The sequence below is a fragment of the Streptomyces endophytica genome (assembly GCF_026153355.1).
Taxonomy (GTDB): Bacteria; Actinomycetota; Actinomycetes; order Streptomycetales; family Streptomycetaceae; genus Streptomyces; species Streptomyces endophytica.
Genome location: NZ_CP110636.1, coordinates 1153431 through 1384116, shown reverse-complemented (window position 1 = coordinate 1384116; position 230686 = coordinate 1153431). Strand labels below are relative to the sequence as shown.

Below are 230686 nucleotides of genomic sequence, written 5' to 3'. Positions count from 1 at the left end.
GCGGCCGCCCGCGGGCTGCGCCGCGCCGCCCGCCGGATCAGCGCCACCCTGCACACCTTCCGGCCGCTGACCGAGGAGGCCTGGGCCGACCAACTCCTCGCCGAACTGGGCTGGTTGTCCGGGACCCTGGCCCGCGAACAGGCCTGCGCGGCCCGCCGCGACCGGCTGATGGCCGCCCTGACCCGCCTGACCGGCCGCACCGACCGCCCCGAGCGCGGCACCGACCGCGCCCCGCGCACCGGCCGCGGCGCACGGACCGACCGCGCCGAACCACCGGGCGGCACCCGCACCGCCGGCGCCCGGAACGCCGACGCGCGGGACACCGGCGCCCGTAGGGCGGAGGCCCCCGACGCCGGCTCCGTCGAGGCGCGGGACACCGAGGTCCCGGACGCCGATGCCGTCCTCGCGGCCGGTGCCGCGCGGGCCGGGGCGCTGCTGGACCGCCAGCTCACCCTCGCCCGCACCCGCGCCCACTCCGCCGCGCTCCAGGCCCTGGGCTCGTCCCGCTTCCACGCGGTCGCCGACTCCGTCGCCGTGCTCGCCTCCGAGGTGCCGCTGATCCGTGCGGCCGCGGACGTCCCGGCCGCCGAGGCGCTGCCGCCGCTCGCCGAGCAGTCCGGCCGCCGGCTCGCCGAGGCGGTCGGCGCGCTGCCGCTGGTCCGCGCCGGTCAGCCGTACAACGCCGAGGCGCTGGCCGACGGTGCCCGCCAGGACGCGCCCTGGCACCAGGTCCGGGTGCTGCTCCGGCTGAGCCGCTACGCCCAGGAGGTGCTGGTCCCCGAGTGCGCCGACCCCCGCCTGGCGGAGGCGGCCCGGCTCCTGGAGGGCCACCGCGACGCCGCCGAGGCCGCCGCCGCAGCCGCCGCCGCGGCCCGCACCCCGCGCATCGCCCCGGCCACCGCGTACGCCCTCGGCGTCCTCCACGCCGACCAGCGCCACCAGGTCGAGGCGGCCCGCTACGCCTTCGGCCGCGTCTGGCTGTCACGGGAGAAGGCGCTGAAGGGAGTGGACCGATGACCGCCCCCGGGGAGAGGCCGGCCCGTAAGCCGGACGCCCGTAAGCCGGACGCCCGTAAGCCGGACGCCCGTAGGCCGGACGCCGGCAAGACGGTGAGGGCCGCGGGCTGCGTCCTGTGGCGGCGCCGTCCGTCCGCCGAGTACGGGCTGGAGATCGCGCTGGTCCACCGGCCGAAATATGACGACTGGTCACACCCGAAGGGCAAGCTCAAGCGCGGCGAGGACGCACTGGCCGGAGCGGTCCGCGAGGTGGCCGAGGAGACCGGCATGGACTGCCGCCCCGGCGCGCCCCTGCCGACTTCGTACTACTTCGCCAACGGGCGGCCCAAGCAGGTCCGTTACTGGGCCGCCGAGGCGTTGGCGGGGGCGTTCACGCCGACCGACGAGGTCGACCGGCTGGTGTGGCTGGCGCCGGAGGAGGCCCGCAACCGGCTCACCCAGGAGCGGGACCGGCCACTGATCGACGCCCTGCTCGCCGCGCTGCACCTGGCCTGACGCGGACCCGCGTCAGCGGCGGCGCAGTGCCGGATCCGTGACGGCCGGGGCAGGTAGTAGCTGTCGACGCGGTTGAGGTCGGTGCCCGGGGGGACGATGGCGTCGATGCGGTCCAGGACGTCCGCGTCGAGGGTGACATCGGCGCCGTCCAGCAGGCTCTCCAGCTGGTCGAGGGTGCGCGGGCCGATGATGACCGAGGTCACCGCCGGGTGCGCGCGGACGAAGGCGGTGGCCAGGTGGGGGAGGGTGAGACCGGCGTCGGACGCGACCTCGGACAGCGCGCGGACCGCCTCGGCCTTGCGGGCGTTCTCCGGGACCGACAGGTCGAACTTCTGGGTCTCCAGGGCGGCCCGTGAACTGGCCGACAGATCGCGGCCGGAGAGCCAGCCGGCGCTGAGCGGGCCCCAGGTCAGCACGCCCATGCCGTGGCGCTGCGCGGTCGGCAGCACCGCGTTCTCCACCCCGCGCGCCAGCATCGAGTACGGCGGCTGCTCGGTGCGGAAGCGGACGTGGCCGCGGCGCTCGGCGGTCCACTGGGCCTCGACGATCTGCTCGGCGGGGAACGTCGAGGTGCCGATCGCCCGCACCTTGCCGGAGCGGACCAGGTCCGAGAGCGCGGACAGGGTCTCGTCGATGTCGGTCGTGGGGTCGGGGCGGTGCACCTGGTAGAGGTCGAGGTGGTCGGTGCCCAGCCGGCGCAGGCTGTCCTCCACCGCGCGCATGATCCAACGCCGGGAGTTGCCGCCGTGGTTGGCGTCCGGGCCCATCGGGTTGAAGAACTTGCTGGCCAGTACGACGTCGTCGCGGCGCCCCTGGAGCGCCTTGCCGACGATCTCCTCGGACCCGCCCGCCGCGTACACGTCCGCGGTGTCCACGAAGTTGATGCCGGCGTCCAGCGCGCGGTGCACGATCCGTACGCAGTCGTCCTGATCGGTGTTGCCCCAGGCGCCGAGCATCATCGCGCCGAGCGCGTACTCGCTGACCGAGATGCCGGTGCCGCCGAGGATCCTGCGCTGCATGAACTGCTCCTGCCGTGTGTTCGCGGGTGATCCCTGCCCGAGTGGGGCGTGCACCACCCTGGCGCCGTGGCGGAGGGCGGACCAGGCCCGTCGCAGCCTGGGTCCGGCGGAACCACCCATGCGACGCCGCGGCGCATACTGGACGGATGCTGCACGCGGAAATCGAGATCAGCTCGTTCCTCAAGGCGCGCCGCGCCGCGCTCGACCCGGCCGACCTGGGTCTGCCGAGCGGGATCGGCCGCCGCCGGGTGCGCGGGCTGCGGCGCGAGGAGGTCGCCCAGCTCGCCGGCATCAGCGTCGACTACTACACCCGCATCGAGCAGGGCCGGGCGCCCGCCATCTCCGACTCCGTCCTGGACGCCATCGCCCGGGCGCTGCGGCTGTCCGGCGGCGAGGTGACGTACCTGCGCAACATCGCCGTGCCCCGGCGCCGGAGCGAGGCGGACTGCGTGCCCGGGCCGGTTGCCGGGCAGACCGTACGGCCGGAGATCCGGCAGCTGCTGGACGCCATGGCGACCTCCGTCCCGGCCATGGTCATCGGCCGCGGCCTGGACATCCTGGCCTGGAACGCGCTCGGCGGCCGGATCGCCTTCGACCTGGACGCGCTCACCCCGGACCGGCGGAACACCGCACTGCTGGTCTTCCTCGACCCGGCGGCCCGCGCGCTGCACCCCGACTGGGAGGACAAGGCCGTCGAGGTGGTCGGCAATCTGCGCGCCGACAGCGGCCGGCACCCGGACGACCCGCGGATCTGCGAGGTCGTGAACGAACTGCTGGCGCGCAGCGCGGACTTCCGGCGGATCTGGGAGGCCCAGTCGGTGCGCGAGTGCCTGCGCGGCACCAAGCGCCTGAAGCACCCGGACGTCGGCGACCTGGAGATCACCTTCGAGAGCTTCCGGCTGCCCACCGACCCGGACCAGGCGCTGGTCACGTACACGGCCCCGCGCGGCTCGACGACCGAGCGGCGGCTGCGCGAGCTGGCGGCCCGGCCCGCCGCGGCCCGCGGGCCGGCGGCGACCTCGCTGGCGGTGTGACTCGGTCCGGGCGGGCGCGCGGGCGCTCGCGGGGACGAACGCACCGGACCGCGCCTAGCCGCGGGGTGCCAGCGCCTCCCAGCGCACCGTGACCTCGCCCTGGCGCCGCCGCCGCGGGTCACCGGCCAGCGGCCAGTCCGCCGCGAGGGACGCCACCGCGGCCCGCCACCGCTGCCGCGCCCCGAGCGCCCCCAGCGGGGCGGCGGCCGCCCAGGCCCGGTCGAAGTCGCGCAGGAAGGCGTGCACCGGCTCGCCCGGCACATTGCGGTGTATCAGCGCTTTGGGGAGGCGTTCGGCCAGGTCGGAGGGGTCTCCAGGGTGCCGAGCGGGCCGCGAAGGTGACCGTGCGGGGCCCTTCGGGGCCCAGCGCCACCCATACGTGCCGACGCCCTATCTCGTCGCAGGTGCCCTCGACCAGCAGCCCGCCGGGGGCCAGCCGCGCGCACAGCCGCCCCCAGACGGCGGCCACCTCGTCCTCGTCGTACTGCCGCAGCACGTTCGCGGCCCGTATCAGAGCCGGCGCCCGCCCCCGGTCGCCGGGCAGCGGCACCTCGAAGCCGCCGTGCAGGAAGTCCAGCCCCGGCTTCTCGTACGGGCGGGCGGCCGCCACCCGCGCCGGGTCGATCTCTATGCCGACGACCCGGGCGTCGGGGCGGACCGTGCGCAGCCGGCCCAGCAGCTCGACCGCGGTCCAGGGCGCGGCGCCGTAGCCGAGGTCGACCGCGACCGGGTCGGCCGAGCGGCGCAGCGCGGCGCCGTGTTCCGCGGCTATCCAGCGGTCCATCCGGCGCAGCCGGTTGGGGTTGGTGGTCCCGCGGGTCGCGCTGCCGACGGGCCGGGTCGGCGCGGGGTGAGCGGGGGCGGGGCGGCGGGGCATGGCTTCGAGAGTATGGGGGCCGGAGCCCTCCTTGTGCCACGGTCACGTGCGATCGGTCACGTGCACCGAACGGTCACACTTTGGCAAAGTGCGACGATGAGTCGCCGGACGGAAATGCATCGCCCGGATGAGTTGTTGCAGCAGGTCGGTGGCGTGCCGCCGCGCCCCGGCTAGGAGGTAGCTCGACGTGAGCCCCTATGTGTCCCGGCTCCGCAGCCGTCCCCATGGCCCGTTCCCGGCACCGTCGCGGCTTCGTCTGCCCGGCGGCGCGCGCCGTCCGCGCCGGGTGGCGATGCTCAGCGTCCACACCTCCCCGCTGCACCAGCCCGGCACCGGCGACGCCGGCGGCATGAACGTCTACATCGTCGAGCTCGCCAAGAAGCTCGCCTCGATCAACATCGAGGTGGAGATCTTCACCCGCGCCACCACGGGCACCCTCCCGCCCGCCGTCGACCTCGCCCCCGGCGTCCTCGTCCGGCACGTCGACGCCGGCCCCTACGAGGGCCTCGCCAAGGAAGAGCTCCCCGCCCAGCTGTGCCCTTCACCCACGGCGTGATGCGGCCTGGGCCGGCCACCGCCCCGGCTACTACGACCTGGTCCACTCCCACTACTGGCTCTCCGGCCACGTCGGCTGGCTCGCCGCCGAGCGCTGGGGCGTCCCGCTGGTGCACGCCATGCACACCATGGCCAAGGTCAAGAACGCCGCCCTGGCCGTCGGTGACACCCCCGAGCCGGCCGCCCGGGTCATCGGCGAGACCCAGGTCGTCCGGGGCCGCCGACCGCCTGATAGCCAACACCGCCGAGGAGGCCGACGAGCTGATCCGGCATTACGACGCCGACCCCGGCCAGGTCGCGGTCGTCCACCCCGGCGTCAACCTCGACCGCTTCCCCACCCACGGCGGCATCGCCGAGAGCCGGGCCGCGGCCCGCGCCCGCCTCGGCCTCCCCCAGGACGCGGTCATCCCGCTCTTCGCCGGGCGCATACAGCCCTCAAGGCCCCGACATCCTGCTGCGCGCGACCGCCGCCCTGCTGGCCGAGGACCCCTCGCTGCGCTCCCGGCTCGTCGTGCCGGTCGTCGGCGGTCCCAGCGGCAGCGGCCTGGCCAAACCCGGGGCCTGCAGAAGCTCGCCGCCCGGCTCGGCATCGCCGACCTCGTGCGGTTCCCCGCCGGTCGGCCAGGAACAGCTCGCCGACTGGTACCGCGCCGCCTCCGTCCTGGTCATGCCCTCGTACAGCGAGTCCTTCGGCCTGGTCGCCATCGAGGCCCAGGCCTGCGGCACCCCGTCATCGCCGCCGCGGTCGGCGGCCTGCCGGTGGCCGTCCGCGACGGCGTCAGCGGCTTTCCTCGTCACCGGCCACGACCCCGTCGACTACGCCCGCGCCCTGCGGCGCTTCCTGGAGGACCCGGACCTCGCCACCCGCATGGGCGCCGACGCCGCCGGCACGCCCAGTCCTTCGGCTGGACACCGCCGCCGCGGCCACCGGCGACGTCTACACCGCCGCGATGCAGGAGCGGCGGCGTCACCTACGATCGGCCCATGGCTGACGACCTGCCCCAGGCTGACGACGTACGCCCCGCGGACGCACGACGGGTGATCGAGAAGGCGCTGGACGACGCCGCCCTGGAATGGGAGTCCCCGTCCGACGGCACCTACGTCGTCAAGCTCCCCGGGACCCGCAAGCTGTCGACGACCTGCTCGTCATCGTCGGCCGGCACTCCCTCTCCATCAACGCCTTCGTCGTCCGCCGCCCGGACGAGAACCGAGGCCGTGCACCGCTGGCTCCTGGAGCGCAAAACCCGCCTCTACGGCGTGAGTTACGCGATCGACAAGCTCGGCGACATCTACCTCGCCGGCAAGCTGCCGCTGATCGCGGGTCACGCCGGACGAACTGGACCGCATCCTCGGCACCGTCCTCGAAAACGCCGACGGCAGCTTCAACACCCTCCTGGAAATGGGCTTCGCCACGGCCATCCGCAAGGAGTACGCGTGGCGGGTCTCGCGGGGGGAGTCGACGCGGAACTTGGGATGCCGTTCACGCATCTCACGCGCAGGGGCGAGTAGCCCACGTACCTGTCTGCGGCGCCTCCCACGTAGTTGGCCGTCCCGCCGCGGGTCGTCTCGCCGTTGCGCCTGGCGGCGGGCGTGGTGTTTTCGGGTGCGGTGCCGGCCCTCCAGACTTCGTCCTCCGGTCCAGCCCCTCCCGTGAGTGGGAGTTCTTAGCTGGTTGGGGGCGGGCCTATCCGTTGCCTGGGGCGCGTGGGCATACGCACCCCACCGTCGTTTTCTTCCCCCTCTTACGGAGGGGACGGGCCGGAGGGGCCGGTTGGTGTGGACGTAAAGCGTCAGCAGCCAACACACCGGCCCCGGAGGTCCGTCAACGCACCACCACAACCCAGCCCCGCAGGGCGCAACGGCGAGCGAACCCCGCGGCGGGACGGCCAAGTACGTGGGAGGCGCCGCAAAAGCGCAGCGCCCCGCGGCGGGACGGCCAGGTACGTGGGGCAAGCCGTTGCCGGAACGGCAACAATGCTTGTCGGTGCGCCCAGTCCGCCGCATCGTCGGCTATGGCACACCAACTGGAGGGACGGAAGCGATGAGCGGTGACAACACGGGCAGCACCACCACGGCCACCACCTCGGGCACGACGACGCGACTTCGACTGGGCCGCGATGGCCGATCTGCTGGAGCTGGAGGGCGAGGTCCACAGCCCCTACGTGCGCCAGGCGTTCGAGGAGCTGACGCAGCTGAGCCCGCGCCGTGTCCTGGACATCGGCAGCGGCCCCGGGTGGCCGCCTGCCGCTGGCGGCGCTGTTCCCGCAGGCCGAGGTCACCGCGGTGGACGGCACGCCGGAGCTGCGGTCCGGGCCCGGGAGCGGGCCGAGCGGCTCGGCGTGCCGCTGCGGACCAGGGTCGCCGAATTCCCGGCGGGCCTCGCCGACCTGGGCCCGGCGGACTGGTGTGGTCCGCGCAGGTCGTGCACCACGTCGGCGACCAGCAGGACGCCCTGAACCGGCTGGCCCGCTGCTCACCCCGGGCGGCGTGCTCGCCATCGTCGAGGGCGGACTGCCGCCCCGCTGGCTGCCGCGCGACCTCGGCTTCGGCCGTCCTGGCCTGCAGAACGCATCGACGGCGCGACCGCGGTCCGCTTGGCCCGGATGCGCGACGAACTGCCCGGCTCGGTGGCGGTGGTCGAGGACTGGCCGGGCATGCTGCGGGCCGCGGGGCTCACCCGGCGCACGGAGCCGGACCTTCCTCGTGGACCGCCCGGCCCCGCTGGAGGACGGCACCCGGCAGTTCGTACGGCGGTCCTGGAGCGCTGCCGGGAGACCCTCGCCGACCACCTGGACGCCGAGACCTCGCGACCCTGGACCGGCTCCTCGACCCGGCCGACCCGGCGGGCGTCGACCGGCGCCCGGACCTGTTCCTGCTGACGGCGAAGACGGTGCATTACGCGTCGTCGCCGGAGTGAGGGGGCGGGAAGGCGAGCTGCCCGCCGGTCCGCGCGGACCCGGCCGGGCAGGTCCGCGTGCTCACGGTACGAACCGGACCTCCGGGTAGTGCGCCGACGGCCGGTCCAGCAGCCCGCCGTCCTCCGTCCGCCGCAGCCACCGGTCGAAGAACGCCGAGACGTACGCCCGCTGCGCCGCGACCGCCCGGGCCGGCCGCACCGACCCGATCATCTTCGCCACCTCGGCCGGGGACAGCCCCACCCGCCGGGCGACCTGCGGGGATCAGCGTCTCCGCGTCCGTGTACGTGGCGTGGCGGCTGCCGCGCAGCGTCAGGTCCGAGCCAGGCGCCGTCCCGGCCCTTGCTGTGTTCCCAGACCGCGCCCCAGGAGGCCACCGTGTGGTGGGTGTCCCGTCCATCCCCATCAGCAGCAACGGCCGGTCGACGCCGTCCGGCCGACCGTCGACGGGTGCGACGGGTCGTCGTCCGCTGGGTGTAGCCCATCACTCCGTCGAGGTTCGCCGCGGCCCGGATCCGCCGGTCGTCGTGCATCGTCTGCGCCGCGGTGAACCCGCCGGCCGACTGCCCGAACATCCCACGCGCCCATGTCCAGCGCCCCGCGCAGCCCACGCGGCAACGGGGAGGCGTCCCCCCGCCGGCCCAACTCGTCCAGTACGAACCGGGTGTCGGCCACCCGCACCGCGCTGACCTTCCGCAACAGCTCGTCATCCGCCCCGGCTTCTGTGCCTTTGGCGATCTCCGCAAGCATCACGCTGCGGGCCACCCGTCCGCCCGGGAACTCCACGGCCGGTGCCTCGTAGGTGTGGTCGAGGGTGACCACCACGTATCCGCGTGACGCCAGTTCGTCGCAGAGCGTGCTGCCGAACCCGCGGGATCGCCCGCGCCGGGGGAGTAGAGCACCACCGGCAGCCGCCGCCCGGGCCGCCGCGCCGCCACCGGCGCCCCCGTGTGCGCGGCGGTCCGGGTGGCCTGCCAGGCGACCTTCCCCGGCGGTACCTGCTCCGAGAAGCTGTTCATCCCGGTCGAACGCGGCCGCCTCACGGCGTCATCTCGCGGCCCGCGGATACCGCCCGGCCGTTGCGCCTGCCGGATACCGCACGCTGACCATCAATTCCCGGTACCGGTGCCCCGGCGTCCCGCCACCCCACGGATCGCGCCGCTGACGGTCGATCAGATGGCAGGGCCGCCGTGCCGACCTGATAGCGGCCGGTGGGCGCGGGGAGGGTCATGGCCGCCGCCGCGCGGCTTTCCCCCGTACCGGCCGGCCGGCCCCCGCCGTCGTCGCGGAGGGCTTCTCCGGCGCAGTCCCGGCCGTCGCTATCGCCCCTCCCGCCACCAGCGCCCCACCCGCCACCAGCACCCCGACCGTCGCGCCCACCGCGTCACCCGTCGCTCCACACCCGTGCCCATGCCCCACTCCCCGCCCGTTCCGCCGGATCATCCGTACGCCCGGACCGCTCGCCGGCCCGCCCGTACACACCACCAGCGTCCCGAAACACCCCGCCCGGCTCGACCGTGCAGCCACGTCTCTTGGGGGTGGGGCTACCACGAACATCGGGTGGCCGGGCCGGGCGCCTCGGCTGCCGGCGCCGGGTCACGGCACCTCGTGGCGCACCAGAGCGCGGGCGAACGGCTCACCGGTGGCCTTGGCGTAGGCCATGCGCCGGCGCACCTCGGCGAGCGTGCGGGGCCGGTAACCGGGGCCGCCGCAACGGCTCTTGTGGAATCGGATGCCGGCGTTCAGCAGCACCGAGAGCACCCGCCAGCCCGCGGTGTCGCGGCGCTTCGGCGGCGCGAACGCGGAACCGACGTGGATCAACGGGCTCCGCGCAGCGCGGGCAGCGGCGTTCGTGGTCGCCTTCGTACGGCTGCTTGTAGGAGGCCCGGCAGGGGAGGCAGACGTACGAGGTCCTGGACCGGGGCGTGGAGGCGGCGTGTGACATGGCCGAGAGGCTGGCCACGAAGGGCGGGAAGGGCGACGGGTTTCCGGCGCCCCGCCCGCCGTCACGCGACCGGTTCCCCCGTCGCCGGAGCGGCCGCCGGTGCGGTGGCCGAGGAGGAGGCGGGAGTGGTGGTCGTGGCCCGCTGGGCCGGGAGGCGGCGCAGCAGGAGGCCGTAGCCGAGGGCCGCCACCGTGCCGACCGCCGCGCAACCGGCCCAGAGGGCGTTCGCGCCGTAGTGGTCGATGACCGTGCCGCCGATCAGAGGGGCGGACAGGGAGGCGATGGACCAGGAGAGCGCGTACATGCCCTGGTAGCGGCCGCGGCCGTGTACGGGGGAGAGGCGTACCACCAGGCCCATCTGGGTGGGGGAGTTGATGATCTCGCCGAGCGTCCAGACGACGACCGCGAGGGCGTACATGGCGACCGAGCCGGCCAGCGCGGTCAGCCCGAAGCCGTAGCCGGCGAGCAGTGCCGAGCCGATGAGGAGCGTCGCGGGGCTGCGGTGCTCGATGAAGCGGGTCACCGGGATCTGCAGGAGGACGATCAGGATGCCGTTGACCGCGATGACGGCGCCGAAGTCCGCGCTGGAGAAGCCGTCCTGCCCCATCGAGACCGGCATGGAGACGTAGGCCTGCTGGAAGAGCAGGGCCAGCAGGAGGTTGAGGCCGACCACGGTCATGAAGCGGCCGTCGCGCAGCACGGTCAGCATGGAGACCGGGGCGGCGGACGCGCCCTCGGCGGCGGGGTCCTGCGGGCCGGCCGGGGCGCCGGCGGTGGGCCGGGATTCGGGGAGCTTCCAGAAGACCACCAGCGCGCAGGTCAGCACCAGCGTCGATTCGCCGAGGAAGAGGGCCAGATAGCCGTGCTGCGCGATGAGGCCGGCCGCGGTGGAGGAGATCGCGAAACCGAGGTTGATCGCCCAGTAGTTGAGGGAGAAGGCGCGCACCCGGTCCTCGGGGGCGACGATGTCGGCCATCATCGCCTGGACGGCGGGGCGGGAGGCGTTGGTCGCCATCCCGACGACGCCGGCCACCACCGCGATGGCCACCGGGTCCTCCATGAAGCCGAGCACCGCCACGGACACCGACGTCGACAGCTGCGCGATCAGCATCGTGGGCCGCCGCCCGAGCCGGTCGGTCAGTACCCCGGCGCCCACGGAGGAGATCACCCCGCCGAGCCCGTAGAGCGCGCCGACCAGGCCCGCGTACGAGGCGGAGTAGCCGCGCTCGACGGTGAGGTAGAGGGCCAGGAACGTGGCGACGAACGCGCCCAGTCGGTTGATCAGGGTGCTGGTCCAGAGCCACCAGAACTGCCGGGGCAGCCCGGAGACGCTGTCGACGGCGGCTCGCCGGAGGGCGGACAACCGGCCGGGCGGGACTCGTGGGATGGAGTGGGCGTGGGCATGACAGTGAATTCCCCGGGCGGTGTGCGGTGCGGTGCCGTGCGATGTGTCGCGTGGTGGGTGAGTGGCGGTCGACGACCGGCTCACTGTCGGATGTGTAAGTGGCGCTGGCCGTAAGCGCAACCTACATACCGCCCCGCCCCGGCCACCAGTCATTTGACGAAAAGCGTCAAACGTCACGCGGACGCCCAGGTCCTGGACCTGGGCAAGGCCGTATCCGGATTTCGATTACGCTCGACGGCATGGCCGACGCACCGTACAAGCTGATCCTGCTCCGCCACGGCGAGAGTGAGTGGAACGCGAAGAACCTGTTCACCGGCTGGGTGGACGTCAACCTCAACGAGAAGGGCGAGAAGGAGGCGGTCCGCGGCGGAGAGCTGCTGAAGGACGCCGGCCTGCTCCCCGACGTCGTGCACACCTCCCTCCAGAAGCGCGCCATCCGCACCGCGCAGCTGGCCCTGGAGGCCGCCGACCGCCACTGGATCCCCGTGCACCGCTCGTGGCGCCTGAACGAGCGCCACTACGGCGCGCTGCAGGGCAAGGACAAGGCGCAGACCCTGGCCGAGTTCGGCGAGGAGCAGTTCATGCTCTGGCGCCGCTCGTACGACACCCCGCCGCCGGCGCTCGCCAACGACGCGGAGTTCTCGCAGTTCGACGACCCCCGCTACGCCACGCTCCCGCCGGAGCTGCGCCCGCAGACCGAGTGCCTCAAGGACGTCGTCGTCCGCATGCTGCCGTACTGGTTCGACGGCATCGTCCCGGACCTGCTCACGGGCAAGACGGTCCTGGTCGCCGCCCACGGCAACAGCCTGCGCGCCCTGGTCAAGCACCTCGACGGCATCTCCGACGAGGACATCGCCGGCCTGAACATCCCCACCGGCATCCCGCTCTCCTACGAGCTGGACGCCGACTTCCGCCCGGTCACCCCGGCGGCACCTACCTCGACCCGGAGGCCGCCAAGGCCGCCATCGAGGCCGTGAAGAACCAGGGCAAGAAGAAGTAACGATGGCGATCGCGCCCCTCACCTGCATGTTTGGTGCAGGCGAGGGGCCGTCGCCGTTCTGGGCCGGCTGTGGGCCGTCTGCGGGCCGTCAGTACAGGGCCTGTTACACGATCCCGTAGACCAGGGACCCGTGGGAGCCCGAAACGGCCTTACCCTTCCTGCCGTTGAATGCCTGCAGCGTGAACCGCTGTCCGTTGTGGAGCTTCGGCTTGTACGTCTGGCACTGACCGCTGCCCTTGGCCATGTCGTAGCCGAAGAAGTTGCCGTCGTCCTCGATCGTCACCATGACGGTGAGGCCGTCAGCGGCGTTGTCGCACACCTTGAGCGTGTTGGTGGAGCTGTTGAACACGGCGCTCCCCTTGTTCATGTAGTGGGGTGTGCGGTGTACGAGGCCGCGTGTGCGGGCGCGGTCGCGAGCACGGTGGCTGCCGCGGCGAAGGCGACGGCCCCCAGCGTCCGGGCGTAACGCATGTTTCCTCTTTCTCCAGGTGAGTCGTACAAGACTCCAGGTGAGCCGTACAAGATCGCGACGCTACCAGCAAGATCAACTTCATGGAGCGGGAAGACGGGCTGCGGCTCACGTCAGCTCACCATCGCCGTTTTCGGCTGCTGTCGGGGCCGACTACGCGCTGCGACCTCGCGGTCCCGGTGGCCCTCAGACGCGCTCCCCCGGTACGTGCCGGGGGACGGAGACCAGGCCGTAGATGACCAGCAGGGACATGACCATGACGAAGATCGACCAGTAGGGGAACGCCGACAGGAAGATGAGCTGGCCCACCAGGCAGGCGGAGGCCAGCACGATGCCGGTGATCCGCGCGGCCCGCGCCCCGAGGAAGACGCCCAGGCTCGTCAGGATCTGGGCCGCGCCGATGATGATCCACACCCAGCCCCAGAAGGCGAAGTTGAAGATCAGCAGGCGGTTGCCGTGGTTGGCGGTCGTGGCGTAATAGCCGTGGTCGAGCAGCGCGACGAAGCCGTTGATCAGGTCGAACAGGCCGCTCAGCATCAGCAGGATGCCGGCGAACGCGACCCAGTGGGACCGTTCGGCGGGCGGTACGGAACGGCTTTCCGGTGTGGGCTGACTCGACTCCATGTGTCCCATCGAGCCGGGCGGGGGTCGGCGGCGCAACCGGCGGGGAGCCGTTGGGGCGAGGCGCCGGGCGACGTCCCGGGGGACGTCCGAGGCGCGCGGAGGCAGCATGGGAGGGAGGGAAGGGGCGGCCGGGGAAGGGGCCGGCGGTATTCCTCCGCGACGGGAAGGATGAGAGCGATGCCCAAGTTCATGGACATCCATCGCAACATGAAGGGCCTCACGGCCGACCAGCTCAGAGAGGCGCACCAGGCGGACCTCGACATCCAGGGCGAGGAGGGCGTGACGTTCGAGCACGCCTGGGCCGACACCGACTCCGGTGAGGTGTTCTGCCTGTCGGAGGCGCCCTCGGCGGAGGCCGTCCAGCGCATCCACGAGCGCGCCGGACACAAGGCGGACGAGGTCCACCAGCTGACGCTCAGCGTGTGACCAGCACGACGGGCCCCGGCCGGTATCGCTGCCGGCCGGGGCCCGGGTGCGCCGTGCTGTCGTGACGCGGGGCTGTCGTGACGGGCCGCTAGCAGCCGCCGCCGCACTGGCAGGAGCCGCCCGACTGGCAGCCGCAGCTGCAGCCGGGGCCGCAGCTGCACCCGGCGAGCAGCGGGAGCTGCGGGCGGTCGCCGGCCGTCGGGGTGTGCGGGGACGCGGGGTTCGGAGAGTCCGCCATGAGTGCCATGCATTGCCTCCTAGGGGTCACCTGAAGCCATTGCATGCCCGCGCGCCGAGGCGCGTCAACGGCGCGCGGAGGCACACCGCAACGGCGCACGGTGGCGCACCGGCAGACGTACCGGACGGACCGCGGACCTACGCGCCCCCGGCCGGCCCGGCAGGTCCACGTGGCCCGGCCGGCGTCACGACCTACGCGCCCTCGACCGGTGCCGCCGGGGCGATCTCGTCGGCGTGCTCACCGGTGACGAGGTAGACCACCCGCTTGGCGACGGACACCGCGTGGTCCGCGAATCGCTCGTAGTAACGGCCGAGCAGGGTCACGTCCACGGCCGTCTCGATGCCGTGCTTCCAGCGGTCGTCCATCAGGTGCTGGAAGAGCGTGCGGTGCAGCAGGTCCATCGCGTCGTCGTCCTGCTCCAGCTGGAGCGCCAGCTCGACGTCCTTGGTGATGATGACCTCGGCCGCCTTCGCCATCAGGCGCTGCGCCAGCTGCCCCATCTCCAGGATGGTGGCGTGCAGATCGCGCGGCACGGCCGTCTCCGGGAACCGCAGCCGGGCCAGCTTGGCCACGTGCTGGGCCAGGTCGCCGGAGCGCTCCAGGTCGGCGCTCATCCGCAGTGAGGTGACGACGATCCGCAGGTCGGTGGCGACCGGCTGCTGCCGCGCCAGCAGGGCGATCGCCCGGGCCTCCAGGTCGCGCTGGAGGTCGTCGACCTTCTCGTCGCCGGCGATGACGTGCTCGGCCAGCTTCAGGTCCGCGTCGAGTATCGCCGTGGTGGCGCGCCCGATCGCGGAGCCGACGAGCCGGGCCATTTCGACCAGGCCCTCGCCGATCGAATCCAGCTCCTCGTGGTACGCGTCCCGCATCTGTGTCCTTCTCTCGCGTCGAGTGTCGGGTGTCGTGTGTCGCGTGGGGGGAGTGCGGCGGTGGGTCCCGGCGGTGGTCCGGTGTCCACGCTCTCACGGTCCGTGTCCGCGCGGGTCCCTCCCGGGCGGTACCGGCCCGTCACCCGGACCGCACCCTCACCCTGCGGCCGGATCGCGACCTGCGGTGCCACCGGGGGTGAACCGGTGCCGACGCCAAGGTGAACTCTGGGCGACCTGCCACCGCCTCCGGGGCGGCCGTCCGCCCGGTGCCGGCGCCCGGAGTGAACCCGCGCGGACGCCACGGTGAACTCTGGGCGACGGCTGTCCGAGCAGCGGCTCGCGAGGCTGGGGGAGTGTCGGACCCGGCACATACTCTGGAGTCATGAACGTGGATGCGGCCGTCGCCGCAGTGGCAGCGATCGCCGGGTTGTGCACCGGTGTCTTCGCGATGCTGGCGTTCCGCTGGAGCGAGCGCGACCAGGCCAAGCCCACCCGCTCCTCGCTCCACACGGACGCGGTGCTGCCGCCCGGCGTCGACACCGTCCTGTCGGTGCTCCGCTCCTCCGCCGTGGTCCTCGACGAGGCCGACGCGGTCGTCAAGGCCAGCTCCGCGGCGTACGCGCTCGGGCTGGTCCGCGGCGGCAAGCTCGCCGTCGAGCCGATGATGCAGATGGCCCGGGACACCCGCAGGGACGGCGAGATACGCCAGGTCGAGCTGGACCTCCCGCGCCGGGGCACCGGCCGCGGCGAGGCGCTCGCGGTCTCCGCCCGGGTCGCCCCGCTCGGCTCCCGGCTCGTCCTGCTGCTGGTCGAGGACCTCACCGAGGCCCGCCGCATAGAGGCGGTCCGCCGGGACTTCGTCGCCAACGTCAGCCATGAGCTCAAGACGCCGGTCGGCGCGCTGTCGCTGCTCTCCGAGGCCGTGATGGACGCCAGCGACGACCCCGAGGCGGTCACCCGCTTCGCCGGCCGGATGCAGAACGAGGCCACCCGCCTGACCAACCTCGTCCAGGAGCTGATCGACCTCTCCCGGGTCCAGAACGACGACCCGCTGGAGGACGCCGAGCCGGTCCGCGTCGACGAGCTGGTCGCCGAGGCGATCGACCGCTGCCGCCAGCAGGCCGGCGCCAAGCAGATCACCATGGCCTCCGGAGGCACCGCCGACCTGAGCGTCTGGGGCAACCGCGGCCAGCTCGCCGCGGCCCTGGGCAACCTCGTCGAGAACGCCGTCAACTACTCCCCGGCCCGCACCCGCGTCGGCATCGCCGGCCGGCGGATCTCCGCGCCCGGAGGCGACCTGATCGAGATCGCCGTGACCGACCAGGGCATCGGGATATCCGAAAAGGACCGGGACCGCATCTTCGAGCGGTTCTACCGCGTGGACCCGGCGCGCTCCCGCGCCACCGGCGGGACCGGCCTCGGCCTCGCCATCGTCAAGCACGTGGCCGCCTCGCACGGCGGGGAGGTCACGGTGTGGAGCGCTGAGGGACAGGGCTCCACCTTCACCCTGCGTCTCCCGGAAGCCGGGGCCGTACGCGACCGCGAACGGCCCGACGACCTCGCCGCGGAGGGCCTCGACGACGAGGACCGCCCGTACGAGACCTTCAACGATCCGCTCCCTGCTCATCCAGCCCCGGAGGTCCTTCCGTGACCCGAGTGCTCGTCGTCGAGGACGAGGAATCGTTCAGCGATGCACTGTCGTACATGCTCCGCAAGGAGGGCTTCGAGGTAGCCATCGCGGCTACGGGCCCTGACGGACTGGACGAGTTCGAGCGCAACGGCGCCGATCTCGTCCTGCTGGACCTGATGCTGCCGGGTCTGCCCGGCACCGAGGTCTGCCGCCAGCTGCGCAACCGCTCCAACGTCCCGGTCATCATGGTGACCGCCAAGGACAGCGAGATCGACAAGGTCGTCGGCCTGGAGATAGGAGCCGACGACTACGTCACCAAGCCCTTCTCCTCCCGCGAGCTGGTCGCCCGCATCCGCGCCGTGCTGCGCCGCCGCGGCGAGCCGGAGGAGGTCACCCCGCAGGCCCTGGAGGCCGGCCCGGTCCGGATGGACGTGGACCGCCACGTCGTCACGGTCTCCGGCGGCAAGGTCGACCTCCCGCTGAAGGAGTTCGACCTCCTGGAGATGCTGCTGCGCAACGCGGGCCGGGTGCTGACCCGCATGCAGCTGATCGACCGGGTCTGGGGCGCCGACTACGTGGGCGACACCAAGACCCTCGACGTGCACGTCAAGCGCCTGCGGGCCAAGATCGAGCCCGACCCGGGCGCGCCGCGCTACCTCGTCACGGTCCGCGGGCTGGGCTACAAGTTCGAGCCGTAGAGACACCTTCTCGGGGACGCCGACGGCCGCCGCGGGCAGGTGTGCGCGGCGGCGCGCCGGAGTACGCGTCAGGGGCGCCCATCCGGGGGGATGGGCGCCCCTGACACGTTCTCCGGGCCCTTTGCGGGCCGTGGGTCAGTGGGCCGAAGCCGAAGCCGAAGCCGACGTCTTGGGCGAGGCGGAGCCGGCGCCGGCCTTGGGCTTGCCGGACTCCGACGGCGAGGCCGACTCGGACGGCGAGGCGGTGCCGGACGGCGAGGCGGAGCCGGACGGCTGCGGCACCTGGGAGGGCCCGTAGCCCTCGAAGTACGCCTTCGCCGGGACGACGTACGCGCCCAGCTTCACCTTGCCGGCGGAGCTGAAGCTGAACGTCAGCGGCTGGAGGTTGCCGTCCTGGACGGCCTCCCGGCCGCTGGCGAGCACGGCCGAGGCGTTGCCCTGGCCGCCGATCACGACGGAACCACCGGCGGGCACGGTGATCGCGCCCGCGGAGCCGCCGGCCGGCGACAGCTTGGCCGACTGGCCGGTGCCGTTGACGGAGATGGCGGTCAGCTTCTGGTCCTTCGCGCCGTTGTTGAAGACCGTCGCGGTGACCACGGCCGGGCCCTTGGCGTTCAGGTCGGGCTGGGTGACCACGGACGCGTTCTGGATCTTGATGTCGCCCGCGGAGGTCGCGGCGTTGTCCGGCTTGACCTGCAGCGTCTGGGCGTCGTTCCCGGCCCCGCAGGCGGACAGCGAGGCGATCGAGAGCGAAAGGACGGTGGCGGCGAGGACGCCGCGTCGAAGGCTGCGGCTCACGGCGGCGGCATCTCCTTGACGAGCTACGGCGGCCGAACGTTCGTGCCCGGTCGCGGATGGACGGCTGGGGCGGTCCTGCGTACGCGTCATGACGACGGGTACGTAAAGCCGCCCTAAGGGTGTGTCAGCGCCGCTAGGTTACCGAGCCGTCCCCGCGCCGCCGCACCCGACCCGCCCCCAGCGGGATCACGGGCCCCCGCCCCGCGCGCGCCCCGGGGAAAGCCGGCCGTGGTTCGGGCCCCGGCCGGCGAAGGGACGGGGAATCCGCGGCCGCCCGCGCGGAACACTCACGCGCGTGCGGAACACCCGACGACAACCAGGATGAACGGACACCGACAACGCGCCGGAATATCTTCGGACGGCCGTTCGGGTGCCGGCCCGCCGAATCCGCGCCGTTTTCCCCGGCCGAAAAGGAGTATTCGAAGGGAATGTGAAGGCCCCGCGGAATTGATCACACTGTTCGGCCGTCGAGCGGTGATCAATTCGGGAAACGGCCGCAAGGGTCCGTGAGCAGCCGAACGGAGTAGCGGAACTCGCTCATGCGGATCCGTGCAAAACGGGACTTTCGGCCTCTCGATCAAGGGCTTCCGGGTGTGTGACGGGCACGTTTCCGCTCACCCGAGAAGCCCCTCCGACCTGCGAATACCCGCGTCCCGGCCCCCCTCGCAGCACGTCCCGGCCGCTGTTGTCAAGCCCCGAGATATGCCCTGACCTGCGAAAACGCCATTCAGAACGGTCCGTTCCCGTGTTAGCATGGATAGCCACGGAAGGGGTACCTGTCACATGACGTTCAAGGTTGGCGACACCGTGGTCTATCCCCATCACGGGGCCGCGCTGATCGAGGCCATCGAAACTCGCCAGATCAAAGGCGTGGACAAGACCTACTTGGTGCTGAAGGTCGCCCAGGGCGACTTGACTGTTCGTGTGCCAGCGGACAATGCGGAGTTCGTCGGCGTACGCGACGTGGTTGGTCAGGACGGGCTGGACCGGGTCTTCGAGGTGCTGCGTGCGCCGTATGCCGAAGAGCCCACGAACTGGTCCCGTCGCTACAAGGCAAATCTTGAGAAGCTCGCTTCCGGCGACGTGATCAAGGTCGCCGAGGTCGTGCGTGACCTGTGGCGGCGCGAGCGGGAGCGCGGGCTCTCCGCAGGTGAGAAGCGGATGCTCGCGAAGGCCCGCCAGATCCTGGTGAGCGAGCTCGCCCTCGCCGAGAACACCAACGAAGACAAGGCCGAGGCCCTGCTCGACGAGGTCCTCGCGTCCTGACGACGCTGTCCGGCGCCCCGCCGACGCAGCGGCGAGCGACGCAGCAATGACGTAGCAATGCCGCGGTGCCCGAGTGACGACCTCCTCTGTGGAGGGTCTGTTGCCGGGCGCTGCGGCATATCTGGCTGTGACGTCTGACGTTGACGCCTGACTGTGACGCCTGGCTGCGATGATCTGGCTGTGACGATCCGGCCGTGACGATCCGGCTGTGAAAAACACGCCGAGAAAGACACGCTGTGAAAGTCGCGCTGTGGATATCGCGTGGTGACGGACCGGCGGTGAAACGAGGCCGGTCCGTGAAAGGCGGGCTGCCGACGGGACGCCGGGCCCACCCAGGTGTGCCGGGCCCGGGCAGCTGCCCCGACCGATGTCACGGAAGGGTCCGGTCAAGGCGTCGCACCCGGCACTCCCCCAGCTCTTACGGGCGGGGGGTTCTCCCAGGCCATACCCACCTCGTCCGAGGAAACAAACCTGTCTGCCCCAATTCCGGGCTCGCCCCGGACTCCGGAGCCATCGATGTCAGATCCCACCCGCCCGATCCGCACCGCCGTGGTGATCCCGGCCGCCGGCCGCGGTGTCCGGCTCGGTCCCGGCACCCCCAAGGCGCTGCGCACGCTGGGCGGCACCCCCATGCTGGTGCACGCCGTCCGAGCGATGGCCGCCTCCCGGGCCGTCTCCCACATCGTCGTGGTCGCCCCGTCCGACGGCGCCACCGAGGTCGACCGCCTGCTGCACGAGTACCCGCTCGCCGACCGCACCGAGCTCGTCGTCGTCCCCGGCGGGCAGACCCGCCAGGAATCCGTACGCCTCGGCCTGGCCGCGCTGCCCGAGGGCATCGACGTGGTGCTGGTGCACGACGCGGCGCGCCCGCTGGTCCCGGTCGACACGGTCGACGCGGTGATCGCGGCGGTACGCGCCGGGGCCCCCGCCGTGGTCCCCGCGCTGCCGCTCGCCGACACCGTCAAGCAGGTCGAGCCGCAGCCCCAGGGCGCCCCCGAGCCGGTCGTCGGCACCCCGAGCGGTCCCTGCTGCGCGCCGTGCAGACCCCGCAGGGCTTCGACCTGGAGACGCTGCGCAAGGCGCATGACACCGTCGTGGAGGGCGAGGGCGCCACCGATGACGCCGGGCTGGCGGAACGCCTCGGCGTACCGGTCGTGGTCGTGCCCGGTCACGAGGAGGCGTTCAAGGTGACCCGGCCGCTGGACCTGGTCCTGGCCGAGGCCGTACTCGCCCGGAGGAGGGCCACCGATGGCTACGTCTGAGCAGATCCCCGCCGGCCCGCTGGTCCCCCTCGTGGGCATCGGCACCGACGTGCACGCCTTCGAGCAGGGCCGTGAGCTGTGGTGCGCCGGGCTCCTGTGGGACGCCGCGGAGAGCGACGGCTACGGGCTGGCCGGCCACAGTGACGGCGACGTGGCCGCGCACGCCGCCTGCGACGCGCTGTTCTCGGCGGCCGGCGTCGGCGACCTGGGTGCGCACTTCGGGACGAGCCGCCCCGAGTGGTCCGGCGCCTCCGGCGTGACCCTGCTGGCCGAGGCCGCCCGGATCGTCCGCGCCGAGGGCTTCACCATCGGCAACGTGGCGGTGCAGGTGATCGGCGTCCGCCCGAAGGTCGGCAAGCGGCGCGACGAGGCGCAGAAGGCGCTCTCGGCGGCCGTCGGCGCGCCGGTCTCGGTCTCCGGGACCACCTCGGACGGGCTGGGCCTGACCGGCCGCGCCGAGGGCCTGGCGGCGGTCGCCACGGCCATCGTCTTCCGTGTAGCGGCGTAATACGGAGGCGCGGGTCCGGCCACGGCGTCATACGGAAGACGCGGGTCCGGCCACGGCGTCATCTGGGACGCGCGGGTCCGATCGGCCCAACAGCGGCCGGTCGGACCGGCGCCGGCCGGCGGGAATGCCGGGCGGCGCACGGGTGTTGAGGCAGGATCGGAGTGCTCGTGTCCCTCGGAACGGCCCGCAGGAAGGACCCCTCGTGACTGCCACCCTGTCCGACGACCTCAAGATGCTCCTCGACACCCCGGTCTTCGTGACCGTGGCGACGATCCAGCCCGACGGCAGCCCCCAGGTCTCGCCGGTGTGGGTGAAGCGGGACGGCGACGACCTGCTGATCTCGACGACCGTCGGCCGCCGCAAGGAGGCCAACCTCCGCCGGGACCCGCGCGTCTCGGTCGTCCTCCAGCCCTTCGACGCCCCGTACACCTACGCCGAGGTCCGCGGTACGGCCTCGCTGACGACCGAGGGCGGGCCGGAGCTGATCGACGAGCTGTCGCTGAAGTACACCGGCAAGCGGTACGCCGAGTTCAACCCGGCGGCGGGCGAGGACGCCCAGCGGGTGGTGGTCCGGATCACGCCGCGCAAGGTGGTCGGCGGTATCTGAGAGGCCGCGTCCGGCGCCGCCCGCAGGGGACGGAAGTGCCTCGCGGGCGGCCCTCACTTCAGGCTTTACTTCCGGCAAATCGGAAGGATATGACGGTTCTGTGTCCCTGCGGCCGATGCGTCGCGGGGCACTGCCAGGTTCCGACTACCCTGGTTCCGTGACGATTCGCCTGTACGACACCAGCGCCCGGCAGATTCGCGACTTCACCCCGCTCACGCCGGGCTGCGTCTCGATCTACCTGTGTGGTGCGACCGTGCAGGCCGCCCCGCACATCGGGCACATCAGGTCGGGGCTGAACTTCGACATCATGCGCCGCTGGTTCGCCCACCGCGGCTACGACGTGACGTTCGTCCGGAACGTCACGGACATCGACGACAAGATCATCGCGAAGTCGGCCGAGCAGGGCCGCCCGTGGTGGTCGATCGGTTACGAGAACGAGGTCGCCTTCAACGAGGCGTACGACGTCCTCGGCTGCCTGCGCCCCACCTACGAACCGCGCGCCACCGGCCACATCCCCGAGATGATCGAGATGATGCGCGGCCTGATCGAGCGCGGCCACGCCTACGCCTCGGACGGCAACGTCTACTTCGACGTCAAGTCCTTCCCGGAGTATCTCCGGCTCTCCAACCAGGAGTTGGACAACCTCCAGCAGCCCTCCGGCGCCGGCGAGACCGGCAAGCGCGACCCCCGCGACTTCGCCATGTGGAAGGCCGCCAAGGAGGGCGAGCCCAGCTGGGAGACGCCCTGGGGCCGCGGCCGGCCCGGCTGGCACCTGGAATGCTCGGCGATGGCCCACAAGTACCTGGGCACCGCCTTCGACATCCACGGCGGCGGCGTCGACCTCGTCTTCCCGCACCACGAGAACGAGATCGCGCAGGCCCAGGCGTACGGCGACGACTTCGCCCGGTACTGGACCCACAACGCCTGGGTGACCATGAGCGGCGAGAAGATGTCCAAGTCGCTGGGCAACTCCCTGCTGGTCTCGGAGATGGTCAGGCGCTGGCGCCCCATCGTGCTGCGCTACTACCTCGGCACCCCGCACTACCGCTCGATGATCGAGTACAGCGAGGACGCGCTGCGCGAGGCCGAGTCGGCGTTCGCCCGGATCGAGGGGTTCGTCCAGCGGGCCGTCGAGAAGGTCGGCGTCGTCGAGCCCGCGGCCGAGGTCCCGCCGGCCTTCGCCGAGGCGATGGACGACGACCTGGGCGTCCCGCAGGCGCTGGCGATCGTGCACACCACCGTCCGGCAGGGCAACTCCGCGCTGACCGCCGACGACAAGGAATCGACGGTGGCCCGGTTCGCCGAGCTGCGTGCGATGCTGGGCGTGCTCGGCCTGGACCCGCTCGACGAGCGTTGGTCCGGCGGCGGCACCGACCGCGGTGAGGACCTGCACGGCGTCGTCGACTCCCTCGTCCGCCTCGTCCTCGACCAGCGGCAGTCGGCCCGCGAGCGCAAGGACTACGCCACCGCCGACGCCATCCGCGACCAGCTCCAGCAGTCCGGCCTGGCCATCGAGGACACCCCCTCCGGGCCGCGCTGGTCGCTGTCCTGACCCCCGTCGCGCCCGTGGGCGGCCCGCCGGATTCGCCCTTCCCGGCGGACACGGGCGACACTCAATCCATACGTACGTACCCACTCCACGTCGCGAGACGTCGAGAGCAGTGAAGAAACAGGTGACCCATGGCCGGCAACAGCCAGCGCAGGAACCGCCGCACGTCCAACAAGAAGGGCGCCCAGGTCGGCAGTGGCGGTAAGCGGCGCCGGGGCCTGGAGGGCAAGGGCCCGACCCCGCCCGCCTCGGCGCGCAAGGGACACGTCAAGAACCGCGTCGCCAACGCCAAGGCGAAGCAGGCCGCCAAGCGCCCGGCGCCGCGCCGCGGCGGCGCCAAGGGCACCGCCGAGCTGGTCGTGGGCCGCAACCCGGTCGTCGAGGCGCTGCGCGAGGGCGTGCCCGCCACGACGCTGTACGTGCAGCAGTTCATCGACAGCGACGAGCGGGTCCGCGAGGCGCTGCAGCTCGCCGCCGACCGCGGGATGAACATCCTGGAGGCGCCGCGCCCCGAGCTGGACCGGATGACCAACGGCCTCAACCACCAGGGCCTGGTCGCCCAGATCCCGCCGTACGACTACGCGCACCCCGAGGACCTGGCCGCGGCCGCCTTCGACGACGGTGAGGACCCGCTGATCGTCGCGCTGGACGGGGTCACCGACCCGCGCAACCTCGGCGCGGTCGTCCGCTCCGTCTCCGCCTTCGGCGGCCACGGAGTGGTCGTGCCGGAGCGCCGGGCCGCCGGGATGACGGCCGGCGCCTGGAAGACCTCCGCGGGCACCGCCGCCCGTACCCCGGTCGCCCGGGCCACCAACCTCACCCGCGCCCTGGAGTCGTACCAGAAGGCCGGTCTGACCGTCGTCGGCCTGGCCGCGGACGGCGACACCGAGCTGCAGGACCTGGAGGTCCTGGACGGCCCGGTCGTCATCGTCGTCGGCAGCGAGGGCAAGGGCCTGTCGCGGCTGGTCGGCGAGACCTGCGACCTGCGCGTGCGGATCCCGATGCCGGGCGGCGCGGAATCGCTGAACGCCGGTGTCGCGGCCGGCGTCGTCCTGTGGGAGGCGGCCCGCCGCCGCGCCTGACCGTCCGCGGCCCGGGGCGCGTACGTCCGCGTACGCCCCCGGGGCCCACGGCTCCGCGCCCCGTCCCTCCCCACCCTGGGGCACAACCTGACCCTCCGTGGGCCTTTTGGACGCGCATCCCGCATCCCGTGATCTTTTGACGGGTCTCGGACAGATCGACCCGGTCAAGGCAGTGTCTTAACCGCGGGTCACTCGGTTAGATGAGCGTGGACACCAGAACACCCCGCACGCCTACGGGGGGACGCTCGCCGGGTTTCGATGACGAGCCGGGCCTGAGCTCGGTCAAGGTGCCGTGCGATCCCGCGCAGGTCATCGTCAACCACGCCAGCTTCCGCGTACAGCTCGCCGGGCCCATGGCGGGTGACGCCATGGCCGACACCGCGCGCATCCCCGCCGTCCGCGCACCGTCCTCCGGTGCCAGACGCCGGGCTCCCGTGGTGTGGAGCGGCCGCACCGCACCGGGCGGCACGGCCGGCGCCACCACCCAACTCCTGCACGCGGTGCGCGACGCGGGCATCGGCCTCGACGGCGGCCAGGGCGACGACGTCGGCACGACCCAGGTCCTGCCGCGGGTCCGGCTCGACGAGCCCGCCCCCGCCCAGACCGTGATCGGCCAGCGCGGCCCCGCCGAATCCGACCGTACCCTGCTGCGCGGCGTACGCCCCGTGGGCAGCGCCTACGCCGACAACAACGGCGCGCCCCCCTACCGCCCCGCCTACGGCGGCCGCGGCCCCGCCGAGGACGGCTACGACGACGACCACTTCGAGGCCCGGGACCCCTACGACACCGGGTCCCGCCGTCGTGGCGCCGACACCGTCCGGCACGCCTACTACCCGGGCCGCCGGATGAACCTCGGTGTGGTCCTCCTCCCGCTGCGGATCTTCCTCGGCCTGATCTCCGTCTACGCCGGCATGGGCAAGCTCTGCGACCCCGTCTACTTCGACGGCGGGGAACGCGGCTCGATGGTCAAGTGGCTGCTGTCGCTCGACCCGTGGGCGCTGGCCGTTCCGCTGCGCGACTTCGCCGTCTCCCATCCCGTGGGCGCCGGCCTGACCGTCGCCTTCCTCCAGGTCGTCGTCGGCGTCCTGACCATGTGCGGGCTGTGGCAGCGGCTCGCCGCGTCGATCGGCGCGCTGCTCTCCGCCGCCCTGCTGATGACCGTCAGCTGGCGCATGGTCCCCGCCTACGACGCGCCCGACATCATCTACCTCGCCGCCTGGAGCCCGCTGATCATCGCGGGCGCACCCGTCTACTCCATGGACGCCCGGCTGGCCGGCGAGGCGTGGCGGCGGCTCGGGCCCCGCGTGGAGGTCGCCGACCTGCGCCGCCGGGTGCTGCGCCGCGGCGCGATGATGACCACGATGGTGGCCGGTCTGACCCTGCTCATCGGCTCGCTGCTCGGCGGCGCCGTACGGTCCGCGACGGTCACGCCCGTGCCGCGGCCCGGTGAGCCCGCGATCAACAACCTGCCCGGCTCGCCACTGCCCCGCCCCGGCAAGAACGCCACCCGGCCGGGCCGGCACCACCCCGGCAGCGCCTCCTCCCGCGCCGGCACGCCCTCCGCGGGCGCCTCGCACAAGGCCCACAAGCCCCGCCCGTCCGCGTCGACGCCGGGCACCGGCCGCTCGACGGGCACCACCAGCGGCTTCTCGCAGCAGCCCGGCGCCACCACCAGCGCCCCGCAGCAGACCGTCCCGACCCGCGTCCCCGTCCCGAGCCACGCCGCCCCCTCCGCGGGCGGCACCGGCGGCGGCACGACCGGCACGGGCTCCACGGGCTCGGCCGGCTCCGGCGACTCCGGCAGCCGCGGGAGCACCCTGGGCGGCCTGCTGGGCTGAGCTCCTGACGGGGGGCTCCGCGCCGCCCGCCTCCCCCTGGATCTGCGCCGCCGCCCACCCCTTCGGGGGGTGGGCGGCGGTGTGTGGGGCGGTTGCCGCGCCGCGGGGCGCGGTGTGCGGGGAGGGGCCGGAATCACGGATCGGCAATATCGGCACACGGCTTCCGTGGTGCGGGCATCATGTGCTGACCGACCAGCGAACGGGGCCCGCCATGTCGTCTCAAAAGCCTGCTCCGGAGCCACCTCGGCCGCCTCGCGGTGCACCGATATCCCTCGACGGCGACGGAACCCTGAGGGTCAACCGGTGGCGGGCTCCCGCGAGGGGCGCGACCGTCCAGACCATCGACGGCACGGGCAAGCGGGTCACCGTGACACGACTGTTCGTGACCGGCGTGTTCGCCTTCGCGTTGAAGAAGAAGACCGGCGCACTGTCCGTCGTGGTCTGTGCAGCGGACGGCGACAGCGCAACGGTGAAGGTCTCGGCGAAGAAGGCCCAGAACGTCATGGCCTGGGCCGTCGCGTTCAACGCCTGGTCCGAAGCGAACAGCTGAGTCGCTCCGGCCGCCCCGAACAGCTGCGTATGGCCCCGCGGAGCGCCACGTACGACCGGCAGGCGCGCGTACGTGGCGAGGGCGAGCCCCGGGAGCCGACGGGCGGTCGTGCGGCTGCAGCGGCCGCTCAGGGGCGTTCGGGCGGTGTAGGGGCGCCGGGTGGGTCGGCCGCGGCGTACGGGGCCATACGCGAGACCCTCAACGCCGTTGCGCGCTCAGTTCCTTGGCGGCCTCGGTGAGGTCCTTGGCCGTGTCGATGGCGCGCCAGTACGCGCCGTGCGGAAGCGGGTAGCCGGCCAGCCGGCGTTCGCGGGCGAGGCGGGGGAAGGTCATGCGCTCGTGGTCGCCGCGTACCGGCAGCAGGCCCGTGAAGGCGGCGGAGAAGACGTAGACGCCGGCGTTGATGAGGTACGGGGAGGGCGGCGCCTCGATGAAGTCGAGTACGTGCCCGAACGCGTCGGTCTCCACGACTCCCCAAGGGATGCGGGGGCGGGCCAGCGCCAGCGTGGCCTCGGCGTCGCGTTCGTGGTGGAAGGCCGCCATCTCGCGCAGCGGGAAGCGGGTCCAGATGTCGCCGTTGGTGGCGTACCAGGGTTCGTCGGGGCGGGGCAGCGAGCCGGCCGCGTACTTGAGGCCACCGCCGCGGCCCAGCGGCTCGGTCTCGATCACCGTCGTGACGCGCAGGGGGAGTTGGGCGTGGTCCAGCCACTCCTGGAGCACTTCGGCGAGGTGGCCGCAGGAGATGACGACGTCCGTCACGCCCTCTTCGGCGAGCCAGTCCAGCTGATGGCCGATGATCGGGGTTCCGGTTCCGGGAATCTCGACCATCGGCTTGGGGCGGTCATCGGTGTACGGGCGGAGACGCGAGCCCTGGCCGCCGGCCAGGACCACGGCCTGCGTGGGGTACGAATGCTGGGCGCCTGTCATGGTTCGCACCCTATGGGGCACGAGGAGCGGTCGGTGGCTACGCGGGGCGGGGGACGGTCACTGGGCGCCCGCGACGCCGGTGGCGAAGGAGGTGTCGCAGACCGGGCGGGAGTAGGCCTGGGCGCGGTGCGCGGCACCGTACTTGGCGACCGCGGCGCGGCCGAGGTCGCGTGCGATCGAGGCGCAGTGCCTGGCGAGCGAGGGGTGCTTGGTGGTCGCCTTCTGGAGGTCGGTGAGGGCGACGCCGGGGTCCTTCTCCTGGAGCTCGACCAGGAGGCGCTTGCGCAGGGCCTCCTGGGGGGCGACCGGGTTGGCCTTGGTGGAGGCATCCCCGGAGGACGCGGTCAGCATCTGGGAGTCGGTGGCCGTCGTCGCCCACGGGACCCGGGTGACCGCGAGGGTCCCGGAGAGTACGAGGACGACGGGGAGGACGAGGGCGAGGGTTCTGCCGATGTGGCGGGCTGCGGAGTTCACGGTCGTGATGGTAGCGAGGAGTGATGATTTGGCGACATTTGGTCACCTTATCGAGCGACGTAATGCCTCGTCGGTCCAGTAGTGATGTTGACGCACTGGTACGAAAAGCCCGTTCTGTCCCCGTGTGGCGCGCGCCGTACGACCGTGAACGCAGCGGTGGCGGCGCCGGGTTCTACCCGCCACCGCCACCACTCACACGCACACCCGCCACGGGTGCCCGCTCAGTACCGCTCAGTCCGAGAGGCGCTCCCCGGACGACGTCGAGAACACATGCGTCTCGCCCGGCCGCGGCACGACGTGCAGCCGGGTGCCCTTCTCCGGCACCTGGCGGCCGTTGACGCGGACGACCAGGTCCTTCACCTCGCCGCCGACCTCCGCGGTGCCGTACACGTAGCCGTCGGCGCCCAGTTCCTCGACGACGTTGACGGTGACGGCGAGACCGGCCGGGGCGTCCGCGCTCTCCTTGGACAGCGACTGCGCGGCGGCGCCGTTCTGCTCGACGATGTCGAAGTGCTCGGGGCGGACGCCCACGGTCACCGTGCGGTCACCCTTGTCGGCGGCCGCGGTGAGCGCCTCCCGGCTCACCGGTACGACGCTGTTGCCGAACTTCACCCCGCCGTCGGTGATCGGCACCTCGACGAGGTTCATCGCCGGCGAGCCGATGAACCCGGCCACGAAGAGGTTGGCCGGCCGGTCGTACATGTTCCGCGGCGAGTCGACCTGCTGGAGCAGTCCGTCCTTGAGGACCGCGACCCGGTCGCCCATGGTCATGGCCTCGACCTGGTCGTGGGTGACGTAGACCGTCGTGATCCCGAGCCGGCGCTGCAGCCCGGCGATCTGCGTACGGGTCTGCACGCGCAGCTTCGCGTCCAGGTTGGACAGCGGCTCGTCCATCAGGAAGACCTGCGGCTCCCGCACGATCGCCCGGCCCATCGCGACCCGCTGCCGCTGACCACCGGACAGCGCCTTGGGCTTGCGCCCCAGGTACTCGGTGAGGTCCAGGATCTTCGCCGCGTCCTCGACCTTCTGCCGGATCTCGGCCTTCGGTACGCCGGCGATCTTGAGCGCGAAGCCCATGTTGTCGGCGACGGTCATGTGCGGGTAGAGCGCGTAGTTCTGGAACACCATGGCGATGTCCCGGTCCTTGGGCGGAAGGTGGGTGACGTCGCGGTCCCCGATGCGGATGGCGCCCCCGTCGACGTCCTCCAGCCCCGCGAGCATCCGCAGGGAGGTGGACTTGCCGCATCCGGAGGGGCCGACCAGGACGAGGAATTCGCCGTCCTCGATGGCGATGTCCAACTTGTCGACGGCGGGCTTGTCGGAACCCGGGTAGATCCGGGTTGCCTGGTCGTAGGTGACCGTAGCCATGGTGATGAGTCCCTTCACCGGCAGGAACGTGCCGGACGATCCGAGTAAAAGGAGTGGTGTAGTCCACTGATGCGGACTTCCTCGTGACGCTACCCGCGGCGGACCCCGGTGTCAGTAGTCCGGCCCCACCAAATTAAGGAGCCCCGCACCCGGCCCGCCTGGGTACACTTCTTCCGGCACGCCTCCTTAGCTCAGCTGGTCAGAGCACCGCTCTTGTAAAGCGAAGGTCGTCGGTTCGAATCCGACAGGGGGCTCTGGACGTGAACAGGGAAGAAGCCCCGGGCCGGTTGGCGGTCCGGGGCTTCTGACTTCCGCTGACCTCCACGGGTGACGTCAACGCCGTCGATGCTCACTCACGAGCGATCCGCCGCTTCAGTAGCCGGTCCATGTGGCTGATCGCTTCCCGCTGTGTGTCCTGTGTCACATGCATATAGACGTCCATGGTCATGCTGATCTGGCTGTGCCCGAGGATCTCCATCAGCACGCGCGGAGCCACGCCGGCCGCGGTGAGCAGGGTGGCGCAGCCGTGCCGGGCGCGGTGAGCAGGGTGGCGCAGCCGTGCCGGGCGTCGTGCAGACGGATCGGGCGGCGGCCCGCCGAGGCCGTGAGCCAGGAGAAGGAGCGGTTCAGATTCCGCGGCTCGATCGGGCGGCCGGAGCGGGCGAGGAAGAAGGCGGCGTAGAGCGGATCACGGCGGCCTCTTCGAGGAACGTCAGCGTCTCGTCCAGCGTCCAGGGCGTTGTCTCGCGGCTGACGACCTTGGGGGCCTCTACGAGCGAGGCAACGTTCCGCGTGACCAACTCCTCCCGGGTGGCTGCTGTTCGACAACGAACAGGGCCGCTTTCCGCTCTACCCGACCCCCTTGCGGACCCCCTCCCGTACGCAGCGAGGCGGGTGGGCTACGGCAATGCACAGGGGTCACGACCACACCTGCGAAGGTGCCGCACGCAACACAACCGGGCCCCGGTACGCGCCAGCGCGTACCGGGGCCCGGCCCATGTCCACCCGTCAGGAGACTCGTGTCAGCTTCGCGCCGAACGACGGCTCGGCGAGGTCCTTCTGCAGCACCACGGGCACCTTCACCTCACCCATGCCGCCACCCGCGGTCAGCTCACCGACCTGCGTACCGGCCTTCGCCGTGTGCGGGAGGGCCTTGCCCCCGGCGGTGAGCTTCAGGTCGACCTTGAGACCGGGCCAGCCGACCACCGTCAGATCCTTGGTCGCCACGAGCGGGGTCGTACCGCCCAGGCCGTCGTCGACCTGGCCGACGACCGCGCCCTTCTTCACGACGGTGCTGGTGGTCAGCGCCTTGCCCACGGCCAGGATGAGCTGCTTGCTGTAGGCGGTGGCGGTGTCGATGATCGGGGTTTTGTGCTGCCCGAAGACCGCGCCGATGATCAGCTGCGTGGAGCTGCCGACCTTCTTCTCCGCGGCGAAGAGCAGGTTGCCGCCGGCCTTGGTCGTGGAACCGGTCTTGATGCCGACGACGCCGTACATGGGGACAAGCTTGTTGAAGTTGCGTTGCGTCTTCTGGTACGCGAGGCCGCTGCCCTTCCCGGAGGCGGTCGTGGAGTGGTACTCGGTCGACTTGGAGATCTCCCGGAAGACCGGGTCCTGCATCGCCTTCTTGCCCAGCTTCACCTGGTCCTCGGCCGTACTGACGGTGCTCTCCAGGAGGCCGCTCGCGTCGGTGTAGGTGGTGTTCGTCATGCCGAGCTCCTTGGCGGTGTCGTTCATCTTCTTGATGAACGCCGCCTCAGTGCTCGCATCCCAGCGGGCCAGCAGCCGCGCGACGTTGTTCGCGGACGGCAGCATGACGGCCTGGAGGGCCTCCTTCTCGGAGATCTTCTGGCCCTTGTGGACCTCGACGACCGACTCCTTCACCCTGACACCGTTGACGAAGTCGTCCTCGGCCTTCTGGTCGACGTCGATCAGGGGCTTGTCCTCACCCTTCTTCAGCGGGTGGTCACGCAGGATGATGTACGTCGTCATCACCTTGGCCACACTGCCGATGGGCAGCGGCTTCATCTCACCGTAGGAGCCGACCCGGCCGAGGCCGTCGACGTCCACGATCGCCTGGCCCTCAGGGGGCCAGGACAGCGACGGCGTGTCGCCCTCGAAGACGGAGGACGACTTGCCGACGATCGCCAGTTTCGGGTCAGGCAGCGGGCGCATCGTCTGCACGACCACGAAGATGATCCCGAGGAGCACCACCAGCGGCGTCCAGATCTTCACCCGGCGCACCACGGTGCGCACCAAAGTCTCCGGCGGGGGCGGAGTGTTCGTCAGCTGGGCGAGCAGGTCAAGCGGAGCCTGAGGCTCCGCCGGAGAGTCGGCCGGAGGAGCTGCCGCCGGCTTCGGAGGAGCCGGCGGGCTCGCGTTGGGCTTGGCTTCCGGCTTGGGGGCCTTGAGCGGCTTCGGCGCCGGGGCGTCGTCCTTCTTCAGCGGGATGAACTGGCTGGTGCGCTCGGACTCGGAGTCCGGGTTGGCGGGAGCCTTGAGCAGCCTGGTGGGCTGGTCGGCGGAGCCGGCCGCCGCCGGCTTGGGGGCCGCAAGCAGCTGGGTGGCCTGATCGACCGAGCCCGCCTTGTCATCGCCGTCGCCGTCGCCGTCGCCGTCGCCGTCGCTGTCGCCGTCGCTGTCGCTGTCGCTGTCGTCCTCGGCCTCGGCGACGGCGGTCTTGAGCCGGGAGTCCTCCTTGGGCTTGTCGTCACCGTCTGCACCGGCCCCCCGGGAGGCAGCCTCGGGCCCGGACTTGGCCTCGCCCTCGGGGGCCTTACCGCTGCTGGCGGCGCCGGGCTTGTCGGTGGCCTGCTCGGCCTTACCGCCTTCGGCGATGCCGGACTTCACAGCACCGAACACCGCGGTCGCCTGGTCAGCCTTGCCACCACCGGTGGCGCCGGGCTTCCCGGGAGCCTGATCGGCCTTGCCGTCGCCTGCCGCGCCGGACGCCGCGCCCGCCTCGGCCGTACTGGCGCCATCGGCGGCGGCCTTCGAGGCGCCGGAGGCAGCAGTGTCCTGGTCGGCCTTGCCGCTGCCGGTGGCGCCGGGCTTCGCGGGCCCGGTCGATTGACCAGCCTTGCCGCTGTCGGGTCTGTTGGCTTCCGTGGATGCCTGGGTGCCTTCGTTGTTATCGGGTCTGTTGGCTTCCGTGGATGCCTGGGTGCCCTCGTTGTTATCGGCTTCGTTGGCTTCCGTGGATGCCTGGGTGCCTTCGTCGTTATCGGGTCTGTTGGCTTCCGTGGATGCCTGGGTGCCTTCGTCGTTATCGGCTCCGTCGGCCTCCGTCGACGCCTGGGCGTCCTCGCCGTCACCGGCCTTCGCCGACGCGGACGCCGGCGCCCCGCCGGCCTTGCCGGCGGCACCGGCCGCGCCGTCACGCACAGCCAGCCTTGGATCCGGACGGCCGCCGTCCGCGCTCTGTCGGGTCGCCACGGAACCCCCGGTTCCCGAACCGGCAGCGGCGGTCGCACCGTCTCCGGCCGCGGCACCGGCTGGTCGCCCCTCGCCACGACCGCCGTCAGCGGCGACGGCGCCGGAACCACTGTCCCTGCCGCCGGCAACACCCGTACCGGCCCTGGCTGCAGGCCGACCGGCACCGGTACCCGCGCCCGAAGCCGGCCGCAGGCCGCTCCGCTGCTCCGACATGTTGGGGGACTCGCCCGCCACCGATGGCTCCTCAGAATTTCCGCGCCGTACACCTGTAGCGCTTCAAGCGCCAACACGCTTCAAGGTCCGGACTTCACTCAACGTCTAGCCAGTGTCCTCTGTGATCGTCGCGCGATTGCGCACCTGCACGGACAGAGGGCTTTGCCTGGGTTCACCCACGTGCTAGACGAAAGGACATACCTACCGGTTCCCACGAAACCGCCACGCGCTCTCGACAGGCCCATGTGAGATCGGCGTCGGGATTGTGCTTGGTGGCCCTGCGGCCCTGGCGCCAGGAGACGGTGGGGGTCGCCACCTGTCCGGCGGCCAGGGGCCAGCGCACGCACCACGTTCACACTGACGCCGATCCGGCAATCGCCGGAAAGGCCATGTACGAGGCGTCGGTGCATGACGGGGTGACGTGGGCGTGGCGCGCCGAGACAGAGCCGAAGAGGTCTTGGGTTCACAATCCCGCTGTGCCGACCCTCTTCCTGCGTGAGCGATGCGTGAGCGGACGGCCGAACACGCGGCGCTGAAAGCCGGACCCGGGATCAGACCGGGTGGCGCTGAACTGCAAGAACAGCACCACCCGGCAGATGTGAACGCCCTCGATCACGGATTCGACCCCACTTGTAAAGCGAAGGTCGTCGGTTCGAATCCGACAGGGGGCTCTGGACGTGAACAGGGAAGAAGCCCCGGGCCAGTTGGCGGCCCGGGGCTTCTGACGTCCATCGAGGTCCATCGACGTCCATCGACATCCATGGGTGACGTCAACGGCGTTGGCGATCTTTCGCGAGCCATCCGTCGATGCCGATCCGGCTGTGGTCAGGGATCTCCCTCAGCGGACCACGCGGTGGGGGTGCTGGGTCACAGCCCGCAGGAGCCGCGGTCGAGGTGGAAGTACCGGGCGTTGGCCCAACGGCACAGCCGGATGCCGACGATGACGCCGACGATGGTGATCAGGGCGGGCAGGTATCCGCTGGCGACCTGGATGATCGGGATTGCCGGGCACCCGCCCGAGATCGCCCAGCCCGTACCGAACAACACCGCGCCGGGAATCACGCCGGCGTGGATGCGCCCTGGGGTGCGGCGGACCCGCAGTAGAGCGAACGCGCACACGAGGATCACCACAGCACCCGCGAAGGAGAGCAACATGCGCAGGTCCTGGAAGGTGAACATGCGGTTCAGCTCGGCGTAGTCGCCGAAACCGATGTTGGTGACGGTGTAACCGAGGGCCAGTCCGGTGATGATGTTGGCCAGCAGGATCGCGCCCCGGGTGCGCATCAGATCACCTTCCACAGGAGGAACGACACCGCGACGGCGGTGCCGAAGAACACGGCGGTCGCGACGATGCTGACCGGCCGCAGCCGGCCGCAGCCGCTGAGTCCGTGGCCGGAGCTGCACCCACCGGCCAGCCGAGTGCCGAAGCCGACCAGTACACCTCCCACGAACAGCGTGGCGATCATGGTGGTCGAATCGGCGGTGACCAGGTCCCGGAAACCCGGGCCCATGTCGTGGCGGAGGTGGAACCGCCCGGAGGTGACCGCGGCGATGAACCCACCGAGGAAGATCGACAGCAGCAGGGCGGCCTGAGTGACCAGCGGGGCCGGGCGCAGGCTCGTGGCCGCCGGGCGCTCGCTCGCCGCCGATGCGGCGTCGGCTTCGAGCGGCTGCGGCTTCTCGTGCGGAACCTGCGGCGCGGTGGACGCGCCGGTGTCCGTGCCGAAGTGCTCCGCCGTGGCTGCGGCAAAGGCCTCGGCCAGAGCGTGATCGTCGGTGAACTCCTCGTCCATCCGCTCCAGTTGGCGTTCGCGACGCCAGTGCAGCACGCGGTCCCATGCGGCCGACACCCCGAGAGACCGATCGGTGATGAGGGTGTGGTTGAGGGTGACCAGGGCGAGCCCGATAGCGCCCGCCCACCAGGGCCAGTAGGTGCTCATGCGGGTCCTCTCATCCAATCGGCGAATCGAGCCCACCAGCCGCGCTTCGAGCCGGGCGCCTGCCGGGTGTGTCGAGCGGGGCTGTCCGAAGGGCGGAGGGTCGGTGGGGGCGGTGACGGCTGGTCATGCCGGGCAGCCGCCGGCCGAGTTGGCCCGAACCGGGCCATGGCTTCCGGCGACGCCGGAGCGGGCCGTGGTGGCGGGGACTGCCGGGGGGTCGCCGCCGTCGTGCCGGCGGCGGCGGATCGGCCCGCCTCGGCCGGGGCTTCGAGGTGCCGCGCGCGGACTCCGTTGGGCAGCAGGCTGATCGGCACGCGCTCGCCGGTGAGTGACATCTGGTAGCGCGCACAGCCGAGCCATCGATCTGCGCTGTCGCAGTAGTACTCGCGCCAACCTTGCAAGCTCGCCCTGAGGAGGGGGAAAAGGGGGCATCCTGTGGCATGCGAGCAACTCACGTTGCTCCCTTCTGACCGGCGCACCACCCGTTCGGGGAGAGTGGTCGCCGTTCTCGATTCCTGCCCTTGCTGTGCCCGGTCGACGGCCTCAAAAGCAATGCGGTGATGGGCAATGAAAAGGAGGCGCGGTGCCTCCCGTTCTCGACCGGGCGCGATGCAACCATTGTTTCGGTGTCCCGAGCAACTCAGGGATTTTTTTCAAACAGGTCACTTGGCACTACTTGGTGAGATACTCTCCGCGACGGATATGCGGCGTCTGCCTCTCATGTCCGGATGAATGGCGACCGTCGGCGAGGCTTCTCGGGTCGAGAATCGACTTCGCGAGCACAGTTCGTGCGGTGCGAGGCAGATGTTTCTGAAGGGGTTGTGAATTCTGGAGCCTCTTGTGGTGATGGCGTGAATATCGTGGATATGGAACGAAGAACTAAAGGAGCCGATCATGTGCCAACGTGCTGTCTGTCCGTCGTGCCGGAGGTTGACCTATGAGGGGTGCGGGAAGCATGTGGACCAAGTGCTCATGGGTGTACCCGCCGCTCAGCGGTGCATGTGTGAGTCTGGGGAACACAAGCGTGCGCGCGCAGCGGAGGCGCCGAATCGATCGGAATCGGCACCAGCCCGACAGAGTGGGGTGTCGCGACGCGCGGACGCTCCCGGGGGCGCAGGGATTCCACCGGATCGGTCGGGGAGCGGCTGGTGGGCTCGGCTCATCGATTGGGTGAAAAGCCCGGCCTGAGGTGACCATCCGAGTGTGCTCGCTTTTGGCGTCTTGGGCCCAAGGCGTGGGTTATCGGGCCGGGGGAGCCCGGATTTCAGAACTCCGGGGTGTCAAGTGACGCCGAGCGCGGAGCCGGCACCGACACCTGGTTCGTGGCCGATGCCATCGGCGCTCTGCGGGAAGCATCCGCTTCTTCTGGTGACCTCGTCCTCATCCTCATCCGCACCCACTTTTCGCGGGTCCGCGGCACCGAAGAATGCCGGAGCACGATGATGCTCCGGATGGAGAGATGACGCTCCGGATGGAGAGATGATGCTCCGGATGGAGATCTGGCAGTCGCGCGTCACCGCGTCGAATTCCGGGAATTCCGGGCAGGCCGTCGTGGACGCATGCGAGAACTGCCGTATGTGCGCAGGAGCGGGCCGGCACGGGGGGAACCAGTCCGCTCCTGCGCTCGGCGCCCGCGTACCTCGCCACGAGGGCGGGCGCCTCGACCCTCATGATCGGGTCACTCCTTCCTGCGTGCCGTGGCCCTGGAATGTCACAGGTGGCGGGAGATGGCCACGAATCCAGCGCTCTTGTGAACGAAGCGACCCGAAGCCGTCACGACTCGCAAAGCCGTCACGACTCGGCCGGGAACCACCATGCCCGCGTCCTCGTCCTCCGGTGGGGCTGCCCGTGGCGGCCGGGCGCCGCGCCGCCCGGAGAGACGAGGTTCCAGGGCCGATACGCTGGGGCGCTGCGGCACCCCGCACCTTGATCCGCGCCCCCACGGCGAGCCATGGCTCGCGGCGATCAAGACGTCTTTGGGCATGAGGATGAAGAACAAGTGCTGATAGCGGGCCGATACCGGCTGGGAGACACACTCGGGCGGGGCGCGATGGGGGAGGTCTGGCGGGCCTTCGACGAGACGCTCGGCAGACCGGTTGCCGTGAAACTGATGCTCCCTCACGACTCCGACCCCACCGCGACCTCCCGCTTCCGGCTGGAGGCACAGACCGCCGGTCGCCTCAGCCACCCGCACGTGGTCGGCGTTCTCGACTTCGGCGAGCACGAAAACCGTCTGTTCCTGGTGATGGAGCTCGTCGACGGGGGCAGTCTCGCCGACCTGCTCCCCGTCTCCGGACCGCTGCCCGCCGAGCACGTGGCCCGTATCGCCGCACAGGCCGCCGTGGGGCTGGCCGCCGCGCACCGGCAGGGCATCGTGCACCGGGACATCAAGCCGGCCAACCTCCTGCTGGGCGCCGACGGCACCCTGAAGATCGGCGACTTCGGCATCGCCCGCTTCCTCGACGACCCCGGTGCCGCGCTCACCGCCACCGGGCAGATCGTCGGCACCAGCCTTTACCTCGCGCCCGAGCGGGCCCTGGGCCGCACCGCCGGCCCGGCATCCGACGTGTACTCCCTGGGCTGCGTGCTCTACCAACTCCTCACCGGCCGGCCGCCGTTCCAGGCGGACAGTGCGGTCGCGGTGCTTCATCAACACCTCGATGCCGCCCCGGTCCCACCCCGGCAACTCGGCGCTGATCTACCGCCCGCCTTCGAGAACTATCTGCTCGGTCTGCTGGCCAAGGGGCCGGAGAGCCGGCCCACGGCCGAGGAGGCGGCGGACTGGTTCGGGCGCGGAGCCTGGCGCGGTGCGCCGGAGCCGCTGCCCAGCGAACACCAGGCTCACGGCCGCCTGGGCCGGCCGCACGTCACCGGCTCAAGGGCGGCCGCCCCCGCACGCTCCGTCCCCGCTCCCACCGGCCACGCCGACGGTGCCTTCGCCCCGGTGGCGGACACCGAGTGGCGAACGAGCGTGCACCGGGCCGCGACCCGCCGCTCACGCCTGCCGTTCCTCCGCCGTTCCCGGCTGGTGGCCGTGCTGGCCGGCGCCGGCGTCTTCACCCTGGCGTTGGTGCTGGGCCTGGTGTGGTTCTCGCCCGGCACCGGCTCGGCGGAGGGGTCGCAGACCAACCCGTCCACGCGCACGAGCCCCGCCACGCCGCCCCCCTCGACGTCGTACGAGACTGCTTCCTCACCCCCGGTACAGCCTGCCGAGCAGAAGCCGGAGAGCGCGTCCGACGTCACACCAGGACCCAAACAGGCCAACAAGCCCGGCAAGCACAGGCACTGACAGGGGCGCGGGACCCGGAGTCCCCACACGGTCCGCATCGCCTGGCGCCTGTCGCCCTGACCGCGCCGGACCTCAGGGGCGTGCCGGGTCAGGGGGCGTGCAGGCGTGGCGGGGTCGAGAAGGCGCTCGTTGCGGCGGGTTTCGGGTGGGGTGGCGGGGTGGGCGGCGTAAGTTCGCCGACATGGTGACTTCGATGATGCAAGAGGACTACGAGCGGCGGTTGGAGCGGGCGGGGCGGGCGGCGGCCGTCGCCGGGCTGGCCGGGCTGCTGGTGACGCCGGGGCCGGATCTGGTGTGGCTGTGCGGCTATCGGCCGCCCGCGGCCACCGAGCGGCTGACGGCCCTGCTGATCGAGCCGGGCCGGCGCGCGCGGCTGCTGGTGCCCGTATTGGAGCAGCCGGATGCGGAGCAGTCCGCCGGGGCGGGCGCGCTGGAGGTGTCCGGGTGGAGCGATGGCGCGGACCCGTATGCGGTGCTCGCCAAGTGGATGCGTCCGGACGGGCGGTACGGGGTGTCCGACGCGACCTGGGCGCTGCATCTGCTGGGCTTCCAGCGGTCGGTGCCGGGGGCGGCGTACGCGGCGCTGACGGAGGTGCTGCCGATGCTGCGCGCCGTCAAGGACGTCCACGAGGTGGCGCGGCTGGCGGCGGCCGGGGCGGCCGCGGACGCCACGTACGAGAAGATCCTCGGGGTCCGCTTCGAGGGGCGGCGGGAGTCGGAGGTGGCCGCGGATCTGGCCCGGCTGCTGATCGAACACGGGCACAGTCAGGTGGACTTCACGGTCGTCGGGTCGGGCCCCAACGGCGCGAACCCGCACCACGAGGCGGGGGAGCGGGTCATCGAGGACGGCGACATGGTGGTGCTCGACTTCGGTGGCCTCAAGGACGGCTACGGGTCGGACACGTCGCGCACGGTGCACGTCGGGGAGCCGGGAGCCGAGGAGCGCAAGGTGCACGACATCGTGCGGGAGGCGCAGCAGGCGGCCTTCGAGGCGGTGCGGCCGGGCATCGCCTGCCAGGAGGTCGACCGGGTGGCCAGGAGGGTGATCAAGGCGGCGGGCTACGGCAAGTACTTCATCCACCGGACCGGGCACGGCATCGGGGTCACTACGCATGAGCCGCCGTACCTGGTGGAGGGCGAACATCTGCCGCTCGTACCGGGGATGTGCTTCTCGATCGAGCCGGGGATCTATCTGCCGGGGCGGTTCGGGGTGCGGATCGAGGACATCGTGACGTGCACGGAGTCGGGCGGCCGGCGGCTGAACGAGACGAGCCGGGAGCTGGCGGTGGTGCGGTAGCCAGGGAGCCGGCGGTGGTGCGGTAGCAACGCTGGCGGTCGGTGCCGGGGGCGGCCTGTGGGCGAGCGGGGGGCCGAGGCCGTGGGCGGGTGGGGCCGTAGTGGTGCCCCGGCTCGGCTCCTCCCTCGGCCTCGGCTTGCCCGTACTCCCGGCACCAGGATCACCTTGCTCCCGGCACCAGGAACCCCTTGCTCACGGCACCAGGATCACCTTGCCCATCGTGGTGCGGGTCTCCAGGGCGCGGTGGGCGGCCGCGGCGTCCGCCAGGGGGAAGTGCTGGACGGACGGGACGAGGCGGCCGGCTGCGGCATCCGCGAGGGCGGCGGTCTCCAGGGTGCGGATCGGGTCGTCGCCCCCGGCCCGGGCCAGCATCGGCGGGCCCAGCACCTGCCGGGAGGTGATCCCGCGGGCCGCCAACTCGCCGTCGGAGAACTCCGTCGGGCTGCCGGAGGACCAGCCGAAGCGCAGATGGCGGCCCCCTTGGGCGAGCAGGTCGACGGCCGCGCGTCCGGGTGCGCCGCCGACCGAGTCGAAGACGAGGGTGGCGCCGGGCGCGCCCCGGTCATCGAGGAAGGCGCGGACGCGGGCCGGCCAGGTGTCGTCGGTGTAGTCGACGGCGAGGTCGGCGCCCAGGGCACGGACACGCGCCACCTTGGCGGGGCCGCCGGCCAGTCCGATGGCCGTGGCGCCGGTGTTCTTGAGGTGCTGGACGAGCAGCGAACCGATGCCGCCGGCGGCTGCGGGGACGAGGGCGATGTCGTCGGGGGTGAGGTCGGCGAAGAGCAGGATGCCCATGGTGGTGCGGCCGGTGCCGATCATGGCGACCGCCTGGGCGGCGTCCAGCCCGTCCGGGACGTCGTGCAGGCGGTCGGCGGCGACGACGGCGAGTTCGGCGTAGCCGCCGGGGGCCGCGCCCAGGTGGGCGACGACCCGCCGGCCCAGCCAGTACGGGTCGGTGCCCTCGCCCAGGGCGTCGACCGTGCCGGCGACCTCGCGGCCGGGCACGGTCGGGAGCTCGGGCAGGGGCAACGGCCCGCCGGTGTGGCCGGCGCGCAGTGTGGTGTCCAGGAGGTGGACACCGGCCGCGGCGACGGCGATCCGTACCTCGCCGGGGCCGGGGGCGGGGTCGTCGACGGTCTCGTGCAGGAGGTTCTCGGCGGGGCCGAAGGCGTGCAGGCGTATGGCGCGCATGGTGGGGGTTCTCTCCTTGCCGACGTCTGGTGGGAGCCCGGGTCGACGTTTGGTGAGAGCCCGGGGCGCCGTCAGTCTGCGACCTCAAGTTGGGTTGAGGTCAACGGTGAGGGGAGATGGGTGAGGGGCGAGGGGCGGGGGTGGTCGGTGGGTGGGGGCAACGGTCGGGGCCCGTGGGGGAGATCGGGGGTGGGGTGAGCGGTTGCGGGGTGCTTCCGCCCTGGTCAGGGGGCGTTGTCAGTGGGGTGGTTCACGATGGGTTACGACGGTTTCCGACGGACGGATTTCCGGCGGAGCACGACGGTTGCGTTGCGCAGGCGGTGCGTGTGCGGTGCGTGCGTGCGACGCGTATGCGGGTCGAGGGTGAAAGGGGTGATCGCGTGGCCGGGCGCGGTGAGGAGACGGTGCGGGCGGCGCGGCGGCCGGAGGTGCGGCTTCCGGAGCTGGTGGCGTACGACGGCGGGGAGTTGGAGGAGGACGGGGATTACGACGGGCTGGAGTTCGCGGACGCCGACTGGGCGCGGCAGTCGGCGCGCGGCGCGCGGTTCATGGACTGTGCGCTGCGCCGCTGCGGGCTCGACGCGACGGTGCTCGGCCGGGCGCGGATCATCGACAGCGTGCTGAGCGGGGTGCGCGGGGTCGGGACGGATCTGTCCGGGGCGTCCCTGCGCGATGTCGAGGTCTCGGACGCCAGGCTCGGCGGGACGCAGCTGCACGGCGCGGTCCTGGAGCGGGTCGTGGTGCGCGGCGGGAAGATTGACTTCCCGAACCTGCGCCGGGCGAAGCTGCGGGACGTCGCCTTCGAGGGGTGCGTGCTCATCGAGGCGGACTTCGCGGGGGCGGTCCTGGAGCGGGTCACGTTCGACGACTGCACCCTGGCGCGGATCGATTTCTCCGAGGCGCGGATGAAGGACGTCGATCTGCGCGGTGCGGCGGCGGTGGACATCGCGCGGGGGATCGACCGGCTGTCCGGGGCGGTGATCAGTACGGCCCAACTGATGGATCTGGCACCGGCATTCGCGGCGCAGATAGGGGTGCGGGTCGAGTAGGGGAGTGGGGGGAGGGGATCAGGGGGAGGGGCGGCCAGCTTCCGGCGCCCGGCCAGCCTTCGGCCTCGGCCAGCTTCCGGCCCCCGCCAGCCTTCCGGCCCTCGGCCGGCCGGGCTTCGGGTCGGGCTGGCGGTCTTTCAGGGCCGGGCGGCCGGTGTTCGCTCCGGGCTGTTGGCGTCGGTCAGACGCGGGGGAAGCGGGACTGCAGGTCCCAGATGGCGGGGTTGTCGCCGAGGCCGTCGTGCATGTCCGTGAGGTCGGCGATCAGGTCGTGCAGGAAGTCGCGGGCCTCGCGGCGGAGCGCGGCGTGGTTGAAGGTGAGCGGGGGCTCGTCGGCCGGCATCCAGTCGGCCTCGACGTCCACCCAGCCGAAGCGCCGCTCGAAGCGCATCAGGTCGGCGGATTCCGTGAAGTCGAGCTCGGCATGGACGGGACGGGCCGAGCGGCTGCCGCGGGGGTCGGTGTCGAGCTGCTCGACGATGTCGCACAGCGCCCAGGCGAAGTCGAGGACCGGCACCCAGCCCCAGGCGGTGGACAGTTCGCGGTCCGCCGTGGTGTCCGCGAGGTACACGTCGCCGCAGAAGAGGTCGTGGCGGAGCGCGTGCACCCCCGCGGTCCGGTAGTCCGTCTGCGGCGGGTCCGGAAAGCGGCGGGAGAGGGAGTAGCCGAGGTCGATCACGCCTTGATGGTGTCACGCCGGTCGGTGGACGGACGTTCGCACCGGCTCTGACCGCGGCCGCTCGCGGACTCTGACCGGGGCCCGGGGGCCGCTGCCTCGCCTCGTGGGGGTGGGGACGGGGACGGAGGCGGAGGTGGGGGCTTGGGGGAGCCGTCAGGGCAGCAGGCGCTGTTCCTTGGCTACGGAGACCGCGCCGGCCCGGGTGTCCACGGAGAGCTTGTCGTAGATGCGGCCGAGGTGGGTCTTGACCGTGGCCTCGCTGATGAACAGGGCACGGGCGATCTCCCGGTTGCTCAGCCCGCGGGCGAGCTGGCCGAGGATGTCGAGCTCGCGGTCGGTGAGGGTGGGGCGCGGGCTGCGCATCTGGGCCAGTACCCGGTGGGCGACCGGCCCGGAGAGCGTGCTGCGCCCCGCGGCCGCGGCTCGGATGGCGGCGAACAGTTCCTCCGGCCGCTCGGCCTTGAGGAGATAGCCGGTGGCACCGGCGTCGATGGCGCGGGTGATGTCGGCGTCGGTGTCGTAGGTGGTCAGGACGAGGACATGGGGGATCGAGCCGGCCGAGCCGGCTGAGCCGGCCGCGCCGGCCGGAGTGACACCGGCTCCTGCGTCCTCCCGGGCTCGGGCGGTGATGCGGCGGGTGGCTTCGATGCCGTCGATGCCCGAGCCGAGTTGGAGGTCCATCAGGACGACGTCGGGGCGGAGCGCGGCGGCCAGCGCCACGGCCTCCTCGCCGTCGCCGGCCTCGGCGATGACCTCGATGCCGTGGGCGCTGCTGAGCAGGGCGAGCAGTCCGGCGCGGACGACCGCGTGGTCGTCGCAGAGCAGGACGCGTACGGGGGTATGCGGCGCGTCGCCTGCGGAGGAGGTCGCGGAGGAGGTCATGGCGTGCGCTCCAGGGGACGGCGGCGGACAGGACGGTGCCCTCGCCCGGTGCGGATTCAATGGTGAGCGTCCCGCCGAGCTGCCGCATCCGGGCGTGCATGGCGGGCAGGCCGTGGCCGCGCCCTTGTGCGGCGGCGGTGGTGAAGCCCCGGCCGTCGTCAGCGATGTCGAGGACGACCTGGTCGCCCAGGTAGCTGAGGGTGAGGGTGACGGTGTGCGCGGCGGCGTGCTCGCGGACGTTCGCGAGGGCGCCCTGGGCGATGCGCAGCAGCGCGGACTGCACCCGGTCCGGGAGCGGGACGGGGGTGCCGTCCTGATGGAAGCGCACGCTCAGCCGCCCGCCGGGCCCGCCGCCGCCCGGCCCATCCGCAGGGGGACCAGCCGCGGGACCAGCCGCGGGACCAGCCGTGGCGCCGGTCGTGGGACCAGCCGTAGGACCGGTTGTGGAACCAGCCGTGGGGCCGGGCGTGGGACCAGCCGTAGGACCGGTCGTGGAACCAGCCGTGGGGCCGGTCGCCGGGGCAGCCGCGGGGCCGGCCGCAGAGGCAGCCGCGGGGCCGGTCGTGCGGGTGGCCAGGCGGCGGAGGGCCTCCGGGAGGGGGGTGCCGCCGGCCAGGTCGGCCGGGGCGAGGTCGTGGACGAAGCGGCGGGCCTCGGCGAGGTTGCGGGCGGTGATCTCGGTGGCCGTACGGAGATGACCGCGGGCGGTGGCCGGGTCGCTGTCCCAGGTCCGGTCGGCGGCCTGGAGCAGCATCTGCTGGCTGGACAGGCCCTGGGCGAGGGTGTCGTGGATCTCCATCGAGAGCCGCTGCCGCTCGGCGAGCGTGCCCTCGCGCCGCTCGGTCGCGGCCAGTTCGCGGCGGGTGCGCAGCAGATCGTCGATCAGCGCACGCTGGCGGGCCGCCTGCCGCTCCATGTGGACGAAGACGGCGGTGGCGAGCGCGGCGACGGCCGGCGGGGCCAGCACCAGGATCGGGTCGAAGCCGGCGGACAGCCGGAGTTGGGCGGCGACGACGAACGCGGTGAGCAGGCCGACCAGCACCGACGCGGCGCCGGCCGGCAGCGTTCGCAGGCCGGTGTAGAAGAGCGGCACGGCGCACCAGGCGAAGCTCGGTGCGAGCAGGACCACGACGACCCAGACCGTCACGACCGCGGCCAGCCAGAGCAGCCGGCGGGTGTCGGTCTGCCCGGCCTCCCGCGTACTCTGCCCGGCCTCCCGCGTACTCTGCCCGGCCTCCCGCGTACGGGCCGTACGGCCCGTACGAGGCGTACGAGGCGTACGAGGCGTACGAGCCCTGCGGAGGGTAGGGCGACCGGGGGTCGGGCCCAGGACGTGGAGCAGGGCCAGGGTGATGCTGAGGGCGATGATCCAGGGGGTGCGGGGCTCGCCCGGGTGCCGGAGCAGGAAGCGGGCGAGCGAGGCGGCGAGCAGCAGGAAGAACGTCAGGTGCAGCACCGGCTCGAACCAGCGGGCGTCGGGGTCCCGGCCCGCGTCCCCGCTCGCCCCCTCGGCCTTGCCGGGGCCCCGGTCCGCGTCCCGGTTCGCGCCCCTGTCCGGCGGCTGCTGAGTGATGTGCACCGTGGTCTCCTCGTAGGCCGACGTCCGTCGGACGGGCCCTGGCCGGGCGCCGACCTGGTAGTCGTAACCCGGGCGGAGCGGCGCCCGCATCAACCGATCGGCCGACACCGGTATCCCCCATCATGCACGGCGATCCCGGCCGGACCGCCGATCCGGGCGGGCCGGTCTCCCTTCGACGATGAGGGCATGAATCCGAGAATTCCGTTCCGCTCCCACCAGGTCTCCGGCGAGGTCTCCCCCAAGGGCTCCCACCGGGACTCCTCCAAGGCCTCCCGCAAGGCCTCCCGCAAGATCTCCGCGGTCGGTGCCGTCGCCGCGGCCGGTGCCGTCGCGACCGCCCTGGTGGGCGCGGGTGTCCTCGGCGGCGCCTCCGCGACCGCCGCGTCCTCGTCCGCGCGTGCCGACGCCGCGTCCACGGCTTCCGCCGCGTCCTCCTCCGCGAACGTCGGCAAGGGCCTCACGCGCACCACCACCCACCTCACCCTGGACGCCGCCACCAAGGCCGCCCAGGCCGCGCTGAAGGCGGCCGAGAAGGCCGGGCAGCGGATCTCGGTGGCCGTCGTGGACCGCAACGGCAGCACGCTGGTCGCGCTGCGGGGCGACGGCGCCGGGCCGCAGGCGTACGAGTCGGCGGCGCGGAAGGCGTTCACGGCGGTGTCCTGGAACGCCCCCACCTCCGAGCTGGTCAAGCGCCTCGACCAGGCGCCCACGCTCAAGGACATCCCCGGCACCCTCTTCCTGGCGGGCGGTGCGCCGGTCCGGGACGAGGACGCGCCGATCGCCGGGATCGGGGTGGCGGGGGCGCCGAGCGGGGCCCTCGACGAGCAGTTCGCGCAGGCCGGCGTGCACGCCCTCGACGGCTAGCCGAACCGCGCACGCCTCGACGGCCGGCCGAAACCGCGTACACCCGCGACGGCCGGCCGAACCGCGTACACCCGCGACGGCCGGCCGAACCGCGTACACCCGCGACGGCCGGCCGAAACCGCGCACGCCCGCGACGGCCGGCCGAACCGCGTACACCCGCGACGGCCGGCCGAAACCGCGCACACCCTCGACGGCCGGCCCGCCGAACCGGTCGGGTGCCGCGTCGGCTACGGCAGCGTCAGCACCCGGGGCCCGTCCTCCGTCACCGCGACGGTGTGCTCGAAGTGGGCGGCCCGGCTGCCGTCCGCGGTGCGCAGGGTCCAGCCGTCGTCGTCCGTGAGGTAGGCGTCCGTGCCGCCGGCGAGGAACATCGGCTCGATGGCGATCACCAGGCCGGGGCGCAGCACGAAGCCGCGGCCCGGCCGGCCTTCGTTCGGGACCGGCGGGTCCTCGTGCATCTGCCGGCCGATGCCGTGGCCGCCGAAGTCGCGGGGGATGCCGTGGCCGGCGGCGCGTCCGATGCTGCCGATCGCATGGGAGACGTCGCCGATCCGGGCGCCCGGTACGGCGGCCGCGATACCGGCCTCCAGCGCCCGCCGGGTGGTCTCCATGAGCCGCTCGTCCTCGGGCGCGGGGTGCCGACCGTGAAGCTGGTGGCGGCGTCGCCGGCCCAGCCGTCCACCACCGCGCCGCAGTCGAGGCTCACCAGGTCGCCGTCGCGCAGCCGGTAGCCGTCCGGGATGCCGTGCACGATCGCGTCGTTGACGGACGCGCAGAGGACGGCGGGGAACGGGGTGGGCGCGAACGACGGGCGGTAGCCGAGGAACGGCGAGGTGGCGCCGGCCTCGCGCAGCACCGCGCGGGCGACCTCGTCGAGGTCCAGCAGCCGCACGCCCGGTGCGGCGGCCGCGCGGGCCGCGGCCAGCGCGTCGGCGACGACCCGGCCGCTCACCCGCATCGCGTCCACCGCGGTGTCCGTCTTGATTTTCACCATGGATGACCTCCGCAGGGCAGGGAACGTGGCACCGGTATTTCTTTACCGGTAATTGTTTACCGGTATTAGTATCACGAGCATGGTGCGGACTCCACTGACTCCTTGGGAGCGGGAACGCGGTGAACGGCTCGGCGCGCTGCTGCGGACGGCGCGCGGCGGGCGGAGCATGGTCGAGGTCGCGGCGGCGGCGGGGTTGTCCGCCGAGACGCTGCGGAAGATCGAGACCGGCCGGGCGCCCACCCCGGCGTTCTTCACGGTCGCGGCGCTGGCCGGCACGCTCGGACTGTCGCTGGACGAGGTGGCGGTGCTGGCCGTGCCGCCCGAACCGGCGGACGGGGCGGGGAGCGGAAGCGACGCGGCCGCCTGAAACGCGCGCAGGGCCGGCCCCCCGAAGGGGACCGGCCCTGAAGCGAGCCCGCGGCCTACCGGTCGCGGACGGCTCTGCGCACTGGCGCGCCGACGACTCAGACGTTGACGCCGAAGTCCTTCGCGATGCCGACCAGGCCCGACGCGTAACCCTGGCCCACGGCGCGGAACTTCCACTCCGCGCCGTTGCGGTACAGCTCGCCGAAGACCATGGCGGTCTCGGTGGCCGCGTCCTCGCTCAGGTCGTAGCGCGCGATCTCCGCGCCACCGGCCTGGTTGACGATGCGGATGAAGGCGTTCCGCACCTGGCCGAAGTTCTGGCTGCGGTTCTCGGCGTCGTAGATGGACACCGGGAAGACGATCTTGTCGATGTCGGCCGGCAGCGCCGCCAGGTTGACGTTGATCTGCTCGTCGTCGCCCTCGCCCTGGCCGGTGACGTTGTCACCGGTGTGGACGATCGACTGGTCCGGCGTGCTCTTGTTGTTGAAGAAGACGAAGTGCTGGTCGGAGTAGACCTTGCCGGTCGTGTTCACCGCGATCGCGCTGGCGTCGAGGTCGAAGTCCGTGCCGGTGGTGGTGCGGACGTCCCAGCCGAGGCCCACCGTGACGGCGGTCAGGCCCGGTGCCTCCTTGGTGAGGGAGACGTTGCCGCCCTTGGACAGGCTTACAGCCATGGGGATGTCCCTTTCCTAGTCAACGCGTCGAGTCGTCGGGCTCCGTGCTGCCACGAAGCTACCGTCACCCACCAGAACGCCTTCGGGGGACCGTGAGGTTCCAGCTCCCTTTACTTTCTTTGCCCAATCCTGATGCCGGTCTCCACGGGGCCTGCCGGTGTCCGCGTGCCGTGCCGGCGCCCCGCGTGCCGTGCCGGTGTCCGCACCGCGCACCGCGCCGCTCGGCCGCTCAGCGGCGGAATCTGATGTGCGGCCAGGTCGAGGGGGGCGAAAAGCGGGTGACGGTACGGCCGGATTCGCGGGATCATAGGGCCATGTCCGGGCCCCATGTCATCCGCGGTTCGGTCGTCCTTCCCGAGGCCGAGCTCGTCTGGCGCTTCTCGCGGTCCTCGGGTCCGGGCGGCCAGCACGTCAACACCAGCGACAGCCAGGTCGAGCTGCGCTTCGACCTCGGCGGCACGCAGGCGCTGCCGCCGGTGTGGAAGGAGCGTGCGCTGGAGCGGCTGGCCGGCCGGCTGGTCGACGGCGTGCTGTCCGTACGCGCCTCCGACCACCGCTCCCAGTGGCGCAACCGCGAGACCGCGGCCGTCCGGATGGCCGCGCTGCTCGCCGAGGCCAGCGCGCCGCCGCCCAAGCCGCGCCGGAAGTCGCGGATCCCACGGGGCATCAACGAGCGCCGGCTGCGCGAGAAGAAGCAGCGCGGTGACACCAAGCGCGGCCGCTCGGGCCGCGACTGGACCTGACCCGCGGCCCGGCTGCCGGCCCCCGGCCGCTCACCCCAACTGCCGGTAGCGCCCCCGGAAGTACGTCAGCGGCCCGTCCTCCTCGTTCGGGACCCCGGTGGCCAGCACCCGCCCGATGACGAGGGTGTGGTCGCCGGCCGTGACGCGCTGTTCGGTGCGGCACTCCAGGGTCGCCAGCGCGCCGCCGATGAGCGGGGCGCCGGAGGCTTCGCCCCGTACGTGCGCGATGTCCTCGAAGAGAAGCCGGTCGCTGATACGGCCCTTCATGGCGAATCGTCCGGCAATCTGCCGTTGATGCCCCGAGAGCACGGAGACGGCCCACAGCGGCTGCTCCGCCAGCAGGTCGTCCATCCGGGAGCCGTTGCGAACGCTCACCATCACGAGCGGCGGGTCGAGTGACACGGAAAGGAAGGCCGTGGCGGTCATGCCGGCGTCCTCGCCGCGCGGCCCGGCGTCCGGGTCGTGGGCGGTGATCAGTACGACGCCGGCGGCGAGCCGGGACAGGGCGGCGCGGAACTCGTCGTCACTCACCCCCACAGCATGCGGGATCGGCGCGCCACCCGGCACGGAGGCCGGCGCGACGGTGGGGGCGGCGGTGGCGGCGGGCCCGGGGGCCGCCGCATCGACAGGGGTTTCCGTGAACACGCCATGAACGCTAACTTCCCGCCGTCCGGACGCGCATCGGGCCCCGGGACCACCCGCGTCCTAGGTCCAGCGACGGAGGTCGTATACAGCGGGCCGACCCCTCGGAATTTGCGTTCAGAAAGTGTAGAAAGAGTGAAGGCGGGTCTGCTGCGACGGGGTGGTACGGCACGGTCAACGCTCGCTCACCGTCTGTGACTTGAGTCACAGCGGCCTCTAATTGTTGACCCTGTGTACCGAGTGAAGAGCTCACTGTGATTCAGTGAGCGTGGAATCGGACGACAAGAATCGTGGAGTCTGCTGTCGAGGTCTCAGGGGAGCGAGCGATGGAGACCGAGTCGGAGCCATACGTCCGTCTTGCGACCCTGCGGCAGCTGCACCAAGTGGTCGCCGAACTGAACACCGCACGCAGCCTTGCGGACACCTTGCAGACCGTCGCCGACGGCGCCGTGAACGGCCTCGGCTACGAGCTGTCCGCGGTCAACCTCGTGCGGCCCGACGGCGATCTCGTGGTGGCCGCGGTCGCCGGCAGCGCGGGCGCCGAGGCCCTGATGGCCGGCCGGGTCGGCTCGCGCTCCTCCTGGGACCGCCGGCTGTCCATGGGCGAACGGTGGGGCGACCTCTGCTTCATCCCGTACACCGAGGGCTGGGTGCTGGATGACGACGACGTACCGCAGTGGCACACGGCCGGGCCGGCGCCGCGCTTTCCCGACGAGTGGCACCCGATGGACCGCCTCTTCGCGCCCATGTACACCGCGGGCAACGGCGGCGGCGAGCTGCTCGGCGTGATCTCCGTCGACCGGCCGCGCAACGGCCGGCGCCCCGGCCCCTGGGGCCAGGAAGCGCTGCAGATGTACGCCTTCCAGTCCGCGATCGCGATCAGCAACGCCCGGCTGCGGGCCAACATGCAGCGCGCCCTGGTCCGGCTGGAGCGCGAGCAGCAGGCCCTGCGCGCCAGCGAGGAAAGCTTCCGGCAGGCCTTCGAGTACGCGCCGAGCGGGATGGCCGTGGCCGAAATGGGCGGGGACCAGCACGGGCGGCTGCTACGGACCAACGACGCGCTGTGCCGGCTGCTCGGCCGCACGGCCTCCGGGCTGCGCCGCTACTCCTTCTCCGACCTGGTCCACCCCGAGGACATCGGCACCCTGCTGCGCACCTCCGCCGAGGGCGGCCGGGCCGAGCTGCGGCTGGCCCGCCGCGACGGCACGTACGTGTGGGTCTCGCTGCGCAACTCCGTCGTCGCCGACACCGCCGACGGCCCCGCTACCTGCTCACCCACGTCGAGGACATCGAGGAGCGCAAGCGGCACGAGCTCCAGCTCGCGCACCGGGCCAGCCACGACTCGCTGACCGGCCTGCCCAACAGCGCCGAACTGCGGGCCCGGCTCGGCGCCCGGCTGTGCTCCCGGCCGGCCGGCTCACTGGCGGACGCCTACGCCTCCTCGGGCGGCGCGGACCCGCGGGACCCGCACGGCTTCCGGCCGGACGGCAACGAGCCCTTCGACGGCGTCGACGGCTTCGAGGGCAAGGCCCCGGTCCCGTTCGACCACCACGTCCACCTCGTCGCCCCCGCGGACGGGCCGGCCGACGACGGCTCCAAGGGGCTCGCGGTCCTCTTCTGCGACCTCGACGGCTTCAAGTCGATCAACGACCGCTTCGGGCACAACACCGGCGACGCGGTGCTGATCGAGGTCGCCCGCCGGCTGACCAGCGGCGTACGGGACGGCGACACCGTCGCCCGGCTCGGCGGCGACGAGTTCGTGGTGCTCGCCGACGGTCTCGGCACGGCCGACGCCCAGGACCTCGCGGTGCGCCTGCGGAACGCGATCATCCCGCCGATCCGGGTGGAGGGCCGGGCGGTCCGGGTGGGCGCCAGCTTCGGCATCGGCTGGGCGAGCTGCGGGATGACCGCCGAGGAGGTCCTGGAGTCGGCGGACCAGCGGATGTACGTCGAGAAGCGCTCCCGGTCGAAGGCGAACCGGCGGGCGGCGGGCTGACACCGGGCGCCGGGCTGCCGCCGGGCGACGGCTCGGGCGGGCGCCGCGCCAAGGACCGGGCGCGAGCCGTGCGGTGGGGCGTTGCGCACCACGCGGCGCATCTCACATCCGCGGCCCGCCGGCCCCCGCACCAGCAGTTCACCGATCCGTAGCGATCTTGTGGCCCGCCGGGCTCGGTGTGGCCCGGACGCGAGGGGGTAGGCTGCGCCGATGCGGCGCGGCGCCGCCGGGGGCCCGGACCAGAGATTCGCGCAGAAGACGTCTGCGCACGCGTACCGACCGACGCGTTCATGACGCGCACACATCGCTTGGGAGTGACACGGAATGACGGCCGGCAACAACGGCGCGGACACGCCGGAGAACGACGACCCCTTCGCCTACCTCTACCGCGCGGAAGGCGGCGAGGGCGGGGCACCGGGCTCGCCGGGCGCCGGCGGGGCGGCCCGCCAGCCGGGGGTGCCGCGCACGTCGTACAACCAGGTGCGGGCGGTCGGCCAGCGCCAGTACGGCCAGCAGGCCCAGCAGCCGGTCACCTACGGGCAGCCGAACGCCAGCTACGCCGCGCCGGAGACCCTGCCCGGCGGCGACCGCACCCGGGCCGTCCCGGCGCCCGGCCACGGCGCCGAGCCGGAGCCGCGCCGCCGCAACGGGCTGCTGATCGGCGCGGTCGCGGTGGTCGCGGTGGTCTGCATAGGCATCGGCGTCGCGATGCTCACCAACAACGGCGACGACAGCAAGAACGCCAACGCCGGCAAGTCCGGCCCGACGGCCGGTGACACCGTCAAGCCGAGCGATCAGCCCCACAGCAAGCCCAAGCCCGGCGAACTCCCCAAGGAGGACGCCGGCAGCCTGCGACTGGACGGCGGGGCGACCACCGCGAAGGACGTCCAGGGCGCCCACTCGGCAAGTGGTTCCTACGTCACCGGCCTCAACCAGGTCGGGGCGAAGGTGCAGTGGACCGTGGATCTGCCGGACGCCGGTGATTACCGGCTGTACGTGCGCTACAGCATCCCGGGACAGGACGCCAACGCCACGCTTACGGTCAACGGCAAGCCCAACAACCAGCCGCTGGGCCTGAAGAACTTCATCCACTCGCCGGAGGGCGACTGGAAGAAGGGCTGGCAGTCGACCTGGGCCCCGGTCACCCTGAACAAGGGCACCAACACCGTTGAGATCGCCTGTGCGCAGGGCAACCAGTGCAACGCCATCCTCGACCAGCTGTGGCTGAAGGGCGTCAAGTAGTGGCCGAGGCCGCCGTTTCCACAGCTCAGGCGCCACGACCGGTGGCCTGATACCTGGTTGTCAACGCCGTGGTGATCGAGTGGACTGGGCAGCGTCAGCCACTCGATCTGCGGAAGGTCCGACCACATGAAGATGCGTGCGCTAGCCCTGACCGGGGCCGCACTGTTAGCCACTCTGCCGCTCACCGTCGGAACAGCCGGCGCGGCTGCCAAATGCCCGAAGGGCAACGTTTGCGGCTGGTCACAGCCGAATTTCGGGGGACGCGCCTACAGCATCATCAGTCCCACGTCGGGGTGCAACGGGTTCGACGGCGATGCCCGCTCGGTGTCCAACCAGAACCGGCACCGGGTGACCCTCTACAGCGACAGCGGATGCTACGGAAAGCACTTCGACCTGACTTTCGGGCACTACTCGGCCAAGACTCCATGGCCGGTGAAGAGCATCGCCGTCTGGGGACCGTGACGCGGGGACAGTTGGCATTGCTCTGACAGAGGCCGAGGGCGCGACCGGGCGGGTCGTGTGCTCGGCCCGTTGTCTGCCGCGGTAGGCCCTCTCACTTGTCGATCCCCAGGTCGGTACGGGAAGCCGTCACCACCACGCCCCCCAGCAGCTCCTGATACGTCGCCCGGTCGAACTCGCCGGCCGCCGGGGCGCGGACCGTCGCGGCGGACAGGGCGACCGCGCGGGCGAGGCGGGCGGGCCACGGCAGGTCCTCCACCAGGCCGGAGAGGAGTCCGGCGACCGCGGAGTCGCCGGCGCCGGTCGGATTGCCGGCGAACCGCCGGGGCGGAGCGGCCTGCCAGGAGCCGTCCGCGGTGACCGCCAGCATCCCGTCCGGGCCCAGTGAGGCGGCCACCGCGTGCGCGCCGCGGCGGCGGGCGTCGCGGGCGGCGCGCAGCGGTTCGGTGCTGCCGGTCAGGGCGGCCAGCTCGTCGGCGTTGGGCTTGGCGAGGTCGGGGCGGGCGGCCAGGCCCCGGCGCAGCGGTTCGCCGCTGGTGTCGAGGAGGACGGGGACGCCGGCGGTGCGCGCGGCGCGGGTGAGGCGGGCGTAGACGTCGACCGGGACGCCCGGCGGCAGGCTGCCGCACAGTGCCACCGCGCGGGCCTCCCCCAGCAGTTCGCGGTAGGTGCCGAGGAAGGTGTCCCATTCGGCGGGGAGACGGTCGGGCCCGGCTCGTTGAGCTGGGTGGTGTCCCCGGTGGTCTCGTCGACGACGGCGACCGTGCGGCGGGTGGCGCCGCCGACCGGGACCAGGGCGTCGGTGACCGCCGTCTCGGCGAGCAGGGCGCGCAGCGCGTCGCCGGTGCCGCCGCCCGCGAAGCCGGTGGCGACCGTGCGGTGGCCGAGCGCGGCCAGCACCCGGGCGACGTTCACGCCCTTGCCGCCGGGCCGTTCGGACACCTCGGTGATCCGGTGCGTGCGGTGCGGGCGGAGCCGGGGCACGCGGTAGGTGATGTCCAGGGCGGCGTTCAGCGTGACCGTGAGGATCATGGTCGCCCCTCCGGGCAGTCATGGCCGGGCGGCCGGGGTCGGGCAACCGCGCACGGCGGTGGCATGCGGACAAGTGCGCGAGCGATCATGCCATCGTCGGTGGCGGTTGGCCCAGACCCTCAGCTCACCTCACGCGCTGTGCGGGCGCACCACCCACTCGCCCCGGCGCATGACCCCGACCAGGGTGAACGCCGCGTCCAGCACCACCAGGTCGGCGTCCTTGCCGGCCGCCAGGGACCCGGTCCGGTCGTCGATGCCCAGCAGGCGGGCCGGGGTGGCCGACAGTGCCTGGACCGCCTGATCCACCGTCAGGCCGTCGACGAGGACGGCCCGTTGGAAAGCCCGGTCCAGGGTGAGGGTGGAGCCCGCGATGGAGCCGGCCGTGGGGCCGTCGCTGATCCGGGCCACCCCGTCCCTGACCTCGACCTGCATGGGCCCGAGCGGATACATCCCGTCGTCCATGCCGGCCGCTCCCATCGCGTCCGTGATGAACGCGACCCGGCCGTTGCCCGCCTCGCGGACGGCCAACTGGAGCATCGCGGGGTGCAGATGGGTGCCGTCGTTGATCAGCTCGACGGCGATCCGCTCGTCCTCCAGGAGCGCGGCGACCGGACCCGGCGCCCGGTGGCCGAGCGGGGGCATCGCGTTGAAGAGGTGGGTGGCGACGGTGGCGCCCGCGTCGATGGCCTGCCGGGCCGCGTCGTAGGACGAGTCGGTGTGGCCGACGGCGGCGATCACCCCGGCGTCGGAGAGCAGCCGTACGGACGCCAGACCGCCGGGCAGTTCGGGGGCGAGGGTCATCATCGCGGCGGTGCCGTGGGCCGCGTCGAGGAGCTTGCGGACGTCGGACGGGTCCGGGTCGCGCAGCAGCCCCGGCTGGTGGGCGCCGCAGCGGTGCGGGGAGATGAACGGGCCCTCGAAGTGGATGCCGGTCAGCTCGCCCTGCTGGACCAGTTCGGCCAGCACCCCGGCCTGCCGGGCGAGTTCGGGCAGCCCGCCGGTGACGGTGGAGGCGACCATCGAGGTGGTGCCGTGCCGGCGGTGGGTCTCCACGACCGTCATGCACTCGCCGGGGTCGGCGGACGAGAACGAGCCGCCGCCCCCGCCGTGCACATGCATGTCGACGAAGCCGGGCACGACGAGGTGGCCGGTCAGGTCCACGGCGTCGGCGCCGCGGTCCTCGGTCAGGTCGGCGTCGCGGCTGTGGACCGCGGCGATCCGGCCGCCCTCGACGATGATCCGGCCGCGCTCGACGACGCCGGACGGGCGGGCGATCCGGGCGCCGGCCAGGACGGTGCGCCGGGGACCCGCGGCCGGCTGCACGGACAGTTGCTGTGCCATCAGGCGGTTACCTCCGTGGAGAGAAGATCCCAGGCGAGGAGTCCCGCGCCCAGGCACCCGGCGGCGTCCCCGAGGGCCGCCGGAACGATCGAGGGGAGCCGCTGGAACGTAACGCGCCGCCGGACCGCTTCCCGCAGAGGCGTGAACAGCGTGTCGCCCGCCTCGGCCAGTCCGCCGCCGATGATCAGCAGCTCCGGGTCGAGCAGGGTCAGCCCGGTGACCAGGCCGTCGGCCAGCGCGTCCACCGCGTCCCGCCACACCGCGCGGGCCCGCGCGTCGCCGGACGCCACGGCCTTGGCCGCGTCCGCCGCGCTGGCCTCCGGGTCGCCGCAGGCCGCCGCCCAGTCCCGGCCCACCGCGGCGGCCGACGCCAGCGTCTCCAGGCAGCCCCGCTGCCCGCAGCCGCAGGCCCGCCCCCCGGGCCGGACGACGATGTGGCCGATCTCGCCGGCGCTGCCGTGCGCCCCGGCCTCGATGCGGCCCCCGATGCCGATGGCGCCGGCGATGCCGGTGCCCAGCGGTACGAACAGGAAGCGGCCGGCGTCCCGGCCGGCGCCGATCCGGCCCTCGGCCAGGCCGCCGGTGCGCACGTCGTGGCCGAGCGAGACCGGCACCCCGCCGAGCCGCTCGGAGAGCAGCGCCCGCAGCGGGACGTCCCGCCAGCCGAGGTTCGCGGCGTAGACGGCGGTGCCGGTGGTCTCGTCGACGATGCCGGGGACCGCGACGCCGGCGGCCTCGGCGGCGGTGCCGAAGCGGGCGGTGCCGATCTCGCGGAGCTCGGCGGCGAAGCCGAGGATCGTCTCGACCACCGCGTCGGGGCCGCGCTCGCGGCCGGTGGGCCGCCGTGCCTCGTAGAGCAGGGCGGGTGGTGTCTTCCCGGACGGTTCGGGATCCACCCCTACGAGGGCGGCCTTCATCCCGGTGCCGCCCACATCCAGGGCGATGACATGTCTCACGGGAACAGTTTCGCGCGCTGCGCCCCGAAAGGTCTAGTCCACTCACCGGTCCGGTCCGGGTGAAGGAAGTGTGGGAGCGAAGTGGGGAGCCCGCTAACGGAGCGCAACCACCGGTGGTGTAGACCTTGTAGCGGACGCGGGGGGAAACCCGCTGTTCACGCCGGGCGAGGGCGATCCCCGAGACGGTGTCGAGGAACCCGGCAGGCACAGAATTTCGGGACAGGAAAAGGGCGGTAACAGCGGGTGCAGCGGCGGTACTTGAGCCTGGCGGCGGCAGCGACGGCCACCACCATGACACTGACACTCACCGGCTGCGGCGGCGGATCGGGCGACGGCGACGTCACCCTCAAGCTGATCGCCGCGGACTACGGTGACGGCGAGGCCAACAGCTCCCAGCACTACTGGGACCAGCTCGCCCGCGCCTTCGAGAAGAAGAACCCCGGCATCAAGGTCGACGTCGAGGTCGACAGCTGGACCAAGGTCGACAAGCACGTCGAGGACCTGGTCAAGGAGGGCAAGGCCCCCGACCTCGCCCAGATAGGCGCCTACGCCGACTACGCGGCCAAGGGCAAGCTCTACAGCGCCGACCAGCTGCTCTCCATACCGGTCCAGGCCGACTTCACCCCCTCCCTCGCGGAGGCCGGCGAATACCACCGCGTCCAGTACGGCATGCCCTTCGGCGCCAGCACCCGGCGGCTCTTCTACAACAAGAAGCTGTTCGCCCAGGCCGGCATCACCAGCCCGCCGAAGACCTGGGACGACATCGCCCACGACGCCGCCCTGCTGAAGGCGCACGGCGTCAAGATGCCCTACGCACTGCCGCTCGGCCCCGAGGAGACCCAGGCCGAGACGCTGATGTGGATGCTCAGCGGCGGCGGCAGCTACACCGACACCATCGGCAAGTACCAGATCAACTCGCCGGAGAACATCAAGACCTTCAACTGGCTGAAGGACGACCTCGTCGGCAAGGGCCTGACCGGCAGCGACCCGGCCAAGCTCAACCGCGAGGACGCCTTCGCCGGCTTCGCCGACGGCGACGTCGGCATGCTCAACGGCCACCCCACCCTCATGAAGCAGGCCGAGGCCAAGGGCATCGACTACGGCACCGTCGACCTGCCCGGCGTCAAGGGCCCGGCCAAGGCCACCATGGGCGTCGCCGACTGGATGATGGCGTTCAAGCAGAACGGCCACCGCGCCGAGGCCGGCAAGTTCCTCGACTTCGTCTACAGCGACAAGAACGTCGAGAAGTTCTCCGGCGACTACGGTCTGCTGCCCGTCACCACCTCCGCCTCCCAGGCGATGATGGCCGACGACCACTACGCCAAGCTGCACAGCTTCCTCAAGCAGCTGGCCGGCGCCGAGTTCTACCCGGCGGACAAGACCTCCTGGCCGCTGGTCTCCAAGACCGTCAAGGCCAGGATGGGCGCCGCGGTCGGCCCCAACGGCAACCCGGCCGGCGTGCTCACCGACATCCAGAACACCGCGGACACCGAGGACAACAGCGGCGAGTGACGCCGCGCGGGGGACCGGGCCACCCGCCCGGCCCCCACCCGTCCGACCGTGCGCTTATCGTGGGAACGTGATGACGAGCGGCCCCGGCAGTACGGACGACCCGCAGGCCACCGGCGGCGCGGGCGGCTCCGGGCTGTCCGCCCGGGACGAGGCGGTGCTCGCCGTCGAGCGCCGCTCCTGGCCCGGCCCCGGCCCCAAGGAACGGGCCATCCGCGAACGGCTCGGCCTCTCCCCGACCCGCTACTACCAGCTCCTCAACGCCCTGCTGGACGACCCCCGCGCGCTCGCCCACGACCCCGTCACCGTCAACCGCCTGCGCCGGATCCGCGAAGCGCGCCGCGCCCGCCGCTGACCGGGCGCGCCGCTCGCGGCGGGGACGGCGCCGCGACCCGTCGGCCGGATGCGCCCGTGCACCGGCCGTGCGCCCGCCCACCGCCGGTAGGGTCGGCGCCATGGGCAGCCCCCCGAACGTGCCGACTCCCGTCACCCCCGCCGGCCGCGACGGCCTCGCCGCGCTGCTGGCCCACCCGGAACGCGCCGTCGTCGCCCTCGACTTCGACGGCACCCTCGCCGACATCGTCCCCGACCCGGAAAAGGCCCGCGCCCACGACGGCGCGGTCGCCGCCCTCGGCCGCCTCGTACCGCACCTGCGCGCCGCCGCGGTGATCACCGGCCGGCCGGCCACCGTCGCGGTCCGCCTCGGCGGCTTCGCCGCCGTCCCCGGACTGGACCACCTCACCGTCCTCGGCCACTACGGCGCCGAACGCTGGGAGGCGGCCACCGGCACCGTGCACGCCCCGCCGCCGCACCCCGGTGTCGCCGCCATACAGGCCGAACTCCCCGGCGTCCTGGACGCCTCCGGCGTCTGGCACGGCACCTGGGTCGAGACCGCCATCGAACGCAAGGGCGGCCGGGCCATCGCCATCCACACCCGCCGCGCCGACGACCCGCAGGGCGCCTTCGAGCGGCTGCGCGCACCGCTCACCGCGCTGGCCGAACGCCACGGCCTGATCGTCGAACCGGGCCGCCTGGTCCTCGAACTCCGGCCGCCCGGGATGGACAAGGGCGTCGCGCTCGCCGACTGGATCCGCGAAACCGGCGCCTCGACGGTCCTCTACGCCGGCGACGACCTCGGCGACCTGGCCGCCTTCGCCGCCGTCGAGAAACTCCGCTCCGAGGGCCTGACCGGCCTCCTGGTCTGCAGCGGCAGCAACGAGGTCACCGAACTCGCCGACCGCGCCGACCTGGTCGTCAACGGCCCGGCCGGCGTCGTGGACCTGCTCGGCGCACTGGCGACCCGCCTCACTGAGCAGTGACCTCGCCCGCGGGCCGGTGGTGCTACCTCTTCAGGCCCAGTACGGCCTCCGCCGTCGTCCAGTCCGTCGCGATGGCCCGCTGAGCCTTCGTCAGGTCGGCCTTGCCCGAGCAGATCGCGGCCTTGAGGCGGTTCTCCACCACGTCCTTGGGTTGTTGGGACCGGCGCCCGGCCGGTGTCCCGGTGACGGCGGCTCGACCCAGAGGTTGCGCGGATCGTTGGGGTCGCCGCCCAGCTGGAGGCTGATGAGGTGGTCGTACTCGGCGTCGTGCAGCGGGCCCGTGTAGCCGTACGACGCGGCGTTGGCCGTCTTCTCGCGGCCGGTGATGTTCACCGGGGGCCGGATGTCCTTGGTGTAGCCGCTCCGGCAGATCGTCGACTTCAGGGTCGCCGGGGTCACCTTGGGGTTCGTCGCGCCCGGCGTGCACGTCGGGTCCGGCAGCGGCTGCTTGCCGGCGGTGTGACGGACGTGGCAGCTACCGGCGGAGGGCTGCCGCTGCACGGTGTACGCACCCTGGGGGCCGGGCCCCATGGCTATCGCCCCCGAGGGCGACGGGGGACGGCGTCCCCGAAGGGCCCGAACCCTCCTTGGGGTCGAAGTGGGGCCGGGGGGACGAACACCCGCCGGCCGCGAGGGCCAGCACGGCGACGGCCGCCAGCGTGGACGTACGGACGGAAAGCGGCAGGGCACGCGCGGAGTTCGGCATGGAAAAGAACTACCCCACCGCGGCCCGGAACAGCCCGCGCCCCGGTGGCACGGACCCGCACGGCGCGTGGCGCGGGCCCGGACACCGCCGTCCGACCGCGCCCCGCGCCGCCCCCGCTCACTCCGCCTGCAACGCCCGCAACTGGTCCATGAACCAGCGGGCCGGTGGCAGCGCGGTCGCCGCCGCGGCCAGCCGCTCGGTGCGCTCCGCCCGCTCCCCGGCCGTCATCGACAGCGCCTCGTGCAGCGCCCGCGCCGTGCCGCTCACGTCGTACGGATTGACCGTCAGCGCCGCGGCCCCCAACTCCTCGTGGGCGCCGGCCTCCCGCGACAGCACCAGCGCGCAGCCCTCCTCGGACACCACCGGGATCTCCTTCGCGACGAGGTTCATCCCGTCCCGGATCGGATTGACCAGCGCCACGTCCGCCAGCCGGTACGCCGCCAGCGACCGCGCGAAGTCGTCCTTCACGTGCAGCACCACCGGCCGCCAGCTCTCCGTGCCGAACTCGGCGTTGATCTCCTCGGCCAGCCGCCCGACCTCCGCGGTGTACTCCCGGTACACCGCCAGGTCCTGCCGCGAGGGGTACGCGAAGGCCACGTGCACCACCCGCTCCCGCCACTCCGGCCGGTCCACCAGCAGCTCCCGGTACGCCAGCAGCCCGCGCACGATGTTCTTCGACAGCTCCGTGCGGTCCACCCGCACGATGCTCCGGCGCGCCGCCCCGTCCGGCCCGGTGCCGATCTGCTCGCGCAGCGCCGCCAGCCGCTCGTCCACGTCCGCCCGCCGCGACCGCTCCCGCAGGAACCCGGCGTCCGCCCCCAGGCCGTACACCCCGAGCCGGGTGCCGCCGGTGCCGCCCAGCACCTCGGCGCAGCACGCGCTGAACGCGTCCGCCCAGCGGTGCGTCAGGAACCCCAGCTGGTCGGCGCCCGTCATCCCGCGCAGCAGCTGCTCGGCGATGCCGTCCGGCAGCATCCGGAAGTACTCCGGCGGCGCCCAGGGGGTGTGCGAGAAGTGCGCGATCCGCAGGTCCGGCCGCAGTGCCCGCAGCATGCCGGGCACCAGCGCCAGGTGGTAGTCCTGCACCAGCACCGCCGCATGGGGCCCGCCTCGTCGGCGAGCGCCTGCGCGAAGGCGTGGTTGTACGCCTCGTACGCCCCCCACTGCCGCCGGAACTCCGCGTCGAAGGCCGGCTCCAGCGGCGTCTGGTAGAGCATGTGGTGGACGAACCACAGCACCGAATTGGCGATGCCGTTGTAGGCGTCGGCGTGTACATGAGACGGGATGTCCAGCATCCGGACGCGCTGCCCGCCGGTGTCGGCCGCGTCCAGCGCGCCCCCGGCCCGCCGCACCGCCTCCCGGTCGCCCTCACCGAGCGCGGCACACACCCACACCGCATCCGTCTCGGGCCCGATCGACGACAGCCCCGACACCAGCCCGCCCCCGCCCCGCTTCGCGGTCAGTGCCCCGTCCTCGCCCAGGGCGTACGAGACCGGTCCGCGGTTGGACGCGACGAGAACCTCGGCACCTGCGGGCACCACACTGCGCTCGGAGACCATGTCGCGAGATTAACCAGTGACAGATCCGTGCAAACGTGCGACGCGGGTCAGGCCGCCCGCCTGGCCGCGTATTCCGGGATGTCGGCCATGGGCGGCCGTTCCTCGGTGTCCACGTCCGTGGTGCGGGGCACGAACCCCGCCTCGCCGCGGTCGAACTGGGTGAGCCGGGGCCGTACCAAGTGGCCGCGGGCCAGGCGGAGTTGAGCGGTGCGGTAGATCGCGGCGGCCATCCGGCCGAGGGCCTGGCCATCCTGATGGCGGTGCTTGCGTACGCCGACGTCCACCTGGGCGAGGGCGTCCAGGCCGACCGTGTGCAGTGCGTCGACGAGCAGGCCCAGCTCGACGCCGTAGCCGACCGGGAACGGCAGCCGCTCCAGCAGTACGCGCCGCGCCGCGTACTCGCCGCCCAGCGGCTGGACGAAACCGGCCAGCTGCGGCCAGTGCAGGTTGAGCAGCGGACGGGCGACGAGTTCGGTGACCCGGCCGCCCTGGCCCGGCCCCGCGCCCTCGTCCCCGGTCTCCAGCGGGCGGTCGTACATCGCCTTGACGAACTGCAGGTCCGGATCGGTCAGCAACGGGCCGACGATCCCGGAGACGAAGGTCGCGGAGAACTCGCGCAGGTCGGCGTCGACGAAGCAGATGATGTCGCCGGTGGTCGCGAGCAGCGAGCGCCACAGCACCTCGCCCTTGCCGGGGACGGCGGGGATCCGCGGCAGGACCGCGTCACGGTGGACGACGTTGGCGCCGGCCGCCGCCGCGACCTCGGCCGTCCGGTCGGTGGACCCGGAATCCAGCACCACCAGCTCGTCGACCAGCGGGACGGCGTCGGTCATCAGCTCGGCACGGATCGTCGCCACGATCGTGCCGACCGTGGCCTCCTCGTCCAGCGCGGGCAGGACGACACTGACCGTACGGCCCGACTGGCGCTTGGCCGCCAGCAGCTGCTCCAATGGGCGATCGGCAGCCGACCAGGAGCGGCTGCGCAGCCAGCGCTCCACCTCTTCCAGCACGTCTACGACTCCTCGGTGGCCGCCGGTACAGCGGTCGCTATGTGATCCATTGTGTGATCCATCTCGCGGTTCGGACGACTATCTCAACTGTCAGTGCCGTCGGTTACAGTCTTGAACAACGCGGATGACCCTCGCATGTCGGGGTCACCACGCGACAAACGCCTGGGTTTCGGCCCAGCGCCATACCGCTCATCCAGAGGGGCAGAGGGACACGGCCCGTTGAAGCCCCGGCAACCCTCCAGTCGGTCTCCGCGTACAGCGCGCGAGGCTCCCGGCTAGGGAAGGTGCCAAATCCGTCTCGCGACGAGATGCGTCGCGAGGAAGATGAGGAGAAAGGGCCTCGCCTCCATGGCTGTGCAAGTCACCGAATCCGCCGACAACGCGACCCCCGTCGCCCTGGGCCCCGCCGTAGCGCTGTCCTGCCGGGAGTGCGGTGAGCGCTTCGACCTCGGTCCGATCTTCGCCTGTGCCAGCTGTTTCGGGCCGCTCGAAGTCGCCTACGACCTGCCGAGCGGCGACCCCGAGGCCTTGAGGAAGCAGATCGAGGCCGGTCCGGACAACATCTGGCGCTACGCCCCGCTGCTCCCGGTCCCCGCCGACGTGGCCGACAAGCCGAACCTCAACCCCGGCTTCACCAAGCTCGTCAAGGCCGACCGGCTCGCCGCCGAGCTCGGCGTCACCGGCGGCCTGTACGTCAAGGACGACTCCGGCAACCCGACCCACTCCTTCAAGGACCGTGTCGTCGCGATCGCCGTCGAGGCCGCCCGCGCCTTCGGCTTCACGACCCTGTCCTGCTCCTCGACCGGCAACCTCGCCGGCGCGGTCGGCGCCGCGGCGCGCCGCGCGGGCTTCAAGTCCTGCGTCTTCATCCCGCACGACCTGGAGGCCGGCAAGGTCGTCATGGCCGCGGTCTACGGCGGTGACCTGGTCGGCATCGAGGGCAACTACGACGACGTCAACCGCTTCTGCTCGGAGCTCATCGGCGACCCGCTCGGCGAGGGCTGGGGCTTCGTCAACGTCAACCTGCGGCCGTACTACGGCGAGGGTTCCAAGACGCTGGCCTACGAGATCTGCGAGCAGCTCGGCTGGCGGCTGCCGGACCAGATCGTCATCCCGATCGCGTCCGGCTCCCAGCTGACGAAGATCGACAAGGGCCTCAAGGAGCTGATTGCCCTCGGGCTGGTCGAGGACAAGCCGTACAAGATCTTCGGCGCCCAGGCGGAGGGCTGCTCGCCGGTGTCGACGGCCTTCAAGGCCGGGCACGACGTCGTGCGCCCGCAGAAGCCGAACACCATCGCCAAGTCGCTGGCGATCGGCAACCCGGCGGACGGGCCGTACGTGCTGGACATCGCGCGCCGGACGGGCGGTGCGGTGGAGGACGTCAACGACGAGCAGGTCGTGGACGCGATCAAGCTGCTGGCCCGGACGGAGGGCATCTTCGCGGAAACCGCGGGCGGTGTGACCGTCGGCGTGACCAAGAAGCTCATCGACGAGGGTGTGCTCGACCCGGCGCTGACCACCGTCGTCCTCAACACGGGTGACGGTCTGAAGACGCTGGACGCGGTCGCACCGACCACCGGGCCCACGGCCACGATCCGTCCGAACCTGGATGCGTTCCGCGCGGCCGGCCTGGCCGGCTGAGCCCGCGTCGTTTCCGAACCCGTACTCCGTAATCCCGCTCCGGAAGGCAGAACCATGAGCGTCAAGGTCCGCATCCCCACCATCCTCCGCACGTACACCGGCGGCGAGGCCGAGGTCACCGCCGAGGGCGGGACCCTCTCCGAGGTGATCGCCGACCTGGAGAAGAACCACCAGGGCATCGCGGCCCGTGTGCTCGACGACGCCGGTAAGCTGCGCCGCTTCGTGAACGTCTACGTCAACGACGACGACGTCCGCTTCGAGCAGGGTCTGGAGACGCCGACGCCGGACGGCGCGGGCGTCTCGATCATCCCCGCGGTCGCCGGAGGCTGCTGACCCTCCGTCCGGGCCCGGCCGCGCGTCCTCTTGGCGCGCGGCGCCGTCCGGATAGTGATCGAACAGGCGTGGATTTGCGCCATCTCTCCCCCCGCTTGACCGGAATTGCCCCGTCCATCAAAAACGGACGGGGCAATTCCGTTTAGTGAAAGGGGATAGCATTGTGGCGATCTCCTCGCTGTATATGTCCCCGGGTATGCCGAGCGCATAAGAATCCGTGCTGAGTTGTGCTCAAAGTGTGTGCGGCATTTGTCGGTTAGGCACGCCTATGCCCGGCCCGGCTTGCCCGGGAGAATCGCGATTTCACCGCATATAGCCGATTCTCCGGCGCCAGAATTCTCGTCCGATTGACCTGTTGCGCTGGGCATCGGTCCAGATACATTCAGCGGCGGTCGACGCGTTCCGGCGCACACCCCACGGGCCTTTCGCGGGGTGAGGTCTGACCCGGGTCCGCGGAGTGCGGTCCTGCGCAAGGGCCAGTAATAGGGGAGTTAGGCATGGCTCAGGGCACCGTCAAGTGGTTCAACGCGGAGAAGGGGTACGGCTTCATCGCGGTCGACGGTGGTGCGGATGTATTCGTCCACTACAGCGCGATCCAGATGGACGGCTACCGCACCCTTGAGGAGGGCCAGCGGGTCGAGTTCGAGATCTCGCAGGGCCAGAAGGGGCCGCAGGCGGACATGGTCCGGGTGGCCGGCTGAGGCGCCGACCGACTGCTGCGTTGTGAAGGCCCGTACCCCTGAAGGGGGTACGGGCCTTCTGCCGTGCGCCTCGAAGGACGGACGGGCCTCCGCCTGCCCCCTCGATGGATGGGCCACGCCCAGAACGGCTTGCGCCCACCCGTCGCCCGACCGCCACCCCTCAATGACGCCCTCCGGGCGGCTTGTGCCCACCCGTCGCCCGACCACCACCCCTCAATGACGCCCTCCGGGCGGCTTGCGCCCACCCGTCGCCCGACCGCCACCCCTCAATGACGCCCTCCGGGCGGCTTGCACTCGCATGCCCCGAGTGCTAATCATTGGCGTTAGCACTCTCCGAGTGAGAGTGACAATGAAGGACCGGGTCGGTGAGGCCCGCGGGCCGGGTGGGGCAAGGAACCACAGCAGGTCTGCAGGTCGTCCGTCGCGGGCGCCAGCGCGGTCCGGAGCAATCCACCCCAGTCCGGGAGGACCACTTCACATGGCCAAGATCATCGCGTTCGACGAGGAGGCACGGCGCGGTCTCGAGCGCGGGATGAACCAGCTCGCCGACGCCGTCAAGGTCACCCTCGGCCCCAAGGGCCGCAACGTCGTCCTCGAGAAGAAGTGGGGCGCCCCCACGATCACCAACGATGGTGTGTCCATCGCCAAGGAGATCGAGCTCGAGGACCCGTACGAGAAGATCGGCGCCGAGCTGGTCAAGGAGGTCGCGAAGAAGACGGACGACGTCGCCGGTGACGGCACGACGACCGCGACCGTCCTGGCCCAGGCACTGGTCCGCGAGGGCCTGCGCAACGTCGCCGCCGGCGCCAACCCGATGGCCCTGAAGCGCGGTATCGAGAAGGCCGTCGAGGCCGTCTCCGCCGCTCTGCTGGAGCAGGCCAAGGACGTGGAGACCAAGGAGCAGATCGCCTCCACCGCCTCCATCTCCGCCGCCGACACCCAGATCGGCGAGCTCATCGCCGAGGCCATGGACAAGGTCGGCAAGGAAGGCGTCATCACCGTCGAGGAGTCCCAGACCTTCGGTCTGGAGCTGGAGCTCACCGAGGGTATGCGCTTCGACAAGGGCTACATCTCGGCGTACTTCGCCACCGACATGGAGCGTATGGAGGCGTCGCTCGACGACCCGTACATCCTCATCGTCAACTCCAAGATCGGCAACGTGAAGGACCTGCTGCCGCTCCTGGAGAAGGTCATGCAGTCCGGCAAGCCGCTGCTGATCATCGCCGAGGACGTCGAGGGCGAGGCCCTGTCGACCCTGGTCGTCAACAAGATCCGTGGCACCTTCAAGTCCGTCGCCGTCAAGGCCCCGGGCTTCGGTGACCGCCGCAAGGCCATGCTCGGTGACATCGCCATCCTCACCGGTGGCACGGTCATCTCCGAGGAGGTCGGCCTCAAGCTGGAGAACGCCGGTCTCGACCTGCTCGGCCGCGCCCGCAAGGTCGTCATCACCAAGGACGAGACCACCATCGTCGACGGTGCCGGTGACAGCGACCAGGTCCAGGGTCGCGTCAACCAGATCCGCGCCGAGATCGAGAACAGCGACTCGGACTACGACCGCGAGAAGCTCCAGGAGCGTCTGGCGAAGCTGGCCGGCGGCGTGGCCGTCATCAAGGCCGGTGCCGCCACCGAGGTCGAGCTCAAGGAGCGCAAGCACCGCATCGAGGACGCCGTCCGCAACGCGAAGGCGGCCGTCGAGGAGGGCATCGTCGCCGGCGGTGGCGTGGCCCTGCTGCAGGCCTCCTCGGTCTTCGAGAAGATCGAGCTCGAGGGTGACGAGGCCACCGGTGCCGCGGCTGTGAAGCTGGCCCTGGAGGCCCCGCTGAAGCAGATCTCGGTCAACGCCGGCCTTGAGGGCGGCGTCGTGGTGGAGAAGGTGCGCAACCTGGCCGTCGGCCACGGTCTGAACGCCGCCACCGGCGAGTACGTCGACATGGTCGCCGAGGGCATCATCGACCCGGCCAAGGTCACCCGCTCCGCGCTGCAGAACGCCGCCTCCATCGCGGCGCTCTTCCTCACCACCGAGGCCGTCATCGCCGACAAGCCGGAGAAGGCCGCCGCGGCCGCTCCGGGCGGCATGCCGGGCGGTGACATGGACTTCTGATCCACCGCGCCGGACCTCCGGCCCGCTGGACCAGAACGCTGATCCTCCCGGATCACACGTCCTGAACGCCGGGGCGGCACCCTCCTCCCAGGGGGTGCCGCCCCGGCGGCGTTTTTCCCCGGCCCGCCGCCGTGCCCTGAGCCTCCCGAGGCGAGGACGGCATGGTGGTTACGCTGTGCACTGGATTGGCTATGGAAAGTCACGGCCAAGGGTCTCGGGGTGGCCGCGCCCCCTGTGATCGCAAACGAAGGAGTATTCGTGCGAGCCAGGGTGCGTAGAGGTCTGATCAGGTCCGATGCGGACGGCGACTGATCATGTCCGGGCGAGAGCGGAACGCGAACCTGCCGGCGGGACGGGCGCGAGGCGATGACCGGGCGGTGCGCCCGCGGCGCGCGGGGGAGCTGCCGCAACGGGGTGTGGGCCGGTCCGGTGATCCGGGCCGCCGGGACGCCTGGGCGGCCCGGCTGCTCGCCGTGGCCGCCGTGCTCTACAACGGCTGGGTGCTGGAATTCGTGCTGTCGACCGGCCTCGACCCCCGGCACTCGTACGTCAGTGAGCTGTACGCCGCCGACCAGCCGCTGCGCGGTCTCTTCGGCGGCATCGAGTGCGTCTGCGCCGCCCTCGTCGTCCTGGCGGCGCTACTGGCGTACGGCCCGGCGGCGGGCGGCTGGTCCCGTGCCGGGTGGGCGGCGCTGGCCGGAATGGGGCTGTCGTCGCTGGCCGACGTGGCGCTGCCGATGCGCTGCGCGCCCTCACTGGAGCCCGGATGCGAGGCCGTGCACCCCTGGCACACGGCCACCAGCGCTCTGGCCCACTTCTTCCTCTTCGCGTCGATGGCGCTGCTCAGTCGCGCCGCCGTGGTCGAGCGCCCGCACCGGCAGCTGATCCGCCGCTGGGGGCCGCGGGTGCTGGCGCTGGCCCTGCCGGCCGCCGTGTGCACCGTGGGCCCGCTGTTCGGCCGGCCCGGTTGGCACGGCGTCCCGCAGCGTGTCCATCTGGTGCTGGTGGGTGTGTGGTTCGCGCTGCTGGCCGCCGAATCGCGCCGGTCGGCCGCGACGGCCCGGGCGTCCGCGGCAGCCCCTGCGGAGGTCCCGGCACCCGCGCCCACGCCCACGCCCTGAGGGGTCGTCACGCGGTGCGGGGGAGCCACTCGGGCGTCCCCGGCTTCTGCGGGTAGGGCGACGGCTCCCGCTCCGTTTCCGCTTCCCCTCCCCGTCGGCGGCGGACGTATCGAGGGCGGGTGCGCCGCAGTTCGGCGGCGTGCTGGCGTGCTGGCGTGCTGGCGTGCTGCCGTGCTGGGCCGGCCGGCCGGCCGGACGGGCGGGCGGGCGGCGGACGGTGCCGGGCGTCAACCGCAGGAGGTGACCTCACTCGTTCGAGGGTGGCGGGCGTCCGGAGGTCCGGCTATTTGACCGAACCGATCGATGGCCGCCTGCCGGACGCGTACGCTGCTCCGACGATGACCGAGTTTGTCGAAGAAGTCCGTTCCCGTGTGGTGCGCCTGCTCCAAATGGCCAACACCACGGACGACCGGCTGCGCAAGCAGATCATCGCCTATGCCGACGCGACCCCCGAGCCGCCGCTGATGGGCGCGGACGGGATCGGCACGACGGGCTGCCCCCGCTGCCGCCGCACGATGTGGCAGCAGCGGGACACCGAAGGGCCCGTCTGGGTCTGCGCGTTCTGCGGCCACGTCGAGGCGGTGTCGACCCGCGAGCACGAGGGGTCGGAGGCCTAGGCGGCACCCTGGCTTCCGGCCGGTGCCGGGGCGGCGGAGGGCGGCGCGGTGTGGGTCGCTGCCGCCGTTTCCGCTGCTGCCGCTGCTGCCGCCGAGACGGGCGCTTCCGGCGTTTCCGGTCTTTCTGCGGCTGCTTGCGTATGCGGCGTGTGGGGTGGGGCGTTGAGGTCGGTGCGCATCTGCTTGCTGAAGCCGAGGAAGTACGTCGCCAGGAAGCCGGTCAGATAGCCGACGGCCAGCCCCATCGCGTAGACCGCCAGTGTGGTGACGATGCCGTGGTTGCCCTGGACCAGGGGGAACAGCGCCCAGCCGGAGGGGCCGATGGCGGTGGCGCCGACGGTGTCGCCGAGCTGGTGGAAGAGGCCGATGAACCCGCCGCCGAACGCGCCGCCGAGACAGGCCGTGACGAAGGGCCGCCCGAGGGGGAGCGATACGCCGTAGATCAGCGGCTCGCCGACACCCAGGAAGCCCGCGGGCAGGGCCGACTTGATGGTCGTACGGATCGAGCGGTTGCGGGGGAGGCGGACGTAGACGGCGAGGGCGGCGCCGACCTGGCCCGCGCCGGCCATGGCGAGGATCGGCAGCAGGACGGTGTAGCCCTGCTGCTGGATGAGGGTGGTGTGCAGCGGGATGAGGGCCTGATGGAGGCCCAGCATGACGAGGGGGAGGAAGAGCCCGCCCAGCAGGAAGCCGGCCGCCGCGCCGCCGTGCGCGAGCAGCCAGGTGGCGAAGGACCCGAAGGCGGTGGCGGCCTCACCGGCGACGTACATCAGGCCGAAGAGCGTGACCAGGCCGGTGATCAGGACGGTCAGGGTGGGGGTGAGGAGGACGTCGAGCGCCTCGGGGATTCTTCTGCGGCAGTGCTTCTCCACCTGGACGGCGAGCAGCGCGGCGGCCAGTGCGCCCAGGACGCCGCCCTGGCCCGGGGAGAGAGGGCGGCCGAAGGCGGTGATGTGGGCGACGCCGGGGAAGACGATGACCGCGGCGACCGCACCGCCGAGCACCGGTGTCCCGCCGAACTCCTTGGCGGTGTGGTAGCCCACGAACACCGCGATCAGCGACATGAAACCGGAGGCGATGGCGGTCAGGGCGGGGACGACGGACGGCAGCCAGCCGAGGTTGGTGAGCAGGCCGTTGATCCCGGCGACGATGCCGCAGCCGATCAGTGCGGGGATCAGCGGGACGAAGATGTTCGCCACCCGGCGCAGGAACAGCTTGACCGGGGTGGCGTTCCGCGCCTTCTGGCGCGCCTTGAGCGCGGCACCCGCCGCGGCGAGCTCCTCGGCGGTGGCGGGCGGGGCGGTGGCGGCGGGGTGTGTGGTGCCGGTGGGCCGTGCGTCGGCCGGGGCCGGGGCCAGGGTCTGGGCGGTCGCTGTCGCTGCGGCTGTCGCTGTCGGTGTCGCGGTCTCCGGTTCCGTGGCGCGGGCCTGGTCCAGCAGGGTCTCGAACGCGGGGGTGACCCGGGCGACCGCGCCGGGCCCCAGCACGATCTGGTACGTGGACCCGTCCTCGACCACTCCCATCACGGCGGGCAGCGCCTTGAGGTCCTCGTCCCGGACCAGGGAGCGGTCCCGGATGCCGAGGCGGAGCCGGGTCATGCAGTGGGCGACGGAGGTGACATTGGGGGCGCCGCCGACCAGTGGGAGGAGCGCGGCGGCGGTGGCGCGGTGGGCGTCTTCGGGCATGTGCGGTGCCTTGCTGTGCGGACGAACCGGGGCGGGGTCAGCGGGCTCGGGCTGCTTCCAGGGCCGCGCGCAGGTGGCCGTCGGAGGCGGCGAGGAGGCGGGCGGCGGCCGGGCCGTCGACGCCGGCGAGCAGGGTGAGGATGGCGTTCTTCACCTCGCCGTCCGTTATGGCCAGCGCGGTCTCGATCTCGGCGTCGGTGGCGCCGGTGGCGAGCGCGACGATCCGCCGCGAGCGGGCCCGCAGCTTGTCGTTGGAGGCGCGGACGTCGACCATCAGATTCCCGTAGGTCTTGCCCAGCCGGATCATGGTGATGGTCGAGAGCATGTTGAGCACGAGCTTCTGCGCGGTGCCCGCCTTGAGCCGGGTCGAGCCGGTCAGCAGCTCGGGGCCGACGACGATCTCGATGCCGTGCTCGGCGGCCGCGGCCAGGGCCGAACCGGCGTTGCAGGACAGGCCGATGGTCAGCGCGCCGCGGGCCCGGGCGTGCTCGACCGCGCCGACCGCGTACGGGGTGCGGCCGGAGGCCGAGACGCCGACGACGGTGTCCCGCTCGGTCAGCCCGATCGCGGTCAGGTCCTCGGCCGCGAACTCCTTGCTGTCCTCGGCCCCTTCGACGGCCGTGACCAGCGCGGACGGGCCGCCGGCGATCAGGCCGAGGACCTCGGAGGGGTCGGTGTTGAAGGTCGGCGGGCATTCGCTGGCGTCCAGCACCCCGAGCCGGCCGGCCGTGCCGGCGCCGGCGTAGACCAGCCGGCCGCCACGGGCCATCCGGGCGGCGGTGGCGTCGATGGCGGCGGCGATCTCGGGGAGCCGCCGGGCGACCGCGGCGGGGACGGTGGCGTCCTCGTCGTTCATCGTGCGGGCGATGTCGAGGGTGGCGCGGCGGTCGATCTCGGCGAGGTCGGGACGGAACGCCTCGGTGGTGAGGCCGTCCAACTCGGCGCGCAGATCGGCGTAGTGGGGGTGGTCGGCGGTGGAGGTCATGGCTCGGCGGCTCTTTCCGGGTCGGGCGCACACCGCCCCCGTGCGGCGGGCGGCGGTCAGGGCTGGTGGCGGTGGGCCAGCGCCTCGTAGGAGGCGGAGAGGGCGGGGGCGGCGGTTTCGTACGTCCGCTGCGCGACGCCTATGAACAGGCAGTCCACGACCAGCAGTTGGCTCGTCCGGGAGGACATCGCGGCCGGGCGCAGCTCGCTCTCGCGCGCGGTGGAGGTGGTCAGGATGTGGTCGGCGTACGCGGCGATCTCGCCGTCCGGGCGGCCGGTGATGGCGATCGTCGTCGCGCCGTGGTCGAAGGCCACCCGCAGCGGCTCTATGACGTCGGTGGTGCGGCCGGAGTGGGTGATCGCGAGGGCGACGTCACCGGTCCGCATCTGCACGGCGTTCGTCACCGCGAGGTGGGGGTCGGCGTGCGCATGCGCGATCAGGCCGATGCGCAGCAGCTTCTGGGCGAGGTCCTGGCCGACGAGGTTGGACGCGCCGATGCCGTACACATCGATCCGGCGGGCGGACGCGAGCGCGGCGACCGCCGCTTCGAGCTGGCTGACGTCCAGCGCGGCCGCGGTGTCGGCCAGGCACTGCTGCTCTTCCTGGGCCAGCTTGGCGACGACGTCGACCAGGGAGTCGTCGACCGCTATGTCGGCCGTCACCGCGGGCGCGCCGCCGGCCGCCTGCTGCGCGGCGAGCGCGGCGAGCGCCAGTCGGAGGTCGCGGTAGCCCGGATAGCCGAGCAGCCTCGACGTGCGTACGACGGTGGCTTCGCTGGTGCCGGTGCGCTCCGCGAGGCCGGTGACGGTCAGTGCGGCGCAGCCGGCCGGGTCGCTCGCGACGGTCTCGGCGACCCGCTGCATGGAGCGGGTCATCGTCGGCGCGAGGGTGCGGACCTTGGCGGCCAGCGCCGCGGGGGCGGGTGGGGCCGGGGCCGGTCGGGTCTCGACGGCCACGCCCTTGAAAGTTTCCTTCAGGCTGCTGCTCACGCTTGAAAAGTAATTTCATCAGCGGCGTTGCGTCAATCCCCTCCGCGAGGGCTGTGGACAACGCGCGGCCTCCGCCGCCGGGCCTGTGGACAACGTCGAGCGGCGTCCGGCGCGCGGGAGACAATGGGGGGCATGGAGCTGGAACAGGCATTGCACGCCGCGCGGGCGCTGGTGCTCGCCGACCTGATGGCGGACGAGGTGGCCGACGCCGACATCGTCTCGCTCGTGGAGGACGCGGTCGTCCACCGCCGGTGGTGGGTGGAGCAATGGCCTGAAGGCGCGGCGTTCGTCGCGGGACTGATAGCGCAGGACGTCCAGGACGCCCTCCTGGAGCGGTACGGCCGCTGGCCGCTGTGCCCGGTGTGTACGGAGTCGGGCGACCCCCATGCCCTCGATGTGGAGCCGGAGTTGGGGCCCGACCCGCACTGGGTCTGCCCCAAGACGGCGGTCGCGGTCGCCCGCGTCGGCCGGCTCCGTGCCCCGGCGGAAGGCTGAGGTGGCCGTTGGCGATCTACATAGACCCGCCGATATGGCCGGGGCACGGCCGTATGTGGTCGCACCTGGTCAGTGATGTGTCCTTCGCCGAGCTGCACGCCTTCGCCGCGAGCATCGGCGTGCCCCGGGGCGCCTTCGAGCGCGACCACTACGACCTGCCGGCCGAGCGGTACGACGATGCGGTGCGCGCCGGGGCCGTGGAGGTCGGCAGCAAGGAACTGCTGCGCCGGCTGACGGCCGCCGGCCTGCGCCGGCCCAAGCACCGGCCGGCGCGCCTGCCGTAGGGACGTGACCTGTAGGGACGCGAGCCGTGTGGACATGACCCGTACGGACGCGAGCCGCATGGACGCGGCCCGGCGCGCCTGTCGGTGCGCCGGGCCGTTGTCACAGAGGTCGGGCGTTTTCTCGCGGTCTCCCGAGTTGCCTTGCGGTATCTGGGCTGTTTCGCCCTGCCTGGAGCCGCTTCGCCGTCCCTGGAGCCGCTTCGCCGTCCCTAGAGCTGCTTCGCGGTCTCCGACGCGGTCGTCGTGACGGCCGCCGCGCCCGCCGTGCCGGTCGTGCCCGCGGTGCCCGTCGTGCCCGCGGTGCCCGTCGTGCCCGCGGTGCCCGTCGTGCCCGCCGTTCCGGACGACGCGATCAGCCGCGAGCGGTTCGTCGTGCGGTGCAGCCGGAAGGCGACGGCGGTGGTGAGGACCGCGACCGCGGCCAGCACCGCACCGGTCCAGGCCACGGACGGGTAGCCCCAGCCGGCGCCGATGGCCAGGCCGCCGAGCCAGGGGCCGACGGTGTTGCCGATGTTGAAGGCGGCGGTGGTGGTCGCACCGGCCAGCGTGGGCGCGGCGTTCGCCACGTTGAACATCCGCGCGTTCAGGGCCGGGGCCGTGGTGAACGCGGTCACCCCGAGCATCAGCGACAGCGCGATCGCGGCCACCGGGCTGTGGGCGGTCAGCGCCAGTACGGCCAGGACGACCGTGGACGCGGAGATGCCGCCGAAGAGCGTCCCGAAGAGATGGGCATCGGCGATCCGGCCGCCGATGAAGGTGCCGATCAGCGCGCCGACGCCGAACAGTGCCAGCACCGTGGGCACCCAGCTCTCGGCGAGCCCGGCGGTGTCGGTCAGCAGCGGCGAGAGGTAGGAGAACAGCGCGAAGACCGCGGCGGCGTTCATGGCCGTCGCGGTCAGCGCCAGCCACACCTGCTTGTCCTTGTAGATGGTCAGCTCGCGGCGCAGCTGCGGGCGGTCGTCGCCGGTCGGCACGCTCGTCCGCGGCACCAGCGCGACCACGCCCAGCAGCCCCACCGCGGCGAGCCCGGCCACGGCCCAGAAGGCCGCCCGCCACCCGGCGTGCTGCCCGAGCAGGGCGCCGGCCGGGACACCCGCGATGTTGGCGATGCTCAGCCCGCCGACCATCACGGCCATCGCCCGGGCCCGCGCGGTCACCGGGACCAGCGAGACCGCCACCGCCGCACCGACCGCCCAGAAGCCCGCGCAGGCGAGCGCGCTGACCACCCGGGAAGCGAACAGCACGCCGTACGACGGGGCCAGCGCGCCCGCCACCTGGCCGAGACCGAAGACCGCGAGCAGCGCGATCAGCGTCGTACGGCGCGGCAGGCGGAGGGTGGCCGCGGCGAGCACGGGCGCGCCCACCACCATGCCGATCGCGAAGGCCGACACCAGGAGCCCGGCCTGCGGAATGGAGACCCGCAGATCACGGGCCAGCGGCTGGAGGATCCCGGACAGCATGAACTCGGACGTGCCGAGGGCGAAGACGGAGAGGCCGAGGATGTAGACGGCGACGGGCAGGCGGGCACGGTCGGACGGTGCGGGAGCTGGCATGTCAGCTACTAACAGCGATAGGACGCCTTACATTCCCGTCGCCGGTGCCGCCCTTCCGGTCAGCCGCCGCCGGACAGCAGGTCCAGCTCGGTGGCCAGGTTGCGGCGGGCGAGGTGTTCCCACCGGTCGTAGCCCTGCGGGGTCCTGAACAGGCGTGGCAGCGCCAGGAGTTGGCGCAGTACGGCGGAGCGGCCGGCCGCGAAGTCCGCGTCGGGCACGAAGGCGTACTCGTCACGGACCGAGGCGGCGTAGGCGGCGTACGCGTCGGGCGAACCGGCGAGCACCGCGAGATCGGCGTCACACAGCACCTCGCCGTCCGGGTCGTCGGGCGCCGGGTCGTGGGTGACGGTGAGCCGCACCAGCCGGGCCACCTCGGCCGTACGGGCCGCGCCGACGCCCAGTTCGGGCAGTGCCCGCTCGGCCAGGGCCGCGCTGCGCTCCTCGTTCTCCGAGCGGTCCGGCCGGTAGACCGCGTCGTGGAACCACGCCGCCAACTGGACGACGGGTACGTCGTCGGCGTGCTCGGCGAGTTCGTCGATCCGGTCGAGGACCGCGGCCAGGTGGGCGACGGTGTGGTACCGCCGCTGCGGCTCGCTCCAACGGGAGAGCAGGTTGTCCGCATACGGGGCGGGGTCGGGGGCCGGGGGGCCTCCGGGCGCGGCGGACCTCCTCGTGCCGCGGGCCGCGGCGACCGTGGCGGCCCAGCGCGTGCGCAGCTCCGGTACCGGGTCGATGGTGCTGCCTGCCGTACGGGACACGGACGTCATGCGAATCATTGTGCCTTGCGCCTGGCGACCCCGTAGGCTGGGAATATTGGACTAGACCTGTTGGGTGGTGTGCGGACGCAGGGCTCCGCGCCACTTGTCGCCGAAGGATTGGGGTCATATGAGCAAGCGCGCGCTCCTGGAGGTGATCGCGCTCGGCCCGCAGGACGCGGTCGCCGCCCAGGAAGGCGGTGCCGACCGCCTGGAGCTCGTCACCGACATGGCGGCCGACGGGCTCACGCCCGCGACGGCCACCTTCGCGGCGATCCGGGCGGCGGTCGATCTGCCGCTGCGGGTGATGCTGCGGTCCGCCGACGGGTTCGCGGCCGGCGATCTCCCGGCGCTCTGCGGCCGGGCCGCGGCCCTGCGGGAGGCGGGGGCCGAGGAGTTCGTCCTCGGGTTCCTGACGCCGGACGGGCGGCCGGACCTCGCCGCGGTGACGGCGCTGGCCGACGTGATCGACGGCTGCTCCTGGACCTTCCACCGCGCCATCGACCGGGCCGCCGACCGGGACGCGCTGCGCAAGGAGCTGGCCGGCATGACGAGCGCCGGGCTCGACACCTATCTGACCGCCGGTGATCCCCAGGGCGTGGCGGCCGGGCGGGCGGTCCTGGTGGCCGAACAGGCGCGTACGGCCGCGGGCGAGCCCGGGTACGCGCCGCGCATCCTGGTGGGCGGCGGCCTCGGCCTCGACCACGTCCCGGCGCTGCGGGCGGCCGGCCTCGACGCCTTCCACATCGGCGGCGCCGCCCGCCCCGACGGCTGGTCCGCACCGGTCGACGCGGCCGCGGTACGGCGGTGGCGCGAGGCGCTGGACCAGGAGGCGGAGCGACCGGTTCCGCTGGGGTGACCGGAGGGGCGGGGTGCACGGATGCACCTCTCCCCACGGGCGTGCTGCCCAGGGGCGTATCCCTTGCGGCCGCGGCCCCTCAGGAGCGTGCCGCCGGAGCCCCCGCCTCCGATACGAGGGCGGAACTGGGGAGCGAAGCGGACACGGCCGGGCCGGCCGGGCCAGCCATGCCGGCCGTGCCGGCCGCCCCGGCCGGGCGCCGGCGGGTCGTGACCGCGGCCAGGACGACCGCCACCAGGCTCAGTGCGGTCGAGGCGAGCGGGAACCAGCGGTCGCCGAGCACGGTGAGGGCGAGGCTGCCGACGCCGCCCGCGGTGGCCATGCCGAGGTAGAGCGCGCTGCTGTTGAGGGAGATCAGCAGCGGCGCGTTGGGCGGGTCCAGAGAGGCGAGACGGTGCGGCAGCGCCACCGCGACCGCCCATCCGGCGAGCGGCGAGAGTGCCGCGTAAGCCAGCGCGCCGGGCATCGTCGCCGCGATCCAGGGCAGCGCGAGGAAGGCGAGGGCGGCCAGTGAACCGCCGGCGAGCAGCACGGCCCGGACGCCCAGCCGGTCGACCGCGCGGCCGCCCAGCCAGCTGCCCGCGATCGAGGCGAGACCGGACACCAGCATGATCAGGCTGAGCCGGCCCGCATCGCCTCCGGTGGCCGGGCGTACCGCCGTGCCGAGATAGATGTAGACCGTGTTGATGGCCAGGAAGAACACCAGCGTGCTGGCCGCGGCGGCCAGCACGCTGCCGTTGCGCAGCGGTGCGAGGCGGGCGCGCAGCCCGGGCGCGGTGGCCGGCGCCGGCAGGTCGCGCAGCAGCAGGGCGAGGCCCAGGAACGCCGCGGCGCCCAGTGCGACCACCAGCCACATGGTCAGCCGCCAGTCCGTCCGCCCGATGTAGGTGCCGAGCGGGACGCCGAGCGCGGTGGCCACCGTCATGCCGCCGAGCACGGTCGCCAGCGCCCGGCCGCGCCGCTCGGCGGGTACGAGCGTGGTGGCCACGGCGTTGGCGGTCGGGGTGTACAGGGCGGCGCCGGCCGCGGCCAGCACCCGAGTGGCCAGCAGGAGGGGGTAGTTGGGCGCCAGGGCGCTCAGCGCGTTGGCGGCGGTGAAGACGGTGAGCGCGGTCAGCAGCACGCGGCGGCGCGGCCACCGGGCGGCGGCGGTGGCGAGCACGGGGGCGAGCACGGCGTAGGAGAGGGCGAAGACGGTGACCATCTGGCCGGCGGCCGGTACGGAAACGCCCAGGTCACGGGCGATCAGTCCGAGGATGCCGGCCATCACCATGGAATCGGTGCCCATGGCGAAGGTGCCGAGGGCGAGCAGGAGCAGGCGGAGACGCACGGGTGTCCTTCCCGGTATGAGCGGGGACGAGGTGAGGCGCAACTACGCAGCAGCCGCACCTCATTGGGACGCGGGTGCGGTGTGTTTGATGTACGTCAAACAATATGGATTGTTTGGCGGATGTCAAACAGTTTCCGCGGGGAAATACAGTGGGGCGTGAGCGAGCGACGGAAGGAGGCCGGACGGCCGTGGAGAGTGGCGTCGGTACGGACGGCGGGGACGGCGCGCTGCTGGCGCAGCCGGAGACCGAGGACATCCAGCTGGTGAAGGTGCTGCACGCGCTCGGGGACCCGACCCGGCTGCATCTGCTGCGGATCTACGCGAGCGGGCAGCAGTACGACTGCTCGTCGGAACGGCTCGGCCTCGGCCATCTGCACAAGTCGACCGTCTCGCACCACATGCGGACCATGCGCGAGGCCGGGATCACCTCCACCTGGGTCGTCGGCCGCAACCGCTATGTGCAACTACGCCGCGCCGACCTCGACGCGCGCTTCCCCGGCCTCCTGGACGCACTGCTCAACTCCGTCGAGGGGAGGACCTGTTGGGCCGGGCGGCGGCGGGGCCTGACCGGGAGGCGCCCAGGCCGGCCGGTACCGCGGTGGCCGGCCCCGGCGGATCGCCGCCGGGCCGGCCGTCGGGCGGCTCATCCCGAACTACCTGCTATCTAGATCAGATGCCCTCTCAGACCGGCCCGTCCGTCAGCTGCTCCGGCAGCGGAGCCGAGTGGACCACCGTCAGGCCGGAGACCGGACGGGTCAGGCAGACGTACAGGCGGCGCAGGCCGGTCCGCTCGTCCGGTTCGCCGTCGACGATCGCGGCCGGCTCGTCCAGCACCACGTAGTCGTACTCCAGACCCTTGGCGAGCGTGGCCGGCACCAGCGTCAGCCGGGACCCGGCCGAGGTCTCCGCACCCGGGGACAGCGGGGTCACCCCGACCGCCTCCAGGGCCGCACGCAGCTCCGGAATGCGGGCCTCCGCCGCGATCAGGCCGATCGAGCCCTCCTTCGTCAGCGCATCGTCGCAGGCCGTGAGGGTCGCCGCGGTCAGCTCCCCGACCTCGACCCGACGGATCGCGAAATCGCCCGCCGACTCACGGATCGAGGTCGCCTCCGTCAGATCCGGCGCGATCGCCGGCAGCAGCCGGGACGCGTACGCGATCACCTCGCGCGGCACCCGGAAGCCCTGCGTGAGCTCCTCGACCGCCGCCCCCGGCTTGCCCAGATGGGCCAGCGCCTCCTCCCAGGTGTCGGTCGCCCACGGCGTCGTCCCCTGGGCGATGTCGCCGAGGATCGTCACCGAACCCGTCGTGCAGCGCCGGCCGACCGCCCGGTACTGCATCGGGGAGAGGTCCTGCGCCTCGTCCAGCACCACATGGCCGAGCGAATGCGTGCGCTCCACCAGGTCCGTCGCCTCGTCGATCAACACCGCATCCGCCGCCGACCACTTGGCGCTCTTCACACTGCGCGCCGGCTTGGCCCACAGGATCGTCTTCTGCTCCTCGGGCGACAGGATCCCCTCGGCCTGCTCGGCGAGGAACTCGGCGTCGCCCAGCAGCCGCAGCACCAGCTTCGCCGGATCGACCGGCGGCCAGACCTCCTTGACCACGGCCTTCACGGCCGCGTTCCGGGCCACCGCGTTCTGCACCCGGTCGTCCGGCGCCTCCCCGGCCTGCTCCATCCGCACCAGGACGGCGTGCGCGATCCGCTGCGGAAGCGCCTCGCGGGCCGCGCCGTAACGGATGTCGCGCGCCATCAACTCCTCCACGATCTCCTGGAGTTCGTACGCCGGTACGCGCCAGCGGCGGGAGCCGCGGACCACCACGCAGGGCTCCTGCGGCAGCGTGATGTGCGAGCGGACGGCCCGCCGCAGGACCTCCGCCAGCCGCGCATCGCCCTTGACCGTCGCCGCGGCCGCCTCGTCCGTACCCCGCACCTCGACGTGCCCCACCAGGTCGTCGACCGTGGCCTGCTTGACCTCCAGCTCACCCAGCGCCGGCAGCACCTGCTCGATGTACTGCAGGAAGGAACGGTTCGGCCCGATGACGAGGGTGCCGGCCCGCGCCAGCCGCTCGCGGTGCGCGTACAGCAGATACGCCACCCGGTGCAGACCGACCGCCGTCTTTCCGGTGCCCGGCGCCCCCTGCACACACACCGAACCGGCGATGCCGGCGCGCACGATCTCGTCCTGCTCGGGCTGGATCGTCGCGACGATGTCCCGCATCGGGCCGACGCGCGGCCGCTCGATCTCCGACTGCAGGAGCCGGCTGGTCCGCTCCAGCTCTGCCGGGTCGGTGAGGTGCTCGTCCTCGTAGGCGGTCAACTCGCCACCGGTGTAACCGAAGCGGCGGCGCAGCCTGAGGTCCATCGGGTCCTTCTTGGAGGCCCGGTAGAACGGCTGGGAGACGGGCGCGCGCCAGTCGATGACCATCGGGTCACCGTCGGCGTCGTGGACGTGCCGCCGGCCGATGTAGAAGTTCTCCCCGTCCGCCCCCTCGGCGAGGTCGAGGCCCGGGGCGTGGAGGTAGTCGAGGCGGCCGAAGAACAGCGGGGTGTGGGAGAGATCAGCGAGCGCCTTGATCCGGGCTTCGATCTCGCCCTGGAGCACCTCGGCGTTGACCCAGTTCGCGGTGACGTCCGCGATGTTCAGTGACTCGGCGTCGGCGCGCATGGCGCGGAGCGCGGCGCGGGAAGCGGCGAGATGGGCGCGTTCGCGCTGGAGGGGCTCGTCGTCGGACAGGTCGTGGGCGTGCGAGGGCACGGCGTTGCCTCCGGTGGCGGTACTGCGGCGGGCGCGCCGTGGTCGCGGGCGCGGCGGGCCGGTGTCGGTGCGTAGCGCAGGTCATGCGATGCGCGGGTCAGCGGCGTGAAGCGGAGGCCGGCCGGTTTCCGACCGGTCGGCGGCACTCCTCGGCGGGAGGCAGGAAGACGCGCGATTTTAGTCAGGGGTGGATGGCGGCGCCAACGAATTATCGGCGGGGTCGGGGCCGCGCCGGGGCCGCAGGCGGTCCGCGCCGTACCCCGGGTTGACGACCCCTACAACTGTGGGTCTCCCGTAGGGGTCGGAGTGGGTCTGGAGACTGACGCCAGACCCCCCAAGGATCGATCCGTGGACCGATGTGCGGCAATCGCGTGAAATTCATCATGGACCCATGACCAGCGCAACGATCCCACCCGCATCCGTCCCGTCCCTCTCCTCCCTCGCCTCCGCCCCTCTCCACCCGGCCAAGGGCGCCCCGGCCCGCGCCGCCCGGGCCGCCGGTGCCGCCTCGGCTTCCGGGCACCGACACCTCGTGGGCAACGCCCTTCGCGCGATAAGGGTTTTCGCCGCCGCGGCCTTCAGCGTCGCCGTCCTCGGCGAGTACGCGGACGACCGCCGGGGCGGGGGCTGAGCCCCGTGGGCCGAGCACGGAGCACATGGGCTCAGGTCCCTGGGACCGGCCATGTGGGTTGAGCCCCGGCCGGGGCCGGCCCTGCCCGGGATCGATCCTGGCCGACGCCGCGACAACATCCGGATGACCGGAAACCGTTACGGCCTGCCGGTCCCGATCCACTAGCGTCGGCGCGGAGTGCGCGCTCACGACGACGAGGCGAGGCGACGAGAGGGGTCCACGGGGTGTCTTCCGCCGACGGCATGCGGACGGAGAGCGAAGAGACCGCAACGAAGGGGGAGGGGGAGGGGAGGGGGAGGGCCCCCGAACCAGAACCGACGAAACCCCGCCCCCCAGCCCCACCTCCACCAACTCCGCCCCACCTCCACCACCCCCACCGGCAAGAGACCCAACCCCACCCCACCGACAAGAGACCCAGCCGCACCAGCACCCTTCTCACCTCCGCCCCCACCCGCCACCTCCTCTACGCCGCCGCCCTGTTGCTCGTCTCGTTCGTCGGGCTGTGGGTGCTCTACGAGGTGCAGCCGCTGCCGATGTCCGACATAGCGGTCTACCGGGCCGAGGGGAGGCCGCCGCGAGCGGCGGTGATCTCTACGGCTTCACGGTCACCAAGTGGGACCTCCCGGCCACCTACCCGCCCTTCGCCGCCCTGCTCTTCATCCCGACGACCTGGCTCTCCCTCGGCACCCTCAAGATCGTCTGCGTGCTCGTCAACGCCGGGCTGCTCGCCCTGCTGATCCACCTCTCCTGCCGGGCCGCCGGAGTGCGCCGGGCCGCGCACACCGTGCCGGCCGTTCTGGCCGCCACCGCGCTCGGCCTCTGGCTCGAACCGGTCTTCCAGACGTTCGTCTTCGGGCAGGTCAACCTCGCCCTGACCTGCCTGGTCCTCTGGGACCTGGCCCGTCCGGACGGCGCCCGCGGCAAGGGGTTCGCCACCGGAATCGCGGCGGGCATCAAGCTCACCCCCGCGATCTTCGCCGTCTACCTCCTGATCACCGGCCGGGTGAAGGCCGCCTTCACCGCCCTCGCCGGGTTCCTGGTCTCGGTGCTGCTGGGCTGGCTGGTGCTGCCGGACGCCAGCGTCGAGTTCTGGACCCGGCGGATGTTCGAGACCGACCGGGTGGGCAAGGTCTGGATCGTCGACAACCAGTCCCTCCAGGGCCTGATCAGCCGCGTTCTGCACAACCCCGCACCGGGGCTGCTGTGGGCGGTGCCGGCGTTGCTGACCGCGGCAGCCGGGCTCTACGCCGCACGCCGGGTCTATCTGCGCCGCGGCCTCGACACCTGGGGCGTGCTGTGTACGGCCGTGACGGCGCTGCTGGTCTCGCCGATCAGCTGGTCGCACCACTGGGTCTGGTGCGTACCGCTGCTGATCGGCCTCGCCGCCCGCGTCCGGCGCCACCCCTGGCGGCGCGCCCTGCTGGTCGCCGTCACCCTCGCCTTCACGGCCCGCACGATGTGGATCGTGCCGCACCACGGTGACCTGGATCTGCACTTCTCCTGGTGGCAGCAGCCGCTCGCCGCGCCGTACCCCCTGCTCGGGCTGGCGCTGCTGGCCGCCCTGATCTGGTGGACCCGGCATACGGCGAGCGCGCCGGGAGAGCCGGGAGTGCCGGGGAAGTCCGGGGTGGCCGGGCCCCGCCGTATCCCGTCCCCGCGCACCGACCAGGACCTGACCGCCCGGACCCGCACCGCGTGAGCCCGGGCCGGGCGGGCGTCCCCGGGACATGCCTGACGGGTCCGCCGCGGGGCGCTTCCTCCGTGTCCCCGCCCCCCGTCACCGCCGCCTACGCGTCCTCGTCCGCCGCCAGCAGTTCGTCCGCGTCGACGATCCGGTACGCGTAGCCCTGCTCGGCCAGGAAGCGCTGGCGGTGGGCGGCGAAGTCCTGGTCGATGGTGTCGCGGGCGACGACGGAGTAGAAGCGCGCCTCGTGGCCGTCGGCCTTCGGGCGGAGCACCCGGCCGAGCCGCTGGGCCTCCTCCTGGCGGGAGCCGAAGGTGCCGGACACCTGGATCGCGACGGTCGCCTCGGGCAGGTCGATGGAGAAGTTCGCGACCTTGGAGACGACCAGTACGGAGATCTCGCCCTGCCGGAACGCGTCGAAGAGCTTCTCCCGCTGCGCGTTGGTGGTCTCGCCCTTGATCACCGGGGCGTTCAGATGCTCGCCCAGTTCGTCCAGCTGGTCGATGTACTGCCCGATGACCAGGGTCTGGTCGCCCTGATGGCGGCGGACCAGGGCCTCGGTCACGTACTGCTTGCTGGCCGTGGTGGCGCAGAAGCGGTACTTCTCCTCGGTCTCGGCGGTGGCGTACGCCAGCCGTTCCGTCTCGGTGAGGTTGACCCGTACCTCGACGCAGTCGGCCGGGGCGATGTAGCCCTGCGCCTCGATCTCCTTCCAGGGGGCGTCGAACCGCTTCGGGCCGATCAGGGAGAAGACGTCCGACTCCCGGCCGTCCTCGCGCACCAGCGTCGCGGTCAGCCCCAGCCGGCGCCGGGCCTGCAGGTCGGCGGTGAACTTGAAGACCGGCGCGGGCAGCAGGTGCACCTCGTCGTAGACGATCAGGCCCCAGTCCCGGGAGTCGAACAGCTCCAGGTGCGGGTAGACGCCCTTCCGCTTGGTCGTCAGCACCTGGTACGTGGCGATGGTGACCGGCCGGATCTCCTTCCGCGTCCCGCTGTACTCACCGATCTCCTCCTCGGTCAGCGAGGTGCGGCGGACCAGTTCGTGCTTCCACTGCCGTGCCGAGACCGTATTGGTCACGAGGATGAGCGTGGTGGCCTTGGCCTGTGCCATGGCGCCCGCCCCGACCAGCGTCTTGCCCGCGCCGCACGGCAGGACGACGACGCCCGAGCCGCCGTGCCAGAAGCCCTCGACGGCCTGCTGCTGGTACGGCCGCAGCGCCCAGCCGTCCTCGCGCAGCTCGATCGGGTGCGCCTCACCGTCGACGTAACCGGCGAGGTCCTCGGCGGGCCAGCCCAGCTTGAGCAGCGTCTGCTTGATCTGGCCGCGCTCGGAGGGGTGGACGACCACGCTGTCCGGGTCCAGCCGGGCGCCGACCAGCGGCTGCACCTTCTTGGAGCGGAGGATCTCCTCCAGCACCGGGCGGTCGGTGGTGGTCAGCACCAGCCCGTGCGTGGGGTGCTTGATCAGCGTGAGCCGGCCGTAGCGGGCCATCGTCTCGGCGACGTCGACGAGCAGCGCGTGCGGCACCGGGTACCGGGAGTACTGCACCAGCGCGTCCACGACCTGCTCGGCGTCGTGCCCGGCGGCCCGCGCGTTCCAGAGCCCCAGCGGCGTCACCCGGTACGTGTGGATGTGCTCCGGCGCCCGCTCCAGCTCGGCGAAGGGCGCGATGGCCCGCCGGCAGGCGTCCGCCAGCTCGTGGTCCACCTCCAGCAGCAGCGTCTTGTCGCTCTGGACGATGAGGGGTCCGTTCACGCGCCTCGCCCTTTCCGTTCGGTGTGCGGCCCGGGGACGGGAGCGTCCGGTACGGCCAAATCTCCAGTGTGCCCCATCGGCGGGGAAGCGAGGGAGGGCCGGAGCGGGGCGGGGCGGCACCGGTGGCGATGGCACTCCGGCCGGGCGGCGCCACGAGGCGGCGTCACGAGGAGGCGCCCGGCCTCCCGCACCGCGCCCCGCGCCGCGGCTCACACCCCCCCCCCCCCCCGCGCCGCGGCTCACACCACGTCGTCCGCCAGTTCCGCGACCCCGGTGATCCGGTGCAGCGGATAGGTGCGCACCTCGTCGGCGGTGTGGTCGTACGCCGTCACGAAGCCGCCCTCCACCCGCACCGGGGCGATCACCCGCTGGCTGGCGGCACCGTCCGCGTTGACGTAGCCGATCCACAGGGCCGAGCTGGTGAGCACCGCGGCCTGCATGGTGGCGAGGGTCTCGGCGGAGGTGGTGCGCGGGAATGTGCCGGGGGCCGGGGCGGGGGCGTGCACCGGCTTGCGTTCCGCCGTGGCGGCGAGGTCGCCGGCGCGGATGGCGCGCACCGCCGCCTCCAGGAGGGTGCGGTCGGGCGACGGCGGGCCGTCCGGGACGGGGGCCGGGGCGGTGCGCGGCGGGGTGCGGTACGAGTCGGCGCGGGCGATCAGCACGTCGCCGGCGGCGGACTCGGCGGCCGGGGCGTAGCCCATCGCCCGCAGTCCGTCGAGGAGTTGCTCGGGCGCGGTCTGGGCGGCGAGCACGGTCGGGGCGAGCCGGCGCAGGCGGAGCCCGGCGGCGCGCCGGTCGGCGAGGATCTCGGAGAGCAGCGCGTCGTCGTCGCAGCGGACGTAGGCGGCGGCCGCGCCGATCCGCAGCCGGCCGTGCTTACGGGCCACGTCGTCGACGAGGTAGGCGAGCGGCTGGGGGACCGGCGTGCGGGAGTGGCTGCTGAGGAAGTCCTTCAGTTCGGCGGCGGACCGGCCGGCGTCGAGGGCGCGGCGGACCGAGGCCGGGGTGAAGCGGTAGACCGTGGCACCGCCCTTGGACTCGATGTCCGCGAGGACGTCCAGTGCCTCGGCGAGCGGGCGCTGCAGCGGGCCGGGGGCGACCGCGGTCAGGTCCGCCTGGAGGAGGACGTGGTCGAGGGGTTCGGGGAGGAGGGGGGCGAGCAGGGCGGCGGCGCGGGTCGCCGCGGCACCGGCCTCGGCCCCGGATGCCACCCGGTCCCGGATGTCACGGCGGCTCCGGATGCGACCTCGTCCCCGGGTGTCACCCCGCCCCCGGCTGTCTGCTCCGCGCCGATCAGGACCCGGCCGTGGGCGGCGAGCGCGCCGCGCCCGGTGACGCCCAGCAACTCGGCCTCCTCCAGGGCCCATTGGGCCAGGCGCGAGCGGAGGTCGTCGGCGCCGGCGGGCCCGGGCTCGGCGGCCCCGCCCGCCGCTGCCGCAGTGCCGCCGGCCGCCGATGCCGCGGCGCTGCCCGCCGTCGGTCCCGCGGTGCCGCCCGCCGTCGCTGCCGCCCCGCGCAGCGGACGTTCCCAGCGCAGCCGGGACAGCACCGTCGTCGCCGGTACGGACGTACCGGGCGGCAGCGTGGCGAGCAGGGTGAGGGCGCGGCGGCGGACCTCGGGGCCGGGGAGCGGTCCAGGTGCGGTCCGAGGGCGGCGAGTGCGCGGCCCTTCGCGTCGGCGGTGCCGACCACGCCCGAGGTGCGGGTCGCGGTCAGCCAGCCGGCCGCCAGCACCGCCCACCGCTCGTGATCGGGCAGCTGCCGCCACTCCTCGGCGGCCGGGGTGGCGGCGTACCGTTCGTCGGCCTCGCCGTCGGAGGCGATCAGCCCGGCCGCGTAGGCGAGTTCGAGCCAGAAGGCGGCGAGCCGTTCGGTGGTGTCCAGGGCGGTGGCGGTGCGCTTGAGGTCGCGCACGCTCATCCCGCCGGCGCGCAGCACGGACGGGCCGCCCAGGTCCCACTCCTTGAGCAGTTCCTCGACGGTCGCCAGGGCGGTGAACGCCTGGCTCGCCGCGGCGTTGTCCACAAGCTGTGGATCACGTTCCGTCGTGGGCGTGAGCGCCGGCGGCAGCGGCTCCGGGTCGTGGTGCGCGCGCCCGCCGCGCAGATGGAGCGCCGCCTCCCGCGGCAGGACGACGTTGCGGGCGCCCGCCGGGAGCAGCAGACCGCGGTCGAGCAGCCACTGCAGATGGGGGCCGGGCGGTCGGTGACCGCGCCGTACGGCGGGCCCCACAGCAGCTTGTCGAGGACGGCGACGGACTCGGCCGGCGCGGTGTCCAGCAGCGCCGCCATCCGCTCCCGGTCGCGGAACAGCCCGGTCAGCGCGGCGACCGCGGAGACCGGGTCGTGGGTGGTGGGCAGCCCGGCCGCGGCCAGGATCTCCTGCAGCCGCCCGGGCGACATCCCGGCGGCGGCCTCGGCGACGGTCGGGCCCAGTCCGGTCGGTGAGGGCCGCGTGGCGCCGGGCGCCAGCAGCTCCCGGGCCGTGCGCACCAGCCGCAGCCGGTCGTCCGGCCCCCACACCAGGGCCTGCCCGCGCAGCTCGGCGACGGCCGCGGGCAGCGCGGCGGCCACCGCCTCGTCCCCGGCGTCCCGCCCATCAGGGCGGCCAGCGTGTCGTACGGGCACGGGTCGGGTGCCACCGCCAGCGCCTCCGCGGTCTGCAGCGCGAACCGGTCGAGCCGCTCCACCGCACGCACCACCGATGCCCGGGTCCCGGCCCGGGTCGCCAGCTGGGTGACGTCGCCCGGCACCGGGCTGAGCAGATCGGGCCGGGCCCGCAGCAGCCCGACGAGCCCGCCGTCACTACGGGTCCGCAGCTCCTCGGCGAGGGTCCGGGGGGTATCGGTGGTCATTCGTACAACGTTAGCGGGGTGAACGGGGGAGGGGCAGGGAGCGGCGGCGGGTACCGGAGGATCCGGCGCCGGGCGGCTCGCGGCGGATCCGCCGGCGCCCCGCCGCCGCTCCGGGCCGGGCGGCGGCCGGCGCGGTACCGTCGGGGCAGCAACCAGCGGACGCCGCAGGGGATTTCGTGGGGATCGAGAGTGAGCAGCTCGTCTTTGACTATCTGAGCCGGGTCGGTGACCTGGCCCAGCAGCGGGGCCTGCCCCCGGCCGCGCGGATGCGGCTGGTGTCGGGGCTCCGGACGGAGATCGAGGCGCAGAGGGCCGACTCGGTGGTGGGCACCAAGCGGCTGCTGGCCCGGCTGGGCACGCCGGAGGCGCTGGTCGAGGCCGCCGGCGGCGCCCCGGCGGCGGCCGGGACCCCGCGGCCGGAGCCGGCCCCGCCCGCCCCGCCCGCCCGGTCCGCCGCCCGCGACCGGCTCGGCGCGCTGACGGCCTGGCGCGACGGGCTGCTCGCCAAGGCGGCGCCGAAGGACCGGGCGGAGGACCGGGCGGCGGAGGAGCGGGCGGCGGAGGGGGACGGCGCGGCGAACGGGCACGGGAGGGCGACCGGCGGCGGCGCGCCCCGGAACGGCGACCGGCCGGGTTCCGGCAGGTGTGGTCTCTTCACCAAGGGGGCGGGGTTCGGTAAGGGACCGGCGTCCGGCAAGGTGCCGGGCCCGCGCGCCGGTGAGCCGGAGTCCGCGCCGTCCGTCGGGCTGCCGCCGCACCTCGCCGGCGCGGACGAGCTGGGTGACGCGCAGGACGCGCCCGACTGGTGGCGGGTGGAGCCCGGGCCGTACGGGCCGGGGGACACCGTGCCCGGTTTCGTGGGCGGGATCGAGATCCCGGAGATGTGGCAGCACCCGAAGGGCGACTCCGCCGGGCGGCCGTCGTCGCTGCGGAAGGACGGCACGGAGGCGGACGGCGACGCGGACGGGGAGACCGCCCGGGCCCGGGTCAAAGGCGGTGCGGGCGGCGGTGCGGACGAGGGCGCGGGCGGCGACGGGGAGGCGGTGGAGGCGGTGGAGGCCGTCCGGCCGGTGCCGCTGCGGGCCTGGCTCAGTCCGGTGCCGGCGCTGGCGGTGGTCCTCCTGGTGGCCGGGGCGGTGCTGGGGTCGTGGCTCGCGCTGGCGGGCGGCTGGGCACTGGCCTATGTGTCGCGGCGGCTCAGCCCGGCCGAGGCCAAGTTCGCGGCGCTCGGGGTGCCCGGGACCGTCGTCGGCGGTCTGCTGGTGTGGCTGTGGGGCCGGTTCGACGGGCGGTGGGGCGAGCCGATCGCGCAGGGCCGGCTGGGCCAGGAGCTGATGGCCGCGCTGCCGGGTGTGGTGCGGGTCGCGGCGGTCGCCTCGGCGCTGTTCCTGCTGTGGCGGATGCGGCGGGCGGCCCGGTAGCGGGTGCCCCTGGGCGGCGGCCCGCCGGCCCGGGCCCCCTCCGGGGACCCACCCGCCGGGCCCGCCGCGGCCCGTCACAGGTAAGGCAGGGCCGAGCGGAGCCACCGTCCGGTCCCCGCGGACCTCCCGGCACAATGGCGGGCATGGCTGCCTACCCCCTGACGGTCGGATTCGACCTCGACATGACGCTGATCGACTCCCGGCCCGGCATCAAGGCCGCGTACGAGGAGCTGTCCGCCCGGACCGGCACCCCTGTCGACGCCGAGGCCGCGGTGACCCGGCTCGGTCCGCCGCTGGAGGAGGAGATCCGCCGCTGGTTCCCCGCGGAGCGGGTGGCCGAGATCAGTGCCCTGTACCGGGCGCTGTACCCGGAGTACGCGATCGCCTCCACCCCCGCGCTGCCCGGCGCGCACGAGGCCATCGCCGCGGTGCAGGCGGCCGGCGGCCGGGCCATCGTGGTGACCGCCAAGTACGAGCCGAACGCCAAGCTGCACCTGGCACACCTGGGCCTCGCACCGGACGCGGTGATCGGCTCGCTGTGGGCGGAGGCCAAGGCCGAGGCGCTGCGCGACCACGACGCCCGGGTCTACGTCGGCGACCACACCGGAGACGTGCGCGGCGCGCACACCGCCGAGGCGCTGTCGGTGGCCGTGGCCACCGGGCCGTGCGACGCGGCGGAGCTGCGGGCGGCCGGCGCCGATGTGCTGCTCGGTGACCTGACGGAGTTCCCGTCCTGGCTGGCGCGTTACGTCGCCGAGGGCGCGGAGGGCGCGGACGGCACGGAGCCTTCGGCGGCCGCCACCGCCTGACGCCGCTGCACCACCGCGGAACGGACCACTCCGCTCGCGGCCACCAGGAAGCCGGCGCCCATCAGCATGCACAGCCAGTAGAAACCCCATGGCAGCGGCGTGGTCCCGAGGAACAGCGGCGTCACCGTGGCGAGAGTGGCCAGCGCGCCAACTAGGAACATGATCGCGCCGATTCGGACCAGCAGATCCCCTGCGCGGGGCGTTTCGTCAGACACCTGACCAGGGTAAGTCCGCACCGGAAGCACAGAGGATCCACCCGGCGGCGTCTTGTCACCGACCGGGGACCATTAGCCTTGGGTGTGGCGGGTCCTGCGGCCCGCTGCATTGCTATCCAGACCGTTTTTCTTCCGCGCTTCCGCGGCGGACCAGCCCAAGCTTTTTCCAACGAGTACGAGGACGAGGACAGACGTGCCTACCGGCAAGGTCAAGTGGTTCAACAGCGAGAAGGGCTTCGGCTTTCTCTCCCGCGACGACGGCGGTGACGTCTTCGTGCACTCGTCGGTGCTGCCCGACGGTGTAGCCGCACTCAAGCCCGGCCAGCGCGTCGAATTCGGCGTGGTCGCGGGCCAGCGCGGCGACCAGGCGCTGACGGTGACACTCCTCGACCCCGCGCCCTCGGTGGCCGCCGCCCAGCGCCGCAAGCCCGACGAACTCGCCTCGATCGTCCAGGACCTCACCACGCTCCTGGAGAACGTCACCCAGCAGCTGGAGCGCGGCCGCTACCCGACAAGGTGCACGGAGCCAAGATCGCCGGCATGCTGCGGGCGGTCGCCGACCAGCTGGACGTCTGACCCGGGGGAGCGCCCGGCACACCTCATACGAAACGCAGCGCATCGCGGCCGAGGGGCGGCACCAGCCCCTCGGCCGCGGCGCGGGTGAGCAGCCCGCGCACCGCGGCATAGCCGTCCTCACCGAGGTCGGCGGTGAACTCGTTGACGTAGAGCCCGATGTGCTGGTCGGCCACCTTCGGATCCATCTCCTGGGCGTGCTCCAGGACATACGGACGGGACGCCTCCGGGTCGTCCCAGGCCATCAGCACCGACGTCCGGATCGCCGCCGCGAGCTCCCGCAACACCCGCTCGCCCAGCGACCGCTTGGCGATGATCGCGCCGAGCGGGATCGGCAGCCCGGTCGTCTGCTCCCAGTGCTCACCCATGTCCGCCAGGCACACCAGCCCGTAGTCCTGGTACGTGAAACGGGCCTCGTGGATGACCAGACCGGCGTCGACCTTGCCGTCCCGCACGGCCGGCATGATCTCGTGGAACGGCAGCACCACGATCTCCCCGACCCCGCCCGGCACCTCGGCCGCCGCCCACAGCCGGAACAGCAGGTACGCCGTCGACCGCTCGCTGGGCACCGCCACCGTCCTGCCCGTCAGGTCCGCGCCCGAGCCCTGCGCGCGGGTCAGCACCAGCGGCCCGCAGCCGCGCCCCAGCGCCCCGCCGCAGGGCAGCAGCGCGTAGTCGTCGAGCACCCAGGGCAGCACCGCGTACGACACCTTCAGCACGTCGAACTCACCGCGCTCGGCCATGCCGTTGGTGAGGTCGATGTCGGCGAAGGTGACCGCGAGCTCCGGCGCGTCCGGGACCCGGCCGTGCGCCAGCGCGTCGAAGACGAAGGTGTCGTTCGGGCACGGCGAGTACGCGATGTTCAGCGGCCGGGTCACGGGCCCTCCTCAGGGACGTGGGGTCCCCCCGCGTGAGCGAAGTCGAGCGTGGGGGAGGATCCGGAGCCGGCCCGGCGGTGGCCACCAGGGCTCCGGGAAGCGTACGGAAGGCGCCGGTCAGCGCGGTCAGCGCGGCCCCGATGCGCCAGGCGGCCCGGTCGCGCGGGCCGACGGCGTTGGAGACGGCCCGGACCTCCAGCACGGGCACGCCGTGCGCGGCGGCCGCCTCCGCGACCCCGAAGCCCTCCATCGCCTCGGCCAGCACCCCCGGGTGACGCCGAGCCAGCTCGGTGGCGCGGGCGGCGCTGCCGGTGACCGTGGAGACCGTGACGACGGTGCCGGTGACCGCGCCGGCCGCCGCCGCGAGGGCCTTCACCAGCGCCGGGTCGGGGCGGTGCAGCACCGTCCCGAAGCCCAGATCGGTGACCGGAACGAAGCCGTCCGGGGTCTCGGCGCCCAGATCGGCCGCGACGATCGCCTCCGCGACCACCACCGCGCCCAGCGGCGCACGGGGCGCCCAGCCGCCGCCGATACCGGCCGAGACCACCAGGTCGTACGGCTGCCCGGCGAGCGCCGCGGCGGTCAGCGCGGTGGCCGTCCCGGCGGCCGCGGCGGCCGGTCCGACCCCCGCGGCCAGCACGTCCAACGCCACCGGCCCGCCGTCCGCCCGGCACAGCTCGTAGCCGCCCGGCAGCACGGCCGGCGCGCCGCACTCCGCCGCGGCGCACACCGCGTCGCGCTCGGCGGCCACCGCGGTGACGGCCAGCACCCGCGGCGGCCGGCCGGCGGCGCTCGGCGCGCTCAGCGGGCTCAGTCCTTCTGCTTGAGCGTGAAGTGCCACATCGTCGTGGGGCCGTCGCCCTCGTGGAGCTCGGCGACCTGCAGGGTGACGTCCTTGGTGTACGTCGTCTGACCGGTCTGCGGGTTCTGCTGCATGAACAGCGTGTCCGCGTCGAAGCTGCGGTACGTCTGCTTGCTCGGCTCGCGCATCACGGGGCCGGCGCCGATGACGATCCAGCCGGACTTGGCGACGTCCGGGTCCACGCCCACGCGCACCTTCTCACCCGGGTGCACGGTGATCGTCTTGCCGCCCTTCTTGGTGATGCAGGCGGCCACGGCCTTCCGGGACAGTTCCTTGCCGTTGCCGTCGCAGCCGGGGGTGGCCTCGGCCGTCACCGTCGACGAACCGACGGTCACGGTCGCGAGCGCGGTCGGCTTCTCGCAGGCGGAGAGGGTCACCAGACCCAGGGACACGGCACCGATGGCGGCAGCGGCGCGGCGGCCCTTGCCCCAGGAGATCAACGCAGCGGTCATACGGGCAGGCTATCTGGCGCTCCGGCCCACGCCACCCCCGGGTACGGCGTGCCGCGCGGCACGCCCCCAGGGGGACCCGCCGATCACGCCCGCCCGACCGGGAAGACGCCCCCCACGGTCCGTCCCGCCCGCGCTCAGGCCACCCGCGGCGTCGGCGTACCGCCCCGCCGCGCCGCCTGCAACAGCCCCCGCACGGACAGCGCCGCACCCGCCGTCACCAGGCCCGCGGCCACCGCCATGCCCACCACCCGACCAGCGGCAGCGCGATCCCGAGCGCCCCGCCCACCACCCACGCCAACTGCAGCGCCGTCTCCGACCGGGCGAACGCCGAGGTGCGCACCTCCTCCGGCACATCGCGCTGGATCATTGCGTCCAGCGACAGCTTCGCCAGCGCCTGGCACAGCCCCGCGGTCGCCGCCGCCGCGGGGACCACGACCACCGCCAGCACCGGGTAGAACACCGCCGCCAGCACCGTCGCGCACAGCGCGAGCCCCAGCACCGCCGCGACGATCGGCTCCGGCCCGCGCGCCCGCAGCCACGCCCCGACCGCCGTGCCCAGCGCGTTGCCGACCCCGGCCGCCACCGCCACCAGCCCCAGCGACGCCGCCGCGCCCAGCGCGCCCAGCGGATGCTCGCGCAGCAGGAAGGCCAGGAAGAACGTCAGGAAACCGGAGAGCGCCCGCAGCGCGGCGTTCGCCTGCAGACCGTGCAGCACGGACGGCCCGACCGTCCGCAGCCCCGGCTTCGGCGCCCGCCCCGCCGCCCCCGCCACCGGCCCGTTCCGGGACGCCAGCCGGGCCCGCCGCTCACCCTTCGCCGAGTCGACCTTGTGCGGCAGCGAGAACGACAGCACCGTGCCCACCGCGAACACCACGAACGCCCCGTACAGCGGGCACGCCGGCCCGAGCAGATGCAGCCCCGCACCCGCCGGCGCGGCCAGCCCGGTCGCCAGCAGCCCCGCCAGCGTCACCCGCGAGTTGGCCTTCACCAGCGAGATCCGCGGCGGCAGCAGCCGCGGCACCACCGCACTGCGCACCACGCCGTACGCCTTCGACGACACCAGCACGCCCAGCGCCGCCGGATACAGCTCCAGACCCCCGGTCGCCACCGCCCCCGACATCGTCACCGCCAGCAGCGCCCGGGCCAGCATCGACCCGGCCATCGCCGCCCGCCGGCCGTGCGGCACCCGGTCCAGCAGCGGCCCGACCACCGGCGCCAGCAGCGCGAACGGCGCCATGGTCACCGCCAGATACAGCGCCACCCGACCGCGCGCCTCCTGGGTCGGCACCGAGAAGAACACCGTCGACGCCAGCGCGACGGTGATCATCATGTCGCCCGCGGAGTTCACCGCGTGCAGCTCGATCAGTTTGCCCAGCCCCGACTCGCCCGCGCCGTGCGCATGCGTGGCCCGCCGTACGCCCCGGGCCGCGCCGGTGAACGGCCGGTGCAGCGCCCGCCCGACCGCCCGCGCGGCCCGCCGGCCCCGGCTGCCGCCGATCCCGCCGCGCGTCGGTGCGCGCGGCTTCCGTACCTTCGACGCCCTCGCGGCAGCCACCTGGCCATAGTGCCCCAACTCGCCCAGGAGGGGGCGGTTCCTCCCTATTGCCGCGCGGGGCGCACCGGTCCGCCGCCGCCACCCGCTGCCAATTGCCGCTCCCTCCGAGGAGTCGTACACGGTTGAAGGGGTAGCGTGTCTAGCGCGCCACCGGCGGTCGGTTTTGGCCGCGTGTCTCATTGCGATCCGCGATCCCGCAGAATGGGTTGTAAGAGGTGCGCTCGACCGAACCGATCGGGCGCGGACGTCGACGCGGTCCCCAGGTCCGCTCCGCCCGCCCCGGCCTCCGGACGGACAAGGACAGCTCCGGCTGGCGCACTCGTGAGACGGCGTGGAAGAGAGAATCGATTCTTGTGAGTGCTGCGATGCGAAGCCGTACCCCTGACCGCCTGTGCGCCGAGGCGGTCGACCTCGCCCGGGCGGCGGCGGAGGAGACCGCACTCCCCGGCATGGTCGGCGAGCACATCGAGGCCGTGGCCGACGGCGACCGCGTCGTCACCCATCTCTTCGCCTGCAACGAACCCGGATACCGCGGCTGGCGCTGGGGCGTGACGGTCGCCCGCGCCTCCCGCGCCAAGGTCGTCACCCTCGACGAGACGGTCCTGCTGCCCGGCCCCGACGCCCTGCTCGCCCCCGAGTGGGTGCCCTGGAGCGAACGCCTCCGCCCGGCGACATGGGCCCCGGCGACCTGCTGCCCACCGAGGCCGACGACCTCCGCCTGGAGCCCGGCTTCACCGGCGAGGACGTCCCGCCGCCGAACTCCCCGGTCGCCGAGGGCATGGCCGCCGACGTCGCCGACTCCGAAGAGGCCGACGTCCTCCCCGGCTCGCCCGCGGTCCAGCCCGCCCCCGCCCGCGGCGGCATCGCCGACGTCGCCGGGGAACTCGGCATGGCCCGCGCCCGGGTCCTGTCCCGCTACGGCCTGCACGCCGCCGCCGACCGCTGGGAAGAAGCCTTCGGCGCCAAGACCCCGATGGCCCAGGCGGCCCCCGCGACCTGCATGACCTGCGGCTTCCTCACCCGCTCACGGGCTCGCTGCGCCAGGCGTTCGGCGTCTGCGCCAACGAGTTCGCCCCCGCGGACGGCCGCGTGGTCTCCCTCTCGTACGGCTGCGGCGCCCACTCCGAGGCCGCCGTCATGCCGAAGCCGCCGCGCCCCGCCCCGCCGGTGGTCGACGAGACCGTCGTCGAACCGCTGGCCCTGCGGCCGGAGCGCGACGGCGGATCCGTGGAGGAAGCCGGCCCGGCGGAGGAGCTGGGCCACAGCTGAGGGCGTCGTCAGGGGCCGGGCCCGGCCGCCCCTCGGGGCGCGGCCGACCCGGCCCCTTCGCCGTCCCCCACCGGGCGGGGCGCCCCACCGCACGGGCCCGGACCCACCCCTCCCCGCCGCGGGCGGCCGCGGCGCCGCGGCCGGCAACGTGGGGCGATACCGTCAGGGCAACCGACGGACACAGAGGAGACGAAGACGTGGCAGCTACGTCGTGGGTGCGAGGCGCAGCCGGCGACCCGTTCGGGACGGCTCGGCTGCGGCGCGGTGTGCTGGACGCCTGGGCCGCCTCACCCGCCCGGTTCCGGGAGGACGCCAACGCGGAGGAGGACCTCGCGCTCGGCGGCTACCGCGACCGCCTCGCCGTGGAGCTGGCGCAGAACGCCGCCGACGCGGCCGCCCGGGCCGGCGTCCCCGGCCGGCTCCGGCTGACCCTGCACCCGGCCGACGGCGACGCCCCCGCCGTCCTCGTCGCCTCCAACACCGGCGCCCCGATCGACGCCACCGGCGTCGAATCGCTCTCGACGCTGCGCGCCTCCGCCAAGCGCGAGGCCAGCGTGGCGGCCGGCGCGGTCGGCCGCTTCGGCGTCGGCTTCGCCGCCGTGCTCTCCGTCAGCGACGAACCGGCACTCGTGGGCCGCACCGGCGGCGTCCGCTGGTCGCTGGCCGAGGCCCGCGCGCTGACCGAGGAAGTGGCTGCGCACAGCCCCGGCCTCGGCGGTGAGCTGCGCCGCCGCGAGGGCCACGTACCGCTGCTCCGGCTCCCGCTGCCCGCCGAGGGCACCGCACCCGAGGGCTACGACACCGCCGTCGTCCTGCCGCTGCGCGACGGCGCCGCCCAGGACCTCGCCGAGCGGCTGCTCGCCGCCATCGACGACGCGCTGCTGCTCACCCTCCCCGGCCTGGCCGAGGTCATCGTCGAAACCCCCGAAGGCGTACGGGAGTTGCGGCAGACCCGGCAGGGGCCGTACCTCGTCGTCGAGGACAGCGAGCGCGGCACCACCCGCTGGCGGGTGGCGTCCGACAGCGGCCGGCTGGACCCCGCACTGCTCGCCGACCGGCCCGTCGAGGAGCGGCTGCGCCCGTTCTGGTCGGTGACCTGGGCGGTTCCGGTGGACGCCGACGGCGCCCCGGCACGCCCGCGGACCGCGCCGGTCGTGCACGCCCCGACACCCACCGACGAGCCGCTCGGCCTGCCCGCCCTGCTCATCGCCTCCTTCCCGCTGGAGCCGACCCGCCGCCACGTCGCGCCCGGCCCGTTCGCGGACTTCCTGGTCGGACGGGCCGCCGCGGCGTACGCGGACCTGCTGGCCGGCTGGCAGCCGGTGACCGCCGGCAGCCTCGACCTGGTGCCCGGACCGCTGGGCAAGGGCGGCCTGGACGGCGAACTGCGCCGCCAGGTGCTCGACCTGCTCCCGCGGGTCCGCTTCCTGCCGAGCGCCGCCGCACCGGCCGCCACCGCGACCGGCGCCGGCGAGCAGCCCGAGCCCCGGGCGCACCGCGCGACGAGTGGGACGACACCGAGGGCACCGCGGACACCCCGCGCTACGTCCTGCGGCCCACCGAGGCCGAACTGCTGGAGGGCGCGGGCGGCGCGACCGTCGCCGTCCTCGCCGAACTCTTCCCCAGCCTGCTCCCCGCCGGCCTCGAACGCCGCCCGGAGCTCCGGGCGTTGGGCGTGACCCGGGTCCCGCTCGGGGAGATGGTCGACCGGCTCGCCGGTGTCGAACGCCCGCCGGGCTGGTGGTGGCGGCTCTACGACGCGCTGGCCGGCACCGACCCCGACCGCCTCACCGGCCTGCCGGTGCCGCTGGCCGGCACCGCGACGCCCGGCCCGGCCGGCGCGCACGGCGCGGTACGCACCACCATCGGCCCCCGCCAGGTCCTGCTGCCGCTGCCCGACGGCGGCCCCGACGAGGACGGCGGGTCCGCCGCCCGGCACCGCACCCTCGCCCGGCTCGGCCTGAAGGTCGCCCACCCCGAGGCCGTCCACCCGCTCCTGGAGAAGCTCGGCGCCACGCCCGCCGCGCCCCGCGCCGTGCTGACCACGCCCCAGGTGCGCGCCGCCGTGGCGAACTCCCTCGACGCCGACGAGGACGCCTACGACCTCTTCCCCGACGACGACCTCGGCGGCGCCGGCCCCGGTGGCCCGCTCGGCTCCGAGGAACTGGCCGAGACCGTCCTCGGCCTGGTCCGCGACGCCAACCTCGCCCCGGGCGACGAGCCCTGGCTGGGCGCCCTCGCCCTCCCCGACGAGGACGGCGAGCTGGCCCCGGCCGGTGAGCTCGTCCACCCCGGCAGCGACTTCGAACGGGTCATCCGCGAGGGCGAACTGCCCGCCTGCGACGCCGGCCTGGCGGCCCGCTGGGGCGAGCAGCCGCTGACCGCGGTCGGCGTCATGGCCGGCTTCGCCCTCGTCCGCGCCACCGACGTCGTCCTCGACCCGGACGAGATGGAGCCGCGCGACACGGACTTCGCCGAGCCCGACGACGTCGGCCTGCTCGACGCCGTCGACGTCTGGTGCGAGGACGTCCTCGACACCCTCCCCGAGACCCCGGTGCCGCCGGTCGTCACCGAACTGGTCGCCGTCCGCGACCTCGACCTGGTCGACGACGACGCCTGGCCCGAGGTCCTGGCCATGCTCTCCCGGCCGCCGCTGCGCGACGCGCTGACCGCCCGGTCCGCGTCCTCCTCCCCGACGGCACCACCGAATCCGTCCGCCCCTACACGGCCTGGTGGCTGCGCGGCCACCCGGTCCTGGACGGCCGCCGCCCCGCCGGGCTGCGCTCGGCCGGCGGCGACCCGCTGCTGGCCGGCCTCTACGAATCCGCGGACGCCGGTGACGTCGACGCCCAGGTGCTGCGCGCCCTCGGCGTCCGCACCTCCGTCGCCGCCCTCCTCGACGAACCCGGCGGCGCCGCGGAACTCCTCGGCCGGCTCGCCGACCCGGACCACCCCGTCGGCGCCGCCCAACTCCACGCCCTCTACGGCCTGCTGGCGAACCTCGACCCCGACCAGGTCACCCTCCCCGACTCCTTGCGCGCCGTGGTGGACACCGAGGTCCGGGTGGTGGACGCCGTGGACGCGGTCGTCGCCGACGCCCCCGACCTGATGCCGCTCGCGACCGGCCTGGCGCTGCTCCCGGTCAGCCCGGACCGCGCCGCCGATCTGGCCGAACTCCTCCAGGTGCGCCGGCTGAGCGAGGTGGTCACCGCCGAGGTCCGCTCCGAGGGCGTCCGCCACGAGGTCCCCCCGGCGGTCCGCACCCTCCTCGGCCCCACCACCCCGTCCACCTACGACGAGCACGAGGAACTCCTCGTCACCGCCGCCCCGGACACCGCCGGTGGCCCGGCCGCCACCACCGAACTCGACTGGCGCTGGACCCCCGACGGCACCCTCCACGCCGCCACTCTGGAGGGCGTGGCCGCCGGCCTCGCCTGGGCCACCGCCCAGTGGCCCCGCCGCTTCGAGGTCGCCGCCCTCCTGGAGGACCCCGACCGGGGAGACGAACTGGAACGCGCGCGCTGGTTCGACTGACGGCACGGCCGGGGAACGAGCCCCCGCGTCCGGCCGGTGCCGAAGGCGTCCGCCGGGAACCTCAGCCGGTCTCGTCCCCCAGCCCCTCCGCCAGTACTTCCGCCAGGTGCCGTCCCGGTCGGTCGCCGAGCTGCTGGAGCTGGGTGCGGCAGGAGAAGCCGTCCGCGAGGATTTCGGTGTCCGGGGTGGCCCGGCGTACCGCCGGGAGGAGCTGGTCCTCGGCGCAGGCGACCGACACCTCGTAGTGGCCGCGTTCGTAGCCGAAGTTGCCGGCCAGGCCGCAGCAGCCGCCGGAGAGGGGGCCGGTGAGCCCGGCGCGGTCGCGGAGGCGGCGGTCCGCGGCGTCGCCGAGGACCGCGTGCTGGTGGCAGTGGTCTGGCCGGCGACCGGGCGGTCCAGGCGGGGCGGCCGCCAGTCGGGGGCGTACTGCTCCAGGGTCTCGGCGAAGGTGCGGACGGCGGACGCGAGGCGGGCGGCGCGGGGGTCGTCGGGGAGGAGCTCGGGGAGGTCGGTGCGGAGGGCCGCGGCGCAGCTCGGTTCGAGGACGACGAGCGGGCGGCCGGGTCCGAGGAGGGGGGACAGGGCGTCGACGGTGCGGCGCATGACCTGGCGGGCCCGGTCGAGCTGGCCGGTGGAGACGTAGGTCAGGCCGCAGCACAGGGGCCGGTGCCGGCGGAGGCGGAGGCCGGGGCGCGGGGGTGCCGTCGGGGGGAGCAACGGGCGCAGTCCGGCGGCTTCGAGGACCTGGACGGCGGCGCGCCCGACCTGGGGCGCGAGGTGGTTGGTGAAGGTGTCGGGCCAGAGGATGACCGGGCGACCGGAGGTGCTTCCTGCCGTTCCTTCCCCTCGCCGCCGCTGCCACCACCACCGGGTGAAGGTCTTCGTGGCCAGCGCCGGCAGCGGCCGCTCCGGGGTGAGACCCGCGAGGCGGCCCGCCAGGGTGGCGGCGAGGGGGGTGCGGGACAGGGCGTTGACGGCGGGCGCCACGGGGGCCGCGAGGCGCAGCCATTGGGGGAGGCGGCCGAGGGTGTAGTGGGCGGCGGGGCGCAGCCGGCCCTCGTAGTGGTGGTGCAGGAACTCCGCCTTGTACGTGGCCATGTCGACGCCGACCGGGCAGTCGCTGCGGCAGCCCTTGCAGGACAGGCACAGGTCGAGGGCGTCGCGCACCTCGGGGGACCGCCAGCCGTCGGTGAGCACCTCGCCGGCGAGCATCTCGTGCAGCAGGCGGGCCCGGCCGCGGGTGGAGTGCTGTTCCTCGCCGGTGGCGCGGAAGGACGGGCACATCACGTCCGGGGAGCCGGGGGCGCTCGCGGCGTTGCGGCATTTGGCGACGCCCACGCAGCGGCGGACGGCCGCGGTGAAGTCACCGCCGTCGTGCGGGTAGCCGAAGGCGACCGGGACCGGCTTCCTCGGCAGCGGGTCGAAGCGGAGGTTGTCGTCGAGCCGGGCGGGGCGCACGAGCATGCCGGGTTGAGGCCGGCGGCCGGGTCCCAGAGCGTCTTGAAGTCGCCGAAGAGACCGACCAGTTCGGGTCCGTACATCTTCGGCAGGAGTTCGGCGCGGGCCTGCCCGTCGCCGTGTTCGCCGGAGAGCGAGCCGCCGTGCGCGACGACGAGTCCGGCCAGGTCGTGGGAGAAGGCGCGGAAGCGGCGGATACCGGGCGGGGTGAGCAGGTCGAAGTCGATGCGGATGTGGATGCAGCCGTCGCCGAAGTGGCCGTAGGGGGTGCCGCGCAGGCCGTGCTGCGCCAGCAGGGCGCGGAAGTCCCGCAGGTAGGGGCCGAGCCGGTCGGGCGGGACGGCGCAGTCCTCCCAGCCGGGCCACGCCTCCGAGCCGTCCGGCATACGGGTCGCGGTGCCGGAGGCGTCCTCGCGGATCCGCCACAGCGTGCGCTGGCCGGCCGGATCGGTGACGACGGTGTGGTCGGTGCTGCCGTCCGCGGCCGCCGCCCGGCACAGCGCCTCGGCGTTGGCCGCCGCCTCCGCCGGGCTCGCACCGCCCGTCTCCACGAACAGCCAGGCGCCGCCCCGGGGCAGCCCGGCCGCGTCGCCCACCAGATCGGCGGCCATGCCCTCGACGGTCAACGGACGCCGGACCAGGAGGGTGTGGGCGGCCTCGGCGGCGGCGCCCTCGTCCGGGTAGCCGAGGATGGCGAGCGCCCGGGCCGCGGGGGTCTCCACCAGCCGTACGGTCGCCTCGGTCAGCACGCCGAGGGTGCCCTCGCTGCCGGTGAGGGCACGGGCCAGGTCGGTGCCCCGTTCCGGCAGCAGCGCGTCGAGGGCGTAGCCGGAGATGCGGCGGGGGAGGTCGGGGTAGCCGGTGCGCAGCAGGGCCAGTTCGCGGTCGACGAGGGCCTTCACGCCGTCCCGCAGACGCGGCGGGAGGCCGCTGGGGGCGCCGGTGGCGTCGGCGCCCCGGCCGGCCCGTACGCCCTCGCCGCCGTAGGTGAGCAGGGCCAGTTCGCGGACGTTGTCGGCGGTGGTGCCCCAGGCGACCGAGTGCGAGCCGCAGGCGTTGTTGCCGATCATGCCGCCGAGGGTGCAGCGGCTGTGCGTGGACGGGTCGGGGCCGAAGGTCAGCCCGTGGGCGCCGGCCGCCGCCCGCAGGTCGTCCAGGACCACGCCGGGCTGGACGACGGCGGTGCGCGCCGCCGGGTCCAGCGAAACGATCCGCCGCATGTGGCGGGTGAAGTCCAGGACCACCCCGACGCCGGTGGCCTGCCCCGCGATGCTGGTCCCGCCGCCGCGCGGCACCACGGGCACGCCGTGCTCCCGGCACACCCGTAGTGCCGCGGCGACATCATCGGCGTCCCTGGGGGCGACCACCGCCTGCGGCACCCGGCGGTAGTTGGACGCGTCCATCGTCATCAGCGCCCGGTCGGCCGCGGTGAACGAGACCTCCCCCCGCACCGCGGCCGACAGTTCCCGGGCCAGGTTCCGCTGCTCCGTCTGCGTGCGCTCAGCCATGTCTCCAGCCTGCCCACTGGGGCGGGGTCATGCGACGGCCCGCGGGCCGTCCGGTGTGGCGGCCGTGGCCGGGTGGAAGCGGAAGAGGCGCTGCGGATCGAGACGGGACGAGAGGGCGGCGAGCCGGCGCCGCGCGGCGGCGTCGTGGACACTGCGGGCGACCTCCGCGGCGTCCGGCCGCTCCCCGTGGCGGCCGAAGAGGAAGTTCACGCTCCGGCCGAGCCGCCAGGGCTCGACGGCGGCCAGCGCCTCGGCGTGCAGCGCCCGTACGGTCCCCAGGTCGTCGCCCTGGAGCGGCGAGAGGAGGCGCAGCGCGTAACGGGCGGCGCGGTGACCGACGGTGCCGGAGCCGGCCGGGGCGGCCAGCGCACCGCCGAGGTGATTGAGCTGCACCACGCACATGGTCGGCGCGGCCGGCCCGGTGAGCCGTGCCACCCGGCGCAGCGCCGCCGCGTCCAGATCGCTGAGCAGCGCGTTGTCCCCGTCGTAGGCGTGCGGGTCGCTGGGGTCGCGGTGGATGGTGTGCGACTCGGCGTACGGCATCTCGCGCAGGTCGTCGCCGACCCGCGGGCCCACCGCCCGCAGCGGCGCCACCAGTTGCTCGCCCCGCTCCGCGCCGCCCGTGTAGGCGATGCGCACATGCGCCAGATACCGGCCGCGCAGTTGCTCGGGCAGCTGCGGCAGGTCGGGGTAGGCGATCAGGGCGACGGACGAGGTCAGTTCGTCGGGCACGGTCTCCGTCCAGCGCAGATACGCGGCCAGTACGTCGTCGACGTGCTCGGCGCCGAACACCAGCTGGCCGCCGTAGAGCCGGGCCACCGGCATCAGCGCGAACTCCATCGCGGTGACCACGCCGAGGCCGTGGCCGCCGCCGAGCAGTGCCCCGAACAGCTCGGGGTCCCGCTCGGCGGTGACGTGGCGCAGCCGGCCGTCGGCGGTGACCAGGTCCACGGCGCGGACGTGGTCGGCGGCGTAGCCGTAGGTGCGGGCCAGGACACCCACCCCGCCCCGAGGGTGTACGAGATGACGCCGACGCCCGGGGACGAGCCGTTGAGCGGCGCGAGTCCGTGCGGGGCGGCCGCCTCGACGACCTGGCCCCAGACCGCGCCGGCCGCCACCCGCGCGGTGCGGGCCACCGGATCGACCGTGACCCCGGCCATCCGCTTCGTGGTGATCAGCAGGCCGCCGTCGGTGCCGGCGGCCAGGCCGTGCCCGGTGGCCTGGACGGCGACCGGCAGGCCGTGCGCGCCGGCGAACCGCACCGCGGCGACCACGTCGTCGACGCCCGCCGCCCCGACGATGACGGCCGGCCGGTGCGGGTGCGCCAGCTGGAAGCCGGTGCGCTCGGCGTCGTACCCGTCGTCGCCGGGGAACAGGACGGGGCCGCGGACGGCCCGGGCGAGGGCGGCGGTGTCGAGCGCGGTCGGGGCCGGTGCGGCGGGCTGCGGGGCGAGGTCGTTGATCTCCATGCCCCGTACTCTCGCGGGATAAGTTGACACCCACCGTCATATATAAATCGGGGTGTGAAATCGGACCGCCTGCTGTCGATCCTGCTGCTGCTCCAGACCCGCGGCCAGGTCCCGGCCAGGGAACTCGCCGAGCGGCTGGAGGTCTCCCCCCGCACCGTCTACCGCGACGTCGAGGCACTGTCCGCGGCCGGCGTGCCGGTCTACGCCGAGCGCGGCCGGCACGGCGGCATCGCCCTGCTGCCCGGCTTCCGCACCGACGTCACGGGCATGACCACCGACGAGGCCCGCGCCCTGTTCGTCCTCGCCGCGCAGGGCGCCCACACCGCCCTCGGGCTGGACGACGCGCTCGGTTCGGCGCTGCGCAAGGTGATGGCGGCGCTGCCCGCCCCGCACCGGCCGGCCGCGGAACTGACCGGCCGCCGCATCCTCGTCGACCCGGACCGCTGGCTCGGCGGCCCCCGCCCGGCGGCCGACCTGGACGCGCTGCAGACTGCCGTCTTCACCGACCTGCGGCTGCGGATCCGCTACCGCCACAGCGGCGAGACCCGGCTGCGCACGTACACCGTCGACCCCTACGGGCTGGTGGCGAAGGCCGGCACCTGGTACCTCGTCGCGGACCGGCGCGGCAGGCCACAGCTGTTCCGGGCCGACCGGGTCGCGTCCGCGGTCGTCACCGACGCCCCGGTGCGGCGCCGGCCGGGCGTGGAGCTGTCCGAGGTCTGGCAGCAGCTGCGCCGCCAGGTGGAGGACCGGCCCACCGACGTCCGGGTGACCGCCCGGATCCGCCGCGACCGGCTGGACCTCGCGGTACGGATCCTGGGCGGCGCCCTGACCGGCCCGCCCCGTACGGGTGACCGGGACGGGCCCGGGCCCGGGCACGGGAACGGGATCGGGGGCGGCGAGGCGGACGGTGTCGGTGCCCGGGAGGCCGGGGACCACGACGAGCAGTGGGCCGTCATCGAGCTGGCCTTCCCCGTGCTGCGCGCCGTGCGGCAGCTGCTGCAGTTCGGCGACGCGCTGGAGGTGCTCGCCCCGCCCGAGGCCCGCCGCGTGCTGGCCGAGGCCGCGGCCGGCATCACCGCGCTGTACGCCACCGACCCGTAGCCCCCTGCTGTCGCCGTAGCACCGCCCCGCCCCGCCGCCCCGCGCCCTGTCCACGGACGACGCGCCGCCATCTCACCGTCTGGACGTGCCGCCGGACCGCGCACGGTGACGGATTAGGCTTCGTCCGTGGCTGATATCCAGATTCCCGCTGACATCAAGCCCGCCGACGGACGCTTCGGCGCGGGCCCCTCCAAGGTGCGGACGGAGGCGCTGGCCGCCCTGGCCGCCACCGGCAGTTCCCTCCTCGGCACGTCCCACCGCCAGGCGCCGGTCAAGAACCTGGTCGGCAAGGTGCGCGACGGCGTGCGCGACCTCTTCCAGCTCCCCGAGGGCTACGAGGTCGTCCTCGGCAACGGCGGCTCGACCGCGTTCTGGGACGTCGCGACGCACGGCCTGATCGAGCGCAAGTCCCAGCACCTCTCCTTCGGTGAGTTCTCCTCCAAGTTCGCCAAGGCCGCCAAGCTGGCGCCGTGGCTGGACGAGCCCACCGTCATCTCCGCCGACCCGGGCGACCACCCGGAGCCGTCGGCCGAGCAGGGCGTGGACGTCTACGGCTTCACCCACAACGAGACCTCGACCGGTGTCGCCGCCCCCATCAAGCGGGTGGCGGGCGCCGACGACGGTGCCCTCGTCCTGGTCGACGCCACCTCCGGCGCCGGCGGCCTCCCGGTCGACATCGCCGAGACCGACGTCTACTACTTCGCCCCGCAGAAGTCCTTCGCCTCCGACGGCGGCCTGTGGATCGGCGTGTTCTCCCCGGCCGCCATCGAGCGCGCCGAGCGGATCCACGCCTCCGGCCGCCACGTCCCGGAGTTCTTCTCGCTCCCCACGGCGATCGACAACTCCCGCAAGAACCAGACGTACAACACCCCGGCGCTGTCCACCCTCTTCCTGCTCAACGAGCAGCTGGAGTGGATCAACGGCCAGGGCGGCCTGGACTGGGCGGTGCGCCGCACCGCCACCTCCTCGCGCACCCTCTACGGCTGGGCCGAGGACGCCAAGTACGCCACCCCGTTCGTCACCGACCCGGCCAAGCGCTCGCAGGTCATCGGCACGATCGACTTCACCGACGAGGTCGACGCCGCCGCCGTCGCCAAGGTCCTGCGCGCCAACGGCATCGTCGACACCGAGCCCTACCGCAAGCTCGGCCGCAACCAGCTGCGCATCGCGATGTTCCCGGCGATCGAGCCGTCGGACGTCGAGGCCCTGACGGCCTGCATCGACTACGTCATCGGCCAGCTGTAACGGCGGGTTCCGCACCACACGTCACCACCGGCCCCGCGGGCGACCGCCGGGGCCGGTGGTATGTCCGCGCCTGTCACGCGCCTGTCCGGCGCCCGCCCGGTGCCGGACCGCACGACCACCCGAACGGGCCCCCGGAGCGCCACCCGTACGGAGGCATCGCAGAGTGACGAAACCGCCCGGATATGCCTGTATGGGGGCATGACGACTCCCCCGAGCCCCGACCTCGCCCCCTTCGAGCGGCAAGGGGCGGTCCTGCTGACCACGTACAAGCGGGACGGCACCGGCGTCGGCACCCCGGTCAACCTCGCCGTCGACGGGGACCACGCCTACTTCCGCACCTACGGCAGCGCCGGCAAGGCCAAGCGGATGCGGAACTTCCCGGACGTGGAGATCTGCGCCTGCACCTGGCGCGGCCGCCCCACCGGCCCCACCGTCAACGCCCGGGTACGACTGCTGGACCCGCAGACCCGCGCATACCGCCGGGCCGAACGCTCCCTGACCCGGAAGTACCCGCTCATCCACGGCCTGTTGGTGCCCCTGCTGCACCGGCTGAAGCGGGAACGGACCCTGCACTACGAACTGCGGCCGGCACCGGACGGCCCCTCCTAGGCACGCCCTTCCTGGGCACGCCCCTCCCAGGACGCCGCTCCCGGGCGCGCCCCCGCTACGAGCGCCGCCGCAGCAACCTGCGCACCACCACGACCAGAGCCGTCGCCACCGCGAGCACCAGCGCGCCCTTGGCGTAGCTGGGGTTGAGGTCCTTGCCGCCCGAACTCCCCCTGCCCGACGCGGAGTCGGACCCCTTCCCGCCGTCCTCCCCGCCACCCGCCCGGGCCGAGTCCGGCAGCTGGCCGCTGCTCAGGCCCACCGGAGTGACCTCGCTGTCCCGGCCCTCCGAGCCGTACATCAGCGTCCGGCCGTCGGGGGTGAAGGTGACCGACTCGCCCTGCTGCTGCATCGGCACGCCCACGCTGCCGAGGTCCTCGGGACGGCCGTTCTCCCAGCGGAAGATCCGCGCGCCGAAGTAACCGCGCAGCACCAGCCGGGTGCCGTCGGGCGAGAACGCCCCGTCCGTCACCCACAGGTCGGCCGGCGCGACCTTGCGGAACGTGTTGACCCCGGACGAGGTGAGATGCCGCGGCCCCTCGTAGAGCGCGCCGCCGCCGTCCTGCTTCTTGCTGGCGATGTAGACCCGGCCGGTCCGGGGATGCACCATCAGCGCCTCGGCGTCCCGCGGGCCGTCCGCGTACTTCACGGTGTACTGGGTCGCCGTCACCGTGGCGTCGCGCAGCCGCTTCGGTTCGGGGAAGCGGTAGATCCAGACGTGGTCCCAGGTGCCGCCGAGGTTGTCGCCGATGTCGCCGAGGTAGAGGTCGCCGTCCGGGCCGAGCGAGATCGCCTCCACGTCCCGCGGCGCCCCGATGCCGCGCAGGGTGATCCGGGCGACGGTGCGGCCCGTCCTGCCGTCCACGGCGTAGACGTACGGGCCGTCGTCGCTGTCGTTGTGGGTCCAGTAGATGCCGGGGTGCGCGCGGCTGGCGGCCAGGCCGCTGGACTCGGTGATCCGCGGATCGCCGATCGTGAAGCCGTCCGGCTCATCGGCGGCGGCCGGCACCACCGCCACCGCCCCCACCCACAAGGCCCCCGCGGCACCGGCCGCGCACAGAAGCGAACGCATGGGCACAGACTGCCATCCGCGGGGCCGGGCGCGGGCCCCGGGAGGCCGGCGGCAGACCGGGCGCACCCGGCGTGGCCAGCGTCACGTACCCGGCAGTAGGGGTTCTCGGACATCATGGCCGGATGAGGATCATGTTCGTCGGCGACTCGATGACGATCGGGAGCGCCGGCGATTACACCTGGCGATACCGGATGTGGCAGCACCTGAACGCCTGCTTCGGCGGCCCGTACCGGATCGTCGGGCCGCGCCGGACGCTCCACGACCCCGCCGAGGACGCCGCCACCTCGCACGCCTACCGCGACCCGGACTTCCCCGAGTCCGCCCGCGGACACCTCGCCGGATGGGGCGAGGGCTGGCTGCACATGGCACCGATGATCGGCGAGACGGTCCGCCACCACCGCGCCGACACCCTGCTGGTCTCGCTCGGCCTGATAGACCTCGGCTTCTACACGAACGCCGCCCAGACCGCGGAGAACGTCCGCGAGTTCGTGGCCGGCGCCCGGGCCGCGGCGCCGCACCTACGGGCGGTGCTGATGCCGGTCATTCCCAACGTGCGGGCGGCGGCGGACCCGGCGTTCGGCGCGGAGTGCGCACACTTCAACGAGCTCCTGGCCAAGGCCGTCGCCGACCTGTCCACCCCCACCTCGCCGCTGCTGCTGGCCTCCGAACCGCCGGGCTGGCACATCGACCTGGCCACCTACGACGGCACCCACCCCTCCGAGCGGGGCGAACACCTCCTCGCGTCCTCCTTCGCCGACGCGATGCACCAGGGGTGGGGGGTCGGGCGGGCGTACCAGGCCCCCCTGGTCTGAGCCTGTCCGCTGCGCTTGGCTGGCTTCCCACGTACCTGGCTGTCCCGCCGCGGGGCTTGCTCGCCGTTGCGCTTGGCGGCGCCTCCCACGTACCCGTCTCTCCCGCCGCGGGTGTTGTTCGCCGTTGCGCCTGGCGGCGGGCGTGGTGTTTTGGGTGCGGTGCCGGCCCTCCAGACTTCGTCCTCCGGTCCAGCCCCTCCCGTGAGTGGGAGGTAAGAGCTGGTTGGGGGCGGATCTGGTCTGTTGCCTGCGGTCACGTGGGCATTACGTGCACCCCCACCGGCCTTAACTTCCTCCCCAACGGGAGGGGACGGGCCGGAGGGGCCGGTTGTGTGGACGTAAAGCGTCAGCAGTCCACACGACCGGCCCCGGAGGTCCGTCACCGCACCCGACAACCACCTAGCCCGCCGCAGGCGCAACGGCGAGCGAGCCCCGCGGCGCCGCAGACAGGTACGTGCGGGGCGCCGCAAAGCGCAACGGCGAGAAACCACCACGGCGGGACGGCCAAGTACGTGGGAGGCACCGCAAAGCGCAGCGCCCCGCGGCGGGAGAGACGGGTACGTGGGGCCAACAGCCAACGGCACTTGCCTAGAGCGCACTTAAAGGCGTTGGCTGAACGACCATGAAGTACACGCAGCTCGGACGCACCGGACTCAAGGTCAGCCGACTCGTCCTCGGGACGATGAACTTCGGCCCGCAGACGGACGAGGCCGACAGCCACACGATCATGGACGCGGCGCTCAGCGCGGGCGTCAACTTCTTCGACACCGCCAACGTCTACGGCTGGGGCGACAACAAGGGCCGCACCGAGGAGATCGTCGGCTCGTGGTTCGCCAAGGGCGGCGGCCGGCGCGACAAGACCGTGCTGGCCACCAAGGTCTACGCGAACATGGCCCCGGACGGCGAGGCGGCCTGGCCCAACCACGACAAGCTCTCCGCCGTCAACATCCGGCGCGCGGTGGACGCCAGCCTCAAGCGGCTGGGCACCGACTACATCGACCTCTACCAGTTCCACCACGTCGACCGGGACACCCCCTGGGACGAGATCTGGCAGGCCATCGACGTCCTCGTCCAGCAGGGCAAGATCCTCTACGCCGGCTCCTCCAACCACGCCGGCTGGCACATCGCCCGCGCCAACGAGACGGCCGCGCGCCGCGGTTCGTACGGGCTGGTCAGCGAGCAGTGCCTCTACAACCTCTTCGAGCGGCGTGCCGAGATGGAGGTCATCCCGGCCGCGCAGGGCTACGGCCTGGGCGTCATCCCCTGGTCCCCGCTGCACGGCGGGCTGCTGGGCGGCGCACTCCGCAAGGAGCGCGAGGGCGGCGGCGCCCGGTCGGTCTCCGGCCGCTCGGCCGACTCGCTCAACGACGCGAAGACCCGCGCGCAGATCCAGTCCTACGAGGACCTGCTCGACAAGCACGGCCTGGAGCCCGGCGAGGTCGCCCTGGCCTGGCTGCTGACCCGGCCCGGTATCACCGGCCCGATCGTCGGCCCGCGCACCGCAGGACAGCTCGCCTCCGCGCTGCGCGCCATCGAGCTGGAACTCCCGGACGAGCTGCTCGCCTCGCTGGACGAGATCTTCCCCGGCCCCGGACCGTCCCCGGAGGCGTTCGCCTGGTGAACCCCGGTTCGCTCGCAAGCCGTGCCTGCGGACGCGATCCACGAGCTCTGATCCGTCGGTCCTGATACGTGAGCCGCGGGCCGCGCACGTCGCGTCCGGGTGGGCGTCAGCGCAGCGCTGCCGCCACGATCACGACGATGAGCAGCACGGCGAGCAGGCCGGACATGATGCGGTTACGGGTCTTCGGGTCCACCCTCTGAGCGTAACCGGGGTGGACCCGAACATTTCACCGGGCCGTACCGTCCGCCCTCCTCACTCGCCCAGCGGCCAGGACGCGACCTCTTCGTAGTGGGACTGCGCTCCGGCCGTACCGGGGGCCGGCGGATGGCTGCGCATCAGGGAGAGCGCCCCGACCGTCCAGGAACGGCCGCTGAATTCCTTCAGGGCGGCCGCGTACGGGGCGAGCTTCAGATGCCCGACGCGGTTCCGGGCGAGGGTGAGGTGCGGGGTGTAGGGGCGGTGCTCGTCCACGTCGAGACCCACCCGCCGGCCCGCGGCCGCCGCCGAGTCGGCCAGCTTGCGCATGGCGGGACGGTCGCCGTCCGCGCCGGCCCACACCACCCGGTCCGCGAAACGGCCACCGCCGGCGATCCGCAGCTCGTACGGATCCCGGCGGTGGGCCGCCCGGCCCAACCGTTCCCGCAGCTCGGGCACGGTGTCCTCGGGGACCTCGCCGTAGAAGGCGAGGGTGAAATGCCAGCCGTCCCGTGCGCTCCAGCGCAGACGCTCGGCCGCGGGAAGCTTCTTCAGCAGCGCCACCTCGGCGGCGAGTTCGTCGAGCACGGCGGCGGGCGGCAGGACGGCGGCGAAGAGTCTCATGCGGTCAGTGTGGCGCAGCCGGACCCCGTACGGCCGCGACCGGAAGCGACCGGTTCCCCGTCCTCGGTCGTGCGCTTCGCCTGACTCCCGCGGTACTTTGTCATCGGGTGGATGACATAGGGAACGTCATCGGCGAGTTGACACCGAGGTCCGGACAACGTGAGGTCTTGCCCCGAGACGGGCACCGACCTCGTGGTGTCCCGCGTCTTGTCGCCGATACGTCGCGAAGGAGAGACCCGTGCCCGCAGACGACGAACAGCCCCAGAGCGCCGCACCCGCGTCCTTCCCCGCCGCCACGGCTGCGCTCCGCGCCATCGACGAGGCCCTGCGCACCGCCCGCACGACGGAGACCGACGCCCCGGCCGGCGAGCCGGACCATGCGGCGGCGGGGAACGCCCCGTCAGCCGCGGAGGGCAGCCATGTCGAGCAGGTGCTGGCCTCGCTGCTGTTGTTGCGCGCGGTACGTGAGCGGCTGGCGACGTGGGAGACGGGGCTGATCGAGACCGCCCGGGAGGCCGGCGCCAGCTGGGCCGACCTGGCCGAACCGCTCGGAGTGGCCAGCCGCCAGGCCGCCGAACGCCGCTATCTGCGGCTCCGCCCCGGCGCCACCGGCACCACCGGCGAGCAACGCGTCAAGGCCACCCGCGACCGCCGCGCCGCCGACCGCAGCGTCACCGCCTGGGCCCGCCACAACGCCGCCGACCTGCGGCGCCTCGCCGGCCAGATCGCCGCCCTGACCGACCTGCCCACCGCCGCCCGCACGCCCCTCGAAGAACTCGGCCAGGCCCTCGGCGACGACGACGCCGCCCGGCTCATCGCCCCACTCACCGCCACCCGCCCCCACCTCCAGCACCGCCACCCCCAACTCGCCGCCCGCATCGACGACCTCACCCGCCACACCGAGCGCCTCCGCCAAACCAGCGACGACCAGCGCCGCACCACGCCCTGACGCCCTGAGGGCGGGGAGACCGGGCCGGGAGCAAGCCGGAGAAGCCACGCGCTCGGTGGCTCGGCTCGACGAACCAGCCGAGCCGCCGTACGCCGCCCCCTACGCCGTGCGCCTACGCCGCCGGAGCCAGCTCCTGCCCCTCGGACCGCGTACTGCCGGGGCCCGGGGGACGAACCTGACGTGCGGGTGGCCGGGGCGCAGGTCGATCTTGAGGCGGAGGCCGCCGACCCGGGCGAGGATCAGGCCGATCAGGGCCGCGGCCGCCATGGAGATGAGACCGCCGGCCAGGAAGCCGATCCGGGCGCCGAAGGCGTCGGTGACCCAGCCGACGATCGGGGCACCCAGCGGGGTGCCGCCCATGAAGACCATCATGAACAGGCTCATCACCCGGCCCCGCATCAGCGGGTCGGTGGCCATCTGGACGCTGGAGTTGGCGGTGACGTTGATCGTCAGGCCGACCATGCCGATCGGGGCGAGCAGCGCCGCGAAGACCCAGAACGACGGGGCGAGCGCGGCGGTGACCTCCAGGAGGCCGAAGAGCAGTGCAGCGCCCACCAGCAGCCGCAGCCGCGAGCTGCCACGGCGGGCCGCGAGCAGCGCGCCGATCAGCGAGCCGGCCGCCATCAGGCCGTTGAACAGGGCGTACGTACCGGCGCCCTGGTGGAAGACGTGATAGACGAACGCGGTCAGCCAGATCGGGAAGTTGAAGCCGAAGGTGCCGATGAACCCGACCAGGACGATGGGCCAGATCAGGTCGGGGCGGCCGGACACATAGCGCAGGCCCTCGCGCAGTTGGCCCTTGCTGCGCGGGACGCGGTCGACCTTGTGGAGTTCGGCGGTCCGCATCATCAGCAGACCGGCGACCGGTGCCACGAAGGACAGGCCGTTGAGGAGGAAGGCCCAGCCGCTGCCGAAGGCGGTGATCAGGACACCGGCGACGGCGGGGCCGATCAGGCGCGCGGACTGGAAGTTGGCGGAGTTGAGGCTGACGGCGTTGCGCAGTTCGTCCTGGCCGACCATCTCGGAGACGAACGCCTGGCGGGCGGGGTTGTCCACGACGGTGACCAGGCCGAGCAGGAAGGCGACCAGGTAGACGTGCCACACCTGGACGTGCCCGGTGAGCGTGAGCGCGGCGAGGGCGAGGCCGGTGAGGCCCATCGCGGACTGGGTGAGCAGCAGCAGCTTGCGCTTGGCGAAGCGGTCGGCGATCACCCCGCCGTAGAGGCCGAACAGCAGCATCGGCAGGAACTGCAGCGCGGTGGTGATACCGACCGCGGCGGAGGAACCGGTAAGGCTGAGCACCAGCCAGTCCTGGGCGATGCGCTGCATCCAGGTACCGGTGTTGGACACCATCTGTCCCGTGGCGAACAGACGGTAGTTACGAATCCGGAGCGAACTGAACGTGCCCTTACGCGGTGTTTCTGTGCGCGGCGCGGCAGCGGGACCGTTGGCTATACGGGCGCCGGGGGCGGGCGCGGGCGCGGGGGCGGAGGCGGAGGCAGGGGCCGGGATACGCCCGCCACGGGCCCGGATGTGCGAGGTGGTCTTGGCCGCCTCGCCCCCAGCCGCGTCGGCCCTGGTCACCTCAGGTGTGGTCACCTCAGGCATGGTCACATCGGATGCGGTCACATCGGCCGAAGTGGAGCGGATCGGTATCGCGGTATCCGAGTTCGCGCCGCCGTGCGCGGCGTCTCCGCGAACGGATCCATCGTGAACGGCGTCATCGTGAACGGCGTGAACGGCGTGAACGGCGTCACCGTGAACCGTGCCATCGTGACCGGTGTCGCCGTAAGTCGCGTCACCGTGAACCGCGTTGTCGTAGGAGTTCGGTGCGGGGGCGGAGTGTGCTCCGGATCCCGTACTCAAAGTGGGTTCGCCTCCTCGGCCTCGTGTTCTCTACAGCTGTGCCAGCTTCTCCAGTACGGGCGCGGCGGCCCGGAGCTTGGCCCACTCGTCCTCGTCCAGTCCGGAGGCCAGCTCGGCGAGCCAGGCGTTGCGCCGACGGCGGCTCTCCTCCAGCATCGCCTCGGCCTCTTCGGTCTGGGTGACGACCTTCTGGCGGCGGTCGTCGGGGTGGGGCTCCAGCCGGACCAGTCCCTTGGCCTCCAGCATGGCCACGATGCGGGTCATCGACGGCGGCTGCACATGCTCCTTGCGTGCCAGCTCGCCGGGGGTGGCGTGGCCGCACCGGGCCAGCATTCCGAGCACCGACATCTCGGTGGGCGTCAGCGATTCGTCCACCCGCTGGTGCTTCAGGCGGCGGGACAGGCGCATCACGGCGGACCGCAGGGCATTGACCGCGGCCGCGTCCTCTGGGGAGCCCTCCCCGCCTTCCGGCTGGGAGTGGGACAGTTCCGGCATGGTCTTTAGCATAACTCATTACCCTCTCTAAGGAAAGCGAGAAGCTGCTACTCCTCGCGGATCACCCATATGAGTGAGGACGCGGCGGAAAGTGACACACCTGACCGCTCAGGGGCGGGACCGTGTCCGTATGGGATCGCGAGTGCTCAGCCTGCGCGTGGACGGGGAGCTGCTGGAGCGCATTCGGCAGCACGCCACAAAACGCGGAATGAGCGTCCAGGACTATGTCGTCCGGACACTCATCCGCGAAGACTTCGATGAACGCTTCAAGACCTCGGTCGACGAGACCGAACGCCTCGGCGTCTGGGGAACGGTCACCTGAACGTCCCCAGTGCACCCAAACGCATCCGGGTGCATCCAGGCGCGTCCGGGTGTTCAGGTGCCTTCAGGTGCGTCCAGGAGGCCGCCCCCGCGCCCGAGTGCCCGGCAGGCACCCCAGGCCGCCTACCTAAATCCCTCACTCTCCGCTACTCTAAGGCAGGAACAAATAACTCTCCGTGTTCGTTGCCGTAGAGGAAGGAGGCGGGCGGCGAGGGAGGCAGTGCCGGCCGGCTACTTGACCCCGAGCGCCAGCTCGATCGGGTGCAGCAGGAAGTAGACCAGGAAGCAGAGGCCGACGACGTCCAGCAGCCACGGGATCTGCTTGAAGCGCCCGGTGGCGGTGCGCAGCAGGATGTAGGCGAGCACGCCGATGCCGATGCCGTTGGTGATGCTGTAGGTGAACGGCATCGAGATGATCGTCAGGAACGCCGGGATGCCGACGGTGGGGTCGCCCCAGTCGATGTCCCGCACGTTGGCGGCCATGATCAGGAAGCCGACGACGAGGAGCGCGGGGGTGGCGGCCTGCGAGGGCACCACCGTCGCCAGCGGCGTGAAGATCAGCGCCAGCAGGAAGAGGCCGCCGGTCATCAGGTTCGCCAGGCCGGTCCGGGCCCCCTCGCCGACGCCGGCCGTGGACTCCACGAAGCAGGTATTCGCGGAGGCGGAGCCGAAGCCGCCGCCCGCGACCGCGATGCCGTCGACCATCAGGATCCGGCCCATGCCCGGCAGGTTGCCGTTCTCGTCGGTCAGCCCGGCCTCCTCGCCGACGCCGATGATGGTGCCCATCGCGTCGAAGAAGCCGGAGAGCAGCACGGTGAAGACGAACAGGCAGCCGGTGAGTACGCCGACTTCCTTGAAGCCGCCGAAGAGGCTGATGTGGCCGATCAGTCCGAAGTCCGGGGCACCGATGATCTTGTCGGGGACGTTCGGGACCGCCAGGCCCCACGCCGCGTCCGGGGTGTTGGTGACCGCGTTGATGATGATCGCGACGACGGCCATGGTGACCATCCCGATCAGGATCGCGCCCTTGGTCTTGCGTACGACCAGCACGAACATCAGGGCCAGGCCGATGATGAAGACCAGCACCGGCCAGCCCTTGAGCTGACCGCCCTGGCCCAGCCCCATCGGGACGGTGGTGTGCGCGGCGTCCGGGTTGCGGCTGACGAAGCCGGAGTCCACCAGGCCGATCAGCGAGATGAACAGGCCGATGCCGATCGCGATGGCGCGCCGCAGGCCGTTGGGGATCGCGTCCATGACGCGCTGCCGCAGGCCGGAGGCGACCAGGATCATCAGCACCAGACCGGCGAGCACGACCATGCCCATCGCGTCCGGCCAGCTCATCTTGGGGGCGAGCTGGAGGGAGACCACGGCGTTGATGCCGAGGCCGGCGGCGATGGCGATCGGGACGTTGCCGAGCAGGCCCATCAGGACGGTGCTCAGGCCGGCCATCAGGGCGGTGGCGGTGACCAGCTGCCCGTTGTCGAGGTGGTGGCCGAACTTGTCGACTCCGGAGCCAAGAATGATCGGGTTCAGCACGATGATGTAGGCCATCGCGAAGAACGTGGCCAGCCCGCCGCGGAGTTCACGGCCGACCGTGGACCCCCGCTCGGAGATCTTGAAGAACCGGTCGAAACCGTTCTTCGGGGGCTGCGGGGCCGGGTTCTCAAGGGTGTCGACCGGCGTGGTGGCCGAGGGGGACATGCGGGACCTCAGTCGGACGGGCCTGGGCAGGCGCAGGGGCCCGAGGGCCCGGAACACGTACAGGAGCATCACTATCCGGATCAGATTGGATGAATCAACGATTCAAAACAGTCAGATCCAGAAAGGTTCAGTATGAATAAACAATGCAGTGATCGCTATCTCCGCGCGTAGACCCTTGGTGGGTACGGGCCGCACTCAACGGCAACTCTGATGGAAGGCCGCCCGGCCGGCCCCCGTAAGCTGAGCACCATGTGGAAGAAGTCCGAACTGCGCGAGGCCCCGGCGCCTCTCGAGGGCCCTGTCGTCGGCACGATCACCGGCGGCACCATCATCTGGTTCGTGCTCTTCCTCGGCCAGCTCCCCTTCTACGGCTGGTTCGCCGACCGCGGTCACGCCTGGTGGGTGTGGACCTGCCTGGCCGGCGGCGGCCTCGGCCTGCTGGGCATCTGGTACGTCCGCAAGCGTGACGCCGCCATCAAGCGTGACGCCGCGGCCAAGCAGGCGGCGACCGCTACGGACGCGCACTGACCGTTCGGCGCGGCGGTCCTCTTCCGTTGGGTCGGACGGCTGGGTCGGACGGCCGACTCCCGTTGGGTTCGGACGGCCGACTCCCGTTGGGTCTCCCGGTTGACGGGTAATCCTGTCTCGTTGGGCATCCCGGTCGATCGGTGGTTCTGTCCCGTTGGGCCGTCGGCCGACGGGTGATCCTGGCATTTCGCCCGTAACGTCGAGGGCATGACGGAGCGGGCCCGAACCGGAGCCGAGCACCCCGTACCGAGCGGCGAATCGGGTGGCCGAAAATCGACCGGTGGTGAGCCGGGCGCGCGGGAACGGGCCGATCGTGAGCCGACGAGCCGGGGTCGGGCCGATCGTGAGCCGACAAACCGGGATCGGGCGGACCATGAACCGGGCGACCGGCAGTCGGCCGATCGCGAGCCGGCCGACCCCGAGCCGGCAGACTCGGGGCGGGCCGGACCGGTCGACAGCCCCCCGGGTGGTCCCGAAGTGGTCGGCCGGTCGTCCGTCGGCCGCGCCCCTGCCAGTCACCCCTCACCGCTCCCCGGCCTGACCCCCGCCCAGGTCGCCGAGCGCGTTGCCCGGGGTGAGGTCAACGACGTGCCCGTGCGGTCCTCGCGCTCCGCCGTAGAGATCGTTCGCGCCAACGTCTTCACCCGTTTCAACGCGATCATCGGCGTCCTCTTCGCGATCATCCTCATCGTCGGGCCGATCCAGGACGGGCTGTTCGGCTTTGTGATCGTCGCCAACACCGGCATCGGCATCGTCCAGGAACTGCGCGCCAAGAGGACGCTCGACAAGCTGGCGGTGATCGGCGAGGCGCAGCCGACCGTCCGCCGGGACGGCACCGCCTCCCGTATCCCCACCTCCGAGGTCGTCCTCGACGACGTCATCGAGCTCGGCCCGGGCGACAAGGTCGTGGTCGACGGCGAGGTGGGGGAGACCGACGGGCTGGAGATCGACGAATCGCTGCTCACCGGCGAGGCCGACCCGGTCGTGAAGAAGCCCGGGGACCCGGTGATGTCCGGCAGCTTCGTCGTGGCGGGCGGTGGCGCCTTCACCGCGACCAAGGTCGGCCGCGAGGCGTACGCCGCGCAGCTCGCGGAGGAGGCCAGCCGTTTCACGCTGGTCCACTCCGAACTGCGTACCGGCATCAGCCGGATCCTCAAGTACGTGACGTGGATGATGATCCCGACCGCGCTCGGCCTGATCCTCAGCCATCTGCTCACCCTCGGGCTGCCCGGCGACGCCGCGATCCGGCGGATGGTCGCCGGCATCGTCCCGATGATCCCCGAGGGGCTGGTGCTGCTGACCTCGGTCGCCTTCGCCATCGGCGTCATCCGGCTCGGCCGCAAACAGTGCCTCGTCCAGGAACTCCCCGCCATCGAAGGTCTGGCCCGGGTCGACGTGGTCTGCCTGGACAAGACCGGAACGCTGACGGAGGGCGGCATGGACGTTTGTGACCTGCGCGTCCTCGACGGCACGGGCGGGTCCCTCGACGGCCCGGGCGGGTCCTACGCCGACCCCGCCACCGCCACCGCCCCCGCCAGGCCCGCCACCGACACCGACAGGCCCGCCACCGACCAGCCCTCCACCCACGAGCCCGCCACCCACGAGCCCCCCGCCCGCCAAGCCCAGAGCGAGTCCTACGTCCGCCAGGTCCTCAGTGCCCTGGGTGACGCCGATCCCCGCCCCAACGCCTCCCTCCAGGCCGTCATCGACGCCTATCCCGCGGACGGGTCCTGGCGCTGCACCCGGTCGCTCCCGTTCTCCTCCGCCCGCAAATACAGCGGTGCGTCCTTCAACGGCCCGGACGGAGAATCCAGTACCTGGCTGCTGGGTGCCCCCGACGTCCTGCTGCCGCCGACGGACCGCACCCTGACCGAGACCGACGACCTCAACGCCCAGGGCCTGCGCGTCCTGCTCCTCGCCCGTGCCACCCGCGAGCTGGACGACCCCGAGGTCGCCCGGGATGTCCGGCCCACCGCGCTGGTCGTCCTGGAACAACGGCTGCGCCCCGACGCGCCCGACACCCTGCGCTACTTCGGTGAGCAGCGGGTGCATGCCAAGGTCATCTCCGGCGACAACGCGGTCTCGGTCGGCGCGGTCGCCGGCAAACTCGGGCTGCCGGGTGCCGACGCTCCCGTGGACGCCCGCCAACTGCCCCGACTCCCGGCCGATCGGGACGCGTTGGCCGCCGTCCTCGACGAGGGCACGGTCTTCGGCCGCGTCACCCCGCAGCAGAAGCGGGAGATGGTCGGCGCCCTGCAGTCCCGCGGCCACACCGTCGCGATGACCGGCGACGGTGTGAACGACGTGCTCGCCCTCAAGGACGCCGACATCGGCGTGTCCATGGGTTCCGGCTCCGAGGCCACCCGCGCGGTGGCCCAGATCGTCCTGCTCAACAACAGCTTCGCGACCCTGCCTTCGGTGGTCGCCGAGGGCCGCCGGGTGATCGGCAACATCACCCGTGTCGCCACCCTCTTCCTCACCAAGACCGTCTATTCGGTCCTGCTCGCCATCCTGGTGGCCTGCTGGCAGATCCCGTACCCGTACCTGCCGCGGCACCTCACCCTGCTCTCCACGCTGACGATCGGTGTGCCCGCGTTCTTCCTGGCCCTCGCCCCGAACAAGGAACGCGCCCGTCCGCACTTCGTCCGCCGGGTCATGCGCTATGCGATCCCCTCCGGTCTCATCACCGGCCTGGCCGCCTTCGCCACCTACCTCCTGGCGCGCGCCCACTACACCGGGCCCGGCTCCCTCGCCGCCGAGACCAGCGCCGCGACCCTGACCCTCTTCCTCACCGCCCTGTGGGTCCTGGCGACCATCGCCCGCCCCTACACCTGGTGGCGGATCGCCCTCATCCTCACCATGGCCGTGGCCTTCCTCGTCGTCCTCGCGACCCCGTGGCTCCAGGCCTTCTTCGACCTCCGCCTGGTCGGCACGGTGATGCCGTGGACGGCCGTCGCCGTCGCCCTCGTGGCCTCGGCCCTCCTGGAACTCACCTGGCGCCGGATCGCCCGCCGCTTCCCCGCCTGAGCCCGCGCGTCCGCCCGCCCCCGTCCCGTCCCGCCCGCATCTCATCCCGGTCACAGAACCCGTGCCGCCGTGGCGCCCCCGCTGCCCGTCCCCCTACCCTCCGCCCCATGAAGCCGATTACGGGGGACCTCGCCTACGAGCTACTGGCCCGTGGCTCCCACCATTCCCACCACTACCACCACACCGGCACCTACGGAGGCGGCGGCGACGGCGTCTTCGACTGGTGGGAATGGCTGATCCTGGCCATCGGCGTCATCGTCGTGATCTGGGCCGTGGTGAAGAAGTTCAGCTCGGACTGACGGCGCGGGCGGGTGGCGCGTAACGGGAGTTCGTACGGCCTGACGGGGCGCGTCCCGCCGGGGAGGCGGCGGGCTGCGGTCGGTGCAGCCCGCCACCCCTCCCAGCCGGCGACAACGACGACCAGGACGACCGCCCGGTACCAGTCGGCGGCCGGCCGTTCTTCACGGAGGCTCTGCCGGAAAGTCGAAGTCTCGACCTGATTCGAAGCTACCTGGGAGAGTGCGGAGATGAACACAATTCCTGACGCGTCTGCTCTGAGCGGCTGGCGTAAGTCCAGTCACAGCAACGGCGAAGGGGCTGAGTGCGTCGAGGTTGCCGACGGCCACCCCGGTCTCGTCCCCGTACGCGACAGCAAGGTCCCGCAGGGTCCGGCGCTGTTCTTCCCCGCGGGCGGCTGGGCGGCGTTCGTCGCGGCCGTGAAGCGCGGCGAGTTCCGGGTCTGAGTCCCGTCACGCCTCCCTACCCCCTTGTTCCGCTCCCCCCCATCACCTCCCGCGCGAGCCGGAGCGGTGGCCGTGGTGGTGACGCCCGCGGCGCGTTCGGCCAGCTCACCCAGCGCTTTGATATCGCTCGCTCCATGGCATTGCCGGAGAGCGCATCTCTCGACCTGGTCCGTCGCTACCTAAGAGAGTACGAAGATGACGAAGAAGATTCCTGAGGCATCTGGCATAGCCGGCTGGCGTAAGTCCAGCTACAGCAACGGCGAGGGGGCCGCGTGCGTCGAGGTTGCCGACGGCCACCCCGGTCTCGTCCCCGTACGCGACAGCAAGGTCCCGCAGGGTCCGGCGCTGTTCTTCCCCGCGGGCGGCTGGGCGGCGTTCGTCGCGGCCGTGAAGCGCGGCGAGTTCCGGGTCTGAGTCCCGTCACGCCTCCCTACTTCCTTGTTCCGCTCCTCCCATCACCTCGCGCGCGAGGTGGATGAGGTCCGGGATGCGGGGGTGGCCGGGGGCGTCGCGCCAGGCGAGGAGGACGGGGACGGGTGGGGCGTCGGTGAGGGGGACGTAGGCGATGGCGGGGTGGGGGTACATGTCGGCGGTGGCGGTGGTGGTGACGCCCACGGCGCGGCCGGCGGTGACGGCGGCGAACCAGTCGTCCTGGTTGGCGATGGGGAGGGTGGAGGTGGGGCGGGCCGCGGCGGGCCACAGGTCGAGGGTGGTGGTGCCGGAGACGGTGTTGAGGGCGATGGTGCGGGTGGCGAGGTCGCTGAGGGAGAGGGCGGGGCGCCGGGCCAGCGGGTCGTCGGCGGGGAGGCCGGCGACGCGGGGTTCGGTGGTGAGCTGGGCGGTGAGCAGGCCGGGGGTGTGGACCTCGCCGCGGAGCAGGGCCGCGTCGACGTCGCCGCGGGTGAGGCCGGCCGTGCGGTCGTCGATGCGGAGGAGTTCGAGCGGGGTGTCGGGGTGGACCTGGCGCCAGCGGCGGAGCAGGGCGGTGGTGCCCGTACCGGCGGCGGACCAGGCGTGGCCCAGGCGGAGGGGCCAGGCGGTGTGCCGGCCGAGGCGCAGGGCGCGGTCGAAGGCGGTGACGGCGATGGCCGCCTGGTCGCGGAAGGAGGCGCCGTCGGGGGTGAGGGCGAGGTGGTGGGTGGAGCGGTCGACGAGCCGGCGGCCCAGTTCCTGTTCGAGCTGGCGGAGAGTGCGGGAGACGGCCGGCTGGGTGAGGTGCAGGCGCTCGGCGGCGCGGGTGATGCTCAGGGCGTCCGCGATGGCGAGAAAGCAGCGGAAGTGACGCAGCTCGATGCTCATGCGCGCGGAGCATAACAAGAGGAAGAAGAGCATTTCACGGACCGGATGGGCGGGCCTTAGCGTGGGGATGTGGATGCTTTCGCCGACGGTCCTGAGGGACGTGTCTCCGCCACCCCGTACGACCACTCGACTATTGCCGCGTCCGGTGAGGGCACACCCGTCACACCCGTCACGTCGGTGACGGGTGCTACCGCCATGGGCTCCGGAGAGGCCGCGGTTCCGCGGCCCGTGCCGGCCTCGCCCGAGGTGCTGACGGCGGAGGCCGGGGCCGCGGGTGCCGGTGCCGCCGGGGCGCGCGGACGGATCGGGTCGGTGGCGCTGGTGATCGGCGGCATCGTGTCGCTGCAGTTCGGATCGTCGGTGGCGGTGCTGCTCTTCCCGCGGGCCGGGGCGCTCGGGGTCGTCACGCTGCGGCTGGTCGTCGCCTCGTTGGTGCTGCTGGTCGCCTGTCGTCCCAGGGTGCGGGGCCACTCGCGGGGCGACTGGGGGACGGTGCTCGCCTTCGGGGTGGCCCTGGCGGGGATGAACTCGCTCTTCTACCAGGCGATCGACCGGATCCCGCTGGGGGCGGCGGTCACGCTGGAGTTCCTCGGGCCGCTGATCCTCTCGGTGGCCACTTCGCGGCGGCTGCTCAGTCTGGTGTGGGCGGCGCTGGCGTTCGGCGGGGTGGCGCTGCTGGGGCGTGCGGGGTTCGACGGGCTGAACCTGGTCGGCGCGGGGTGCGCGCTGGCCGCGGGCGGGCTCTGGGCCGCGTACATCCTGCTCTCCGCCCGTACGGGACAGCGCTTCCCGCAGGCGGACGGGCTGGCGCTGGCGATGACCGTGGCGGCGCTGCTCAGTCTGCCGCTCGGTGTCGTCAGCGCGGGTGCCGCACTGATCAACCCGGTCACGCTGGGGCTGGGGGCCGCGGTGGCGATGATGTCGTCGGTGCTGCCGTACACGCTGGAGCTGCTCGCCCTGCGCAAGCTTCCGGCCTCGGGTTTCGCGGTCATGATGAGCCTGGAACCGGCCGCCGCGGCCACCGCCGGGTTCCTGGTGCTGGGCCAGGCGCTGGGGTGGCCGGAGATCGTCGCGATCGGGCTGGTGGTCCTCGCGAGTGTGGGCGCGGTGCGGTCGGCGGGGCGGTAGCGGGCGGCTGGAATGACGGCCGGCCGGAATGACGGTCGGCTGGAACGAACAGTCGGCCGCAATGACGGGCGGCCGGAACGACGGTCGACCGCAATGACGGTCGGCCGGCTCATCGGTCCGCGGCACGGACTACGGACCGCGGACCGCGACACGGACCACGGACCACGGACTGCGGGCACCGCCCCGCCCTCCTCCCGCCCGCGCGGCCAAAAAACATGCGGCCAAAAATCATGCGGCCAAAAGTCGTGCGGCCAAAAATCATTCACGCATGCTTGATTGTTTCTCCCCGCGCTGACACCCTCGGACCGCGCAGTCGTCCAGTCGCCGTCGCCTGAGCCAACACGCCTCGCTGGCATGCCAGTTGGGGCCGATGAGGGGAGTGCCCCGTGTCCGATCGTGACCCCGGTGCCGTCTTGGCGGATCTTCTCGCGGACCTCAGGGCCGAGAGCGAGGAGCTGGACGGGCTGGTGGCCGGGTTGCCGGCCGGGCGGTGGGCGACGGCGACGCCCGCCGAGGGGTGGACGGTCGCGCATCAGATCGCGCATCTGGCCTGGACGGACCGGCAGGCGCTGCGGTCGGCGACCGACCCGGAGGGGTTCGTGCGGGCCGCGCGGGAGGCGCTCGCCTCGCCGCTGACCTTCGTCGACGAGGCCGCCGAGGCGGGCGCCGCGGTGCCGCCGGCGGAGCTGCTCGCGGACTGGCGGGCCGGTCGTGAGCAGCTGCTCCGGGTGCTGGCCGAGCGGCCGGCGGGGGAGAAGCTGCCGTGGTTCGGGCCGCCGATGAGCGCCCCGTCGATGGCGACCGGACGGCTGATGGAGACCTGGGCGCACGGGCAGGACGTCGCCGATGCGCTGGGCGTCACCCGGCTGCCCACCGTGCGGCTGCGGCATGTCGCCCGGATCGGCGTACGCGCCCGGGACTTCTCCTACGCCGCCCATCAACTCACGCCGCCCGCCGCGGAGTTCCGGGTCGAGCTGCGGGCGCCGGACGGGGCGGTCTGGGCGTACGGGCCGGCCGGGGCCGGGCAGCGGGTGACCGCGGACGCGCTGGAGTTCTGCCTGCTGGTGACCCAGCGGGCACACCGCGACGACCTGCCGTCGGTGCGTGCCGAGGGGGCGGAGGCGGAGCGCTGGCTGGGGATCGCGCAGGCGTTCGCCGGACCGCCGGGAAGGGGCGCGCGCCCGGGGCCGGGGGAGCCACCGCGTGAGCGGGGGCGGGCCGCTGCGGATAGGCAACGCCTCCGGTTTCTACGGCGACCGGTTCAGCGCGTTCGAGGAGATGCTGACCGGCGGGCCGCTGGACGTCCTGACCGGCGACTACCTCGCCGAGCTCACCATGCTGATCCTCGGCCGGGACCGGCTGAAGGACCCCTCGCGCGGCTACGCCCGGACCTTCCTGCGGCAGTTGGAGGCGTCCCTCGGGCTCGCCGTCGAGCGGGGCGTGCGGATCGTCACCAACGCCGGCGGGCTCCATCCGGCCGGGCTCGCGGACGCCGTACGGGAGTTGGCGGCGAAGGTCGGGGTGCCGGTGCGGGTGGCGCATGTGGAGGGCGACGATCTGCTGGGGCGGGGCTGGGGCGACGGGGTGCTCACGGCCAACGCCTACCTCGGCGGTGAGGGGATCGCGGCCTGTCTGCGGGCCGGGCCGAGGTGGTGGTCACCGGGCGGGTCACGGACGCCGCGCTGGTCAGCGGGGCCGCCGCCGCGCACTTCGGCTGGGCGTCGACGGATCTGGACCGGCTGGCGGGGGCGGTGGCGGCCGGGCACGTACTGGAGTGCGGGGCGCAGGCGACCGGCGGCAACTACTCCTTCTTCGCGGGGCATGACGTGCGGCGGCCCGGTTTCCCGCTCGCGGAGATCGCCGCGGACGGCTCGGCGGTGATCACCAAGCATCCGGGGACCGGCGGGGTGGTCGACACCGGGACGGTCACCGCGCAGCTGCTGTACGAGACGGCCGGCGCGCGCTATCCGGGGCCGGACGTCACCACCCGGCTGGACACCGTGCGGCTCACCCAGGTCGGCCCGGACCGGGTGCGGATCGACGGGGTGCGCGGGGAGGCGCCGCCGCCGGACCTCAAGGTGGGGCTGACCCGGCTCGGCGGCTGGCGCAACGAGGTCACCTTCGTGCTGACCGGGCTGGACATCGAGGCCAAGGCGGAGCTGGTGCGGACACAGATGACCGCGGCCTTCGACGCGGCGGGCCGGCGGCCGGCCGAGGTGCGCTGGACGCTGGCCCGTACGGACCGGGCCGACGCCGACGTCCAGGAGGAGGCCGGCGCGCTGCTGCGGCTGGTGGTGCGGGATGCCGACCAGGAGGCGGTCGGGCGGGTGGTCAGCGGCGCCGCGGTCGAGCTGGCGCTGGCCAGTTACCCCGGTTTCCAGCTGACCGCGCCACCCGGCAAGGGCGCCCCCTACGGGGTGTTCGAGGCGGTGGCGGTTCCCCGGGCGGAGGTGCGGCAGATGGCCGTCCTGCCGGACGGGGAGCGGGTGGCGATCCCGCCGGTCACGGAGTCGGCCGCGCTGGTGCCGGTGCCGGAACCGCCGCTGCCCGCCCCGCTGCCGGTCACCGCCACCCGGCGGGCGCCGCTCGGTCTGGTCGCCGGGGCCCGCAGCGGCGACAAGGGCGGCGCGGCGAACGTCGGCGTCTGGGCCCGTACCGACGCCGCCTGGCGCTGGCTCGCGCACACCCTCACCGTCGACCGCTTCCGCCGCCTCCTGCCCGAGACCGCCGAACTGCCCGTCGCCCGCCATGTGCTGCCGGGGCTGCGGGCCCTGAACTTCACCGTCGACGGGCTGCTCGGCGAGGGCGCCGCGGCGCAGGCCCGGTTCGACCCGCAGGCCAAGGCCCTGGGGGAGTGGCTGCGCGCCCGGCACCTGGACATACCCGAGGAGCTGTTGTGACCGTACTGGGAACCGCGCTCGACACCGCCGGCCCCGGCTACGCCGAGCGGCGGGCGGCGATGCTCGCCAAGCTGGCCGAGGTCGAGGCGGAACACGCCAAGGCGCTCGCGGGCGGCGGCGAGAAGTACGTCGCCCGGCACCGCAAGCGCGGCAAACTGCTCGCCCGCGAACGCATCGAGCTGCTGCTCGACCCCGACACCCCGTTCCTGGAGCTGTCGCCGCTCGCCGCGTGGGGCAGCGACTACACCGTGGGCGCCTCGCTGGTCACCGGCATCGGCGTCGTCGAGGGCGTCGAGTGCCTGATCACCGCCAACGACCCGACCGTGCGCGGCGGCGCCAGCAACCCGTGGTCGCTGAAGAAGGCCCTGCGGGCGAACGAGATCGCGTCCGCCAACCGGCTGCCCTGCATCTCGCTCGTCGAGTCCGGCGGCGCCGACCTGCCGTCCCAGAAGGAGATCTTCATCCCGGGCGGCGGCATCTTCCGCGACCTCACCCGGCTCTCCGCCGCCGGGATCCCCACCGTCGCCGTCGTCTTCGGCAACTCCACGGCCGGCGGCGCGTACGTCCCCGGCATGTCCGACCACGTGATCATGGTGAAGGAGAAGGCCAAGGTCTTCCTGGGCGGGCCGCCGCTGGTGAAGATGGCCACCGGCGAGGAGAGCGACGACGAGTCCCTGGGCGGAGCCGGGATGCACGCCCGGACGTCCGGGCTCGCCGACCACTTCGCCGTCGACGAGGAGGACGCCATCCGGCAGGCCCGGCGGGTCATCGCGCGCCTCAACCACCGCAAGGCGTACGGAGATCCACCGCTCGCCGAGCCGCCCGAGCACGACCCGGACGAGCTGCTCGGCATCGTGTCCGACGACCTGAAGGTGCCCTTCGACCCGCGCGAGGTCATCGCCCGCATCGTCGACGGCTCCGACTTCGACGAGTTCAAGCCGCTGTACGGGAGCAGTCTGGTCACCGGGTGGGCGGCGCTGCACGGCTATCCCGTCGGCATCCTCGCCAATGCCCAGGGGGTCCTGTTCAGCGCGGAGTCGCAGAAGGCGGCCCAGTTCATCCAGTTGGCGAACCAGCGGGACATCCCGCTGCTCTTCCTGCACAACACCACCGGCTACATGGTCGGCAAGGAGTACGAGCAGGGCGGCATCATCAAGCACGGCGCGATGATGATCAACGCGGTCTCCAACTCGCGGGTGCCGCATCTGTCCGTGCTGATGGGCGCTTCGTACGGTGCGGGGCACTACGGCATGTGCGGCCGCGCCTACGACCCCCGTTTCCTCTTCGCCTGGCCCAGCGCCAAGTCCGCCGTCATGGGCCCCCAGCAGCTCGCCGGTGTCCTCTCGATCGTCGCGCGGCAGTCCGCCGCCGCGCGGGGCCAGGCGTACGACGAGGAGGCCGACGCCGCGCTGCGCGCCATGGTCGAACAGCAGATCGAGGCCGAGTCGCTGCCGATGTTCCTGTCCGGGCGGCTCTACGACGACGGCGTCATCGATCCGCGCGACACCCGCACCGTGCTCGGCATCTGCCTGTCCGCGATCCACACCGCACCGTACGAGGGCGCCCGCGGCGGCTTCGGCGTCTTCCGGATGTAGGGGGAGAGATGATCTCCAGTGTGCTCGTCGCCAACCGCGGCGAGATCGCCTGCCGTGTCTTCCGCACCTGCCGTGACCTGGGCATCCGCACGGTCGCCGTGCACTCGGACCCGGACGCGGACGCCCTGCACGTACGGGAGGCGGACCTCGCCGTGCGGCTGCCGGGTGCCACCCCCGCCGAGACGTACCTGCGGGCCGACCTCGTGGTGAAGGCCGCGCTGGACGCGGGCGCCGACGCCGTGCACCCGGGGTACGGGTTCCTGTCCGAGAACCCCGGCTTCGCGCGGGCCGTCATGGACGCGGGGCTGGTCTGGGTCGGCCCGCCGCCGGAGGCGATCGAGGCGATGGCGTCCAAGACGCGCGCCAAGGAACTGATGGGTATCGCGCCGCTGACGGAGGTCGGGCCGGACGACCTGCCCGTGCTGGTGAAGGCCGCCGCCGGCGGGGGCGGGCGCGGCATGCGGATCGTCCGTGAACTGGCGGACCTGGAAGCCGAGTTGGCCGTGTCCCGGGCCGAGGCGCGGTCCGCCTTCGGGGACGGTGAGGTGTTCGTCGAGCCGTACGTCGAGGGCGGGCGGCACGTCGAGGTGCAGGTGCTCGCCGACACGCACGGCACCGTGTGGGTGCTCGGCACGCGCGACTGCTCGCTGCAACGCCGCCACCAGAAGGTGATCGAGGAGGCGCCGGCGCCCGGGCTCGGGCCCGAACTCGAAGCGGAATTGCACGAGTCGGCCGAGCGGGCGGTGCGCGCCGTCTCGTACGTCGGTGCCGGCACGGTGGAGTTCCTCGTCGCCGGCGGCACCGCCCACTTCCTGGAGATGAACACCCGCCTCCAGGTCGAGCACCCCGTGACGGAAGCCGTGTTCGGGCTCGACCTCGTCGCGTGGCAGCTGCGGATCGCCGAGGGCGAGGCCCTGGACGCCTCGCCGCCCGTGCCGCGCGGACACGCCGTCGAGGCCCGCCTGTACGCCGAGGACCCGGCCGCCGCCTTCGCCCCGCAGACCGGCACCCTGCACCGCCTCGCCGTCCCGGACTCCGTCCGGCTCGACACCGGATACACCGACGGCGACACCATCGGCGTGCACTACGACGCCATGCTCGCCAAGGTCGTCGCGCACGCGCCCACCCGCGCCGCCGCCGTCCGCGCCCTCGCCGGCGCGCTGGAGCGGGCCGCGGTGCACGGCCCGGTCACCAACCGCGACCTGCTCATACGGTCCCTGCGCCACCCCGAGTTCACCGGCGGGCGCATGGACACCGGCTTCTACGAGCGGCACCTCGCCGAGCTGACCGCCCCCGCCGAGGACCCGTACGCGCCGCTCGCCGCCGCACTGGCCGGCGCGCGGGGACACCGCTTCGGCGGCTTCCGCAACGTCCCCTCGCAGCCGCAGTCCAAGCGCTACCGCTCCGAGCAGTACGGCACCGAGCTCGAGGTCGGCTACCGGCACACCCGCGACGGGCTCGAAGCCGACGGCGTCCGTGTCGTGCACGCCTCACCGGCCCGCGTCGTGCTCGAAGTGGGCGGAGTGCGACGGACGTTCCGCGTCGCCGCGTACGGCGACCGGGTCTACGTCAACGACGTCGCCCTCACCGCCCTGCCCCGGTTCACCGACACCGGCGAGCAGCGCGCCCCCGGCTCCCTGCTCGCCCCCATGCCCGGCACCGTCGTCCGCGTCGCCGAAGGGCTCGCCGAGGGCGCCGCCGTCACCGCCGGGCAGCCCCTGATCTGGCTGGAGGCCATGAAGATGGAGCACCGCATCACGTCTCCCGCCGCCGGAACGCTCACCGCCCTGCACGCCGCCGTCGGCCGTCAGGTCGAGGTCGGCGCGCTGCTGGCCGTCGTGGACGTCGCGGACACCGCCGACGTCGTACAGGAGGGAACGCCCGCATGAGCACCGTCCTCGAAACCGAAGAGCACCAGGCCCTGCGCGCCGCCGTCGCGGCCCTCGGCAAGCGGTACGGCCGCGCGTACCTGACCCGCGTCGTCGCCGCCGGCGGCCACCCCGAGGAGCTGTGGGCCGAGGCGGCCAAGCTCGGCTACCTCGGCGTCAACCTGCCGGAGGAGTACGGCGGCGGGGGCGGCGGCATCGCCGAACTCTCCATCGTCCTGGAGGAGTTGGGGGCGGCCGGCTCCCCGCTGCTGATGATGGTGGTCTCGCCCGCGATCTGCGGCACGGTGATCGCCCGCTTCGGCACCGACGAGCAGAAGCGGGCCTGGCTGCCGGGTCTGGCCGACGGCTCCCGCACCATGGCGTTCGGCATCACCGAGCCCGACGCGGGCTCCAACTCGCACCGGATCACCACCACCGCCCGCAAGGACGGCGGGGACTGGATACTCAACGGCCGCAAGGTGTTCATCTCCGGCGTGGACATCGCCGACGCCACCCTCGTCGTCGGCCGCACGGAGGACGCGCGCACCGGCCGCCTCAAGCCCTGCCTGTTCATCGTCCCGCGCGACACCCCGGGCTTCGGCCGCAACCACATCCGGATGGAACTGGCCGCCGCGGAGAAGCAGTTCGAACTGACCCTGGACGACGTGCGGCTGCCCGCCGACGCCCTGGTGGGCGGGGGCCCCTCGCACGCCGTCGGCAAGGGGGGAGAGGACGCCGGACTGCTCCAGCTGTTCGCCGGGCTCAACCCCGAACGCATCATGACCGCCGCGTTCGCCCTCGGCATGGGCCGCTACGCCCTCGACCGGGCCGTCGACTACGCCCGCACCCGCCAGGTGTGGAAGGAACCCATCGGCGCCCACCAGGCCGTCGCCCACCCGCTCGCCCAGGCCCACATCGAACTCGAACTGGCCCGGCTGATGATGCAGAAGGCCGCGCACCTCTACGACGCCGGTGACGATCTGGCCGCCGGCGAGGCCGCGAACATGGCCAAGTACGCGGCGGGGGAGGCCTGCGTGAGGGCCGTCGACCAGGCCGTGCACACCCTCGGCGGCAACGGCCTCACCCAGGAGTACGGCCTGGCCTCCCTGGTCACCGCCGCCCGGGTCGCCCGGATCGCACCGGTCAGCCGCGAGATGATCCTCAACTTCGTCTCGCACCAGACCCTGGGGCTGCCCAAGTCGTACTGAGGGACGATGATCCTGTGGGGGCGGGGCGAGCGACAGCGCCGCCCGCCCCACCCCCACCGCCCCGCTGAAGACCTCATCCTTCCGCGTCAACGCACCCGCCAGGGAAAGGAGTTCGACCGCCCGATGACCGACGCACCCGTGACACCGCTGGTGACGCGCTCCCACGAGCGCGGCATCACCACCCTCACGCTGGACTCGCCGCACAACCGCAACGCGCTCTCCGCCCGGCTGGTGGCCGCACTGCACCAGGCCCTCGCGGACGCCGCGGCCGACGACGGCACCCGGGCGGTCGTACTGACCCACACGGGCACGACGTTCTGCGCCGGCGCGGACCTGTCCGAGGCCACGACGGGCGCGGCGAAGGACGGGCCGCTGGAGCTCGCCCGGCTGCTGCGCGCGATCGTGGCCCTGCCGCGGCCCGTCGTCGCCCGGGTCACCGGCCACGTCCGCGCCGGCGGCCTCGGGCTGCTCGGCGCGTGCGACATCGCGGTGGCGGGCCCGGCGGCCACCTTCGCCTTCACCGAGGCCCGGCTCGGGCTCGCCCCGGCCGTCATCTCACTGCCGCTGCTGCCCCGTATCGACGCGCGGGCCGCGGGCCGCTACTACCTGACGGGCGAGAAGTTCGGCCCGGCGGAGGCCGCCCGGATCGGGCTGGTCACGCTCGCGGCCGATGACGTCGACGCCGGTCTGGCCCCCGTACTGGACGGCTGCGCAAGGGCTCCCCCCAGGGGCTCGCGGCCTCGAAGAGGCTGGTCACCGCGGAGGTGCTGGCCGCCTTCGACCGCGACACGGACGCGCTGGCGGAGGAGTCCGCGCGGCTCTTCGGCTCCGCCGAGGCCCGCGGGCATGACCGCCTTCCTGGAGCGACGGGCCCCGGTATGGGCGCGCTGACCCCGGCCCACGGCGGCCGCACGGGCGACGAGCCGCGCACCGAGGGCCGGCCGCGGACGGGCGGCCGGCCGCCCACCGGCAAGGAGCCGCAGCAGGAACGCAGCCGCGCCACCCGCCGCAAGCTGCTGGAGGCCGCGATCTCCTGCCTCGCCGAGCGAGGCTGGAGCGGCAGCACGGTGTCCGTGGTCGCCGAGCGCGCGGGCGTCTCCCGGGGCGCCGCCCAGCACCACTTCCGCACCCGCGAGGACCTCTTCACCGCGGCCGTCGAGCACGTCGCGGAGAAGCGGCAGGGCGCCCTGAAGGCGGTGGCGCACAACCTGCCGCCGGCCGGGTCGATCGCCCGTACCTGGATCATCGTCGAGGAACTCGTCGGCCTCTACACGGGCCCGCTGTTCCGGGCGGCGCTGCACCTGTGGGTGGCCGCCTCCGACGAGGAGCAACTCCGCGAGCGGGTCACCGCCCTGGAGGCACGCGTCGGCCGGGAGGCCCACCGTACGGCGGTGGCCCTGCTCGACGCGGACGAGTCGGTCCCCGGCGTCCGCGAAACGGTGCAGGGCCTGCTCGACATGGCCCGCGGCCTGGGCCTCGCGAACCTCCTGACGGACGACTCGGCGCGCCGGGATCGGGTGGTGGAACAGTGGTCCAAGATCATCGATACGGCTCTGCATTCGCGGGGGTGATCCCCACGTACCCGTCTTTCCGCCGCGGGGCTTGTTCGCCGTTGCGCTTTGCGGCGCCCCGCACGTACCCGTCTTTCCCGCCGCGGGGCTTGTTCGCCGTTGCGCCTGGCGGCGGGCGTTTGTGTTTTGGGTGCGGTGCCGGCCCTCCAGACTTCGTCCTCCGGTCCAGCCCCTCCCGTGAGGGGGAGTTCTTAGCTGGTTGGGGGCGGGCGTGATCTGTTGCCTGCACGTTCGTGGGCGTCACGTGCACCCCCACCGTCGTTTTCTTCCCCCTCTCACGGGAGGGGACGGGCTGGAGGGGCCGGTTGTGTGGACGTAAAGCGTCAGCAGTCCACACAACCGGCCCCGGAGGTCCGTCACCGCACCCAACAACACCTGGCCCGCCGCAGGCGCAACGGCGAGATCACCCGCGGCGGGAGAGACGACTACGTACGGGGCGCCGCAAAGCGCGCAACGGCGAGCAACACCCGCGGCGGGACGGCCAGGTACGTGGGGTTAACGCCCCGAGAGGCTCTCGAAGCCGTCGATCTTGCGCGGGCTCCGCGCACCAGGCCCCACGTATCGGGCCGACGGCCGGACCAGTCGGCCCGTCCGCTTCTGTTCCAGGATGTGCGCGCTCCACCCCGCCGTACGGGCGCAGGTGAACATCGACGTGAACATGTGCGCCGGGACCTCGGCGAAGTCGAGGACGATGGCGGCCCAGAACTCCACGTTGGTGGCCAGCACCCGGTCGGGGCGGCGGTTGTGGAGTTCCTCCAGTGCCGCCTTCTCCAGGGCCTCGGCGACCTCGAAGCGCGGGGCGGCCAGTTCCTTCGCGGTGCGCCGCAGCACCCGCGCCCGCGGGTCCTCCGCGCGGTAGACACGGTGGCCGAAGCCCATCAGCCGCTCGCCGTTGTCCAGCGCCTGCCGGACGTAGGCCCCGGCGTCACCGGTCCGCTCGATCTCCTCGATCATGCCGAGGACGCGGGACGGGGCGCCGCCGTGCAGCGGGCCGGACATCGCGCCGACCGCCCCGGACAGCGCGGCCGCGACGTCCGCGCCGGTCGAGGCGATGACCCGGGCGGTGAACGTGGAGGCGTTCATGCCGTGCTCGGCGGCCGAGGTCCAGTACGCGTCGACGGCCTTGACGTGCTTGGGGTCGGGCTCGCCGCGCCAGCGCTTCATGAAGCGCTCCACGACCGTCTCGGCCTTGTCGATCTCCTTCTGCGGCACCATCGGCAGGCCCTGCCCGCGCGCCGACTGGGCGACGTACGACAGCGCCATGACCGCGGCGCGGGCGAGGTTGTCGCGGGCGGTCGCCTCGTCGATGTCCAGCAGCGGTTTCAGGCCCCATACGGGCGCGAGCATCGCCAGCGCGGACTGCACGTCCACCCGGATGTCGCCGGAGTGCACCGGGATCGGGAACGGCTCGGCGGGCGGCAGCCCGGGGCTGAACGCCCCGTCGACCAGCAGCCCCCAGACGTTCTCGAACGACACGTGTCCCACGAGGTCCTCGATGTCGACCCCGCGGTAACGGAGCGCGCCGCCTTCCTTATCCGGTTCGGCGATCTCCGTCTCGAACGCGACAACTCCCTCGAGTCCGGGTACGAAGTCGGACATCAGGCGGCTCCTCAAAATGGGGTCGGCATACGGTCCGTGACCGGCTGCCGTGCGGTCGGGTCTGGTGCGGTGCCGAAGCGGTTACGCGGCTGCGCCGGGCAGCTCGCGGTCCGTTCCGGTCACCCGGGTGATGCCCCGCCAGGGCTTGGGCCACGCGAGGCGCTGCCCGCGGTGGGTCGGGCCGCGGGCCGGCGGACGCGGTGTCGTGCGGTACGGAGGTGTGGTGCGTCCCGTCAGGGTGATTGCGTCCCGTCAGTCCGGACGGAACACGATAGCTTCCCCTGTCCAGGGGCCACAGTGGGCCGGGCCATGATTTTGGCGGGTCCCCCACCTGCGGGGAAGCGTGAGATCCGGCACACTGGTCGATTTGCCTACGGGAGGGTTACGGCTGGTCGACGGGGGCAGACTTCCGCCCCTCCCAGCTGACCGGGTCGCGGGTGATGTTGCAAGATGAGGCCGTGCACCCAGCCGACGCGCATCACGAGATCCCCGATCCCTCCTCCATGCGGGCGCACTACCGCGCCGAGGGACTCGCCGAGTCCGACCTCGCCGCCAGCCCGTACGACCAGTTCGCGCGCTGGTTCACGGACGCGACCGTGGCCCGTCTGCACGAGCCCAACGCCATGGTCGTCTCGACCGCGGACGCCGCCGGCCGGCCGAGCTCACGGACCGTGCTCCTCAAGGGCTTCGACGACCGCGGTTTCGTCTTCTTCACGAACTACCACAGCCGCAAGGGCCGCGAACTGGCCGAAAACCCCTATGTCTCGCTGCTGTTCCCCTGGCACCCCCTCGCCCGCCAGGTCGTGGTGACGGGCACCGCCGAGCGCATCGGCCGCGACGAGACCGCCGCCTACTTCCGCACCCGCCCGCACGGCTCCCAGCTGGGCGCCTGGGCCAGCGATCAGTCCGCCCCGGTCGCCTCGCGCACCGAACTGGAGCAGGCCTACCAGGAATTGGCGGCCCGCTACCCCGAGGGCGAGCAGGTACCCGCCCCGCCGCACTGGGGCGGCTACCGGGTCGCGGCCGAAACGGTCGAGTTCTGGCAGGGCCGGCACAACCGGCTGCACGACCGGCTGCGCTACGTACGTGAGAAGGCGGCCGACGCCGGGACGGGAACCGGGGCCGCCGAGATCACCTGGCGGGTGGAGCGCCTGGCGCCCTGACGCCGTCCTGGCGTGCGGCTTCCGGCACGGGCCCGGCGGGTTTCCGCCGGGCCGTTTCTCGTTGCCCGGGGGCAGTGGGTATCGCCCGGGGGCCGGGCGGAACGCAGACGACCCGCGGGCTGTTTCCTCCGCGCTCGGTGGCGCAGAGGGCCGGTCGGACGAACCGGCAGCCCGCGGGTCGGGTGACTGCTTGGGATTGGCCGGCTGCGCATCTGCAGTATGCGCTGGTCCGGCGCTGCACTTCGGTGAAGCGTCGGGCCGCTAGCCCGCAGCCACCTCACGCGTCCGGTGCGAAATCATCTGCCGAACCACCTCCCTTCTCGTGTGCTCCACACACTAGGAAGCCGGCCCGCCCCGCACAACGGATTTTTTTTCGGGAAACAACGATTTCCGGGAAACGGGTGTGTTGCAGGTCACGTTCCAGTTCAATGTGCCCAGGTGAGGCACGTGCAGCCGGGTTCGTGAGGGGTGCCAGTGACTGCTTCGTCGGCTTCTTCCGGTCTTTCTTCCGGTGCGTCGGTCCCGCCGCGCCGCGCCGCCGAGGAGTCCGACGACTCCGGACTCCTCGCCGCCCTCCTGGACGGTATGGACGCCGCCCTGGTCGCCTTCACCGCCGACCGCACGGTCACCCACTGGAACCACGAGGCCGAGCGCATCCTGGGCTGGACCACCGCCGAGGCCGTCGGCCGTACGGGCCTGGCCGGCTGGGCGGTCCGCAAGGAGGACGCCGAGGGCATCGAGACCGTCCTCGCGGCCGCGATGCGCTCCCCGGGCCGCCAGGTGCACGAGTTCGCCCTGCTGACCAAGGACGGTCACCGGGTGCTGGTCCGCACCCAGTGCTCGGCGGTGCGCGGCCCGGACGGCCGGGTCGCGGGCGCGTACTGCGCCTTCAGTGAGGTGCACACCCAGATCGACCTGGAGCGTTCCATCGCGCTCAGTGAGGCGCTCTTCGAGGACGCGTCGTGGGGCGTGGTGCTGGTCGACGCCGATCTGCGGCCCGCGGTCGTCAACGCCCACGCCGCCCGTGCCCTGGGCGTGGGCCGGACTGCCCTGCTGGGCCGGCCGCTGGGCGAACTGCTGGACCAGGGCGTCGAGGAGCTGGAGTGCGCCCTGCAGCACGTCCTGGGCGAGGGCGCCCCGCCGGCCGTCGCCGAATTCTGGGTCACCCTGCGCTCCGAGGACGCCGAGCATCCACGCCGCTGCTGGCGCAGCGGCTTCGTCCGGCTGGCGTCCCCGCTGGCGGAGGAGCCGGTGCCGCTCGGCGTCGCCTGGCTCTTCCAGGACGTCACCGACGCCAAACGCGCCGAGCAGGACGGCTCACTGTTGCGCTTCCGGGCCCATCAGCTGCACCGCGCCGGCCGGGCGGCCGCGGAGTGCCCGGACCCGTCCGAGGCCGCCGCGGTCCACCTCGACTTCGCCCTGGCGGGCTTCGCCGACCACGGCCTGGTCGACCTCACCATGAACCACCGGGCCGCCCCGGCCCCGTACGGGACGGTCACCGCGGACGACACATACGAGATAGACGGCGCGTACGGCGCGGACGGCGCATACGGGGCCGACACCACGCACGGGACCGAGGGCGGTGGCGGGGCCGGCGGCGCGTGCGAGAGCGGTGACGGGGGCGCGAGGCCGGGGGAGCAGGCTCGGGCGACGAGGGCGCGGAGCCCGTGGGGGAGCGGGCCGGGGCGCCGTGCGGCCTGGTGCGGACGCTGGCCTCCCGGCCGGTTCCCCGGGGCCCTGTGTGGCGCTCACCGCGACCGGCATCCCCGTGCCCTACGTACCGGGCCACCCGGCACTCCAGGCGTACGCGCGGCGCGGTTCGGTCCGTACGAGCGCCGGTGCCGCCGCGCCCGAGAGTTGGGCGGCGGCCCGCCACTGGCCGGACGGGGCCGTGCACGGCCTGTGCGTGGTGCTGCGCAGCCGCGGCCGCACGCTCGGCGTGCTGACGTTCCTGCGATTGCCCGCGCGCCGCCCCTTCGACCGCGCGGACGCGGAGTACGCGGAGGAGGTCGCGGCCCGGATCGCCGCGGCACTGGACCTCGCGGGCGCGTCGTCCTGCTGACGGGGCGGGCGGCGGGCCTGCCGACCGGCTCGATGCCGGTACCCGGTACCTGGGGCCGGTGCCCGGAACCCGGTGCCCGGTGCCGGAACCCGGTGCCGGAACCCGGTACCGATACCCCCTACCCGGTACCGGTACCGGTTCAGTTCCGGTAGAAGATCCGGTCCGCGTAGTCGCTCATCACCCGGGCGTTCCAGTCGTGCCCACCGTCGACGTTGCCGGAGCGCAACAACGGCGGGTCGATGCCCCGCTCGGCGAGCGTGCCCGCCGCGGTCGCCACCACGGCCTGCATGATCGCGCTGGTGACGACCGTCGAGGCCGGCGCGAACGGCGCGTCGATGCCCGGCAGCGTCAGCTCCGCGTCGCCGACCGGGATCCGGCTGTCCAGGACGAGGTCGCAGTGGTCCTTGAGGAAGTCGCCCGACGCGTGCCGGGACTTGGTGGCCTCCGCGTACGCCACCGACGTCACGCCGATGACCTTGATGCCGAGGGCCCGGGCGTTCATCGCCATCTCCACGGGGAGCGCGTTGCGCCCCGAGAGCGAGATGATCACCAGTACGTCACCGGCCTCCAGCGGGCTGGTGTCCAATACGGCCGCCGCCAGCCCGTCGACGCGCTCCAGGGCGCTGCCGAGCGTCGCCGGCCGTACGTCCATGCCGACGACCCCGGGGACGGAGAGCAGGTTCATGATCGCCAGGCCGCCGGCGCGGTAGACCGTGTCCTGCGCGGGCAGCGAGGAGTGCCCGGCGCCGAAGGAGAAGACCCGCCCGCCCGCCACCACGGTGTCCGCGATCAGCCGCCCCGCCGCGGTGATCCGCTCGCCCTCCTCGTCGCGGACCTGCCGCAGCAGATCGATCGCGGCGTCGAAGTACGTCCCGGCCAGCTGGTCACTGCGGTCGCCGTCAGCCATTGCCGCGGGCCCTCCCTCTCCTGGGGGTCTCGTATGCGTTCTCGCGCTGTCGATGCGGTGTTGTGTTGCGTTGCGTTGGGTCACCTGGCACCGCCCGGGCCGACCCCGCGTTCCCCCTCGCCTTCACGCCCGTCCCGTTTACGTCCGTCCCGTTCACGCCCATCCCGGCCATGCCCGTTCCCACCACGCCCATCCCGGCCACTTGTGATCAGTGGCGCGGATCACGTTGCGGTCTGGACCAGTGCCCTGTCAATACGGCCGCGCCATACCACCGTGAGGGTCCGGTGGGCGGACGAGGAGGCACCGATGTCAGTGGGATGCGTCAGAATTGAGTCCAGGGCCACCGCACCACACATCGAGGGGCACGCATGTCCGGACTGATCGACACCACGGAGATGTATCTCCGCACCATCCTCGAACTGGAGGAGGAGGGTGTGGTGCCCATGCGCGCCCGCATCGCGGAGCGGCTCGAACAGAGCGGCCCGACGGTGAGCCAGACGGTCGCCCGCATGGAGCGCGACGGGCTGCTGACGGTCGCCGGCGACCGCCACCTGGAGCTGACGGAGGAGGGCCGGCGGCTGGCGACGCGGGTGATGCGCAAGCACCGCCTCGCCGAGTGTCTGCTCGTCGACGTCATCGGGCTCGAATGGGAGCAGGTGCACGCCGAGGCGTGCCGCTGGGAGCACGTGATGAGCGAGGCGGTCGAGCGCCGCGTCGTGGAGCTGCTGCGGCATCCGACGGAGTCGCCGTACGGCAACCCCATCCCGGGCCTGGAGGAGCTGGGCGAGAAGGCCGAGGCCGACCCGTTCCTGGACGCGGGCATGGTGAGCCTGATGGACCTGGACGCCGGGGCGGACGGCAAGACGGCCGTGGTGCGCCGGATCGGCGAGCCGATCCAGGCGGACGCCCAGCTGATGTACACGCTCCGCCGCGCGGGAGTGCAGCCGGGCGCCGTGGTGAGCGTGACGGAGTCCCCGGCCGGCGTCCTGGTCGGCAGCAGTGGCGAGGCCGCCGAACTGACCTCCGACATCGCCTCCCACGTCTTCGTCGCCAAGCGCTGACACCGTCCCGACGGGCCGCCGGCCGACCGCTCCGACGGCCGCTCCGGCGGGCTGCCGATTGACCGTTCCGGCGGCCGCTCCGGCGGGGTGCCGATTACCCGTTTTGGCGGTCGCCCCGGCGGGCTGCCACTTGACCGTCTCGTCGCCGTCGCGGCAGACCTTCTCGGTGACCGCTGCGGCAGACCGCTTCGGTGGTCGTTGTGGCGGACCGTTTTGGTGATCGCTGCTGCGGACCGTTTTGGGCTGCGTCGGCGGACCTTTCTGGCGGGCTCGTTCGGCGGCTCTGTCGACGGCCTGTCCTGGTGGGGCCGTTCGGTGGGCTGCCTGGCGTCCGTTTAGCAGGCAGGCCCGCGACGGGCTCTCTCGACGGACGGATTGTGTCGGGCCGCTTCGACGAACCTCTTCGGGGCCGATTCGGTGGAGCTGTCCGGGTGGGCCGTCTCGGTGAGTTGTCCGGGCGGGCCGGTGCGGCGGGCTTTCGGTGGTCGTCTCGGCGGGCGGTTTTGGCGGACCCTGTGTGCGGCCGTCTCGGCGCCCTGTGTCGAGGGGCTGTGTCCGGGGTCTTCGGCGGGTGGGCGCGGGGGACCGTTTCCGCGGGCCGTTCCGGTGTGACCGAGGTGCAGCGGGGCCGGCAGAGGCGCGGCAGCGCCGCGGCGGAGGCCGAGGCCCGGTGCCGGTCCGGTGGCGGCCCGGCCAAGGGCCCGGCCGGGGGCTGGGGGCCGGGGGCACCCTCGGATCATCGACGGGTTCCCGAAGACTCCCTCCAGGGGCAGTTGGCCACAGGACACCCTTATTTACGTCCCAAAATCCCGCAGGGCAAGAGGCTCTCCGCACCTCAGGCGGGCGCTCGCCCCTCCGGACCGGAACATTCCCGTCAGTGGCAGGTGGGCCGCACCCCAGGCGCGCGCTCGCCCCTCCCCGGCAAATTCCTCCTCCGCGCCTTACTCCCCGACCTCCCGCCCTTCCCGCCCCGCCCTCGCCCCTCCCGATTTTTCCTGCCGCCCCCGCCGTCGCCTTCCTCCATGAGCCCGCTGAGCTGCGCTGATACTCCGTTCGGTGGGCTCGTCAAGTGATTGCCCGTTGAACGGACTTGTGCGAATCCGTGCGGTTCGGCCGGTTGCGTGTCACGCTGACGCATGGCCCTGCGCGGGCCTGTCCAGGCCGGGGAGGGGGCTCGGATGCATCCACAGAGTGCGGGACGGTCAGGGCCCCGGCGCTGCGAGCAGCCGGGGCCCTGCCTCCCCATGTCCCCCACCCAAGACCCGGAGCCCCGAGCTCTCAGGGTCTTCCCCCACGGGCCCCCTTCCCGGTAGGGCCCGCCTCCCGGCAGATGTCTCCCCGTGGCGAGCGCGGCCAATCCTTGAGAGAGGTCACTCGAACGAGGGGTGTTGGGCGCTGGAACGGTGCGTTCGAATAGGGGTTCGATAGTGTGGAGCTGCTCAAGGGACGATTGGGGGTGCCAGAGCACATGGTGCGGCGCATCGATGTGACAGGGGCCGGCGGCGTACGGCTCGCCGCCTGGGAATTCACCGACCCGCCCAAGATCGACGGCGGGTTGGGAGGGGGCGAGCAGCGGCCCGGCGTGCTGCTGCTCCATGGCTTGATGGGCCGCGCCTCACACTGGGCGGACACCGCCCGCCGGCTGAGCGCCCGGCACCGCCCGGTCGCCCTGGACCAGCGGGGCCACGGCCGCAGCGAGAAGCCCGCCGACGGGCCGTACGACCGCGAGGCGTACGTCCAGGACGCCATCGTGGCCATCGAGCAGCTCGACCTGGCTCCGGTCGCCCTCGTCGGCCATGCCATGGGTGCGCTGACGGCGTGGCAGTTAGCGGCCCGGCGCCCGGATCTGGTCAGTGCGCTGGTGATCTGCGATATGCGGGCCTCCGCACTGGGCGCGGCCTCGCAACGCGAGTGGACCGAGTGGTTCCGCTCCTGGCCGGTGCCGTTCGCCACGCTCGCGGACGTCCGCAAGTGGTTCGGCGAGGACGACCCGACGCTGGAGCGGCCGCGCCCGGCTCGCGGCGAGTTCTTCGCCGAGGTGATGGCCGAGCGCGCCGACGGCTGGCGCCCGGTCTTCTCCCGGCGCCAGATGCTCACCGCCCGCGAGACCTGGGTCCATGACGCCCACTGGGAAGAGCTCGCCCAGGTGACCTGCCCGGCCCTCGTCGTCCGCGGCCTGGACGCCGAACTGGGCCGCGCCGAGGCCCAGGAGATGGTCCGCGTCCTCCCGCGCGGCGCCTATGCCGAAATCCCCGACGCCGGACACCTCCTCCCCTGGGAGAAACCCGACGACTGGTGCGCCGCCATCGAACCCTTCCTGAACGCGGCGACGCTGCCGGCCTGAGCGGAGGATCGGCCGGGAGGGGGGTGACCGGGACCAGCGCCGCCGACCGGCCGCGAGAAACACCGACCGCGACGGCCCGGCCCGGTGCGCCCGGCCCCGGTCACGAACAGCCGAGGCGCACGCCTCGCCACGGCCCGCCACGGCCGGTCTTCGGCGGGTGGCGGGCGCGCCACGGCCCTTAACAACAAGGCCGCGGCGCAGGGGCGGGCCCACCGCGGGCGTGGGCGTGTGGGTGTGGGTGTGGGTGTGGGCGTGTGGGCGTGTGCGTGCGGAGGTTAGGCCGGAGGGGAGGCCGGCTGGTCGCCGACGGGCTACACCAGCAGTTCGCCGGCTCTGTCGCAGCACTCGTGCCCCCGCGTCAGGGCTCCCCGACACTCGTCGGGAGGCTCGTCAGCGCACCCTTCGGACGCGTCGGGGCCGGCGGCGCTCCTCGACGCTCGTGACTGCCAGCAGTCAGCGGCTCGCTCGCCCCACCAATCGCCCGCCCCCCAACACCCCCTCTGTCGGCAACAGCCCCACTGCCCCCAACGCCCCCACTGCCCGCAACAGCCCCACTGCCCCCAACAACCCCACTAGCCCGCGTTGTTGAACTTCCACACGAACGGTGAGTCGCTCTGGCCCTCGCCCGCCCAGTGGACCTCCACGGACTTGGTGCCCTTCGGGATCATGTAGGTCTGGCAGATCGTGTGGCTCTGCCCGGCCTTCCAGCTCTCGATGTCGATGGTGTCCTCGCAGCCGGGGCCATCCTCGGCGGCACCTATCAGCAGGGCGCCGGGCCGACCGTCACCGTAGAGCTCGGTCTCGTTGCCCACCTTGGGCATGTCCTTGACGACACCGCCGCCCTTGTTCGTGAACTTCACCCAAGCAGTCGCGGCCACCAGCCCCTTGGCGTCCTTCGGATCCGACACCAGCTTCCTGGCCTCGGCCTCGGTGCCCACGTGGACCTTCTGCGCGACGACCTCGTAGGTGATATTCGCGCTCTCTTCCTTGAACCGCCCGGTGCCGGTCTGGCCCGACTTCTGCTCACCGCCGCCGTCCGGGTCCGACGTCTTTTCCGTCTTGGGGGCATCAGCGCCGGCATTGCTCTTCCGGCCGTCCTGCGTGGCGGACGCATCCTTCTTTCCATCGCAGGCGGTCAGGGCCAGCGCCAGTACGGCGACGGGCGCGGCGACGCGCAGCCAAGCGGTCTTCGTGTGCAGCAAAACGCTCTCCCAGCAGACGTTCTCCCCCGCGCGCCTCCACCATTCCGGTGTGTGCGAACGGCTGTTTCGGCGGAGCGTAAGACCGTGCAACTCTTTTGTCGAAGCGATTCTGGCCGGGGTTCGTGCAATCAACTCCGACTATTTCGCGTCGATTTCCCGCAAAGGGTGGGGAATGGTCGAGGTGTGAGGACAATGCATTCGCGGCGTTAACTGAACTTTCTCTCCATTTGTCGAACTGATTAACCTCGACGGCTGCCGCGTCGATAAAGCATCAGCAAATTTTCTCCCGACATATCAGCTATCACGGCAGCGGAAGTTGAGGCCCGGATCAGTCCAACGTGCGGGTGAAGTCACCGCGTTGGACGCGCGCCGCGAGCGAGTCGCCGTCCCCGCCCAGCAGCGAGCCGTACCCGGTGGCCGCCCAGATGCTGTCCTCGGCGGGTATCTCGAAGTACGGCACCGGTCGGCCGTCCCGCCGATCCGTGAGCACTTCCGGCGCGCGCCGGGTCCGTACCGCGCGCAGGCACGTCTCGCAGGCGGCAACCCGCAGTTGCTCGCGGCGGCCCAGCGGCCGCCAGGGTATGCGGCGCACGGCAGGCCCGTGCAGCGGGTGGAAGAAGCACAGCGGGAGGGTCGCCGGAGCCTTGGACAGTGCCGCGCGGCCCTCGGCGACCAGCGCGAACGCCCCTGCCAGGTCGACGGCTCCGCGGGCCCGGTCCAGGACCGTGCCGGCCGCGGCGTACGCATCGAGGGCCCGCTCGACGGTCGTCGGATCACCCTGCGCCGCACGTGCCTCCTCACCCAGGCGCACCACCTCCTCGGTGGCCCGGTCGCGCAGCCCGGCTTCGTCGGCCTGCCGAGCGGCGGCGAAGACCGAGCGCGGCAGCGCGAACGGCGTCGTGAGATCACGCAGCCGCGAACGCCGGCGCAACAACAACTCCGCCGCGGCCAACAGCAACACCGGCCCGACGACCAGGCTCAGCAGCCGGACGAGCGGAGACCCACCGCTCCCCGCACGGGAGGCGTCCTTGCCCGTCCCGTCGGCCCCACCCGACTGCGTGGGCTTCGGCTTGCCGAGGCTGGCCGTGGCCTCCTTGTACACCTTGTCGCCGTTGCCCGCCTTGATGATGCCGATCGCCCGGGAGACGCGCTTGGCCAGCCCCGTGCCCTTCATGTCGTCCTGGAAGAAAACCGCCGCGGCGGCGTGCATCGCCTGATGGGCGCCTTCGGGCCATTCGCGGGCGGAGATGTCGTCGGGCAGGTCCCCGAGCGTGATGAGGATGGACGGGCCGCCGCCCATCCGGTCGTGCACCACCTCGGCAAGCTGCTCGGGCTTACCGCCCCAGCTGTCCCCCTCGACCAGCGGCACCAGCACGACGCGGATCGGCAGCTTGGTCTCCTTGATCTGCGTGACCAGCTCCCGCTGCTGCGACGCATCAACGGCCGTCGCCAGCGAGGGATCCACATACACGGGAGATCCCCGCAGCGCCTCCGCAATCTTCTTGCCCGGACTGGTCGGACCGTGGCCGGCCTGCCCCACCTGCCCGGCAGCGGCAGTGGCCGCGGCCACAGAGGTCGCCTTGGTCGTGGCCATGGTGGGTGTAGCCATGGCGGGGGAGGCCGCGCCGTACAGCAGGGTGGCGGCTGATATCCCGAGCGCGAGCGAGAGCGGGAGCGAGACGGAGCGCGTGGACCACTGCCGGCGGGCCGCCCAACGGCTTGGCAGTGCAGCCCGGGTGGCGCTGGGCCGGGGAGCCGTGGTGCCGGGCCGTGCGTCCGGGGTGGCGCCGGGCCGTGCGGCTTGGGTGGCGCCTGGCCGGTTGATCGGATCCCGCCGCTGGGCTGCCTGACCCCGCTGATGAGCGGCCCGGTCGCGTTGTTCAGTTTGTTCAGTTATCCGGTCGCGTTGTGGGGCGAACCAGCCGCGTCGTTGCGCGGGCCGGCCTCGTCGCTGGGTTGCGGCTGCCGGGGCGCCAGGGTCAGTGCACACCGAAGTACTCCCGTACATCGCGGGTGAGTTGATCTATTTCGGCGCCGTCGGCGAGCGTGGCCAGCGGCCCGGGCAGGGTGGCATACGGGACGTACGCTCCGCGCCCCTTGCTCTCCTCGGAACGCAGTTTCAGCACGGCACCAGGTGTCACCCGGCACCCCTCGCACACCGGCAGCGTCCACATCGCGCTGGCAGCGCGGCGGCGGGCGGCAGGACCGCCGGTGCCGCGAGCGCCGGCCGCGTCGGTGGTGCTGCGGGTGGCGCCGCCGGGGGTGCCGCCGCCCGGGCGTTTCTCCGTGCGCTTACGGGCGGTGCCGTGCAGCGGATTGCGGTGGCAGACGTGGCGGGCCGAGGCCGGCTCGTCGATCGCGGTACGGCCCGCACGGGCCAGCACGATGGCGCAGGCGAGCACGGCCGGAGTGGCATCCGCGTCGATCCGGCCGTCGCTGTCCCCATCGATCAGCAACGCGGCCGCATCCAGGCATTCCCAGGCTCGTCGCTGGGCCTCCGCGGGCAGCGCAGCAGCCGTCGGTTCGGGTGCTCCCGGTTCCGGCACTGTCCCCGGTTCGAGCGCTGCGGTGAGGGCATCCAGGTCATGGCGGGCGGCTCGCCGCAGCCATGCCAACGAGGGCCGCACCGGAGCATGTGGGCCATGGGCGGCACCGGCACCGGAGCCACCACCCGCCCCGTAGCGTCGACGCCGGGCCATCACGATCACGCGTATCGTTCCGCAACCGGCCGCTACCAGCCCCGTGACCAGGAGCGCGGCGAAGACGCCGAGCACCAGGCCGGGGTGGAAGTCCCCGGTGAACAGGCCGGGCAGCGCCTGCTCTTCGACCGGATCGACCGCCGGCGGCGGGTCGTAGCCCAGGGGATCCGACTCGGCGGCGCCCGACTTGGCGGCCTTGGCCTTGCCGAGGTACGTCAGCAGCTGATCGAGACGGCGGCCGAGTGCCGGGTCGGCGGACCCGGAGTACTCCAGATAGCGCGGCCGGTTCATCAGATACGTCGGATCCACGGGCGTGCCGTAGTTGGCGAGCTCGATCCCGCCGTCGGAGGGCTCGGCCAGCACGATCAGGACCTTGCGGTGCAACCGGTCGTGCAGCGCCTTGAGCAGCAGGTCCTTGTTGCCGTCGGACTCGTCGTCCGGATTGCTGGAGACGGCGGCGATCACCGTCGGGATGCGCAGCGCCCGTAGTTGCGTGCGCAGATGGGTGCGCTCGGCGGTGTCCAGTGCGGGTGGGCTCTCGGGATCGACGTACAGCGGGTCACGGCGCAGCCCTTCGGCCACCCGATCGACCCTCGCCCGCATATCGGCGGCGGTGGGAAGCGAACCATCCCCACTGGTGGTGTCGTCAAAGACCTGCGAGGCGGCGAACGCGACCAGGCCGCCCAGGACCACGGCCGCCACGACCAGGGGCAGCATCCTCACACGCTGCCCGCCCGAGGCCCCGACGCTCTTCGTCTTCGCGCCTTTCCCGGCTCCGCTCCCTCCGGTGCCGGCCTTTTTGCTTCCTGTCCTGCTTCCCTTCGTGCCCTTCGTCTTGCTTCCGGCCGGGCTTCGCTTCGTATGGGCCGTCGTCTTGGGGGCGACAGGCCGCTTCCCTGCGCTCAGCGGACCGCCTGCCGCCGCCGCGCGCCGTATCCGGCGGCGCCGCACGGCGTACAGGGTGAGCAGCAGGGCCGTCAGCGGGATGCCGGTGACGGCGACGCCGGTCGCGAAGCTCTGGTCCTCGCGGGCGGTCCGGTCGGTGTGGAGGAGCGGCAACTCGTCCACCGAGTCGCCGTATTTGGCGTGTGCCGCCTCGGCGCGCTGATGCGCATGGCCGGAGGTCAGCACGTCGACGAAATGCCGGAACACCTCGCGCGGGGTGGCGTCGTACGGCAGCTCGTACAGCGTCGCGCGGCTCGCGTCCTCGGCGCCGGGGAGGCTCACGCCGTACGTCTGCACCGCGTCCAGACCCGTGGGGCTCAGCGTCACATAGAGGCCCTTGCGGGCCAGCCGGTCATGGACCCCGGCGAGCAGACCGGTGGCCTCGGAGCCGTAGTGGGTGTTCGGCAGGATCATGACGTACGTCGGGACGCCCAGCCGCCGGGCTTCCTTGGCGAAGTCCGGTGCCGTCGACCGGGGGACCGCGCGCGGGATCTGGTCGCTGATGAAGACCGGGTTCTTGCGCAACTGCCCGGCGAGATAGGCGGTCTGCGTCGGGGCGTCGGCACCGCCCGGCGCAGCCTGCACCCCTCCGGCACAGAACAGCACCGCCAACCAGCCCATGACCAGCACAACTCCGGTGCGCAGCACCGCCCCACCACCCCTCGTTCTGTCGATGCCACGACGCTACCGCCCCTGCCGATCGCCCGCTGCACCCTGTGGATAACTTCACGACCAGCCCCGACCGGCGCGCCTCGCCCGTCCTGAATGCGGTGCCTCGCCTCACCGATGAGGCTGCTGGGGAGCCCGCCGAAGCGCCCAACGGGTTGGGCTGCCCGCCCGGCCCGACCAGGTGCTTTCCCCCGTACGCGGAGCCGGCCCGGCGGGGGAGCGGGGGAGCGGGGGAGCGGGGGGGGCGAGCAGCTGCCGCCTTCCCTCGGCCGGCCAGCGGGGCGCACGTAGCGGCAACGCGTCCATTGCCTACGGCCGTTGGGACACCGCCGGGCCGGCCTCGTCCGCGGCGACGCCGGGGCTTCCCCGCCCCCTCCCCCTCTCCCCCTTCGGGGGGGGGGGCGGGGGTGGGTTCGGGGGTGGGGGGATACGCGCGAGGCATCGAACCCAGCCAGGCAGCGCCCGCCGATCAGCGCCAGCCAGAGCAACGCCCGCCGGACGGAAGCAGTCAGCCGGGCAACCCGGCCAGAGCAACGCCCGCCGGACGGAAGCAGTCAGCCGAGCGACCCCGCCCGAGCAGCGCCCGCCAGACCAAAGCAGTCAGCCGGGCAAAGCAGTCAGCCGGGCAACCCCGTCAGCCGGGCAACCCCGTCAGGAGCCCGGACCACCCACCCGCCCGCCCGCCCCTCCCTCAGCCCGCCCTCACCCCTTGCTCACCGCCGCGAGGATCTCCGGCAGGCGCCTGACGGTGCGGGGGGCCGCCAGGCGGAGGCCCAGTACGGCTGCGCCGGTGCCGTAGACGACGCCCAGGGGCAGCAGGATCCACAACAGGTGGTGGAGGCCGGCGACGTGGAGCCAGATGGTGAGGCCCAGGAGGGGGGCGCACAGAAGGGCGCCCACCAGGACACCGCCGAAGAGGCTGAACCAGGCGATCGAGCCCTGGCCCGGGGCCACGTTCTTGTTGCTCTCCGAGGGATCGAGTACGGGAAGATCACCGAGGTCAGTGCGCCGGTGCCGATCAGCGCGCCCAGCAGGGCCAACGAGAGGCCGTACACCTGCAGGAAGTCGGACCACGGGCCGATGAACGCGGCCGCGCCGACCGAGACGAGGGTGACGTACGGGACGGCCACCAGCGCGAGGGTGCACGCCCGGGCGCGCAGCTCCTGGTAGGCGTCGCGCGGGGTGGCGATCGTGGAGGCGACCATCCAGAAGGCCGAGGTGTCCTGGCCGAACTGGTTGTACATCTGCAATCCGAGCAGCGCCGGCGCCGAGAACGCGGTGTAGATGCTGCCGTTGCCCTGGAGCGAGGAGACGACCGGGGCCAGCAGGCCGGCACCGAGGGCTGTCGCCCAGGACATCTTCGACTTGGGGTCGCGCCAGGCGTAGCGGAGCGTACGGAGCATGACCGGGCCCGTACGGCCGCCGGGCAGCAGGCGTACGAGCCCGCCCTCACCGCTGCCGGACCGGCGCGCGCTGTCCTTCTCCACCGCCTGGAGGGTGGAGGAGTCGGGGGACGTCATCAGGGCGGTCAGCGAGCGCTGCCACCAGAAGAGGAGGAGCGCCAGGGCCACCGCCGCGAGGGCCATGCCGGCCACCGCGCGCCCGTAGGCGCCCTGGCCGGTGGCCTCGACCGCGCCGATCGCGGAGGCCGGCGGAAGCCAGCGCAGGACGTCGCCGAGCGGTTCGAGGACGGCCAGGCCGTCCGGGCGGCCGAGCTTCTGGGCGGCGATGTTGACGGCCTGGGCGCCGAGCGCGATGAACAGGCCGCTCAGGACGGCGAGATCACGGCCGCGGCGGCTGGTCAGCAGCCGCACCGACGCCGTGGCGACCGCGCGGGCCAACGCCACGCACACCAACACCACCAGGACGACCGCGAGGACGCCGACAACGGCGGCGGCCGGTCCGTCCGCCAGTGCGATCACCGCGCCGGTCACCAGCGCCAGGGTGACGACCGGGCCGATGCCGATCAGGGACGTCACCAGCAGGGAGCCGATCAGCGGGCGCGGCCGCAGGGGCAGCATCACCAGGCGGGTCGGGTCCAGCGTCTCGTCACCCGTCGGGAAGAACATCGGCATCACCGCCCAGCCGAGCGTGAGGATCCCGGTCAACAGCACGGCCAGCGCGCCGACATGGACGTTGCCGCGCAGCGCGATCAGCCCCAGCACCGCGCCGGCCGCGAACAGCAGGCCGACGATGACCGAGCTGACGTACGCGACGGTGCGGCCGGCCGACTGGCGGAGCCCGTTGCGCAGCAGGGTCAGCTTCAGCTGTACGAAGACGGCGGTGAGGTTCGGCGCCGCGGCCGGAGGCGCGGCCACCGCGGTGGATTCGGTGCTCATCGGGCGCCGCCACCGCCCAGCCAGTCCAGGCTCTGCCCGGCAGCGCGGTCGTTGGCGCCGACCAGTTCGAGGAAGGCGTCCTGCAGTGTGGGCGCGGCGCCGCGGACCTCGGCGAGCGGGCCGTCCGCGCGGATCCGTCCGCCGGCCATCACCGCGACCCAGTCGCACAGCGACTCGACGAGCTCCATCACATGGCTGGAGAAGATCACGGTCGCCCCGGAGGCGGTGTAGCGCTCCAGTACGCCGCGGATGGTCTGCGCGGAGACCGGGTCGACGCCCTCGAAGGGCTCGTCGAGGAAGAGGATCTCGGGGTTGTGCAGCAGCGCCGCGGCGAGACCGATCTTCTTGCGCATACCGGTGGAGTAGTCGACGACCAGCTTGTGCTGGGAGCCGGCGAGATCGAGGACGTCCAGCAGCTGGCCGGCCCGCTTGTCGACCTCGTCGCCCGGCAGTCCGCGCAACCGGCCCATGTAGGCGAGGAGTTCACGCCCGGAGAGGCGCTCGAAGAGCCGCAGCCCCTCGGGCAGCACGCCGATCCGGGACTTTACGGCGACCGGGTCGCCCCAGACGTCGTGCCCGCCGATCTCCACCACGCCCGAGTCCGGACGCAGCAGACCGGTCACCATGGAGAGGGTGGTGGTCTTGCCCGCGCCGTTGGGGCCGACCAGCCCGATGAAGCGGCCCGCGGGGAGCGTCAGGTCGATGCCGTGGACGGCGATCTGCTCGCCGAACTTCTTCCACAGGCCCTGGACGCGGACGGCGGGTGCCCCGCCCAGGGTTCCCGGGGCCGCGGACGGCCCGCCCGGAGAACTGGCCGATGTCTGCTCGGGCGGCGCCGCCCCGGCCCGCACCTCGTTGTGTTCCGGCTCGTTGCCCACCGGTCCTGCCCTCCGACGTCCCCGCAGGAGCCGTCTTGACCCCCGTCTGAGTCCCACGATACGAGCGGCCACCGACAAGCCGTCGGGCGGAGGGCGTGCCGGGCAACGACCGGCCGTGCGGGGGCCCGGCCGGGGGGCAACTCCCTGCCCCGCGGTTCGCCGTTCCCGTCTTTCAGCACCCCAGAGGTTCGCCGTCCCCGTGGTTCACCGCCCCAGCGGTTGGCCACCCACGGTCCACCGCCCCGCGGTTCACCGCCCCGGGCAGCCACCGCGTCCCGGGCGCAGGCGTACGCCAGGGGGCTGATCAGTTCCTCCGCGTCCGGCAGCCAGCGGTTGGTGGCGGTGGGGCGGCGCGCCCACTGCACGAGCCCGTGCGCCCCCACCCGGGTCGGCGGGGCGGCGATGTACTCGCCCTCGCCCCGGCAGATCAGGTCGAGCGCGGCCGGGCCCAGCCCAACCCCGTACGAGATCGGGGACCTTCACCGCGGCACCGGGGAGGACGAGGAAGAGCATCCGGCGGTCCGGGGTGCGGGTGACCGGCCCGAGCGTCAGCCCCATGCGCTCCATACGGGCCAGCGCCAGGCAGCCCGCGGTCTCGGGCACGTCGAGGGCCTCGAAGGTCCGCCCCGTCGGCAGGAGGATCGACGCCGGGGCTGCTTGCTCCACATACGGCGGACGGCGGTCGCGCTGCCGGACGCCAGGCCGGCCCAGCCGGGCGCCATGGGGTGCGCACCGGGCACGGTGCAGTCGTCGGCGTCGCACGAGCAGCGCGGCCTCTCACCGTCGTGCTCCAGCCATGCGCCGGGGAACACGTCCCAGTGGCGTTCTTCCGCGTAACGCACCGCAGTGTCGAGCAGCTGCTCGCCGCGCTGCTTGGGGATCTGCGAGGCTCCTGTGACTCCGATGGTCTCTTCCACGCAGATGACAACTGCCCCTGTCACCAAGGGTTACGGCCGAATGGATGACCTGCCCGGCGCATCGTTCTTGCACGTGGGGCGCATGGGTGCACCGGTGGGGGCGCGTATGCGGGCCGGGCCCAGTGGGTGGGTAGCCACCTGCGTGACGGGCGGAGAGGCCGCCCGACGGCAGGCCGCGGTGCATCAGGGGAGCCCTGCACGGCGGCGCCGTTTCCAGTGCACGGGCACCGCCGCGCCATTCCCCACCAGCAGCACACGTCTCGTGAGTCGACTTCGTGACCGGACAAAAAGTGACCGAATCCCGTTACCGGAACTCCTGACCGAAACTCGTGACCGAATCCCGTGGTCCTGCGGCCCCGGCTCATGAGTTCGGAAAGCGCCTGCGGAAAACGTCTTCGGAAACCGACTTCGTGCACGATCTCGGAGCACGTCTCGTGAACCCACGCTTCGCACGCAAGTACCCCGGATAGTGCGCAAACCGCACACCATCCGGCATCCACCTGCAAAGCGTGTATCGCTCAGATCCTTCCTATCGCACGTATCCCGGATCTCTCGGATATCCGGGATATCCGTGGGGAAGCGATCCCGGGGAACGGCGTTCCACGGTGAACGCGCAGCAATCCAGGGGGTACAAGCATGGCCGCCAGGCCACTCGTCGCGCGGCAGCCCAATGAACGGCTGCAGGCGCTGATTCAGGAAGCCGGGTGCTCCAACGCGGGGCTCGCCCGCCGCGTCAACATGTGCGGGGCGGAACACGGCCTCGACCTGCGTTACGACAAGACCTCGGTGGCCCGCTGGCTGCGGGGCCAGCAGCCGCGGGGCCGTGCCCCGGCCGTCATCGCGGAGGCACTCGGCCGCAAGCTGGGGCGCACGGTCACCATCGACGAGATCGGGATGGCCGACGGCAAGAACCTCGCGTCCGGGGTGGGGCTGCAGTTCTCGCCGACCGTCCTCGGGGCGATCGAGCAGGTCTGCGAGCTGTGGCGCAGCGACGTCGGGCGCCGTGACTTCCTCAGTGGCTCCACGGTCGCGGCCTCGGCACTGGTCGAGCCCAGTCGTGACTGGCTGATCACCGGCGCGGACAGTCAGGTCGCACGGAACGCCGGGGCCCGGTCGGGGTGTCGGACGTCCAGGCGGTACGGGCCATGACCACGGCACTCAGCGAGCTCGACCACCGTTTTGGCGCCGGGCACGTGCGGCCCGTAGTGGTGCACTACCTCAACAGCGTGGTGTCCGGCCTGCTCGCCGGTTCGTACCGGGAGTCCGTCGGGCGGGACCTCTTCGCCGCCGTCGCGCGGTTGACGGAACTGGGCGGCTACATGGCCGTCGACACCGGTCAGCCCGGCCTGGCGCAGCGCTACTACATCCAGGCGCTGCGGCTGGCCCAGGCGGCCGGCGACCGCGGATACGGCGGCTACGTGCTCGCCGCGAGCATGAGCCACCTCGCCGCCTCGCTCGGCAATCCACGGGAGATCGCCCAACTCGCCCGCGCCGCCCAGGAAGGCGCCCGCGGACACGTCACCCCGCGCACCGAGGCGATGTTCTTCGCGGCGGAGGCCCGCGGGCACGCCCTGATGGGGGACGGCCGGGCCTTCCAGGCCGTGGCCGGGCGGGCGCTCGCCGCGATGGAGCGCGCCGACACGGCCACCGAGGCGGGCGACGACCCGGTGTGGATCTCCCACTTCGACCAGGCGTATCTGGCCGACGAACTCGCGCACTGCCATCGGGACCTGGGGCAGCCCGGCCGGCCGCCCAGCGGGCGTCGGAGGCGCTGGGCGGGCATCCGGAGGGCCGGGCCCGGCGCCGTGCCATCGGGCTGCTGCTGCTGGCCGGCGCGCAGGTACAGCAGCGCGAGGTCGAGCAGGCCTGCCATACGGGCACGCAGGCCGTGGAGCTGCTGACCGGGCTGCGGTCGGACCGGGGCTCCGAGTATCTGGAGGACTTCCAGCTGCGTTTGGAGCCGTACCGGGACGAACCGGTCGTAAGGGAATTCAGTGCACGACTGGACCTACGGGCCGTGGCGGCGTGATCCACGCACGGAGCGCGTCCAGTACGGCGCGGCGACTTCTATGGCGACTGCCATGTCGTACGGAGTCGGGTATGTCGCCAGGTTCCTCGCCGTAGGTGTCGCCCGGTTCGTCGTGGGGCATCGGGTGGGCCGTCGATCACGGCCCGCCCGGTGCGCGCCCCGTTCCCGTCCGGTGCCGGGCGGGGCGGAAGGGGTGGTGACCAGGGGACGTGGTCGAACGTTGCTGCGACCCGGTAGCGTGCAGCCGACGATTCCATAGGTCTGCACGTTGGTAGGAGTCACGGTGACGCAGAGCGGACAGGGTCACGACCCGCAGAATTCTGCGGCCGGTCCCGCGCGAGAGGGCATTGTGCTGCCCGCTAACGGTGAGCCGTACATCCCCGACCAGCAGGCCGCTCCGTCGGCGGGGCAACCCTGGGCCAGCCCTGGGGGCCCGGCCAGCAGGCCGCGCCCGCCCCGCAGAACACTCCCGCCGCGCAGCCGTACGGGCAGGCGCCCGCGCAGGGTCAGAACTACGGGCAGGAGCCGGGACCGGGCCAGCACTACGGCCAGGGGCCCCAGCAGAACTACAGCCAGGGACCCCAGCAGAACTACGGCCAGGCGCCGTCGCAGGGCTACGGATATCCGCCGGCGCAGGATGCGGGGGCACCGGTTCCGGGCGCGCAGGCTCAGCTGCCGCCCCAGCAGCCCGGTGGACAGGGCTTTTCGCCGCCGCCCCAGGGGCAGCCCCCGGTGCCGCCCATGCCGCCGTCGACGCCGCAGCAGGCGGCCGCCCCGCAGCTGCCTCCGCAGCAGACGCCCGGCCAGCAGCCCGCTCCCCAGCCGTACGACCAGCAGCACGTCCCGCAGCCGTACGACCAGCAGCCCGCTGCGCAGCCGTACGACCAGCAGCCTTACGGGCAGCAGCAGCCCCCGCAGCAGTTTCCGCCGCAGCCCCAGCCCGGGCAGCACCCCGCGTCCTCCGGCGAGCTGGTGCGCGCCACCCGGCAGGCCGGTGCGCCGCTGCCGCCCGCCACGGGCGACGCCGAGGCCACCACGGTGATCCCGCCGTTCGACGCCCGCTCCGGCGGCCCCGGTGGCGCCGCCCCGCTGCCCCCCGAGGCGTCCTCCCGCCCGGAGACCCCCGACGAGTCCACGACGATGCTCCGGGCCGTGAAGCCGGGGCAGAGCGGGCCGCACGGCCAGGCCCAGCCGATGCCCGGCGCCGGCGGCGGAGGCGACGCCGAGGCCACCCAGCTCATTACCCCGGTGGGCGCCGGTGCGCCCACCCCGGCTCCGGGCGCACCGTTCGGCGTCCGCCCGGGCGCACCCGGCGACCGCCCCACCCCCGCCGAGTTCGACGGCCTGTTCCGTGACGGGCCGGCGGCGGCCCCGGCCGGTGCGCCGGACGCCACCGCGCAGCTGCCCCGCTTCGAGGACCCGGGCCGGCCCCCGTACGGCGGCCAGGGCGGCCAGGGGTACGGCCAGCAGTTCCCGCCCGGCGGCCACGACCCGCAGGGCCCGTACGACCCGTACGACGAGGACGACGGCGGCAAGCGCCGGCGGCTGGCCCCGATGGCGATCGTCGGCATCGTCATCGTGGCGCTCGCGGGCGCCGGCCTCGGCGTCGGCTGGGCGCTGAGCGGCGGCAGCGACGACACGACGCAGAAGCAGGGCTCCGGAGGCGGCGGCAGCACCAAGGCCGCCAAGGAGTCGGAGGCGCCGAAGGCCACCACGGACCCCGCCGAGGCGCAGGCGAAGGGCCTGGACGCCCTGCTGGGCGACAGCAACAACAGCCGGGCCTCCGTGATCGGTGCGGTCAACAACATCAAGTCGTGCAACAACCTCGGCAACGCGGCGAAGGACCTGCGGGCCGCGGCCGGGCAGCGCAACGACCTGGTCAAGCGGCTGCAGCAGCTGCCGGTCGACAAGATCCCGGACCACGACCGGCTGACCGCGGCGCTGACCAAGGCGTGGCAGTCCTCGGCCGCCGCGGACAACCACTACGCGGCCTGGGCCGGCCAGCTGGGCGGCAAGAAGGGCTGCCACAAGGGGCACGCCCGCGGCACCAAGCAGGCCGTACAGGGCAACACGGCCAGCAGCCAGGCGACCCAGGCCAAGCGGCAGGCGGCGCAGCTGTGGAACCCGCTCGCCCAGAAGTACGGCCTGACGGAACGCCGCCCGGAACAGCTCTGAGGCGGCGGCCGGTTCGGGGCGGGACCCTGAGGAGCCGCGCGGGCTCAGTAGTCGTCCGTGCGCCGGCCTTCCAGGGTCCTGGTGACGTTCACGAACCCGCGCTGGGCGGAGACCAGTTCGCCGTTCCGCACCACCTGGTAGGTCACCATGCCGTTCACGATGCGCGGGAAGTCCTGGACGGCGAGCATGTCGTCGTCGCGCCAGCGCAGCTTCGGGGTCAGGCCCCCGGTGTCGATGGCGCGCTCGCCCCGGTCGAGGGTGGCCTGCAGGGCGTGCGAGGTGATGTCGGTCACGCCCGCGTCGTCGAGCTGCTCGATCAGTGAGCGCAGCACCGTATAGGCGATCCAGGTGGTCTGCACCCCCTGGTCGGCCGGATCGATGCGGTTGTCGTCGAAGGCGTAATCGTTGATGACCTTCCGCATCGGCCGCCAACGGGGGTCGTCGGCCACCGGGTACCAGCCGGTGATGTCCGCGCCCTCCAGAGGGCCCGACGTGCCGCCGGAGCGGTTCACCAGGGACTGGCCGACGCTGCCGAGGACGGACGCGACCCGCACCTTGGGGCTGTCCTCCTGGAGCCGTCGGAAGGCGTCGAAGAACGCGTCCGTGTGGTCGCCGAGCGAGGCGGCCACGCACGCGCCGGGGGCCCTGCCGCCGGCCTTGGCCCTCCCGTAGACGGCCGGATCCGCGCCCACTTCGTCCAGGGCGTGGGTCACCTGGGGCGTGTAGTCGGTGCCGTCCTCGGGTGCCTTGATGTCCTTGGCGGGGTGCCGGCTGCCGCTCTGCAGGCCGGAGTTGAGCAGGGACGGCATCTGGTCGCCCTGGATGGTGTCCGGGCGGACCAGTGCGACGCGCTTGCAGTCGGCAGCCAGCTGGCGGCCGTTGCCGGCGAGCAGGGACGCCTGGCCGCCGTTCACGGGGTACGACAGCGGGCTCTGGAACTCCTCGTCGGAGGCGCCGTAGCCCCCGATGAACGGGACGCCCTTGACCTCCAGGGGGGACATGAACGAGCGGCCGTACTGGCTGTAGGAACCGACGACGGCGACCGCGCCCTCGTCCACCGCCCGTTGGGCGCACTGTGCGGCGGCCACCGAGTCGTTGCGCTCGTTGCAGGTCAGTACCCGTAGCCGGTGTCCCCGGATGCCCCCGTGCGCGTTGACCGAGCGGGCGTACGCCTGGGCCATGGCCGGCATTCCCGGCATATTGGTCGCTCGGGTGTCCTCCGGTGCCCAGGTCATGACCGTGACCGGCTCCCGTTCCCCGGAATTCCCCACTCCGGGGAGGGAGCCGCAACCGGAGAGCAGCGACGCGAGGGCCGCCGTACATGTCACCGCCGCGGCGATCGTGACCGCGGGAGCGTGGGGCAACAAGGGGCGGGGGGAGGAGCGTCGCCGTCCGGTCATGGCACCGCAGCCTTCCGTCCTGCCCGGAACGCCCGAGTGACGAAAGGGCAACGGATGGTGACGTAGCGGTGAACTCCGGGGGGCTGTGTGAGATCGTTCGCGCGGAACGTACGATCGAATGCTGTGCAAGGTTCGGAGAAGTCTTCCCGTCGCGGCCGTCGCTCGACCACCATGGGCGGCATGCCACTCAACGACATGCCGTGGTGGCGCTGGCGCTGCAATGTGCGCTCCGCGCTGCACATGCTCTCCGACCCCGCGTTCCACCAGGAGACCTGGCTGGCCGGCCGGCCGGGATACGGGGACGTCACCGACGCCGTCTACCGGCTCGTCGAGGACACCTGGCTCGACAACTGGTCCGCCGACAAATACGTCGGCACGATCTTCCGGGACGCCCAGGAGGCCCAGCTGGTCGACGTCGCCGTCCTGAGGGTGCTGCGGATCATGCACCAGGTCGGCGCGGACGCCCCGGTCGCCGCCTACATGGCGCACGAGGGCTGGGCGGAGGCCGTGCAGGCGGCCCGTGCGGCCCATGTGCACATGGCGACGGCGGACGGTGAGGACCCCGATGCGCCGCCGCGCTCGCTGGAGGTGCTGGCCATCATGACGGGCGGCGCGGACGCCCCGGTCTGACCTGCTCCGCAGGTGTGCGACCCTATGAGGTCATGAGCGAGTCGCAGCCCACCCAGCCCGGTCGAAACGGTCGGAACGATCAAAACGATCGGAACGATCAGTACGTGCTCACCCTGTCCTGCCCGGACAAGCAGGGGATCGTGCACGCGGTGTCCAGTTACCTCTTCATCACCGGCTGCAACATCGAGGACAGCCAGCAGTTCGGCGACCACGACACCGGGCTGTTCTTCATGCGCGTCCACTTCAGCGCGGACGCGTCGGTGAGCGTGGACAAGCTGCGGGCGAGCTTCGCGGCGGTGGGCGACTCCTTCGGCATGGACTGGCAGATCCACCGGGCCGACGAGAAGATGCGGGTCATCCTGATGGTGTCCAAGTTCGGGCACTGCCTCAACGACCTGCTCTTCCGCTCCCGGATCGGCGCGCTGCCGGTCGAGATCGCGGCCGTGGTCTCCAACCACACGGACTTCGCGGAGCTGGTCGGCTCGTACGACATCCCGTTCCATCACATTCCGGTCACTCGCGACACCAAGGCGCAGGCCGAGGCGAAGCTGCTGGAACTGGTGCGGGCGGAGGGCGTCGAACTGGTGGTGCTCGCCCGCTACATGCAGGTGCTCTCCGACGACCTGTGCAAGGCGCTGTCCGGCCGGATCATCAACATCCACCACTCCTTCCTCCCGAGCTTCAAGGGCGCCAAGCCGTACCACCAGGCGCACGCCCGTGGCGTGAAGCTCATCGGTGCCACCGCGCACTACGTGACCGCCGACCTCGACGAGGGCCCGATCATCGAGCAGGAGGTCGAGCGGGTCGGCCACGAGGTCACCCCGGACCAGCTCGTGGCGATCGGCCGGGACGTCGAGTGCCAGGCCCTCGCCCGCGCCGTGAAGTGGCACAGCGAACGCCGGGTGCTGCTGAACGGCAGCCGGACGGTGGTCTTCGCGTAGACGGTGGTCTTCGCGTAACGGTGGGGTTCGCGTGGCCGGGGGGCGCGTGACGGCGGGGTTCGCTTAGCGGTCGTCTTCGCCTGAGCGGGGCCGTCGTTGCCACCTAGTACTGCAACCGCATGTGGTGTGACCGTGTGGGCTGGGGCTCGTTGGTGTGACTGTGTGAGAAGTCGCTGACGGTTGAGCAGATCGAGTCGTGGTCCGAGGGAATAGCGGATTTGCATGCCCGCATCGGGCATCGTTTCGGCAGGTCAGAGCCACGAGACCGGGCCTTGGACTACCTGCGGGGCCTCCTGGCCCCTTTGGAGAGGAAGAACGGCTGGACGCTGGCCGAGCAGGTCGGCCAGCTCCGCCCGGACGGCGTCCAGCGGCTGCTGAACCATTCGGACTGGGACGAGAACGCCGTCCGTGACGATGTCCGCGACTTCGTCGTGGAAACCATCGGGACCAAGGACGGGATCCTCATCGGCGACGACACCGGCTTTGTGAAGAAGGGCACCAAGTCTGCCGGGGTCCAGCGGCAGTACTCCGGCACCGCCGGACGCAGGGAGAACTGCCAGGTCGGCACGTTCTTGGCCTATGCCTCCACCCGGGGGCGGGCGTTGATCGACCGCGAGCTGTATCTGCCCGCCTCCTGGACGGACGACCGCGCCCGGTGCCGGGCGGCCAAGATCGGCGACGAGGTGCCCTTCGCCACCAAGATCGAGCATCTGAAGTGGATGCTGCAACGCGCCCTGGACGCGGCCGTGCCCTTCGCCTGGGTCACCACCGACGAGGCCTACGGACAAGTCCGCCATTTTCGGTCCTGGCTGGAAGAACGCAAGGTGGCTTATGTGGTGGCCACCAAGGTCAACGACACGGTGACCGGTCTCGACGGCTGGCAGTACCGGGTCGACGAGCTGATCGCCACCCGCCCGAAGCAGGCATGGAAACCGCTCTCGGCGGGAGCCGGCGCCCACGGCCAGAGGATCTATCACTGGGCCCGCGCCGCCCTCAGGCCGCGACAGGAGAACGGGTTCGGGCACTGGGTGCTGGCCCGCCGCAACATCAGCAACCCTGCCGACATCGCCTACTACGTCTGCTTCGGACCGGTCTCTACGCGTCTGAAAGACCTGGTCAAGGTGGCTGGAGCGCGGTGGGCGGTGGAGGAGTGCTTCCAGAGCGCCAAGGGCGAGTGCGGCCTGGATCACTACCAGGTGCGGCACTACCGGGCCTGGTACCGGCACATCACCCTGGCCATGGCGGCCCTGGCCTACCTGACCGCCGTCCGCGCAACACAAGCCGCAAAAGGGGCAGCGGATGCGACGAACACGACCTCGTACCCCTCAGCGTCCCCGAAATCCGCCGCCTGATCGGGCACCTCGCCCGCACACCCCACTGTCACACCAACGAACACCGTCTGCACTGGTCACACTTCCGCAGACACAGCCAAGCCCGAGCCCGCCACAGCCACTACCAACACCGCGGCCACACACCCCACATGCGGTTGCAGTACTAGGGGAGGGGCGAACAGATCCCGTAGGGGATCGACGGGCCCCCTGCTGGGGCCACAACGTGGTGGGGCGGGGCGGTATTCCCGGAGCTCGGCCGCACCGGCGCACGCGTGGCCTTGGCGCACGCGCAGTCCTTGGCGTAGGCGTCGGCGTACGCGCAGGCGTCGGCGTACGCGCAGTCGCGTGCCCTTCGGCGCGCGCCCGCGACTGCGCCTGCCCCTGCGCCACTGGGGACTTCTTCCTCCCGGCCGTGGTTCAGAGGCGGGACAGGGACGCCGTGGCGAAGAGGACCTCGCGGATGGCGTCGCGTTCGCCGTGCTGGCCCGCGGCGGCGTCCTCGGGGGAGATGTGGCCGGCCGCCAGCTGGCAGAACTCGGAGCTGTCCAGGGCGATATGGGCGACGGTGTGGTCGGGCGTGCCCAGCGCGGCCGGTGAGTCCAGCGCTATGTACCAGTGGCCGCCGCCGTTGCCCTCGACCTCCAGATGGAGCGTACGGCCCGGGGCGCCGGCCTCGACCAGCCGCTGCGGCGGTGACGCCAGTCCCGCCCGGCGGCGGTCGGCCAGCGCGCTGGGCAGCAGCCGGGCGGCGAGGTCGACCATGCGGTTCAGGTGCGCGGCGGCCGGGGCCTCGTACGGATAGTCCACCGCGTCCGCGATGTCGCCGGCGTGCACCCAGCACTCGAAGGCGCGGTCCAGGAAGGCGTCGCGCAGCGCGAGCCGGAAGTCGCCGTAGGGGACGGCGAGTTCGGCGACCTTGCCGCCGGCGAACGACACCTGTCTCATCAGCGCGTAGCTCTGCTCGCGCCACGGCTCATGGGTGGCGAGCGGGCTCGCCGTCCCGCTGCAGCCGCGCCACAGCGTCTCCGTGCGGATCAGTGGGTCCGGGGTGCCCGGCGGGGCTGCCGTGCCGAGCGGGTCGGGGAGCCCGAGCGCGGTTGCCACCAGGCCGTCCACCGCCATCAGATGCCCTATGACCCCGGCGACCGTGGTCTCCCGCTGGACCGGGCGTTCGCCCTCGAACCAGCGGAGCCGCACCGGTGCGCGCCACTCCGCCTCGCCCATGTCGCGCAGCAGGGCGTCCAGTTTGGCGGTCTCCGCGTCGTACGGTGCCGCCCACTCGGGCACCGGGATGCGCGCCGGGCGGCGGCCCAGACAGCCCTCCAGCACCCGGGAGCGCAGCAGCGGGTCGAGGTCGAGGCTGTCGGCGGGGTGCAGCAGGCCGACCGCGTCCCGCAGGCGCACCGCCTCGTCGGCGCAGGAGGCGCAGTCGGTCAGATGCGCCTCGACGGCGGCGGTCTCCTCGGCGGAGCAGGCCGACAGTGCCCAGGCGCCGAGCAGTGACTTCAGGACGCGGTGCGGTGGGGCGGACGCCGGGCCCGGGAGTGGGGCGGGCGGGGCGGCTTGGTCGGTCATGGGCTCGGCTTCCGGGGTGCGCGAGGAGTGCTCACGCGGGGCGTCTGCGCGCGGTGGTTCCGCGGGCGGGGCTTCGGTGTCCGCGCGATCGCCCGTGTTACCCGCACTGCGCGCACCACCGGCACTACGCGCACCACCGGCACTGCGGGCACTACCCGTAGTGCCCGCATCGTCTGCGCTGCCTGCATCACCCGCACCGTCAACCAATTCCCCGGTCGGATCGCCCGACGGATCCCCGGTCGGATGGCCGGAGGGGCCCCCGGACGCATCGCCGGATGGATCGCCGGAGGGATCCCCAGACGCATCGGCGGCCGCGTCGCGGAGCGGTACGGGCAGGACGGGTGGCGTGGGCGGCACGGGCGGTGCGAGGGGCTCGGATGGTGGGGGAGGGGCGGGGGTGGCGTCGGGGAGCGGGCCGCGGTCCTCGGCGGCGGGGCGCGGTGCCGGTATCCGCGGCCGTTCACCGGGGCCGCTGGGCAGCTCGGGGCCGTCCCACTCGTCCGGGCCGTTCACAGCGCCCGTCCGTGGCCCTGGCCGGGCGGGGCGGCGGTGCCGGGAGCGGCGGACGCGTAGGCCGAGCGGCGGGTGGGCGGCAGGGCGGTGGCGTTGTGGGCGGTGGACAGCAGCTGCAGGCCCAGGCGCAGCCGGCGGCGGCCTCGTCCTCCGTGACGCCGAGGTCGGCGGCGGTCTGGCGGTAGTCCCGGCGCTGGAAGTACGCCAGCTCCAGGGCGGCCCGTAGGGGTGCGGGCATGGAGGTGACGATGTAGTCGGCGCGGGCGGCGGTGGACGCCTCGCGGATCTTCTGCTCCATCTCGGCCTGGGCCGGGGCGTCCGTGCCGCCGTCGCGGGCACAGGCGGCCTCGGTCTGGCGGAGTCGCTGAACGGCCTGATGGCGGGTGAGGCCGGCGATCCAGGAGCGCAGCGGGCCCTGTTTGGGGTCGTAGGAATCCGGGTGTTCCCAGATGGCGGCGAAGACTTCGCGGGTGATGCGGTCGGCGGCGTCCTCGTCCTCCAGGACGCGGTAGGCGAGGCTGTGCACGAGCGAGGCGAAGCGGTCGTAGAGCTCGCCCAGCGCGGCGGCCTCGCCGCGGGCGAGCCGCTGCTGCATCCGCCTGTCCCAGCGCGGTGGCGCATCGTGTCCCATCGGACCCCCATCCCTGCCCGTCGCCTTCGGGCTCACACCTCAGCCGTCACTCCTGCGCATCTGTACACCTTCATGCCCGGGACTGTGGGCACGGTCACGGAAACCTCCGTGCCTCGAATGTAATGCGCGGGCCTGACAACACACGCTCCTTTGCGGCAAATCGAACCTTGAGGGGGACGCGGGTGGTAGGGGCCTGACGGCCCGGGTCCGGCCGGAAGTGGCCCCGGAAAGCGTTCGGGAGGCGCCCGGAAGCGGCGGTGGGCGGCTCGAAGTTGCCCGTTGCTGATTGTTCATGCGCGTTTGAGGCGATGTGTTATCCGGGTGTGACCAGAGGTGGGCGGAAAGTTGCCGCCCCTGGGGCATAGCCTTGGGCGTGAACGGCCTGTTACGTCCCACGGCTACCGCCGGGAACCAGGATGAGTTTCAGGACATCGAGGCCGGGCAGTCGAGCCGGGGAAGGATGAGTTCCGGATGTAACCGGGCACATCCGGTCCGAAAGCGAGCGAAAGGCTTCGAGCGCGTGTCGTTGAAGGTGGCAGAGGACGCACAGGGCCCCTGGGCCGTACTCCAGGTCTCAGGTGAGATGGACCTGGTCACGTCGCCTGCGGTGCGCCAGCATGTGCACGACGCGGTGGCCGACGGCCGCAGATCGCTCGTGCTGGACCTCTCCGAAGTCCGTTTCTGCGATTCCAGCGGGGTCGGCGTGCTGATCGCCGCCCGCCGGCTGATGCGCTCGTGCCAGGGGCGGCTGCGGCTGATCCTGCCCGCCCAGGGAGCCGTCGACGGCTCGCACGTCAACCGGGTGCTGGCCGCGCTCGGCGTCCGCCGGCTCTTCGAGGTCTACCCGGACCTGTCCACCGCCGTCGACGAGGCCGCCGCGCCGCTCTCCGCCTGACGCCCCGGGAGCGTACGAGAGGCCGTAGGGCTCCCAGGTCCCCGGAAGCGCAGGAGAAGCCGTAAAGCTCCCAGGTCCCCGGAAGCTTCTGACGTTCCGCAAGCCTCCCAAGTCCCCGGAAGCCTCCGACGATCCGCAGTTCTCCGACGTTCCGCAAGCCCGAAGCGCCCCGAGCGCCCGCCCCCCCCGAGCGCCCGCCACCCGCCCGCCCGGCGACCACCCCCGCGTTCATCCCTCCGCCCGCGCCCCTCCCGCACTCACCCCGCCCCGTAAGGGAATTCCGCCCGCACCACGAAGCCGCCGTCGGAGGTGTGCCGCGCCTCCAGTGTTCCGCCCAGGCTCTGGGCGCGCTCGCGCAGTCCCACCAGGCCGTGCCCGCCGCCGGGCAGCACCGGCGCGGTCGCCGTCGCGTCCGGCGGCCCGTTGCGTATCTCCACCCGCAGTCCCGGCCCGGCCTCCCCGCAGATCTCGTCCGCCGGATCGACCCGGACCCGCACCTGCGCACCCGGAGCGTGCTTGCGGACGTTGGTCAGCGCCTCCTGGACCGTGCGGAAGGCGGCCCGCTCGACCGTCTTCGCGCCGCCCGCACCGGCCACCACACCGCCCTCGTACGTCACGTCCAGCGCGCTCATCTCAAGCAGCCTCGGCAGCTCCTCCAGGTCGGGCTGCGGCGCCAGTCCGTTCGCCTCCCCGCCGTCCCCGCCGTCCGCCCGCAGCACCCCCACCATGTGCCGCAGCTCCTCCAGCGTCCGTACGGACAGTTCACGGATCGTGCGGGCGCCGGCCCGCGCCGCCTCGTCCTCCGTACTGACCTGCACCGCCCCCGCCTGCAGGCTGATCAGGCTGACCTGGTGGGCCACCACGTCGTGCATCTCGCGGGCGAGCCGGGCGCGTTCGGTGGTCTTGACCCGGTCCGCGAGCAGCCGGTCCTCGCGGCGCAGGCTGCGGGTCAGGTCCTCGACGCGGGAGGCGAGTTCGCGGCGGGTGCGCATCAGCAGGCCCAGCGCGATCGGGGCGGCCGAGGTGACGCAGGCGTCGATGAGCACCAGGGTGTTCTCGCGGTACGCGGTGAGTTCGAAGTCGGAGATCGGATACGGCAGGAAGTGCGCGGCGATCAGCAGCACCGCGCAGATCCCCAGCCGCCGCCGGCCGGGGCGCCGGGCCGCCAGGGTGTAGAGCCCGATCATCGGCGCGAACCAGATGTAGCCGATGTACAGGCCGGGCAGCGTCACGAGGAAGACCAGCAGCGGGAAGCGCCGGCGCAGCAGCAGGGCGGCCGCGGCGACCACCGAAACGCCCAGTTCCAGGGCGAGTTCCAGGCCGTTGACCAGCACCGCGTCGGCGATCGCGAGCAGTACCGGCACGACCACGGGCGCGATCCGGCGCAGCCGCCGCCCCCACGTCCCGGCCGCGAACGCCCGCCACCGGGCCGACCCGCGCGCGAGCAGCCGCCCGCCGCCGGACCTCACCACGCCCCCCGGGGAGCCCCGGACACCAGGCCCGCACGGTCGGCGACGATGGCCGCCTGGATGCGGTTGATTCCCCCCAATTTGCCCAGCACGGCGCGGACATGGTCCTTGACCGTACTGGGCGCCAGCCCCATCCGGCCGGCTATCTGGGCGTTGCCCAGCCCCTCGCCGAGCAGGGCGAGCACCTGCGACTCCCGCGGGGTCAGCCCGCTGACCGCGCGGGCCGCCGCCGCCTGGTCCTCGGCCGTCAGATAGCCGCCGATCACCGCCCGGGTCACACCCGGATCCAGCACGCTGCCGCCCGCCGCCAGGGTCCGTACGGCCCGCACCAGCTGTTCGGGATCCGAGTCCTTCAGCAGGAAGCCGGCCGCGCCCTCGCGCAGCGCCGCGGTCAGGTACTCCTGGGCGTCGAAGGTGGTCAGCATCGCCACCGCCGGCGGCTCCGGCGCGGCGCGCAACTGCCGCAGCACGGTCAGCCCGTCCACGTCCGGCATCCGGATGTCGAGCAGCACCACCTCGGCCGCGCAGCGCAGCACGGTCTCCACGGCCTCGGCGCCTCCGCAGTCCGCGACCATCTCGATGTCCGGGGCGGTCCCCAGGATCATCCGGAGTCCGGATCTGACCAGCCGTTCGTCGTCCACCACAGCGACCCGGATCACCGGCCGCCCCTTTCTGCCTTCTGCTGGTTCACACCCGTCAGGGCCCGCGGAACCGCCCGGCGCTGCGCGACTCCGTACCTCTGTCCGGCTCCCCGCCCTGCGACGGACCCGGACCCCCGCCGAGCGGCGGGGGTGAGCCCGCGACCTCGGGAGGATGCCATGCGGGCCGCCGCACGGGCAGAGTGGTCCACATGCTGCACCACTGAAGAGGCCACAAGCCCAGGACGCGTTGCAGTTCACATCGGCGGCCGCCGCGACCCCCACACGCGGCGGCCGCTGCATGGCGTTGCGGGGGCGGTTCGGAGGGGGATCTCCCCCGCACCGCCGGCAGCCCGCCCCTGACGCCCCCTGAGGGAACTCCTCGCCGGTGTCCGGCCTCCCCGCACTGACGCCGACGTCCCTTACGGGAAGCCCCTAAGGGCATCCCGCCGTGCCGCCTACGGGCGTGGCACCGCGCCGCCTAAGGGCGTCCCGCCCCTGCCGTGCGCAGGCCCTCCGCCCGCAGTCCGCCGTACGGTCCGAAGCCGCGGCCGGTCGCGAGCACCACCACCGACGTCATGGCCGCTAAGCCGTACGCCGTGGTCGCCATCGACAGCGTGCCCTCGGTGGTCTCGAAGGACCGGTTGAAGAAGCCCGTCACGGTCAGCCACACCACCGTCCGCACGGTCAGGTACAGCTCGACGGAGGCGAACACCAGCAGCGCGCCCCGTACGTCGTGCCGCCCCCGGAAGGCCAGCAGCCCGAGGATCAGCAGTACGGCCACCGAGCCGACCGTGGTGAACTCGATGGACGACTCCAGGTCGAGCGTGCCCTGCACCGACCCGTCCACCACCCCGCGCAGATAGCGCACCACGTCCGTCCCGCCGGCCGTCAGATCGCGTCCGGTCCAGCCCAGCCGTGCCAGGCCCATCAGCAGGAACAGCACCCCGCAGACCCGCGACGGGCGGCGCCAGGTGGCGTCCGGGCCGGCGGCCCGCGGCCCCGTCCCGGCCCTGCGCCGCTCCGTGGCGGGGAACATCACGACCAGTACGACCAGCGCCACCACCAGCCCCAGCCCGCGGGTGGCCAGCGTCCAGCCGCCCAGCGGGTCGTTGCGGTACTGGTCGCGGTAGGCGGTGTCGATGAGGCCCACGCCCTCCCGCAGTGACAGGGCGAGCAGCAGGAAGCCCGAGAGCAGCGCCGCGGAGCGGGCCACCCGCCGCTGGGCCAGCGCCAGACCGGCGACCACGAGGAACACCGCCGTGAGGGACCACTCGTAGGGGCCGAGGATCTGCGGTACGGGGGAGGCGCCCGGGTTGAACAGCCCCTCCAGGAAGTCGCCCAGGGTCCCGTCCGACTGGACGATGCCGTAGACGGTCCAGGCGGCGAGCGTGCCGCCGTAGAGCGCCAGGCACAGTGCGGTGGCGAGGTAGGCGCCGCTGTGCTCGGGAGCGGCGCGGCCGGGGTCGGTGCCCGGTCGGACGTCCACCGTTCCGCCGTCCTGCATCATGCTGACCGACCCCCGCTCCGCGTGCCGCAGCCGCCGTACCGGCTGTTCCCGTACGGCAGCCTCACTGTGTCAAGGACGGTGGGAGAGCCGGTGGAGGTTCCACCCCGTGTGTCGTGCGGGCCGGTTGGTGTGTTCAGCGCACTTGTCGTGCGGACGCCGCGCCCTCCGCATCCGCCGCGCCGAGGGCGGCCACGCGGCCGTCAACGACTGCCCCCACGGCGGAAGTTGATCATCAGGAGAACGGCCCGCGGGCGGTCGGTGCAGGTCAGCGACGGGGTGGGTGGATGCCGCCGCGGTGGTGGGGAGCCGCTCCCTCCGGTCGGGCGGCGGTGCGGCAAGATAAGGGGGCATGGGGATCTTCGGGGGCGAGGGCCGGCTGATCGGCGGTCGGTACCGCCTGGGAATACGGCTGGGCCGCGGCGGCATGGGCACGGTCTGGCGGGCCACCGACGAACTGCTCGGCCGCCAAGTGGCCGTCAAAGAGCTGCACTTGGACGAGGCGACCGCCGAACCCGAGGCGCGGGTGCAGCGCGAGCGGGCGATGCGCGAGGCCCGTACGGTCGCCGGGATCAAGCACCCGAACGTGATCGTCGTGCACGACGTCGTCGAGCAGGACGGCCGGCCGTGGATCGTGATGGAGCTGGTCGAGGGCCCGTCGCTGGCCGACCGGCTGCAGAGCGGCGGCCCGGTCGCGCCGCGTGAGGCGGCCCGGATCGGTATGGCGCTGCTGGGCGCGTTGCACGCGGCGCACACCCGTGGCGTGCTGCACCGCGACCTCAAACCCGCCAACGTCCTGATGGAGTCCGGCACCGGCCGGGTCGTGCTCACCGACTTCGGCATCGCCCAGGTCCCCGGCGTCACCACGCTGACCGACGCCGGCGGCTTCGTCGGCTCGCCGGAGTACACCGCCCCGGAGCGGATGGCCGGCCGGCAGACCGGCCCCGAGGCCGACCTCTGGTCGCTGGGCGTGCTGCTGTGCGCCGCGCTCAACGGCGAATCGCCGTTCCACCGCGACTCGCTGGGCGGGGTGCTGCATGCCGTCGTCTACGACGAGATCGAACTCCCCGAGCCCGCCCGCCCGTTGCGGGCCGTGCTCGGCGGCCTGCTGGAGCGCGACCCGGACCGCCGGATGGGGCTGACGGAGACGGAGCAGCTGCTGCGCGGCTACCTCCACTCGGGCCGCGCCCCGGAGCGCGGGGCGGCCGGCCCGGCCGCCCCCGGGACGCCGTTCCCGGGTACGCAGGCCCCCGGCACGCCGTTCCCCGGCACCCCGGCCCTCGGTACGCCGGGCGGCCCCGGCGCCCCCGCCCCGCCGCACGACCGCCCCGTCAGCGGCCCGCCCGGTGCGCCGCTGCCCGGCGAGCCCGTGCCCGGCGGCCATCCGCCCGCCGAGGAACCCCTGGCCGCCGCCCCCGCCCCTGGGCCACGCCTCCGGCGGCTCCGGCAGCGGGCGCTCCGGCGGGCGGCCCCCGGGCCTGCCGATCCGCGACGCCCTCGACGAGCGGGCGCTGGCCGCGGCGGCCCGCCCGCACACCGGCCGCACCCGTACGGCGTTGCTGATCACGCTCGCCGTCGTGGTCATCGGGGGCGCCGGCGCCGGCGTCACGGCCCTGCTGATGCAGCAGGGCGGCACCGACGACACCGCCGGCCGGGGCGGCCGCCCGGGCCACTCCCAGCAGGCCTCGGACGCCGGCCCGACGAAGAACGGCCGGCCCGGCGCGCCCCGCCCCACGGTCACCGTCACCTCCGCGCCCTCCCCGGGCGCCACCGGCGGGATCCCGGACGGCTACCACCTCGTGAAGGACCCGGTCGGCTTCGCGCTCGCGGTGCCGGTCGGTTTCACCCGCTCCTACGAGCACGACCGGGTCTACTACTACTCGCAGGGCAAGCGGTTCCGGATCGGCGTCCAGCTGCAGAAGCGGGTGCCGGAGGGGCCGATCGGCGCGATGCGCACCGCGGACGCCGAGGGCCCGGCGAACTACCGCGGCTACCGCGCGGGCCAGGTCACCGAGACCACCCACAACGGACTCCAGGCCGGGCTCTGGGAGTTCGTCTGGGACGGCAGCGCGGCGGACGGCGGTTCGCGCTACACCTACGACCTCAGCTGGGACGAGAACGGCCGGATGATCGACGTGTGGATCTCCTCGCCGCTCGGCTCGCGCACCGAGGCCAAACGTCACTTCGACACCGCCCTCGACGCCTTCCGGCTGACCGGGACGTGACCACCGAAGATCCGCCCCGGTCCCGCCGGGCCCCCGTTCGTCCCTGACCAGAGCCCTTACGGCCAGCGGACACTGGCGCGGTTGTGGGCAGCCGGTGAAAACCCGTTACTGCCGGGTACACAAAGCGTCCGGGGAGGAATACCCTCGCCGACATGACGGACTCGCAGGACACCGGAACAGCTGCCTCCGCCGCGGAGGCCCCCGAGCCACCGCGCCCGCCGAGGCCCCCGCAGCGCCGACCGAGGGCAATCCGGTCGCGCCCGCCCCCGCGGGCAGCCGCACCGCCGCCGACGTGGTCACCCCGAGGTCGCCGCGCGGCTCACCCGCGGCGTGGTCGGCAGTGGCGGTACGGCCAACCACACGCCGTTCACCGGCGAGAAGCTGGCCGACCTGCCGGAGTCCACCCCCGAGGACGTCGCCACCGCCTTCGAACGGGCCCGGGCCGCCCAGGAGCGCTGGGCCAGGGTCCCGGTCCGGGAGCGCGCCGCGGTCCTGCTGCGCTTCCACGACCTCGTCCTGCGCCGTCAGGCCGAGGTGCTCGACCTGATCCAGCTGGAGACCGGCAAGGCCCGGCTGCACGCCCACGAGGAGGTGCAGGCGGTCGCCGTCGCCGCCCGCCACTACGGCCGCAAGGCCCCCGCCTACCTCCGCCCCAAGCGCCACACCGGCGTCGTCCCGACCCTCACCAAGGTCACCGAACTCCGCCACCCCCGCGGCGTCGTGGGACAGATCGCCCCCTGGAACTACCCCTTCGAACTCTCCATAGGCGACGCCCTGCCGGCCTTCGTCGCGGGCAACGCCGTGGTGATGAAGCCCGACACCGAGACCGCGCTGACCGCGCTGTGGCCCGCGAGCAGCTCATCGAGGCCGGGCTCCCGGAGGACGTCTGGCAGGTCGTGATCGGCGAGGGCCCGGTCGTCGGCCCCGAGGTCGTCAAGCACGCCGACTACGTCTCCTTCACCGGCTCGACCCGCACCGGCCGCGAGGTCGCCCAGGGCGCCGCCGCCCGCCTGATCGGCGTCTCCCTCGAACTCGGCGGCAAGAACGCCATGCTGGTGCTCCGCGACGCCGACCTGGACAAGGCCGCGGGGGCGCCGTCCGCGGCTGCTTTCTCCTCCGCCGGCCAGCTCTGCATCTCCATCGAGCGGCTCTACGTCCACGAATCCGTCGCCGACGACTTCCTCGCCCGCTTCGCCGCCCGCACGAAGGCCATGCGGCTCGGCAACTCCCTCGCCTACGGCGCCGACATGGGCTCGCTGGCCGGTGAGCGCCAGCTCCAGGCCGTCGTCCGGCACGTCGAGGACGCCGTCGCCAAGGGCGCCGAAGTGGTCGCCGGCGGCCGCCCGCGCCCCGACATCGGCCCGTTCTTCCACGAACCGACCATCCTCGACGGCGTGCAGACCCCGATGGCCGTCTGCGACGAGGAGACCTTCGGCCCGGTCGTCTCCCTCTACCGCTTCCGTGACGAGGACGAGGCCGTGGCGCTCGCCAACGCCACGCCGTACGGCCTGAATTCCAGCGTCTGGACCAAGGACGGCCGGCGCGGCCGGGCCGTCGCCGCCCGGCTGCGCACGGGCACGGTCAACGTCAACGAGTCGTACGCGGCCGGCTACGGCAGCGTGCAGTCGCCGATGGGCGGCATGGGGGACTCCGGCCTGGGCCGCCGGCACGGCTCCGAGGGCATCCTCAAGTACACCGAGGCGCAGACCGTCGCCCACCAGCGGGGTGATGCCGCTCGCGCCGTCCTTCGGGATGACCGATGAGAAGTACGCCCAGTTCATGACCCGCAGCCTGCGCGCGATGAAGGCGTTCCGGCTGAGGTGACCCGCCTCCGGGAGACCCGGTAGCCAGCCCCTCCGCCCCCGAACAGCAGGGAGAGCCAGTGCCCCAGGAGAACTCTGCCCAGAGCCAGGACCCGGACGGCACCCGGGCCGGCGGCTACGACTACGACGTCCTCGTCATCGGCTCCGGCTTCGGGGGCTCGGTCTCCGCCCTGCGCCTGACCGAGAAGGGCTACCGGGTCGGCGTCCTGGAGGCCGGCCGCCGCTTCACCCGCGAGACGCTGCCGAAGAACTCCTGGGACCTCAAGAACTACCTGTGGGCGCCGGCCCTCGGCCTCTACGGCATCCAGCGCATCCACCTCCTCGGGAACGTCATGGTGCTGGCCGGCGCCGGCGTGGGCGGCGGTTCGCTGAACTACGCCAACACCCTCTACGTCCCGCCGAAGCCGTTCTTCGACGACCCGCAGTGGAAGGACATCACCGACTGGCAGGAGGAGCTGACGCCGTACTACGACCAGGCCCGGCGGATGCTGGGGGTGCGGCTCAACCCGACGATGACCCCGTCCGACGTCCACCTGAAGGCGACCGCGGAGGCGATGGGCGTCGGGGAGTCCTTCCACATGGCGCCGGTCGGGGTGTTCTTCGGGGACGGCGACGACTCCGACGGGACGGCGCGGGCGAAGCCGGGCGAGGAGGTGCCGGACCCGTACTTCGGCGGCGCGGGACCGGCCCGCAAGGCGTGCACCGAATGCGGCGAGTGCATGACCGGCTGCCGGCACGGCGCGAAGAACACCCTCAACGAGAACTACCTCCACCTGGCCGAGCAGGCCGGTGCGGTGATCCACCCGATGACGTCCGTCGTCGCGCTCACCGAGGACTCCCGGGGCGGCTTCGCCGTCCGGACGCTCCCGACGGACGACAGGAGGAAAGGTGAGGGCAGGACCTTCACCGCCCGCCGCGTCGTCCTCGCCGCCGGCACGTACGGCACGCAGACCCTGCTGCACCGGATGAAGGACTGCGGGCTGCTCCCGCACGTCTCCGCCCGCCTCGGCGCGCTCACCCGCACCAACTCCGAGGCCCTGGTGGGCGCCCAGACCGACAACCGCCGCTACCGCAAGCGGCACGGCGCGGAGAAGGCCGACTTCACCAAGGGTGTGGCGATCACCTCGTCGATCCACCCCGACGAGAACACCCACATCGAGCCGGTCCGCTACGGCAAGGGTTCCAACTCGATGGGCGGGCTGACGATCCTCCAGGTGCCGTACCGCCCGGCGGGGCGGGTCCGGGGCTGGCTGGCCAACATGGCCCGCCATCCCTGGCTCGCGCTGCGCGCGCTCTCCAACCGGCGGTGGTCGGAGCGGACCATCATCGGCCTGGTCATGCAGTCCCTGGACAACTCGCTGACCACGTACCGGAAGCCGAGCGGCCTCGGCAAGGGCCTGCTCACCGCCCGCCAGGGCCACGGCGCCCCCAACCCGAACCAGATCCCGGAGGCCACCAAGGCGGCGACCCTGCTCGCCGAGGAGATCAACGGCTTCGCGGGCTCCAACGTCGGCGAGCTGATGGGCACCCCGCTCACCGCCCACTTCCTCGGCGGCTGCCCGATCGGCGACTCGGCGGTGACCGGCGTCATCGACCCGTACCACCGGCTGTACGGGCACCCCGGCATCTCCGTCGTCGACGGCGCCGCGGTCTCCGCGAACCTGGGCGTCAACCCGTCGCTGACCATCACCGCGCAGGCCGAGCGCGCGATGTCCCTGTGGCCAACAAGGGTGAGGCGGACCCGCGGCCCGCCCCGGGACGGCCCTACGAACGGCTGGCCCCGGTGAAGCCGGTCCACCCCGCCGTCCCGGAGAAGGCCTACGGCGCGCTGAACCTGCCGTTCCTGGCCGTGCCGGCGGTACCGCCGAAGAAGTCCCTGGCGTAACACGGCACAGGGCCGTCGGGAGCTCCCCGACGGCCCTGTGGTGTACGGCCCGTGGTTACGCGGCCGCGGCGCCGTCCGTCTTACGACGGCGGACGACGAAGAGCGCACCCGCGCCCACGGCCATCGCGACCCCGCCCACGAGGGCGATGGTCGGCAGCGCGGACGAGGAACCGGTCTCGGCGAGCTTGCCGGTGACCGGGAGGTCCTTCAGGTCGCCCTGCGGAGCCGGCTTGTTGGGCTGCTTCTTGCCCGGCTTGCTCTTGGCCGGCGGGACGCTGCCCGGCTTGCTGCCGGCGACCAGGACGTCGAAGTCGTACTCCGCGACGTCGGAGAAGCCGCAGACGTCGTCCTCGTTGTGGTACGCGCCGATGGTGAACGCGAAGCCGTAGCTGCCCGGGGTCTTGGCGTCGACCTTCAGACGCAGCTTGGCGTCGGCGTACTCACCGGGCTTCAGACCGTCCACGGACGCGAAGTAGCCGTCCTCGTCGGTGATGGCCGCCCAGGTGTGGGAGTCCTCGTCGTACCACTGCACGGTCAGCAGCTTGGAGACGTCGTCGAAGCTGTCGGTGCTGATGGCGTCCAGCGCGACGTACGCGTCGACCGACTTCATCGCCTTGTCGGAGGTGTTGGTGGCGCGGAAGGTGAAGTTCTTCCAGCCGGAACCGGCCACGACCTTGCTCGGCAGACCGCGCAGCTCGGTGCTGATCGCCGTCTCGTCCGACTGCTTGGCGCAGGTGTCGTCGTCGGTCGGCTTGCCGGTCGGCTTGGCGGTGGGCTTGGCCGAGGTGGTGGGCTTGGGGTCGCCGGTGGGCTTGGTGTCGTCACCCGGGGTGCCCGGGCCGCCGGTACCCGTCTCACCGCCGTTGCCGGTCTCACCACCGGTACCGGTCTCGCCGCCGGTACCCGTCTCGCCACCGGTCGCGGTCTCGCCGCCGGTCTCCGCACCGGGCTTGGCCTCGTCGCCCGCGGTGGTCTCGTCACCGCCCGCCGGCGTCTCCGGCTGCGTCGTGGTGTCGGTGGTCTGGTCCTGACCGGGGGTGCCCGGCGTCGGCTCGGCGCTCGCGCTGGTCTCGGCGTCGGCGCCGGTCGCGAACGCGGCAGGGGCCGCCATCAGGGCGGCAGGGGCTATGACGGCCGTCGCAGCGGCAGCCGTCAAGGCACGGCGAAGCTTCATCGAGAAGACCTCTCGGGGTCCAATGTGCCGTGGGTCGGCACCAGTTGATAGCTGGCCGTCGCGTTGGGGGGCGCGGTATGGCCGTGCGATTTCACGTACATGACCGGCCATGGCCGAAAAAGGTTGCCCACTCGAACCGAATTCTTTCGGTGACCCGGTCACATCGCTCACAGTGGTCACACAGCCGGCCCACAGGTGCCGCACAACCGCTCCACGGGCGGGGCCGGGGGCAGCGGTGGCACGGACCGGCCGACGGCGACCGTGCGCCCGGCGTACGCCCCTGACGAGGGCTCCTGGGCCCCCCATAGCGAAGGGCCCCGGATGCCGTCCACGAGGGGGGTGCGGACGGCCACGGGCCCTTGGCTTTCGGTGCCGGCGTCAGGGCAGCGCCGGCACCGAGGGGCGGCGCTGGGGGGGGGGGTAGCGCCGCTGGCTTACGGGGGTCGTGCGTGGTGCTCGATGGTGCGGTGCGCGTGGTGGTCCGGACCCGTCGCCGTGCCGGTTCGTCGCGGTCCGCGGACGCACAGCACGGCAAAAGTCCATACCAGGCGCGGTATGTCGTTCGTCAAGCATCGTCCTGGATACGCCTCACCTGGCGCAACCGTTTCGACCGGATGCGGTCGGTCCCGGGCGTCCCCAGGACCGACCACCCCATCGGTTGTGACCGGGCTGCTGTCCCCTGCTGACCGGTCACGGCACCGGAACGAGGTCCCACGACGCGGGCCGCGAAAGGCGGCCGGCGTCTCATCGCTCCGGTCTTCCGCCCGTGGGGCGGCGTCTACGCGTAGTCCTGCAGGCCGCGCCTGGCTGGCGTGGCACCGGGAACAACGAAGTCTCGCGGCGGCCGGTCACGCGCCGTACGGGTGAGTCGGCAACCGAACTCAAATCCGGCAGCTGCGCCGGCGCACACTCCTTTGCGATGCGCCCCGCCTGCGCCCCGCGATGCCCGGAACCGGCGCCGCGCCGGCGCAACGGTGATCACGTCCCGCCCCGAATCGACCACCCCGCGACCGCCCAGCGACCGGAACCGACCCTTCACCGCACGGAATCGGCCACTGACGGCCGCGGGTGCTCCGCCCGGCTCAGATCTGCCCCCGGGAGAGCTCCAGCAGGGTCATGGCCAGTGCGGTGCCGGGCTTGCCGAGCTGGTCGCGGTAGTGGGCGAGGATCTCCATCTCGCGGGAGAGGTTCACCCGGCGCCCGCCGGAGGTGATCCGCTCGCGCTGGATGACGGCCGAGACGGCCATCCGCTCCTGCACGAGACCGATGATCCGGCCGTCGAGATCGTCGATCCGGCGCCGGGCGTCGGCGATGAGCCCGGCGGCCTCCGGCGTATGGGCGCCGGTGTCGGGCGTGGGGGCGGATGAGGGGGCGGCGGCGGGGCCGGTGGTGGGACGGGTGGCCGGGCCGGCGGTCGAGGTGCTCATGTCCGTATCTCCTGGGGGTGTGGCCCCGGAGCCGATGATCGAGATCCGGACAGACGCAGGCGCCCCGGACCTTGTCGGCCCGGGGCGCCTGGGAAGTTGCTCGTCAGTGGATCAAGCAGCACGACCATGGCAGCCGGACGGGCCGGTGCCATAGGTAAAGACGAAGGTCAGCTGCTGGAACATGGGCCACAGTATGAGCCCGTTAGAATCGAAAGTCCAACCCTGCTCCACACCGCCGGAAGGCCGCCGAAGTGCCATCAGCGCCCCCTGCCGCTGCCCCGGACGTCGTCCTCGTAGTCGACTTCGGCGCACAGTACGCCCAGCTCATCGCCCGCCGCGTCCGTGAGGCCCGGGTCTACAGCGAGATCGTGCCGTCCACCATGCCGGTGGCCGAAATGCTCGCCAAGAACCCCAAGGCGATCATCCTCTCCGGCGGACCGTCGTCGGTCTACGCCGAGGACGCCCCCAGCCTCGACCGTGCCCTGTTCGAGGCCGGTGTGCCGGTCTTCGGCATGTGCTACGGCTTCCAGCTCATGGCCACCACCCTCGGTGGCACCGTCGACAACACCGGCGCGCGTGAGTACGGCCGTACCGCCCTGGCCGTCTCCCGCACCGACTCCACCCTCTTCGAGGGCACCCCCGCCGAGCAGTCGGTCTGGATGTCCCACGGCGACGCCTGCTCCGCCGCCCCCGAGGGCTTCACGGTCACCGCGTCCACGGACCTGGTCCCGGTCGCCGCCTTCGAGAACGACGAGCGCAAGCTCTACGGCGTCCAGTACCACCCCGAGGTCATGCACTCCACGCACGGCCAGCAGGTCCTGGAGCACTTCCTCTACCGCGGCGCGGGCCTCCAGCCGAGCTGGACGACGCACAGCGTGGTCGAGGAGCAGGTCGCCGCGATCCGCGCGCAGGTCGGCACCAAGCGGGCGATCTGCGGCCTCTCCGGCGGCGTGGACTCCGCGGTCGCCGCCGCCCTCGTCCAGAAGGCCATCGGCGACCAGCTGACCTGCGTCTACGTCGACCACGGCCTGATGCGCAAGGGCGAGTCCGAGCAGGTCGAGAAGGACTTCGTGGCCGCCACCGGCGTCCAGCTGAAGGTCGTCGACGCCGAGGAGCGCTTCCTCAACGCACTGGCCGGGGTCAGCGACCCCGAGCAGAAGCGGAAGATCATCGGCCGCGAGTTCATCCGCGTCTTCGAGCAGGCCCAGGCCGAGCTGGTCGCCGAGGCCGGCGCCGACGGCGAGGAAGTCGCCTTCCTCGTCCAGGGCACGCTCTACCCGGACATCGTCGAGTCCGGCGGCGGCACGGGCACCGCCAACATCAAGTCGCACCACAACGTGGGCGGCCTCCCCGACGACATCGAGTTCGAGCTCGTCGAGCCGCTGCGCCAGCTGTTCAAGGACGAGGTCCGGATGGTCGGCACCGAGCTCGGCCTGCCCGACGAGATCGTCCACCGCCAGCCGTTCCCCGGCCCCGGCCTGGGCATCCGCATCGTCGGCGAGGTCACCAAGGAGCGCCTCGACCTGCTGCGCGAGGCCGACGCGATCGCCCGCGAGGAGCTGACCGCGGCCGGTCTGGACCGCGAGATCTGGCAGTGCCCGGTGGTCCTGCTGGCCGATGTCCGCTCCGTCGGCGTCCAGGGCGACGGCCGCACGTACGGCCACCCGATCGTGCTGCGCCCGGTCTCCTCCGAGGACGCCATGACGGCCGACTGGACCCGGATGCCGTACGAGGTGCTGGCCCGCATCTCGACCCGCATCACCAACGAGGTCGCGGACGTGAACCGGGTGGTCCTGGACGTGACCAGCAAGCCGCCGGGGACGATCGAGTGGGAGTGATCGTCTGATCTCCCGTTGATGTCAATGCAACGCCGTCGCTCATTCGTTTGAGCGGCGGCGTTGTCGTTCAGCCTCGGTACGCTGGCTGCACAGGCGAGACTCCGTTGTATGGGAGCAACCATGAGTGCCGCACCCGAGGACGAGCTGGACGAGCAGTTTCACTACCCCGTCCCGCCCCCGGGCGGCTGGACCGCGGACGACCTCGACCGGCTTCCGGACCTTCCTCCGCACACGGAGCTGATCGACGGGAGTCTCGTCTTCGTGAGTCCGCAGACCCGATTCCATTCGCGCACCATGCGCCTCTTGGACAACGCACTCCTGGCTCAAGCGCCGGACCACCTGGACGTCGACCGGGAAATGGCCGTGAGGCTGGACGGCAAGAACCAACCGGAACCCGACATCGTGGTGTTCCGCCAGGAGGGCATCACGGACGACGTGGACCAGACGTGGTACCGCCCGGAAGATGTCGTCCTGGCCGTGGAAGTCGTCTCGCCCGACTCCATGGCGCGCGACCGCGACGTCAAACCCCGCAAGTACGCCACCGCCGGTGTCCCCCACTTCTGGCGGGTCGAGAAGAGCAACGGCCTCCCGGTCGTCTACGTCTACGAGCTCGACCCGGCGACCGGGGCGTACACGCCCACCGGCATCTACCACGACCGGATCAAGGTCTCCGTCCCCTTCCCCATCGACATCGATCTCAGCGCGATCAACAAGCGGCGCTGAGCGGCAGCGGTTGACGGCATGCGACCCGCGACGCAGGATTGCTTTCGTATTACGGCAGTCTGAATCCGCTATATGGAAGTTAGTGGGTGTGGCGCAATGAGCACGATCGCTTTCCTCGGCCTCGGCATCATGGGCAGCCCCATGGCGGTGAACCTCGCGAAGGCCGGGCACGCCGTCGTCGGCTGGAACCGCAGCCCCGGCCGGGCGGACGCGCTGGTCGCGGCGGGCGGCAAGGAGGCCGGGTCGATCGCCGAGGCGGTCCGGGACGCGGACGTCGTCATCACCATGGTCCCGGCGTCCCCGCAGGTCGAGGCCGTCGCGTACGGGCCCGACGGCATCCTGGAGAACGCCCGGCCGGGGACCCTCCTCATCGACCACTCCTCGATCACCCCGCAGACCTCCGTCGACCTGGCGAAGGCGGCCGCCGAGAAGGGCATCCGGGTGCTGGACGCCCCCGTCTCGGGTGGTGAGGCGGGTGCCGTCGAGGGTGTGCTGTCCATCATGGTCGGCGGTGAGCGGGCCGACTTCGACGCCGCGCGGCCGGTCTTCGACGCGGTCGGCGCGACCGTCGTCCACTGCGGACCGCACGGCGCGGGCCAGACGGTCAAGGCCGCCAACCAGCTGATCGTCGCGGTCAACCTGCAGGCCCTGGCGGAGGCCGTGGTCTTCCTGGAGAAGTCCGGCGTCGACCTGGCGGCCGCGCTGGAGGTCCTGGGCGGCGGCCTGGCCGGCTCCACCGTCCTGGCCCGCAAGAAGGACGGGATCCTCGCCCGCGACTTCGCCCCCGGCTTCAAGCTGGAGCTGCACCACAAGGACATGGGCATCGTCACCGACGCGGCCCGTACCGTCGGCGCCACGCTGCCGGCCGGTGCCGTCGCCGCCCAGCTGATCGCCTCCGCGGTGGCCCGCGGCGACGGCGCCCTGGACCACTCCGCGCTGCTGCGCGGCGTCGAGCTGCTGAGCGGGTACGGGCGGGAGCGGGGGGCGTAGCGGCCCAGCGGCCCAACTGCTCTGCTGCCCAGCGGCCGCGCCGTCAGCCGTGCGCTCCCCGTGCGTACCCCGTACGGCCGCCGGCGACGGTCAGCCGTTTCCGTCCTCCCGTACGGCCGCCGGCACGGTCAGCCGCTTTCTTCCTCCCGTACGGCTGCCGCCAGCCGTTCCAGCGTCGTGGCCATCGCCGGGCCCATCCGCCGGGGATAGCCGGGGAGTTCGATCACGAGGCGGGGGAGGCGGGCGCGCGACCAGTCGTAGGTGTGGGTGACCCGGGTGGCGGCGGGACCGTCCGCCGTACCGTCCAGGGGCGTCAGGGCGTAGCGCCAGCGCTGGCCACCGACGAGCCGGCGGCCGCCCAGCTCGCCCCAGGTCTCCCAGGCGATCAGCCGGTCCGGCTCGTACTCCACCACGAGGTTCACCGACCGGTACGGGATCCGGCCCTGGGCCATCGCCATGCTGAAGCGGTCGCCCGGGCCGAGCGGCGACGGGCCCTCGGGGCGACCGCGCAGCATCCCGGAGCCGTCCAGCGCGGCGTGCCGGTCCGGGTCCCGGAGGACGGCGAAGAGCCGTTCCGGTGCCGCGTCGATGTCCCTGCTGACCGAGAGCGTCCTGTGGGCCGTCATCGTCCACCCCTCCCCGCACCGCCGCCGTCCGGCGACCGTCGCCGGCGTCCGTCCGGTGCCGTACGTCCGTGCGCCCATCATGGCGGTGGGCGCATCCGGGCACGTCGGGGGGCTGGTTACCTGGGGTAGCGGAGGGTAGTTTCCGCTGCGAGCCGCACGAGCCAGGTACATGCCAGAAGGAGAACGGCGATGCCCGAACCGACGCCGATACCCACCGACCAGCTGCAGTTCGCCATGCCGCCGACGCACGAGACCGTCGAGGACGAGCGGCGCCATCGCAAGGAGCGTCTGGTGGCGGCGCTGCGCCTCTTCGGGCGCTTCGGCTTCGAGGAGGGCGTGGCCGGGCACATCACCGCGCGCGATCCGGAGTTCCCCGACTGCTTCTGGGTGAACCCCTTCGGGATGTCCTTCAAGCACATCACCGTCAGCGATCTGATCCTGGTGAACGCCGAGGGCCAGGTCGTCGAGGGCCGCTACCACGTCAACCAGGCGGCGTTCGCGATTCATTCGCAGGTCCACCAGGCCCGCCCGGACGTCATCGCGGCCGCCCACAGCCACTCCACCTACGGGCGGGCACTGTCCGCGCTCGGCGAGCTGCTGGAGCCGATCACCCAGGACGTCTGCGCGTTCTACGAGGACCACGCGCTCTTCGACGACTACACGGGCGTCGTGGTGGACGAGGAGGAGGGCCGCCGGATCGCGGCCGCCCTCGGACCGCACAAGGCGGTGATCCTGCGCAACCACGGGCTGCTGACGGTCGGCGACTCGGTGGACGCGGCGGCGTGGTGGTTCCTCACGATGGAGCGCTCCTGCCAGGTCCAGCTGACCGCGAAGGCCGCCGGCAAGCCGGTCCTGATCGACCACCCCAACGCCGTCCACACGCGTGAGCAGCTGGGCAACGACCTGGTCGCGTGGATCAACTACCAGCCGCTGTACCAGCAGATCACGCGGAGCGAGCCGGATCTCTTCGACTAGGAGACCGGTGCGCGAGTGGACCCCCGGGCCTTGCCCGGGGGTCCACTTCGCCGCTCACGGCCGCTCTCGGCTGCTCACGGCTGCTCACGCCACACGGTCTGTGGCGCCGTACGAGCCGCGGTACGAGGCGCCATCAAAGGTGCGGGAAGAGGTCCCGGAACGGGTCCGCACTGGCGGAGATGCCGCGGCTGAACGGCGAGTCGAAGTCCCAGACCAGGAACAGCAGGAAGGCGATCAGCGCGCTGAACAGGCCGGCCATCAGCATCTCCCGGCCGGACCGCCGGATCTGCAGGGTGAACATGATGCCCACGGAGATCGCACCGCCGGCGATCAGCCCGAACCACACCACCCCCGCAGCGTCGAATCGGCCGCGTGCGCCCGGGCGTTGCGGGCCCCGTCGGCCACCGCGATCTGGTCGACCAGCGGCTGGTAGGACTGCCCTTCGAAGTCGTTGCGCGGGTGGTAGTCGGTCACGTCGGCACGGACCTTCGTCAGGAGTTCCGTGCCCCGCTGGGTGAGTCGGCCCTGGTCGGACATGACCGGCCACTCCTTGTGGACGACGTAGGAGGCGTAGGCGTCCACGTCCGAGCGGATCCGGTCCCGTACCGGAGCGGGATAGGCCCGGGCCCGCGCGCTGACCTCGTGCAGCGCCTGTGCCTCGGCCCGCACGGTGTCCTCGGCCGCGCTCCGGGCCTCCCAGACCCCGGCGATGGCCAGGCCCAGCACGATCGCGTAGACCACCCCCACCATCATCGTCAGGTACTCGATCACATCGGGTGTTTCGGTCGGGTCGTGGTCGTCGGCGAGCCGGCGTTCCTTGAGGACCGTGATGATCAGGACGACGCCGCAGACCGCGGCCATGGCGATGCCCAGCACCAGCCATTGCGACATGGGGACCTCCTACGAGGAACGGCGCCCGGCGGAACCGGACGAGGAGCTCGAACGGGGACGGAGGGCGGCGCCGGCCAGCACGGCCGGGGCGGTGATCAGGAGGGTCGTGGTCACCATCGAGCGCCCGGCGTGCGCCTTGTGGTACGTGCGGGCGTAGTTGCGGGGCAGCACGGGCGCGGGCGAGGCGGGGCGGCGGGGTTCCGGCCGGGGTGTGGGCGGCGGGTCCGGGGCGTGGGTGCGGGGGGCCGGTGAGGGGGGAGGGGGCGGTGGTGGCGGTGGCGGGGGCGGGGGCGGGGGAGTTGGGGGTGGGGTCGGCCGGGGTGCGGGTGGCGGCGGGGCGGGCCTGGGGTGGCGCGGGCGCGGCGCCGGTGGCTGGGACGGAGCGGGCGGGCGCGTGGTCCTGGTGCAGGGGAAGTGCCAGCCGCGGGGCATGGGAAAGCCGGTCGGTACGTCCACGGGCGGTGTGGTCCCGGCGAAGGCGCAGTTGTCGCCGGCGGCCGGGCGGCCGAACCCGTTCGCGTACCGGCCCTGGACGGCCATGCGCCCGCCGGCCGCGGCCGGTTCACCGGCACTCACCGGCGCCGCGGCGGCGAACAGCGCCACCATCCCCGTCAGCAGGACGGTGGCCGCGGCGGCCAGACAGCCCGCCCGCCTGGGCGTGGGGCGGCCCGGTCTGTGGCGTGGTGCGTGGTGGGGGTGCGGTGGTGCGGATTCGTGTATTTGGGACACGGCGAGAGCTTGCGCAGCGGGCGGACGGCTCAGCCGTCACCGTGCCACGGTTCGCCCGAATAGGGGAAGCGCCCGGTTTGCGCGGTCGGCCGCCGAGCGGATGTGCGGGAGGCCGGGACGCTGTCCCGCCGCCGCGGTTGTGTCGACGTACCGATGTCGCGTCAACGTATCGATGCCACGCGTCCGCGTGCGCGATGCGGCGTCAACGTGGCGATGCCGGTACCACCCGTCACCAGCTGGACGGTTGCTCGCCGCCGCCGCCTTTTGAGGCACAATTCGCCTTTACACAGGACGAGTTGATCGCAGCGGTGGCGGGACGGTAACGGACGTGTCGGTTGATACGGCGGCCAGCATGGCCGGAACGGGCGAGCCGGAGGGCGGCGCGGAGCGCGCCGACGGTGATGAGTGCCGGTGCGGACGGTGCCCGCACGGCGCCCGGGCGGGCCACCGGCAGGCGGTCGCCGCGTTCGTCGCGCTGCGCGAGGACTTCGCCGCCGGGCGCGGCGTCCCGGCCGGGCTCGCGCACTCGGCCGGCGCCGCCCGCCAGTGGGTCTCCGACGAACTGACCCTGTCGGCCCGGGAGCTGGCCAGGCGCGGCGCCGCCGAGGGCGTCGCCTGGCTGAACGCCGTGCGGTGGCGCACCCTGCTGGTGGTCTGGGGCGCGGTGGTGGCCCTGCTGGTCGGCGAGGCGCTGACCGCGATCGGCGCCGGCTGGACGGCGTTCCGTACGGCCGGGCTGCTCGCGGCCGTCCTGCTGGCGCTGGGCCTGACCGCGGCGGCCTGGCTGCACCGGTCGCACGGCGGTGCGCTGGCGCCGCTGATCGGGGAGGACGGCCGGCTGTCCACCTCGCGGACGGTCGCCGCGGCCTGGGCGGCCGTGGTGCTGTACGCCGTGCTGATCATGGCCGTCCGGCTGGCGATCGCGTCCGCCCCCGACGAGCGGCACCGCCTGCTCGGCGGCCTGGCGCTCGCGCACTCCGGTACGGCGCTGGGGCTGCTCGGCCTCGTCTGCGGGGTGGCGGTGCTGGCGTACGGGCTGGTGGCCGTGCGGGTGCGGACCGGATGGCTGCAGAAGGTGCCCGCGGAGCGGCCGCGGGGCGCCGATCTGCTGACGGACGACGCCGGGCGCGGCAGCTTCCTGGACGTGCAGTACGTCCTGGTCAACGCCGCGGTGCTGGCGTTCGCCCTGGTCCGGCTGGCCGGGCAGCCGGGTCAACCGCCGCGACTGCCGTGGGGGTTGGTGGCCCTGGCGGGCGTCTCCGGGACGGCGTACCTCGCCGGGAAGCTGGTGACCGGCGGCCGCCCGGTGATCCTCTCGGTGGTCCGCGCGCGCGAAATGGGTGACCTCGCGGCGCCGGTCCGCACCGGCGACGACATCGAGATCCGCGGCGCCGGTTTCGTCCCCCCGGGGGCCACCACGCCCGACCGGCTGGCCCGCACCGTCGTACGGATCGGCGCGGTCCACGTCCCGGTACCGCTGGTCCCGGTGGCCGGCGGCTTCGCCAATCCCACGGACGGCGTGCTCACCGTCCCGGTCCCGGTCGATGTCGAACCGGGCCGGGTGGAGGTCCGGGTCGTCACGGCGGCGGGGGTCGAGACGGCGGCCTTTCCGATCGACGTGGTGGACTGAGCGATCACGGGGGGGCTGAGCGATCACGGTGGGGGGCTGAGCGATTACGGGGTGGGGACTGAGTGCCCGGGCGAGAGTAGTGGCAGGGCGCGTGCTGCCGGGCTCAACTCCCTGTGAACGCTCCACGTGAGGAGTCCACGTGCGGACTCCACGTGAAGCGTGCGGTGGTTTCGGTCTCCCCTCGTCGGGAGTGGGTTCCGCCGAACCCGGCCCGCCGGGTGTCGATTCTGTGTGCAGCAGTCGCCGGAAGTGCATCGGTCCGTTGAACCTCTTGCGCAGGTGCGTACGTACCTCTCTCTGAGGCGCGGGCGCGGGCACAATCGTCGCTCCCGGTGGCAACGGAGAGGCGGACGTCATGGTTCACGCGAATCGCACGATCGGTGCCGACTTGGCGAGCTCGGGCGCCGACGGGCCCGGCACCGGACTGCGCGGACAACTGGGGCGCCACGCGCTGCTCCCGCTGCGCCTCTTCCTGGGTGCCACCTTCCTCTACGCGGGGATCGACAAGCTGACCGACCCGGCCTTCCTGGCGGCCGGCGGGGCCGGTTCGCTCGGGGACATGCTGCGTCAGGTCCATGACGCGGCGGCGCTGCCGCAACTCGTCGACCTGGCACAGAAGAGCCCGGTGGGCTTCGGTTACGCCATCGCGGCGGGCGAGCTGGCGGTCGGGCTGGGGACGCTGGTCGGACTGCTCGGCCGGCTCGCGGCGTTCGGCGGCGCGCTGATCTCGCTGACGCTGTGGCTCACCGTGAGCTGGGCGACCACGCCGTACTACTACGGCAACGACCTCGCCTACTTGATCGCCTGGCTGCCGCTCGTGCTGGCCGGTACGCCGCGCTTCTCCCTCGACGCGGCCCTCGCCAACCGCCGCAAACGGCACGGCGCGCAGCTGTTTGGCTAGGGACGCCCTTTGGGCCCCGGGGAGTCATGGGTGCTGGGTCGTGGGCCCCTCCTCGGTGCGGTCGGTGCGGTCGGTGCGGTTGGTGCGGTCAGGGTGGTCGGTGCGGTCAGGGTGGTCGGCGTGGTCGGTGTGGTCTGTGCGGTCGGCGTGGTGGCGGCGGGTCGTGGACCAGACGGCGGCGGTGATGCCGGAGAGGAGGAGGCCGGCGGGGAGCGCCAGGAGCAGCAAGGGACCGGGCGCCTCCCAGACGCCCAGGGCGTCGAGGCCGTAGCCCGTGCCCAGGGTGAGGGCGGTGACTCCGGTGATCAGACGGGCCGGTTCGAAGGGGTGGCGCTTCACTGGGGGGCTCCCTGGCGGGTCGGGGCGGCCGTTGCCGCGGCCGGTCGCGGGGCGGCGGGCGCCGTGGGCGTGGTGGCCGACGGGGACGCGGTGGCCGGCGGCACGGGCGTCGACGAGGCGGACGTCGACGGAATCGGCGCCGGGACCGCCATGGCGCGCTGGATGTCGACCTGGCCGGCGCCGACGCTGAGGTCCAGGTCGAGCACGCCGTGCGGCTTCTCGCCCTTCTTCAGGCCGTCGGCGGGCACCGTGATCGTCTTGTCCTGACCGCCCGCCAGCAGCTCCACGTGCTCGGCCGCTTCGCCGGGCAGCCGGATGTCACCCAGGCCGACCGATATGTGCAGCTGGGTGGTGACGCCCGGGGGCAGGGTCACCAGGAGGCGGCCGGCGCCCACCTCGGCGCGGGTGTGGACCGTACGGCCGCCCTTGAGGGGCAACTCGCTGAGGTCCAACTCGCCCGAGCCGGAGCCGAGTGCGTAGTGCGGCAGTACGGCGGCGACGGTGGTCGGGGTCCAGCTGCGGTTCTGCCAGTCGGCCGTGAAGGTGCGCGGCAGCACCGTCACGCCGGCCAGCATCAGGGCCGTCAGCACCATCAGGAAGACCGTGCCGCCGCCGGTCCGGCCGAACCAGGCGCTGAGGACCAGCCCCAGGCCGAAGACGACCAGCGCGGCGGCCAGGCCCGCCTGGACGGACGGCACGAAGGTGGTGTGCCGGGCGACGGCGAGGGCGGTGCCGGCCCCGCCGAACAGGGCGAGCAGGAAGGTCCGGCCGCCTATCGGACGCCCGGGGCGCCGGTTCCTGCGCGGGCCGCCGACGGGGTGGGCGCCGCCCGCCGGGACGGGCGGTCCCGGCGGCCGGCCGGCGCCGGACCAGGCGCCCCGACCGGAAGCGGTGGCCGCGTCCGCGCCATGGGTGAAGCGGTAGGTGAGGTCCAGGGGGAGCGGGGTGGTCTCCGGGCCCCAGAGATAGCCCCCGCCGGCCGCGTCCCGCGAGCGCGGATCGCGCCACCAGGAGGGGCTGGTGGGCACCGGCGGCGCCTTGGTCTCCGGCGGGGCGTCGGCGACCGCCTGGGCCGTGGCGGCGTCCATCGACTCCGGGCCCCGGGCCTCCGCCTGCCGGCGCCGCCGCGACCAGTACGCCGAACCGCCCACCGCCAGCAGCAACATGATGGCGAAGGACATCATGCTGCCCTTGGCGAGCGTGGTCAGGAACAGTCCGCAGCCGACCAGCGCGAAGAGCAGGGCGGTCAGTGCGGACCCCTCGACGCGGCCGGACAGCAGCCTGCGGCCCTCGTTCTCCTCCTCGCCGTCGAGGGGGATCGCCAGCCAGGCGAAGCCGTAGAGGATCAGGCCCACGCCGCCGACGGAGAGCACGGCCAGCACGATCCGGAAGATGACCGGGTCGAGGTCCCACTGCCGGCCCAGCCCGCCGCACACCCCGGCGACGACCTTGTGCCGCCGGCTGCGGCGCAGCGGCGGATGCGGTGGGGTGGGGCCGGCGGGGTCGGACGGCGCCGGCTCCGCGACGGGGGCTGCTTCGTTCATGGACCCATGGTGACAAGATCAACGCGGCCGCGGCATCCGTGGAAACCCTGGCAGATCCCTGAGATCCGCCGCCGGCACCCCCGACACTTCTCAGGGCCGTGCGGAAATCCCCCGCCGACGGGCATATGCCACGCGGTTCCGCCCGGACCGGCGGACCCGAACCTGCCAGCGGTGGGCCGGGGGCTGACCGCCGCCGCCGGAGACTATCGTTGCGCCTCGGATACGTACGGGTTTCCGGAGGGGCGTGCGGTGACGGAGGCGGCGTCGGTGGACGAGGGGCGACTGGTCGCCGGGCGATATCGCCTGGTTGAACGGATAGGCCAGGGCGGGATGGGCACCGTCTGGCGGGCCCGGGACGAACTCCTCGGGCGTCAGGTCGCCGTCAAGCGCCTGCACGTGTCGCCGCAGCTTGAGGCGGACGAACTGGCGACCCGCCATGAACGCACCACCCGTGAGGCGCAGGCCGCGGCGCGCATCAACCACCCCAACGTCGTGGGCGTCCACGACGTCGTGGACGACGCCGGGCTGCCCTGCATCGTCATGGAGTACGTCCCCTCCACGACGCTCGGAGACGCCATCAAAGAGGCCACGCGGACCGGTGGTTCGGTCACCCCGCGCGAGGCCGCCCGGATCGGCCGCGGCATGATCGCGGCACTGCGGGCCGCGCACTCCGCCGGTGTGCTGCACCGCGACGTCAAGCCCGGCAACGTGCTGCTCGGCGAGGACGGCCGGGTCGTGCTCACCGACTTCGGCATCGCGGTCGCCTCCGGCACGTCCACCCTCACCAAGACCGGCGAGCTGGTGGGCTCCATCGACTACTTGGCGCCGGAGCGCGTCAAGGGCGGCACCCCGGGCCCCGCCTCCGATCTGTGGGCACTGGGCGCGACGCTCTATCAGGCCGTCGAGGGACGGCCCCCGTTCCGTAAGAACACCGCGGTCGAGACGGCCTACGCGATCGCCATGGACCCGCTCGAACCGCCGCGCAACGCCGGGCCGCTCACCCCGCTCGTCGAGGCGCTGCTCGCCAAGGAACCGGAGGACCGGCCCACCGTCGACGTCGTCGAACAGGCGCTGCGGGCCGCCGAGAGCGACGCGGAGACCGCGCTGCTCGGCTGGCCGCCGCTGGCCCCCGGGTCGGCCGGCGAGGAACCGATCAGACCGGACGAGCACTCGGAGGCGACGACCCGCGCGGTGCCGCACACGGGCGGCGTACCGGCCGCTCCGGCCCGCACAGGAGCAACCACCGGCACCGGCACGGGCCTGGCCGTCGACGGCGGCGTCACGGGCCGGGTGGCCCTCCCCGACGGCGGCCTCGGCGGCCGTAAGGGCGTACCGGCCGGCGCCGCCGCGTCCCGTAAGCGGCGGGGCGGCCGGGGCGTGGCCCTGAGTGTCGCCGGGGCGCTGGTCGTCGGCGGCGGCGCGGGAGCGGCCTGGTACCTGACGCAGCATGAGGATCCCGCCTCGGCCAACAAGGCGACGGGCGACAAGGCGACGAGCGACAAGGGCGTGCCCGTGCTGCCGGGTGTGCCGAGCAGCAGCATCGGACCGCCGCCGCCCCTCCCGGCCGGCTACCACAAGGCCGTCGAGTCCGGGGTGGGCGTGACCTTCCCGGTGCCCGACGGATGGCGGCGCCAGGTCAAGGACGGCGGCCGGCAGATCGTCTACGCCTCCGACGCCGAGCTCGCCCAGATCACCGTCAGCGTCCTGGACTTCTCCTCGGCCGACCAGGTGCAGCACTTCAAGGACGTCGAGTCCGACTTCCGGAAGCTGTACCCGGTGTACACCCGGCTGCGCATGCAGGACACGGTGTTCCAGGGCGATCCCGCGGCCATCTGGGAGTTCACGTTCGGCGGCCGGGCCCGCACCTACCGCGGGATCGACCTGGGCTTCGGCCGCGAGGGCGACAAGGAGTACGCGATCTACGTCGCCGCCCCCGCGGCGAACTGGACGAAGTTCGAGAAGGTCTTCTCGGACGTGAAGGACGGCTTCCGCAAGATCGCCCCCAAGAGCTGAGACCCCGACCGGCTCAGGGGAACGTCAGGGCCGGTTCAGGGTCGACCCTGATGCCCCGGCCGCCCGGCGCGTGTGACGATCGGGGACATGACCACCGCACCACCCCGCGCCGAGACGACCTACGCCCCGGCGCCGGACCCCGACGAGCCACCCGTGCGCAAGCTCTACCGCAGCGCCGACGGGCGGCTGCTGGGCGGCGTCGCGCGCGGACTCGCCGGGCACCTCGGCCTGCCGGTCTCCTGGGTGCGGATCGTCTTCGTGGCCCTCTTCATGGCCGACGGCATGGGCGCCCTGCTGTACGCCGCGTTCTGGTTCTTCGTCCCGCTGGGCGTCGGGGGCGTGGAGCACCGGCAGCCCGCCCCCGGCGACGGCCGGCGGCGGCTGGCCCGCCGGCCCGAGCGGGGGCAGGTCTTCGCGCTGATCGCCCTGCTGATCGGCGCGGCCGTCGTCGCCTCCCGCTTCCAGCTCGGCCAGGCCGACGGCTATCTCTGGCCGGTCCTGCTGATCGGCGCCGGCGTCGCCCTGGTGTGGCGTCAGGCGGACAACTCCCGGCGCGCCCAGTGGCTGGAGCTCGGCCGCCGCAAGGGGCTGCTGCCGGTGCTGCGCGGCGCGGCCGGGGTGCTGCTGGTCTGCGTCGGCGTGACCGGCATCGTGGTGCTGCAGGGCTCGGTGCAGCACCTCGGCTCGGTGTTGCAGGCCGCGCTCGCCGTCGTCGTCGGCATCGCCCTGCTGGCCGGCCCGTATCTGGTGCGGATGGCCCAGGACCTCTCCGAGGAGCGGCTGATGCGGATCCGCGCCCAGGAGCGTGCCGAGGTCGCCGCCCACGTCCACGACTCCGTGCTGCACACCCTCACCCTGATCCAGCGCAACGCCGACGACCCCCGCGAGGTGGCGCGGCTGGCCCGGGCCCAGGAACGCGAGCTGCGCGCCTGGCTCTACAAGCCCGAGGGCCGCGGCAAGGACGAGGACGAGGAGCCGGCCACGCTCGCGGAGGCGGTGCGCAAGGCCGCCGCCGAGGTGGAGGACCACCACGGCGTCCCGATCGAGGTCGTGGTCGTCGGCGACTGCCCGCTGGACGAGGCGCTGGGCGCCCAGATGCAGGCCGCGCGCGAGGCGATGGTCAACGCCGCCAAATACGGCGGCGAGGGCGGCGCGGTCCAGGTGTTCGCCGAGGTGGAGGGCTCGTCGGTCTTCGTCTCGGTGCGCGACCGGGGCCCCGGATTCGACCTGGACGCCGTCCCCGCCGACCGGATGGGCGTCCGCGAGTCGATCATCGGCCGCATGGAGCGCCACGGCGGCACCGCCCGGCTGCGCTCCGCCCCCGAGGGCGGCACGGTCGTCGAGCTGGAGATGGAGCGCACCGCGCAGGAGGCCGAGACATGACCGGGCCGCGCGGGACACGGGATGATGACCGGGCAGACACCGAGGGACGGACGGAAGACATGAGCAGCGAGGGCGCACAGCAGGACGGCAACGGGGGCGCGGAGGACGGCGACCGCACCGTACGGGTGGTGCTGGTCGACGACCACCGGATGTTCCGTACGGGCGTCCAGGCCGAGATCGGCGTGACCGAGCGGACCCGCGTCGAGGTGGTCGGCGAGGCCGCCGACGTCGACCAGGCGATCACGGTCATCACCGCCACCCGCCCCGAGGTCGTCCTCCTGGACGTCCATCTCCCCGGGGGCGGCGGCGCCGAGGTGCTGCGCCGCAGCGCCGCGATGATGGCCGACCCCGAGCGCCCGGTCCGCTTCCTCGCCCTGTCCGTCTCCGACGCGGCCGAGGACGTCATCGGCGTCATCCGTGGCGGCGCCCGCGGCTACGTCACCAAGACGATCACCGGCACGGACCTGATCAACGCGATCTTCCGGGTGGCCGACGGCGATGCGGTCTTCTCCCCGCGGCTGGCCGGCTTCGTCCTGGACGCCTTCGCCTCGACGGACGCCCCGCCGATCGACGAGGACCTGGACCGCCTCACCCAGCGCGAGCGCGAGGTGCTCCGGATGATCGCCCGCGGCTATGCGTACAAGGAGGTCGCCAAGCAGCTGTTCATCTCCGTGAAGACGGTCGAGTCGCACGTCTCGGCGGTGCTGCGCAAGCTCCAGCTGTCCAACCGTCACGAGCTGACCCGCTGGGCCGCGGCCCGCCGCCTGGTCTGACCCGCGTCGCCCCGGGCGGCGCCACACGGACAACAGGGGGCACAGAGGAAGGTGTAAAGAAGGACCAAAGACGGGCAACCAGGACCACCCGGATCGCCTCTAAGGGCGCGGAGAGGCTCACTGCCGAAGGCGGGGCCCGAACCACCCCACCCCACGTCCTTCGCGTCATGCGTCCTGGAAGCGAGTTCCCGATGAGCCTGACGGGCACGCCCTTCTTCCTCACCTCGATCGTGCTGCTGGTCATCGCCGTCGTGCTGCCGCTCGCCATCTGGAGCCGGATAGCCGGCCCGCCGATGCTGCGCGGCCTCGCCCGGCTGCTGATGCTGCTGTTCGCCCAGGTCACCGCCATCACCGTGGTGTTCGTGCTGGTCAACAACGCGAACAACCTCTACGACACCTGGGGTGACCTGCTCGGCACCGACAGTCACGTCGCGGTCGCGAAGGACCTCGGACCGGACGGCATGGGCGGCCGGCAGATCAAGAACCAGCCCAGGCAGATCCAGCAGTTCCGGCCGGCCGACGACCCGAAGGTGGGCCCCGGCGTCCAGATGACCAACCTCAAGGGCCGCATCTCGGGCGTGGTCGGCGAGGTGTACGTCTGGCTGCCGCCGCAGTACAACGACCCGGCCTTCAGGAACAGGAAGTTCCCCGTCGTCGAGCTGCTGCCCGGCTACCCCGGGTCGGCGAAGGCCTGGTTCGGCGCGCTGCACGTCGCCGAGCAGCTCGGCCCGAAGATGCAGCGCGGCGAGATCAAGCCCGCCATCCTGGTGGCGCCGCGCACCACCCTCCTCACCGGAGCCGACACCGGCTGCGTCAACATCACCGGCAAGGTCAACGCGGACAGCTGGCTGACCGTCGACGTCCGCCAGATGATCGTCGACAACTTCCGGGCCGGCGACCAGCCGCACTCCTGGGCCCTGGCCGGCTACTCGGCCGGCGCCCACTGCGCCGCCAAGCTGGCCCTGGCCCACCCGGACCGCTACCGCGCCGCCGTCGCCATGTCCGGCTACAACGACCCGGCGCTGGAGCCCGACTCGCTCGCCGGCAAGGACCCCGTGCTGCGCGTCCAGTCCAACCCGCTGCACATCCTGAAGGCCGCCAATGCGGCCGGCCGTCCGCCGCGCACCGCCCTGTACGTGTCGGGCGCGGCCGGCGACGGCTACCAGGCGGGCATCGGCCTCCAGCAGCTCGCGAAGCGCCCGACGACGGTCACCGTGCACCAGATCGCGGCGAACGCCGGTGGCCACACCACGGTGGTGTGGCGCAACCAGGTCCCGGAGATCTTCCGCTGGCTGGGCATGCAGCTGCGGGCCTGAGCCGCGGACACGGGCGCGGCGGACCGGGCGCGGCGGACCGGATCCCCCGCGCCGGCCGCGCGGCCCCTACGCCGGTCGCGTGGCGCCCGCGAAGGGCATCTGGTCGATCGGCGCGATCCGCACCGGCGCGCCCGGGTGCGGCGCGTGGATCATCTTCCCGTCGCCGATGTAGAGCCCCACGTGGCTGATGGCGGTGTAGAAGAACACCAGGTCACCGGGGGCCAGTTGGGAACGGTCGATGCGCGGACCGGCGTTGATCTGGGTGTAGGTCGTGCGCGGGAGGGAGACCCCGCCCGACCGCCACGCCGCCTGGGTCAGCCCCGAGCAGTCGTACGCGGCGGGCCCGGTCGCGCCCCAGACGTACGGCTTGCCGAGCGCGGCGTAGGCGAACGAAACCGCCCGGGCGGCCCGCGCGTTGGGCGCCTGCTGCGCCGAGGCGGTGGCCGCGGCCGCCGAGCCGGTGGGGATCCCGCCGAGCAGACCGCCGTCGCGCCCGCCGTCCCCGCGGTCCGCCCGGCCGCCCGCCGTCCCGGCCCGTGAGCCGTCCCGTCCGGCCATCCGGCCCCGCTGCTCCGCCGTCAGCCGGGCCAGCAGCTGCTCGGCGGCGTCCAGTTTCCGCACGACGGTGACCCGGTGCTTCTTCAGCGTGGACTCGTTCCGGGTCAGCCGTTCCGCGGTCTCCTCGGCCCGCTGCCGGACCTGCCGCACGCTGCCGAGCCGGCGGGTGTACCCGGCCACCGCGGTCGCCTGGTGGCTGCCCGTCCGCTCCAGCACCGCGGCGCCGTCCAGATAGCGCTGCGGATCGGCGGACAGCAGCAGCCGTACGGTCGGGTCCATGCCGCCGGAGCGGTACTGGGAGGCGGCCAGGGCGCCCAGCCCGGCCCGCGCGGTGTTCAGCTTCTGGGTCCTGCGGGCCGCCTCGTCCTGCAGCCTGCTCAGCTCCTCGCGTGCGCTCTCGGCGGCTTCCTTCGCGCCGTCGTACTTCTGTGTGGCCACCTCTGCCTCCTGGTACAGCGCGTAGACCCGGCCCTTGACCTGGGCGGGGGTGGACAGGTTCGCCGCCTGGCCGGTGCCGTCGAAGGCGGTGGCGGTGGCGGCGCCGGCGAGGGCCAGCGTGGCGGCCGTGCGGGCGGTGCGCGCGGTGCGCGAGCCGCCGGTGAGCGAGGCGAGCGGATGCTGCCTGGGCTTGCGGTGCGAGGCCACGGTGGCCGTCACTTCCTTCCCTTCGGGCCGTGGGCCCGGCGGCGGCCCGTGAGACGGGGGCCGCCGCCGTACCTCTCGGCGGGGCGGCCGACGGAACGCCGGTGCGGGGTCCGGCGCGGCGGGGAGTCGGCCGCCTGGAGGAGGACGCTAAGCCCGGGCGTCACGGGGGTGGGCTCGCTTGCGCGGCATTGTTCGGTTTCGACCGCTGCCGGAACGCGGCTGACCGGAGCGCCATCGCCCGGTCGCCGGGGCCGCTCCGCGCTGACCGAAGCGGCGAATGTGGACGCCCTGCCGGAAAGGGCGTGCTATGCGGCGGATACGATCCGGCCCCATGGACGTAGTCATCAATATCTTCGTCGGCCTGCACATCATCGGCATCGCCTCCCTGCTGGGCGGCTTCCTGACGCAGATGAAGGCGATGGGTGCGGGCACCGCCCGGTTCGTTCCGGCCATGCTGCACGGCGCGCTGACGATGCTGGTCACCGGCATCGTGCTGGTCGGCCTCAACCAGGCGCAGGACCACCCGGTCAACACCATCAAGATCGGCATCAAGATGGCCGTCCTGGTGGTGATCCTGGCGCTGGTCTACGTGAAGCGGGACGAGGAGCAGATCGACAAGGCGCTGTTCGGCGCGGTCGGCGGTCTCACGATGGCCAACATCTTCATCGCCGTCCTCTGGACCTGAGAACGCCGGCCGCCGGACCCGGGCCCCGTAGTGCCCGGGACCTGGCAACGACGCACCCACAGCAGCACACCGCGCGGCCGTCGCGCTCCGTAATTCCGGAGGCGAGGGCCGCGCGGTGGCGTGTGGGGGGTAGCCGTGGGGGGTGGCCAGAGGGGGAGCGGGGCCGGGCGTCAGCCCAGGCGGACGCTCCCGTAGATCGGCATGTAGTAGATCGACTCCTCCCGGACGTTGGCGCCCGGGTGCGGGGCGTGGATCATCTTGCCGCCGCCTATGTACATGCCGACGTGGCTGATGTCGTCGAAGAAGAAGACCAGGTCACCGGGTTGCAGGTCCTTGGTCGCCACCCGCTGGCCGACCTTGACCTGTTCCCAGGTGGTGCGCGGCAGATCGACCCCGGCCGCCTTCCACGCCGCCTGGGTCAGCCCCGAGCAGTCGTAGGACGAGGGCCCGGTGGCGCCCCAGACGTACGGCTTGCCGATCTGGGCGCGGGCGAACGCGAGGGCCTTCTCGGCCTTGGTGGACTGCGAGCCCCCGGTGGAGCCGCCGGTGTCCCCACCGGTCTGGCCGCCGGTCGAGCCGCCGTCCTGCTGCTGCTGCCGCTCGCGCTCCTGCTGCTTGCGCGCCTCCTCCGCGGCCCGGCGCTTGGCCGCCGCCTCCTTCTGACGCTCCAGTTCGGCCAGCCGCGCCTTCTCCTGGGCGGTCAGCCGGGACAGCAGCTGCCGGGCCTCGGCCAGCTTCTGCTGCACGGAGCGCTTGGACTCCTTCAGGGCGGCCTGCGAGCTCTGCAGCTGATCCAGGCTGCGGCTCGCCTCGGCCCGCTGCCGGGCGGCGGCCGCGGCCTGCTGCTGGTAGTCGGTGACGGCCTGCTGCTGCCGCCCGGTCAGCCGCTCCATCAGGTGGCTGCGGTCGAAGAACTGCTGCGGGTCCTTGGCGAGCATCAGCTGCGCGGTGGGGTTCATGCCGCCGGTGCGGTACTGCGCCGAGGCGAACGTTCCGAGCTCCCGCCGGGACGCGTTCATCTTCTCCGCCCGCTTGGCCGCGGCATTGAGCAGCCCGTCCACGGTCTCGCGCTGGTGATCGGCGCGCTCCTTGGCGGCGTTGTACTTCTGGGTCGCCACCTCGGCCTGCCGGTAGAGGCCGTCGACCTTCTGCTTGACCTCTTCGATGCTGGGCTTGGGGGCCCGGGGGCGGCGTCGGCGGTCTGCGAGAGCAGGGTGACCGAGGCGAGTGCGGCGGTGGTGAGCCCGGCCGCCGTACGACGGCTTCCGGGCGAGGTGAGAACGCTGGTGCGCGGCTTGCGATGGGACGCCAAGGCCGGCAACTCCTTCCGTGGACCGCCTACCGGGTTAGCTGTCGGGTTCGGGCGGTGTCACTGACGGAAGGCCGTGCCCTACGGTCCGTACGTCCGCTGGCGTCGGTCGGACGGATCGATTCACCCCGGTGGTGCTGGTGGGTCCCCGGCTCCGGGTGACCCTGGCGTGACCGGAGGGACACGTTGCGGGCAGGGCCGGACTCGGCGTGGGCGGCCCGTGCGAACACTGTCGTCCGCGGGGAGGCGGGCTGCCTGAGCGAGGACGTTAGCCAACTCGTGTGGCTCCTGTGAAGGCTGATGTTCGATATGCCCGAAACCTTTTCGTGACCTGAGAGATAGCGTTCCGCTTTGTCACTGTCCGGCCACTTGTCCACAGTCCCCGGCACGCTGTCGGTGCGGCGGCCTAGACTCGGTGGGCGATGAGCAGCCTCTTTGACGACAGCTTCCTGGCGGACCTCGGCCACAAGGACGAGGAGCCCCCGCCGCCCCCGAGGACGAGCACGGGCCGGTCCCCGAGGAGATCCCCGCCGACCTGTTCGGCGGGCGGTTCGACGCGCCCGTGCCCAGGGACGCGTACTACCGCGACGGCGCCGCCCGCCCGGCCATCGACCCCGCCGCGCTGCTTGAGGGGCTCAACGACCAGCAGAAGGCCGCCGTGGTGCACACCGGCGGACCGCTGCTGATCGTCGCCGGCGCCGGCTCCGGCAAGACCCGGGTGCTCACCCACCGCATCGCGCACCTCCTCGCCGAGCGGCACGTCCACCCCGGCCAGATACTCGCGATCACCTTCACGAACAAGGCCGCCGGCGAGATGAAGGAGCGCGTCGAGCAGCTGGTCGGCCCTCGCGCCAACGCCATGTGGGTCTCCACCTTCCACAGCGCCTGCGTGCGGATCCTGCGCCGCGAGTCCAAGAAGCTGGGCTTCACGTCCTCGTTCTCGATCTACGACGCCGCCGACTCCAAGCGCCTGATGTCCCTGGTCTGCCGCGATCTGGACCTCGACCCCAAGCGCTTCCCGCCCAAGTCCTTCAGCGCGAAGATCTCCAACCTCAAGAACGAGCTCATCGACGAGGAGACCTTCGCCGGGACGGCCGCCGACGGCTTCGAGAAGACCCTGGCCGAGGCGTACGCGATGTACCAGGCGCGGCTGCGCGAGGCCAACGCCCTGGACTTCGACGACATCATCATGACCACGGTCAACCTCCTCCAGGCCTTCCCGGACGTCGCCGAGCACTACCGCCGCCGCTTCCGGCACGTCCTCGTCGACGAGTACCAGGACACCAACCACGCCCAGTACACCCTCGTCCGCGAGCTCGTGGGGACCGGCACCGCCGACATCCCCGCCGCCGAGCTGTGCGTCGTCGGTGACGCCGACCAGTCGATCTACGCCTTCCGCGGCGCCACGATCCGCAACATCCTCCAGTTCGAGGAGGACTACCCGGACGCGACCACGATCCTGCTGGAGCAGAACTACCGCTCCTCGCAGACGATCCTCTCGGCCGCCAACGCGGTCATCGAGCGCAACGAGAACCGCCGCCCCAAGAACCTCTGGACCGACGCCGGCGCCGGCCCCAAGATCAACGGCTATGTCGCCGACACCGAGCACGACGAGGCGCAGTTCGTCGCCGACGAGATCGACCGGCTGGCCGACGCCGGCGACGCCAAGGCCGGCGACGTCGCCGTCTTCTACCGCACCAACGCCCAGTCCCGCGTCTTCGAGGAGATCCTCATCCGGGTCGGGCTGCCCTACAAGGTCGTCGGCGGCGTGCGCTTCTACGAGCGCAAGGAGGTCCGCGACATCCTCGCGTACCTGCGCGTGCTCGCCAACCCCGAGGACAGCGTCCCGCTGCGCCGCATCCTGAACGTCCCCAAGCGCGGCATCGGCGAGCGCGCCGAGGCGATGATCGACGCCCTGTCGCTCCGCGAGAAGATCACCTTCCCGCAGGCCCTGCGCCGGGTCGACGAGGCGTACGGCATGGCGGCCCGCTCCGCCAACGCCGTCAAGCGCTTCAACGTCCTCATGGAGGAGCTGCGGACGATCGTCGAGTCCGGTGCCGGGCCCGCCACGATCCTGGAGGCCGTCCTGGAGCGCACGGGCTACCTCGCCGAACTCCAGGCGTCCACCGACCCGCAGGACGAGACCCGGATCGAGAACCTCCAGGAACTCGCCGCGGTCGCCCTGGAATTCGAGCAGGACCGCGGTGAGGAGGCCGCGGCACCAGGGGCGGCCGCCCCGGGCGGCACCCTCTCCGACTTCCTCGAACAGGTCGCGCTGGTCGCCGACTCCGACCAGATCCCCGACGAGGACGAGGAAGGCAGCGGCGTGGTCACCCTCATGACGCTGCACACCGCCAAGGGCCTGGAATTCCCCGTCGTCTTCCTGACCGGCATGGAGGACGGCGTCTTCCCGCACATGCGCGCGCTGGGCCAGACCAAGGAGCTGGAGGAGGAGCGCCGGCTGGCGTACGTCGGCATCACCCGCGCCCGCGAGCGGCTGTACGTCACCCGCTCGACGATGCGCAGTGCCTGGGGCCAGCCCTCGTACAACCCGCCGTCGCGGTTCCTGGAGGAGATCCCGGACGACTACGTCGACTGGAAGCGGACCGGCCCGGCGACGCCGTCCGCGTCGATGGGCGGGCTCTCGTCCCGGGGCGGCAGCGGTGGCGGCTTCGGCGGGGGCATCGGCTCCTCGCTGTCCTCGTCCCGCGCCAAGGGACCGAGCGGGTTCGCCACCCGCCGGACCGGTGACCGCCAGGTGGTCTCGCTGGCCATCGGCGACCGCGTCACCCACGACAGCTTCGGGCTGGGCACGGTCGTCGCCGTCAAGGGCAGCGGGGACAACGCCGAGGCGACGATCGACTTCGGCGGCGAGAAGCCCAAGCGGCTGCTGCTGCGGTACGCCCCGGTGGAGAAGCTCTGACGAAGCCCTGGGCGCCGGCCGGTGGCCGGCGCCGCAGGAACGGTACGGCGGGGGTCAGTTCGGGTTGAGGCCGTGGCTGCGCAGCCACGGGATCGGGTCGACCGCCGCGCCGCCTCCGGGACGCACCTCGAAGTGCAGATGCGGGCCGGTGGAGTTGCCGGAGTTGCCCGAATAGGCGATCTGCTCACCGGCCTTGACCGAACCCGACCGGATCTTGGTGCTGCTCAGATGGCAGTACCAGGTCTCCGTGCCGTCCGGCGCGGTCACGATCGCCATGTTGCCGTAGGCGGAGTTCCACTGGGTGCGGATGGTGCCGTCGGTGGCGGACATGACCGGGGTGCCGTAGCTGACCGGGAAGTCGATGCCGGTGTGCACGGACATCCAGTTCACGCCGGCCTGGCCGAAGAGCGCGCTGAGCCCGTGCTGGGTCACCGGCAGGACGAACTTCGGCCGCATCGCCTCCTTGCGGGCGGCCTCCTCCGCCTTCCGCTTGCGCTCCTGCGCCTGGCGTTCCTTGAGGTCGAGCCGTTCCTGAGTGCGGCTGGCCCGGTCGCGGAAGTCGTCGGCGCCGGCGCTGAGTCCGGCGAGCTGGGTGTCGAGCTTCTTGTTGGCCGCGGTCCGCTGGACGCCGCCCGGGTCGGGCGCGCTGGCCTGGGTGGTGGTGTCGTCCTTGTCGTTGCCGCCGAGACCGGCGACGGATGCGGCGGCGACCCCGCAGACGCCCATGGCGGCGACCGACGGCACGGCGACGGTCAGCAGCGCCGAACGCTTCGCCGGGCGGCGCCGGCCGCGGCCGCGGACCGGCTTCCCGGCGGCGGGTCCGGCGACCCGCCGGGAAGCGGGCGCGGGGGCCGGGGAGGTCACCGGCATCGCCTGGGTCGGGGCCTCGGCCACGGCGGCGGCGTCGCCGTCGTGGGCGTCATCGGTGAGGCCGCCGGTGTCGTCGCGGTCGTCCCAGGCGACGGAGTCGGCCGGGGGCGGGCCGGGCTGGGCGGGGATGCCGGACATCAGCGGCTGGTCGGTGGTGGACCAGATCGCGGTGGCTTCGTAGCTCGCGGTGTCGAGCTGGTCCGTGTTCCTCGCGTCGACGCCGACGGCGTCGAAGGTCGCGGTCTCGAAGGCTGCCATCTCGAAGGCCGCGGACTCCTCGACCGCGGCGGCCTGCTGCCCGAGGGCGTCATAGCCGACCGTCGTCCCGTACGCCTCGTGCGCACCCACCGTCTCGTAGCCACCGGTCGTCCCGTACGCGTCGTACGCGCCGGCGGGGTAACTGCCGGTGTCGTAGCCGGTGGTGGGGTAGCTGCCGGTGTCGTACCCGCCGACGCCGTAGACCGTGGCGCCGTGGGTGTCGTAGCCGCTCGGGTCCTGCGCCGGGGTCTCGTACGAGGTGTGCGCGTACGGGTCGTAGGCGCCGCTGTCCCACTGCGCCGTGGGGTAGCCGCCGGTTTCGTACCCACCGGTGGCGTAGCCGTCGCCCGCCGCCGGGTAGGTCCCCGTGCCGTAGTCGCCGGTGCCGTAGCTGCCCGTGCCGTACGTGCTCATGTCGTAGGCGCCGGTGTCGTACGTGCCGCCGGGATAGCCGCCGGTGTCGTAACCGCCCGTGGCGTGGGCACCGGTGTCGTACGCGCCGGGGAGCGAGCCGAAGAGGGGGTCGCCGTCGCCATATTCGGCGCCACCTGCCGGGGAATGCTGCTGCCCGTAGGACTCGTAGGCCGGATAGGGCGCATACGAGGCGTCGGAAGCGGAGCCGGTCGGAAGCGTGGCCTCCGATGGGTGACGGTCGTTCACCAACTTCTCTTTCGCCTCGGCAGCAGGAGAATTAGCGGCGACTGTACCCGGCGGTACACGACGGCGACAATCTTCCACAGGTTTTGGGCTCGCCGAGACCGGGCATTTGGCCGCCTTTCGGCAGAGCCCATGCGAGTTCTTGGCGCCCCGTTCGATGTCTGTTCGATCGCCCGTCACGGTGCGGAGCGGCCTCAGGCCACGGATATGACTCCGCTGGTCCCCTCTCCGGCCGCCGGGACCGCCGCGGCCAGTGCCTCGCGTATGCCGGCCGCGACGGTGCCGTTCACCGGGAGGGCGAGATGTCCGACACCGGCGACATGAACGTTGTGGGCGAGCAAATCCGGGTGATCGATTCTGGCCGCGGTGGCTGGAATCATCACCTGATCCGCCTCGCTCCAGAAAGCGACGAATTGCGTGCGGCAATTCGGCGCCGGCAGCGACAACTCCGCTATCACCTCGGAATCGGGGCGCATCTGGCGGACGATCGGGTGCGCCGACATCAAAGGGGCGATGCGGGTGCCGGCGTGCGGGGTGCCGAGGGTGACGACCCTGCGGACCCGGGCGTCACCGCCGAGCCGCTGGACGTAGTAGCGGGCGATCAGGCCGCCCAGGCTGTGCCCGACGATGTCCACCCGGCGGTGGCCGGTCCGCGCGCAGACGTCCGCCACATGCCGGCCCAGCAGCTCCGCCGCCTTCCGCAGGTCGCAGGTCAGCGGGGAGTAGTTGAGCGCCTCGACATGGCACCAGCCGTGGCGCCGCAGCGAACGCCGCAGCAGCACGAAGACGGAGCGGTTGTCGATGAAACCGTGCAGCAGCAGGACGGGCGGATGCGCCCGGCCCTCGGTCGGGAGGAGCGGAACGGTGCCCTCCGTCGAGCGGGACGGCCCCGGCACGGGGCGTTCCCGGGACATGCCGGTGGGATAGAGGAGCAGATGCCCGGCGAGGACCGCGAGGTCCACGAGGGTGCTGCGAAGACAGGGCAGGGTCTGCATGACCGACCTCCCGAACGGCATGCGGCAGGCGGCGCTGACCCCCGATGCCCTCGTGGGAAGCCATGAGCGGCGGCGCACGGGCGCACTCGCCCCGATACGCGTGACGATCGATGGTGCGGCGGCCCGGCTGCGGCTCCCCGAGCGCCCGGCCCGCGCGCACTCCGCCCGGCCCTGGCGGTACGACGCACGGAACGCGGCGCGTAGCGAACGTGTCCCAGGTGTGATTTCCCCCTCGCCGGATGTCACGAAACGGCTGGATACTGGATGCTGGCGATAACGTTCGTTCACGTCGTGGCCGCCGGATCGCGGTCGCGCGCCCGATTGTCGGCTTGGCGGCACCACCGTGCCGTGCAGGGCTTGGAGGCAGTGATGAGTGTGGCTCGGCAGGACGGAGCGCAGGCGGGGACCCCTGGCGCGGCGGGCCGGTCGGGGCCGATCCGTGTCGTGGTGGCCAAGCCGGGGCTGGACGGGCACGACCGGGGCGCCAAGGTCATCGCCCGGGCGCTGCGCGACGCCGGTATGGAGGTCATCTACACCGGGCTGCACCAGACCCCGGAGCAGATCGTCGACACCGCGATCCAGGAGGACGCCGACGCGATCGGGCTGTCCATCCTCTCCGGCGCGCACAACACCCTCTTCGCGAAGGTCATCGCGCTGCTGGCGGAGCGCGACGCGGCGGACATCAAGGTCTTCGGCGGCGGCATCATCCCCGAGGCCGACATTCCCCCGCTGAAGGCCCAGGGCGTCGCCGAGATCTTCACGCCCGGCGCGACCACCGCCTCGATCGTGGAGTGGGTCAACGCGAACGTGCGCTCGCTGGCGGTCTGAGGCCCCGGGGGCGACGAGCGCGATCATGGCGCGGACCCGTCGCCCGGGGCGGCGGTAGCGGCACCGGCGGCCGTGTCGGCACCGGCAGCCGTGTCGGCACCGGCGACAGCGCGGGCAGTAGCAGCGGCGGCGGCGCCGGCGGTCGGGCCGCTGCCGCCGGTGGTCCCGGCGTCCGGCGGCGGGAGGAGTTCGGCGCGCATCGTGGCGCGCAGCCGGAGCGTGCCGACCAGTCGCTGGAACGCCTCGGACCAGTAGCCGCCGGAGCCGGGCGAGGCGCCCTCGGGCTCGTCCGTGACCGCGGTGAGCATCGCGAGCCGGTCCGCCGCCGCCGGGTCCAGACAGCGCTCGGCCAGGCCCATCACCCCGCTGAAGCTCCACGGATAGCTGCCGGCGTCCCGGGCGATGTCCAGGGCGTCGACGACGGACCGGCCCAGCGGCTCGGCCCAGGGGACCGCGCACACCCCGAGCATCCGGAACGCGTCCGACAGGCCGTGCGCGGCGATGAACTCCGCCACCCAGCCGGCCCGTTCGCCGTCCGGGAGCACGGTCAGCAGTTTCGTCAGGTCCCGTGAGGAGCCGGCCGGTGCGACCTCGTCGGTCCGGGACGGCGCGCCGGGCACGCCCAGCAGGGCCCGCGCCCAGGCCGCGTCCCGCTGGCGCACGGCGGCCCGGCACCAGGCGTCGTGCAGCTCGGTCCGCCAGTTGTCCGCCACCGGGAGCGCGACGATCTCCTCCGGAGCGCGGCCGCCGAACCACGCCTCCCATCCGCCGAGCGGCGTCGCCTCCACCAACTGGCCCAGCCACCAGGACCGTTCGCCCCGCCCGGAGGGCGGCTTGGACACCACGCCGTCCCGCTGCATCCCCGCGTCGCACTCCCGGGGCGGCTCGACCCGGATCACCGCCTCCGGGCCCGCCGCGGGATCCAGGCCCACGCAGACCTGCGCCCGCCGCGCCATCCGGGCCGCGAGGGCCGAACCGGGCAGCGCGGAGAGCAGCTCGGCGGCGGTGGCCCGGACCGTGCGGCTGCGATCGGACAGCGCCTGCTCCAGGAACGGCTCGTCGCCCGCCGTGAGCCCGTCGCGCAGCGAGTCGAGGAACATCAGCCGGTCCTCGGCGCGCTCCGTGGACCAGGTCGTCCCCAGCAGGTCCCGGCCCGCCTCCGGATCGCGGCGGCGCACCGCCGTCAACAGGGCCACTCGCTCCGCGAACAGCCCCTCCTCCCACCGCCGTGCGATCTCCTCGGGTGCCTCGCCCTCGGGCAGGACGGCCGCGCCGCCGGTCCCGCGGAGCGCGAACTTCCAGGCGTCGTTGAGCCGCGCCAGCCACAGCGCCCGCGGTCCGGCCAGCGCCAGCGCGGCCGGCCGCAGGTCCGTACGGGCCCGGGCGGTGTCGAGCAGCGCGGGCAGCAGGGCCTCCGGGGCGCGGTAGCCGTACGCGCCGGCGGCGGCCAGCCACTGGGGCAGCAGCTCGGTCAGGTCGGGGGACGCGCCGCGGCGGCCGCCGCCTCCCGTGTCGCCGCGGTCGGCGAGCAGCAGGGCGAGCCGGCGGCGCGCCGCGGGCGGCAGCGGCGGCCGCGGGTCGTCCGGTGCCGGGGCCGGCCGCTCACCGGCCGGGGCGGGGCGCAGCGCGGCCCGCCGCCGCACCGTGCTCACCGCGGCCGCGTCCAGCAGGGCCGCCGCGGCACTCTGCCCGGGCCGTACGGTCACCGGCGGCAGCCGCCGCTCGGTGCCCAGGAGCGCCGCGCTCACCAGATCGGGCCAGGGGGCCGGGGCGGTCGCCGGGGGTGTCGGGTTCGTCTCAGGGCTGGTGGTGGTCGTCATGCCCGTCCTCCAGGCATCGGTGGTGGAAGGGATCCTCGGGAGCGCGCGCTCCGGCGCGGCCGGGAATCGGGGTCACAGGGACACCGGGGACGGGTCCCAGGCGGTCAGCGGCAGGAAGCCGCGGTGGCCGCACTCGCCGAAGACCGTGATCGGCGCGCCGCCCGATAGGGCGGCCAGCTGCCAGACGCCCGTACCGCCCAGGCAGCGCGGGTCCAGCGGCAGCGCCGACTCCCCGTCCGCGTCGGCCAGTTGCCAGCCCCGGCCGTCGCGGCCCGGTATCGGGGTGACATCGGCGAGCACCACCGGCCAGGCGTCCAGCCAGGGGTCGTCGCGCAGCGCATCGCCGTACGCGGCCAGGGCGGCGTCGATACCGCAGCCCGGCGGGACCGGGCCCGGGTGGCCGGGGCGTACCGCTCGCCCAGGGTGGCGCGCAGCGGACGGGCACCGGGGTAGTAGGCGAGGTCCGCATCGATGACCAGACCGGGCGGCAGCGCCGGCTCCAGCGGGCGGTTGGTGCCGGCGAAGGACAGGTGCAGCGCCATCCGGCCGGTGCGCTCGCCGCGCAGGAAGATCCGGCGGGTGGTCAGCCTGCCGTCGTCGCCGTCCTGCTGGGCCAGCACCAGCCAGCGGTCCCGGACCGGCACCGCATCGGGGCCGGTCAGCAGGGTCGCGGCGTCCGTGGTCAGCCCGACCCGGGCGCGGACCGTGGCCGCCAGCGGGGCCGGCAGCCGGTCGATACCGAGGAAGCCCTGATCGAGGAGGTGCAGCAAGGCGCACTCCTCCAGCAGGCGGGCCGGCCAGTCGGCACCGGACGCCACCACCGAGCTCAACTCCCGCACCCGGGAGGCGAGGCCGGGCGCCTGGGCGTCGACCATCCGCGCGGCCGTCTCGTCCCACGAGCGTCCCCGCCGCCGTCGCCCGGTGCGCCGCCACCCTCCCGGCCGGCCGTGGCCAGGCCGGACTGCAGCAGATCCGCCAGCCGCTGTTCCAGCTCCGTGGCGCCCGCGCCGATCCGCTGCATCCGGCGCTCCGACCGGCGCCGGGCGGCCTCCGGATCGGCCGGCGCGCGCGAGGCGGAGGCGCCGGACGGACCGGCCGCCGACCGCTCCGCGCGCTCCCGGCGCGCGGCCAGCCATTCGCCGGCCCACTGCGGCGGCTCGCCGGCCGCCACCGCGCCCTCGTCCCCCGCCCAGAGCAGCAGCAGCCCCAATGCGTGCTTGCACGGGAACTTGAAGCTCGGGCAACTGCACCTGAAGGCCGGCCCCTTGAAGTCCACGACCGCCTGATACGGCTTCTTCCCGCTGCCCTTGCACAGCCCCCACACCGCGCTGCCGTCCGTGCCGGTCTCCGACCACGGGCCGGGCGCCGCGAGCTTGCCGCCCGCCCTGCGTGATGCCTCGTCAGGCGCCAGTGCCAGCACCTGATCCGTCGTCCAGCGTTCCCCCTGCGGATTCATGTCCCCGACGCTACGACGGCCCACTGACAACGCCCCTCGCGCGCGGTGAACTTGCAGGTCAGAGCGGGTTTTCGGGGCGTTGTCAGTGGCGTGGTGCAGGCTGGATCCAGCAAGCGGCCGAAGGGATTTTTCCCGGGCGTCGGCCGCGGATATGTGCGACGAGGGGGACCCATGTCCGAGCTCATCAACGACACGACGGACGGCACGCAGACGACGGCGGAGGGGGCCGCGGAGGGCCAGGCGCTGCGCCCGCACGCCGAGGACAGTTTCGCCGGCGAACTCAAGGCCCTCGCCGCGGCCGACGACCGGCCGCGGCCGGCGCGCTGGCGGCTCTCGCCGTGGGCGGTCGCCACGTACCTGCTCGGCGGCACGCTCGCCGACGGCACGGTCATCACACCCAAATACGTCGGCCCGCGCCGGATCGTCGAGGTCGCCGTGACGACCCTCGCGACCGACCGCGCACTGCTCCTGCTCGGTGTGCCCGGCACCGCCAAGACCTGGGTGTCGGAGCATCTGGCCGCGGCGGTCAGCGGTGACTCCACCCTGCTGGTGCAGGGCACCGCCGGCACCCCGGAAGAGGCGATCCGCTACGGCTGGAACTACGCCCAGTTGCTCGCCCACGGCCCCAGCCGGGAGGCGCTGGTGCCCAGCCCGGTGATGCGCGCGATGGCGCAGGGCATGACGGCGCGGGTGGAGGAGCTCACCCGGATCCCCGCCGACGTCCAGGACACGCTCATCACGGTCCTGTCGGAGAAGACCCTGCCCATCCCCGAGCTGGGCCAGGAGGTGCAGGCCGTCCGCGGCTTCAACCTGATCGCCACGGCCAACGACCGCGACCGCGGGGTCAACGAACTCTCCAGCGCGCTGCGGCGTCGCTTCAACACCGTCGTCCTGCCGCTGCCCGCGACGCCGGAGGACGAGGTGGACATCGTCTCGCGGCGGGTCGGCCAGATAGGGCGCTCGCTGGAGCTGCCGCCGGCGCCGGAGGGCCTGGAGGAGATCCGCCGGGTCGTCACGGTCTTCCGAGAGCTGCGCGACGGCCTCACCACCGACGGCCGGACCAAGCTCAAGTCCCCGTCCGGCACGCTCTCCACGGCCGAGGCCATCTCGGTGGTGACCAACGGCCTGGCGCTCGCCACCCACTTCGGCGACGGCGTGCTGCGTGCCGGCGACGTGGCCGCGGGCATCCTGGGCGCGGTGGTCCGCGATCCGGCCGCCGACCGGGTCGTCTGGCAGGAGTACCTCGAAACGGTCGTGCGCGAGCGCGACGGCTGGAAGGACTTCTACCGCGCCTGCCGTGAGGTGAGCGCATGAGCACGCACGACACGGGAGCCCCGCCGGGCGGCGGCCCGTTCCTGCTGGGGGTACGGCACCACGGTCCCGGATCGGCGCGTGCGGTGCGGGCCGCCCTGGAGCAGTGCGAGCCCGCCGCGGTGCTGATCGAGGGCCCGCCGGAGGCCGACGACCTGGTGCCGCTGGCCGCGCAGGACGGCATGCGGCCACCGGTCGCCCTGCTCGCCCATGTGCAGGACGACCCCGGCCGTGCGGCGTTCTGGCCGCTGGCCGAGTTCTCCCCGGAGTGGGTCGCGATGCGCTGGGCACTGGAACACGGCGTCCCGGTCCGGTTCATCGACCTGCCCGCGGCGCACACCCTCGCCATGACGGACGAGGCGGACGGGACGAGTGACCAGGGCGAACGGGACGGAGCTGGCGAACGGCTCGGCGAAGGCGAGCGGGGCGGAGGAGACGCACGGATCGGCAGAGGCGAGCGGGACGGAGGAGACGCACGGCTCGGCGGAGGCGAGCGGGGCGGAGAGCGCGGCCGAGTGGGGGAGGAGGTCGCCGGGCGAATCCGGGGACAGGAGCAGACCCACCCGGGAGAGACGGACCGCGACGAGGACGGCGTGCGGGTCGATCCGATCCGGGTGCTCGCCGAGGCCGCCGGGTACGACGACCCCGAGCGCTGGTGGGAGGACGTCGTCGAGCACCGCGCCGGGACCGGTGCCGCCCGCTCGGGAGGCCCCGACGTGGACGCGCTGGCGCCGTTCGCGGCGCTGGCCGAGGCGATGGGCGCGCTGCGCGAGACGTACGGCGACGGCGGCCATGACCGCGACCCGGTCCGCGAGGCCCATATGCGGCTCCAACTGCGTGCCGCCCGGCGGGAGTTCGGTGATGCCGTCGCCGTGGTGTGCGGGGCCTGGCACGTCCCGGCGCTGCGCCGCCGCACCACCGTGACCGCCGACCGCCGGCTGCTCAAGGGCCTGCCCAAGGTGAAGGCCGCGGTGACCTGGGTGCCCTGGACGCACCGGCGGCTGGCCCGGCGCAGCGGCTACGGCGCCGGCATCGCCTCGCCCGGCTGGTACGGCCACCTCTTCAGCGCCCCCGACCGCCCCGTCGAACGCTGGCTGACCAAGGTCGCCGGGCTGCTCCGCGAGGAGGACTACGCGGTCTCGTCCGCGCACGTCATCGAGGCGGTGCGGCTCGCGGAGGGGCTGGCCGCGGTGCGCGGCCGGCCGCTGGCCGGGCTGACCGAACTCGACGACGCGGTCCGGGCCGTGATGGGCGACGGCTCCGACGCGCCCTCCGCGCTGATCCACGACCGGCTGGTGGTCGGCGAGGTGCTGGGCGAGGTCCCGGAGGACGCCCCGGCGGTCCCCCTCCAGCGGGACCTGGCCCGCAGCCAGCGGACCCTGCGGCTCAAACCGGAGGCGCTGGAACGGGAGCTGGAGCTGGACCTGCGCAAGGAGACCGACGGCGGCCGCAGCCGGCTGCTGCACCGGCTGCGGTTGCTCGGCATCCCCTGGGGCGAGCCGGTCCGCTCCCGGGGCAGCACCGGCACCTTCCGGGAGACCTGGCGGCTGCGCTGGGAACCGGAGCTGGCCGTACGGGTCGCCGAGGCCGGCATCTGGGGCACGACCGTGCTCACCGCGGCCACCGCCAAGGCCGCCTCCGAGGCATCCGAGGCGTCCGCCCTCGCCGAGGTGACCGCGCTCGCCGAGCGCTGTCTGCTCGCCGGGCTCCCGGACGCCCTGCCCGTGGTGATGCGGGCGCTGTCGGACCGCGCGGCGCTCGACGCGGACGTGGGCCACCTCGCCCAGGCGCTGCCCGCCCTCGTCCGGTCGGTGCGTTACGGCGATGTGCGCGGCACGGACGCCGGGGCGCTCCGAGAGGTCGCCCTCGGCCTGGCCGAGCGGGTGTTCGTCGGGCTGCCACCGGCCTGCCTCGGCCTGGACGCCGACGGCGCCGCGGAGATGCGCGCCCACCTCGACGCCACGCACCGCGCCGTCGCCCTGCTCGCCCAGCGGCACGCCACGTCCGGGTCGCACTCCACGTCCGGGCCGCACCCCACGTCCGGTTCGCACTCCACGTCCGAGCCGCACGCCACGTCCGGTTCGCACTCCACGTCCGAGCCGCACGCCACGTCCGGTTCGCACCCCACATCCCAGCCGCACGCCACGTCCGGTTCGCACCCCACATCCCAGCCGCACGCCACGTCCGGGCCGAGGTTCGCGCCTGAGCGGAGCCCTGCACCTGAGCGGAGCCCCGCATCTGAGTCGAGCCCCGCATCTGAGTCGAGCTCCGCGCCTGAGCCGAGGTCCGCGCCGGAGCCGCGGCCGAGTTCGGAGCCCCCGAGCGGGGCGGATGCCGGCCTGCGGGCCCGCTGGGCCAAGGTGTTGCGGGCGGTCAGCGGCCGGGAGGCGGTTCCCGGGCTGCTCCGCGGGCGGGCGGCCCGACTCCTGCTGGACGACGGGCAGTTGGGCGTCGACGGGGCCGAACGGCTGATGGGGCTCGCCCTTTCGCCCGGCACCCCGCCCACCGACGCCGCCGGCTGGATCGAAGGGTTCCTGGGCAGCGGGTCCGGCGGGGACGGCGGCATGCTGCTGGTCCACGACGAACGGCTGCTCGCCCTGATCGACCGCTGGCTGACCGGCGTCCCGGACACCGCGTTCACGGACGTCCTCCCGCTGCTGCGCCGGACGTTCGCGGAGTACGAGTCCGGGGTGCGGCGCACTCTCGGCGAACTGATCCGCCGCGGCCCCACGGCAGCTACCACCGGCCCCGCCGGGCCCGCCGCCGACACCGCGACCGCGGCCGCACCCGGCTTCGGTCCCGGCCTGGACCGCGACCGCGCCGCGGCCGTACTCCCCACCCTCCGCCTGCTGCTCGGCATCGGGCAACACGGCTTCGACGAGGAGCGGCCCGACACGCGCAACGCCGTCAACGACCCGACAGGAGCGATGAGTTGACCAGCCGGCTTCCCGGCCCCCAGGCCGGAACGACAGCAGCCCCCGCCCCTGCCCCCACCCCCGGAGCCGAACGGCTCCGCCGCTGGCGGCTGGTGCTCGGGGGCGGCGGGGCGGACGGTACGGGACATGAGCTGCGCGGGCGGGATGCCGCGATGGACGGGGCGCTGGCCTCGCTCTACGGCCGTGCGAAGGAATCCGGCGGCCGGGCCGCGGACGGCAGCCGGCGCACGGCCGGCCTCGGCGCCTCGGCGCCCGGCGTGGCCCGCTGGCTCGGCGACATCCGGACGTACTTCCCGTCCTCCGTGGTGCAGGTGATGCAGCGGGACGCCATCGACCGGCTGGGGCTCTCCGCGCTCCTCCTGGAGCCGGAGATGCTGGAGGCGGTCGAGGCGGACGTCCATCTGGTGGGCACCCTGCTCTCGCTCAACAAGGTCATGCCGGAGACGACCAGGGAGACCGCACGGGCCGTGGTCCGCAAGGTCGTCGAGCAGCTGGAGCGGAAGCTCGCGACCCGCACCCGCGCCACGCTCACCGGCGCGCTGGACCGCTCCGCCCGGATCGCCCGCCCGCGCCACCGCGACATCGACTGGGACCGCACGATCCGCGCCAACCTCAAGAACTACCTCCCCGAGTACCGCACGGTCGTCCCCGAGCGGCTGATCGGCTACGGCCGGGCCGCGCAGTCCGTGAAGAAGGACGTGGTGCTCTGCATCGACCAATCCGGCTCGATGGCCGCCTCGGTCGTCTACGCCTCGGTGTTCGGGGCGGTGCTGGCCTCGATGCGGACGCTGGACACCCGGCTGGTCGTCTTCGACACCGCGGTGGTCGACCTGACGGACCAGCTGGACGACCCGGTCGACGTCCTCTTCGGCACCCAGCTCGGCGGCGGTACGGACATCAACCGCGCGCTCGCCTACTGTCAGTCCCGCATCACCCGCCCCGCCGAGACCGTCGTCGTGCTCATCAGCGACCTCTACGAGGGCGGCATCCGGGACGAGATGCTGAAGCGGGTCGCCGCGATGAAGGCGTCCGGGGTGCAGTTCGTGACGCTGCTCGCACTGTCCGACGAGGGCGCGCCGGCCTACGACCGGGAGCACGCCGCGGCCCTCGCGGCCCTGGGCGCCCCGGCGTTCGCCTGTACGCCTGATCGGTTCCCGGACGTGATGGCGGCCGCACTGGAAAAACGCCCGCTTCCCATACCGGACATGACGGAGCATCGGTGACAGGCGCGCCGGCAGGAGTTGCAGGGCACCTGGCCATTCGTGCAAGGATCAGGACATCGCTCGATCGCCCGCGATGTGTGTGACGCCGAGGCATTGTGCCCGGGTGTCCCCGTCTGTCGGCACCCGTATGGGAAGGCCCCTCCTTGTCTGCTGCGTTCGCTCCGCCCGGACCTGTGCGCCTGTCGCGCACGGTGGCCGTGCGGCGCGCGCTGCTGGCGGGGCTCTTCCTGGTGGGCTTCGCCGTTCTCGGCTTCGCCCTCGGTCCCGGCGCCCATGCCGAGGACCGGGTGGGCTCGCCGGCGCCGTCCGGGGCCACGTCCCCGGCGCAGGCCCCGGCCGCCGGTGACCGCACCACCGCGCACCGCACCACCGCGGACCGGACTACCGCGGACCGCACCACCGCGGACCGGACTACCGCGCGCCGCACTACCGCGGACCGCACCACCGCGCGCCGCACCACCGCGGACCGCACCACCGCGGACCGGACTACCGCGGACCGGACTACCGCGGACCGCACCACCGCGGACCGGACCGCCACGGACCGGAGCGCGGGCGACACGGACCGGACCGCCGCGGACCGGACCGCCGCAGACCGGACCAGCACGGACCGGTCGACCGCGGACCGGGCCACCCGTACCGGGCCGCCACCCGGTACGGGTCGGCCGAGCGCGCGCACCACGCATCCTGGGCGCACCGCTCGGCCGGCTCCGGCACCGCCGTCGAGCAGGAGGGCGCCGCGGCCGGCGCCCGGATCACCGAGCACGCGGACACCACCACCGCCGAACTCACCGACGCCGTACGGCCCGCCGCCGAGCAGGCCGGGCTCCTCGCCGGCACGGTCACCCGCCCGGTGACCGGCGCCGTGGGGGAGATCGGTGACGCGTTCGGCGGTGCGCTGCCCGTGCAGTTGCCGTCCGTCGAGCGCCCGGGCCGATCCGGCCACGGCGGCGGCTCGCCGCACGACGGTGGCGTGAGCGGCGGCGACCGCCCGGCCGGTGCGCGCACCGCCGCTCCGGCCGGCGGCTGCGCCGTCGTCCCGCCGGCGCACTGCGTCCAGGGGGAGGCCCCGCAGGGCGCCCCGCAGCTGCCGTCCGCCGTGTCCGGTCAGCGCGACGCGGACCGGCCCGGTCTGCCGGAGCAGCAGCTCCCGCAGGTCCCGACGGTGCCCGCGCCGCACTCCGCCGGCGACCAGCACGGTCCCCGTGGCGGGGACCAGCACGCCGCCGCACCGGCGGACGCACCGCGCTTCCGGCTGCTGCCCGGTGGCGCCCGTACGGCCGACGGCGCCCCGACGCGTCGCCGGGCCGAAGAAATCCTCGAATTCCCGGGCTAGGGCAGACCGCTCCGCGTCTCCGACTGGACCTGCCGCGCGGGGGCGGGACAGGTCTGCCCTTCACACCCTGCTGAATTCAAAGGACTTCACTTCCATGCGTACGAACATCCGTCGCGCCGTCGTCGTCGCCGCTGCCGCGACCGGCCTGTGGGCCCTGGGCTCGGTCGCCGCCAACGCGGCCGAACTGCCCGTCGGCACCCCGGAACTGCCCGCCACCGGCACGGTGACCGGTGCCACCCAGCAGCTGCCCACCGGCGCGCTGACCGGTACGGCGACCAAGGCCGCGGGCACCGCCACCGGCACCGCCACCAGCACCGCGCAGAAGACCGTGGGCGACGTGGCGGGCAAGGCCACCGGCGTCCTCGGCGGCGGTGCCTCCACCCAGGGCCTGCCCACCGGCACGCTGACCGGCACCGCCGACGCGAAGCACGCCACGAAGGCCAAGGCGGCCACGAAGGCCACGAAGGCCACGAAGGTCACGGCGACCAAGACGGCCACGAAGGCCAAGCAGACGAAGAAGGCCCTGAAGGCCGTCAAGAAGACCGCCGGCGTCGCGGACCTCGGTGCGGCCGGCCGCCTCGCGGACGGCGCGCTGCCCGGCGTCCCGTCGCTGCCCGGCACCCCGGGCGTGCCCGCCGCGGAGCTGCCCGGCGGTCTGCCCACGCTGCCCTCGACCCCGGCGCTGCCCAAGGCACCCGGTTCCGCCGACAACCTGCTGGCCGGCCTGGCCGGTGCCGGCACCCGCCCCGAGCAGCTGACGAAGCAGGCCCAGGCCGCGCTCGCCACCGCCCGCCCGGTGGTCGACGTCGTCGTGACCGACGGCAAGGCCACCGTCACCCAGGCCGTCACCGGCGTGCGGGGTGCGGCCCCGGCGCAGGCCGTGCCGGCCGTGCCCGGTGACCTGACCGACGCCGCCGGCATCCCGGCGCTGCCGGTCCTGCCGGCCCTCCCGGTCCAGGGCGTCTGAGGCCAGTAGGCCGATCTCACCGGTTCCGGCCGCGGCGGCGGCCGGGCACCGGAACCCCCGAACAGCCGGGCGGTCCTCTGTGGGGGAGGGCCGCCCGGCCTCGGTGTGTTCGGGGCCGGGAAGTTTTGGCACACACGCCGGGACCGGCGGGTGAGCACACCGTGAAATCGAGAAAAACGAGAAAAGGGGGAGGAGAGGCGCGAGTGCGACGAAGTCGCGGCCAGCCGGACACCGGTCTCGCCTCGCGCCCGCGCGAGTGATCAACTCACGTACCCGCGGGGAGAGTTGAGAGGACGGGGCAGTTCCGCCCCGGTGCGGATCAATCCCTCGGCCGACCTGCCGAAAACCGGACGGAGACCGAGCGTGGCCAAAGGATCTGTGACCGTAATCACCGCTGGAGTGTGATCTGCGATTTAGGGCCTCAGGTCCTGCGGCGATAACCTGCGAGACGGACATGCCGCGTATCCGGACACCGTGTATACGCCTCCCCTGTGACAGCGCCGTCACGTTGCCCTTCGCGGCACGCCCATCGCAGACAACCTTCCGCGATCACTACGGCGATTCTGAGAAGACAAGGGACGGACGCGCGTGGACCTGTTCGAGTACCAGGCGAGGGACCTCTTCGCCAAGCACGGTGTACCGGTGCTGGCCGGTGAAGTCATCGACACGCCTGAGGCGGCCCGCGAGGCGACCGAGCGGCTGGGCGGCAAGTCCGTCGTCAAGGCGCAGGTGAAGGTCGGCGGCCGCGGCAAGGCCGGTGGCGTCAAGCTGGCCGCGACCCCGGACGAGGCCGTCGCCCGCGCGACGGACATCCTCGGCATGGACATCAAGGGCCACACGGTCCACAAGGTGATGATCGCCGAGACCGCGCCGGAGATCGCTGAGGAGTACTACGTCTCGTACCTCCTCGACCGCACCAACCGCACCTTCCTGGCCATGGCCTCGGTGGCGGGCGGCATGGACATCGAGGAGGTCGCCGCGACGACCCCCGAGAAGCTCGCCAAGGTCCCGGTCGACGCCAACGAGGGCGTCTCCATCGAGAAGGCCCGCGAGATCGTCGCCCAGGCGCAGTTCCCGGCCGAGGTCGCCGAGCAGGTCGCCGAGGTCCTCGTCACCCTGTGGAAGACCTTCGTCGCCGAGGACGCGCTCCTCGTCGAGGTCAACCCGCTCGCCAAGGTCGCCAGCGGTGACGTCCTCGCCCTCGACGGCAAGGTGTCGCTGGACGCCAACGCCGAGTTCCGCCAGCCGGAGCACGACGCGCTGGAGGACAAGGACGCAGCCAACCCGCTCGAGGCTGCGGCCAAGGCCAAGGGTCTGAACTACGTCAAGCTCGACGGCCAGGTCGGCATCATCGGCAACGGCGCGGGTCTCGTCATGAGCACCCTGGACGTCGTCGCCTACGCCGGCGAGAACCACAACAACGTCAAGCCCGCCAACTTCCTCGACATCGGTGGCGGCGCCTCCGCCGAGGTCATGGCGAACGGCCTGGAGATCATCCTCGGCGACCCGGACGTGAAGTCCGTGTTCGTCAACGTCTTCGGTGGCATCACCGCCTGTGACGAGGTCGCCAAGGGCATCGTGCAGGCCCTGGAGCTGCTCAAGTCCAAGGGCGAAGAGGTCTCCAAGCCCCTGGTCGTCCGCCTCGACGGCAACAACGCGGAGCTGGGCCGCCAGATCCTGTCGGAGGCCAACCACCCGCTGGTGCAGCGTGTGGACACCATGGACGGCGCGGCCGACAAGGCCGCCGAGCTGGCCGCTAAGTAAGAGGGACGAGGACACTAACAACCATGGCTATCTTCCTCACCAAGGAAAGCAAGGTCATCGTCCAGGGCATGACCGGTGCCACGGGCATGAAGCACACCAAGCTGATGCTGGGTGACGGCACCAACATCGTCGGCGGTGTCAACCCGCGCAAGGCCGGCACCTCCGTCGACTTCGACGGCACCGAGGTCCCGGTCTTCGGCTCCGTCGCCGAAGCGATGGAGAAGACGGGCGCCAACGTCTCCGTGCTCTTCGTCCCGCCGGCCTTCGCCAAGGCCGCCGTCGTCGAGGCGATCGACGCCGAGATCCCGCTGGCCGTCGTGATCACCGAGGGCATCGCGGTCCACGACTCCGCCGCCTTCTGGGCGTACGCGAAGTCCAAGGGCAACAAGACCCGCATCATCGGCCCGAACTGCCCCGGCCTGATCACCCCCGGCCAGTCCAACGCCGGCATCATCCCGGGCGACATCACCAAGCCCGGCCGCATCGGCCTGGTGTCGAAGTCCGGCACGCTGACCTACCAGATGATGTACGAGCTCCGCGACATCGGCTTCTCGTCGGCCGTCGGCATCGGCGGTGACCCGGTCATCGGCACCACGCACATCGACGCGCTCGCCGCGTTCGAGGCCGACCCGGAGACCGACCTGATCGTGATGATCGGCGAGATCGGCGGCGACGCCGAGGAGCGTGCGGCCGACTTCATCAAGGCCAACGTCACCAAGCCGGTCGTCGGCTACGTCGCGGGCTTCACCGCGCCCGAGGGCAAGACCATGGGCCACGCCGGCGCCATCGTCTCCGGCTCCTCCGGCACCGCCCAGGCGAAGAAGGAGGCCCTGGAGGCCGCCGGCGTCAAGGTCGGCAAGACACCGTCGGAGACCGCGCGGCTGGCCCGCGAGATCCTCGTCGGCTGACCTCGGCCGAGCCCGGCAGACACACTGCCGGTCCTCGCGGCGTCGGCACCGCCGGACCCGTCCTGCGGCGCAGTGCTCGCCGTGCAACCGGACGCGGGCCCGTACCCCTGGTGGGTGCGGGCCCGCGCCCGTTTTTCCGGCGGGGGTCAGCGCACCTCGGGCAGCAGCCGGGCCTGGTCCGGCGGGGTGCGGTGCACGGCCCGGGACGTGCCGGAGCCGGGCTCACGGTTGGCCGGTGCCTTGGCGACGGGCGGCACCGGCAGCGCGGCGTAGTGGTCCGGCGCGGCGACCGCGACGGACAGGGTGACCAGCGCGAACAGCCCGGTCGACCCGAACACGGCCCGGGTCGTCCGGCGGGCGCTGCGCTCGCCTCCGGCCCGTACCTGCGCACCGGTCGGCGGCGGCTCCCCGGTGGCGGCCCCGTCGTCCGCCGGGCCGGTGAGGAGGGCGGCCAGCCGGTCCCGCAGGATCTCGCCCTGCCGCGCCGGTGGCTGCCCGGCGAGGCCCAGTCCGGGCAGCCGGGCGGCGAGCAGGTCCCGGGCGTGGGTGAGCCGGCCGGCCGCGGCCCGGGTGCTGGCCTCGACCTCCGCCGCGGTCGCGTACAGCCCGAGCCCGAGGCCGTCGTGCAGCAGCAGCACCCGCCGGTACGGGGCGGGCAGCGCGGTGATCGCCTCCCGCAGCGCACGGTCCGCGTCGTCCGGGGGCCCCAGCCTGCCGCCCGCCCGTCCTCCCGGCACCAGGCGGTGCCACGGCCGCAGCGCGTGGTCGTACACCGCGGCCCGCACCCAGCCCGCCGGATCCGGGGCCACCGCGACCTCCGGCCACCGCTGCCAGGCCAGGTGGAAGCCGTGTTCCACGGCCCGCCGGGCGAGCCGTGGCTGCCCGGTGAGCAGATGCGCCTGCCGGGTCAGGGCGGCGGCGTGACGGGTGTGCAGCGCGTCGAAGGCGGTGGCGGCGGGGGACCGCCCGGCAGTGGGCGGGGAGGCGTGCGCGGTCATGCACAGCAGTGTGGAAAGCCGCGAACCCCCATCAGCCGCGACACGTGCGACACGACGATCATTTCGCCGGTACGTGGTGGAATTTCGCTTTCTTGACAGCATGGCGGCGTGAGCGAGTACCTCGGCAGCGGCCCCGCATGCTCCCCGTCCGGCCGGACCGCGACCCGGCACTCCTCCGCGCTCGGCGCCGCCTTCCTCGGCGGGGTGACCGCCGCCGGCCTCGGCCTCGGCGCGCTGACGGTCGCGGTGCTGCTGCTGTGGGTCGCCGCCCCCTACCCCGACACCAGCCTGTCCCGGGCGCTGCACCTCGCCGCGGACCTGTGGCTGCTGGCGCACGGCGGGGACCTCGTACGGGACGTGCCGCACTCGGCCGTGCCGGCACCGGCCGCGGTCACCCCGCTGCTGCTCGCCGTCCTGCCGGTGTGGCTGCTGCACCGGGCCGCCCGGCACACCCTGGCCACCGCGGACGACCCCGGTCCGGCGGCCGGCCCGACCGCGCCGCGCACCCTGCTCGGCGCGCTGCTCGCCGGATACCTGCTGGTCGCGGGCGCCGCCCTGGGGTACGCCTCGGCCGGCCGGCTGGCCGCCGACCCGCTCAGCGCGCTGCTGTACGTCCCGGGCACCGCCGTCGCCACGATGGCCGTCACCACCTGGCGGGTCCTGGGGCACGGCGGTGCCGCCCTGTTGCCCGCGGGCGTCCGGCGGGCCGTGGCGAAGGTGCCGCGCCGACTGCGGAGCGCCCTCGGCGGCAACCGGCTCGCCGCCGCCCGCCGGGCCGCCGGCGCGGGCCTCGTGGCGCTGCTGGCGGGCGGCGCCCTGCTCACCCTCGTCGGGCTCGCGGTGCACGGCGGCCGGGTGCGCGACGACCTCCTGACGCTCGCACCGGACTGGGCGAGCCGCGCCACGGTGCTGCTGCTGTGCCTGCTGCTGCTCCCGAACGCGGCGGTCTGGGGCGCCGCCTACGGGCTGGGCCCGGGCTTCACGCTGGGCGCGGGGAGCACGATCGGCCCGCTGGTCGCCTCGGCGCACCCCCCGGTGCCGCGGCTGCCGCTGCTCGGCGGGGTGCCGGAGGTGGGCCCGGGCACGCCGCTGACCTGGGCGGTGGCCGTCCTTCCGGTGGCCGCCGGGATCTGGCTCGCCCGCTCGGTGGCCCGTATGGCGAGCGACTCCGGCTCCGCGGACGGTCCCTGGCCGACGTCCTGGTCCACGTCCTGGCCGGGGCCCTGGCCGTGGCGGCGGACGGCCGGTGTCGCGGCGTACGCGGCCGTGCTGTGCGGCGTCGGCGCGGCGGTGCTGGCAGGTCTGGCCGGCGGGGCGCTGGGGCACGGCGCGCTCGCCGCGTTCGGCCCGAGCGGCTGGCGCACCGGCCTCGCGGCGGCCGCCTGGACCGCCCTCACCGGCGTCCCCGGCGCCCTCGCCGCGCGCTTCTGGCAGCTCCGGCGCGCCCGGGGGACGGCACCGGCGGACGGCGCCAGGGCGACGACCGACGAGGCGGCGCCGACGGACGGAAAGGCAGCAACGGAAACGGAAACGGCAGCCGCAAAAGCAGCCGCAGCCGCCGCAGCGACAGCAACCGCAACAGAAGGAAAAACGGCGGCCGACGACAAGGAGACGGCCGACGGCAAGGCGGCGACCGACGGCACGGCGGCGGCCGCCGCGGCTCCCAAGCGCTGAGCGACCGGGTCGGTCGCCGTGTGCCGCGTTACTGATCCACGCTCAGCAGCGGGCGCAGTTCCTTCGGCAGCAGCTTCTCGCAGGACTTGCCGGAGGACTGCGTCAGAGCGTCGTTCACGCAGGTGAAGTAGTCGCGGTAGACGATCTGGACGGTGAACGTCGCGGCCACCAGCATCAGCGCGAGCGAGGCGGTGACCAGGCCCCCGACGGCCGCGGTGACCTGCGGCCGGGTGCTGCCCGGCGCGCCGGGGCGCGGGCCCTGGGCGGGCGGCTGGTGCGGGGCGGGGCGGCCCTCCATGGCGGCGGTGGTCGCCGAGGCGGTGGCCTTCGCCGGGTCCGGCTTGGCGCGCAGCGCGCTGATGCCCCAGTAGATCGCCAGCGCGCCGAGCAGCAGGGCGACCTCGGAGAGGCTGAAGAGCACGAAGAAGAACGCCCACATGCCGGCCAGCAGGGCGTACCGGGCCCGGCGCTGGGCCGGGTCGGTGGGGTCCCAGCGGAGGTTGCCGGGGCCGCCGGGGCCGCCGCCGGGCTGGCCGTTGCGGCCCGGGCGGGTGCCGAAGCCGCCGTTCTGCCGGCCCGGCTGCCGGGGGCTCCACTGGCTGCCCCAGCTCGGCGCCGGCTCGTCCGGTCCCGGCTGCGGCCGGTCGCCGCCGTCCTGCCCCTGCCCCTCTCCCTGATCCTGGCCCTGCCCCTGCCCGTTGGCGTACGGGGCCGGGTGCCGGGGCCGCCATTCCTGGTCGGGGGCACCGGCCGGCGGCGGCGCGAAGGGGTTGTCGCGGTCGGGGTCCGGCGAGGACGGACCGGAGGACGACGCCATGCGGCCGCGCGGCAGCACCACCATCCCGGGGGTGGTGGTGGGCCGGGGGTACCTCCCGGCGGTGGCCGGGGGAGGGAGCAGGAGGGCCGCGCGGCGGCGTCGGTCCGTCATCTGGAGTGTGTCTTCCCCTTGTCTCGTCCGTACGCGGGCCTTCGCGACCGGCGGCCGGATACCACGAACTGCGTGCGGTCTCACGCCCGACGCTACCTCCCGTCCTCGCCCCCGTCCCGCGGGGGCCGCTCGGTGTGCCGGTATCGTTGCTGACGGTCGGCGCCTTCGTAGGGTTCCCCGGATTTGCGGTACCCGCGGCCTTGTGCGACCACACAAAGCATGTGAGCTCACCGCACGCGAGATCGAGAAAGAGCCCCGCCGTGGCTTCGTCCCCGCCCCCCGCCCCGTCCGCCCGACCCGCCGGGCCCACCCGTCCGGCGCGGATCGTCGTGCTCGTCTCCGGTTCCGGCACGAACCTTCAGGCCCTGCTGGACGCCATCGCCGCCCGCGGAGCCGAGGAGTACGGCGCCGAGATCGTGGCGGTGGGCGCGGACCGCGGTGCCATCGCGGGCCTGGAGCGGGCCGAGAAGGCGGGCCTGCCGACCTTCGTCTGCCGGGTCAAGGACCACGGCAGCCGCGCGGAGTGGGATGCCGCGCTGACCGCGGCGACCGCCGCGTACGAGCCGGACCTGGTGGTGTCGGCCGGCTTCATGAAGATCCTGGGCAAGGAGTTCCTGGCCCGTTTCGGCGGCCGGACCGTCAACACCCATCCGGCGCTGCTGCCGAGTTTTCCCGGTGCCCACGGCGTGCGCGACGCGCTCGCGTACGGCGCGAAGGTCACCGGATGCACCGTCCACTTCGTCGACGACGGCGTCGACACCGGCCCGATCATCGCGCAGAGCGTGGTCGAGATCCGGGACGAGGACGATGAAGCCGCGCTGCATGAGCGCATCAAGGAAGTCGAGCGATCGCTGCTCGTCGAGGTCGTGGGGCACCTGGCCCGGCACGGCTACCGCATTGAGGGACGAAAGGTACGTATCTCGTGACCGCCGAAGGTACGAAGCGGCCCATCCGCCGCGCGCTGGTCAGCGTCTACGACAAGTCCGGGCTGGAGGAGCTGGCGCAGGGCCTGCACGCGGCGGGCGTCGAGCTCGTCTCCACCGGGTCGACGGCCGGGAAGATCGCCGCCGCCGGGGTGCCGGTCACCAAGGTCGAGGAGCTGACGGGCTTCCCCGAGTGCCTCGACGGCCGGGTCAAGACCCTGCACCCGAAGGTGCACGCCGGCATCCTGGCCGACCTGCGCCTGGACGCCCACCGGCAGCAGCTGGCGGAGCTGGGCGTGGAGCCGTTCGATCTGGTCATCGTGAACCTCTACCCGTTCCGGGAGACCGTCGCCTCCGGCGCCACCCCCGACGAGTGCGTCGAGCAGATCGACATCGGCGGCCCCTCGATGGTCCGCGCCGCCGCCAAGAACCACCCCTCGGTCGCGGTCGTCACCAGCCCGGCCCGGTACGCCGACGTGCTCGCCGCGGTCCGTGACGGCGGCTTCGACCTGACCGCCCGCAAGCGGCTGGCCGCGGAGGCGTTCCAGCACACCGCCGCCTACGACGTGGCGGTCGCCTCCTGGTTCGCCGACGACTACGCGGCCGCCGACGACAGCGGCTTCCCGGACTTCCTCGGTGCGACCTACGCGCGCAAGAACGTGCTGCGCTACGGCGAGAACCCGCACCAGGGCGCCGCGCTGTACGTGACCGGCGAGGGCGGGCTGGCCGAGGCCGAGCAGCTGCACGGCAAGGAGATGTCGTACAACAACTACACGGACACCGACGCCGCGCGCCGGGCCGCGTACGACCACGCCGAGCCGTGTGTGGCCATCATCAAGCACGCCAACCCGTGCGGCATCGCGGTCGGCGCGGACGTCGCCGAGGCGCACCGCAAGGCGCACGCCTGCGACCCGGTCTCCGCGTACGGCGGCGTGATCGCCGTGAACCGCCCGGTGACGGTGGCGCTGGCCGAGCAGGTCGCCGAGATCTTCACCGAGGTCATCGTGGCGCCCGGTTACGAGGACGGCGCGGTCGAGATCCTCGCCCGGAAGAAGAACATCCGGGTGCTCCGCGCCGAGGGCGCCCCGGCCGCCCCGGTCGAGGTCAAGCAGATCGACGGCGGTGCGCTGCTTCAGGTCACCGACCGCCTCCAGGCCGACGGCGACGACCCGGCCAACTGGACGCTGGCGGCCGGCGAGGCGCTGGCGCCGGAGCAGCTGGCCGAGCTGGCGTTCGCCTGGAAGGCCTGCCGCGCGGTGAAGTCCAACGCGATCCTGCTCGCCAAGGACGGCGCCTCGGTGGGCGTCGGCATGGGCCAGGTCAACCGCGTCGACTCCTGCAAGCTGGCCGTCGAGCGGGCCGGCGAGGAGCGCGCCCGGGGCTCGTACGCGGCCTCCGACGCCTTCTTCCCGTTCCCGGACGGCCCGGAGATCCTCATCGCGGCCGGTGTCCGGGCGATCGTCCAGCCGGGCGGTTCGATCCGCGACGAGCTGGTCGTCGAGGCCGCCAAGAAGGCCGGCGTGACGATGTACTTCACCGGCGCCCGGCACTTCTTCCACTGAGCGCCGAAACGGCCGGAGGGCCGCACCCCGTCCGGGGTGCGGCCCTCCGCCGTGTGTGCGGCGCGGTCAGTAACGCGGCCGGCTGAACCAGGCGTTGCCCTCGTCCTTCGAGACGAAGACCAGCACCAGGATGCCCAGGACCGTGTGGACCAGGCCGAGCGGGAAGGTGAGCAGGCTCAGGATGATGTTGCCCACGCCGAAGACGATGGTGCCGGTGCGGACGCCGGAACCGCCGTTGGCGAACTGCGCGGCCAGGGTGATCGCGGTCACGGTGAAGATCACGATGACCACGATGACCGCGATCAGCAGGCCCTTGCCGATGTTCATCGCCGTGATGTCGTCACTGGTGGTGTACGCCGAGGTGTTGTGCGACGCCTTGCTGACGCCGCCCAGCCCCATCACGGCGAGGACCAGGCCGATGAGGTTCAGCCCGGCCAGCACGAACAGCATCACCCGCGCGGCCTTGACGCCGCCGGGCATCACCGTCGGGTACTGCGGCTGCATGGCGGGCATCGGGCCGCCCGGGTACGGGCCGTACGGCGAGGGCTGCGGCGGCTGCTGGGGATAGCCGTAGCCGGGCTGCTGGCCCGGAGGCGGGCCGTAGGGGTTCTGATTGGGGTAGCTCACGGGCGGTGTCCTTCAAGCGACTTGAACGGAGCCCGCGAAGGCCCCGATCGCGCTGTTGCGAGGGGGCCTTCGGGGAGTGACGCAGGTCCGGCCGGGGCGGGGCCCCGGCCGGAATGCCGGTGCCTTACTGGGACTTGACGACCACCGTGCCGGCGATCTTGTCGGCGAACGTCTGCGACTTCTCGTCCCACAGCGGCCACAGGTAGCCCAGGCAGCAGAACCCGTCGAGGATGTGGCACAGCTTGCGGACGAAGGCCATACCGAAGCCGATCGGCTGGCCGGTCGCCTCCTTGACGAGGCGGATGCCGAGGGCCTTCTTGCCCGGGGTCTGGCCGGTGCTGCCTTCCTTGGCGAGCACGAACAGACCGGCGGCCAGGGCGATCAGACCGGCGATCGCGATGAGCACGAACGAGCCGACCGGAGTGGCGCTGTCCGCGGCCTTGTTGTAGGCGTCGCTGATGCACTGGATGTCACCGGGCGGGCAGGACGAGGTGTCCGGCGTGACCGTCGCGGCGCTCGCGGACATGGCCAGGGCGACGAAGTACAGGATCGTCGGGAGCAGACCCACGATCAGGTAGTCGATGAGGTAGGCGCCCACGCGCGCGCCCCAGCTCGCGTAACCCTGCGGCATGCCCGGCATGGCGTAGCCCGCCTGCTGCGGGTAGCCGCCGTAGGGCTGCTGCGGCGGGACCTGACCCTGCTGGGGGTAACCGTACGGCTGCTGCGGGGCCTGCGGCTGCTGCGGGTAGCCGTAGCCGGGGCCGCCCTGCGGGGGCACCGGGGGCTGCTGCCCGTAGGGCGCCTGCGGGGCCTGCGGCGGCTGGCCGTACGGGTTGTTCGGGTCGCCGAAACTCATGTGGTGTTTTCCTCCGTTGGGTCAGTGGGGACGACGCAGCGTGACTCGGAGGAAAAACAGGTTTCACTGGCCCGCCCCCGACGATGCCTGCGGCACTGCGGCGTCAATCCTTCTAGGTGGGCCTTGACTCTGTCCAGTCAGATAGCGGAGCCGTTGTCCAAGTGCAATGATCACTTCCGGCCATATCATGTCCGGTTTCTGCGGGGGCTGATGGGGCTCGGCGCGGGCCGCCGCACGACCGCGCGCGCGGGCTCCGCGCGCGCCCTGATTGGAACGTGACCGCCCTCATCCGGGAGGATGGAGACATGACTGCCCAGATTCTGGATGGCAAGGCCACCGCAGCCGCTATCAAGTCCGAGCTCGCCGCCCGCGTCGAGGCCCTGAAGGCCAAGGGCGTCCAGCCCGGCCTGGGCACCCTCCTGGTCGGCGACGACCCCGGCAGCCGCTGGTACGTCAACGGCAAGCACCGCGACTGCGCACAGGTCGGCATCGCCTCGATCCAGCGCGAACTGCCGGAGACCGCCACCCAGGAGGAGATCGAGGCGGTCGTCCGCGAGCTGAACGAGGACCCGGCCTGCACCGGCTACATCGTCCAACTCCCGCTCCCCAAGGGCATCGACGCCAACCGCGTGCTGGAGCTGATGGACCCGGCCAAGGACGCCGACGGGCTGCACCCGATGAGCCTGGGCCGGCTGGTGCTCGGCATCGAGGGCCCGCTGCCGTGCACCCCGTACGGCATCGTCCAGCTGCTGCGCCGCCACGAGGTCGAGATCAAGGGCGCCCACGTCGTCGTGGTCGGCCGGGGCATCACCATCGGCCGCCCGATGCCGCTGGTGCTCACCCGCAAGTCCGAGAACGCGACCGTGACCCAGTGCCACACCGGCACCCGCGACCTCTCCGCGCACCTGCGGCAGGCCGACATCATCGTCGCCGCGGCCGGTGTGCCGCACATCATCAAGCCGGAGGACGTCAAGCCCGGCGCGGCCGTCCTGGACGTCGGCGTGAGCCGGGACGAGCAGGGCAAGATCGTCGGCGATGTGCACCCCGGCGTGGCGGAGGTGGCCGGCTGGGTCGCCCCCAACCCCGGCGGCGTCGGCCCGATGACCCGTGCCCAGCTGCTGGTCAACGTCGTCGAGGCGGCCGAGCGCGCGGCCGGCTGAGCCGCGCGTTGCCCGTACCCTCGAAGAGGTCAGGCCCGGCCGCGGACGGCCGGGCGGACCGCCGGACCAGGACACCGAAGGGACTGCCAGCCATGCCAGCCGAAGCGCATTCGGACGGCGCCTCCGAGCCGCAGCGCTCCTCCCGCCGCTTCCCGACGCTGACCCGCGACACGGCCCGGCCGGAGGGCGGCGGACGAGCCGCTTCCGGCGAGCACTCCGCGCCCGCCCGGCAGTGGCCGCTGCTCACGGTCATGGGCGGGGTCGCCGTCGGACTGCTGCTGGTCGCGTTCGACGCGTTCCGCATCGGCACGCTGATCGTCGGGCTGTCCCTGCTGGGCGGGGCCGCGCTGCGCTGGGCGCTGCCGTCGGTCGGCATGCTCGCGGTGCGCTCCCGCTTCACGGACCTGGCCACGTACGGCGGGCTCGGCTTCGTGATCGTGGTGCTGTCGATGATGGTGCAGCCCAAGCCGTGGATCCACGTCCCGTTCCTGGACGACATCGTGCACTTCACCGTGCGCTGACGCGGCACCCGCGGCGCACGGCACGGCGGCGGCCCGCCCCTTCCCCCGTGGAAGGACGGGCCGCCGCCGCGTGCTCAGGGCCTCAGCACCACTTGTCCGAGTAGATGCTGAGGAGGTTGTTGCCGATGAGCTTCCAGCCGGTGCCGCGGTTCAGCTTGTAGTGGCGGCCGTGGTAGCCGGTCTTCTCGTAGACCGTCACGTTGCAGCGGGTGCCGTTGTTGTACGCCGACCACGGGTTGGCGAAGGCGCCGCCGTAGTGCCGCAGGTCACGGTTGTTGCCGGCGACCTTCTTCGGCGTCCCCTTGTAGTTGGGCCGGGGTAGACGCACAGGTAGCCGCGGGGGCAGTTGCTCGGTGCCCGCAGGACGGTGGCCGAGCCCTGCTTCGCGGGTGCGGGGGCGGCGCTGGCGACGGCCGGTGCCAGCGCGAGCCCCCCGGAGACGGCCGCGGCGGCCGCGGTGAGGGCGAGGCGCTTGCGAGCGTTCATGGTCGGGTTCCTCCCCGTAGGTGGCCAGGAGGCGGCGCGGGGTGGACCGCGCCGCCGTGGTGCGTCACCGACTGTGCGCCCCCGGTCCGCGCGGCCGCCACAGACTCCGGACCGATGGGGATCCCCTGGGACGTCCCAGCCGCTGACCTGCGGGGACGTCGGATCCGCAGACGCCGCGGTGGGACGGCGGACGAGGAGGAAGGAGGCGGTACGCATGTCCGGATACCGTGCGGAAAGAGTAAAAAGGGAAACCGGAGGGCGCATCCGGGCCATCATCGGCGCCATAGGGGGCTGCTGGCCTCGGGGGACAAGCACACGCGTATGGGGTGGAACATGCCGCGTTGGAAAGGGCTGCCCGAAACACTGGACCATCGGGTGCGGCAGCTCGTCGTACAGCTGCGGAGGCTGAAGGACCACAGCGGGCTGAGCCTGGCCTCGCTCGCCGCCAAGACCGCCTACAGCAAGTCGTCGTGGGAGCGCTATCTCAACGGCAAGAAGCTGCCGCCGCGGGAGGCGGTGGAGGCGCTGGCGCGGATCTGTGACGCCGACGCGACCCGGCTGCTGGCACTGCACGAGGTCGCCGCACAGGCGTGGGGCGCGGAACGGGCGGCGCCGCCCGGGGCCGCCGCCCCCGAGGAGGACGGACCCGCCACCCCCACACCCATAGCTGAGGACGAACTCGCCATCCCCGCACCCGTAACCGGGGCCGGCCCCGCGCCCGTTGCGGCGCCCGGCCGTCCGTGGCTGCGGCGCGGGCGGCTCGCCCTGCTCGGCGGGCTGGTCGTGCTCGCGGTCGCCGCGGCGGTGCTGGTGGCCGTCCGGCCGTGGCAGGACGACGGCGACGGCCGCGGGACCGGCCCCGCCTCCGCCGGCCGGACCACCACCGCCGCCACCCGGCGTTCCGCCACCGCGTCGGGGAGACGTTCCGCTGCCATGTCCGGCGCACCGCGGGCGTGTTGACCGCCGACCGCAGCCGCACCGCCACGGCGATCCTGGGCAGCGGCATGACCGGCTGGGAGGTCGTGGAGGCGCAGTGCCTGCTGAACCACCAGGGCTACGACCCGGGCCCGGTGGACGGCATCGTCGGGGAGCACACCATGCGCGCCGTCAAGCGGCTGCAGGCCGCCGCCGGGCTGCCCACGGACGGGATCGTGGGCCCCGACACCTGGAAGGTGCTGCGCCGGTGAGCGGCCCGGGCAGCGAGCTCTGCGAGAGCGTCGAGAGCTCCCGACTGGCCGCCGGATTACGGGAGTTGCGCGGCCGTACGGGTCTGAGCCTGGCCGCGCTCGCGGCCCGCACCCCGTACAGCAAGTCCTCCTGGGAGCGCTATCTCAACGGCAAGAAGCTGCCGCCGCGGGACGCCGTGGAGGCGCTGTGCCGGCTGGCGGGCGAACCGGCCGGCCGGCTGCTGGCGCTGTGGGAACTGGCGGACGCGGCCTGGAGCGGACGGGCCGCGCCCGCCGCGGCCCGGGCGGAGGCCGCCGCCGAGCGGGACGCCGCGGTCGAGCCGGGGCCCGCGGCCGGGCGGGACGCCGTGGGTGATCCGGAGGTCCCGGCCCGCCCCGTGCCGCCGGAACCGCCGCAGCGGCCGCACCCGCCGCCCCGGAGGACGCGCCGGCGGGTGGTGGCCGCGGCGGCCGGGGCCGGTGCCGGGGGGTTGGCGCTGGCCGTGGCGGTGACGTTCCTGGCGGGGGAGCGGGCCGGGGAGGCCCGCGGTGGCCCGGCCGCGAGCGCCGCGCCCACGTCCTCGGCGGTGACCGGCTGCCGCGGGCGGTCCTGCGACGGCAAGGACCCGCAGTCGATGTTCTGCGGCGGCGAGGGGATGGTGGACACGGTCGTCGAGGCCGCCACCGCCCGCGGCGCGCACGTCCAGGTCCGGTACGGCACGGCGTGCGCGGCCGCCTGGGGGCGGCTCCGCGGCGGCCGGATCGGGGACCGCATCGAGGTGACCGCGCCGGGGGCCCTGCCGCGGTCGGTGCGGGTCAGGGACCGGTTCGACGCCGAGGGCTACCTGGTCACCCCGATGGTGGCGGCCCGCGGCCCGCGGGGCGTCCGGCTCTGCCTCTACCCGGCGGGCGGCGCCCCCCGCGAGTGCTTCCGGCACTGAGGCGCGCTGCGCGAACGGCGGAGCGGGGCGCTCCCGGGAGGCGCTGCCCAGGTCCGAATGCTCCCGTGCGCCCAGCGGGAAGCGGACGTTCCCCTGGCTGGCGGTGTCCCTCCTGGGGGTGAATAGGGCGGGTCCGGGGGAGTCGCGCCGCGTACGGCGCGTGAGTGGGCGAACAGGGGGAGCCATGCCTCGCTGGAAGGCACTGCCGGAGGAACTCGATCCGGCCGTGGGGGAGTTCACGGAACGGCTGCGCGGCCTGGTGGACCGCAGCCGGCTGAGTGTGGCCGCCGTCGCGGACCGCACGGGCTACAGCAAGACGTCGTGGGAGCGCTATCTCGACGGGCGGTTGCTGCCGCCGCGCCGCGCCGTCGTCGCGCTCGCCGAGGCGACCGGCACCGACCCGGGACACCTCGTCATGCGGTGGGAACCGGCCGAACGCGCCTGGAGCCGGGCCGAGCTGCGGCACGACGTACCGAGGGAGGCGATACGGGCCGCCCCGGCGTGGGCCGTTCGGGAGGCCGCGATGGCACCGGGCGCGGTCCGTACGCAGGTCGCGCAGCTGCCGCGGCGGGGCGAGGAATACGGCGAGGAATACGGCGAGGAATACGGCGAGGAACACGGGGAGGCGCGGACCGCGGAGGCCGGCGGGCCGGGCCCGGGGGCGGAGGCCGGGCCGGAGCCGTCGGCCGGGCCCGGTGCCCTCGCCGGCCGGCGGGCCCGTCGGCTGCGGGCGCTGATGCTGGCGGTCGGCGTCCTCGGCGCCCTGCTGATGGCGCTCGCCGCGGTCCTCCTGCTGGCCCCCGGACGCTGACGGCCCGCCCCCGCGCGCCGGGGCGGCCGCGGCGGCCCGGCGCGCCGCCACTGGCCGGGAATCGACGGCCACGCGGCGTTCGCTGAAAAAAGGGGGGCATGCACCCGGTTATCCCGGGCAGGCGCCGGTTATCCCCCCACGGGTGTGGCACAACCTGGCGGCCGCCCGCTTCCCCCCTCCTTGAGCGGGCGGCCGCCGCCACGGTCCGTGCGGGCGGGCCGGGCGGAGGCCGGGTGGAGCCGTCGCCGACCGCGTTCCGGGCGGGCCGCCGTCCGGGCTCCTGGTACACCCGGTGAGGCGTGCCACACCGACCCGTCACCGGCACCGGTCAGGGGTCCGATAGCCTGACGGCCGGGTCTCTCGATACCAAGAGACCTCGATAGCTGGGCAGGGACACCCACCGCCACCCATGGTGGTCCAGGGGCTTGCCCCCGGAAAACACCGCGCAGGAGATCGCCATGACCCGCACTCCCGTCAATGTCACCGTCACCGGCGCCGCCGGCCAGATCGGTTACGCACTCCTCTTCCGCATCGCTTCCGGTCATCTGCTCGGCGCGGACGTGCCGGTCAAGCTGCGCCTCCTGGAGATCCCGCAGGGCCTGAAGGCCGCCGAGGGCACCGCCATGGAGCTGGACGACTGTGCCTTCCCGCTCCTCCAGGGCATCGACATCTCCGACGACCCGAACGTGGCCTTCGACGGCGCGAACGTCGCCCTGCTGGTCGGCGCCCGCCCCCGCACCAAGGGCATGGAGCGCGGTGACCTCCTGGAGGCCAACGGCGGCATCTTCAAGCCGCAGGGCAAGGCCATCAACGACCACGCCGCGGACGACATCAAGGTCCTGGTCGTCGGCAACCCCGCCAACACCAACGCGCTGATCGCCCAGGCCGCCGCGCCGGACGTACCGCGCGAGCGCTTCACCGCGATGACCCGCCTCGACCACAACCGGGCCATCTCGCAGCTGGCGCAGAAGACCGGCACGCCGGTCTCGGAGATCCAGCGCCTGACGATCTGGGGCAACCACTCCGCCACCCAGTACCCGGACATCTTCCACGCCACGGTCGCCGGCAAGAACGCCGCCGAGACCGTCAACGACGAGAAGTGGCTGGCCGACACCTTCATCCCGACCGTCGCCAAGCGCGGCGCCGCGATCATCGAGGCCCGCGGTGCCTCGTCGGCCGCCTCCGCCGCGAACGCCGCCATCGACCACGTGCACACCTGGGTCAACGGCACCGCCGACGGCGACTGGACCTCGATGGGCATCCCGTCGGACGGCTCCTACGGCGTCCCGGAGGGCCTGATCTCCTCCTTCCCGGTCACCACCAAGGACGGCAAGTACGAGATCGTCCAGGGCCTGGACATCAACGAGTTCTCCCGCTCCCGCATCGACGCCTCCGTCAAGGAGCTGGAGGAGGAGCGCGAGGCGGTCCGCGCCCTCGGCCTCATCTGAGTAACTCTCGTTCTCCCGCCGGAGCCCGCACGGTCCCCAACGACCGTGCGGGCTCCGGCCGTTGGGGCCTACTTCCGGTGCGGATGCCGCCGGATTTCGACATTGCAGTCGGACACCTTCGACCGGTTCCCGACCGCATACGCCGCCACTCGCTGCTGGGCCAGCGCTTCGCACACGTCGCAGCCGGTGGCCGGCTCGGGGTCCCGCACCGGCTCCCCCAGCTGAACGGACTGACGCGCGCGGCCGGTCACCACACCACCACCGGCGCCGCCGCCCGCCGCGCATGACGTGGTGAGGCGTCCGCGGTCCGATGCCTTCCGGTGCCGGGCAGTAACAGCCGTAGCAGCGGTTCGAAGAGCCGGATAGCGTGGTGCATGTCATCAATCTCTCTGGGTTGAAGGCCACGCCCCCGGACGTCTGCCAACGTCGCGGGGGTTCGCCGTTCGTTACTCTGGGTGTGTTCATCGTTGCTCAGCGGGGTGGGCGGTGACAACGCTGAGCGCGTGTCAGTGGGCAACTGTCACAAGGGGGTGCCGTGAGCCGACGCAATGGCGCGGGGGGCACGGCGGCTACGACGGCCGTCGTGTTCGGTGAACTGCTGAAGCACCACCGGGAGGCGGCGGGCCTCACCCAGGCGGCCTTGGCGCGGAAGATTCCGTGCGACCGCTCGCACGTGGCGCGTATTGAGGCGGGCACGCGTGTCCCACAGGACGCCTTCGCCAAGCACTGCGACGAACTGCTCGGTACGGGTGGGGTGTTGCTCCGGCTGTGGGGGAGGATCGACTGGTATCCGGAGGTGCAGCATCCGGACTGGTTCGAGCGTCGCGCCCAGATGGATGCGCTGGCTGTGGCCCTCCGGGAGTACCAAGAGCGGGTAATCCCCGGTTTGTTGCAGACGGAGGACTACGCCCGGGCGCTGTTCTCACGCGTTGCGAGCGGCAATGAAGTCGAGGAGCGCGTACAGGCCCGACTGAGTCGACAACAGCGCTTCCTGATGACCGCCGGCCCGCAGTACATCGTGGTCCTGGACGAAAGCTGCCTACGCAACCTTGTGGGGAGCTCTGCCATCATGCGTGAGCAGTGTGCGCACCTGCTGAACGTCCAACGCCATCGCAACATCCGCATTCAGGTGGCGCCAGCCGAATTCCCTGAACTCGTGCGCCCCAACGCCTCTATGTCGCTGATCACGCTGCCTGACGGGCACAGGTGGGTCTATTCGGAGTCCCTGGACCGTGGCTATTTCAACGACGATCCAGCTGTCTGCGTACGCCATGAGCGGACCTATGATGCGCTGAGGGCGGATGCTCTGTCGGCTCGGGATTCTGCCGCCCTGATCGGCGAGTTGATGGAAGGTTGCGAGCGCGATGGACACGGTCGATCTGGGCACGGCGAT

Annotated in this window: 162 protein-coding genes, 1 tRNA gene, 38 pseudogenes and 2 riboswitches (2 of these 203 only partly in view); of the genes and pseudogenes, 115 read left to right on the top strand and 86 right to left on the bottom strand. The window is 73.0% G+C overall.

The annotated features are described in order from the left end of the window. Together OJ254_RS06235 and OJ254_RS06230 are read left to right on the top strand one after the other, a co-directional pair. Nucleotides 1-1017, top strand: partial view of a CHAD domain-containing protein gene (locus OJ254_RS06235; protein WP_265361566.1) — the 3' portion only. Its footprint begins 291 nt before the window's first position; the window shows 1017 of its 1308 coding nt (coding positions 292-1308); the start codon falls outside the window, past its left edge; its stop codon occupies nt 1015-1017. Next, nucleotides 1014-1511 (top strand): NUDIX hydrolase, encoded by a 498-nt coding sequence (locus OJ254_RS06230; protein WP_265361565.1) that lies wholly within the window; start codon nt 1014-1016, stop codon nt 1509-1511. Before OJ254_RS06235 ends, OJ254_RS06230 begins: the two co-directional genes overlap by 4 nt. 12 nt (nt 1512-1523) lie before the next feature. Here the strand turns inward: OJ254_RS06230 and OJ254_RS06225 are convergent. After that, a pseudogene (locus OJ254_RS06225) lies at nt 1524-2530 on the bottom strand (aldo/keto reductase). 146 nt (nt 2531-2676) lie between these two features. On the opposite strand from OJ254_RS06225, the gene OJ254_RS06220 reads away from it, so the two are divergent. Further along, on the top strand, nt 2677-3564 hold the full coding sequence (locus tag OJ254_RS06220) for a helix-turn-helix transcriptional regulator (RefSeq protein WP_265361564.1): 888 nt from the start codon (nt 2677-2679) through the stop codon (nt 3562-3564). A gap of 54 nt (nt 3565-3618) precedes the next feature. Here the strand turns inward: OJ254_RS06220 and OJ254_RS06215 are convergent. Beyond that, nucleotides 3619-4441, bottom strand: a pseudogene (locus OJ254_RS06215) (class I SAM-dependent methyltransferase). A gap of 187 nt (nt 4442-4628) precedes the next feature. Here OJ254_RS06215 and OJ254_RS06210 point away from each other — a divergent pair. From OJ254_RS06210 to OJ254_RS31445, 4 genes and pseudogenes are all read left to right on the top strand, one after another. Further along, nucleotides 4629-4997, top strand: coding sequence for a D-inositol-3-phosphate glycosyltransferase (locus OJ254_RS06210; RefSeq protein ID WP_265361563.1), 369 nt, complete (start codon nt 4629-4631; stop codon nt 4995-4997). Between the two features lie 270 nt (nt 4998-5267). Continuing rightward, nucleotides 5268-6038, top strand: coding sequence for a glycosyltransferase (locus tag OJ254_RS06200; protein WP_341483771.1), 771 nt, complete (start codon nt 5268-5270; stop codon nt 6036-6038). Next, a pseudogene (locus tag OJ254_RS06195) lies at nt 5981-6500 on the top strand (type III secretion system chaperone family protein); the annotation flags it as partial. The gene OJ254_RS06200 and the pseudogene OJ254_RS06195, both read left to right, overlap by 58 nt. A 551-nt stretch (nt 6501-7051) precedes the next feature. After that, nucleotides 7052-7913 (top strand): annotated as a pseudogene (locus tag OJ254_RS31445) (class I SAM-dependent methyltransferase); the annotation flags it as partial. 61 nt (nt 7914-7974) lie between these two features. Here the strand turns inward: OJ254_RS31445 and OJ254_RS06180 are convergent. The 3 genes and pseudogenes from OJ254_RS06180 to OJ254_RS06170 form a co-directional block, all read right to left on the bottom strand. Next, nucleotides 7975-8154 (bottom strand): hypothetical protein, encoded by a 180-nt coding sequence (locus OJ254_RS06180; RefSeq protein WP_265361560.1) that lies wholly within the window; start codon nt 8152-8154, stop codon nt 7975-7977. Between the two features lie 1353 nt (nt 8155-9507). Then, nucleotides 9508-9856: pseudogene (locus tag OJ254_RS06175) on the bottom strand (deoxyxylulose-5-phosphate synthase). Nucleotides 9857-9917: 61 nt separating this feature from the next. After that, nucleotides 9918-11219, bottom strand: coding sequence for an MDR family MFS transporter (locus tag OJ254_RS06170; protein ID WP_265361559.1), 1302 nt, complete (start codon nt 11217-11219; stop codon nt 9918-9920). 281 nt (nt 11220-11500) lie between these two features. Between OJ254_RS06170 and OJ254_RS06165 the strand changes: the two are divergent. Then, a pseudogene (locus OJ254_RS06165) lies at nt 11501-12261 on the top strand (phosphoglyceromutase). Between the two features lie 103 nt (nt 12262-12364). Here the strand turns inward: OJ254_RS06165 and OJ254_RS06160 are convergent. After that, nucleotides 12365-12628 (bottom strand): hypothetical protein, encoded by a 264-nt coding sequence (locus OJ254_RS06160; RefSeq protein ID WP_265361558.1) that lies wholly within the window; start codon nt 12626-12628, stop codon nt 12365-12367. Nucleotides 12629-12916: 288 nt separating this feature from the next. Continuing rightward, nucleotides 12917-13354 (bottom strand): DUF7144 family membrane protein, encoded by a 438-nt coding sequence (locus OJ254_RS06155; RefSeq protein ID WP_265361557.1) that lies wholly within the window; start codon nt 13352-13354, stop codon nt 12917-12919. A gap of 177 nt (nt 13355-13531) precedes the next feature. Here OJ254_RS06155 and OJ254_RS06150 point away from each other — a divergent pair, with 177 nt between their 5' ends. Then, nucleotides 13532-13780, top strand: coding sequence for an SCO4226 family nickel-binding protein (locus OJ254_RS06150; RefSeq protein ID WP_265361556.1), 249 nt, complete (start codon nt 13532-13534; stop codon nt 13778-13780). A gap of 88 nt (nt 13781-13868) precedes the next feature. On the opposite strand, the gene OJ254_RS06145 is transcribed toward OJ254_RS06150, so the two are convergent. After that, entirely contained in the window at nt 13869-14027 is a 159-nt protein-coding gene (locus OJ254_RS06145; protein ID WP_265365391.1) for a hypothetical protein, read from the bottom strand. Between the two features lie 182 nt (nt 14028-14209). After that, entirely contained in the window at nt 14210-14887 is a 678-nt protein-coding gene (gene phoU / locus OJ254_RS06140; protein ID WP_265361555.1) for a phosphate signaling complex protein PhoU, read from the bottom strand. Nucleotides 14888-15269: 382 nt separating this feature from the next. Here phoU and phoR point away from each other — a divergent pair, with 382 nt between their 5' ends. Together phoR and phoP are read left to right on the top strand one after the other, a co-directional pair. Beyond that, nucleotides 15270-16538, top strand: a complete 1269-nt coding sequence (gene phoR / locus OJ254_RS06135) for a two-component system sensor histidine kinase PhoR (RefSeq protein ID WP_265361554.1) — start codon at nt 15270-15272, stop codon at nt 16536-16538. Between the two features lie 5 nt (nt 16539-16543). Next, entirely contained in the window at nt 16544-17215 is a 672-nt protein-coding gene (gene phoP / locus OJ254_RS06130; RefSeq protein ID WP_481005524.1) for a two-component system response regulator PhoP, read from the top strand. Between the two features lie 135 nt (nt 17216-17350). On the opposite strand, the gene OJ254_RS06125 is transcribed toward phoP, so the two are convergent. Then, a complete protein-coding gene (locus OJ254_RS06125; protein ID WP_265361552.1) occupies nt 17351-18013 on the bottom strand; it encodes a copper chaperone PCu(A)C domain-containing protein in 663 nt (220 codons plus the stop codon). Nucleotides 18014-18796: 783 nt separating this feature from the next. Between OJ254_RS06125 and OJ254_RS06120 the strand changes: the two genes are divergently transcribed. The 8 genes and pseudogenes from OJ254_RS06120 (at nt 18797) to OJ254_RS06085 (ending at nt 26675) form a co-directional block, all read left to right on the top strand. Further along, the gene (locus tag OJ254_RS06120; RefSeq protein ID WP_003953493.1) at nt 18797-19279 is read left to right on the top strand and encodes a CarD family transcriptional regulator; all 483 of its coding nucleotides are present in this window, start codon (nt 18797-18799) and stop codon (nt 19277-19279) included. 516 nt (nt 19280-19795) lie between these two features. Continuing rightward, nucleotides 19796-20541 (top strand): annotated as a pseudogene (gene ispD, locus OJ254_RS06115) (2-C-methyl-D-erythritol 4-phosphate cytidylyltransferase). Then, the gene (gene ispF / locus OJ254_RS06110) at nt 20528-21049 is read left to right on the top strand and encodes a 2-C-methyl-D-erythritol 2,4-cyclodiphosphate synthase (RefSeq protein WP_265361551.1); all 522 of its coding nucleotides are present in this window, start codon (nt 20528-20530) and stop codon (nt 21047-21049) included. The pseudogene ispD and the gene ispF overlap by 14 nt, the downstream one beginning before the upstream one ends. A gap of 202 nt (nt 21050-21251) precedes the next feature. Then, nucleotides 21252-21656: a PPOX class F420-dependent oxidoreductase gene (locus tag OJ254_RS06105; RefSeq protein ID WP_265361550.1), complete on the top strand. Its 405-nt coding sequence runs from the start codon at nt 21252-21254 to the stop codon at nt 21654-21656. Nucleotides 21657-21813: 157 nt separating this feature from the next. Next, the gene (cysS, locus tag OJ254_RS06100; RefSeq protein ID WP_265361549.1) at nt 21814-23208 is read left to right on the top strand and encodes a cysteine--tRNA ligase; all 1395 of its coding nucleotides are present in this window, start codon (nt 21814-21816) and stop codon (nt 23206-23208) included. A 128-nt stretch (nt 23209-23336) separates the two neighbouring features. Then, on the top strand, nt 23337-24287 hold the full coding sequence (gene rlmB, locus OJ254_RS06095) for a 23S rRNA (guanosine(2251)-2'-O)-methyltransferase RlmB (RefSeq protein ID WP_265361548.1): 951 nt from the start codon (nt 23337-23339) through the stop codon (nt 24285-24287). A gap of 200 nt (nt 24288-24487) precedes the next feature. After that, on the top strand, nt 24488-26125 hold the full coding sequence (locus OJ254_RS06090) for a DoxX family protein (RefSeq protein ID WP_265361547.1): 1638 nt from the start codon (nt 24488-24490) through the stop codon (nt 26123-26125). A gap of 367 nt (nt 26126-26492) precedes the next feature. Beyond that, nucleotides 26493-26675: a hypothetical protein gene (locus OJ254_RS06085; protein WP_261956238.1), complete on the top strand. Its 183-nt coding sequence runs from the start codon at nt 26493-26495 to the stop codon at nt 26673-26675. Between the two features lie 198 nt (nt 26676-26873). Here the strand turns inward: OJ254_RS06085 and OJ254_RS06080 are convergent, their stop codons facing one another. The 3 genes from OJ254_RS06080 to OJ254_RS06070 form a co-directional block, all read right to left on the bottom strand. Next, complete coding sequence (locus OJ254_RS06080; RefSeq protein WP_265361546.1) at nt 26874-27602, bottom strand: nucleotidyltransferase family protein; 729 nt, start codon at nt 27600-27602, stop codon at nt 26874-26876. A 57-nt stretch (nt 27603-27659) separates the two neighbouring features. Beyond that, entirely contained in the window at nt 27660-28076 is a 417-nt protein-coding gene (locus OJ254_RS06075; RefSeq protein WP_265361545.1) for a hypothetical protein, read from the bottom strand. Between the two features lie 231 nt (nt 28077-28307). Then, a complete protein-coding gene (locus OJ254_RS06070) occupies nt 28308-29444 on the bottom strand; it encodes an ABC transporter ATP-binding protein (protein ID WP_265361544.1) in 1137 nt (378 codons plus the stop codon). A gap of 180 nt (nt 29445-29624) precedes the next feature. On the opposite strand from OJ254_RS06070, the gene OJ254_RS06065 reads away from it, so the two are divergent. Further along, a tRNA-Thr gene (locus OJ254_RS06065) sits at nt 29625-29698 on the top strand. Nucleotides 29699-29793: 95 nt separating this feature from the next. On the opposite strand, the pseudogene OJ254_RS06060 reads toward OJ254_RS06065, so the two are convergent. The 4 genes and pseudogenes from OJ254_RS06060 to OJ254_RS06045 all read right to left on the bottom strand — a co-directional run. Next, a pseudogene (locus OJ254_RS06060) lies at nt 29794-30265 on the bottom strand (tyrosine-type recombinase/integrase); the annotation flags it as partial. 187 nt (nt 30266-30452) lie between these two features. Further along, nucleotides 30453-32828: a D-alanyl-D-alanine carboxypeptidase gene (locus OJ254_RS06055; protein WP_265361543.1), complete on the bottom strand. Its 2376-nt coding sequence runs from the start codon at nt 32826-32828 to the stop codon at nt 30453-30455. Between the two features lie 1131 nt (nt 32829-33959). Then, nucleotides 33960-34376 carry a YeeE/YedE thiosulfate transporter family protein gene (locus OJ254_RS06050; protein ID WP_083105941.1) on the bottom strand — a complete coding sequence of 139 codons (417 nt, stop codon included), beginning with the start codon at nt 34374-34376 and terminating at the stop codon, nt 33960-33962. Beyond that, nucleotides 34376-35032, bottom strand: coding sequence for a YeeE/YedE family protein (locus OJ254_RS06045; protein ID WP_341483770.1), 657 nt, complete (start codon nt 35030-35032; stop codon nt 34376-34378). Before OJ254_RS06045 ends, OJ254_RS06050 begins: the two co-directional genes overlap by 1 nt. A 1999-nt stretch (nt 35033-37031) precedes the next feature. On the opposite strand from OJ254_RS06045, the gene OJ254_RS06040 reads away from it, so the two are divergent. Both OJ254_RS06040 and OJ254_RS06035 read left to right on the top strand, forming a co-directional pair. Further along, a complete protein-coding gene (locus tag OJ254_RS06040; protein WP_265361541.1) occupies nt 37032-38321 on the top strand; it encodes a serine/threonine-protein kinase in 1290 nt (429 codons plus the stop codon). Between the two features lie 193 nt (nt 38322-38514). Continuing rightward, on the top strand, nt 38515-39618 hold the full coding sequence (locus OJ254_RS06035) for an aminopeptidase P family protein (RefSeq protein WP_265365069.1): 1104 nt from the start codon (nt 38515-38517) through the stop codon (nt 39616-39618). A gap of 192 nt (nt 39619-39810) precedes the next feature. Here the strand turns inward: OJ254_RS06035 and OJ254_RS06030 are convergent, their stop codons facing one another. Then, nucleotides 39811-40809, bottom strand: coding sequence for a zinc-binding dehydrogenase (locus OJ254_RS06030; protein ID WP_265361540.1), 999 nt, complete (start codon nt 40807-40809; stop codon nt 39811-39813). Between the two features lie 404 nt (nt 40810-41213). Here OJ254_RS06030 and OJ254_RS06025 point away from each other — a divergent pair, with 404 nt between their 5' ends. Further along, the gene (locus OJ254_RS06025; protein WP_265365068.1) at nt 41214-41858 is read left to right on the top strand and encodes a pentapeptide repeat-containing protein; all 645 of its coding nucleotides are present in this window, start codon (nt 41214-41216) and stop codon (nt 41856-41858) included. Nucleotides 41859-42039: 181 nt separating this feature from the next. Here OJ254_RS06025 and OJ254_RS06020 read toward each other — a convergent pair whose 3' ends face one another. From OJ254_RS06020 to OJ254_RS31430, 5 genes and pseudogenes are all read right to left on the bottom strand, one after another. Next, complete coding sequence (locus OJ254_RS06020) at nt 42040-42537, bottom strand: hypothetical protein (RefSeq protein WP_261956226.1); 498 nt, start codon at nt 42535-42537, stop codon at nt 42040-42042. Between the two features lie 153 nt (nt 42538-42690). Then, nucleotides 42691-43419 carry a response regulator gene (locus OJ254_RS06015; RefSeq protein ID WP_265361539.1) on the bottom strand — a complete coding sequence of 243 codons (729 nt, stop codon included), beginning with the start codon at nt 43417-43419 and terminating at the stop codon, nt 42691-42693. Nucleotides 43420-43432: 13 nt separating this feature from the next. Continuing rightward, a pseudogene (locus OJ254_RS31440) lies at nt 43433-43759 on the bottom strand (sensor histidine kinase); the annotation flags it as partial. A gap of 210 nt (nt 43760-43969) precedes the next feature. Continuing rightward, nucleotides 43970-44596 (bottom strand): annotated as a pseudogene (locus OJ254_RS31435) (sensor histidine kinase); the annotation flags it as partial. A gap of 126 nt (nt 44597-44722) precedes the next feature. After that, nucleotides 44723-44992: pseudogene (locus OJ254_RS31430) on the bottom strand (sensor histidine kinase); the annotation flags it as partial. Between the two features lie 192 nt (nt 44993-45184). Between OJ254_RS31430 and OJ254_RS06000 the strand changes: the two are divergent. Further along, the gene (locus OJ254_RS06000; protein ID WP_265361538.1) at nt 45185-45862 is read left to right on the top strand and encodes a GlcG/HbpS family heme-binding protein; all 678 of its coding nucleotides are present in this window, start codon (nt 45185-45187) and stop codon (nt 45860-45862) included. Between the two features lie 227 nt (nt 45863-46089). Here OJ254_RS06000 and map read toward each other — a convergent pair. Next, nucleotides 46090-46856: pseudogene (gene map / locus OJ254_RS05995) on the bottom strand (type I methionyl aminopeptidase). Nucleotides 46857-46935: 79 nt separating this feature from the next. Here map and OJ254_RS05990 point away from each other — a divergent pair. Continuing rightward, the gene (locus tag OJ254_RS05990; RefSeq protein ID WP_265361537.1) at nt 46936-47223 is read left to right on the top strand and encodes a helix-turn-helix domain-containing protein; all 288 of its coding nucleotides are present in this window, start codon (nt 46936-46938) and stop codon (nt 47221-47223) included. Between the two features lie 97 nt (nt 47224-47320). Here OJ254_RS05990 and OJ254_RS05985 read toward each other — a convergent pair whose 3' ends face one another. Then, the gene (locus OJ254_RS05985; RefSeq protein ID WP_265361536.1) at nt 47321-47896 is read right to left on the bottom strand and encodes a TerD family protein; all 576 of its coding nucleotides are present in this window, start codon (nt 47894-47896) and stop codon (nt 47321-47323) included. 314 nt (nt 47897-48210) lie between these two features. Here OJ254_RS05985 and arfB point away from each other — a divergent pair, with 314 nt between their 5' ends. Further along, the gene (gene arfB, locus OJ254_RS05980) at nt 48211-48639 is read left to right on the top strand and encodes an alternative ribosome rescue aminoacyl-tRNA hydrolase ArfB (protein WP_030810561.1); all 429 of its coding nucleotides are present in this window, start codon (nt 48211-48213) and stop codon (nt 48637-48639) included. A gap of 30 nt (nt 48640-48669) precedes the next feature. On the opposite strand, the gene OJ254_RS05975 is transcribed toward arfB, so the two are convergent. Then, complete coding sequence (locus OJ254_RS05975) at nt 48670-49170, bottom strand: flavin reductase family protein (protein WP_265361535.1); 501 nt, start codon at nt 49168-49170, stop codon at nt 48670-48672. Between the two features lie 437 nt (nt 49171-49607). Between OJ254_RS05975 and cdgB the strand changes: the two are divergent. The 3 genes and pseudogenes from cdgB to OJ254_RS05960 all read left to right on the top strand — a co-directional run bounded on the left by cdgB (nt 49608) and on the right by OJ254_RS05960 (nt 52981). Next, nucleotides 49608-51277 (top strand): annotated as a pseudogene (gene cdgB / locus OJ254_RS05970) (diguanylate cyclase CdgB). A gap of 324 nt (nt 51278-51601) precedes the next feature. Next, nucleotides 51602-52519: a CBM35 domain-containing protein gene (locus OJ254_RS05965; RefSeq protein ID WP_265361534.1), complete on the top strand. Its 918-nt coding sequence runs from the start codon at nt 51602-51604 to the stop codon at nt 52517-52519. Nucleotides 52520-52645: 126 nt separating this feature from the next. After that, on the top strand, nt 52646-52981 hold the full coding sequence (locus OJ254_RS05960; protein WP_265361533.1) for a peptidase inhibitor family I36 protein: 336 nt from the start codon (nt 52646-52648) through the stop codon (nt 52979-52981). Nucleotides 52982-53072: 91 nt separating this feature from the next. On the opposite strand, the pseudogene OJ254_RS05955 reads toward OJ254_RS05960, so the two are convergent. The 3 genes and pseudogenes from OJ254_RS05955 to OJ254_RS05945 form a co-directional block, all read right to left on the bottom strand. Next, nucleotides 53073-54010 (bottom strand): annotated as a pseudogene (locus OJ254_RS05955) (1-phosphofructokinase family hexose kinase). A gap of 129 nt (nt 54011-54139) precedes the next feature. Beyond that, nucleotides 54140-55351, bottom strand: coding sequence for an N-acetylglucosamine-6-phosphate deacetylase (gene nagA, locus OJ254_RS05950; protein ID WP_265361532.1), 1212 nt, complete (start codon nt 55349-55351; stop codon nt 54140-54142). Continuing rightward, on the bottom strand, nt 55351-56268 hold the full coding sequence (locus OJ254_RS05945) for an ROK family protein (RefSeq protein WP_423836001.1): 918 nt from the start codon (nt 56266-56268) through the stop codon (nt 55351-55353). Before OJ254_RS05945 ends, nagA begins: the two co-directional genes overlap by 1 nt. Before the next feature lie 282 nt (nt 56269-56550). Here OJ254_RS05945 and OJ254_RS05940 point away from each other — a divergent pair, with 282 nt between their 5' ends. From OJ254_RS05940 to otsB, 3 genes are all read left to right on the top strand, one after another. Then, nucleotides 56551-57819, top strand: coding sequence for an extracellular solute-binding protein (locus OJ254_RS05940; protein WP_481004192.1), 1269 nt, complete (start codon nt 56551-56553; stop codon nt 57817-57819). Between the two features lie 70 nt (nt 57820-57889). Then, nucleotides 57890-58171: a DUF3263 domain-containing protein gene (locus OJ254_RS05935; protein ID WP_265365067.1), complete on the top strand. Its 282-nt coding sequence runs from the start codon at nt 57890-57892 to the stop codon at nt 58169-58171. Nucleotides 58172-58271: 100 nt separating this feature from the next. Next, the gene (otsB, locus tag OJ254_RS05930; protein ID WP_265361529.1) at nt 58272-59135 is read left to right on the top strand and encodes a trehalose-phosphatase; all 864 of its coding nucleotides are present in this window, start codon (nt 58272-58274) and stop codon (nt 59133-59135) included. Between the two features lie 90 nt (nt 59136-59225). On the opposite strand, the gene OJ254_RS31425 is transcribed toward otsB, so the two are convergent. From OJ254_RS31425 to OJ254_RS05915, 3 genes and pseudogenes are all read right to left on the bottom strand, one after another. Further along, complete coding sequence (locus tag OJ254_RS31425) at nt 59226-59636, bottom strand: hypothetical protein (RefSeq protein WP_423835841.1); 411 nt, start codon at nt 59634-59636, stop codon at nt 59226-59228. A gap of 322 nt (nt 59637-59958) precedes the next feature. Beyond that, nucleotides 59959-61400 (bottom strand): annotated as a pseudogene (locus OJ254_RS05920) (alpha,alpha-trehalose-phosphate synthase (UDP-forming)). A 47-nt stretch (nt 61401-61447) separates the two neighbouring features. Then, a complete protein-coding gene (locus OJ254_RS05915; RefSeq protein ID WP_265361528.1) occupies nt 61448-62410 on the bottom strand; it encodes a glucosyl-3-phosphoglycerate synthase in 963 nt (320 codons plus the stop codon). Nucleotides 62411-62596: 186 nt separating this feature from the next. After that, nucleotides 62597-62741: riboswitch (SAM riboswitch) on the top strand. A gap of 17 nt (nt 62742-62758) precedes the next feature. Between OJ254_RS05915 and thrC the strand changes: the two genes are divergently transcribed. The 6 genes from thrC to OJ254_RS05885 all read left to right on the top strand — a co-directional run bounded on the left by thrC (nt 62759) and on the right by OJ254_RS05885 (nt 68924). Then, complete coding sequence (gene thrC, locus OJ254_RS05910; RefSeq protein WP_265361527.1) at nt 62759-64051, top strand: threonine synthase; 1293 nt, start codon at nt 62759-62761, stop codon at nt 64049-64051. 54 nt (nt 64052-64105) lie between these two features. Continuing rightward, the gene (locus OJ254_RS05905; RefSeq protein WP_265361526.1) at nt 64106-64384 is read left to right on the top strand and encodes a MoaD/ThiS family protein; all 279 of its coding nucleotides are present in this window, start codon (nt 64106-64108) and stop codon (nt 64382-64384) included. A gap of 497 nt (nt 64385-64881) precedes the next feature. Then, nucleotides 64882-65085 carry a cold-shock protein gene (locus OJ254_RS05900; protein ID WP_003986833.1) on the top strand — a complete coding sequence of 68 codons (204 nt, stop codon included), beginning with the start codon at nt 64882-64884 and terminating at the stop codon, nt 65083-65085. A gap of 478 nt (nt 65086-65563) precedes the next feature. Beyond that, on the top strand, nt 65564-67186 hold the full coding sequence (gene groL, locus OJ254_RS05895; protein ID WP_265361525.1) for a chaperonin GroEL: 1623 nt from the start codon (nt 65564-65566) through the stop codon (nt 67184-67186). A 377-nt stretch (nt 67187-67563) separates the two neighbouring features. Next, nucleotides 67564-68307: a DUF998 domain-containing protein gene (locus OJ254_RS05890; RefSeq protein WP_265361524.1), complete on the top strand. Its 744-nt coding sequence runs from the start codon at nt 67564-67566 to the stop codon at nt 68305-68307. 389 nt (nt 68308-68696) lie between these two features. Next, a complete protein-coding gene (locus tag OJ254_RS05885) occupies nt 68697-68924 on the top strand; it encodes a hypothetical protein (protein WP_265361523.1) in 228 nt (75 codons plus the stop codon). Here OJ254_RS05885 and OJ254_RS05880 read toward each other — a convergent pair. The 3 genes from OJ254_RS05880 to OJ254_RS05870 are packed head-to-tail and all read right to left on the bottom strand — an operon-like array spanning nt 68921 to nt 72583. After that, the gene (locus tag OJ254_RS05880; RefSeq protein WP_265361522.1) at nt 68921-70609 is read right to left on the bottom strand and encodes a PTS transporter subunit EIIC; all 1689 of its coding nucleotides are present in this window, start codon (nt 70607-70609) and stop codon (nt 68921-68923) included. The genes OJ254_RS05885 and OJ254_RS05880 overlap by 4 nt on opposite strands. Nucleotides 70610-70646: 37 nt before the next feature. Beyond that, a complete protein-coding gene (gene murQ / locus OJ254_RS05875) occupies nt 70647-71594 on the bottom strand; it encodes an N-acetylmuramic acid 6-phosphate etherase (RefSeq protein ID WP_265361521.1) in 948 nt (315 codons plus the stop codon). 56 nt (nt 71595-71650) lie between these two features. Then, the gene (locus OJ254_RS05870; protein WP_423835840.1) at nt 71651-72583 is read right to left on the bottom strand and encodes a MurR/RpiR family transcriptional regulator; all 933 of its coding nucleotides are present in this window, start codon (nt 72581-72583) and stop codon (nt 71651-71653) included. Between the two features lie 132 nt (nt 72584-72715). Between OJ254_RS05870 and OJ254_RS05865 the strand changes: the two genes are divergently transcribed. Further along, nucleotides 72716-73078, top strand: a complete 363-nt coding sequence (locus OJ254_RS05865) for a hypothetical protein (protein ID WP_261956202.1) — start codon at nt 72716-72718, stop codon at nt 73076-73078. An 8-nt stretch (nt 73079-73086) separates the two neighbouring features. After that, the gene (locus OJ254_RS05860) at nt 73087-73362 is read left to right on the top strand and encodes a DUF4031 domain-containing protein (protein ID WP_265361520.1); all 276 of its coding nucleotides are present in this window, start codon (nt 73087-73089) and stop codon (nt 73360-73362) included. 209 nt (nt 73363-73571) lie between these two features. Here the strand turns inward: OJ254_RS05860 and OJ254_RS05855 are convergent, their stop codons facing one another. Together OJ254_RS05855 and OJ254_RS05850 are read right to left on the bottom strand one after the other, a co-directional pair. Beyond that, the gene (locus OJ254_RS05855) at nt 73572-74915 is read right to left on the bottom strand and encodes a Cmx/CmrA family chloramphenicol efflux MFS transporter (RefSeq protein WP_265361519.1); all 1344 of its coding nucleotides are present in this window, start codon (nt 74913-74915) and stop codon (nt 73572-73574) included. A gap of 59 nt (nt 74916-74974) precedes the next feature. Then, nucleotides 74975-75682 (bottom strand): HD domain-containing protein, encoded by a 708-nt coding sequence (locus OJ254_RS05850; protein ID WP_265361518.1) that lies wholly within the window; start codon nt 75680-75682, stop codon nt 74975-74977. 118 nt (nt 75683-75800) lie between these two features. Between OJ254_RS05850 and OJ254_RS05845 the strand changes: the two genes are divergently transcribed. Further along, on the top strand, nt 75801-76529 hold the full coding sequence (locus OJ254_RS05845) for a copper homeostasis protein CutC (protein WP_265361517.1): 729 nt from the start codon (nt 75801-75803) through the stop codon (nt 76527-76529). A gap of 79 nt (nt 76530-76608) precedes the next feature. Here OJ254_RS05845 and OJ254_RS05840 read toward each other — a convergent pair whose 3' ends face one another. Continuing rightward, complete coding sequence (locus OJ254_RS05840; protein ID WP_265361516.1) at nt 76609-77859, bottom strand: MFS transporter; 1251 nt, start codon at nt 77857-77859, stop codon at nt 76609-76611. Between the two features lie 188 nt (nt 77860-78047). On the opposite strand from OJ254_RS05840, the gene OJ254_RS05835 reads away from it, so the two are divergent. Beyond that, entirely contained in the window at nt 78048-78527 is a 480-nt protein-coding gene (locus OJ254_RS05835) for an ArsR/SmtB family transcription factor (protein ID WP_265361515.1), read from the top strand. Between the two features lie 13 nt (nt 78528-78540). Here the strand turns inward: OJ254_RS05835 and OJ254_RS05830 are convergent, their stop codons facing one another. Then, a complete protein-coding gene (locus OJ254_RS05830) occupies nt 78541-80616 on the bottom strand; it encodes a HelD family protein (protein ID WP_265361514.1) in 2076 nt (691 codons plus the stop codon). Nucleotides 80617-81007: 391 nt separating this feature from the next. Between OJ254_RS05830 and OJ254_RS05825 the strand changes: the two genes are divergently transcribed. Together OJ254_RS05825 and OJ254_RS05820 are read left to right on the top strand one after the other, a co-directional pair. Next, the gene (locus OJ254_RS05825; protein ID WP_265361513.1) at nt 81008-81247 is read left to right on the top strand and encodes a hypothetical protein; all 240 of its coding nucleotides are present in this window, start codon (nt 81008-81010) and stop codon (nt 81245-81247) included. Nucleotides 81248-81723: 476 nt separating this feature from the next. Next, nucleotides 81724-82946 (top strand): annotated as a pseudogene (locus OJ254_RS05820) (glycosyltransferase 87 family protein). An 88-nt stretch (nt 82947-83034) separates the two neighbouring features. On the opposite strand, the gene OJ254_RS05815 reads toward OJ254_RS05820, so the two are convergent. Together OJ254_RS05815 and OJ254_RS05810 are read right to left on the bottom strand one after the other, a co-directional pair. Beyond that, complete coding sequence (locus OJ254_RS05815) at nt 83035-84687, bottom strand: DNA repair helicase XPB (RefSeq protein ID WP_265361512.1); 1653 nt, start codon at nt 84685-84687, stop codon at nt 83035-83037. Nucleotides 84688-84926: 239 nt separating this feature from the next. Next, nucleotides 84927-87541: pseudogene (locus OJ254_RS05810) on the bottom strand (helicase-associated domain-containing protein). Between the two features lie 176 nt (nt 87542-87717). Between OJ254_RS05810 and OJ254_RS05805 the strand changes: the two are divergent. Both OJ254_RS05805 and OJ254_RS05800 read left to right on the top strand, forming a co-directional pair. Next, a complete protein-coding gene (locus tag OJ254_RS05805) occupies nt 87718-88962 on the top strand; it encodes a hypothetical protein (protein ID WP_265361511.1) in 1245 nt (414 codons plus the stop codon). A gap of 143 nt (nt 88963-89105) precedes the next feature. Further along, complete coding sequence (locus tag OJ254_RS05800) at nt 89106-89771, top strand: HAD family hydrolase (RefSeq protein WP_265361510.1); 666 nt, start codon at nt 89106-89108, stop codon at nt 89769-89771. Here OJ254_RS05800 and OJ254_RS05795 read toward each other — a convergent pair. Beyond that, the gene (locus OJ254_RS05795) at nt 89708-89986 is read right to left on the bottom strand and encodes a hypothetical protein (protein WP_265361509.1); all 279 of its coding nucleotides are present in this window, start codon (nt 89984-89986) and stop codon (nt 89708-89710) included. The genes OJ254_RS05800 and OJ254_RS05795 overlap by 64 nt on opposite strands. A gap of 193 nt (nt 89987-90179) precedes the next feature. Between OJ254_RS05795 and OJ254_RS30925 the strand changes: the two are divergent. Further along, nucleotides 90180-90562: pseudogene (locus OJ254_RS30925) on the top strand (cold-shock protein). A 23-nt stretch (nt 90563-90585) separates the two neighbouring features. On the opposite strand, the gene OJ254_RS05785 reads toward OJ254_RS30925, so the two are convergent. The 4 genes and pseudogenes from OJ254_RS05785 to OJ254_RS05770 form a co-directional block, all read right to left on the bottom strand. Continuing rightward, nucleotides 90586-91374, bottom strand: coding sequence for a 1,4-dihydroxy-6-naphtoate synthase (locus OJ254_RS05785; RefSeq protein ID WP_265365065.1), 789 nt, complete (start codon nt 91372-91374; stop codon nt 90586-90588). Next, nucleotides 91286-92242, bottom strand: a complete 957-nt coding sequence (locus OJ254_RS05780) for a futalosine hydrolase (RefSeq protein ID WP_265365064.1) — start codon at nt 92240-92242, stop codon at nt 91286-91288. Before OJ254_RS05780 ends, OJ254_RS05785 begins: the two co-directional genes overlap by 89 nt. 5 nt (nt 92243-92247) lie before the next feature. Beyond that, entirely contained in the window at nt 92248-92751 is a 504-nt protein-coding gene (locus OJ254_RS05775) for a hypothetical protein (RefSeq protein WP_265361508.1), read from the bottom strand. Between the two features lie 134 nt (nt 92752-92885). Beyond that, nucleotides 92886-94324: pseudogene (locus tag OJ254_RS05770) on the bottom strand (MFS transporter). A gap of 347 nt (nt 94325-94671) precedes the next feature. On the opposite strand from OJ254_RS05770, the pseudogene OJ254_RS05765 reads away from it, so the two are divergent. The 3 genes and pseudogenes from OJ254_RS05765 to OJ254_RS05760 form a co-directional block, all read left to right on the top strand. After that, nucleotides 94672-95377, top strand: a pseudogene (locus OJ254_RS05765) (DUF3027 domain-containing protein); the annotation flags it as partial. Nucleotides 95378-95395: 18 nt separating this feature from the next. Next, nucleotides 95396-95575, top strand: coding sequence for a hypothetical protein (locus tag OJ254_RS31420; RefSeq protein ID WP_423836049.1), 180 nt, complete (start codon nt 95396-95398; stop codon nt 95573-95575). Between the two features lie 215 nt (nt 95576-95790). Then, nucleotides 95791-99109: pseudogene (locus OJ254_RS05760) on the top strand (sacsin N-terminal ATP-binding-like domain-containing protein). A gap of 61 nt (nt 99110-99170) precedes the next feature. On the opposite strand, the pseudogene OJ254_RS05755 reads toward OJ254_RS05760, so the two are convergent. After that, nucleotides 99171-102075: pseudogene (locus OJ254_RS05755) on the bottom strand (FAD-binding and (Fe-S)-binding domain-containing protein). Between the two features lie 27 nt (nt 102076-102102). Beyond that, nucleotides 102103-103544: pseudogene (locus tag OJ254_RS05750) on the bottom strand (FAD-binding oxidoreductase). Between the two features lie 54 nt (nt 103545-103598). Here OJ254_RS05750 and OJ254_RS05745 point away from each other — a divergent pair. The 3 genes from OJ254_RS05745 to OJ254_RS05735 all read left to right on the top strand — a co-directional run bounded on the left by OJ254_RS05745 (nt 103599) and on the right by OJ254_RS05735 (nt 106502). Further along, nucleotides 103599-104648: a helix-turn-helix transcriptional regulator gene (locus OJ254_RS05745; RefSeq protein WP_265361507.1), complete on the top strand. Its 1050-nt coding sequence runs from the start codon at nt 103599-103601 to the stop codon at nt 104646-104648. A gap of 126 nt (nt 104649-104774) precedes the next feature. Continuing rightward, a complete protein-coding gene (serC, locus tag OJ254_RS05740) occupies nt 104775-105893 on the top strand; it encodes a phosphoserine transaminase (protein WP_265361506.1) in 1119 nt (372 codons plus the stop codon). Nucleotides 105894-106091: 198 nt separating this feature from the next. Continuing rightward, nucleotides 106092-106502, top strand: coding sequence for a PPOX class F420-dependent oxidoreductase (locus tag OJ254_RS05735; protein WP_265361505.1), 411 nt, complete (start codon nt 106092-106094; stop codon nt 106500-106502). 55 nt (nt 106503-106557) lie between these two features. Here the strand turns inward: OJ254_RS05735 and OJ254_RS05730 are convergent, their stop codons facing one another. Next, complete coding sequence (locus tag OJ254_RS05730; RefSeq protein WP_265361504.1) at nt 106558-107571, bottom strand: esterase-like activity of phytase family protein; 1014 nt, start codon at nt 107569-107571, stop codon at nt 106558-106560. Between the two features lie 131 nt (nt 107572-107702). On the opposite strand from OJ254_RS05730, the gene OJ254_RS05725 reads away from it, so the two are divergent. Further along, nucleotides 107703-108383: a GDSL-type esterase/lipase family protein gene (locus OJ254_RS05725; RefSeq protein WP_423836000.1), complete on the top strand. Its 681-nt coding sequence runs from the start codon at nt 107703-107705 to the stop codon at nt 108381-108383. A gap of 622 nt (nt 108384-109005) precedes the next feature. Further along, nucleotides 109006-110004, top strand: coding sequence for an aldo/keto reductase (locus tag OJ254_RS05720; RefSeq protein WP_265361502.1), 999 nt, complete (start codon nt 109006-109008; stop codon nt 110002-110004). A gap of 252 nt (nt 110005-110256) precedes the next feature. Here OJ254_RS05720 and thpR read toward each other — a convergent pair whose 3' ends face one another. After that, on the bottom strand, nt 110257-110823 hold the full coding sequence (gene thpR / locus OJ254_RS05715) for an RNA 2',3'-cyclic phosphodiesterase (protein ID WP_265361501.1): 567 nt from the start codon (nt 110821-110823) through the stop codon (nt 110257-110259). 238 nt (nt 110824-111061) lie between these two features. Here thpR and OJ254_RS05710 point away from each other — a divergent pair, with 238 nt between their 5' ends. Further along, entirely contained in the window at nt 111062-111772 is a 711-nt protein-coding gene (locus tag OJ254_RS05710) for a type III effector protein (protein WP_265361500.1), read from the top strand. A 99-nt stretch (nt 111773-111871) separates the two neighbouring features. Here the strand turns inward: OJ254_RS05710 and OJ254_RS05705 are convergent, their stop codons facing one another. Together OJ254_RS05705 and OJ254_RS05700 are read right to left on the bottom strand one after the other, a co-directional pair. Beyond that, nucleotides 111872-113380 (bottom strand): MFS transporter, encoded by a 1509-nt coding sequence (locus OJ254_RS05705; protein WP_423835839.1) that lies wholly within the window; start codon nt 113378-113380, stop codon nt 111872-111874. 288 nt (nt 113381-113668) lie between these two features. Further along, a complete protein-coding gene (locus OJ254_RS05700; RefSeq protein WP_030814340.1) occupies nt 113669-114133 on the bottom strand; it encodes a MarR family winged helix-turn-helix transcriptional regulator in 465 nt (154 codons plus the stop codon). Nucleotides 114134-114263: 130 nt separating this feature from the next. Between OJ254_RS05700 and OJ254_RS05695 the strand changes: the two genes are divergently transcribed. Continuing rightward, nucleotides 114264-114455 carry a BrnA antitoxin family protein gene (locus OJ254_RS05695; protein ID WP_261956171.1) on the top strand — a complete coding sequence of 64 codons (192 nt, stop codon included), beginning with the start codon at nt 114264-114266 and terminating at the stop codon, nt 114453-114455. A gap of 230 nt (nt 114456-114685) precedes the next feature. On the opposite strand, the gene OJ254_RS05690 is transcribed toward OJ254_RS05695, so the two are convergent. Then, nucleotides 114686-116155: an NCS2 family permease gene (locus OJ254_RS05690; RefSeq protein WP_265361499.1), complete on the bottom strand. Its 1470-nt coding sequence runs from the start codon at nt 116153-116155 to the stop codon at nt 114686-114688. A gap of 249 nt (nt 116156-116404) precedes the next feature. Between OJ254_RS05690 and OJ254_RS05685 the strand changes: the two genes are divergently transcribed. The 5 genes from OJ254_RS05685 to OJ254_RS05665 all read left to right on the top strand — a co-directional run bounded on the left by OJ254_RS05685 (nt 116405) and on the right by OJ254_RS05665 (nt 120867). Beyond that, entirely contained in the window at nt 116405-116683 is a 279-nt protein-coding gene (locus OJ254_RS05685; protein ID WP_265361498.1) for a DUF2530 domain-containing protein, read from the top strand. A 477-nt stretch (nt 116684-117160) separates the two neighbouring features. Next, nucleotides 117161-119710 (top strand): HAD-IC family P-type ATPase, encoded by a 2550-nt coding sequence (locus OJ254_RS05680; RefSeq protein ID WP_265361497.1) that lies wholly within the window; start codon nt 117161-117163, stop codon nt 119708-119710. Nucleotides 119711-119817: 107 nt separating this feature from the next. Continuing rightward, nucleotides 119818-120009, top strand: coding sequence for a hypothetical protein (locus OJ254_RS05675; RefSeq protein WP_265361496.1), 192 nt, complete (start codon nt 119818-119820; stop codon nt 120007-120009). Nucleotides 120010-120237: 228 nt separating this feature from the next. Next, a complete protein-coding gene (locus OJ254_RS05670) occupies nt 120238-120453 on the top strand; it encodes a DUF397 domain-containing protein (RefSeq protein WP_265361495.1) in 216 nt (71 codons plus the stop codon). A gap of 195 nt (nt 120454-120648) precedes the next feature. Continuing rightward, entirely contained in the window at nt 120649-120867 is a 219-nt protein-coding gene (locus OJ254_RS05665) for a DUF397 domain-containing protein (protein ID WP_265361494.1), read from the top strand. A gap of 6 nt (nt 120868-120873) precedes the next feature. Here the strand turns inward: OJ254_RS05665 and OJ254_RS05660 are convergent, their stop codons facing one another. Further along, complete coding sequence (locus OJ254_RS05660) at nt 120874-121752, bottom strand: LysR family transcriptional regulator (RefSeq protein ID WP_265361493.1); 879 nt, start codon at nt 121750-121752, stop codon at nt 120874-120876. Between the two features lie 195 nt (nt 121753-121947). Here OJ254_RS05660 and OJ254_RS05655 point away from each other — a divergent pair, with 195 nt between their 5' ends. The 8 genes and pseudogenes from OJ254_RS05655 (at nt 121948) to OJ254_RS05620 (ending at nt 132022) form a co-directional block, all read left to right on the top strand. Beyond that, nucleotides 121948-122880, top strand: a complete 933-nt coding sequence (locus OJ254_RS05655) for an EamA family transporter (RefSeq protein WP_265361492.1) — start codon at nt 121948-121950, stop codon at nt 122878-122880. A gap of 386 nt (nt 122881-123266) precedes the next feature. Further along, nucleotides 123267-123995: pseudogene (locus tag OJ254_RS05650) on the top strand (TIGR03084 family metal-binding protein); the annotation flags it as partial. Between the two features lie 88 nt (nt 123996-124083). Then, nucleotides 124084-125780 (top strand): annotated as a pseudogene (locus OJ254_RS05645) (acyclic terpene utilization AtuA family protein). Then, entirely contained in the window at nt 125777-127375 is a 1599-nt protein-coding gene (locus OJ254_RS05640) for an acyl-CoA carboxylase subunit beta (RefSeq protein ID WP_265361491.1), read from the top strand. The pseudogene OJ254_RS05645 and the gene OJ254_RS05640 overlap by 4 nt, the downstream one beginning before the upstream one ends. 8 nt (nt 127376-127383) lie before the next feature. After that, nucleotides 127384-129264 carry an acetyl/propionyl/methylcrotonyl-CoA carboxylase subunit alpha gene (locus OJ254_RS05635; protein ID WP_265361490.1) on the top strand — a complete coding sequence of 627 codons (1881 nt, stop codon included), beginning with the start codon at nt 127384-127386 and terminating at the stop codon, nt 129262-129264. Then, the gene (locus tag OJ254_RS05630) at nt 129261-130451 is read left to right on the top strand and encodes an acyl-CoA dehydrogenase family protein (protein WP_265361489.1); all 1191 of its coding nucleotides are present in this window, start codon (nt 129261-129263) and stop codon (nt 130449-130451) included. Before OJ254_RS05635 ends, OJ254_RS05630 begins: the two co-directional genes overlap by 4 nt. Before the next feature lie 123 nt (nt 130452-130574). Beyond that, nucleotides 130575-131342, top strand: coding sequence for an enoyl-CoA hydratase family protein (locus tag OJ254_RS05625; protein WP_265361488.1), 768 nt, complete (start codon nt 130575-130577; stop codon nt 131340-131342). Continuing rightward, on the top strand, nt 131330-132022 hold the full coding sequence (locus tag OJ254_RS05620) for a TetR/AcrR family transcriptional regulator (protein WP_265361487.1): 693 nt from the start codon (nt 131330-131332) through the stop codon (nt 132020-132022). The genes OJ254_RS05625 and OJ254_RS05620 overlap by 13 nt, the downstream gene beginning before the upstream one ends. Before the next feature lie 495 nt (nt 132023-132517). On the opposite strand, the gene OJ254_RS05615 is transcribed toward OJ254_RS05620, so the two are convergent. Beyond that, entirely contained in the window at nt 132518-133621 is a 1104-nt protein-coding gene (locus OJ254_RS05615; protein WP_265361486.1) for a citrate synthase 2, read from the bottom strand. 440 nt (nt 133622-134061) lie between these two features. Here OJ254_RS05615 and pdxH point away from each other — a divergent pair, with 440 nt between their 5' ends. Continuing rightward, nucleotides 134062-134784, top strand: a complete 723-nt coding sequence (pdxH, locus tag OJ254_RS05610; RefSeq protein WP_265361485.1) for a pyridoxamine 5'-phosphate oxidase — start codon at nt 134062-134064, stop codon at nt 134782-134784. A gap of 585 nt (nt 134785-135369) precedes the next feature. Next, nucleotides 135370-136828, top strand: a pseudogene (locus tag OJ254_RS05605) (PAS domain-containing protein); the annotation flags it as partial. 157 nt (nt 136829-136985) lie between these two features. Here the strand turns inward: OJ254_RS05605 and OJ254_RS05600 are convergent. After that, nucleotides 136986-137753 carry an SIS domain-containing protein gene (locus OJ254_RS05600; protein WP_265361484.1) on the bottom strand — a complete coding sequence of 256 codons (768 nt, stop codon included), beginning with the start codon at nt 137751-137753 and terminating at the stop codon, nt 136986-136988. 368 nt (nt 137754-138121) lie between these two features. Between OJ254_RS05600 and OJ254_RS05595 the strand changes: the two genes are divergently transcribed. Both OJ254_RS05595 and OJ254_RS05590 read left to right on the top strand, forming a co-directional pair. Beyond that, entirely contained in the window at nt 138122-138814 is a 693-nt protein-coding gene (locus tag OJ254_RS05595; protein ID WP_030415691.1) for an iron-dependent transcriptional repressor DtxR, read from the top strand. A gap of 1468 nt (nt 138815-140282) precedes the next feature. Further along, a complete protein-coding gene (locus OJ254_RS05590; protein WP_265365062.1) occupies nt 140283-141158 on the top strand; it encodes an alpha/beta fold hydrolase in 876 nt (291 codons plus the stop codon). A gap of 572 nt (nt 141159-141730) precedes the next feature. On the opposite strand, the gene OJ254_RS05585 is transcribed toward OJ254_RS05590, so the two are convergent. The 6 genes and pseudogenes from OJ254_RS05585 to OJ254_RS05560 all read right to left on the bottom strand — a co-directional run. Next, nucleotides 141731-142360, bottom strand: a complete 630-nt coding sequence (locus OJ254_RS05585; protein WP_265361483.1) for a hypothetical protein — start codon at nt 142358-142360, stop codon at nt 141731-141733. A gap of 328 nt (nt 142361-142688) precedes the next feature. Beyond that, nucleotides 142689-143954 (bottom strand): hypothetical protein, encoded by a 1266-nt coding sequence (locus OJ254_RS05580; protein WP_265361482.1) that lies wholly within the window; start codon nt 143952-143954, stop codon nt 142689-142691. 385 nt (nt 143955-144339) lie between these two features. Then, nucleotides 144340-146652, bottom strand: a complete 2313-nt coding sequence (locus tag OJ254_RS05575) for a hypothetical protein (RefSeq protein ID WP_265361481.1) — start codon at nt 146650-146652, stop codon at nt 144340-144342. Nucleotides 146653-147375: 723 nt separating this feature from the next. After that, nucleotides 147376-149012: pseudogene (locus tag OJ254_RS05570) on the bottom strand (transporter). After that, a complete protein-coding gene (locus OJ254_RS05565) occupies nt 149009-149890 on the bottom strand; it encodes an ABC transporter ATP-binding protein (RefSeq protein WP_423835838.1) in 882 nt (293 codons plus the stop codon). Before OJ254_RS05565 ends, OJ254_RS05570 begins: the two are co-directional and overlap by 4 nt. Before the next feature lie 257 nt (nt 149891-150147). Then, nucleotides 150148-150807 (bottom strand): annotated as a pseudogene (locus OJ254_RS05560) (bifunctional DNA primase/polymerase); the annotation flags it as partial. 636 nt (nt 150808-151443) lie between these two features. Here OJ254_RS05560 and OJ254_RS05555 point away from each other — a divergent pair. Both OJ254_RS05555 and OJ254_RS05550 read left to right on the top strand, forming a co-directional pair. Continuing rightward, nucleotides 151444-152836, top strand: a pseudogene (locus OJ254_RS05555) (NsdA family TPR-like regulatory protein). A 741-nt stretch (nt 152837-153577) separates the two neighbouring features. Next, nucleotides 153578-155011 carry a hypothetical protein gene (locus tag OJ254_RS05550; RefSeq protein WP_265361480.1) on the top strand — a complete coding sequence of 478 codons (1434 nt, stop codon included), beginning with the start codon at nt 153578-153580 and terminating at the stop codon, nt 155009-155011. A gap of 44 nt (nt 155012-155055) precedes the next feature. Here OJ254_RS05550 and OJ254_RS05545 read toward each other — a convergent pair whose 3' ends face one another. After that, nucleotides 155056-156411 (bottom strand): ABC transporter substrate-binding protein, encoded by a 1356-nt coding sequence (locus OJ254_RS05545; RefSeq protein ID WP_423835837.1) that lies wholly within the window; start codon nt 156409-156411, stop codon nt 155056-155058. Nucleotides 156412-156582: 171 nt separating this feature from the next. Here OJ254_RS05545 and OJ254_RS05540 point away from each other — a divergent pair, with 171 nt between their 5' ends. The 3 genes from OJ254_RS05540 to OJ254_RS05530 all read left to right on the top strand — a co-directional run bounded on the left by OJ254_RS05540 (nt 156583) and on the right by OJ254_RS05530 (nt 159334). Continuing rightward, nucleotides 156583-157041: an SCO4402 family protein gene (locus OJ254_RS05540; protein ID WP_265361478.1), complete on the top strand. Its 459-nt coding sequence runs from the start codon at nt 156583-156585 to the stop codon at nt 157039-157041. Nucleotides 157042-157073: 32 nt separating this feature from the next. Beyond that, complete coding sequence (gene purU, locus OJ254_RS05535) at nt 157074-157982, top strand: formyltetrahydrofolate deformylase (RefSeq protein WP_261956144.1); 909 nt, start codon at nt 157074-157076, stop codon at nt 157980-157982. A 188-nt stretch (nt 157983-158170) separates the two neighbouring features. After that, on the top strand, nt 158171-159334 hold the full coding sequence (locus OJ254_RS05530) for an IS701 family transposase (protein ID WP_265365060.1): 1164 nt from the start codon (nt 158171-158173) through the stop codon (nt 159332-159334). Nucleotides 159335-159730: 396 nt separating this feature from the next. Here OJ254_RS05530 and OJ254_RS05525 read toward each other — a convergent pair whose 3' ends face one another. Further along, nucleotides 159731-161095: a zf-HC2 domain-containing protein gene (locus OJ254_RS05525; RefSeq protein WP_265365059.1), complete on the bottom strand. Its 1365-nt coding sequence runs from the start codon at nt 161093-161095 to the stop codon at nt 159731-159733. A 302-nt stretch (nt 161096-161397) separates the two neighbouring features. Next, a pseudogene (locus tag OJ254_RS05520) lies at nt 161398-162032 on the bottom strand (sigma-70 family RNA polymerase sigma factor). A gap of 460 nt (nt 162033-162492) precedes the next feature. On the opposite strand from OJ254_RS05520, the gene OJ254_RS05515 reads away from it, so the two are divergent. Further along, complete coding sequence (locus tag OJ254_RS05515) at nt 162493-162927, top strand: STAS domain-containing protein (protein ID WP_236680199.1); 435 nt, start codon at nt 162493-162495, stop codon at nt 162925-162927. Nucleotides 162928-163184: 257 nt separating this feature from the next. Here the strand turns inward: OJ254_RS05515 and OJ254_RS05510 are convergent, their stop codons facing one another. From OJ254_RS05510 to OJ254_RS05500, 3 genes are all read right to left on the bottom strand, one after another. Then, entirely contained in the window at nt 163185-164399 is a 1215-nt protein-coding gene (locus OJ254_RS05510) for a sensor histidine kinase (protein ID WP_423835835.1), read from the bottom strand. Continuing rightward, nucleotides 164393-165055 (bottom strand): response regulator, encoded by a 663-nt coding sequence (locus OJ254_RS05505; protein ID WP_265361477.1) that lies wholly within the window; start codon nt 165053-165055, stop codon nt 164393-164395. Before OJ254_RS05505 ends, OJ254_RS05510 begins: the two co-directional genes overlap by 7 nt. 460 nt (nt 165056-165515) lie before the next feature. Continuing rightward, the gene (locus OJ254_RS05500) at nt 165516-166523 is read right to left on the bottom strand and encodes a hypothetical protein (protein WP_265361476.1); all 1008 of its coding nucleotides are present in this window, start codon (nt 166521-166523) and stop codon (nt 165516-165518) included. 370 nt (nt 166524-166893) lie between these two features. Here OJ254_RS05500 and OJ254_RS31415 point away from each other — a divergent pair. From OJ254_RS31415 to OJ254_RS05480, 3 pseudogenes are all read left to right on the top strand, one after another. Further along, nucleotides 166894-168766, top strand: a pseudogene (locus OJ254_RS31415) (serine/threonine-protein kinase). Nucleotides 168767-168918: 152 nt separating this feature from the next. Beyond that, nucleotides 168919-170590 (top strand): annotated as a pseudogene (locus tag OJ254_RS05485) (succinic semialdehyde dehydrogenase). 58 nt (nt 170591-170648) lie between these two features. Continuing rightward, nucleotides 170649-172474: pseudogene (locus OJ254_RS05480) on the top strand (GMC oxidoreductase). 55 nt (nt 172475-172529) lie between these two features. Here the strand turns inward: OJ254_RS05480 and OJ254_RS05475 are convergent. Next, on the bottom strand, nt 172530-173630 hold the full coding sequence (locus OJ254_RS05475) for an LAETG motif-containing sortase-dependent surface protein (RefSeq protein WP_265361474.1): 1101 nt from the start codon (nt 173628-173630) through the stop codon (nt 172530-172532). Between the two features lie 1100 nt (nt 173631-174730). Next, nucleotides 174731-175075 carry a chorismate mutase gene (locus OJ254_RS05470; protein ID WP_265361473.1) on the bottom strand — a complete coding sequence of 115 codons (345 nt, stop codon included), beginning with the start codon at nt 175073-175075 and terminating at the stop codon, nt 174731-174733. A 251-nt stretch (nt 175076-175326) separates the two neighbouring features. Between OJ254_RS05470 and guaA the strand changes: the two genes are divergently transcribed. The 3 genes from guaA (at nt 175327) to OJ254_RS05455 (ending at nt 178626) form a co-directional block, all read left to right on the top strand. After that, nucleotides 175327-176913: a glutamine-hydrolyzing GMP synthase gene (guaA, locus tag OJ254_RS05465; RefSeq protein WP_261956134.1), complete on the top strand. Its 1587-nt coding sequence runs from the start codon at nt 175327-175329 to the stop codon at nt 176911-176913. Nucleotides 176914-177033: 120 nt separating this feature from the next. Next, complete coding sequence (locus OJ254_RS05460; protein WP_265361472.1) at nt 177034-177636, top strand: Uma2 family endonuclease; 603 nt, start codon at nt 177034-177036, stop codon at nt 177634-177636. Between the two features lie 96 nt (nt 177637-177732). After that, nucleotides 177733-178626, top strand: coding sequence for a 2-hydroxy-3-oxopropionate reductase (locus tag OJ254_RS05455; protein WP_265361471.1), 894 nt, complete (start codon nt 177733-177735; stop codon nt 178624-178626). A gap of 128 nt (nt 178627-178754) precedes the next feature. On the opposite strand, the gene OJ254_RS05450 is transcribed toward OJ254_RS05455, so the two are convergent. After that, on the bottom strand, nt 178755-179252 hold the full coding sequence (locus OJ254_RS05450) for an SRPBCC family protein (RefSeq protein WP_265361470.1): 498 nt from the start codon (nt 179250-179252) through the stop codon (nt 178755-178757). Nucleotides 179253-179435: 183 nt separating this feature from the next. Here OJ254_RS05450 and OJ254_RS05445 point away from each other — a divergent pair. Then, nucleotides 179436-180227 (top strand): annotated as a pseudogene (locus OJ254_RS05445) (class II aldolase/adducin family protein); the annotation flags it as partial. 133 nt (nt 180228-180360) lie between these two features. On the opposite strand, the pseudogene OJ254_RS05440 reads toward OJ254_RS05445, so the two are convergent. Together OJ254_RS05440 and OJ254_RS05435 are read right to left on the bottom strand one after the other, a co-directional pair. Next, nucleotides 180361-181118: pseudogene (locus tag OJ254_RS05440) on the bottom strand (bestrophin-like domain). 9 nt (nt 181119-181127) lie between these two features. Next, nucleotides 181128-181847 carry a hypothetical protein gene (locus tag OJ254_RS05435; protein WP_265361469.1) on the bottom strand — a complete coding sequence of 240 codons (720 nt, stop codon included), beginning with the start codon at nt 181845-181847 and terminating at the stop codon, nt 181128-181130. Between the two features lie 352 nt (nt 181848-182199). Here OJ254_RS05435 and OJ254_RS05430 point away from each other — a divergent pair, with 352 nt between their 5' ends. Together OJ254_RS05430 and OJ254_RS05425 are read left to right on the top strand one after the other, a co-directional pair. Next, nucleotides 182200-183477, top strand: coding sequence for a hypothetical protein (locus OJ254_RS05430; RefSeq protein ID WP_265361468.1), 1278 nt, complete (start codon nt 182200-182202; stop codon nt 183475-183477). A 355-nt stretch (nt 183478-183832) separates the two neighbouring features. Further along, nucleotides 183833-184378, top strand: a complete 546-nt coding sequence (locus OJ254_RS05425; protein ID WP_265361467.1) for a DoxX family protein — start codon at nt 183833-183835, stop codon at nt 184376-184378. A 24-nt stretch (nt 184379-184402) separates the two neighbouring features. Here the strand turns inward: OJ254_RS05425 and OJ254_RS05420 are convergent, their stop codons facing one another. Continuing rightward, the gene (locus tag OJ254_RS05420; protein ID WP_265361466.1) at nt 184403-184717 is read right to left on the bottom strand and encodes a hypothetical protein; all 315 of its coding nucleotides are present in this window, start codon (nt 184715-184717) and stop codon (nt 184403-184405) included. Next, nucleotides 184714-186261 (bottom strand): PspC domain-containing protein, encoded by a 1548-nt coding sequence (locus OJ254_RS05415; protein ID WP_265361465.1) that lies wholly within the window; start codon nt 186259-186261, stop codon nt 184714-184716. The genes OJ254_RS05420 and OJ254_RS05415 overlap by 4 nt, the downstream gene beginning before the upstream one ends. A 249-nt stretch (nt 186262-186510) precedes the next feature. On the opposite strand from OJ254_RS05415, the gene OJ254_RS05410 reads away from it, so the two are divergent. The 4 genes from OJ254_RS05410 (at nt 186511) to OJ254_RS05395 (ending at nt 191746) form a co-directional block, all read left to right on the top strand. Next, the gene (locus tag OJ254_RS05410; RefSeq protein WP_423835834.1) at nt 186511-188274 is read left to right on the top strand and encodes a serine/threonine-protein kinase; all 1764 of its coding nucleotides are present in this window, start codon (nt 186511-186513) and stop codon (nt 188272-188274) included. Nucleotides 188275-188361: 87 nt separating this feature from the next. After that, nucleotides 188362-189657 (top strand): ATP-binding protein, encoded by a 1296-nt coding sequence (locus tag OJ254_RS05405; protein ID WP_265361464.1) that lies wholly within the window; start codon nt 188362-188364, stop codon nt 189655-189657. Between the two features lie 59 nt (nt 189658-189716). After that, nucleotides 189717-190430: a LuxR C-terminal-related transcriptional regulator gene (locus OJ254_RS05400; RefSeq protein ID WP_265361463.1), complete on the top strand. Its 714-nt coding sequence runs from the start codon at nt 189717-189719 to the stop codon at nt 190428-190430. A 191-nt stretch (nt 190431-190621) separates the two neighbouring features. Next, entirely contained in the window at nt 190622-191746 is a 1125-nt protein-coding gene (locus OJ254_RS05395; protein WP_265361462.1) for an alpha/beta hydrolase, read from the top strand. 66 nt (nt 191747-191812) lie between these two features. Here OJ254_RS05395 and OJ254_RS05390 read toward each other — a convergent pair whose 3' ends face one another. Continuing rightward, nucleotides 191813-192961 (bottom strand): C40 family peptidase, encoded by a 1149-nt coding sequence (locus tag OJ254_RS05390; protein ID WP_265361461.1) that lies wholly within the window; start codon nt 192959-192961, stop codon nt 191813-191815. A 319-nt stretch (nt 192962-193280) separates the two neighbouring features. On the opposite strand from OJ254_RS05390, the gene OJ254_RS05385 reads away from it, so the two are divergent. Beyond that, nucleotides 193281-193634: a hypothetical protein gene (locus OJ254_RS05385; protein ID WP_265361460.1), complete on the top strand. Its 354-nt coding sequence runs from the start codon at nt 193281-193283 to the stop codon at nt 193632-193634. A gap of 170 nt (nt 193635-193804) precedes the next feature. Here OJ254_RS05385 and OJ254_RS05380 read toward each other — a convergent pair. After that, a pseudogene (locus OJ254_RS05380) lies at nt 193805-194946 on the bottom strand (C40 family peptidase). Between the two features lie 7 nt (nt 194947-194953). Beyond that, a riboswitch (cyclic di-AMP (ydaO/yuaA leader) is annotated at nt 194954-195123 on the bottom strand. Nucleotides 195124-195365: 242 nt separating this feature from the next. Between OJ254_RS05380 and pcrA the strand changes: the two are divergent. Beyond that, a pseudogene (gene pcrA, locus OJ254_RS05375) lies at nt 195366-197866 on the top strand (DNA helicase PcrA). 54 nt (nt 197867-197920) lie between these two features. On the opposite strand, the gene OJ254_RS05370 reads toward pcrA, so the two are convergent. Then, the gene (locus OJ254_RS05370) at nt 197921-199654 is read right to left on the bottom strand and encodes a M23 family metallopeptidase (RefSeq protein WP_265361459.1); all 1734 of its coding nucleotides are present in this window, start codon (nt 199652-199654) and stop codon (nt 197921-197923) included. Nucleotides 199655-199845: 191 nt separating this feature from the next. Then, nucleotides 199846-200646: an esterase/lipase family protein gene (locus OJ254_RS05365; protein ID WP_265361458.1), complete on the bottom strand. Its 801-nt coding sequence runs from the start codon at nt 200644-200646 to the stop codon at nt 199846-199848. A gap of 369 nt (nt 200647-201015) precedes the next feature. On the opposite strand from OJ254_RS05365, the gene OJ254_RS05360 reads away from it, so the two are divergent. Then, on the top strand, nt 201016-201474 hold the full coding sequence (locus tag OJ254_RS05360; protein ID WP_261956117.1) for a cobalamin B12-binding domain-containing protein: 459 nt from the start codon (nt 201016-201018) through the stop codon (nt 201472-201474). Between the two features lie 23 nt (nt 201475-201497). On the opposite strand, the gene OJ254_RS05355 is transcribed toward OJ254_RS05360, so the two are convergent. Together OJ254_RS05355 and OJ254_RS05350 are read right to left on the bottom strand one after the other, a co-directional pair. Continuing rightward, nucleotides 201498-203294, bottom strand: a complete 1797-nt coding sequence (locus OJ254_RS05355) for a DUF5691 domain-containing protein (RefSeq protein WP_265361457.1) — start codon at nt 203292-203294, stop codon at nt 201498-201500. Nucleotides 203295-203366: 72 nt separating this feature from the next. Then, a pseudogene (locus tag OJ254_RS05350) lies at nt 203367-204750 on the bottom strand (SWIM zinc finger family protein). A gap of 171 nt (nt 204751-204921) precedes the next feature. On the opposite strand from OJ254_RS05350, the gene OJ254_RS05345 reads away from it, so the two are divergent. The 8 genes from OJ254_RS05345 (at nt 204922) to sucD (ending at nt 215192) form a co-directional block, all read left to right on the top strand. Next, on the top strand, nt 204922-206064 hold the full coding sequence (locus OJ254_RS05345; protein ID WP_265361456.1) for an ATP-binding protein: 1143 nt from the start codon (nt 204922-204924) through the stop codon (nt 206062-206064). After that, nucleotides 206061-208997, top strand: coding sequence for a DUF5682 family protein (locus OJ254_RS05340; RefSeq protein WP_265361455.1), 2937 nt, complete (start codon nt 206061-206063; stop codon nt 208995-208997). Before OJ254_RS05345 ends, OJ254_RS05340 begins: the two co-directional genes overlap by 4 nt. Nucleotides 208998-209086: 89 nt before the next feature. After that, nucleotides 209087-210220: a VWA domain-containing protein gene (locus OJ254_RS05335; protein ID WP_265365056.1), complete on the top strand. Its 1134-nt coding sequence runs from the start codon at nt 209087-209089 to the stop codon at nt 210218-210220. Between the two features lie 197 nt (nt 210221-210417). Then, nucleotides 210418-211074 (top strand): hypothetical protein, encoded by a 657-nt coding sequence (locus OJ254_RS05330; RefSeq protein ID WP_265361454.1) that lies wholly within the window; start codon nt 210418-210420, stop codon nt 211072-211074. Then, the gene (locus OJ254_RS05325) at nt 211071-211553 is read left to right on the top strand and encodes a hypothetical protein (RefSeq protein ID WP_265361453.1); all 483 of its coding nucleotides are present in this window, start codon (nt 211071-211073) and stop codon (nt 211551-211553) included. The genes OJ254_RS05330 and OJ254_RS05325 overlap by 4 nt, the downstream gene beginning before the upstream one ends. Nucleotides 211554-211647: 94 nt before the next feature. Next, nucleotides 211648-212520, top strand: coding sequence for a hypothetical protein (locus tag OJ254_RS05320; RefSeq protein WP_265361452.1), 873 nt, complete (start codon nt 211648-211650; stop codon nt 212518-212520). 588 nt (nt 212521-213108) lie between these two features. Then, nucleotides 213109-214284 (top strand): ADP-forming succinate--CoA ligase subunit beta, encoded by a 1176-nt coding sequence (gene sucC / locus OJ254_RS05315; protein ID WP_265361451.1) that lies wholly within the window; start codon nt 213109-213111, stop codon nt 214282-214284. A 23-nt stretch (nt 214285-214307) separates the two neighbouring features. Then, a complete protein-coding gene (gene sucD / locus OJ254_RS05310) occupies nt 214308-215192 on the top strand; it encodes a succinate--CoA ligase subunit alpha (RefSeq protein ID WP_261956109.1) in 885 nt (294 codons plus the stop codon). A gap of 146 nt (nt 215193-215338) precedes the next feature. Here the strand turns inward: sucD and OJ254_RS05305 are convergent, their stop codons facing one another. Beyond that, nucleotides 215339-216190, bottom strand: a complete 852-nt coding sequence (locus OJ254_RS05305; RefSeq protein ID WP_265361450.1) for a SigE family RNA polymerase sigma factor — start codon at nt 216188-216190, stop codon at nt 215339-215341. 108 nt (nt 216191-216298) lie between these two features. Here OJ254_RS05305 and OJ254_RS05300 point away from each other — a divergent pair, with 108 nt between their 5' ends. Beyond that, nucleotides 216299-217864, top strand: coding sequence for a cell division protein PerM (locus OJ254_RS05300; RefSeq protein WP_265361449.1), 1566 nt, complete (start codon nt 216299-216301; stop codon nt 217862-217864). A 28-nt stretch (nt 217865-217892) separates the two neighbouring features. Here the strand turns inward: OJ254_RS05300 and OJ254_RS05295 are convergent, their stop codons facing one another. Continuing rightward, complete coding sequence (locus tag OJ254_RS05295; RefSeq protein ID WP_265361448.1) at nt 217893-218792, bottom strand: hypothetical protein; 900 nt, start codon at nt 218790-218792, stop codon at nt 217893-217895. Nucleotides 218793-219052: 260 nt separating this feature from the next. On the opposite strand from OJ254_RS05295, the gene purN reads away from it, so the two are divergent. Then, nucleotides 219053-219718: a phosphoribosylglycinamide formyltransferase gene (gene purN, locus OJ254_RS05290; protein ID WP_265361447.1), complete on the top strand. Its 666-nt coding sequence runs from the start codon at nt 219053-219055 to the stop codon at nt 219716-219718. Beyond that, nucleotides 219715-221277 carry a bifunctional phosphoribosylaminoimidazolecarboxamide formyltransferase/IMP cyclohydrolase gene (gene purH, locus OJ254_RS05285; RefSeq protein WP_265361446.1) on the top strand — a complete coding sequence of 521 codons (1563 nt, stop codon included), beginning with the start codon at nt 219715-219717 and terminating at the stop codon, nt 221275-221277. The genes purN and purH overlap by 4 nt, the downstream gene beginning before the upstream one ends. A 66-nt stretch (nt 221278-221343) precedes the next feature. Here the strand turns inward: purH and OJ254_RS05280 are convergent, their stop codons facing one another. Next, entirely contained in the window at nt 221344-221904 is a 561-nt protein-coding gene (locus OJ254_RS05280) for a hypothetical protein (protein WP_265361445.1), read from the bottom strand. Nucleotides 221905-222028: 124 nt separating this feature from the next. Then, a complete protein-coding gene (locus tag OJ254_RS05275) occupies nt 222029-222760 on the bottom strand; it encodes an RDD family protein (RefSeq protein ID WP_265361444.1) in 732 nt (243 codons plus the stop codon). Nucleotides 222761-223065: 305 nt separating this feature from the next. On the opposite strand from OJ254_RS05275, the gene OJ254_RS05270 reads away from it, so the two are divergent. Together OJ254_RS05270 and OJ254_RS05265 are read left to right on the top strand one after the other, a co-directional pair. Beyond that, the gene (locus OJ254_RS05270) at nt 223066-223920 is read left to right on the top strand and encodes a bifunctional methylenetetrahydrofolate dehydrogenase/methenyltetrahydrofolate cyclohydrolase (RefSeq protein WP_261956101.1); all 855 of its coding nucleotides are present in this window, start codon (nt 223066-223068) and stop codon (nt 223918-223920) included. A gap of 92 nt (nt 223921-224012) precedes the next feature. Then, nucleotides 224013-224441: a DUF3017 domain-containing protein gene (locus tag OJ254_RS05265; RefSeq protein ID WP_265361443.1), complete on the top strand. Its 429-nt coding sequence runs from the start codon at nt 224013-224015 to the stop codon at nt 224439-224441. Between the two features lie 82 nt (nt 224442-224523). On the opposite strand, the gene OJ254_RS05260 is transcribed toward OJ254_RS05265, so the two are convergent. Further along, nucleotides 224524-224769: a peptidase inhibitor family I36 protein gene (locus tag OJ254_RS05260; protein ID WP_265361442.1), complete on the bottom strand. Its 246-nt coding sequence runs from the start codon at nt 224767-224769 to the stop codon at nt 224524-224526. A gap of 491 nt (nt 224770-225260) precedes the next feature. On the opposite strand from OJ254_RS05260, the gene OJ254_RS05255 reads away from it, so the two are divergent. From OJ254_RS05255 to OJ254_RS05230, 6 genes are all read left to right on the top strand, one after another. Then, complete coding sequence (locus tag OJ254_RS05255; protein ID WP_341483566.1) at nt 225261-225887, top strand: helix-turn-helix domain-containing protein; 627 nt, start codon at nt 225261-225263, stop codon at nt 225885-225887. Then, the gene (locus OJ254_RS30920; RefSeq protein WP_341483565.1) at nt 225884-226114 is read left to right on the top strand and encodes a peptidoglycan-binding domain-containing protein; all 231 of its coding nucleotides are present in this window, start codon (nt 225884-225886) and stop codon (nt 226112-226114) included. The genes OJ254_RS05255 and OJ254_RS30920 overlap by 4 nt, the downstream gene beginning before the upstream one ends. Further along, nucleotides 226111-227034 (top strand): helix-turn-helix domain-containing protein, encoded by a 924-nt coding sequence (locus OJ254_RS05250; protein WP_265361441.1) that lies wholly within the window; start codon nt 226111-226113, stop codon nt 227032-227034. The genes OJ254_RS30920 and OJ254_RS05250 overlap by 4 nt, the downstream gene beginning before the upstream one ends. 184 nt (nt 227035-227218) lie before the next feature. Continuing rightward, nucleotides 227219-227845 carry a helix-turn-helix domain-containing protein gene (locus OJ254_RS05245; protein ID WP_265361440.1) on the top strand — a complete coding sequence of 209 codons (627 nt, stop codon included), beginning with the start codon at nt 227219-227221 and terminating at the stop codon, nt 227843-227845. Between the two features lie 458 nt (nt 227846-228303). Beyond that, nucleotides 228304-229293: a malate dehydrogenase gene (locus OJ254_RS05240; protein WP_261956095.1), complete on the top strand. Its 990-nt coding sequence runs from the start codon at nt 228304-228306 to the stop codon at nt 229291-229293. Nucleotides 229294-229876: 583 nt separating this feature from the next. Next, nucleotides 229877-230686, top strand: the 5' portion of a protein-coding gene (locus OJ254_RS05230) for a helix-turn-helix domain-containing protein (protein ID WP_265361438.1). 102 nt of this gene lie beyond the right edge of the window; only the first 810 of its 912 coding nucleotides appear in the window; its start codon is at nt 229877-229879; its stop codon lies off the right edge, out of view.

Coding starts and splice junctions, on each gene's coding strand:
- OJ254_RS05735 (WP_265361505.1), top strand. CDS start 106,092: ATGACGACTCCCCCGAGCCCCGACCTCGCCCCCTTCGAGCGGCAAGGG.
- OJ254_RS05905 (WP_265361526.1), top strand. CDS start 64,106: ATGAGCGTCAAGGTCCGCATCCCCACCATCCTCCGCACGTACACCGGC.
- OJ254_RS05775 (WP_265361508.1), bottom strand. CDS start 92,751: ATGACCGCTGCGTTGATCTCCTGGGGCAAGGGCCGCCGCGCCGCTGCC.
- OJ254_RS06120 (WP_003953493.1), top strand. CDS start 18,797: ATGACGTTCAAGGTTGGCGACACCGTGGTCTATCCCCATCACGGGGCC.
- arfB (WP_030810561.1), top strand. CDS start 48,211: ATGTCCGGGCCCCATGTCATCCGCGGTTCGGTCGTCCTTCCCGAGGCC.
- OJ254_RS06230 (WP_265361565.1), top strand. CDS start 1,014: ATGACCGCCCCCGGGGAGAGGCCGGCCCGTAAGCCGGACGCCCGTAAG.
- OJ254_RS05625 (WP_265361488.1), top strand. CDS start 130,575: ATGACCGACGCACCCGTGACACCGCTGGTGACGCGCTCCCACGAGCGC.
- OJ254_RS06160 (WP_265361558.1), bottom strand. CDS start 12,628: ATGAACAAGGGGAGCGCCGTGTTCAACAGCTCCACCAACACGCTCAAG.
- OJ254_RS05405 (WP_265361464.1), top strand. CDS start 188,362: ATGACCACCGCACCACCCCGCGCCGAGACGACCTACGCCCCGGCGCCG.
- OJ254_RS05660 (WP_265361493.1), bottom strand. CDS start 121,752: ATGAGCATCGAGCTGCGTCACTTCCGCTGCTTTCTCGCCATCGCGGAC.
- OJ254_RS05685 (WP_265361498.1), top strand. CDS start 116,405: ATGTGGAAGAAGTCCGAACTGCGCGAGGCCCCGGCGCCTCTCGAGGGC.
- OJ254_RS05885 (WP_265361523.1), top strand. CDS start 68,697: ATGGCCAACACCACGGACGACCGGCTGCGCAAGCAGATCATCGCCTAT.
- OJ254_RS05615 (WP_265361486.1), bottom strand. CDS start 133,621: ATGTCCGACTTCGTACCCGGACTCGAGGGAGTTGTCGCGTTCGAGACG.
- OJ254_RS06015 (WP_265361539.1), bottom strand. CDS start 43,419: ATGACCTCCTCCGCGACCTCCTCCGCAGGCGACGCGCCGCATACCCCC.
- OJ254_RS05670 (WP_265361495.1), top strand. CDS start 120,238: ATGAACACAATTCCTGACGCGTCTGCTCTGAGCGGCTGGCGTAAGTCC.
- OJ254_RS05850 (WP_265361518.1), bottom strand. CDS start 75,682: ATGACGTCCGTGTCCCGTACGGCAGGCAGCACCATCGACCCGGTACCG.
- OJ254_RS05245 (WP_265361440.1), top strand. CDS start 227,219: ATGCCTCGCTGGAAGGCACTGCCGGAGGAACTCGATCCGGCCGTGGGG.
- OJ254_RS05430 (WP_265361468.1), top strand. CDS start 182,200: ATGGCCGGAACGGGCGAGCCGGAGGGCGGCGCGGAGCGCGCCGACGGT.
- phoU (WP_265361555.1), bottom strand. CDS start 14,887: ATGCGGGACGCGTACCACGAGGAGCTGGATTCGATCGGCGAGGGCCTG.
- OJ254_RS05845 (WP_265361517.1), top strand. CDS start 75,801: ATGAGCAAGCGCGCGCTCCTGGAGGTGATCGCGCTCGGCCCGCAGGAC.
- OJ254_RS05900 (WP_003986833.1), top strand. CDS start 64,882: ATGGCTCAGGGCACCGTCAAGTGGTTCAACGCGGAGAAGGGGTACGGC.
- purU (WP_261956144.1), top strand. CDS start 157,074: ATGAGCGAGTCGCAGCCCACCCAGCCCGGTCGAAACGGTCGGAACGAT.
- OJ254_RS05365 (WP_265361458.1), bottom strand. CDS start 200,646: ATGCAGACCCTGCCCTGTCTTCGCAGCACCCTCGTGGACCTCGCGGTC.
- OJ254_RS05945 (WP_423836001.1), bottom strand. CDS start 56,268: ATGAAGGCCGCCCTCGTAGGGGTGGATCCCGAACCGTCCGGGAAGACA.
- OJ254_RS06070 (WP_265361544.1), bottom strand. CDS start 29,444: ATGGCTACGGTCACCTACGACCAGGCAACCCGGATCTACCCGGGTTCC.
- OJ254_RS05880 (WP_265361522.1), bottom strand. CDS start 70,609: ATGCCCGAAGACGCCCACCGCGCCACCGCCGCCGCGCTCCTCCCACTG.
- OJ254_RS06050 (WP_083105941.1), bottom strand. CDS start 34,376: ATGCGCACCCGGGGCGCGATCCTGCTGGCCAACATCATCACCGGACTG.
- thpR (WP_265361501.1), bottom strand. CDS start 110,823: ATGAGACTCTTCGCCGCCGTCCTGCCGCCCGCCGCCGTGCTCGACGAA.
- OJ254_RS05540 (WP_265361478.1), top strand. CDS start 156,583: ATGGGCGGCATGCCACTCAACGACATGCCGTGGTGGCGCTGGCGCTGC.
- murQ (WP_265361521.1), bottom strand. CDS start 71,594: ATGACCTCCACCGCCGACCACCCCCACTACGCCGATCTGCGCGCCGAG.
- OJ254_RS06155 (WP_265361557.1), bottom strand. CDS start 13,354: ATGGAGTCGAGTCAGCCCACACCGGAAAGCCGTTCCGTACCGCCCGCC.
- otsB (WP_265361529.1), top strand. CDS start 58,272: ATGGGCAGCCCCCCGAACGTGCCGACTCCCGTCACCCCCGCCGGCCGC.
- OJ254_RS05295 (WP_265361448.1), bottom strand. CDS start 218,792: ATGACGGACCGACGCCGCCGCGCGGCCCTCCTGCTCCCTCCCCCGGCC.
- OJ254_RS05415 (WP_265361465.1), bottom strand. CDS start 186,261: ATGAACGAAGCAGCCCCCGTCGCGGAGCCGGCGCCGTCCGACCCCGCC.
- OJ254_RS06150 (WP_265361556.1), top strand. CDS start 13,532: ATGCCCAAGTTCATGGACATCCATCGCAACATGAAGGGCCTCACGGCC.
- OJ254_RS05630 (WP_265361489.1), top strand. CDS start 129,261: ATGAGCACCGTCCTCGAAACCGAAGAGCACCAGGCCCTGCGCGCCGCC.
- OJ254_RS05665 (WP_265361494.1), top strand. CDS start 120,649: ATGACGAAGAAGATTCCTGAGGCATCTGGCATAGCCGGCTGGCGTAAG.
- OJ254_RS06080 (WP_265361546.1), bottom strand. CDS start 27,602: ATGACAGGCGCCCAGCATTCGTACCCCACGCAGGCCGTGGTCCTGGCC.
- OJ254_RS05620 (WP_265361487.1), top strand. CDS start 131,330: ATGGGCGCGCTGACCCCGGCCCACGGCGGCCGCACGGGCGACGAGCCG.
- OJ254_RS05340 (WP_265361455.1), top strand. CDS start 206,061: ATGAGCACGCACGACACGGGAGCCCCGCCGGGCGGCGGCCCGTTCCTG.
- pdxH (WP_265361485.1), top strand. CDS start 134,062: ATGTTGCAAGATGAGGCCGTGCACCCAGCCGACGCGCATCACGAGATC.
- OJ254_RS05865 (WP_261956202.1), top strand. CDS start 72,716: ATGGAGCTGGAACAGGCATTGCACGCCGCGCGGGCGCTGGTGCTCGCC.
- OJ254_RS05425 (WP_265361467.1), top strand. CDS start 183,833: ATGGTTCACGCGAATCGCACGATCGGTGCCGACTTGGCGAGCTCGGGC.
- OJ254_RS05255 (WP_341483566.1), top strand. CDS start 225,261: ATGCCGCGTTGGAAAGGGCTGCCCGAAACACTGGACCATCGGGTGCGG.
- OJ254_RS05305 (WP_265361450.1), bottom strand. CDS start 216,190: ATGACCGCGCACGCCTCCCCGCCCACTGCCGGGCGGTCCCCCGCCGCC.
- OJ254_RS05400 (WP_265361463.1), top strand. CDS start 189,717: ATGAGCAGCGAGGGCGCACAGCAGGACGGCAACGGGGGCGCGGAGGAC.
- OJ254_RS06030 (WP_265361540.1), bottom strand. CDS start 40,809: ATGCGCGCCATACGCCTGCACGCCTTCGGCCCCGCCGAGAACCTCCTG.
- OJ254_RS05635 (WP_265361490.1), top strand. CDS start 127,384: ATGATCTCCAGTGTGCTCGTCGCCAACCGCGGCGAGATCGCCTGCCGT.
- OJ254_RS05345 (WP_265361456.1), top strand. CDS start 204,922: ATGTCCGAGCTCATCAACGACACGACGGACGGCACGCAGACGACGGCG.
- nagA (WP_265361532.1), bottom strand. CDS start 55,351: ATGGCACAGCAACTGTCCGTGCAGCCGGCCGCGGGTCCCCGGCGCACC.
- OJ254_RS05655 (WP_265361492.1), top strand. CDS start 121,948: ATGGGCTCCGGAGAGGCCGCGGTTCCGCGGCCCGTGCCGGCCTCGCCC.
- OJ254_RS06220 (WP_265361564.1), top strand. CDS start 2,677: ATGCTGCACGCGGAAATCGAGATCAGCTCGTTCCTCAAGGCGCGCCGC.
- OJ254_RS05855 (WP_265361519.1), bottom strand. CDS start 74,915: ATGCCAGCTCCCGCACCGTCCGACCGTGCCCGCCTGCCCGTCGCCGTC.
- OJ254_RS05595 (WP_030415691.1), top strand. CDS start 138,122: ATGTCCGGACTGATCGACACCACGGAGATGTATCTCCGCACCATCCTC.
- OJ254_RS06090 (WP_265361547.1), top strand. CDS start 24,488: ATGAGCGTGGACACCAGAACACCCCGCACGCCTACGGGGGGACGCTCG.
- OJ254_RS05515 (WP_236680199.1), top strand. CDS start 162,493: ATGAGTTCCGGATGTAACCGGGCACATCCGGTCCGAAAGCGAGCGAAA.
- OJ254_RS05600 (WP_265361484.1), bottom strand. CDS start 137,753: ATGGCTGACGGCGACCGCAGTGACCAGCTGGCCGGGACGTACTTCGAC.
- OJ254_RS05265 (WP_265361443.1), top strand. CDS start 224,013: ATGCCAGCCGAAGCGCATTCGGACGGCGCCTCCGAGCCGCAGCGCTCC.
- rlmB (WP_265361548.1), top strand. CDS start 23,337: ATGGCCGGCAACAGCCAGCGCAGGAACCGCCGCACGTCCAACAAGAAG.
- OJ254_RS05550 (WP_265361480.1), top strand. CDS start 153,578: ATGCCGCCGTCGACGCCGCAGCAGGCGGCCGCCCCGCAGCTGCCTCCG.
- OJ254_RS05960 (WP_265361533.1), top strand. CDS start 52,646: ATGAAGATGCGTGCGCTAGCCCTGACCGGGGCCGCACTGTTAGCCACT.
- thrC (WP_265361527.1), top strand. CDS start 62,759: ATGGCTGTGCAAGTCACCGAATCCGCCGACAACGCGACCCCCGTCGCC.
- OJ254_RS05320 (WP_265361452.1), top strand. CDS start 211,648: ATGCGTACGAACATCCGTCGCGCCGTCGTCGTCGCCGCTGCCGCGACC.
- OJ254_RS05240 (WP_261956095.1), top strand. CDS start 228,304: ATGACCCGCACTCCCGTCAATGTCACCGTCACCGGCGCCGCCGGCCAG.
- OJ254_RS05825 (WP_265361513.1), top strand. CDS start 81,008: ATGACCAGCGCAACGATCCCACCCGCATCCGTCCCGTCCCTCTCCTCC.
- OJ254_RS05965 (WP_265361534.1), top strand. CDS start 51,602: ATGACGGCCGGCAACAACGGCGCGGACACGCCGGAGAACGACGACCCC.
- OJ254_RS06145 (WP_265365391.1), bottom strand. CDS start 14,027: ATGGCACTCATGGCGGACTCTCCGAACCCCGCGTCCCCGCACACCCCG.
- OJ254_RS05720 (WP_265361502.1), top strand. CDS start 109,006: ATGAAGTACACGCAGCTCGGACGCACCGGACTCAAGGTCAGCCGACTC.
- OJ254_RS05800 (WP_265361510.1), top strand. CDS start 89,106: ATGGCTGCCTACCCCCTGACGGTCGGATTCGACCTCGACATGACGCTG.
- OJ254_RS05700 (WP_030814340.1), bottom strand. CDS start 114,133: ATGCCGGAACTGTCCCACTCCCAGCCGGAAGGCGGGGAGGGCTCCCCA.
- OJ254_RS05730 (WP_265361504.1), bottom strand. CDS start 107,571: ATGCGTTCGCTTCTGTGCGCGGCCGGTGCCGCGGGGGCCTTGTGGGTG.
- ispF (WP_265361551.1), top strand. CDS start 20,528: ATGGCTACGTCTGAGCAGATCCCCGCCGGCCCGCTGGTCCCCCTCGTG.
- OJ254_RS05355 (WP_265361457.1), bottom strand. CDS start 203,294: ATGACGACCACCACCAGCCCTGAGACGAACCCGACACCCCCGGCGACC.
- OJ254_RS05360 (WP_261956117.1), top strand. CDS start 201,016: ATGAGTGTGGCTCGGCAGGACGGAGCGCAGGCGGGGACCCCTGGCGCG.
- OJ254_RS05690 (WP_265361499.1), bottom strand. CDS start 116,155: ATGTCCCCCTCGGCCACCACGCCGGTCGACACCCTTGAGAACCCGGCC.
- OJ254_RS05470 (WP_265361473.1), bottom strand. CDS start 175,075: ATGAGCACCTCGACCGCCGGCCCGGCCACCCGTCCCACCACCGGCCCC.
- OJ254_RS05275 (WP_265361444.1), bottom strand. CDS start 222,760: ATGAGTTTCGGCGACCCGAACAACCCGTACGGCCAGCCGCCGCAGGCC.
- groL (WP_265361525.1), top strand. CDS start 65,564: ATGGCCAAGATCATCGCGTTCGACGAGGAGGCACGGCGCGGTCTCGAG.
- OJ254_RS05385 (WP_265361460.1), top strand. CDS start 193,281: ATGGACGTAGTCATCAATATCTTCGTCGGCCTGCACATCATCGGCATC.
- OJ254_RS05545 (WP_423835837.1), bottom strand. CDS start 156,411: ATGACCGGACGGCGACGCTCCTCCCCCCGCCCCTTGTTGCCCCACGCT.
- OJ254_RS06000 (WP_265361538.1), top strand. CDS start 45,185: ATGAATCCGAGAATTCCGTTCCGCTCCCACCAGGTCTCCGGCGAGGTC.
- OJ254_RS05455 (WP_265361471.1), top strand. CDS start 177,733: ATGAGCACGATCGCTTTCCTCGGCCTCGGCATCATGGGCAGCCCCATG.
- OJ254_RS05675 (WP_265361496.1), top strand. CDS start 119,818: ATGAAGCCGATTACGGGGGACCTCGCCTACGAGCTACTGGCCCGTGGC.
- OJ254_RS05450 (WP_265361470.1), bottom strand. CDS start 179,252: ATGACGGCCCACAGGACGCTCTCGGTCAGCAGGGACATCGACGCGGCA.
- OJ254_RS05695 (WP_261956171.1), top strand. CDS start 114,264: ATGGGATCGCGAGTGCTCAGCCTGCGCGTGGACGGGGAGCTGCTGGAG.
- OJ254_RS05270 (WP_261956101.1), top strand. CDS start 223,066: ATGACTGCCCAGATTCTGGATGGCAAGGCCACCGCAGCCGCTATCAAG.
- OJ254_RS05990 (WP_265361537.1), top strand. CDS start 46,936: ATGGTGCGGACTCCACTGACTCCTTGGGAGCGGGAACGCGGTGAACGG.
- OJ254_RS06045 (WP_341483770.1), bottom strand. CDS start 35,032: ATGAGCACCTACTGGCCCTGGTGGGCGGGCGCTATCGGGCTCGCCCTG.
- OJ254_RS05985 (WP_265361536.1), bottom strand. CDS start 47,896: ATGGCTGTAAGCCTGTCCAAGGGCGGCAACGTCTCCCTCACCAAGGAG.
- OJ254_RS05395 (WP_265361462.1), top strand. CDS start 190,622: ATGAGCCTGACGGGCACGCCCTTCTTCCTCACCTCGATCGTGCTGCTG.
- phoR (WP_265361554.1), top strand. CDS start 15,270: ATGAACGTGGATGCGGCCGTCGCCGCAGTGGCAGCGATCGCCGGGTTG.
- OJ254_RS05590 (WP_265365062.1), top strand. CDS start 140,283: ATGGTGCGGCGCATCGATGTGACAGGGGCCGGCGGCGTACGGCTCGCC.
- sucD (WP_261956109.1), top strand. CDS start 214,308: ATGGCTATCTTCCTCACCAAGGAAAGCAAGGTCATCGTCCAGGGCATG.
- OJ254_RS05725 (WP_423836000.1), top strand. CDS start 107,703: ATGTTCGTCGGCGACTCGATGACGATCGGGAGCGCCGGCGATTACACC.
- OJ254_RS05580 (WP_265361482.1), bottom strand. CDS start 143,954: ATGGCCACGACCAAGGCGACCTCTGTGGCCGCGGCCACTGCCGCTGCC.
- OJ254_RS05705 (WP_423835839.1), bottom strand. CDS start 113,380: ATGCCTGAGGTGACCACACCTGAGGTGACCAGGGCCGACGCGGCTGGG.
- OJ254_RS05460 (WP_265361472.1), top strand. CDS start 177,034: ATGAGTGCCGCACCCGAGGACGAGCTGGACGAGCAGTTTCACTACCCC.
- OJ254_RS05935 (WP_265365067.1), top strand. CDS start 57,890: ATGACGAGCGGCCCCGGCAGTACGGACGACCCGCAGGCCACCGGCGGC.
- OJ254_RS06035 (WP_265365069.1), top strand. CDS start 38,515: ATGATGCAAGAGGACTACGAGCGGCGGTTGGAGCGGGCGGGGCGGGCG.